The sequence below is a fragment of the Bacillus sp. XB1 genome (assembly GCF_053557995.1).
In genome coordinates, this window is sequence record NZ_JBNRIL010000002.1 from 608376 (window position 1) to 835144 (window position 226769).

Below are 226769 nucleotides of genomic sequence, written 5' to 3' on the forward strand. Positions count from 1 at the left end.
ATTAGAAGTAATTAGAAAAAAGAAAACACGTCGCATCATTACACTTGAAGATCCGGTTGAAAAAAGAAGTGACGATGTATTACAAATTCAAATAAATGAAAAAGCGGGTCTCACATATGAAACAGGATTAAAGGCTATTTTACGTCATGATCCAGATATTATTTTAGTCGGTGAAATCCGGGATGAGGAAACAGCAAAAATAGCTATAAGGGCAAGTTTGACAGGACATTTAGTAATGACAACGCTGCATACGAATGATGCGAAAGGAGCAATCATTCGTTTCATGGATTATGGTATAACGAGGCAAGAGATTGAACAGTCTTTATTGGCTGTAGCTGCACAGCGACTTGTCGAATTGAAGTGTCCGTTTTGCAGAGGAAAGTGCTCAACTTTATGTAAATCAATGAGGCAAGTAAGGCAAGCAAGCATTTATGAGCTACTATATGGACATGAGTTAAAACAAGCACTTAAAGAAGCAGATGGAGAATGTGTTACTTACAAACATGAGACTTTAGAATCGTCAATACGAAAAGGATATGCTTTAGGTTTTTTAGAAGAAGATGTTTATGTTTAAGAAAACTTGGAGTTTAAGTGATCAAGTAGTATTGTTGAAACGTTTAGGAGAATTATTAGAAAAAGGCTACTCTCTTTTACAAGCATTAGAATTTTTACAGTTTCAATTACCTGTAGAAAAGAAAGTACAATTGCAGCGCATGATTGAGGGGTTAAAAGATGGGAAAAGTCTACACGATTCTTTTCATCAGTTAAAGTTTCATCAGGACATGTTAAGTTATCTATTTTATGCCGAGCAACATGGTGATATTTCTTTTGCTTTGCAACAAGGAAGTGCACTTCTTTATAAGAAAGATAAGTATAGGAAAGACATGATGAAAATAATGCAGTATCCTATGTTCTTGATGTTTTTTCTACTAATCATGCTTTTTATTTTTAACCTCATTTTATTACCTCAGGTTGAAATGGTTTATAGTTCGTTCGGTTCTAATACACCACTACTTACAGAACAAATTTTAAGTGCAATAAAACTGCTACCATACATTATTTTAACCGCTATTTTAACTGTTATTATTGGATGTAGTTTATATATGTTGTATTTTAGGAAACTTCCACATATTAGACAGGTAAAAATCATGCTTCGTATTCCTCTCATCAAAACATTTCTTATTTTAAAGCATTCACATTATTTTGCTACTCAGTTGAGTGGTTTATTAAATGGTGGACTATCAGTATGCGAAGCTTTAACAATAATGATGGAGCAAAGATATCATCCGTTCTTTCAATATGAAGCGAATCGGATTGAAAGACAATTAATTGGAGGAGAACAGTTACAATCTATCATTGCTAAAAGTGGGTATTACGAGAAAGAACTTTCTTATGTTATTACGCATGGACAAGCAAATGGCAATTTAGGGATTGAATTAGGTGACTATAGCGATCTTATTATGGAAAAGATGGAACGAAAAATTAAACATATGTTAGTTATCATTCAGCCTATTTTATTTACATGTATTGGAGGAATCGTTGTCCTTATGTATTTAGCGATGATTATGCCGATGTTTCAAATGATGAATTCTATTTAGGGGGCATTTGTATGCAGAATGAGGAAGGATTTACTCTGTTAGAGATGCTATTAGTAATGGTTGTCATAACTATATTATTACTATTAATTATTCCAAATGTAGTTACACAGCGTTCATCGGTCCAAGGAAAAGGGTGTGCAGCTTACGTGAAATCTATAGAAGCGCAAATACAAGTATATCAATTACAACATAATAAAATTCCATCGTTAAAAGAACTGGCAGATGAAAAGTATATTACAACTGATAAGTGTCCGAATGGCGAATCTATTCATATATCAGATGATGGCACAGTATCAATTAGGGCATTGTGAAACAACAAGGGTTTACTTTTTTAGAAATGTTACTCGTTTTATTTGTTATTTCTGTATTAAGTATAGTTACGTATTTTAGTGTTCATTCCTTATACGAGCGACAAAAAGTTGAACAATTTTTGAGACAGTTTTCAAATGATATTTTGTATATGCAGCAATTAGCGATAAACCATCAAAAGCACTACACATTACGTTGGCATAAAGATAGAAATATGTATGCTATAAAAGAGTCAGGTACAAAGTATTATATCGTCAAGCGAGAGTATGAAGAAGATATACAAATTGATTTGCATACGTTTCCAAATCCGATGACATATAACCCAAGTGGAAATATTAATAGAGGTGGTACGATTATAATTTCGTATAGAAATTATAAATATGAAATTGTATTTCAGCTTGGAAGAGGGAGATTTACGTATCGTGAAATGTCAAAAAGGATCCATAATGGCTGAAATGATTGTATCGTTAAGTGTTTTAATGATGGCTGTATCGTTACTACTACCGCAAACAGTATTAGTTATGCAAGAAAGAAAAAATATACAAATTCGTTATAAGGCAACTGGATTATTAAAAAAAGAAGCAGCTATATATATGTATGGAAATGAAGAAAAGCGAATAATAGAAAAGAATATAAATGGAATTGGGTATTACACATATTGGGGAGGCAATGAAGTTTGTACCATGTGGAAAGATGTGAAAGACAGAATGATGGAACAATGCTTTTATGTAGGAGAAAAAATAAATTAGAATTTGGTTTTTCATTAATAGAAATGATTGTATGTCTGTTTCTATTATCAATATTTTTTTTGCTCTTTCCCCGCCTACATTTCATTGAAATGGAAAATAAACAGTCGAAAGGGTTAAATGATTGGGAGTGGGATGTGTATTTAGGGCAAATGCAATTGGAGTTTCGTGAAGTATCATCTGGAGAACAGCTAGCATTTGAAAATGGAGAAAGTATTTTACAATTCCGATCGCGTAATGGGAGTGAAGTATCGTATGAAAAAGAGAATAGTCGTCTTATAAGAAAGGTAGATAGGCGCGGGAGGGAAGTTGTTTTACAAAATATTGGAACGGTTTCTTACAAACTAACACCTCATGTACTCATTATAAATGTGAAAGATACTAGTGGGAAAATATATGAAGGTGTAGTTATGCGATATAGCGAAATAGGAATAAACGTATGAGAAAGCAAAAGGGATTTACAATGCCTGGAACGATTATCTTTCTTATTTTATTAACTTCTTTTTTTATATACGAAACAAATATGTTGTTTACAGATAAAAATTTTTATATAGGAATAGAACAAAAATTTTTATTGGATGAATTACTTAACCGATCTATTACAGATATAAAAAAAGACTTACAGCAAAAAGAAAAAGAAGGTACGTTTTTCTTTCAGTATGAAAAGGGAGAAGCGAGTGGAAATTATGTCTTTGAAAATGATTTAATTCTCGTTGCTTTGCAGTGTACACTCAAACAGGAAGCTTTCTATACGGTGAGTTTTCGGTATAGAAAAAAGGATGGGAAAATAGTCGATTGGATAGAAGGATAATATGTAAAATATATATATAGATAAACCAGGATTTCCTATTGTAAATTGAATTGATTTTTTAGAAGAAATGGACAAATATAATGATCAAAAGTTTAAATTTTCTCAAAAAAGAGAAAGGTAGAAAGAATATGATATATTCATGCTATCCAATCATTATTTTTAGGGAGAATAGGGAAATGACAAACAACAATCAAATAGGTGAAAATAAGGAACAAACTATTTTTGATCATAAAGGAAATACGATTATGACAGAAGATAGAGAAATACACATTATTTCAAAATTCGAAGAACCTCTTATTGTCGTATTAGCAAATGTACTAAGTGATGAAGAGTGTGATGAATTGATTGAAATGTCTAAAAATAAAATGGAGCGTTCTAAAATTGGTTCATCACGTGATGTAAATGATATTCGAACAAGTAGCGGTGCATTTTTGGAAGACAATGAACTTACTTCAAAGATTGAAAAACGAATTTCATCTATCATGAATGTTCCGGTGGCGCACGGAGAAGGATTGCACATTTTAAATTATGAAGTGGATCAACAATATAAAGCACACTATGATTATTTTGCGGAACATAGTAGATCAGCTGCTAACAATCGTATTAGTACGCTTGTAATGTATTTAAATGATGTAGAAGAAGGCGGAGAAACGTACTTCCCAAAATTAAATCTTTCTGTACACCCTAGAAAGGGAATGGCAGTATACTTTGAGTATTTTTATCAAGATCAATCATTAAACGAGCTTACGTTACACGGAGGGGCACCTGTAACGAAAGGCGAGAAATGGATTGCAACGCAGTGGGTGAGAAGAGGCACTTATAAGTAAAAGCGAGTGTTACGTTTTGTTCTTCATAGTATAAGAACAAAACGTTTTTTTATTAAACAAAGTAGCATCTTTCGTTATAATAACAATTAATAAATGACGATTGAGAGGACAAGAAATGAAATCTATATACATAACCGGCTACATGGGAGCTGGGAAAACAACAATTGGAAAAGCATTAAGTAAAGAACTTCATATGGATGTTGTAGATACTGATCAAAAAATCGAAGAGAAGCAAGAGAAGGCAATTCGTGATATTTTTGCCGAAGAAGGCGAAATGGCTTTTCGCGAATATGAAAGCGAAATGTTACGTTCACTACCGAGTCGTAATGTAATCATTACAACTGGTGGCGGCATCATTGAACGAGAGGAAAACCGAAAGTGGATGAAGGAAAATGGCACCATCGTGTATTTATATTGTGATCCACATGTAATTGCAGAAAGGCTTCGTGAAGATACGACACGTCCACTATTTCAAAAGAAAGATATAGATGCATTCGTAAAGAAATTTGAATCACGCCGAGCTTATTATGAAGAGGCTCATATTCATATCGATACGACAAATAAGTCTGTAAAGCAAATTATGAATGAATTAAAGGAAAAGATTAATGTATAAAAAAGTGGACATACTAATCAAGTAGAGGTGATGATAATATGTCTACTAATGATTATGTTCGCTTTGTGACGCAGCAGTTTGTGTCGTATATGGATGCTCCAAAAGAAGATCGAAAACAAAAGAAAGAACAACGCCGTGCTGAAAAAGAGCCATTTATGAATAAGTGGTTTGGTGTTATGCCGCTGAGTGCTGCTTTGTTTTACCGAAATGTAAAAAGTAAAAGAAAAAAATCAAGTTAAATTTTAGTCATATGTTTAGCAAACCCAAAATCCCCTAGTGTCGTATTACACTAGGGGATTTTTATTTACTGCACGGATTCTTGTTCTTCCGTAACGGCATGTATTTTATTGTTCACCCATACGAACCCAATTCCGATACAAATGGAAATGCCCCATCCAACAGCGGTCATAATCGCTCTCATTTCACCATAGCCATCTACACCGAAAACAGAGATGAAATAAATTTTTAAGAAGCTTTTTAATATGAATTGTAGACCGAAAAATAGCGTTAAATATTGTAGTGCTGGATAAATACGACTATCACGATAAAGCTCACGACTTTTATCACGGTCATGGCCTTGCAGTGCGGCAATATCCGCAGCGAAATATAACATAAGTGGTTTCTTTATAAAAATTGTACATATGACGATAATACCGAGTACGATGTGATAATATGCATCATTCCACAACATTCGTTCAGCTGACCCAGATAATAAATCTACCGTTGTATTAGAAATGAGTGTAATTAAAATAAAGAACCCTGTCACGTTAAACTGTTTTTCTTTTTTAAAGGTATACAGTGTATAAATAATCCCCGGAACAGAGGAAAGTAACATCGCGTAATAAGGATCGATATAAGGTTTTGCAAATTTCCAAATGAGGAATGGGATTACGAGATAAAAGACAAGATCTAATATAGCTTTTTTATTTTGATTCATACAAAGCCTCCTTAAGTCATACATATATTTTATAATATAATTTCTGAAAATTGTATAAGGTTTAATGGGAAAAGAAAAAATATATCAATTTTCGAGGGGGGAGTAGATTGAAAAAAATTGCCCTAGCGTAGTAAGTTTTTTTAGTATATAATAAAGGAAACGCTTTCATTTTTAATTTGTTCACAAAATGGACGGAAAATCACATATTTACTATCGATATGTTGCTTTATAATGAAACTAATTAAATATACATGCATACAATATTGTGAAATAAATAACATAAATAATCTATATAAATGTAAACGTTATCAAAAGAGAGAGGTGGAGACAATGAGTAAATTTTTCTTCAATCATAATCCAGCAACAGTAGAGGATGGAAGGCTTGTTAAATATGCTGAAATTATTTATGGAGAAGGTGGCCGTTCTGTATTAGAAAATTTAATGGTGAAGGCATCTATCAGATTGCGTGATCGTTATCCGAATAAATCTGACGAGCAGATCTCGAACCTAGTAAATAAAGGCATCCATGATATGTTTCAAAAATATGTGAGCGAGTAAGAGTGGCCAATGGCTGCTCTTATTTTTTTGTATAAGGATTGTAACTCTAGCTGAAAATAAACATGTATTCTGAAAAACGTAAAAAGGAGTGGGAAAGATGAGCAATGGAATTGGACGTTCGAAAGAAAATCTTCCAACTGATGCAAATCATGTGAGCGCGAAGGATCGTGCGTATCAAAAACGCATGGCAAAGCAAAAACAACAAGAGCGTAATGAGGATAGAGAATAACTCGAAATAAAGCTCCTTCTAAAGCAGAAGGAGCTTTATTTTGATAGAAAATGATTCGCGGTAACATAAAAGAGTCCACCGTTAATAATTTGCACTGTAATACGTGGTTCATACTGTTCTTGCAGAGCTTGTTTTTCAATTTCATAGCTCTCAGGAAGTTCGTCACTTTCTTCATAAAAACGGTTTAAAAGGTCTAAATCATGATTCCAACGCACTCTTGCTTCTTTTGCCCACGTATGGTCATCTTCTGCAATTATATTTTTTAAAGCGTCTTCTATGCGTTGTAAACCACTTTGAGGTTTAATGATGGGCGAGAGCGTAAAACAAAAATCAGGTATTTTTGGTGTAAGTTTAATGTTTGTTAATGTTTCATGAAAGTTTGCCATCATTGTTCCAGAAATGAGATGAATACCAATCGAGTGAAGGATGTCTTTTTTTCGATCACATTGATAGGAAACTTTTATATTAATACCGAGCCAAGGGTGGAGCGGTGTATGTGTTGCTCCATTATGTCTTACATCCTCATATAAACGTATGTATGAGCCTAATTCTTTTGTCGTTTGGAAAATTTGATGTAGACGTGGTGAACCGTAGTGAATAAGCTCACCATCATTTTCTTCATTTTCTGGATTTGTAATAAGAGTAAGGCGCATCGGATTCGGTACGCCTCCTGTTTTCTCAAGATAGTGCCAATAAAAAGGGCGATTCATTAATAATTTATCCATCTCAATTGTTAACTGTACATCTAATAAATGAGGAGAACGTTCTAAAATTTCACAGTTATTCGCCTCAAAGAAATTGTATAAGTAATTATGAATTTCATGTTGCTGCATAGCCTTGCACCTCAGCTTCATTTCGTTTCGCAAAGTCGATAATAGATGTTAAGTTTTCCATCTTAATTCTAATTTCACCTTCGCTTTTTGATTGCGCGAAAATTTCTTGAATGTGCGCGTCGATGTTTTTCATATTAATTCTCGTTAAAATTTCATCGAGTTCACCAATAACACGCTCGAATAAGTTGATTTTTTCATATAACAGTTTCAGAATATGTTCTTCAACAGTATGCTTTGTAGCTAAGTTATAAATATGAACATCATTTTTTTGACCGAGACGGTGAATACGTCCGATTCTTTGCTCAAGACGCATTGGATTCCATGGCAAATCATAATTGATCATATGGCTACAAAACTGTAAGTTAATCCCTTCACCACCAGCTTCAGTTGCAATTAATACTTGTGCGTGGTTTTGGAAAAGCTCCTTCATCCAATCTTTCTTCCCGCGTTTAAACCCGCCGCGGAATGGGACGGAAGAAATACCGTGTTGTTGTAAAAACCATTGTAAGTACATTTGTGACGCTCGATATTCTGTGAAGATAACGACTTTATCGTCAATTTCTTTTATAAGCTCAAGAGCTTTATTTGCTTTTGAGTTGAAAGGAATATGATTAATTTTGTCCATTAGCACATCGATATGTGGATCTTTTATATAATGTTCGTTTTCTTTCTGTCTTTTTTCTACATGCTTTTTCAATGAATAGTAAACAGCCTCACGACTACTACACGCTTCCCGTTTTAAAGTTAACGATGAGAAAGCAGATGTGAAGGCGTCTTGTCCTCGCCAATTTTCGATATCATTATATAGAGCTTGTTCTTGTTCATTAAACTCAACAAAAATTGTACGTACATGTCTCTTCGGCCAATCGATACCGGTATTATGTCGTCTATTTCGCACCATTACTTTATTAATGAGAGCTTTTAAGTCTTCATCTGATTCGGCTGAGCGATTTTTGGAAGCGTAATATTCTTCAAAGTTGGATTGATTGCCTAAATGTCCTGGCTTTAATAAAGAAACAAGGTTAAAAATTTCATCAATCTTATTTTGAACAGGAGTAGCGGTTAGTAATAAACAAAACTTCTTTTTTAATCGTTGTGCAAATTCATAGTTTTTTGTTTTATTATTTTTCAGTTTATGTGCTTCATCGATAATAATAAGGTCATATTCCAAGTTCAACACGATATCGCGATGTGGTGAACGTTTCGCAGTATCAATTGATGATACGATTACGTCAGCTTGTTCCCATGAGTAGCTTTTCTTTTGTGCTACAGCGGGAATGAAAAACTTTGTATTCAGTTCGTATGCCCATTGTGATACGAGAGAAGCTGGGACAAGTATAAGTACCTTTTTCACAAGCCCGCGGACCATATATTCTTTCAAAATAAGTCCAGCTTCGATTGTTTTTCCAAGGCCTACTTCATCTGCTAGAATCGCTTTACCGTTCATTTGTTTAATCACATTTTGAGCGACTTCTAATTGATGCGGAAGCGGTGTGAAATGGGATAAATGTTTCGGTGCTTGTAGTCCATCAAAAGTAGGAACAAGTAACGATTTTTCTGTTTCATAAGCTAAGTGATATAAATCCCAGTTTGTCCAAGGACCATCTTCGTCAATTCTATTTAAAAAATTGTTTTGCCATGTCCGATCTACGGAAATATCGACATTCATTACAACTCTCCCACCTTTTATAAACTAAAGTAATTATTTTTTAATGTATGATGATTTGCCTGAAAAGAAGGCATAATTATCGTTATTAAAGGCTATATGATAGACAATAATAAAGTATTAAATCTCAAAAGCTGCATTTATTGTGTTTTAACATAAAAAATTCTAAATTATTTTTTATGCTAGAATATTGATGAAATATAGCGAATGATGTTAGGATAATGGTGTGAAATGTGTGGAATCTTTCGTATTTTATCCAAGAAAGTGATTTTTTATTTACGCTTTCATAAAAAAATATAATGAGATTCCGTATATCCTATCTTTTCAGAATGAAAATGTTTAGAAAAGGGAAGCAACTTTTATTGATTTGTCAAAGCATAAGGGGGAGAGAGCATGATTACATTACAACGTACACCGTTATTTGATGTATACGCGAAGTATGGTGGAAAAACAATCGACTTCGGTGGTTGGGAATTACCAGTTCAATTTTCAAGCATTAAAGAAGAACACGAAGCTGTACGTACAGCTGCAGGTTTGTTCGATGTGTCTCATATGGGAGAAGTTGAAGTAAAAGGTGTAGATAGTTTAGCATTTTTACAACGTGTTGTTACAAATGACGTATCTACCTTAAAGGTAGGGGGCGCACAATATACAGCTATGTGCTACGAAAATGGTGGTACAGTAGATGATTTATTAATCTACAAACGTGGTGAAGAAGACTATTTATTAGTAATCAATGCATCAAATATCGAGAAAGATTACGAATGGTTAGCAAGTCATGTAATTGGCGATGCGACAGTAGTCAATGTTTCTAGTGAAGTTGCACAGCTTGCAATTCAAGGACCAAAAGCAGAAGGCATTTTACAAAAAGTTGTGTCAGAAGATTTGAAAGAAATTAAGTTCTTTAAATTTAAAAACGATATTCTTGTAGATGGAATTCCAGCACTTGTATCTCGTACAGGTTACACAGGTGAAGATGGATTCGAAATTTACTGTAAGAGTGAAGATGCTGCAAAACTTTGGGAGAAACTTCTTGAAGTTGGAGCAGAAGAGGGCTTAAAAGCATGTGGTTTAGGTGCTCGTGATACACTTCGATTCGAAGCAACATTACCACTTTATGGACAAGAATTATCAAAAGATATTACACCGATTGAGGCTGGAATTGGCTTTGCGGTAAAAACAAATAAAGAAGCAGACTTCTTTGGAAAAGCAACGTTAAAAGAGCAAAAAGAAAACGGTGCGCCTCGTAAATTAGTCGGCATCGAAGTAATCGAACGTGGAATTCCTCGTACGCATTACCCTGTATTTATTGGTGAAGAAAAAATTGGGGAAGTAACGAGTGGTACACAATCTCCAACGTTAAAGAAAAGCATTGGTTTAGCACTAATTGATGTAAAATACGCAGCAGTTGATACAGAAGTAGAAATTGAAATTCGTAATAAACGCGTCAAAGCAGTAGTTGTTCCAACACCATTTTACAAACGTTCAAAGTAACGGGGAGAGGGGTAGATTTCATGTTGCATCGTTATCTTCCAATGACAGAAGAAGACAAAAAAGAAATGTTACAAACGATCGGCGTTCAAACGATCGATGAATTATTCTCTGATATTCCAGAGAGTGTTCGTTTTAAAGGGGATTTAAAAATTAAAGAAGCAAAATCAGAGCCAGAGCTTTTAAAAGAGCTATCTCAAATGGCTAGTAAAAATGCTAACTTAAAAGAATACGCTTCTTTCTTAGGAGCAGGCGTATACGATCATTATGCTCCAGTAATTGTAGATCATGTTATTTCTCGCTCAGAATTTTATACAGCTTACACACCATACCAACCGGAAATTTCACAAGGGGAATTACAAGCAATCTTTGAATTCCAAACAATGATTTGTGAATTAACAGGAATGGATGTAGCAAACTCTTCTATGTATGACGGGGGTACAGCTTTAGCTGAAGCGGCAATGTTAGCAGCTGGTCATACTCGCAAAAAGAAAATTCTTGTATCTAGCGCGGTTCATCCAGAATCAAGAGCAGTACTTGAAACGTATGCAAAAGGACAAAATCTTGAAGTTGTTGAAATTAATCATAAAGATGGTGTAACAGATTTAGACGTATTACAAAGTGAAGTAGATGATACAGTTGCTTGTGTAATCGTTCAATATCCAAACTTCTTCGGACAAGTTGAAAAATTAGCTGATATTGAAAAAATCGTTCATCAACAAAAATCATTATTTATCGTTTCTTCAAATCCATTATCATTAGGCGCATTAACGCCACCAGGGAAATTTGGTGCTGATATTGTAATCGGTGATGCACAACCATTCGGTATTCCAACGCAGTTTGGTGGACCGCACTGTGGTTACTTTGCAACAACGAAAGCATTTATGCGTAAAATTCCAGGACGTCTTGTTGGACAAACTGTAGATTCAGATGGTAAACGTGGATTTGTATTAACGTTACAAGCACGTGAACAGCATATTCGTCGTGATAAAGCGACATCTAACATTTGTTCAAACCAAGCGTTAAATGCATTAGCAGCTTCTGTTGCAATGACGGCACTTGGCAAACAAGGTGTGAAAGAAATGGCACGTCAAAACATTTCTAAAGCACAATATGCAAAACGTCAATTTGAAGCGAAAGGCTTCACAGTAACATTTGCTGGACCATTCTTCAATGAGTTTGTTGTAGATTGCAAACGTCCAGTGAAAGAAGTAAACGATGCATTATTACAAAAGAATATTATCGGTGGTTATGATCTAGGCCGTGATTATAAAGAGCATGAAAACCATATGCTTGTAGCAGTAACTGAGCTTCGTACAAAAGAGGAAATTGACACACTTGTAAACGAAATGGGGGCTATCCAATGAAGAACCAAGATCAAGCACTTATCTTTGAAGTGAGTAAAGAAGGACGCATAGGATATAGCTTACCCAAATTAGATGTAGAAGAAGTGAAACTAGAAGATGTGTTTGAGAGCGATTATATTCGAGTAGAAGATGCAGAGCTACCAGAAGTATCTGAACTTGATATTATGCGCCACTATACAGCACTTTCAAACCGTAACCACGGTGTTGATTCTGGATTCTATCCACTTGGATCTTGTACGATGAAATATAATCCGAAAATTAATGAGAGTGTAGCTCGTTTCGCAGGATTTGCAAATATTCATCCGTTGCAAGATGAAAAGACAGTACAAGGTGCAATGGAATTAATGTACGACTTACAAGAGCATTTAATTGAAATTACAGGTATGGATACTGTTACTTTACAACCAGCAGCTGGTGCACATGGAGAATGGACAGGTTTAATGTTAATTCGTGCATACCATGAAGCGAATGGTGACTTTAACCGTACGAAAGTAATTGTGCCTGACTCTGCTCACGGAACGAACCCAGCATCTGCAACTGTAGCTGGTTTTGAAACAATTACAGTAAAATCAAATGAAAATGGCCTTGTTGACTTAGAAGACTTAAAACGTGTTGTAAACGAAGAAACAGCAGCACTTATGTTAACAAATCCTAATACATTAGGGCTATTCGAAGAAAATATTTTAGAAATGGCAGAAATCGTCCATAATGCAGGCGGTAAATTATACTATGATGGTGCAAACTTAAATGCGGTATTAAGCCAAGCACGCCCAGGAGATATGGGATTTGACGTTGTGCATTTAAACCTTCATAAAACATTTACAGGTCCTCACGGCGGTGGTGGCCCAGGTTCTGGTCCAGTAGGTGTGAAAGCTGATTTAATTCCGTACTTACCAAAACCGATTTTAGAGAAAACGGAAAATGGTTATCACTTCAACTACGACCGTCCAGAAGCAATTGGTCGTGTGAAACCATTCTATGGTAACTTCGGAATTAACGTTCGTGCATACACGTATATTCGCTCTATGGGTCCAGATGGCTTGCGTGCAGTAACGGAGTATGCTGTATTAAATGCGAACTATATGATGAGAAGATTAGCGCCATTCTACGATCTTCCATTCGATAGACATTGTAAGCATGAATTTGTATTATCAGGTCGTCGTCAAAAGAAACTTGGTGTACGTACATTAGATATTGCAAAACGTCTGCTTGATTTCGGTTACCATCCACCAACAATTTACTTCCCATTAAATGTGGAAGAATGTATTATGATTGAGCCGACAGAAACAGAATCAAAAGAAACATTAGATGGTTTCATTGATAAGATGATTCAAATCGCTAAAGAAGTAGAAGAAAATCCAGAAGTTGTACAAGAAGCACCGCATACGACAGTCATTAAACGTTTAGACGAAACGATGGCTGCACGTAAACCAGTTTTACGTTATGCGAAGCCAGCTCCTGTACAAGTTTGATTAAAATAACAAAGGAAGAACTCGCTGAGGCGGGTTCTTTTTTTGTATGGAGAATTTGTCCCGCATTAACGGACAGTAAACTCCCAACTCAAAACTTAGCTGGTGCAAAGAAGCCAGGTGGGAGATAAACTGTCCGTAAATGCCCGATTGGTTCAACTAATAATCAGTGGGGATGAACAAAAATCCCCACTGATTAAAGTTTCACTTTATGCAGAAATAGTGAAGAAAATGTTAAAAAAATATGTTTTTTGTTTCCTAATGGTGTAAAGGTGTAGTTTTATAGGTAGTTTTGTTGAAAAAGTCGGTTTGATAAAAGTATTTATTTTTGTTAGAATTTTATTGAAATTAAGAAGATGTGATGAGGCAAAGATTACTCATTTTTATGTATATGTGAAAAAACGAACAAGACGGGGGTGAAAGTGTGGGATATCGATGTTATAGAATGGTATACCATTTAGAAAATGGAGAAACAATTAAAGATGTAAAAGAATTTTGCTATCGGGACCAAGGAAAAGTGTTAGAAAGAGTAGCAAATCGTGTAATGGATAATAGAGAAGTGACGGCGATTGATAAACAAGGAACAATCATTTCAATAGCATGTGAGGACATTGTAAAGGTAGAACTTGATTACATAACAGAAAGTTAACCTTGAGTCATATCGAATTATTCGATAAAATAAACTGTTGAATGGTGAAGTGAGAAGAGAGGAGTTTATCATGGGTAGTACAAGACACTTTTATATGTTTATCTTAGCGTTTGTTCTTGTTGTGGCATTAACGATTTACTTAATTGTTGACAGCAGCTGGTACAATACAGTTCATCCGGCATTCCTTCTGTTTATGTATATAGGAATTGCAGTAGTAAGTTTCGGAATGAGAGACGAGATGTTAGATCGCTTTGAAAAGTGATACATATACGAAAGACCAACAGGAAAATGTTGGTCTTTTTTTCTTGCCAAAAATAGGATGCTGTGTATATACTGTATATATAAGGTATACACAGTATATACACACACTGGAGGGAAACATGAATATTATTATTTCGAATTCTTCCCAAGACCCTATTTATGTGCAAATAAGAAAACAATTAAGCCAGCTTATTTTAAATGGCGGTTTAAAGGGGGGAGATCAATTACCGTCTATTCGTAGCTTAGCGAAGGAATTACAAATTAGTGTCATTACAACGAAGCGTGCATACGAGGAGCTTGAAAAAGAAGGATATATAGAAACTGTTGCTGGGAAGGGGACTTATGTTTCACGTAAAAATAATGAACTATTAAAAGAACAAAGGCTTCGCCTATTGGAAAGTAAAGCGGAAGAGATTGTGAATGAAAGTAAAGCGTTGCAGCTTTCACTTGAAGAATTACAGCAGATGATTGCGTTTTTATATAAGGGGGAATGAGAGAGATGTTAGAGTTAAAAAATGTTTGTAAAAGTTATGAAGGTTTCGCAGTGAAAAATATAAGTTTTACGTTACCACGCGGATATATTATGGGGTTTGTCGGACCGAATGGGGCCGGGAAAAGTACGACAATCAAAATGATTATGAATTTAATTAAAAAAGATAACGGAGATATAAAAATTTTTGGCAAGGACAATAAGAAAGCTGAAAAGGAAATAAAACAAAATATCGGCTTTGTATATGATGAAAATCATTATTACGAAGATTTAACGTGTGAACAAATGAAGCGTATTATTGCACCGTTATATAAAAAGTGGGACGAAGAGCAGTATCAATCGTATATGCATAGATTGCAAGTTCCAAAGTATAAAAAAATTAAAGAATTATCAAAAGGAATGAAAATGAAATTTGCGATTGCCATCGCACTTTCGCACCACGCAGAGTTTATTATTATGGACGAACCGACAGCAGGGTTAGATCCAGTTGTTCGAAGTGAATTACTTGATATGTTGCAAGAAATTGTAATGGAAGATGAAGTATCCGTATTATTCTCAACGCACATTACAACAGATTTAGAGCGCATTGCAGATTATGTTACGTTCATCAATGATGGAGAAATTATATTTACTGGTGAAAAAGAAGACTTAATGGAGAACTACGTAATCGTAAAAGGAAGTAATGATTTATTAGACCAAGAAGGAAAAGAACTATTTGTTGGATTACGAAAAAATAAATTTGGTTTCGAAGGTTTAGCGAAGGATAAACAAGGAATTATCGATTGGTTTGGAAATGAGGTTGTACTAGAAAAGCCTACATTAGATGACATTATCGTTTACACTGCGAAAGGGAGAGGTGCCTATGCGTCAGCTTGTATATAAAGATTTGTTCTTTTTTCGGGTAATGTGGTTAGTGAATTTTGTTATGCCTCTTTTGTTTTTTATGTTAGAGCCAAGTGGTGAATTTTTATTTCCGATGAGTTGTCTATTTATAACCCTCTCCTCCGTTATGACGTTAACCTTTATGGATGAAAGAAATAAAAGTGACATTATTATAAATAGTTTACCAGTAAGTCGGAAGGATATCATTATTGCTAGATATATTTCCTGTGCAATATTTATTGTCGGTGCCATGGCTTCAACTATGATAATTGTATTCCTTTTAAGAGGTATTGCTGTTATTGATGATATTGGTGTATACCATCCTAATTTTTATATTGAAATTCCATGGTATGTAGTGGTAAGTGGAGTGATTTATTCTGTAGTATTTGTGGCGACATTTTTTCCTAGTTATTATGGTACAAAATCAAAGGGCATGAGAAGTATAGTATCAGCCGCAGCAATGGGGATTGGTGTACTTCTTTGGATATTTATTAGTGATGGGCTGAATGAAACAACATCTTCATTCAGTGAGTGGATTATGAATCCAGTACATATTGGTGTATTTACAGTTGGAGGAATGATATTAGCTAGTGCCTATATCGCTTCTATGTTTCTTACAATTAAAATTTATAAAACGCGTGATTTATAGAGAGGGGAATTCATATGCAACAGTTGATTTTGAAGGAGTTTTTTTTACAGAAGAAGATGTTTCCTTTCTATTTTTTAATCCCTATTTTATCTATTTTTAAGAATTCCGTCGAACCAATGGGGATTGCAATAGGATTATTTATAACATGTAGTACGATTATATATATTTCTTTTTATTATGACGAGAAAAGTAAAGCGGAAAAAGTATTAGTGAGTTTACCTATAACGAGAAAAGAGATAATTATAGCTAAATATATTTCAAGCACATTATTTATTATGGCTGGTTTGAGTGTAACTTTTATAGTCGTAATATTAGGAAATATTTTATTGGACAGGGATATAGTCATGCCTGGATATGCAGTGTTTTCAGCGATAGTAGCAACTTTGATTTATTGTGTAGTAACGATACCGACTAATTACATTGGGGGATATAAAGTTATTACAGTCTTGAATTTGATTATGCTGTTTCCTTTAATGGGTATGATTGGTCTTATGTGCAATATTTTTGGTGATAAAACAATTATGTTAAAAGTACTTCACTCTCAAGAGGCTACACTAGCAATGGGTGTTCTTAGTATTGGAGTATTAGTGAGTATATTCATATCAATGTTCCTCTCAATGAAAATGTTTCAGCAGGCAGAGTTATAGAAGGGACATTTTCATATTAGGAGGTGCAATACATGATCAAGCAACTAATTTTAAAAGATTTCATTATTCAATGGAAATTTTTAATTTGGTACATACTGTATCCTGTTTTCTTTTATATGGCCTTAACAGATACGGAAAATCTGTTCATAATTATGTCAGTAATTATTACAATTGGGGCAACAGTAAAAACGTTTGAAGCAGATAGTAAAAATAAGAGTGAAGTTATAGTAAATAGTTTACCAATATTGAGAAAACAAATTGTATTTGCAAAATATATAGTAGCAATTATTATTCTTTTTATAAGTGTAATGGTCGGTTGTTTTACGATGGGAATGAAGAATGGGGTTAACCTATTTGAATTTATTGAAACGACAATGGTTGCTAGTATTAGCTTTATTTTAGTGTATTTAAGCTTTGTTTTACCGATATCGTTTTGGTTGGCCTATAAAAAAACTATTTTTATTGCGATTTTTATACTAATAGCACCTATGGCCGTTTCTTCTATTTTCTTTGGAATCAACCTAGAACAAATTCAACTATATAACAGCATGTTATTCGTTAGTTCAATATGCATGTTCATAATATCTATCTTTGTTTCAGTAAAAATATATAAAAAAAGAGAATTTTAAAAGGTGCCTTAAAAAAAGGCACCTTCTTCAATAACGACAATACGAGAGCAGTAGTTTATAAAAAGAAACGCTATTTGGTACATCTTTTGGAGTATGTAATATAAAGCTGAAAACGATGATGAGAATAAGAAATAGGAAAAATAAAAATAGGATTTGCTTATGTATAGAACTTTGCATATTATCCACTCCTTTTTTAGGGTAGTATGTCCAAAAGAAAGGAGTGTATGAAAAATTTTAGGAGGGGAGAATGATGAACAAAAGAAAATGGTTATATAGAATAGGAATATTTTTATTTTCAATCGGTCTCATATTAGCAAATGTTTACTCGAATATACCACCGTTATTTCCAAGTTTACATAAAGGGGGTGGTATAAATATTTCCATAGTTGGTCTGTTTTGTCTTATCACATGTAACTTCTACAGAAAGTCTGAATGAATATAAAAAAGGACAGTTATTCTTTTTCAGAAATACTGTCCTTTTTAAATAACTTATTCCATAGTTTGGTGATACTCCATATAATGACGATTGCAATGGAGGCGATAATGGACCAAACAATCGATATAATTTCAAGTGTCATGTTAGGAAGGAATGTGAGAATGGATAATACTTTATGAAACAATGATTCTATTATATGAAAACTTATTTGTAATAGAATGACGATACAAAGTGTGATCCATGCTAATATTTTCTTTCCTTGTTCTTTCCGCATGACATTCACCTCACGTTAGCTTAATAGTTTTAAGCCAACAGCGCCGCATAAAATGCAGCTTAAGAAAGCAAGACGACGCCAATCCGCTGATTCTCGGAAAATGAGAATGCCTAGAAGTGCACTTCCAGCAGTTCCGATTCCAGTCCAAATCGCGTAAGCAGTTCCCATCGGTAATGTGTTCATCGCAAGAGATAAGAAGAAGAAGCTTACGCCGAAGTTAGCGATTAAAATAACTTTTGGTGCCCAGCCTTTCTTTTCAGTGGCTACTTTCATAAAGAGTACACCAATAATTTCACAAATACCAGCTAGAATTAAAAATACCCAAGCCATTTTATGCAGCCTCCTTCGCTTCTTTTTCTTCTGTTACTCGTTTTAAACCAATTACTCCGAAGAAGATTAAACCGATTAATAAAACTTTTACGATAGAGAAAGGTTCTCCGAAAATGAAAATCTCTGTAAGAACGATTCCACCAGCTCCGATTCCTGTAAAGACTGCGTATACAGTGCCGACAGGTAAATCTTTATAAGCTCTAAATAATAAGACGAAACTAATTGTAATTAATAGAGCAACACCAGCCCATTCAAGTGGTGCCTCTGCTTTTTTTAGTCCAATCACCCAAAAGATTTCAATAATACCAGCGATGATTACATAAATCCATGCCATATGTCATTTCTCCTTCCTACCAGTCGTTAGGTAAAGGGCTTAAAAACGACGCATTGCAAAGGGCAATCCGTCAGTTTGAAAGTCCGCGCCAAAATACTTTCCAAGAAGCGTCTAAACGTGTCTCAAAACGATTTAAACCTGCGTATAATAGTTCAACCATAAGACCGTCGAGTAAGCATAGAAAAGCCTCTAAGGCATCTTTTACTTCAATGTTATGCAACTCATCTTGTTCGCTTGCTCTTTTAAATACAGGGAATAAAAGTTTTCCGACGTTTTCAATGTGTACATTTGCTTTATTAATAATTTGTTCGCGAAATGCATCAGGCGGAAAATAAGAAGTTCGTAACCAAAACATTGATTCTTCACTTTCACCAAATCGTTTTGCATACCCTTTTAATAATTTTAAAAGCAATTCTTCAGTGGACGAATTGGAAAAGCTTTCGATATCGCCTGTGAAGCTCTGCAAATCTTTTTGAAGAGCAGATTCTAAGCATATGAAATATAGCTCTTCTTTTCCTTTAAAGTGTGCGTAAATCGATGGTTTTTTAATCCCAACTTCTTGAGCAATATTTGCCAATGAAGTTCCTTCATAGCCGTAGCGTGCGAAATGAGAAAGTGCTACAGCTTTAATGCGGTTTGCTGTCATTTTCATCCCCTACCTACCGTTCGTTAGGTTCATTATATGAGATGGGAAATATAAAGTCAATAGGTGAAGAGCTGAGAAAGAGCGTTATAAGTAACGCTCTTTTTAGACAGTCTCTCGCTCAATTAAATGGAATGAAAGTTCTTTTGCACTGCCGACAATTTGCTCGCTTTGGATCTGCTTATGGAATAAAGAAAAAGCATGTGAGCCCATTGCGAGACCGGGATGTTCAATTGTGGAAATTTCTAATGCCTTTGAAATTTCATGATTATCAAATCCAAGGATAGCAAGGTCTTCAGGTACTCGAATACCATGTTTTCGAGCCTCTGTTAATAAACCAGCTGCAACTTGATCGTTCGCTGTGAAAATAGCAGTTGGACGATTTTTCATATTTAAAATACGATGGAGTATTTGTGCTCCGTCCTGCATTGTATAGCATTGGTGGAAAATCCATTCAGGATGCAACGTTTTCCCTTCGTTACGAAGTGTATCGGCGAACGCTTTTTCGCGCTCCATGGAATTTACACTTGTTTTTCTTGCTAAACAAATTCCGATTTTTTCATGGCCTCTACTTAGTAAATAGGCAGTACCGAGACGGAAACCTTCATAATGATCTACGTAGATGGATGAAATGAGGGGATGCTTCATTTTTTCACATGAAATAATAGGGGCAAATTTTGCAAAAGGTTCGATTTGTTCCCAAGAGCTCGTTCGGGAGCAAATAATCATCCCATCAAATTGTTTCATTTTCATCATTTCAAGAACACGAATTTCTTCAATGCTATCGTAATTCGTTTGACATAAATTAATGTGATATCCGGCAGCTAACGCTTCGTTACCGATTCCTTCAATAATCGTACTGAAGTAGGGGAGGTTAATGAAAGGAAGCATAACGCCAATTGTATATGTTTTCCCTCTTATTAAATGGACAGCATTTATATTTTTTGCGTAGTTTAATTCTTCAACAGCATCTAGAACACGCTTACGCTTTTCTTCTTTTACGTAAGGGTGATTATTCAGGACACGAGAAACAGTTGATATCGATACACCAGCAGTTTTAGCAATTTGTTTTATATTGGCCATATGTATCACCTCTTTCCCTTATTATAAAGGGAAAATAATAAGAAAGAAAAAATCTTGACCTGAAAAGCTTTTCACAAACTATGGTATTAATAAGACTTCTTTTTATTCGCGTAACCTTTTCACTTGGGCGTAAGAATGATAGGGGTCTTTTTTGTTTGCAAAAAGTGTTGTCAAAATGTGTGAGAATAACGTGGAAAGTTTTCAAAGGTGGAGTTTGGTGACAAAGCGAATATGAAGAGAATATCAACGCTTCGTTCGTTAAGAGAGCGGTATGAAAGGGCGGAAACAAATTGAAAAAAAGAATCATTTGTTTCGTGTTTTCTAGTTTCATGCTTAGTTCGTGTTCGTTTCAGCAAACGATGCAAGAAGAAAAACACTTTGTGGGAACAACAGGAGGAGCTATGGATCGTGTTACGGATCCTATTCCGCTAAAGGAACTTCCAAAATATTTTCCGGTGAAGTTTAAAGTTCCAACGTTTTTACCGTACGACATTACAAGTGATGTGAAGGGGGAAGTAAGAACGCTTGGGAAAAAGAACACTGTCTTAACGATTAAATATAAACAGAAGGAGTCAGGTAGAAATGAGTATATTGAGTTAAATGTCGCGAACTTTCCTTATAGTTTTCCGGATCTTGTGGAAGAGAAGCGATTTCAAGAACAAATGAAACTGAATAATGGAACGTCTGCTTATTTTAAAAATAAAGATGATTATGAACGTGGTGACGAATTTGCTACGTTTATATGGAAAGAGAAAGGAATTGAATATCAACTGCTGTATCGGAATGTAGAAGAGAACGATGAAAAGGTAATCAAGCAGAATTTATTATACATTGCGAATAAGATGAAATGAAAAAACTAGCTGATTTATTCAGCTAGTTTTTTGTATGTTATTATTTCTTTTTAATTTTGCCTGTCCAAGATTTAAATCCACCTTGTAATTGGTAGAAATCTTTGTAGCCTTGTTTTTTTAAGTATTGCGCTGCACGACCTGTACGGAATCCGCTTTGGCAATATAAGTAAACAGGTTGATCTTGACGAAGTTCTTTATGGCGAAGGCGAATTTGTGATAACGGAATGTTACGTGCACCTAAAATATGCCCTGCGTTATATTCGTCTGCTTCACGAATATCGATAAGCTGTGCTTTACGGTAGCCAGCGCGAAATTCTTCTTCTGTAAGAGTTTTAATTAATTTTTTCTGATAGAAGTACATCCATACAGTGTAGCCGATAAATGCTACGATTACGGCTAATAAAATAATCCAAGTTGTTGACACGATTCTATCGCTCCCTTTTTTCTTATCCTACTTTCAATATTATAATGCCCTTATGTATTTATGCAACAGATTCATTTGCATATAAGAAGAAATTTCGTATTCTTTCACAAATTTTGTCGAATTTGGTAGACTAGAGAATGTGAAAAATAATTGGTTATATGAGGTGCAGGATGGGAAAAGAAAAATGGTGTTATATTAACTCTGGTCAATGTTCACCGGCATTTAATATGGCGTTAGATGAATGTTTATTAAATTGGCAAAGTGAAAAGAAAATGCCACCAACAATTCGTTTTTATGAATGGGAAGTACCAACATTAACAGTTGGGTATTTTCAACGTGTTGAAAAAGATATTAATATGGATGTAGTTAACGAAAAGAAATATGGATTCGTTCGTCGTCAAACAGGCGGCAGGGGTGTACTACATGACAAAGAGTTAACGTATAGTGTTATTGTGTCTGAAGATCATCCGAATATGCCGAAAACAGTTACAGAAGCGTATCGTGTTATTTCGCAAGGTTTATTAGATGGTTTTAAGGCATTAGGGTTAGAAGCATATTATGCAGTTCCAAAAACAGAAGCAGATCGTGAAAATTTAAAAAATCCACGTTCAGGCGTATGTTTTGATGCACCATCTTGGTATGAAATTGTAGTGGAAGGACGAAAAATTGCTGGTAGTGCTCAAACACGTCAAAAAGGTGTTATTTTACAGCATGGATCGATTCCATTAGAAATTGATTTAGATGAACTATATGATCTATTTTTATTCCCAAATGAACGTGTGAAGGAACGTATGAAGAGTATGTTCTCTTCTAAAGCAGTAGCAATTAATGAATTAACAGACCGTACATTTACGATAGAACAGTTAATTAAAGCGTTTGAAGTTGGCTTTGAAAAAGGATTGGATGTAGAACTTGTTCCATATGAATTAACAGAAGAACAGTTACATGAAGTTCAAACGTTAGCGAAAGAAAAGTATGAAAGTAATGAGTGGAATTATAAAAAATAAGAGGTGGCGATAGCCACCTCTTATTTTTTTATAGTAAATTAAGTACTTTTTCTACTTTGATTCCTTTATCTTGTAAAGAACGAAGGCGACTTACAACGTCCATAATTTCTTTGTCAAATGTAACGCTAATACCTTGGCTTTGTAGTTCTTCTTTTAAGCTTTCAATAGAATCATCTATGTCGATGCCAAGCTCGTAATCTTGACAAACTTCAATTGTCTTTTTCACGAGTTTAACATAATTTTCTTGTAGTTTTGAATTTGTTTCAGTCAAAGCAGGCTGCTTCGGTTTTGCAGGAGCAACCGGTGCTGTCTCTTGCTTTGTAACTGGAGTAGGGACTGCTTTTTTCACAGGCGCTGGAGTAACTAGTTCTACAGCTGCTTCTACGCTTACTGGCTTCGGTGTCGGTACCGGAGTAGGCTTAGGTGCCATAGCAGGTGTTTCCACACGCGTAACAGGCTTAGGAGCAGGCGTAATTGCTTTTGGAGCTTCTACAACTACTTCTTTTTTCGGTGCTGCTTCTACCTGTATTTCTTCTTGCTCGGCAGCTTCTTTATTTTCTTTACTCCACATAACGCGTTCAATTTCTAGAGAAACATTGTTTTTGTTCATCGCTGTTAATGTAACTTTACCAACTTCAGCGTTTCCAGTGAAATCAACAATTTTATAAATAACACTCTTGTTCCAATCCACGTTTCCGCTCAAAAATAATTCTTCGTTACATTTCGGCGTTAAGCCCTCGATTTTAATTTCTGCGTTTACACCGTTTTCACTATATACCATAATTAGCGAAGCATTTACATCTTCGTCTGCTAACATTAGTTCACGTACCATTTTGCCGGTGCGTACTTGCGTTTTCTTCTTAACTGACATCTAATTTCTCCTCTCAAAAATTCAGTAATAATAAAAAATCGTATAACGAAAAATAATTGCTCACGAAGATTTATGATACCGATAATAAAAGCATCACGTCAACAATTAACTTTAATTATTTTGCATTTTTCTTATTTTCTTTATGAAATTTTTCAATTTGTAAAATTAGACAGAAGAAAAAACAGCCTTTTGAAGGGCTGTTAAAAATTTGATTTTTTGTATAGTAGTTTATATAAAATAAAAAATAAGATTGCGATTAAGGCGTTTTGCCAAAAAGTTAGATGGTAAATGAAATAAGGTTGTTTTCTGAAATAAATATTTACGAATATAGCTGAACAAAATGGAGTAGCAAAAGCGAACCCGAATAGAATTCGTTTTTTCCAATTTATCTTTTTATTAAAAGAATAACGCTTTAATAAATATAAAATAAGCAGTATTCCTAGTACAATTAATGAAATAGACAAAGTAGTTCCAGGGATGCTAAAAGGTGGACTTATTATATCGGTATCTTTTTCAAACAGGAAAATGAAAAGAGAAGCAAGGGTATCCATTCCAAACTGTATAGCAAGGAGTAAACTAATAACAAAACCAATTAAAGAAGTTTTTTCTAATTTTGTTTGGGCGGGTAAAGCAGCTATAAGTTCATCGCAGTAAGATTGTAAATCATTTCCGAAAATGTCATAAGCATTTTTATTCTCAGCTTGTGCTTCGATAAGGTGGTCTAATATTTCTAACAAAAGTTCTTCCACTTGATGTTCGGGTACATTAGATAACCGAAGATATACTAACATATCACCATAAGCAATTTCGTTTTCGGAAGTTAGAAGCTCACGTTTTTTATTATTCAATTCAATCATGTCTTGTGCATTCATCCCTATCACTCCCCCTGTAATAAGTTATTTACCGTAGTAGAAACCATTCCCCAGCTTTTTTTAAATTCTTCAAGTTGTTCTAGCCCTTTATCGGTTACGTGATAATATTTTCGCTTTGGACCGAGTGAGGAAGCTTTTAATGTTCCTTCAATCAATTTTTCTTTTTGCATACGTAACAATAATGGATATATGCTTCCTTCGCTTACAAATGTAAATCCGTGTTTATTTAATTTTGTACTCAGTTCATATCCGTACACTTCTTCTTGTGAAATGATGTATAGGATGCAACCTTCTAGTACACCTTTTAACATTTGGCTGTGCATGATTTCACCACCTTTTATCCAGGTAACTTGCGTTGCAAGGTAGCTGGTATCCAAATTATAACATTCAGTAACTTGCAACGCAAGTTACTGGGGTGGAAAACTTTAATGTCCCCCATACTAACGAGAGGGCGAAAAGCATATGAGACCATTTACGCCAAAGCTCGTTTACTTTGAACGAAAGGCACTTGAATATCCACTTGGTTTTATAGTTGCGCCAATTTAAATGCATGAAGAATGGGAAGAAGGATACCGTAAACTATTTGAGCGACAAAGATATGACGATACCAAATTTAACGTTTGAATTGATTCAGCATTGTTTTCCGAAACCATCGGAAAATATGTATATAAAAAAGATGATGCAGCAGTATTAAAAGAAACGATAAGAGGTTATAGAAATGAGTTTTTTCTTAATGCAGAAATACAATATTTTACTTAAGGTGAGTCTGTATGCAAATATAGATTCTTTTTTGTTTTATATATTTAGGCTCGTTTTCAACTTGTCACGTTATTCTTTCTGGTGTATCATTTTATTGATTGCTTCGTACGGAATAAGCAAAATGAACTTGGATGGAGGAAACCGATGCCTACCCCTAGTATGGAAGATTATATTGAACAAATTTATTTGTTGATTGATGAAAAGGGTTACGCCCGCGTATCTGATATTGCTGAAGCGCTTAGTGTACATCCATCCTCTGTAACAAAAATGGTGCAAAAATTAGACAAAGATGAATATCTAATTTATGAAAAATATAGAGGGCTTGTATTAACAACAAAAGGTAAAAAAATCGGAGAACGTCTCGTATATCGTCATGACTTGCTAGAGCAATTTATGCGTATTATCGGTGTGGATGAAAGTAAAATTTACAATGATGTAGAAGGAATTGAACATCATTTAAGTTGGGAAGCAATTGATCGCATTGGTGATTTAGTGGAATACTTTGAACAAGATGCAGTCCGAGTGGAAACACTTCGTGGTGTTCAAAGAGCAAATGAAGAGAAAAGTAATTAAGGGGAACGTATGGCGTTTCCTTTTTTATTTCAATTCGAAAAGGATGGGAGAATTATGAAAGCAATTATTTTTGATTTTGATGGATTAATTGTGGACACAGAAACGATATGGTTTCACTCTTTCAGAGATGCTGTTCGTGAATACGGTGGGGAACTACCTTTAGAGGAATTTGCGAAATGCATTGGAACAACAGATGAGGTACTTTATACATATTTAAATGATCAATTAAAAGAGAAGTTTAACAAAAGTGCATTAAAAGAAAAAGTGGCAACTTTACATAAAGAGAAAATGAGAATACCAGAAGCTCGTGACGGGGTAAAAGAATATTTAGAAGAAGCGAAAGAAATGGGATTAAAAATCGCACTAGCTTCTAGTTCTTCTAGAGAATGGGTTATTCATTTTTTAGAAGAGCTACAAATTCGAGAATATTTTGAAGTAATTAAAACGAGAGAAGATGTTGAGAAGGTAAAACCAGATCCAGCTCTTTATCGAGTTGCAATAGAAGAATTAGGAATTAAGCCGTCTGAAGCTGTTGTATTTGAAGATTCATTAAATGGATTGAGAGCAGCAGTTGCAGCGGGATTAACGTGCGTTGTGGTACCTAATGATGTGACACGGAATTTACCATTTGAAAATCATCATCTTCGAATTGAAAGTATGAGAGAGAAAAGTTTAAAAGAAGTGCTTCAAAGTATAAAAAAAGACCGTATTTCCTAAAAGGAAGCACGGTCTTTCTTTTTGCTTTTTTTGCCTTCAATGACAGTTAAATGAGACTGTTTTCTTTTTCGTTTCAAAGTGGAAGAATTCCCTTTTTTACTTTTGTCATTAGAAGTATTTGACTTAAAGAAAGAATTGCCTAGGGGTGCTACATTTTGTTTCCCATGTTTGCGGTTCGATTGTTTTGCCGCACGCTTATATGAGCTTTGTGAATTTGCAGAACCACTGGAATTTGTAAACATCTTGTATAGCAAGTAAAAGATACCAACAACAAGTAACATGTACCCGATATTTCTTAATACACCCATGGGATTTGTAATAACAGATGAAACAAGGCCGAATATTGCCAATCCGATAATAAGCACAAATATAGCGAAAGTAAACGAACGACCGTTCATAAGGGACACCTCCTAAAAACGTATATTAAAATTAGTATATTAACGATGAGGAAAGGAGTTGAACACCATTTTTAAATAATTATTGTTTGTTCTCTAAACGTAATAATTCTTCAAACGATGCAATTGCTACTTCCACTTGATCATCTGTTGGTTCTTTCGTTGTTAATAGTTGTAGCCATAATCCAGGATATCCAAGTACGCGTAATACGGGAATATCTCGTAATCGATTTGTAAATTGTAATACTTCAAAAGAAATACCAAGTACAACTGGAATTAATAAAATTCGGTTTATAACTCGTGCCCAAAGAGGATCTGTAGGGACTAGGAAATAAACGAACATTCCAATAATGACTGTAAATATAATAAAGCTACTGCCACATCTATAATGGAGACGAGTTTGCTTTTGAACGTTTTCTACAGTCAGAGGAAGGTTATTCTCGTAAGCATTGATTACCTTATGCTCTGCACCGTGATACTGAAATACCCGCTTAATAAGTGGGGTTAAAGAAATAAAGTATATATAGCTCAATAATAGCATGAGCTTAATGACACTTTCGACAATGATTTGCCCAGTATGAGACGGGAAAATCGGTCTTGTTAATTCAGCTAATAGTGCAGGAACTGCTGTGAAAATGACTTTACCGAATATAAAAGATAAAACGCCAACAGCTGCAACTCCTAATACCATCGTTAATTTTGATTGTTCTTCTTTTTTATTTGCAATTTGTTCATCATCTTCTGGGTGGACGTCAAATCGTTCTGAAGCGAAGTTTAAATGCTTTGCTCCATTCGCACTTGCATCCACAATAGCGGCAATCCCTCGTAAAAATGGAATTTTTTTTAGGGTAGATAGTACTTTATTACGAACGCGTGGTAATCGATAAAATTCAATCGATTTATCTTTACGACGAACCGCTGTAACAGTATATTCTCTACCGCCAAACATAACTCCTTCTATGACCGCTTGCCCGCCATATATTTGTTTTGACTCTTCTGCCATGTTAACACCAACCTGTATTTGTTTCTCTCTTATGTAGAAAAAGAGGCAATTGTCATACTGGGTTCTGTCGTTTTGAAATAAGACAATCACCGAGTTTCCTTTATTTTATCGGCAAATACAAGTAGATGACAAGGGAAAATGTTATGAGAGTCGGACATTTCTTATTCTTTTTATAGACAAATTTCGCAGGATTTAAACATGCTTCAAAATAGTTTCGGGCATACTATTGAGCGGAGGTGTCGATGTGAGTCAAGAACAATTAGGAACAAGGAATTTTGTGCAGATTGGTTTGTTTGGTGGAATCTTTTGGGGCGGGGTATGGTATTTCCTTCATATATTTTCATTCACGGAGGCGGGCCCGAATTATTTCCTTTTACCATTTGCGTTTGGAAGTTGGAAAGAGGGTGTATGGGGCAATGTGTTCGGAATAGTGTGTATGGGACTTCTTTCAATTTTGATTGCCTTTTTGTATAAAGCATTTTTTGCAAAGTTTGAAGGGATTATAGCGGGAATTATTTATGGGCTATTTTGGTGGGCACTACTGTTTTTGGGGATGGGTTTAATGGCTCCTGTTATTAAAAGTGCGCTCCATTTACCAAAAGAGACAATTGTGACGACAATATGTATTTTTATATTGTATGGTGTGTTTATAGCATATTCTGTTTCTTACGCAGTAAATAGCAATAAAGCAGAACAAGAAGGGTAAGAGAAGACGAACTATTCAAATAAGTAACTCCTATGTTAAAATATTGTATAGATATTTAATATTAAGGAGTTTTAAGAATATGAAAAAGTTACTCCTCGTAAACGGTCCTAACCTAAATCGCCTCGGTGTTCGTGAGGTAAATGTATATGGAAAGGGCACGCTAACGACACTTGAAGCAGATATGAAGCAAGAAGCAGAAACAATGGGAGTGGAGTTAGAATGTTTCCAATCGAATCATGAAGGTGCCATTATCGACATTATTCATGAAGCGGAAGATATATATGAAGGGATCATTTTAAATCCGGGAGCATTTACGCATTATAGCTATGCGATTCGTGATGCCATTGCGAGCATTTCGATTCCTGTTATTGAAGTACATATTTCTAACATTCATCAGCGTGAATCGTTCCGTCATGAATCTGTGACGGCAGCTGTTTGTGCAGGTCAAATTGTAGGATTTGGTTTTTATGGCTATAAGTTAGCGTTATTTGCATTAATGGAGAAATTGAGGGAGGCATAAAGTAATGGAGAAAATTGAAAGATTACGAAGTGCATTTGATGAGGCTGGTATTGACGGTATTTTGTTAACAAATGAACATAGTCGTAGATATATGGCTAACTTCACAGGAACAGCAGGCGTTGTTCTTATTTCAAAAGATCGTGCTCAATTTATTACAGATTTCCGTTACGTCGAGCAGGCAAGTAAACAAGCGGTTGGATATGAGGTTGTACAGCACGCAGGATTGATCATTGATGAAGTGGCAAAGCAAGTGAAAGAGCTTGGAATTCAAAAGCTTGGTTTTGAGCAAGATACTCTTACATATAGTTCTTATTCAGTGCATAAGGAAGCGATTGATGCTGAATTTATCCCGACTTCTGGACTTGTAGAAAAGTTACGCTTGATAAAGACTGATTCAGAGATTAAGATATTAAAGGAAGCTGCACAGATTGCAGATGCTGCCTTTGAGCATATTCTATCATTCATTCGCCCGGGAGTATCTGAAATTGAAGTGTCAAATGAACTTGAATTTTTCATGAGAAAACAAGGAGCAACATCTTCTTCGTTTGATATTATCGTTGCTTCAGGTCTTCGTTCGGCATTACCGCACGGCGTGGCATCTGAAAAAGTGATAGAAACAGGAGATTTCGTTACATTAGACTTCGGCGCTTATTACAAAGGATATTGCTCTGATATTACTCGTACGATTGCAGTCGGTGAACCATCTGATAAATTAAAAGAAATTTATAATATCGTTTTAGAAGCACAACTACGTGGTGTGAACGGTATTAAAGCTGGTTTAACAGGTCGCGAGGCTGATGCGCTAACGCGTGACTACATAACGGAAAAAGGATATGGTGAATACTTTGGACACTCTACTGGTCATGGAATAGGTCTTGAAATCCATGAAGCACCAGGTTTAGCGTTCCGTTCTCATACAGTACTTGAACCAGGTATGGCTGTAACAGTAGAACCAGGTATTTATATTCCAGGTATTGGCGGCGTACGTATTGAAGATGATATCATTGTGACAAGTGAAGGTAATGAAGTAATTACGAAATCACCAAAAGAACTTATTATTTTGTAATACACAGGAGGATTTTTTTACATGATTTCAGTAAACGATTTTCGTACAGGTTTAACAATTTCAGTGGACAATGCCCTTTGGCAAGTACTTGATTTCCAACACGTAAAGCCAGGTAAAGGTGCTGCATTCGTTCGTTCTAAACTACGTAATCTTCGCACAGGTTCTGTTCAAGAGAAAACATTCCGTGCAGGTGAGAAAGTAGAAAAAGCACACATCGAAAACCGTCGTATGCAATACTTATACGCAAGCGGTGAGGCTCACGTATTTATGGATAACGGAACTTATGAGCAAATCGAACTTGGTGAAAAACAAATCGAGCGCGAGCTTAAATTCCTAAAAGAAAACATGGAAGTAGCAATCATGACTTACCAAGGCGAAGTACTTGGTGTTGAACTTCCAAACACAGTTGAATTACAAGTTACAGAAACAGAGCCTGGTATTAAAGGTGATACTGCTTCTAACGTAACAAAACCAGCTACATTAGAAACTGGTCTTGTTGTACAAGTACCAATCTTCATTAACGAAGGCGAAATGCTTATCATCAACACTGGTGAAGGTAAATACGTTTCTCGTGCATAGTAGAAAAGCACTCGTGATAATTCACGAGTGCTTTTTTTATAGGAAATAGGGTAGATAGTAAATAGCTGTTATTATAAAACTGACTAAAACAAGTGAAAGAGTACCCATAATAGATGGAGTCAAAACAATTTGAAATGGTTTTATTTCGCCAGTCTCAACGCCAGTTAATGTTTTACTTATTGCGTGATCTGTAATGTTATTTCTATGGTTACTCATAATAATTAACCACATAATTGCAAATATTGCTAAACTACCAAGGAAAAAGGTCTCTATAAATGACCAACCGACCAATAATGAAAAAAGATAAATAAGAGCTAATTCTACTACAACGGTTAAACTAACTTTCAATGCCTTCATATTTTTCCCCCTCATTCTGTAATTTCAACCAGTTTAAAAAATTTTCACGTGACACGACATGCAGAGAGCAAGGTGACTTTACTTCTTTCTCTAGTGCAGCGTGTTCGTCTGGAAACTTGTTTTCCACATGCAATGAAATATAAGGTAGTTTTTCTTGTGCTTTTAAAGAGCGGATATTATTCGTTTTAGCACCAGCAAATACGTAGGAAAGTTGTAAGTCTAAAAAGGCGATTTTAAAGATTTCTTTTTTAGCAGCCTCGTTATAGCCTTTTCCCCAGTACGGATAGCCGAGCCAACTACCAATGTGAGATTGCTTTTTCTCATTATTAATATGTTTAAGTGTGGTGAGGCCAATTATTTCATTTTCTTCATTCACAATCATTCTCGATAAGGATTTCTTTTGACGCTCTTCGTCTATTGCGAAAAGAAGAAATGTTTTCGTGTCTTCGATGTTTTCTACCGTTATCCCCAATGCATTTTTTATATGTGGATCACTTGATAGCTCGAAAATCACATTTGTATAGCATAAATCTAGTGGTAATAAAGTGACGTGCTGCATGGTTTAAACCTCTTTTAAACTAAATATACCATAATATACCATGAAATAATATGAATATTCAGATTGTAATTCGGAATTTAGAGAAAAATTATGTTTTTACTTCTGAAATAGACAACCTCTGCATATGGTTGTACAAATATATTCTTTTTTAGAATACGAAGTTAGTAACTGTTACGGGAGAAGGTGGAAGAATGAAACAGTGGCTAGCGGCAATGGAAACATCCGTGCTTGTTATGGGGGCACTTCGATTATTTTCAGGTAGTGCGGAGATATTTGCTGCTTTGCTTATGCTTTATGTGAATGATGCGAAGAAAGCGTTGTTTATAAATGGTATGTTGGCGTTTGTTGGACCTACCGTATTAATTTTAACAATGACAATTGGGATAGCGAGTGTAGCAAGTGAAATTTCTTTCTTGAAGCTCTTTTTTCTAGCGCTTGGAATTTGCTGTATTTTTATCGCATTACTGAAATAGTAAGTCGAGTATAGTGGGGAGAAGCCGATGAAAGAGGTATTAGAAGTTTTACCAAAAACGATGAAGTACTTAATTGAAGAATGTAAGCAATACGATGCTTTAGAGGAAATTCGTGTTCGAATTGGAAGGCCGCTAGAGTGTATTGCACACGGAAAGGTGTTTTTTTATGACTATATCACTACTGCAGAGGATGCTATTTACTTATTGAATAAGTTAAGTCAATTCTCAATTTATACGATGGAAGAGGAATTAAAACGTGGGTATGTGACGCTTCGCGGGGGGCATAGAATCGGGTTAGCAGGAAAAGTTATTACAGAAAAAAGCGCAGTGAAAATGATTCGTGATGTCTCTTCCTTTAATATTCGTATTGCTCGTCAAAAAATAGGGATTGCTGAACCGCTTTTGCCATATTTGTATGAAAAAAGGTGGTTAAACACGATGGTAATTGGCCCTCCCCAAACGGGTAAAACGACACTTTTAAGAGATGTAGCACGTTGCATGAGTCAAGGGGTAAGTGCTTCGGAAATTCCTTCCTGTAAAGTGGGGATCGTTGATGAACGGTCAGAAATTGCTGGTTGTGTGAAAGGGATCCCGCAATATGATTTTGGTACCCGAGTCGATGTGTTAGACGCATGTCCAAAGGCAGAAGGAATGATGATGATGATTCGTTCTATGAGTCCTGATATTTTGATCGTAGATGAAATTGGCCGTAAAGAAGATAGTGAAGCAATTATGGAGGCAGTGCATGCAGGTGTCCAGCTTTTTATAAGCGCACACGGATTTTCCTATGAGGATGTTGTGAGACGTCCATCGCTCAAGGCAGTGCTAGAGCTTGGTATATTTGATAGGTTTGTGGAGTTGTCAAAAGCGAGGGGTCCAGGAACGGTTATGCAGGTGAAAGATAAATATGGAAAACCAGTGTTATCAAATAGAAAGGCTGAGGGCGTATGGTGAAAATATTTGGTGCAGTGTTAATCGTTGCGGTCAGCACCTTTTTCGGGTTTTCGTATGCTAAAAGATACAGTGAGAGACCGAGGCAACTTAGGTTATTAAAATCAGCACTTCAATCATTAGAGGCAGAAATTATGTATGGACACACACCTTTATCTGAGGCTGCCGAGCGATTAGTTAAACAAATGCCAAAGCCATTAAATTGGATATTTCAAAGTTTCGCTAAAAAACTAGAAAGTGGAGAACAAACAGTAAGGGAAGCTTGGATAGATAGTTTGAAAGAGAATTGGAAGTTGACGGCTTTTCAACAAACCGAGTATGAAATACTGCAGCAATTTGGTGAAACGCTCGGGCAACATGATCGTGAATCACAACAAAAACATATTCGCTTATGTATTACACATTTGGAGAGAGAAGAAGAGGAAGCGAAAGCTTTACAACTGCAATACGAAAAAATGATTAAGAGCTTAGGGGTACTAGCAGGGCTACTTATTGTAATTTTACTGCTATAGGGGGGAGAAAGGCGATGTCCATTGATGTTGGATTAATATTTCAAATCGCCGGAATCGGCATTGTTTTAGCTTTCATTCATACTGTACTAAAAGAATTGAAGCGTGAGGATATTGCAAATTGGGTTATCCTTGTCGGTTTTGTCGTCATTTTATTTCATGTTGCATTTTTAATTAATACGCTATTCGACAAGATTAAAAGTGTCTTTCTCTTCCAGTAAAGGAGGCGGTTCGAATCGAAATTATACAAATTGTCGGATTAGGCCTCGTTGCTACGTTTTTAGCTGCTGTTTTGAACCAGCATAAATCTAGTATTACATCTTTATTTATTGTGTTCGTAGGTAGCGTGATGTTTCTTATTTTAATCGATCAAATTCATTCTATTTTACAAATGATTGAGAGAGTAGCGAGTGAAGCGAAAGTTAGCAACGTCTACGTGGAAACGTTACTAAAAATTATTGGAATTGCTTATATTGCCGAGTTTGGAGCTCAAATTACAAAAGATGCTGGTCAAGGTGCCATCGCTTCGAAAATTGAACTTGCTGGGAAAATCTTAATTCTCGTTATGGCAATTCCTATTTTGACGGTTGTAATTGAAACTATTCTCGGATTTTTACCGACGGGATAAGGGGGAGTGAATGTTGAGGAGGTTTGGAGCTAAGCTGCTATTTGCTTGCTTCCTTTTCTTTTCTTTACCGGTTGTTGTACAAGCTTCTCCTGTAGAAACAAACGTCGTTGATCAACAATTGGATAAGCTCGGAATTGAAGATGTGAAGCAATTTTGGGACGGGCTTGTTACAAAATATGGTGGCTATTTGCCAGAGAGTCAAAAAGGGAGTTTTATGGAGTTTGTAAAGGGAGAAAAAGAATTCTCTCTAAAAGAGTGGATGATAGGGTTATTAAAATATTTATTTCATGAGCTTGCAGCTAATGGAAAACTGCTTGGCACACTCATTATGCTCACAATCTTTAGTGCATTGTTGCAATCACTGCAATCCGCTTTTTCAAAAAGTAGTGTAAGTAAAATTGCTGATGCTGTTGTATATATGGTACTTATTATTTTTGCTTTAAATAGTTTTTATGTCGTTATGACATATGCAAGAGAAACGATACAAACAATGGTAGATTTCATATTAGCGCTATTGCCAATTTTATTGGCGCTTATAGCGACTGGTGGCGGGGTTGTATCTGTATCTTTCTTTCATCCGATTATCATTTTCTTAATGAATACAAGCGGGCTTCTTATGAATTATATCGTTCTACCGCTTTTATTACTGGCAACGATATTAAGTATTGTAAGTACAATGAGTGATCAATATAAAGTTACAAAATTGTCCAAGCTTCTGCAAAACGTTAGCGTTGGGATTATCGGTATCTTCTTAACGATTTTTTTAGGGGTATTATCTGTACAAGGAACAGCGACAGCCGTTGCTGATGGCATAGCTGTGAAAACTGCTAAATTTGTAACAGGAAACTTCATTCCAGTAGTTGGAAGGATGTTTACGGAAGCGGCAGATACTGTTATTAGCGCATCAGGATTATTGAAAAACACAGTCGGAATTATTGGGCTCGTCATTTTATGCTTAATTGTTGCTTTTCCTGCGATTCAAATTTTCTGTATTGCATTTATTTATAAATTCGCAGCAGCAGTATTACAACCGGTTGGCGGCGGAGCAATTATTCAATGTTTAGACATTATTGGAAGAAGCATCATTTACGTATTTGCTTGCTTAGCTATCGTATCATTTATGTTCTTTTTAAGTATTACAATTATTATTGCTGCGGGGAATATTACACTTATGATGCGGTAGGAGGTGAAGAGTATGCAATTTGTTACAGAGTGGATCAGAAATATTATCGTTTTTTTGCTCTTAGCGACAATGCTTCATCTTATTCTTCCAAATTCGAATTTGCAAAAATACGTTAAATTTGTTGTAAGTCTTTTGTTAGTCGTATTAATTTTAACACCCCTTTTTAAACTATTGCAGACAGATGTAAATGAAGTAATTGCAAATTTTAATGAAGAAAAGTACGTAGCAGAAGGATCTGTAAAAAATTCAATAGATTCGAAGAAAAAAGAAATACAAGCTCTAACACGTGCATATAGTTTAGAAGAGATGGCTACCAAAATGAAAAAAGAAGTAGGAAAAGAGTTTGAGAAAAAGTATGGTATGGCTGTCTCTGAAATACAAATAGTCGCAGCAGAAAATATAGAAGAAGTAAAGTCAGCGAAAGATATTCAATCTGTTGTTGTGACGTTGAAAGAAAAAGAACGTAGTAAAAATGATGCAATCGAAACAGTAAAGCCAATTGAAATTAACACGAAAGAGCCTCCAAAAAAAGTGGAAGAAACGAATGGAGAAATGAAAGATTTCTTTTCAAGCAGGTGGCAACTAGAGGGTAAACAAATCCAAGTTCAAATGGAAGGGAGGACAGGTAGAGTAAATGGACAATAAAGATAAAAATTCGAAGTTCTCATTTTTTCGAAACTTATTGAATGGGGATCAAAAAGAAAGCAACGAGAAGGGTAAAAAGGTAACACCTAAGTTTTTACTTGTCCTACTCATACTTGGAATTTTGCTTATGTTTTCTAGTAGTCTCTTTTCAAGTAAAAAAGAAGAAGTACCTGTATTTAAAGAACAAAAAACTCAAAACCAAGAAAAAGACGTACCAACTTTCGGACAAAAAAGTAATGATAGTATGTCAAATGTAGAAAAATATGAAAAAGCGTATGAACAAGAATTAAAAACTGCTTTAGAAGAAATAGCAGGAGTAAAAGACGTAACGATTAAAGTGAATTTAGATTCATCTGAAGAAAAAATTTTAGAAAAAAATACAGTGAAACGCTCACAAACAACAGGTGAAACAGATAAAACAGGCGGTAAGAGAGAAGTAGAGGACGAGTCTCTTGATGAAAAGACTGTCATTATACGTGAAGGGGATAAAGAAACTCCTGTTGTTTTACGAACAGAGAAGCCGAAAGTACGTGGTGTTCTTGTCGTAGCAAAGGGAGTGGATAATATACAAGTTAAAGCAATGGTAAAAGAAGCTGTGATAAGGCTGCTAGATGTACCGGCCCATCGCGTTTCAGTTTCACCGAAAAATTGATAGGGAGGAAATAAAGTGTTAAAAAAACAAACAGTTTGGTTATTAACGATGTTAAGTTTAGTTGTTGTACTATCTGTGTATTACGTGACAACTCCTGACAAAATGAATACAGCATCGCCAGCAACAGGTGAAAAGATTGGACAAGAAAAACAAGGTACTGATAAAGCAGTAACAAACGAAGCGCCTAAAGAAACTCCGAAAAAAGAAAATACAAGCAAAGAAACAATAAATAAAGAAACAGACAAAAAAGAAAATGCAAAAAAAGAAACAAGTAAAAAAGAGGGCAATGTATCAGTTCAATCAAGTGATGAGAATTTCACAGCTTTACGTATGCAAATGGAAGATCAGCGTAGTGAACAAAAAGCAAAATTACAAGAAGTGATGAGTTCAACAAAAGCTTCAGCAACAGAAAAGAATAAAGCGAAAGAAAATTTTGATGCCATTACGACAATGGAAACGAAGCAAGAATTACTTGAGACAGTAATTAAATCTCAAGGAGGATATCCAGATGCTCTTGTAAGAGCTGATGGTACTGATATTAGAGTAACGGTTAAAGCGGCAAAACATTCACAGAAAGAAGCAAATAAAATTATTCAACTTGTAAGAAGTGAAGGCGGATCAAAAGATGTAGGTGTGAAATTTGATCCACCAGCGAAATAAGTGAAACCTTAATCCGTAGGGATTTCCCTACGGATTATTATCTTTTACTAAGCAAAGGGTATGCAAATAGTAAAATAGAGTATGTAAGTAAACGTGTGTATAGAAAAAAGCTATCATTTTCGATAGCTTTTTTCTATTTCGTCTTTGTAATTATTTTTACTATGTTCAACTCGGAATGGAGAAACACGTTGTGAGTAAAAGATTAATGGTTCATGGTACTGATGATTACTTTTTCCGGATTTGACGTGGATGCAAAGAACGCATGCCCAAACGATTACGGCAGGTAAAAAGAGAATGAGCCATATCATATTTCCACACCTCGACACAATATATTTTCTACACTTTGAACATACTATTCTTATATGAAGGAATGATGAATGGCGTGTAAACAAAAAAATAATATTTGGTAAAAATATGTTGTTGACTATAGATGTGGTGAAGAGTGGAGAGGGGATGGCATTTTTGCTGTGTAACGTTTTGAAAAAGTAGTGAATGTTTTTTAAGAAGTGGTCTTGCCAATTTCGTGTGAAACTTGGTATTATTACTAGGTATTAAATTTTTATTGGAATAATATTTTTACAGGAGTTTCGATTTATTATAAAGAAATATAAATTGGAATGTTTAAAAAATTTATCGTAAGATGGAAATAGTAAATATTTCTATTAGTTAATGAAATATATTTTCTAATAGAATACATCGTATTTTTACAGTCAATCTAGTTTTCGTGACGAGAATCTGTAAAAACGGGACAAACAAGAGTATGGGAGTGGATTTTACATGTTTAAAATTCAAGAAGTTCGCGAATTAATTAAATTAATTGATAGCTCTAATATTGATGAATTTGAATACAAAAAAGACGGTACAACAATCAAAATGAAAAAGCGTGGTAATGAAGTTGTTGCTGTGCAAGCACCTGCAGCAAAACAAGCTATGCAACCAGTAGCGCCTGTTGAAGTTGAAACGAAAGTAGCAGCAGCACAAGCAGAAGCGCCAAAACAAGAAGAGAAGAAGGCTGTTCAAAATGAAAACCTACATAAAATCACATCACCGATGGTAGGTACATTCTATTCTTCTTCTTCGCCTGATACACCTCCATATGTAAGTGTTGGGGATAGAGTATCGAAAGATTCTATCGTATGTATTGTCGAGGCTATGAAGTTATTTAACGAAATTGATGCTGATGTAGAGGGCGAAATTGTTGAAATTCTTGTTAATAACGGACAGCTTGTTGAGTATGGACAACCGCTATTTCTTGTAAAAGCGTAATAAGGGAGTCTTTGTGATGATAAAAAAAGTATTAATAGCCAATCGTGGGGAAATTGCTGTACGAATTATTCGTGCTTGTAAAGAAATGGATATTGAAACAGTTGCAATTTATTCAGAAGCAGATAAAGAGTCACTTCACGTACAGATTGCAGACGAGGCGTATTGTGTAGGACCAACGATTTCGAAAGAAAGCTATTTAAATTTGACAAACATTATTAGCGTTGCGAAGTTAACAGGCTGCGATGCTATTCATCCGGGATACGGATTTTTAGCAGAGAATGCAGATTTCGCAGAGTTATGCCGTGAATGTAACTTGATTTTTATCGGTCCAAGTCCAGAAGCTATTTCAAAGATGGGCACAAAAGACGTTGCTCGTGATACAATGAAAGAAGCAGGGGTTCCGATTGTACCAGGTTCACAAGGGATTATTAAAAATACCGAAGAAGCGATCGAGCTTGCTGATCAAATTGGATATCCAGTTATTATTAAAGCGACTGCAGGTGGCGGTGGAAAAGGTATTCGTGTTGCACGCCATGAAGAAGAGCTTATAAAAGGAATTCAAATTACACAGCAAGAAGCTAGTACCGCTTTTGGGAACCCTGGTGTATACTTAGAAAAGTACGTTGAAGATTTCCGCCATGTTGAGATTCAAATAATGGCAGATACACACGGAAATGCCATTCATTTAGGAGAGCGTGATTGTACAATTCAGCGCCGTTTGCAAAAACTATTAGAAGAAAGTCCATCACCTGCACTTGATGAAGATATTCGCAAGCAGATGGGTGAAGCGGCAGTTAAAGCGGCGGTAGCGGTTGATTATACAGGTGCTGGTACGGTTGAGTTTATTTATGAATATAAAACGAAAACCTTTTATTTCATGGAGATGAATACGAGAATTCAGGTTGAGCATCCGGTTACTGAAATGGTAACGGGAATGGACTTAATTAAAGAGCAAATTCTTGTTGCTTCAGGAGAAAAGTTATCGTTACAGCAAGAAGAAGTACAATTTAATGGTTGGGCAATTGAATGTCGAATTAATGCGGAAAACCCTGCCAAAAAATTTATGCCATCTCCAGGTAAAGTAGAAATGTACTTACCACCAGGAGGATTTGGTATTCGCGTCGATTCAGCTGTATATCCGGGATATTCAATCCCACCTTTCTATGATTCGATGGTTGCTAAATTAATTGTTCACGGAAAAACACGTGAAGAGGCAATTGCAAAAATGAAGCGCGCACTTAGTGAATTTGTCATTGAAGGCGTACATACAACAATCCCGTTCCATTTGCAATTGCTAGATCATCCTGATTTTGTAAAAGGTGAGTTTAATACGAAATTTTTGGAAGAGCATGAACTTGTGACGCAGTGATACATTAAAGGAGGTTTTTTTCATGGCTGAACATATGTTAGATATGGGTCAAGATACAACTCTTGGTAAAGTAGAAATTGCACCAGAAGTAATTGAAGTAATTGCAGGTATTGCAGCTGCTGAAGTAGAAGGTGTAGCGGCAATGCGCGGTAATTTTGCTACAGATGTTGTTGAGAAGTTAGGTAAGAAAAATCATGGTAAAGGTGTAAAGGTTGAATTAGCAAACGAAGATATTATCGTTGACCTTTATGTTGTAATGTATTTTGGTGTAGCAATTCCAGTTGTTGCACAAAAGATTCAAGACAATATTCGCCAAGCACTCTTTACAATGACAGGACTTGAGCCAAAAGAAGTGAATGTTCACATCGTTGGCGTAACATTCGAAACACAAAAAACAGAAATCGAACCAGTGTAAGAATGAAAAGGTGCCTAGTAACATAGGCATCTTTTTTATCGTTTCATTTCTTCACAAATTACAACCCTCTAATTATTATACTATTTCAAAAAATAAGAAATAAACAAGAAAATGTGTCGTTTTTCCAAAAAACGTACATTGTGATAAGATATGGAACTTGAAGTTAATCTTTTTATTATTTTTCAGCCTTGTAACCCGTGTGTGAAACGATAAATTGTGTTATTATCATTGTATTATAAGGTTGGAAAATCAATGAAAACTGTAAGAGTAAGTGAATTGACGGCTTATAAATTATAATAATATAACAAAGTATAAGGAAAGACTTGAAGCATAAAGGAGAGTTACAATGAAACGTAGGACGGCTAGAGAAAGAGCAATGCAAGCATTATACCAAATGGATATTACAGGTGAATTAGAACCGAAAGTAGCAGTGGAAAACACGCTGGATGAAGGCGAAGAAACAAATGAGTTTCTAGAGTCACTTGTAGTAGGTTTTGTAGAAAATAAAGAAGCAATCGATGAAGCGATTCGTCAAAACTTAAAAAAGTGGAAGCTTGAGCGTATTAGTATTGTTGATCGCAGTATTTTACGTGTAGCTGTGTATGAAATGAAGTACATGGAAGAAATTCCACACAACGTAACAATTAACGAAGCAATTGAAATTGCAAAAACATTTGGGGATGAGGAATCTCGTCGTTTTATTAACGGCGTTTTATCTAATATAAAAGATACACTGTAAATTCTTTAAGGGGGAATCTTAAAATGGTAGCAGTAATCATCAAAGGAAATGAAGTTGCGGAGAAAAAACGAGCACAATTAACAGAAGAAGTTGTGAAGTTGAAAGAGCAAGGTATTGTACCAGGATTAGCAGTTATTTTAGTTGGAGAAGATCCAGCATCTCGTTCTTATGTGAAAGGAAAAGAAAAAGGCTGTGAACAAGTAGGGATTTACTCAGAGCTAATTGAACTTCCTGAAACAATTACTGAGGAACGTTTGCTTGCTGAAATCGATCGCTTAAATGGAGATGACCGTATTAATGGCATATTAGTGCAATTACCTTTACCAAAACATATTGAAGAAAAAGCTATCATTGAAAGAATTTCACCAGAAAAGGATGTAGACGGATTTCACCCAATCAGCGTGGGACGTATGATGACGGGACAAGATACATTCCTTCCATGTACACCGCATGGTATTGTAGAATTAGTAAAAGAAACAAATCTTGATATTTCTGGAAAACATGTAGTAGTAATTGGAAGAAGTAATATTGTCGGTAAACCAGTGGGACAATTGTTTTTAAATGAAAATGCCACTGTAACATATTGTCATTCTAAGACGCAAAATATGAAAGAGTTATCGAAGTTAGCTGATATTTTAATCGTAGCTGTTGGACGACCTAAAATGATAACAGCGGATTATATTAAAGAAGGAGCGGTTGTAATTGACGTTGGTGTTAACCGTTTAGAAACAGGAAAACTTTGTGGTGATGTTGACTTTGACAATGTGTTAGATGTTGCGGGTTACATTACACCTGTGCCAAAGGGTGTTGGTCCAATGACAATCACAATGCTTCTTCATAATACTGTTGAATCTGCCAAACGTGCAGGTGTCGTTTGTAAATAATTTGAGTCGGCTATGAGGAGAGAGAAATGGAGAAGCAATATTTAACCGTTACAGCGTTAACACGCTATATAAAAACAAAAATAGAATATGATCCGCATTTGCAGTCTGTTTGGTTAAAAGGTGAAATTTCCAACTTTAAAAATCATAGCCGTGGCCACATGTATTTTACATTGAAAGATGAAAATGCAAGAATCGCAGCGGTTATGTTTGCGGGCCATAATCGTAATATTAAATTCAAACCTGAAAATGGGATGAAGGTACTCGTGAAAGGGAAAATCTCTGTTTACGAGGCGAGTGGTTCTTATCAAATTTATATTCAAGACATGCAGCCTGACGGAGTCGGGAATTTACATTTAGCGTACGAACAGTTAAAAGTTCGTTTAGAAGAAGAAGGACTTTTTTCTCAAGTTTATAAAAAAGCGATTCCTCCTTACGCTAAAACAATAGGTGTGATTACGTCGCCAACAGGAGCAGCGATTCGTGATATTATAACAACGATTAAACGTCGTTATCCAATTGGGAATGTTATTGTATTTCCGGTACTTGTACAAGGGGAGTCAGCGGCTCCCTCGATTGTACAAGCGATTCGTACAGCGAATGAAATGGGAGAGATAGATGTACTAATCGTTGGTCGTGGTGGAGGTTCTATTGAGGAATTATGGGCTTTCAATGAGGAAATGGTTGCAAGAGCAATCTTTAAGAGTGAAATTCCTATTATTTCGGCAGTAGGCCATGAAACGGATTTTACAATCGCAGATTTTGTTGCAGATTTACGCGCGCCAACACCGACTGCAGCAGCTGAGCTGGCAGCACCTAACATTATAGAGTTACAAGAAAAGGTATTACAAAGAACTCTGAGATTGCAAAGAGCAATGAGAGAGTTAGTACATAAAAAAGAAGAAAAACTACAAGTGTTGCAAAAATCGTATGCGTTCCGTTATCCAAGACAAGTATATGAGCAAAAGGAAGAGCAATTAGATAGAGCGCTAGAACAGCTTGTTTTAGCGAAAGAGCGCTATATTGATAAAAAGGTGAATCAGTTAAAGCAACTTTCATTTTATTTAGAGAAGCACCACCCATCTCAAAAAATTATGCAAACGAAGGTAGCTGTTGAAACGTTGCAAAAGCAATTACAACGTGAAATGCAAACGTTACTTCAAACGAAAGAATTTGCCTTTGTAAGAGCTGCTCAAAAACTTGAAGCGTTAAGTCCGCTTAAAGTAATGATGAGAGGGTACGGGCTTGTATATGATGAAGAGAAGCAAGTGTTAAAAAGTGTGAAAGATGTAAGCCTTGGAGATGCTGTTTCAGTTCAATTACAAGATGGAATACTAGATTGTAGCGTATCAGGCATAGAGGAGCGTGAATTGAATAATGGAAAATAAATTAAGCTTTGAAGAGGCAATTTCGCAACTTGAGCATCTTGTTTCTAAGCTAGAACAAGGTGACGTACCTTTAGAAGAAGCGATTTCTTATTTTAAAGAAGGTATGGAATTATCTAAGCTTTGTGATGAGAAGCTGAAGAATGTACAAGAACAAATGGCAGTTATTCTTGGGGAAGATGGAGAGCTTGAACCGTTTACTGCTTTAGGAGATGAAGCATAGTGACGATTGCTTTTGATACTTTTTTGAAAGAAAGTAAAACTTTCGTAGAAGAAAAACTTGTAAGCTATGCAAATGAATTACAATGTCCAAATGTACTTCGTGAAGCGATGGCATATTCTTTGGAAGCGGGTGGAAAACGTCTCCGCCCGTTACTTTTGTTTGCAACATTACAAGCGTTTGGGAAAGAAAGAAATCTTGGAGTAGGTGCAGCTTGTGCTCTTGAAATGATTCATACATATTCATTAGTTCATGATGATTTACCTTGTATGGATGATGATGATTTAAGAAGAGGAAAGCCCACAAATCACAAAGTATTTGGTGAAGCGATGGCAGTTTTAGCAGGAGATGGCTTATTGACGTATGCTTTTCAAGTTATTATGGCATATGAGCAAAAAGAAATTTCTGCCGAAAAAAAAGTAAGACTTGTACTTGAACTTGCAAAAGCAGCAGGACCAGAAGGAATGGTTGGCGGACAAGTGGCAGATATGGAAGCTGAAGGGAAACGCCTTACGATTGATGAATTGGAGTACATCCATAAACATAAGACCGGAAAACTGCTTGAATTTGCTGTACTTGCGGGTGCGATACTTTCTGATGCGACAGAAGAGCAAGAAGAAAAGTTGCTTACGTTTGCCAAATATATCGGTCTAGCTTTCCAAATTCGAGATGATATTTTAGATGTCGAAGGAACTGAAGAAGAGATTGGAAAACCGATTGGTAGCGATCTTTCTAATGAAAAGAGCACATATACAACGTTGTTTACTGTAGATAGAGCAAAAGATATTTTAGAAGAAACAATTGCAGAAGCAAAAGGTGCGATTAGTTCCTTGCAATTACAAGATGAATATTTACTATCTATTTGTGATTTGATTGCAAAACGTAATAACTAATATAACAGCGTTTTCATTTGTTGAGTCATTCATCATTTTATGATATAAATGTAGGAAAAGGTTTTTCTTTTCTTGTTATTGGCAAAAATATATGTAGATTACATTGCCGTTATCACTTCGTGTTAGCGGCTATTTTTTTCATCGCCTAAAGAAATATGGTTTATAATAGGATTAGGGCGCAATAGACTGGTTAATAGCGGGACAAGACGAAAAATAGAAAAGAGAATTTCTTGTTTTGTGTAAATGTTTTTTATAATATTTGACATGTTGACAGATTATGAAATGAAAGTGAGTGATCCATGTGGATCTAACGCAAATTCAAAACCCTAGTTTTTTGAAAGATATGTCTATCAGTGAACTAGAGGGATTGAGTGAGGATATTCGTAAGTTTTTAATTGAAGAGCTCTCTCAAACAGGTGGACATATTGCACCTAATTTAGGTGTAGTAGAACTCACAATTGCTCTGCACAAATTATTTGATAGCCCGCAAGATAAATTTTTATGGGATGTAGGACATCAATCCTATGTACATAAAATTTTAACTGGACGTGCGAAAGAGTTTGGTACATTAAGGCAATATCAAGGTCTATGTGGTTTCCCGAAACGTTGCGAGAGTGAGCACGATGTATGGGAAACTGGTCATAGCTCGACTTCGTTATCGGCTGCAATGGGAATGGCTCTGGCACGTGATTTAAAGAAAACGAAAGAATATGTTATACCAATTATTGGAGATGGTGCTTTAACAGGCGGAATGGCTTTAGAGGCATTGAACCATATTGGACATGAAAAAACAGACATGATTGTTATTTTGAATGATAATGAAATGTCAATTGCACCAAACGTTGGTGCGCTTCATAATGTGCTCGGTCGTTTACGTACCGCAGGAAAATATCACTGGGTAAAAGATGAATTAGAGTATATATTAAAGAAAATCCCAGCAGTTGGCGGGAAAGTGGCTGCGACAGCAGAGAAAATAAAAGATAGTCTTAAATATTTACTAGTATCTGGTGTCTTTTTCGAAGAGTTAGGCTTTACATATTTAGGTCCAGTCGATGGGCATGATTATGAAAAGTTATTCGAAACGTTGCAATATGCAAAGAAAACAAAAGGCCCAGTGCTTGTTCACGTTATTACGAAAAAAGGAAAAGGTTATAAACCGGCTGAGAGTGACGTTATTGGAACTTGGCATGGAACAGGACCTTATAAAATTGAATCAGGTGACTTCGTTAAGCCGAAAGAAGTTGCACCAGCATGGAGTGCTGTTGTTAGTGAAACAGTACTTAAGCTAGCGAGAGCGGATGAGCGTATCGTAGCAATTACACCTGCAATGCCTGTTGGATCAAAACTTGAGAAATTCCAAAAAGAATTCCCAGATCGTATGATTGATGTAGGTATTGCAGAACAGCATGCTACAACAATGGCAGCAGGTATGGCAACGCAAGGAATGAAGCCATTCTTAGCGATTTATTCAACATTTTTACAAAGAGCATATGACCAAGTTGTTCATGATATATGCCGCCAAAATTTAAATGTTTTCATCGGAATAGATCGCTCGGGATTAGTAGGAGCAGATGGTGAAACGCATCAAGGCGTATTTGATATCTCATTCTTACGTCACTTGCCGAATATGGTGCTTATGATGCCGAAAGATGAAAATGAAGGGCAACATTTAGTTTATACGGCGATGCAATATGAAGATGGACCAATCGCATTGCGTTATGCTCGCGGTAATGGACTTGGCGTTCATATGGATAAAGAATTAAAGGCGATTCCAATCGGTACGTGGGAGACGTTAAAAGAGGGTACACAAGCAGCTATTTTAACGTTTGGTACGACAATACCAATGGCAATGGAAGCAGCTGAGCGTCTTGAAAAAGCTGGGGTTTCAGTGAAAGTAGTGAATGCTCGCTTTATTAAACCAATGGATGAAGCATATTTACATGATCTTCTAGGAAAGAATATACCGATTTTAACGATTGAAGAAGCTTGTTTAATCGGTGGTTTTGGAACAGGAGTAGTTGAATTTGCATCTGAAAATGGTTACCATAGTGCATTAGTTGAACGAATGGGTATTCCAGACCGCTTCATAGAGCACGGAAGTGTAACAAAATTATTAGAAGAAATTGGTTTAACGACAGATGCTGTTGTAGACCGTATTCATACAATGATTCCATCAAAACAAAAAAGGGCGTAACAAATGAGCGTAAAAAAAGAAAGAGTAGATGTACTATTAGTAGAGCGAGGACTTATAGAAACGCGTGAGAAAGCAAAGCGCGCCATTATGGCCGGACTCGTATATGCAAATGAGATGAGACTTGATAAGCCAGGAGAGAAAATCTCGCAAGATACTGAGATTACGGTGAAGGGACAAGTTATGCCGTATGTAAGTCGTGGTGGTTATAAACTTGAAAAGGCATTAGAGACATTTCATCTTGATTTACAAGATAAAGTTATGATAGATATTGGTTCATCAACTGGTGGCTTTACAGATTGCGCGCTTCAAAATGGAGCGAAATTATCTTATGCATTAGATGTAGGATACAATCAACTAGCGTGGAAATTACGTCAAGATGAGCGTGTTGTTGTAATGGAACGAACAAACTTCCGTTACGTGACACCAGCAGACTTAGAACGTGGTTTACCTCAATTTGCAAGTATTGATGTTTCATTTATATCATTAAAGCTTATACTGCCAGTTTTAAAAACAATGCTTATGCCTAACGGAGATGTAGCAGCGTTAATTAAACCGCAGTTTGAAGCTGGAAGAGAGCAAGTTGGGAAAAAAGGTATCGTTCGTGATAGAAAAGTACATGAAGCTGTTGTAGAAATGATTGTCGAGTTTGCTTTAAAAGAAGGCTATGATGTGGAAGGTTTAACATTCTCACCAATTACGGGTGGGGATGGTAATATTGAATTTTTAATTCATCTGAAATGGCATGGTGAACGTGAGAATGGCGAAAATCATTCTCCGATTTCTATAGAGCAAGTTGTTACAGAAGCGCATGACGTTCTAAAACAAAAAGGGAAAGGGGAATAACATATGTTGTTCCTCTTTTTGCTGTAATTGTATAATGATTGTAAAAACAATTGTGTACAAGAAACGAATTATAAGTTAACATAAATAAGTGAAGTATACCAATGTTTAAACTATGGTAAGAGATAGTGTGAGGTGCAAATGTATGAATAAAGGTCAGCGCCATATTAAAATCAGGGAAATTATTGCAAACAAAGAAATTGAAACACAAGATGAATTAGTTGATATTTTACGTAATGAGGGATTTAATGTAACGCAAGCAACAGTATCGCGCGATATTAAAGAACTGCACTTAGTGAAGGTGCCATTACATGATGGGCGCTATAAATATAGCTTGCCAGCAGATCAACGATTTAACCCGTTACAAAAATTAAAACGAAATCTAGTGGATTCATTTGTAAAATTAGACACGGCAGGACATATGCTTGTGCTAAAAACATTGCCTGGTAACGCTCATTCACTTGGAGCACTTATTGATCATTTAGAGTGGGATGAGATCATCGGAACCATCTGTGGTGATGATACTTGCTTAATTATTTGCCGTACACCTGACGATACAGGTGTTGTCTCTGATCGTTTCTTAAATATGTTGTAACAAAAAATCTTGTTTGCTTTCCATCGTAAAGTGGAAAGTGAACAAGATATTTTTATTGGTTAAAAATATGAATTTTCAATTGTAATATAATATTTTGTTTGCATAAAGTTAAAAAATAGATGGATTGACCCGTAAAACAAATGTTTGGTACAATGAAGCGGGTTAGAAGAGTATATACATACAAATATATAGCATGATTATTTGAATGAAGAACTGAGAAAATCCTTTAGTAAGGGATTATTTTATAACGAGGTGAATGGGGCATTGTTATCGGAATTATCGATTAGAAACTTTGCTATTATTGAAGCATTAAATATTTCTTTTCAAAAAGGTTTAACGGTTTTAAGCGGTGAAACAGGGGCCGGAAAATCGATTATTATTGATGCAATTAGTTTACTTGTAGGTGGCCGTGGGTCAGCAGAATTTGTTCGATATGGAACAGAAAAGGCTGAGATTGAAGGGCTATTTTATGTTGAAGATGAGAAGCATCCATGTATTGAAAAGGCAGAAGAGTTAGATATAGAAATAGAAGATGGTATGATTATTTTAAAGCGTGATATTGCTGCGAACGGGAAGAGTGTATGTCGTGTAAATGGGAAGCTTGTTACACTTAGCATATTAAAAGAAATTGGGAAAACACTTGTTGATATTCATGGACAGCACGAAACGCAAGATTTAATGAATGAAGAACGACATCTGTTTATGCTTGATCACTTTGATGGGGATCGAATCGTTAAACAATTAGACATATATCAAAACGTATACGCTGACTATGAAAAATTAAAAAAACAATTGAAATCGTTAAGTGAAAATGAGCAACAAATGGCACATCGCTTAGATTTAATTCAATTTCAGCACGAGGAAATTCGCAAGGCGGATTTAAAGATGGATGAAGAAAATGAATTAACTGAGGAACGATTGCAAATTTCTAATTTTGAAAAGATTTATAAAGCGTTAGGTGATGCATATCGTTCTTTAAGTGCCGACGGACAAGGATTAGATAATGTAAGAAGTGCAATGGGGCAAATGGAAAGTATTACACATTTAGATGATGTGTATCAAGAGAATCATGATTCAATTGCAAATAGCTATTACTTATTAGAAGAGGTTGCCTATCAACTGAGGGAAAAGCTCGATATGATGGAATATGATCCAAATCGTTTAGATGAAATCGAAACACGTTTGAATGAAATTCGTATGCTAAAGAGAAAATATGGAAATAATGTAGAAGAGATTTTAGCGTATGCTGATAAAATTGAACAGGAAATTTTTACGATTGAAAATAAAGACGTTCATATTGAAACGACGAAGAAACAGTTGAAGGAATTAGAAAGTGTTATTATGAAAGAAGCAACGTTGTTAAGTAATATGCGTCATGAGCTTGCAGAACACCTTACAAATGCAATTCATCAGGAATTAAAAGAATTATATATGGAAAAAACGAAATTTGAAGTGAGAATTATGAAGAGAGAAGGAAATGCAGAAGAGCCCCTTGTGGAAGGTGCGCCGGTAAGACTTACGGCGGATGGTTACGATCATGTGGAATTTTATATTTCAACGAACCCAGGAGAGCCGCTAAAACCACTTTCAAAGGTTGCTTCTGGCGGAGAGTTATCTCGTATCATTTTAGCTTTAAAAAGCATTTTTTCTAAGCATCAAGGGGTTGCATCTGTTATTTTTGATGAAGTGGATACGGGTGTAAGTGGCCGGGTCGCACAGGCTATTGCGGAAAAAATTTATCGAGTATCAGTAAACTCGCAAGTACTTTGTATTACGCACTTACCTCAAGTAGCTTCAATGGCGGATTCACATTTATTTATTCGAAAACAAGTAGCGAATGATCGGACAATTACATCAGTTACTGTTTTAACTATGGAGGATAAAGTAACAGAAATAGCTCGAATGATTTCTGGTGTGGAAATCACAGATTTAACGACAGAGCATGCGAAAGAATTACTTACGCAAGCGCATCATTTTAAACAGACAGCAGAGGCTATCCAGTAATGGATAGCTTTTTTTCTCAAATGACGATTTCTTAATTCTTCCGGTTATAAATAAAGCACTGCAAGGAGAGATTAAAAAGTGAAGCCAAGAGGCTGAATGTGGGGTAGGAGCGAGGAGAGTGAACAAGTTGAAATTAGAAAAATTTCGAAAAATAATAGGTCTTTGTCTCCTTGTTTCTTTAGTTTTTATTGGATGTTTTAAACCGCTTCGAACGTTTATTTCATCACCGAAACAACTTGTTGTTTTTGAAGGACAACAATCAGAAATATCATCATTACCAGTTTTCAAAGCTTCATCCACAAATCGTCATGTATTTACAGTGAGTTCGAATGAACAAAAACAAGGACTTATGGTAAATTCTCATCAAAATGGTGAAGCTGATATGGTATTTCAGCTTGCTGGTTTTCCAGTGAAAAAAGTAAATGTGAAAGTGTTAAAAGATTTTAAAGTGATTCCAGGTGGACAATCAATTGGTGTGAAATTAAATACAAAAGGTGTACTTGTTGTAGGCCATCATTTAATTCAAACTGAAAAAGGTAAAATATCTCCTGGTGAAACAGCAGGTGTACAAATTGGAGATATGATTACTGAAATTAATGGTAAAACAATTGAAAGAATGAGTGATGTAGCACCGTTTATTCATAATAGTGGAGAAACAGGTGAACCGCTTAATCTTGTATTGTTAAGAGATGGAAAATATATTCGTACGAAGCTAACTCCACAAAAAGACAACGGTGAATCGTCTTATCGAATTGGCTTGTATATCCGTGATTCGGCAGCTGGAATTGGAACGATGACATTTGTTCATCCAGATTCTATGAAATATGGGGCACTTGGTCATGTTATTTCTGATAATGATACGAAAAAGCCGATTCAAGTCGAAGATGGACAAATTATGCGCTCGACAGTTACATCAATTGAAAGAGGTAGTCATGGGAATCCAGGGGAGAAATTAGCAAGATTCTCACCAGACCGTGAAGTGATTGGCAATATTACAATTAATAGTCCATATGGTATTTTTGGAAAATTAAATACGAATATGAAAAACGGTATAATGGATAAAGCAATGCCTATCGCATTATCTCATCAAGTAAAAGAAGGACCGGCAAAAATATTAACAGTTATTGATCAAGATAAAGTAGAAGCGTTTGATATTGAAGTTGTTAGTACAGTGCAGCAAAAATTCCCAGCCACAAAGGGTATGGTAATAAAAGTAACAGATAAACGTCTATTAGCGAAAACGGGCGGTATCGTACAAGGAATGAGCGGAAGTCCAATTGTACAAAATGGAAAAGTAATTGGTGCTGTTACGCATGTATTTGTAAATGATCCAACATCAGGATATGGTGTTCATATTGAATGGATGTTACATCAAGCTGGAATTAATATTTATGATCAAGAGAAAAAAGCGAGCTAATATATATTATTAGCTCGCTTTTTCTGTTGAAAAATTCGTTGAAATTTTGTAAAAGCTCCGCAAGAGGTGTTTTTTGTTGTAAAATAAAAGGAAAGGGTTGAACGTTTCGTTGTATTTCTATGATGGAATGTGTTGCGAAAGGGAATAAATGAACGATAAACATATTTTTTTGTGATTTTATCGGAAAGTAAGAAACTTTAAAAGGGAATTTTCACACAATTGTCGAACAATTCATGTAGCCTAGAAGGATACACATGTCGGAGAATCGATTCGGTAAGGGAGGAAAAGCTGTGGAGAAAATTAAAGTATGTCTTGTGGATGATAATAAAGAACTAGTATCAATGTTAGAGAGCTATGTAGCCGCTCAAGATGATATGGAAGTAATCGGTACTGCTTATAATGGTCAAGAGTGTTTAAACTTATTAACAGATAAGCAACCTGATGTACTCGTTTTAGACATTATTATGCCACACTTAGATGGTTTAGCTGTATTGGAGAAAATGCGACATATTGAAAGGTTAAAACAGCCTAGCGTAATTATGTTGACAGCATTTGGCCAAGAAGATGTGACGAAAAAAGCAGTTGACTTAGGTGCCTCATATTTCATATTAAAACCATTTGATATGGAGAATTTAACGAGTCATATTCGTCAAGTGAGTGGTAAAGCAAACACTATGATTAAGCGTCCACTACCATCATTCCGATCAGCCACAACAGTAGATGGAAAACCGAAAAACTTAGATGCGAGTATTACGAGTATCATTCATGAAATTGGTGTACCCGCTCATATTAAAGGATATATGTATTTACGAGAAGCAATCTCCATGGTATACAATGATATCGAATTATTAGGATCGATTACGAAAGTATTGTATCCAGATATCGCAAAGAAATATAATACAACAGCAAGCCGTGTGGAGCGCGCAATTCGTCACGCAATTGAAGTAGCTTGGAGCCGTGGGAATATTGATTCTATTTCGTCCTTATTCGGTTATACAGTATCCATGTCAAAAGCAAAACCTACGAATTCTGAGTTTATCGCAATGGTTGCGGATAAGCTGAGACTTGAACATAAAGCTAGTTGAGAGTAAAAGTAGTAAGGGATTTAAGTTTTAGTAAAGCTTAATAATTCTTGAAATTGATACTCGATATCAAATTTAAAACCAATGAACTTTTTATTTAAAGACCAATGAATGTTATAATTCGTTGGTCTTTTTATTTTGTTGAGAAAAAGAGATTATTTGATAGTATGGAAAATAAAACCTATTTTTAGTAATATTACATGTAAGTGAGTTTTTTATAAGGCAATAAAATAGATATAGATAGGGAGAAGGGGAATGGAAAATAAAATTTCAACTTGGCTAGGAATAGTAGCAGCTATGGGAGTTCTTGCTATTGCAGTTACATTTGGAATGTTAGAACTTGCAGATAATCCCGTAGATAAAGAAGTGAGTGCTCAAATAGATAAAAAAGAAGACCAAACAATAGTAGGTAGAGAGGTAGATGGGGTCTTTGTTGATGTGTATGTTACTGAAAATTCTACTGAAAGCGAAGTCATTACAGCGATGCATCGCATGACTCATCAAAAAGTGGTGGCAGAACGAAAATCGGGCTCTATCCCAATGATTCAAAGTAATACTAAAAAATTAAAAGAAATTATAAATAAGAGTAGCTTTGCGAAGAAAAATGAACTTTTAGCAATTGCTGATAGATGGGCGAAAAAAGATTTTAGTAAAATTGTAGAAGATCACAATTATTTCTCAGATGCTCAAGAAGATAGCGTTTGTAAAGCAACTAGAGCAATGGATGCGTTAGAAGAGCAACATTATATTTTAACTACATTCGGGGAGGAAAAAGCGAAAGAACTATACGAATCAGGGGATGCTCCGCACGTTCAATAAAAACAATATAAAGGGCTTCTAGTTTTTTTATGATCGTGTTTTTAGGACGCAATGGGGACTTATAAATAAATGGTCTGCTTTCTTTATGACGTGTAACAAAAAAGAAAAGATGTGATTCATTATTAAATGATGAAGGAACGGCTAAATCACATCGTAGTACATCTGTTAAAGGATTTTAGTAGGAAAGGCATCCGTGATATAATAGAAAATAATAAAAAGTCCTGCAAAAAACAGGACTGTATTATTCTTCGTCTTTATTTTGTTTTTCTAATTCAACTAGTTTTTGAATTAAAATGTGCTGCGGCATATGCATGAGTTGTTCAAGTGGAACACCTAGTGCTTTTGATAAGCGGACTGCAGTATCTGGAGAGATTTGTAATGGTCTCATAGAAGTACCTCCTTTTTCGTATAGTATAGCATAAGATTGGGGGAGTGAGGATGACTCTTATATTTGCACATCGTGGTGCGGCTGGAACGTACCCAGAAAATACAATGATTTCATTTGAAGCAGCTGAGTCTTTTAGAGCGGATGGAATTGAACTTGATGTTCAATTAACGAAAGATGGAAAAGTTGTCGTCATTCACGATGAAACGGTGGACCGGACAACAAATGGAAAAGGTGCGGTTCGGAATTATGTATATGAGGACTTATGCAAGTTAGATGCAAGTTATAAATTTGGTGATAAAGTAGGTTTTTGTAAAATACCAATTTTAGAAGAGGTATTAGAATGGCTTGAACAAACGAGTTTGCTACTTAATATTGAACTTAAAAATAATAAAATTCCATACAGAGGTTTAGAGGAAGAAGTTATAACGCTTGTACGGAAATTTAGTCTAGAGGATCGTGTTATATTTTCTTCGTTTAATCACTACAGTATGAAACGGTGCCATATGATGGCTCCTGATATTCAAACAGCAATTTTATATCGCGAAGGTTTGCATAGTCCGTGGGCATACGCGAAAAAAATGGGGGCTACAGCAGTACATCCGAATTATCGTTATCTTCAAGATGCTATTGCCGAACTAACGATGGAAAGTGGTGTAGAAGTTCGCCCTTATACAATTAATGAAGAAACGCTTATGCGCAAATATTTTGATATGAATATATCGGCGATTATTACTGATTACCCTGAAACGGCAAGAACGTTATTGCCAATAAAAAAATGAGACCGCGTGTAACGGTCTCATTTTTTTATTTATAAATAGTGGGGTATTCCTATCTTCTAAAGCGAGCTTGTACTTTATTTCGTTTGCGATCTCGGTGCAAGACGAAGCCACCAAAGATATAAAACCCGAGCGCGAAGCAGAGAGCGCCGATTAAAAATTGTAACCACAGTATAGAAATTGGTGGAAATAGAATCCCGAATACAGTATCTCTCATTAACTTTATACCAAACACAGCTAATGAAATAGGGATGAGTGCTAATAGTAGAGCAACGTAACGCTGCATACATAACGCTCCTTTTCAGATTATTTCGTATATTTTAATGATGTTATACGGAAAGGGGGTTTGTCAAGAGGGTGCTGAACGAGTAAGATAAGGGTGTGAAAAAATTTGCAGAGTTACTTCGAGAGGAAGTGTAATATATGAAACAAAAAGTATTAATTGTTGGTGCAGGTGAAGGCGGGAGCGCGCTGCTGAATCTGTTACAAAGTTCGAATATATTTCAAATTATAGGGATTATTGATATAAATCCGTTGGCAAAAGGACTACAAATTGCTAAGGAATACGGGATTGCAATTGGAGAAAGTGTAACTCCATTTCTTTCTATGCATATCGATGTAATATTTGATATGACAGGTGAAGATGATGTACATAAAGTTTTATTAGAAAAAAAGAAAAAAGACACTCTTCTTATACCAGGTGATATCGCAAAAATTGTTACAGGATTAGCGCATGAGAAGGAAGAGCTAATTGGGCGGTTAGAGGAACAGACGCAACAAGGAGAATTAATTTTAAATTCTACACATGACGGCATGATTGTAATTGATCGAGAGGGACAAGTTCGTCTTTTTAATAAAAGTGCAGAGCGTATTATCGGATATAAAAAAGAAGAGGCGATAGGAAAGTATATTTTAGAAGTCATTCCAACTAGTAAATTACTTCGCATTATACGTACGAAACAAATAGAAGTAAATTATGAACTGACATTAGAGAATGGAAAGAAAATTATTACAACGCGTATTCCAATATTAAAAGAAGGAGGAGAGGTACAAGGGGCATTTGCAATTTTTAAAGATATAACAGAAGTTGTAGATCTTGCGGAAGAAGTTACAGACTTAAAAGAAATTCAAACACTATTAGAGGCAATTATTAACTCATCTGAAGAAGCGATTTCGGTTGTGGATGAAAAAGGAAGAGGTTTAGTCATTAACCCAGCATATACGAAATTAACGGGTTTAACAGAAGAAGATATTATTGGGAAGCCTGCTACAACTGATATTGTAGAAGGCGAAAGTATGCATATGAAAGTACTTCGAACGCGTCGTGCGGTGCGCGGAATACATATGAAGATTGGGCAAAAAAAGCGAGATGTAATTGTAAACGTAGCACCAGTTATTGTGGATGGAATATTGAAAGGAAGCGTCGGTGTTATCCGTGACGTGTCGGAAATTCAAAAATTAACAAATGAATTGAATAGAGCAAGGCAAATTATTCGTACATTAGAAGCGAAATATTCATTTGATGATATTGTCGGAAATTCAGATGAAACAACGGCAGCTATCGAACAGGCGAAGCTAGGAGCGAATACACCAGCAACAGTACTGTTACGCGGGGAATCTGGGACTGGTAAAGAATTGTTTGCACATGCAATCCATAATGGAAGTAATCGAAAATACAATAAGTTCGTCCGTGTAAACTGTGCGGCCATTTCGGAGACGTTGTTAGAAAGTGAATTATTTGGTTATGAGGAAGGGGCGTTTTCTGGAGCGAAAAGAGGCGGGAAACGTGGGTTCTTTGAGGAAGCGAATAACGGTAGTATTTTTTTAGATGAAATAGGGGAGTTGTCTGCAAATACACAAGCGAAACTCCTTCGTGTATTGCAGGAAAAAGAAATTGTAAAAGTTGGTGGAACGAAAGCGATACCTATTAATGTTCGAGTAATTGCAGCGACACATGTGAATTTAGAAAAGGCTATTCTAGAAGGGAAGTTTAGGGAGGATTTATATTATCGATTAAATAAAATTCCAATTCAAATTCCATCTCTTCGTCAACGTAAAGGAGATATACCGACAATTGCGGACAGATTGATTCAAAAAATTAATCAAGATTACGGTCGTAATGTAGAAGGGCTCACTGATTCAGCCGTTTTATATTTACAATCATACGAATGGCCAGGAAATGTGAGGGAACTTGAAAATATTTTGGGGAGAGCTATTATCTTTATGAATTATAACGAGACCTATATTGATGTACACCATTTACCGCCATTACATAACGAAGAGCAGGTGGAGTCAAAGCAATCTCATTTATTACCTGAATTAGAAGAAAAGCCACTTGAACATTTAGTGACAGAGTTTGAAGGGAATATTATTTATGAATATTTGGAGAGATTTGATGGGAATAAAACACAAACTGCAAAAGCGTTAGGAATTTCCGTTCGAAATTTATATTACAAGCTAGAAAAGTATGACTATGCAAAAAATAGCATGCAATAAATTGCGCACCGTGCAATTTATTGCATGGTATACAAAAAGCGACAAAATAAGACAGAATCTTTCGTTATTTTTCAAAGTATTGATTTTACTGCATTTTGAATGCGTTTTCATTATTGGTAAGACCACTTTTAAAAGTTGGCACGGTATTTGCTTTATAAATAGACGAGGGACGACGGAAAGGGTTGATTACAAAATATGAAGTTAGAATACTTAATTGATCAAGCAGCAGGAAAGCCTAAAAAAACTGTGGCTGTAGCAGTAGCTGAAGATCATGAAGTAATTGAAGCTGTAGCGAAAGCAATTAAATTACAGCTAGCTCAATTTCGTCTATATGGAAATCAAGAAAAAATAATGGGGATGCTACAAGAACATGGTTTACAAACTTCAGAACATGTTGAAGTGATTGCAGCAATGTCTAGTGCTGAAGCTGCAGAACTTTCTGTTAAAGCTGTGAGAAATGGTGAAGCAGATGTGCTTATGAAGGGGAACATCCCAACAGCGAATATTTTGAAGGCTGTGTTAAACAAAGAGTGGGGCCTACGTAAAGGTAGCGTACTTTCACATGTAGCAGCATTTGAAGTTCAAAATTACGACCGTCTTATTTTCGTTACAGATGCAGCGATGAACATCGCACCTGACGTAACACAAAAAGCTGCTATTATACAAAATACTGTAGAAGTTGCCCAGGCAATAGGAATCGACTTGCCCAAAGTGGCACCAATCGCAGCAGTAGAAGTTGTGAATCCAGCGATGCAGGCGACAATTGATGCAGCGATGTTAACACAAATGAATCGCCGCGGACAAATTAAAGATTGTATCGTTGATGGACCACTTGCTTTAGATAATGCAGTATCACAAATTGCAGCAGAGCATAAAGGCATAGTAAGTGATGTAGCAGGTAAGGCAGATATTTTACTCGTCCCAACGATTGAAGCTGGAAATGTGCTATATAAATCACTCGTATACTTTGCGGATGCAAAAGTAGGAGCAATGATTGCTGGCGCAAAAGCACCGATTGTTTTAACATCTCGTGCTGATTCAGCAGAAACAAAAGTATATTCATTAGCATTGGCAGTTGCGACTGCTTCAAAATAAACCAAAAAGGGTAAAACATTAGGGGGAAACGACAATGACATTAGAAATCTTCGAATACTTAGAAAAATATGATTATGAGCAAGTAGTATTTTGTCAAGATAAAGAATCTGGTTTAAAAGCAATTATTGCAATTCATGATACAACACTTGGACCGGCTCTTGGTGGAACAAGAATGTGGACATATGATTCTGAAGAAGCGGCGATTGAAGATGCATTGCGTCTTGCAAAAGGGATGACATACAAAAACGCAGCAGCTGGTTTAAACTTAGGTGGTGCGAAAACAGTAATTATCGGTGATCCTCGTAAAGATAAGAGCGAAGCAATGTTCCGTGCACTAGGACGTTATATCCAAGGACTAAACGGACGTTACATTACAGCTGAAGATGTTGGTACAACAGTAGATGATATGGATATTATCCATGAAGAAACTGACTTTGTAACAGGTATCTCACCATCATTCGGTTCTTCTGGTAACCCATCTCCAGTAACTGCATACGGTGTTTACCGTGGTATGAAAGCAGCTGCAAAAGAAGCTTTCGGTACTGATAATTTAGAAGGAAAAGTAATTGCTGTTCAAGGCGTTGGTAACGTAGCATATCACCTATGCAAACATTTACACGCTGAAGGAGCAAAATTAATCGTTACAGATATTAATAAAGAAGCTGTACAACGTGCTGTAGAAGAATTCGGTGCATCAGCAGTTGAACCAAATGAAATTTACGGTGTTGAATGCGATATTTACGCACCATGTGCATTAGGCGCAACAGTTAATGATGAAACTATTCCACAACTTAAAGCAAAAGTAATCGCAGGTTCTGCAAATAACCAATTAAAAGAAAATCGTCACGGTGACATCATTCATGAAATGGGTATTGTATACGCACCAGATTATGTAATTAATGCAGGTGGCGTAATTAACGTAGCAGACGAATTATATGGATACAATAGAGAACGTGCACTAAAACGTGTTGAGTCTATTTATGACACAATTGCAAAAGTAATCGAAATTTCAAAACGCGATGGCATAGCAACTTATGTAGCGGCAGATCGTCTAGCTGAAGAGCGCATTGCAAGCTTGAAAAATTCTCGTAGCACTTACTTACGCAACGGTCACGATATTATTAGCCGTCGCTAATCATTCATATATAACTTTTACAAAAGGCGTGGTTACCTCTTATGAGGTTTCCACTTCCTTTTGAATTTATTAGTGGAGGTAGCAACATTGTCTGTAAATCGAATTCTTGTTATTAACCCAGGTAGTACATCCACAAAAATTGGTGTTTTTGATAATGAAAGACCCGTTTTAGAAGAAACGATTCGTCATGACGTAGAACAGATTGGGAAATACAAGCGAATTATCGACCAATATGAGTTTCGAAAAGAAACGATTTTAGAAGTTCTACATTCTCATGGTATTAACATTTCAAAATTAAACGCTGTTTGTGGACGTGGTGGATTACTTCGTCCAATCGAAGGCGGTACGTATACAGTAAACGATGCGATGTTAGAAGATTTAAAAAATGGGTTTAGCGGTCATCACGCTTCAAACCTTGGAGGCATTTTAGCATATGAAATTGCTTCTGGATTAAACATTCCTGCATTTATTGTGGATCCTGTCGTTGTAGATGAGATGGAGCCAGTTGCTCGTATAAGTGGTATTGCTGGTATGGAACGTAAAAGTATCTTCCATGCATTAAATCAAAAAGCAGTTGCTCGTAAAGTAGCCGAACAGTTAAACCACAAATATGAGGATTTAAATTTATTAGTTACACATATGGGCGGTGGTATTACAGTTGGTGCTCATAAAAAAGGAAGAGTAATCGATGTGAATAACGGTTTAAACGGAGAAGGACCATTTAGTCCAGAGCGTGCTGGTACAGTGCCAGTAGGGCAACTAGTAGAAATGTGTTTCTCTGGTGAGTATTACCGAGATGAAATGATTAAAAAGCTTGTCGGACAAGGTGGACTTGTAAGTTTAATCGGTACAAATGATGCGATTAAAGTAGAGAAAATGGTTGAAAAAGGTGATCCTGAAGCAACTCTTATTTATAAAGCAATGGCATATCAAGTTGCAAAAGAGATTGGCGGAGCTAGCGCTGTACTTCACGGGAAAATCGATGCAATCGTATTAACTGGTGGACTGGCATACAGTAAAATTCTTGTCGATGAAATAAAAGAGCGAGTGGACTGGATTGCAGATGTTATCGTACATCCAGGCGAAGATGAGTTAGAAGCGTTAGCAGAAGGAGCACTTCGTGTATTACGTGAAGAAGAAGCTCCAAAAGAATACGTTGTACGTGAAAAAGAAACGGTAGCTAGGGGTTGAGATAATGGCAAAAGAATATGATTTAGTCATCGTTGGCGGCGGTACTGGTGGATATGTTGCTGCAATTCGTGCATCACAACTAGGGTTAAAAACTGCACTAGTCGAAAAAGAAAATCTTGGTGGTACTTGTTTACACAAAGGATGTATCCCTAGTAAAGCTCTTTTACGTAGTGCGGAAGTATATGCAACTGCTAAAAAAAGCGAAGAGTTCGGAGTTATTGCAAGCAATGTAGAACTAAACTTTGCGAAAGTACAAGAGCGTAAAGAGAAGATTGTAACGCAGCTTCATAAAGGCGTTCAACACTTAATGAAACAAGGTAAAATTGATGTGTTTGAAGGTATTGGCCGTATTCTTGGCCCATCTATTTTCTCTCCGATGCCAGGGACAATTTCAGTTGAACTTGCAAGTGGAGAAGAGAATGAAATGTTAATTCCAAAAAATGTACTTATTGCAACAGGTTCTCGTCCAAATTCATTACCAGGTTTAGAATTAGACGGAGAGTACGTAATGTCTTCAGATCATGCCCTAAAAATGGAAACGCTTCCTAGTTCGATTATTATCGTTGGTGGCGGTGTAATCGGTATTGAGTGGGCATCTATGCTTGCTGACTTCGGTGTAGAAGTTACAGTATTAGAGTATGCAAAAACAATATTACCACTAGAAGATCAAGACGTTTCAAAAGAAATGCAACGTCTATTTAAGAAAAAAGGTATTAAAGTGGTAACTGGTGCAAAAGTATTACCAGAAACATTGGTAAAAGATAATGGAGTAACAATCCAAGCTGAACACAACGGTGAAAATAAAGAATTTAAAGCAGAAAAAATGCTTGTATCTGTAGGAAGACAAGCGAATACGCAAAATATTGGCTTAGAGAACACAGATATCGTTGTGGAAAAAGGATACATTCAAACAAATGAGTTTTATCAAACGAAAGAATCGCATATTTACGCAATTGGAGATGTAATCGGTGGCCTGCAACTTGCTCACGTTGCTTCTCATGAAGGAATTGCTGCAGTAGAACATATTGCAGGGAAAGAAGTTACACCAATTGATTACTCTATGGTATCAAAATGCGTATATAGCAGTCCAGAAGTTGCTTCTGTCGGTTTAACAGAACAAGAAGCGAAAGAAAAAGGCTATAAGTTAAAAGTAGGTAAGTTCTCATTCCGCGCAATCGGAAAAGCACTTGTATACGGAGAATCAGATGGTTTCGTAAAACTTGTAGTTGATGAAGAGACAAATGACATTCTTGGTGTTCATATGATTGGACCACATGTAACAGATATGATTTCTGAAGCGGGTCTTGCAAGAGTACTTGATGCAACACCTTGGGAAGTAGCACATACAATTCATCCGCATCCATCATTATCTGAGGCGATTGGTGAAGCAGCACTTGCTGTAGATGGAAGAGCGTTACACGCATAAAAATGTGGATTTAGGAGGTTATGAAAAATGGCAGAAGTAAAAGAAAAGCGCCATGAAGAGCTTGGCTTAAGTGATGAGCAAGTATTAGAAATGTTCCGTACGATGTTACTTGCACGTAAAATTGACGAACGTATGTGGTTATTAAACCGCGCTGGTAAAATTCCATTCGTAATTTCTTGTCAAGGACAAGAGGCTGCACAAGTTGGAGCGGCGTTCGCTCTTGATAGAGAGAAAGATTATGCATTACCATACTACCGTGATATGGGTGTTGTACTAGCATTTGGTATGACAGCTAAAGAGCTTATGTTGTCTGCTTTTGCGAAAGCTGGAGATCCAAACTCTGGTGGTCGTCAAATGCCTGGTCACTTCGGTCAAAAGAAAAATCGTATTGTTACAGGTTCATCTCCAGTAACAACACAAGTACCACATGCAGTTGGTATTGCACTAGCTGGAAAAATGGAGAAGAAAGATTTAGTAACGTTCGTTACATTTGGAGAAGGTTCTTCAAACCAAGGTGACTTCCATGAAGGGGCAAACTTTGCTGGTGTACACAAACTACCTGTTATTTTTATGTGTGAAAATAACAAATATGCAATCTCTATTCCAGTCGAAAAACAATTAGCATGTAAAAACGTATCAGATCGTGCGATTGGTTACGGTATGCCTGGATATACAATAGACGGAAACGATCCACTTGCAGTATATAAAGCTGTAAAAGAAGCAGCAGATCGCGGTCGTCGTGGTGAAGGACCAACTTTAATTGAAACAGTATCATATCGTTTAACAGCACATTCTAGTGACGATGATGATCGTGTTTATCGTGATAAAGAAGAAGTAGAAGAAGCAAAGAAAAAAGATTCAATTATAACATTCGCAGCTTATTTAAAAGAAGCTGGTGTGTTAACTGAGGAATCCGAAAAACAAATGTTAGACGAAATTATGCATATCGTAAATGAAGCAACAGAATATGCAGAAAATGCTCCGTATGCAGCACCTGAAGATGCATTGAAGCACGTATACGCAGAATAGGGGGGAACGTTTCATGGCTGTAATGTCTTATATTGATGCTATTACATTAGCAATGCGCGAAGAAATGGAACGCGATGAGAAAGTATTCGTTTTAGGAGAAGATGTTGGTAAAAAAGGTGGCGTGTTTAAAGCGACACACGGTTTGTATGATCAATTTGGTGAAGATCGTGCGCTTGATGCACCGCTTGCAGAATCTGCAATTGCTGGGGTAGCAATTGGTGCAGCAATGTATGGTATGCGTCCAATCGCTGAAATGCAGTTTGCTGATTTCATCATGCCAGCAGTAAACCAAATTGTTTCTGAGGCAGCAAAAATTCGTTATCGTTCTAATAATGATTGGACTTGTCCAGTTACAATCCGTGCACCATTTGGCGGGGGTGTTCACGGTGCATTGTATCATTCACAATCTGTAGAAGCGATGTTTGCAAACCAACCAGGTTTAAAAATCGTTATCCCTTCTACACCATATGATGCAAAAGGCTTATTAAAAGCAGCCATTCGTGATGAAGATCCAGTATTATTCTTTGAACATAAACGTGCATATCGTTTAATTAAAGGTGAAGTACCGGAGGATGACTACGTATTACCAATCGGAAAAGCAGATGTAAAACGTGAAGGTGATGATATTACAGTTATCACGTACGGATTATGTGTTCATTTTGCTCTTCAAGCGGCTGAAAAGTTAGCACAAGATGGCATCTCTGCACACATTCTTGATTTACGTACTGTATATCCATTAGATAAAGAAGCAATCATTGAAGCAGCTTCTAAAACAGGTAAAGTTCTTCTTGTAACAGAAGACAATAAAGAAGGAAGCATTATGAGTGAAGTGGCAGCAATTATCGCTGAAAACTGTCTATTTGATTTAGATGCGCCAATCGCACGTCTTGCAGGTCCAGACGTTCCAGCAATGCCATATGCACCAACAATGGAAAAATTCTTTATGGTAAATCCAGATAAAGTTGAAAAAGCAATGCGTGAACTTGCGGAATTTTAATCGGGGGGACTATACATGGCTGTAGAAAATATTACAATGCCTCAGCTCGGGGAGAGCGTTACAGAGGGCACAATTAGTAAATGGCTCGTTAATGTTGGCGATCACGTAAATAAGTATGATCCGCTTGCAGAAGTAATGACTGATAAAGTAAATGCTGAAGTACCATCTTCTTTCACGGGTGTTGTGAAAGAGTTAATCGCTGGTGAAGGTGATACGTTAGCTGTAGGTGAAGTAGTTTGTGTTATTCAAGTAGAAGGCGCAGATGAAGTAGCAGCAACAGCTGTTGAGGAAAAAACAAAAGAAGAATCAAAGGCAGAAGTAGCTACGTCTGAAAAAGCACCGAAAGTAAAACAACCAACTGATGGAAAACCACGTTTTTCACCAGCTGTGTTAAAGCTTGCAGGTGAGCATAACGTTGATTTAGATCTAGTAGAAGGTACGGGAGCAAATGGCCGTATCACTCGTAAAGATATTTTAAAGCTAGTGGAATCTGGAAATATCCCACAAGCAGGTGCGGCGAAGAAAGAGGAAGCTGTAGCGGCAGTAGTAGAAGCTCGCCCAGAAGCACCAAAAGCAGCACCAGTAGCGCAAAAAGTAGAAGCTGCGAAACCAGTTTCTGTACCTACAATGCCTGGAGATATCGAAATTCCAGTAACAGGTGTGCGTAAAGCAATCGCAGCAAACATGTTACGTAGTAAACACGAAGCACCACATGCTTGGATGATGATTGAAGTAGATGTGACAAACCTTGTGTCATACCGTAACTCAATTAAAGGTGACTTTAAGAAGCGTGAAGGCTTTAACTTAACGTTCTTTGCTTTCTTCGTAAAAGCAGTAGCACAAGCGTTAAAAGAGTATCCTCAAATTAATTCAATGTGGGCTGGCGATAAAATTGTTCAGAAGAAAGATATTAACCTTTCTATCGCTGTTGCAACAGAGGAAGAACTATTTGTACCAGTAATTAAGCAAGCGGACGAGAAAACAATTAAAGGCATCGCTCGTGAAATTACAGAACTTGCAGGAAAAGTACGTACGAAATCGTTAAAAGCAGACGAAATGCAAGGTGGAACATTTACAATTAATAACACAGGATCATTCGGTTCTGTTCAATCTATGGGTATTATTAATTACCCGCAAGCAGCTATTTTACAAGTTGAATCAATTGTAAAACGCCCAGTAATTATGGATAACGGTATGTTCGGTGCTCGTGATATGGTTAACTTATGTTTATCACTTGATCACCGAGTACTTGATGGTTTAATTTGTGGTAAGTTCTTAGGACGTGTTAAAGAAATTTTAGAAAACATGTCAGAAAATAATACATCTGTATATTAATAAAAAGCTCGCTTATGCGAGCTTTTTATTATCTTATTTCTTCATCTACATCCTACTATATGTATAAATATCTTTCCCAGTAATCTTACAATAAACGATTATGTATTAGGAATTTACGAAAATACATTGCTGATATATGGTATATGGATATAAAATAAGAAAAGAATAATTTTTTTGGCAAATCTTACTGACGAAACTGTAGTATAATATATTGTATTGTATGAAAAAGAGAGTTATTCTATATAAGTGTTTTATAGATAATGTGTAATCAGTCGTCAAAACATGAAGAATGTTGACTCCTGGTTTTTTATTTTTGCCGTAACAATGTTTCAGGAGGATGTCATGAAAAGAAGTACCGAGTTTCTAAAAAGTTTAGATGTAAAATTAATTTTAATTTTGTGTGCACTATGTGTGACGAGTATAGCTGCTATATATAGCAGTCAGCAAACGGGACAGTATGGAGCTGCAAACTTTGCTATGAAACAAGGTGTTAACTACATAATTGGGGTTGTATTGTTACTTCTTGTTGCAAGCATCGACTTAGATCAATTGCAAAAATTATCTTGGCCACTTTATATTGCCGGGTTTGGTTCACTTATTCTTTTGAAAATACTACCGGTTTCCACCTTCACACCTGAAAAATTAGGTGCAAAAAGATGGTTCGTTTTTCCAGTACTTGGACAAATTCAGCCGTCTGAGTTTTTCAAAATTGCATTGCTTCTTGTAGTAGCAAGCATAGCTGTGAAACATAATGCGCAGTATATGGCGAGGACATTCCAAACGGATTTAAAATTAGTAGGTAAAATTATGCTAGTTTCTCTTCCGCCTATGGCTGTTGTATATAGCCAACCGGATACAGGTATGGTGTTCTTATATGCTGCTGCTATTGCATGTATTTTATTTATGTCAGGTATTCAAAAGAAATTGATAGCATTATGTACAGTTATTCCGTTGACCATATTATCTGCTTTAATATTTATTTTCTTTAAGTATCCAGATTTTTTCTATAATAAGTTAGTTACTTTACTAAAACCTCACCAACAGTCGCGTATTGTAGGTTGGTTAAATCCATTTGAAAATGCAGATCAAGGTTATCAAACACAGCAATCGATTTTAGCTGTAGGTAGTGGAGGAATGGAAGGTAAAGGATACGGTGGAGGAAGCGTCTATATCCCAGAGAAGCATACTGACTTTATTTTCGCTACAATTGCCGAAGAAGGTGGATTTATCGTAGCAGCCTTAGTTGTCTTCTTGTTCCTATTACTACTATATCGAACAATTATTATTGGTTATTCCGCTGATAATTTATTTGGTACATTATTATGCGCTGGATCAATCGGTATATTAACAGTTCAAATATTCCAAAACATCGGTATGATCGTTGGATTAATGCCTGTAAAAGGTATTGCATTACCTTTCTTATCGTATGGGGGAAGTTCCTTATTCTCAAATATGATTATGATGGGGCTCATACTATCGGTACGGAAAACGTATAAAAAATATATGTTTTCAGTTAAGTAAAAAAAGCTGGTTCGTTTTTAAACGAACCAGCTTTTTTACATATATGCTCATAAACGTTGCAAACTAAAACAGGATAGCAGTTTGAGACGGGTAAGGAGTGCAAAGTGATGCATATGCATATTTTTGAAGGAGCACGGCATCTTTCTAATAGTGAATGGGTTATTCGGGCTATTATAGCATACATATTTTTAATATTAGTTGCGAAAGCGATGGGGCAAAGGTCTATCGCACAACTTCGTTTTTTAGATGTTGTATTAGTGTTATTGCTTGGTGGGAATATTTCTAACGCATTGTCTGATGAAAAAGTAGGGTTACTGGGCTCGATGATTACAACGTTCATACTTGTTGTACTTCATATTATAAGCTCAGTTTTAATGCTGAAATGGGATAGATGGAGACGTTTTTTAGAGCCAGCACCTATTATTCTTATACATAATGGTTCCATTGATTTTAGCAATTTGAAAAAGGCGAGAATTACCGTAGAATATTTGTTTTCGGAACTTCGTATGCGAAATGTGAGCGATATTCAAACGATTAAATTAGCATTATGGGAAGCAAACGGTGTCGTTTCTATATTTCGGTATCCAGAATATGAAGCAGTTTCGCGGCTTGATCTTAAAGTGGCGGGAAAAAAATCTCCAGTTTCTTTTGTATTAGTAAAGGATGGGAGGATACAGAAAGATGTTCTTGCATTATTAGGAAAAACAGAAGCGTGGGCGAGAGAATTTCTAGAGGAGAGTACAGAAGTGGAATCTATTATGTTAGCTACAGTAGATGAATCACATAAAATAAATATTTTGTTAAAAAAATGAAAAATATACGCATTTTGTCGTTTCGAACATATGATACAATAGTGTGGACAACGAAAAAGGAGGCGATACGGTGGGATATGTAGAAGAATTACGAAAAATAGTTGGTCATCGCCCTTTAATTTTAGTTGGTGCTGTTGTACTCGTTATAAATGAAAATGGATATGTTTTATTGCAGCAGCGGACAGAGCCGTACGGAAAATGGGGGCTACCTGGCGGGCTAATGGAGCTTAGTGAATCACCAGAAGAAACAGCTTATCGTGAAGTATATGAAGAGACAGGAATAAAAGTGAAGAACTTGCGACTAATCAATGTATTTTCTGGAGCGAACTACTTTACAAAATTAGAAAACGGTGATGAATTTCAATCTGTAACAACCGCCTATTATACGGATGAATACGAAGGGGATTTTGTTATGAATAAAGAAGAAGCAGTTCAGCTTAAATTCTTTTCAGTAACAGAACTACCTGACTATATTGTAGGATCGCATAAAAAAATGATTGCTGAATATATGAAGATTATGGAAAAAAAGATATAATAATAGTGAAAGAAATACAAAAACACAGCTCTGGTTGGTAGTCCAGACGCATGATTTCATGTCAGTAACCTTCCCCTCCGGGATGTCCCGTATTTCTAATCTTTTAAAGGAGGGGCTGTCAATGGATTTGACAGTATATCACGATGGCCAATTTTTTGTTGGAATCATTACATGTAAAGAAAAAGGGAAATTGTATGGGGCGAGGTATATTTTTGGGGCGGAACCGTCAGATGAAGAAGTGCTTATGTTTGTGAATGGTTCACTTTTAGAGCATTTTCAGCACTTTGCAAAATGTGGTGTAGAAGTTAAAGAAAAACAGCGTCCTAAAAACATAAAGCGTATCATACGACAAGCAGCAAAAGAAACAACTATTAAACGTTTTACTAAGGCGCAAGAGGCGATTAGTTTATCTTATGAATTGCATAAACAAGAAAAGAAACTGCAGTCTAAAGAGAAGCGAGAAGCTGAAAAAGAAAGAAGACGTTTAATGAAAGTACAAAAAGCAAAGCAAAAACATCGTGGTCATTAAAGAAAAGGTGTTAGAGCAAGAGCTCTAACACCTTTTCTATACTTAAATACAAGTAAACTTACTTGTATTTCATAAACATTAACTGGTAAGATACAAATAGGTAGTTTTAGAGGAGGGAAAAGAGTGATTAATTTTAACTTTTTTATGAATGATGTTGTCCGCCAAGCGCGTGAAGAGATTGTCTCTGCTGGATATACAGAATTGACGACGCCGGAAGCGGTAGAAGAAGCGTTTAAAAGAAATGGAACAACACTTGTAATGGTAAACTCTGTATGTGGTTGTGCAGGTGGTATTGCTCGTCCTGCTGCTGCGCATTCCGTACATTATGATAAACGTCCTAACCACCTTGTAACGGTGTTTGCAGGTCAAGATAAAGAAGCGACAGCAAGAGCGCGTGAATATTTCGAAGGGTACCCACCTTCTTCTCCATCATTTGCTTTATTAAAAGATGGAAAAATTGTAACGATGGTAGAGCGTCATGAAATTGAAGGTCATGAACCGATGCAAGTTATTGCGAAACTACAATCATATTTCGAAGAGAATTGTGAAGAACTATAAAAAATAAGAGAAAAGGCGGCACGTCCACAATCAAGTGGATGTGCCGCCTTTTTTATTTATTATTAAAATTTCTGAGATATGCATAGTTGTGTTGTTTTATGCATCATTTTATACATAACAAACAGCATTTATATTGTTTTATTATTTATTTTTATTTTATATATTGCATAAAAATAAAAGTGCTGATACAATACAAACATCGAATAAATATTCTATTAAACTTTTAAATATACATTATTAGGGGGAAGAAAGATGAAGAAGTTAGTATCAATATCGTTTGCACTTATTTTAATTGTAAGTATATTCAGCGCTTGTAGTAATGGGGAATCGAAAGAAACAAAAGGAAATAAAAAAGTACTCGTAATGGGAACTTCAGCAGATTATAAACCTTATGAATATGTAGATGCGTCAAAGAGCGATGAAATTATTGGCTTTGATGTTGATGTTGCTAAATATATCGGAAAAGAACTTGGGTATGAAGTGAAAGTGAAAGATATGGATTTTGGTGGTTTATTAGCATCTCTTAGTTCAGGAAAAGTTGATTTCGTAATGGCAGGTATGACGCCAACTGCAGAGCGTAAAAATAATGTTGATTTTACAGATATTTATTTTGTTGCGAAAAATATGGTCGTTTCTAAAAAGGATTCTAACATTAAATCTGTAGAGGATTTAAAAGGGAAAAAAGTAGGGGTACAAACAGGGTCTATTCAAGAAGAGAAAGCTTCAGAATTTAAAAAACAAGTAGATTTCCAAGTTGAGGGACGTGACCGTATACCAGAAATCGTACAAGAAATTAAAGCTGGTCGTTTTGACGCTGCAATTATAGAAGATACAGTTGCTAAAAATTATTTAGAGAAAATGAAAGATTTACAAGGAATTGAAATTAAAGAAGCACCAGAAGAAGTTGGAGCAGCAATTGCCCTTCCGAAAAACAGTGATAAAACAGCTGAATTTAATAAAGTAATTAAAAAAATGCAAGAAAGTGGAGAAATGGATAAATTAGTGAAGAAATGGTTTGGCAGCGGAAAATAAGCTGCCTTTCACTTTTCTGTGAGGGGAATGAAAAGAATGAACTTAGATTTTTCGGCGATTACGCCTTCGATACCATATATACTAAAAGGTTTAGAAGTTACTTTGAAAATTGTAGCAGTATCAGCTTTAGCAGGATTTATTTTAGGAACGCTATTAGCACTTTGTAAAATTGCTAGAATACGAGCATTAAATATAGCAGCAGATTTTTATACATCAATTTTTCGTGGTACACCCCTTGTATTGCAATTAATGATTATTTATTTCGGCGTCCCACAAATAATTGGTTATGAAATACCAGCATTCTTAGCTGCTGTACTTGCATTTAGCTTGAATTCAGGTGCATACATGTCAGAAGTAATTCGTGCTGGTATTCAAGCGGTTGATAAAGGACAAACAGAAGCAGCAATGGCTTTAGGGATACCGTACGGAAAAATGATGAGAAATATTATTTTCCCTCAAGCATTAAAAAATATATTACCAGCGCTTGTGAACGAATTTGCGACACTTACGAAAGAATCGGCTGTAGTAACAGTAATAGGCGCGACTGATTTAATGCGTCGTGCTTACATTGTAGGCGGTGAGACATTTAAATATCTTGAACCATTACTTTTTGTTGGACTGATTTATTATATGTTAGTCATTATTCTTACATTAGTCGGGAAGGCAATTGAAGGGAGAATGAAGAAAAGTGATTAAAATTGAAAACCTTCATAAATCATTTGGTAAAAACGAAGTATTAAAAGGAATTACAACAACAATTGAAAAAGGGGAAGTAGTCGCAATTATAGGGCCTTCTGGATCAGGAAAATCAACATTTTTACGTTGTATGAATATGTTAGAAGCACCAACGGATGGTCACATTTGGATTGGGACGGAAGAAGTAACGAATCCGAAAACGAATGTTATGCATGTTCGTGAAAATGTCGGTATGGTATTTCAGCATTTTCACTTATTTCCTCATATGACTGTATTAGAAAATATTACGTATGCTCCTATCAATGTAAAAGGGGTAACGAAGCAAGAAGCTGAAAAGAAAGCTGAGAAACTTTTAGAAAAGGTTGGATTAGTAGATAAAAAAGATACGTATCCCAATCGTCTTTCGGGAGGACAAAAGCAACGTGTAGCAATTGCAAGAGCGTTAGCGATGGAACCGGAAGTTATGTTATTTGATGAACCGACATCGGCGCTAGATCCAGAGATGGTGAAAGAAGTGTTAGAAGTTATGAAATCGTTAGTTACGACAGGAATGACGATGGCTATCGTTACACATGAAATGGGCTTTGCAAAAGAAGTGGCAGATCGTGTTCTTTTCTTGGACGGAGGAAAGCTTGTAGAAGATAGTGCGCCAGAAGAATTTTTTGCAGCGCCGAAAAGTGAACGTGCGCAACAATTTTTACAAAAAATATTGTAATATGAAAAGGTTATGTGAATAATAAGTAGAAAAGGATGACATTGTGTCATCCTTTTTTTATACTAGCTGTAAATACGTTTATACATATAGGAGTAATGATATGTTTAAAATTGGATATCGTACAGTAAAAACAGCAATAGGGACAGGTGCGGCAGTTTTTATTGCTCAGTTATTAGGGTTAGAATTTTATAGTTCAGCAGGTATTTTAGTTATTTTATGTGTACAAAATACGAAGCGCAAATCACTTCAAGTGTCGTTACATCGTTTTCTAGCGTGTGTATTATCAATGGCATTCGCGTTTTGTATTTTTGAAACGATTGGCTATACACCACTTGCAATTAGCATATTGTTACTTACATTTATTCCGACTGCAGTAATGCTTAAAATTCAAGAAGGTATTGTCACGAGTTCAGTTATTGTTATGCATCTATATTCATTGAAGCAAATTACATGGCTTATAGTTGGAAATGAAATTGCTATATTAACGATAGGGATTAGCGTGGCGTTATTAGTAAATATGTATATGCCGAGTAGTGAAAATAAGCTAAAAGAGTATCAGGATAAAATAGAGAATAATTTTAAAACGATTTTGTTTGAAATGGTTGTGTATTTACGAAATCGAGAAAGTAGTTGGAGTGGAGCAGAACTCATTGAAACCGAGAATATGTTAAATGAAGCAAGAGATTTATCGTTTAAAAAACTTGAGAATGCATTTATGCGAGAAGATGATTATTACTATCGTTATTTTAATATGCGTATGCAACAATTCGAAATTTTAGAGCGAATGATACCACTAGCAGCTTCTTTATCGTGGACATATGAACAAGCTGACATGATTGCAGATGTTGTTGAAAACATTGGTAATGCTATTAGCCCTGAGAGTACTGGCGTTATTTCCTTAAGGCAGCTTCAAGAAATGAGGGGATTATTTAGAGACATGCCATTGCCAGCTACACGCGAAGAATTTGAGATACGTGCGAAACTTGTTCAACTTGTGTATGAAATGGAACAATATTTACTCATTAAAAGTCGCTTTAAGGGAAAGGATAATATAAAAGAACTTATATAGAAGGTAGGAATTATCTATGCCGTATCTTCTCTCTATCATATTATGTCTTTCTTTATCGCCGATTTGGCCTCTTGGGGATAATCCACGTGCCGGAGATCCTTTTATTATTGTAAATAAAGCAACGAATAAATTAGCTTACATTGACGATGGAAAGATTCAAAAGGTTTTTCCAGTAGCGACAGGGAAAACGAATGAATTAACTCCAGAAGGAAATTTTGATGTTGTAATGAAAGCAAAGGATCCGTATTACATTGCGAAGGATATTCCAGGTGGATCGCCAAAAAATCCACTTGGGTCAAGGTGGATTGGATTTAATGCAAGAGGAACTGATGGAAGTAAATATGGAATACATGGAACAAACCAACCGAGTTCAATTGGAAAGTATATTTCACAAGGGTGTATAAGAATGAAGAAAAACGATGTGGAATATTTGTTTGATCGCATTCCAATTGGAACGAAAGTATGGATTGTGAAATCGAAAAAATCATTTCAGCAATTGGCAAAAGAAAAAGGAGCCGTTGCATATGAAAAAGCCAACGAAAAGGTTGGCTTTTTCTATTATAATAAGTTGTCTTGACATGTGTACATAACCGTGCGTTAATGAGAGTATAGAAAGATAAAATTAGATAAAGGGGTTGCTCATATGTACTTGAATCCAAAACTTTCGTATATGCAGTTTTTTATGGGATTTCTATTTGTTATTACATTCATATTGGCAACTTTTAATATATGTTCTTATCTTGTAGCGATTGTATGTATGGCATTACTTAATCTCACTTTTGTTATTGGGGCATTTCAGCAGAAACAATATACAAGTTTTGTAATAGCGCTTGTAATGTCATTTTCCTTTAGTATTGTAGCGATTGTGTTTTATATAAAATAAACCATCTCGATGTCGAGATGGTTTATTTTGTTATGTGTAAAAAGTAAAAAAAGGACGAACACATCGCCCTTTTTACCAAAACATACTCGCGCCAGCAAGTAATGTTGTTACAAGCATAGAAATTAGCATCACATAAACCATAACTTTTTGAGCTTTTTTATGCATCGTTATACCTCCTTGCAAATCAGTACAATTTCATTGTAACGAGAAATGAAATTATGGACAAGGGGAGAGTGAGGACAAAATTCGGGAGGGGATTGCAAAATATAACAGGAAATTTGAGAGTGTGTAGAGAATATAGTAAAAGGGTATATTGTTAATTTTTAGTTGGGCAAGCTGAAGAATGGAGATACGATGATGAAAATATACGAAACAGATCGTTTATACTTAAGGGAAATTGATGAGTCGTATGCTGAAACAGTTCTTCAATATTACGACAGAAATCGTGAATTTTTAAAAGCTTGGGAAGAGTATAGACCGGATGATTTTTTTACGCTAGATTATCAAAAGAAAAAGTTGCAAAAGGATAGAAAAGAGTTCGAAGAAGGGAAAATCATCAGACTATGGATTTTTAAAAAGGGTGATGATACGAAAATAATTGGGTGTATTTCATTTAATTTAATCGTTCGTGGCATTTATCAATCTTGTGTACTCAGTTATAAATTAGATAAAGCAGAGTTAAACAAAGGGTATACGACAGAAGCGCTTAGAAAAGCAATTCAAGTTGCTTTTGGGGAATTTCAGTTACATCGTATAGAAGCTCCGATTATGCCTCGTAATTTAGCATCTATACAAGTAGTAACGAAGATAGGTTTTCAATATGAAGGCGTGTCTAGGAAGATGTTAATGGTAAATGGCGTGTGGGAAGATCATATGCGCTGGGTATTGTTAAATGAGTAATAGAAAGCAGATGGTTATCTAGACATGTAAACCATCTGTTTTTTGTCTTGTATTTCGAAACTTTTGCGAAATTCTGTTATAATTAATAGTGTTACATACATAATGGTAGTGCAGGAGGCGCAGTCTTATGATTAATCAAGAACGTTTAGTAAATGAATTTATGGAATTAGTACAAGTAGATTCTGAAACGAAATTTGAAGCAGAAATCTGCAAAGTATTAACGAAGAAATTCACAGATTTAGGTGTAGAAGTATTTGAAGATGACACAATGGCTGTAACTGGTCATGGTGCAGGTAACTTAATTTGTACTTTACCAGCAACAAAAGATGGTGTTGATACAATTTACTTTACTTCTCATATGGATACAGTAGTTCCTGGTAATGGAATTAAGCCTTCTATTAAAGATGGATATATCGTATCAGATGGTACAACAATTTTAGGTGCGGATGATAAAGCTGGATTAGCATCAATGTTCGAAGCAATCCGTGTTTTAAAAGAGAAAAATATCCCTCATGGTAAAATTGAATTTATTATTACAGTCGGAGAAGAATCAGGTCTTGTTGGTGCAAAAGCATTAGACCGTGAGCGTATTACAGCGAAATATGGCTACGCATTAGATAGCGATGGAAAAGTTGGTGAAATCGTTGTTGCAGCTCCAACACAAGCGAAAGTGAACGCAATTATTCGCGGAAAAACAGCTCACGCTGGTGTAGCGCCGGAGAAAGGTGTATCTGCAATTACTATCGCAGCGAAAGCAATTGCGAAGATGCCACTTGGTCGCATTGACTCTGAAACGACTGCAAATATTGGACGTTTTGAAGGTGGTACACAAACGAATATCGTTTGCGATCATGTACAAATCTTTGCAGAAGCTCGTTCTTTAATCAATGAGAAAATGGAAGCACAAGTTGCGAAAATGAAAGAAGCATTTGAAACAACTGCAAAAGAAATGGGCGGGCATGCAGACGTTGAAGTAAACGTTATGTACCCAGGATTTAAATTTGCTGATGGCGATCACGTTGTAGAAGTTGCAAAACGTGCAGCTGAAAAAATTGGTCGTACACCTTCTCTTCACCAAAGTGGTGGCGGAAGTGATGCAAACGTAATTGCAGGACATGGTATCCCAACAGTTAACTTAGCAGTTGGTTATGAAGAAATTCATACAACAAACGAGAAGATTCCTGTTGAAGAATTAGCAAAAACAGCAGAATTAGTTGTTGCAATTATTGAAGAAGTAGCGAAGTAATGAAATAGAAAAAGCGTGTAAATCAATTGTGATTTACACGCTTTTTATTTTGATTCGATTGCTTTGACAAGACGTATAAGCCAATATAAGAAAACCTATGGAAGTATATACGTTGTTGCTACATGTACTAGACGAAGGAATAATCCTAACGTATTCATATTGAAAATCGGAAGTAGTAAATAATTAATTGCAATGATTAATATAACTACAAGGCATGTATAGTTGAGTTTATCCCGCTATTTGCCGGACAGTAAGCTCCCTACCTCAAAATTCTGCGAAAGTAAAGAAGTTAAGTGGGGGCCCTGCTGCCCGCAAAAACCCGATTGGTGAGGCTGATTAAAGTTTCACTTTATTAGTTGATCTCATCATAATCAGACCCTTTCACATATATATCCTCTTTATATCGATTATAAAAAAGAACAAGTAATTATTATAACTATTGTGCAAAATTTGATATAATGAAAGAACGAACGTTCTGATTAGGGAGTGAGTACTATGCGAGAAATGTATCCGAAAAATGGTCGTGTTATTTTACATGTAGATATGAATTGCTTTTTCGCATCTGTTGAAATTGCTCATGATCCATCATTACAAGGAAAGCCATTAGCGGTTGCTGGAAATGAAAAAGAGAGAAAAGGAATTATTATAACATGTAGTTATGAGGCGAGAGAATACGGAATACGTACGACGATGCCCCTTTGGGAAGCGAAAAGGTTATGCCCGCAATTAGTTGTAAGGCGTCCTAATTTCACATTATATCGCGAAGCTTCATTTCAAATGTTTCAAGTCCTTTCCCGTTTTACAGAAAAGATACAACCAGTCTCAATAGATGAAGGATATTTAGATATTACAGATTGCTACGCACTTGGTTCGCCTCTTGAAATAGCAAAGATGATTCAACAAGCACTATTAACAGAGTTGCAGCTTCCGTGTAGTATCGGAATTGCTCCAAATCTTTTCCTAGCAAAAACAGCTTCTGATATGAAAAAACCTCTCGGTATTACCGTACTTCGAAAACGTGATATTCCAGAAATGATTTGGACACTTCCAGTTGAAGCAATGCATGGGATTGGAGAAAAAACAGCTGAAAAATTAAATGAAATTCATATACATACAATTGAACAGTTAGCGAAGGGAGACGAGCATATCATTCGCGCTAAAATTGGGAAGCACGGTATTGATTTACAAAAGCGTGCAAAAGGTACGGATGATAGGGAAGTGGATCCGAGTCAAATGGGCCAACATAAAAGTGTCGGTAACTCGATGACTTTTTCAAAGGATATGGATGAAGAGAAAGAATTGCTTGATATGTTAGAACGTTTATCAAAATCAGTGAGTAAAAGATTACAAAAGCGAACCCTTGTCAGCTATAATATTCAAATTATGATTAAATACCATGATAGGCGAACAGTAACACGGAGTAAGCAATTGAAAAATGCAATTTGGGAAGAACGCGATATTTTTCAAGCAGCATCCCGTTTATGGAAGCAACATTGGGATGGTGATTCCGTTCGTTTACTAGGTGTTACAGCTACTGAAATAGAGTGGAAGACAGAATCGGTGAAACAATTAGATTTGTTTTCATTTGAAGAGGATGCGAAAAAAGAACCACTACTTGCTGTCATTGATCAAATTAATGATAAGTATGGAACACCGATTTTACAACGAGGTAGTCAACTACTACGTAAGCAAGAGAAGTCGTTTCAACAAAAGTTAGAAAATAAATTTATGTAGAAGGTGTCATGAAGTAGTAAAATCATGACACCTTTCCTATTATACAGGTACCAAGTGATACGAGAGCATTTGTCCGTAACCCAGCCATTCGGTGTCTCCATTGTCTTTCCATTCCAATGCAAGCTCCTACAATAATTGCGATAACTAATCTGAATACAATGTCGTACCATACCATCATGGTCACCTCCATATATAAATATGTGTTATGTTTTTTAGAATGAGCGGGGAATATCCACTCATTCTTATTTTTACAACCAGCTATGAAACTTTTTAATATAAAGCTTTTTTAGGAACTGTGTTAAAAAAGCGTAGCCTAATAGTATTCCTACTAACCAAGGGAAGTAGTTAAGTGGCAATGCTTGCAAACCAACGGCTGCACCAAGTGGTGAGAATGGAATATAAATCCCGATTGCCATAATAAGAGCGGTTAATAAAACGACTGGTGTTGATGCAGTGCTTTGAATAAATGGAATCTTTTGTGTTCTTATCATGTGAACAATTAAAGTTTGTGTTAACAATCCAACGACAAACCAACCGGACTGGAATAATGATTGCTCGCTCGGTGTATTTGCACCAAATACATTCCACATGACTACGTATGTGATAATATCAAATACGGAACTAATTGGGCCGATAGAAATAATGAAGCTTCGTAAGTTTGCAGTATCCCATTTTCGTGGTTTTTCTAGAAACTCTTTATCCATTTTGTCCCATGGAATAGAAAGTTGTGAAATATCATAAAGTAAGTTTTGAATTAAAAGATGAATGGCAAGCATCGGTAAAAAAGGAATGAAAGCACTTGCTACTAACACGCTAAACACATTACCGAAGTTAGAGCTAGCTGTCATCTTAATATATTTTAAAATATTTCCGAATGTAGTACGTCCTTCTAAAATACCTGCTTCTAATATAGTTAAACTTTTTTCGAGTAGAATAATATCGGAAGCTTCTTTCGCAATATCAGTAGCAGTATTAACAGATATTCCGACATCAGCTTCACGTAATGCTACAGCATCGTTAATGCCGTCTCCCATGTAACCTACAGTGTGTCCATTTCCTTGTAATGCGTGTATAATACGAGATTTTTGCATTGGATTAAGCTTCGCAAATACAGTCGTTTCTTCAGCAAGTTTTGCTAATGCTTTATCTGGTAAAGAATGAATCTCGTAACCGAGGATTGGTTCGCCGATATCTAATCCAACTTCTTTACAAACCTTTCTTGTAACAATTTCGTTATCGCCAGTTAAAATTTTCACTTGTACACCATGTTTTTGTAATGCTTGAATTGCAGCTGCTGCAGATGGTTTCGGTGGATCTAAAAAGCCGATATATCCACTGAGAATCATATCAGTTTCGTCTTTTACTGCGTACTCTGTATCATTTATTCTTCTATCTTTTTTATAAGCCACAGCAATAACTCGCATACCTTCACTATTTAGTGTCTCACTTAGTTTTTTGACATTTGAACGTATTTCCTCGGTGAGTGGAACGATTTTTTCATCCACTTCAGTGTAGTTACAAATTGATAAAATTTCTTCTACGGCACCTTTACAAACCATTGTATGTTCACCTGAAATATCCTTTACGATAACTGACATACGCCGGCGGGCGAAATCGAATGGAATTTCATCTAGCTTTTGAAAAGCTGATGGATTAAATTTATTGTTTTCCTCTGTATGCTTAATAACAGCTTTATCTATTAAATTTTTCAATCCAGTTTGATAGAAACTATTTAAATAGGCAAATTGCAAGACGCGATTGCATTCATTTCCCTTGGGATCTAAGTGACGAACAAGGACCACTTTATCTTCTGTTAAAGTTCCGGTTTTATCTGTACAAAGAATGTTCATAGCACCTAAGTTTTGAATAGAATTTAGCTGTTTTACAATTACTTTTTGTTTAGACATGTTAACGGCACCTTTAGCTAAATTAGCAGTTACAATCATTGGTAACATTTCAGGTGTAAGGCCAACAGCAACGGCAATAGCGAAGAAGAAAGCTTCTTGCCAATCTCCTTTTGTGAATCCATTAATGAGAAGGACAATAGGTGCCATAATAAGCATGAATGTAATTAAGAGCCAGCTTACTTTGTTTACACCTTTATCAAAGCTTGTTTCTACACGCTTTCCAATTACCTTATTTGCTAAAGAGCCGAAATACGTATCGGTACTTGTTGAGATGACAACAGCTTTTGCGCTGCCACTTACAATATTTGTTCCCATGAAACAAAGGTTTTCCATATCGAGTGGATTGTAATTTTTTTTCATGTTTTTCGGTAAGATATGCTTATTTTCTGTATGGTAGCAGTGTTCGTATTTTTCTACAGGAAGTGCTTCCCCTGTCAAAGAAGATTGATTAACAAATAAATCTTTAGCGGATACAACACGCACATCAGCTGGAACGATATCACCAGCTGAAAGGGAAATAATATCGCCAGGTACAAGTTCCTCAATTGGAATTTCTGTTGTGTAATTTCGGTTTAAATTCTTTACATTTTTTGTTTCATGTACAAATCCATTTATTCTAAATACGCTCGCAGTTGTTCGAACCATAGCTTTTAACTTATCGGCAGCTTTTTGAGAACGAAATTCTTGGGAGAACCGAATCGTTGCACTAAGTAGGACCATTACAGATACGACAATCGTTCCTTGCATATCATCTGTGAAAAAGGAGAGTGCTCCAAGAGCTAATAAAACGAAAATAAATGGATTTTTAAATGCCAATAGAAATTGAATGTACCACGGCGCCATTTTATTATGAGCTATTTCATTCGGACCATATAAAGAAAGTCTACGAGACGCTTCTTGTTTAGATAATCCATCTTGTGTTGTTTCTAAAAGTTTTAACGCAGAGCTTACATCTTGTGTTGCAACCTCCACTAATAATTCGTTATTTGTTTTCATGCTATCTTGCTCATAAGCATGCTTTGTTTCTTGTCTTTGTAAATTAAACATCGGTAGTTCCTCCTCTGTCATGAAGGAGGAAACAATCTGTTACCTAACTATTTGAAATGGTGAGGAACAGTTTCTTTCCTACCTACATGATGAAATATGAATGTAAAACGTATGGGTATCTGGGCCGAATCATCAATTGCCAACTGTTCCTCACCTCCGTACAATTTAGTAGTTTCTGAATATGCTATGTTTGTTTCATAGTAAGGTGCATATAGACGTAAAAAGACCTTTACTCAAAACGAGTAAAGGTCTGAATTCGCAGTTAAAAGAGTCCACAACAAAGACTGTTAGTAGATATAAATAAAAACAGTTTTTGTGTATGACAAAATACATGCACCTCTCCCTCGTTGAGTTTTAGCACTGTATAGCATAGGTACTGAAACCAGCTACGTTAAAAAAGGCCTTCATTCCGACCTTTCCTGTTGACCCATTGGCGTCTCTCGACATTTTTGGGCAGCAGCGTTTCTCTATACAGGAGCCTCACCTAACAGAGACCATATTCAATTACATGTTGATGTTAGCACTGTAAAATCTTAGTGTCAATATCTTTTTTATCTGTGTTTTTAAAATATTAAATGGATTTATAATAGATATATGGGATGAAATGCATGATATTGATTATAAATAATATGGAAAATAAATGTTTTTATAAAAGGGGAATTTGTAATGGTACCACAAAATTTTATTATAAATATTGAGAATCAAAAATGGTTGTTTAATGAGCAGGAAGATTTATGTTCTCATGGAGAAATATATTTAAATATGGCTGGAACGATTATTACGCAGGCAGGTATGGATGAGGAATGGGGAATAAGTGAATCAGCTTTAGCTTTGTTACGAACTTTAGATAAAGAATATATTTGTGATATTGAAAATGAAGAGGGGCTTATTTTGCACGGATGTGGCACTATGCTAATGTTAGGATGCCCAATTTCAATTCATTGGACTATAAACCATATAGGTAAAAACGTGATTTTAAAGGACTTTGTCAAAGTTATTTCTACTGATCAAAAGGCTATATACTATGAAGGACTTCATATAGAATTGAATGAAAATGAATATAGAAGACAAATTGTTTCTTTTGCACTACAAGCAAAAGAATTATTTAATAAATCAAGTGACAAGATAATTTTAGATGAGTTTGATCAAAGGATGTATACAAACTTTTGGACGGAATATGACGATTTACTAAATAAGTATAAATAAAAAAGCACTGTAACCAGTGCTTTTTTATTTATAGATTACGAGATTGTAGGGTTTTCAAAAATAACAATCTCTGAACTGTTTGTAGTTGAAACACGTTGGGCGTAATATGTTAAAGCTGAAGAAATATATGCTGGTAACGTATCATTTGTATGTGATGTTGTATATTCATGGATTAATTCCTTTAAAGTTGTCCATTCTAATTGTGCTGGGTGATCAGACACGAAAGAACTTACCCAGCGATCAAATGAAGATGAAAAATCAGTTTGTAAACGAAATACTTCTTTCATAATAAAACGCTCCCTTAAAATGTAGTATAATCATTTTACCATAAAACACGAACGATAGCTAAATTTTTTAAGTATAATGTTCGTGTTATATAGTTGTCTAGATGATTGGTTATGTAAATTCAATTTGCCATTTGAAATAACATTCCGTAAGATGAGAGATAGAGTATATTTAGAGCTGGAGGAAAGAAAGTGGAATTTGTATTTTTAGGAACTGGTGCAGGTGTTCCTTCAAAAGGAAGGAACGTTTCAGCAATTGCTTTACAATTGTTAGAAGAACGAGGACAAACTTGGTTATTTGATTGTGGCGAGGCCACGCAACATCAAATATTACATACATCTGTACGTCCGCGCCGCATTGAAAAAATATTTATTACGCATTTACATGGCGATCATATTTTTGGATTGCCTGGTTTATTAGGTAGCCGTTCATTTCAAGGAGGAACTACGCCTTTAACGGTGTATGGACCGAAAGGAATTAAACAATTTATTGAAGTGGCATTATCGGTAAGTACGACACATGTGAAATATCCACTTGAAGTTGTGGAGATAACAGAAGAAGGTACCGTATTTGAAGATAATGAATTTTATGTAGAAACGAAAAGATTGTCACACGGTATAGAATGTTTTGGATATCGTATTGTAGAGAAAGATATACAAGGTGCTCTTTTAGTTGATAAGTTGCTTGAGATGGGTGTGAAACCAGGTCCAATCTTTAAACGTTTAAAAGATGGTGAAGCAGTTGAATTAGAGGATGGCACGATATTAAATGGAAATGAGTTTATCGGCCCACCTCAAAAAGGAAGAATTATTACTATCTTAGGTGATACGCGATATTGCGAAGCGAGTAGGGAGCTTGCGCAAGATGCAGATGTACTTGTCCATGAAGCGACTTTCGCAGCAGAAGATGAGCAACAAGCGTATGATTATTTTCATTCTACATCTAAGCAAGCTGCGAGCATTGCACTTCAGGCAAATGCGAAGCGACTAATATTAACTCACATTAGTTCTCGCTATCAAGGAGATACATATAAGGAATTATTGAAAGAGGCTAGAGAGTTGTTTTCTAATACAGAAATAGCGACGGATTTGAAATCATTCCCAGTAGAAAAATGATAATTTTATAAAAAATGGTAACGGCGGGTTACCATTTTTTTATGTCTAAAAAAATTTAAAAATAAAACTGTTATTATTTTATACTTATACTTGGATGATACAGAAAATTAGGATGGTTTGAATATATAGGATAAAAATACGAAATAATGATTATTTAGAAAAACTGTTATATAAGTCAGATGACATACAAGTGATACAAATAGCAGAAATGGACTTTTATTCAGAACTTTTAAAATTCAACAAAAGTAAGCGTTTTATAAAAAACAAGCTATAATGAGGGCAGATTATAATTTATGATAAGTCACATGTATTTTAGTCATTATCGTAACAAGTGAAGTTGACTAAATCATGAGAGATTAACACGAGAATTATAATAGGAAAGATATTACTATTATTTGTCATAAGTCTTTTTCACTTTTTAGCTAAACGATATGATTAGCGAGTGTATCTATTGCAAGTTCCTTAGTAGAAGCTTTTTATTAATAAGGTGGTGGAGATTTAATTGGTACACCACTCTTTAAAAGAGTTCAGAACATCAGCAGGTAGTCTAGGCGGAATAGCGGGTGCAAATTTAGTTGCATTAGCAATGGTTATATCACTTGTTTATGCTATGCTTGCAATGGCTTCTGTGTTAAACTTTGGATTGCTACCAGACTTTATTGTGGATTATCTTATATCATTTTTTAATAAAAATAATACTAAGAATTTTATGTATTATGATAACTGGCATTATTTCAGGTTATATTGGATTACTTTTATTCAAAAACTATCCAATTCGTACAGCAGAACAAATTCGTGGTACAACTTGAAAAGCGACAGATGTAGCAGCTTAATAGAATAGTAGAATAAATTTTTTCATAGAGGTTTAGGGGGAGTTATGATGAAGTATCGCTCAGTATTTGATATTATCGGTCCAGTTATGATTGGACCATCAAGTTCACATACAGCAGGCGCGGCAAGAATGGGGCAAGTTGCTCGCCAGCTGTTTCGTCATGAACCAGAAAGAGTAAGCATTTCATTATATGGATCATTTGCAAAGACGTATCGTGGGCATGGTACGGATGTAGCGCTAATAGGTGGGATATTAGGATTTGAAACAGATGACTTACGTATTCCAGAGGCGCTAGAAATAGCAAAAGAGCGCGAAATTGAAGTAGAATTCATTGAAGAAGATGCCAATGCACCTCACCCAAATACAGCGAGAATTCGTTTGTATAAAGGTGAAGATGAAATTGAAGTTGTTGCTTGCTCAATTGGTGGCGGTAAAATTGAAGTTGTAGAATTAAACGGATTCGATCTTCAATTATCAGGCACGAGCCCAGCACTACTTATTGTAAATAACGATCGCTTCGGTGCTATTGCAGCGGTAGCTTCAATCCTTGCGAAACATGAGATTAACATTAGTACAATGAGTGTATCTCGTAAAGAAAAAGGAAGAAGAGCGCTTATGGTCATCGAAACAGATGAATTATTAGCAGATGAAGTAATTGAAGAAATAAAAGCGCAACAAAATATTTGTCAAGTAACTATTATGGAATAATTGCAGGGGGGACACACCATGTTTCGGAACGCAGCGGAACTAGTGGCGCAAGCTAAAGAACAAAATGTAAAAATCGCAGAAATTATGATTCAATGTGAAATGGAAACAAGAAGTATTTCACGTGAAGAAGTAATTGCTGGTATGGAAAAGAACTTAGTCGTGATGGAGCAAGCAGTAGAACGTGGTATTCGCGGCGTGAAATCACCAACTGGTTTAACTGGTGGAGATGCTGTAAAAGTTCAAGCGTATATGAAGAGTGGAAAAGGCTTATCTGGAGATACGATTTTGGATGCAGTAAGCAAAGCTGTTGCAACAAATGAAGTAAACGCAGCGATGGGAATTATTTGTGCAACACCAACAGCAGGGTCTGCTGGAACAGTGCCAGGTGTACTATTTGCACTAAGAGAAAAATTGCAGCCTACACGTGAAGAAATGATTGAATTCTTATTTACAGCAGGAGCTTTCGGTATGGTTGTTGCGAATAACGCTTGTATTTCTGGTGCGGCAGGAGGATGCCAAGCTGAAGTTGGTTCAGCAAGTGGAATGGCGGCTGCAGCTGCAGTTGAGATGGCTGGTGGAACACAAGATCAAGCAGCTACAGCGATGGCAATTTCATTAAAGAACATGCTTGGTTTAGTGTGTGATCCTGTTGCAGGACTTGTAGAAGTACCTTGTGTAAAACGTAATGCAGCAGGAGCTGCAAATGCGATGATCTCAGCAGATTTAGCATTAGCTGGTGTAACGAGTACAATTCCATGTGATGAAGTAATTGAGGCAATGTTTAGAATCGGACAAACGATGCCAGTAGCACTTCGTGAAACAGCAGAAGGTGGACTTGCAGCAACGCCGACTGGTCGTCGCCTGCAAGAAGAGATTTTTGGGAAGAACAATAACTAAGTGTAATTATAGAAAAAGGAGCTCAAATAAACTTGAGCTCCTTTTTCTATTTTTCTTTTGTTAGTTGTTCTAATGTTTTTCCAAGATTATGTGATCGTTTCGTTGCCTGTGTAATACAAGAAACAAGTGCTTGGTGAAATTTATGTTCTTGTAATACTTCAATACCTGCCTCGGTAGTTCCACCAGGAGAAGTAATTTCCTTTCGCAAAATAGAAGGATGTTTGTCACTTGCTTTTAACATTTCAGCAGCACCAATCATCGTTTGAAGAATAAGTGATTTTGCAACATCTTCTTTTAAACCAATTTTTGTTGCAGCTTCTTCCATAGCTTCCACTACGTAATAAATATAAGCAGGTCCACTTCCGGATAATGCAGTGACAGCATGCATATCTTCTTCCTCTACAACAGAGACGAGACCAATCGTTTCAAATAAAGATGTTGCAGTGCGAATATGTTCCGCTGTTGCATGTTTTGAAGGGGAGATAGCGGTAGCTGATTTTAAAATGGCTGCGGATGTATTTGGCATTGCACGAATAATTGGAACGTCTTTTTGAAGTAGTTTTCTAATTGAGTCAGTAGAAACACCTGCTAGTAATGAAATAATAAGCACGTTATTATTTATGTATTCTTTAAAAGGGGTAAGCGCCTCTGCAACATCCTTTGGTTTCATTGCTAGAAAAAGAATATTTGCATCAGTAAGCAATTCTTTTTTATTATGAGTACCTTTGACACCGTATTTTTTATGTAGCTCTTGTAATCTTGTCTCGTTAGAACGATTACTTACAGTAATTTGTTCACCTTTAACAACATTTGCATGTAACAAGCCACCAATAATAGCTTCGGCAATGGAGCCTGCACCGAGAAAGGAAATGTTTTGAATAGACATGATGTTCCTCCTTTAATTTTGGTTAGAAATTCTTATAAATGTACATACATTCGTTTTTTTATAGGAAACACCTCTTTTTATCTGAAAATAATGACAAATATATATAGAAGTTGTAAACTGAAGAAGTATTCATTTTTGAACCGGAAAGAGACAGGGGGGCTAAGCATGACGGCGATTCACCGAATGGAGATTCCTGTACCATTTGCAGTGGAAACTGTGAATGTGTTTTTAGTTGAGGGGGAGACATTAACATTAATTGATACAGGGACGAATACAGAAGAGGCAAGGAATGCGTTAGAAAGTCAATTAGGTGCATTAGGACATACGCTAGAAGATATTGAAACAGTAGTCATTACGCATCATCATGCAGATCATTGTGGACTTTTAAATATATTTTCTGAGAAGACGAATATTATTGGACATCCTTGGAATGAGCCTTGGATCACACAAAATCCAGAATTTTTAAAGCGGTATCATGAATTTTTTAGAGAGACGGCCTTACAGTTTGGTGTGCCAGCAGCATTTTTGAAAGACGAGTCGTTATTGACGACGAGGACACTTAAATATTCTTGTAATAGATCGTTAACGCATACTGTGAGAGAAGGAGATCGTATTGATTCTTTGCCTGGATTTATAGTACTTGAAACACCAGGTCATGCTTCTACTCATATTTCTTTATATAGAGAATCTGATGGAATATTAATTGGTGGAGATGCTCTCATCAGTCATATTTCTTCGAATCCAATACTAGAACCACCATATGAAGGGCAAACAGAACGGGCACGCCCATTACTACAATATAATCAAACATTACAGCGTTTAAGCGAAATGAATATTTCACGTATTTTATCAGGGCATGGGGAAGATGTTCTAAATGTGAAACAACTTATTGAAACGAGATTACAAAAGCAAGAAACACGTGCTTTTAAAGTGCTTGAGTTATTAAAGGAAAAACCAATGACAGCATTTGAAGTATGTGTAAAACTATTTCCGGTATTATATAAAGAACAATTACCACTTACTATTTCAGAAACGGTTGGACAATTGGACTATTTAGCATATAATCAACAAGTGATGATTGATGAGTCATCGCAACAATTGATTTATTATGCAAAGTAGGTGACAGCAATGACAGGACGTTTACAAAATAAAGTAATCGTCATTACAGGTGCTTCTAGTGGGATTGGTGAGCAAGTTGCAATGCAAGTTGCAGCACAGGGAGCGACTCCAGTATTAATGGCTCGAACAGAAGAGAAACTACAAGCGTTAGTAGACAAAATTAAAGAAACTTATAATACGCCTTGCTATTATTATGTATTAGATGTAAGTGAAGAGATGGAAGTACAGTCTGTTTTTTCAAAGGTATTACAAGAAGTGGGACGTATTGATATATTAGTAAACAATGCGGGATTTGGTATTTTTAAAACGTTTGAAGATGCGTCAATGGATGAAGTGAAAGATATGTTCCAAGTAAATGTATTTGGATTAGTAGCATGTACGAAAGCGGTACTACCTTATATGGTAAACAAGAACGAAGGACATATTATTAATATTGCTTCCCTTGCCGGAAAAATTGCAACTCCGAAATCAAGTGCGTATGCAGCAACGAAACATGCTGTATTAGGATTTACGAATAGTTTACGCATGGAATTAGCGAATACAGATATTTATGTTACAGCAATTAATCCAGGTCCGATAGATACAAACTTTTTTGAAATAGCGGATCAATCTGGTACATATGTAAAGAATATGGGACGTTACATGTTAAAACCAACATACGTAGCAGAACAAATCGTAAAGTCGATGCACACGAAAAAACGTGAAGTAAACTTACCGAAGTGGATGGGAATTGGCCCGAAACTTTATGCTTTATTCCCAGGTTTATTTGAACGTGTAGCAGGTAAATCATTAAGTAAAAAATAGGAGATTTCCACATGGAAATCTCCTATTTTTATTGTTTTCCAGTCACATAATCATAAACAATATCCTCAATCTCCTCGTATAAATCAATTTCAATATTTGAATGAGTCACCGTTTGAATATGTTTCACTAGCATTTCCTGATCTTCTTTTGATATTGGACTGCATTGATATTGCTGAAAACTTTTTATAATCATTTTCTCAATTAATTTTTCGTTCATATTTTTTCCCGCCTGTATGTACGTATGTATTGTTTTATTGTACTTGAAGTGAAATAAAAAAACTACCATGCACTATTTTTGTATAAAAATTCGGTTGTGTATATTGTTTTTCTAGTAAAATTAAGTTTTTTAAGTTTGTAAAATTTATAAATATTTAATTGACTCTATAAATATACAATATTATAATCATACTTAATTTAAAGAATCGATTTGAGGAGGAACTTATGAAAGTCGCAATTATTGGAGCCACTGGATATGGGGGCATTGAGTTAATTCGTTTATTAGAACAACATCCATATTTTTCTATAGCATCTCTTCATTCTTTTTCACAAGTTGGTGAGTGTATAACAAATGTATATCCGCATCTTCGAAATGTCCTCGTTCATACGTTACAAGAAATTGATGTGGAGACAATAGGGAAAGAAGCAGAAATCGTATTTCTAGCAACACCAGCAGGAGTATCGGCGGAGTTAACTCCCAAGTTATTAGCTGAAGGTTTAAAAGTAATTGACCTATCTGGAGACTTTCGTATGATAGATCCTTCGTCATATGAATTGTGGTATAAAAGGCCAGCAGCGAAAGAAGAAATTCTTAGAAAAGCAGTGTATGGGTTAAGTGAATGGAAAAGGACTGAGATTCAAAAGGCAAATTTAATTGCAAACCCAGGATGTTTTGCTACAGCCACATTGCTAGCGATAGCACCGTTAGTACGTAGTAGCATGATTGAAGAAGATTCGATTATTATTGACGCGAAATCAGGGGTAACAGGAGCAGGTAAAACACCAACAACAATGACTCATTTTCCTGAGCTATACGATAACTTACACATCTATAAAGTAAACCAGCATCAGCACGTTCCAGAGATTGAGCAAATGCTTACAGAATGGAATAGTGAATTACAGCCAATTACATTTAGCACACATTTAATACCGATATCACGAGGAATCATGATTACACTTTATGCAAAAGTAAAACAAAAGATGGAAATAAAGCAACTTCAAAAATTGTATGAAGAAACGTATGAACAATCGCCTTTCATCCGAATTTGTACGCAAGGGAAATTTCCAAGTCCAAAAGAAGTGAGAGGCTCAAATTATTGTGATATTGGCATAGCTTACGATGAAAGAACAGAAAGAGTTACGGTCGTTTCTGTTATAGACAATATGATGAAAGGCGCGGCTGGGCAAGCGATTCAAAATGCAAACATAATAGCGGGACTAGAAGAGACAACAGGTTTACAACATATGCCGCTTTATCTATAAGGGGGACATGATGATTAAAGTAGCGTCTATTACAAAATTAGAAAATGGTTCGATTGTAACGCCGAAAGGCTTTTCGGCAATTGGTACTGCAAATGGTCTGAAAAAGGAGAAAAAGGATTTAGGGGCAATCGTTTGTGACGTACCAGCATCATGTGCCGCTGTGTATACAACGAATCAAATACAAGCAGCCCCTTTACAAGTAACGAAGGATAGTATAACGGCAGAAGGGAAGTTACAAGCAATTATCGTTAATAGTGGAAATGCAAATGCTTGTACTGGAATGAAAGGATTACAAGACGCATACGAGATGCGCGCATTAGGGGCGGAACATTTTGGATTGAAAGAAAATTACGTTGCAGTAGCTTCAACAGGTGTAATTGGTGTTCCGCTGCCGATGGATATAATCCGAAAGGGAGTTGCAACTCTTATACCGACGAAGGAAGAAAGTGAAGCATATTCTTTTTCTGAAGCAATTTTAACGACGGATCTTATAACGAAAGAAACTTGCTATGAAATGATTATTGATGGGAAGAAAGTGGCGATTGCGGGTGTTGCAAAAGGTTCAGGGATGATTCATCCGAATATGGCAACGATGCTTAGTTTTATTACGACAGATGCTCATATAGAGCATGACGTATTGCAAACGGCATTATCCCAAATTACGAATCATACATTTAATCAAATTACGGTAGATGGAGATACTTCTACGAATGATATGGTCATCGTTATGGCAAGTGGATTATCAGAAACAAGGCCGATAAATATGGAACATACAGATTGGGAAACTTTCGTATGTGCTTTACAGAAGGTATGTGAAGATTTAGCAAAGAAAATTGCGCAAGATGGTGAAGGCGCTACAAAGTTAATCGAAGTAAATGTGCTAGGAGCTCAAACGAATGAAGAGGCAAAAAAAATTGCAAAGCAAATAGTCGGTTCGAGTCTTGTGAAAACAGCAATACATGGTGAAGATCCAAACTGGGGGCGAATTATTAGCAGTATTGGACAAAGTGAAGTAGCTATTAATCCGAATACAATTGACATTACTCTTCAATCTATATTGGTATTAAAAAATAGTGAGCCTCAAACATTTTCTGAAGAAGAAATGAAAGAGAGATTACAAGAAGATGAAATAGTCATTAATGTGTACTTACACTTAGGAGAAGAGACAGGATCAGCTTGGGGCTGTGACTTAAGCTATGAATATGTGAAAATAAACGCTTGTTATCGTACATAAGGAGAGAGAAGATGAGCGAATATATTGTAGTGAAATGCGGCGGTAGTATGTTGAATCAATTAAATGATGTGTTTTTTAATTGTATAAAGAAATTACAGCAGAAGTATAAAGTAGTGATTGTCCATGGTGGTGGGCCAGAAATTGATGCCAAATTAAAAGATTGTAACATCAACGTAGAAAAAAGAGATGGATTACGCGTAACACCAAAAGAAGTTATGGATGTTGTTCAAATGGTGCTATGCGGAAGTACGAATAAAAAACTCGTAATGAATTTACAAAAGCATAATTTACTTGCGGTAGGTTGTTCAGGGTGTGACGGCAATTTACTTCAAGTTCAACCTGTCAGCGAAGAGATAGGATATGTGGGGGAAGTAAGTTATGTAGAAACAGCCTTATTAAAAGGATTAATAAATATGGAGTATATTCCTGTTATTGCTCCAATCGGGATAAATGGTAATGAAATTTATAACATAAATGCGGACAATGCTGCAGCTGGGATTGCGGCTGCGTTAGGGGCAAAAGAGCTTATTTTTATTACGGATGTAGATGGAATATTACATGAAGGGAATTTGGTAAAGGAAACGGATGAATCTGAAATTGCTACTTTTATAGAAACAGGTGTTATTACAGGTGGGATGATTCCGAAAGTACAGGCGGCACTAGCATCATTAAAAATGGGAGTGCAAAAGATAAGTATTGTGAATGGTACAAAAGATTTTACTGAGGTTACGGGAGAGTGTATTGGAACGACGGTAACGAAAGGTGTGAGTATTGCATGACGAGTCATCTTTTTCAAACGTATGGCAGAAGAACTATTGAGTTTGTAAAGGGAACTGGAACGAAAGTTATTGATAATAACGGTAAGGAATATTTAGATTTTACATCAGGAATTGGCGTATGTAATCTAGGACATTGTCACCCTACTGTTCTCAAAGGTGTACAAGAGCAACTTGATGATATATGGCATATATCTAACCTGTTTACAAACAGCTTGCAAGAAGAAGTTGCGTCATTATTAACAGAAAATAGAGAATTAGATTATGTGTTTTTCTGTAATAGTGGGGCAGAGGCAAATGAAGCGGCTTTAAAGTTAGCACGTAAGCATACTGGAAAATCTCTCGTCGTAACATGCCAGCAGTCTTTTCATGGTAGAACATTTGGAACGATGAGTGCAACGGGCCAAGATAAGGTAAAAGAAGGATTTGGTCCATTACTTCCATCTTTTTTACATATCCCTTTTAACGATATTAAAGCATTAGAGGAAGTAATGAATGAAGAAGTTGCGGCGGTAATGGTAGAAGTTGTTCAAGGAGAGGGAGGAGTAATACCTGCTGATCTATCTTTTTTGAAAGAGATTGAAACATTATGTAATAAGTTCGGTTCCTTATTTATTATAGACGAAGTACAAACGGGGATAGGAAGAACTGGAACACTATTCGCTTATGAACAAGTGGGAATAGAGCCTGATATCGTTACCGTTGCAAAGGCGCTTGGGAATGGGATTCCTGTCGGAGCGATGATTGGCCGGAAAGAGCTCGGAGCGTCGTTTACTGCAGGATCACACGGTTCAACTTTTGGCGGGAATTACATCGCGATGGCTGCAGCGAAAGAAGTATTGCAAGTAAGTGAAAAACCATCGTTTTTAAAAGAAGTACAAGAAAAAGGCGAGTACGTATTAGAGAAGTTGCAAGAGGAATTACAGCATGTCGAATGTATTCAAAATATACGTGGTAAGGGGCTTATGATTGGGATTGAGTGTAAGCATGAAGTTGCAAGTTTTATAGAACAACTAGAAAACGAAGGACTTCTCGTATTACAAGCAGGTCCTAATGTGATAAGACTATTACCGCCACTCATTGTCACGAATGAAGAGTTAGAACAGGCAGTATATATAATAAAAAAAGTAGTTTGTACAAAAAACGTATCAATCATATAAGGGGGAAGTTTCATGTCAACTGTACAAGTACCGAAATTAAATACGAAAGATCTTTTAACACTAGAAGAATTAACGAAAGAAGAAATTATTTCTTTAATTGAGTTCGCTATATATTTAAAAAAGAATAAGCAAGAGCTTTTATTACAAGGCAAAATATTAGGGCTTATTTTTGATAAGCATTCCACTCGTACTCGTGTATCTTTTGAAGCAGGAATGGTACAGCTCGGGGGACATGGTATGTTTTTAAGTGGGAAAGAGATGCAAATGGGAAGAGGAGAAAGCGTTTCAGATACTGCGAAAGTATTATCGCAGTATATTGACGGGATCATGATACGTACATTCTCACACGCGGATGTAGAAGAGCTTGCAAAAGAATCGAGTATTCCTGTTATTAACGGTTTAACGGATGATCATCATCCTTGTCAAGCATTGGCAGACCTTATGACGATATACGAAGAAACAAATACATTTAAAGGAATAAAATTGGCTTACGTAGGTGACGGAAATAATGTATGTCATTCATTGTTGCTAGCGAGTGCAAAAGTCGGAATGCATATGACTGTGGCAACGCCTGTAGGGTATGAACCGAATGAAGAGATTGTAAAAAAAGCGTTAGCAATTGCCAAGGAAACAGGAGCTGAAATTGAAGTTTTGCATGATCCTGAATTAGCAGTGAATGAAGCAGATTTCATTTATACTGACGTTTGGATGAGCATGGGGCAAGAGGGCGAAGAAGAGAAGTATACTTTATTTCAACCTTACCAAATCAATAACGAACTTGTTAAGCATGCGAAGCAAACATATCGTTTCTTACACTGTTTACCTGCCCATCGTGAAGAAGAAGTAACAGGAGAAATTATAGATGGACCGCAGTCTATCGTCTTTGAGCAAGCTGGTAATCGATTGCATGCTCAAAAAGCGTTATTAGTGAGTTTATTTAAAAATGTAGAAGAGCCTTCCTAAAAGGGAGGTTTTTTTATATTAAAATGTCGGATGTATATTTGGTTAACCATTTCGATATCATTTATAATAAAAGAGAAAACTAAATTTGTTTTTCAGAGTGTGTAAGGACATACTACATATAAAAATATAGTTAAAGAGATGATGAGGGTGAAAACAACTAAGAAAACATATTCGTTTTTCCAGCGGATGTGGAGAATATTAAAGTTTCAATATTATAAGTTGCTTCGATCGCCAGAAGGCGCAAAGAAAGTATCGTTAGGGTTTGCTATAGGATTCGGCTTAGAAATGTTAGTCATTTATACGGCATCGCTCGTATATGTAATATTTTATCCAATCGTCAGGTTAGCAAAGGGATCTTTTCCTGCGGCAGTTATTGGCAATATTATTGGGAAAATATCGTTTCTCCCAGTATTTTTATTTCCGCTTGCGTATGCGCTAGGAAAAATGATTTATCCATTTCATGTACAGAAAATTCATCATGAACCATTTACGATATCGGACTTGTTTTCAAGTCACATTTTTACGATATTAAAGAGCTTATTACAAAGTGAAGTGTATGTATTAATTGGAATGACGATTTTAGGAGTTGTGTTTGGTCTCATTTCATATTTCGTTGTGCATTATTTATACGAAAAGAACCGTAAGTTACGTTTGAAGAAAAGGAAGAAACGAGTGAGAGAACCACTTGTACAATTATAAACAATGTCACATTCATTTTCTCCTTTGAATATGTTTAAGAAAAAGGAGGAGAGGATAATGTATTATTATTACGTGCCTCAAGTATATCCATATGTAAATTATTATCCGGTTTATGATACGAGTAGACAATACGAATTATATCGGCAACAACAATTACAGCAATTATCACAAATACCACAAATACCAACACAACAGCCTACACAGGAAAAAAAACCATATTTAACAACATGGCCATATTCCAATGTATACTATGGTAATTATTACGAATCATAAAGCTGCTTCTATTTAGAAGCAGCTTTATACGTTTGTTTTCAAAATTAAATTTTGAATGGTTTGAAGAGAATGAATGAGCTTTTCGCGCTCTTCCTCAGATAATGTTTGGAAATTTTCTTTTAGTTTGTCTAAAATGAATTGCTGATACTGATTTACTAATAATTTCCCTTCAGCTGTTAGAGAAATTAAAATGACCCGTCGATCTTTTTCGCTATAATGACGCTCTATTAGTTCTTCTTGAATAAGTTTGTTTAATAGAGGTGTCATGTTAGGCCGTGAAATCGCTAGCCGCTTGCCGATTTCGGAAACTGCTAATGTGCCGTTTTCATGCAAAAGCAGTAATACTTGTGTATGTGATGGCGGCATATGTCTTTGAGAAGAAAATTCTCCAGGAAGCATAAATTTGCGATAAAAAAGAGGCACTAGCGAAAGAAGATGATCAACAATACGTTCCCACTCGCGTGATTCCATATAAAGGCCCCCTTCCACTATCATTGTAACAAAAAAGACATGTTATAAAAATAGAATTGTTTCATGGTCGCTTTAATATTTGTAGGATAACACTTGCTTTGTAAATGTGTTGGCAATAATTGCATAGCCGTTATCATTTGGGTGTACTTGGTCAAATAATAACTCTTTTTTATCATTCGATATTAATTTGCGAATTGGTAAAACGATAGATGGTTGATTTGCTTTGGAAATGGAATAAACAGATTCATTCCAGCCATCTAAAAACATATCTGCATAACTTGCGATGGAGTCATCGAGTTGTAACGGGTTATAGAGTTCTGAGAGAATGAGTAAAGCGTCCGGATTTTGATCTCGAACTGTCTTTACAATACTTTTTATATCCGCTTCAAAATGGGCTTTTTCTTTATTTAACATTTTTATACCATCTATAACACCAACATCACGATTTAAACGAAATAAATTATTTCCTCCAATATTAATTGTAATTATATTTGCTGCTCTAATTTTTTCCTTTACATCTTCTGATTGAACTTTTTTAGCGAGACGATCTGTTGTAAGACCGTTTACCCCAAGGTTTTCTACTGTAATTGGTTTATGAATTTGTGCTTCTATTTGCTTAGAAGCTAATTCAGCAAATCCACCTTGTGTCGATCCATATCCTTTAGCGAGTGAATCACCTAATACAAGATGATAAAAAGATTCGTTTGTTTGCTTATCAATCCAATTTGGGGCAGATGTTTTTTCTGTTTTTTCTTCAGATTCATTTTGTTTTGTCTCGTCGTTCTTTTCAAAATAAGAATAAGAAATGATCAGAAGGAGGAGACAAACAATTGTTAAGATGACTTTTTTCATAAATTCATCCTCCTTGTAATTGGTAATTGTATCATATTCAGCAGTATTAGCAATGTAAGGGCATATTATATGTTTATGAAAAGTTTATAATAACTTTACAGAAAATTTGTTGAAGTTTGTCAAAAAATATTGACGATAGGAAAGAACTTTATATATGATAATGTCAGATAAGGTGAAACTTTAATGAGTGGGAGCTTTATTTCCTATTAATTAATAGTCTTCATCAATCGGGCGTTTAAGGGGACTACTCGTTAGCGCAGGGTGAAATGAAAATTGTGTCTCTAATAGAAGAAAAAAGGTATGTGGTTAGAGACAGATAGGGATTCATTTCATTATTTCTGGTAATTGTATAAGGGGGATTTTTTGTGAAAAAGTCAAAAAAAATGCTAGCTGGAGCAACTCTTGCTATTGGTGTTATAGCGCCGCAAGTATTGCCAGCAACAGCTCATGCGGATGAGCAAACTGGGGAGAGTACAGTTAACTTACGAATTCTAGAAACATCAGATATTCACGTTAACTTAATGAATTACGATTATTATCAAACGAAAACAGATAATAAAGTAGGTCTCGTGCAAACTGCAACACTCGTTAATAAAGCACGTGAAGAAGCGAAAAACTCTGTCCTATTTGATGATGGAGATGCATTACAAGGGACACCGCTTGGAGATTATGTAGCAAATAAAATAAAAGATCAGAAGAATCGTGTGGATCCTAGTTATACACACCCATTATATCGTGTAATGAATTTAATGAAGTATGACGTCATCTCTCTTGGGAATCATGAATTTAACTACGGTTTAGATTATTTAAAGAAAGTGACTAGTAAAACAAAAATTCCGGTTATTAACTCGAATGTCTACAGAGATGACCATGATGGTAATGATGAGAATGACGAGCATTACTTTGATAGACCATATCATATTTTAGAGAAAGAAGTAGTGGATGAAGCAGGCCAAAAACAAATAGTGAAAATTGGTGTAATGGGATTTGTTCCACCACAAATTATGAATTGGGATAAAGCGAATTTAGAAGGACAAGTTAAAGCGAAAGATATAGTTGAAACAGCGAAGAAAATGGTACCAAAAATGAAAGCAGAAGGTGCAGATGTTATCGTTGCACTAGCTCATTCCGGTGTTGATAAAAGTGGATACAACGTTGGTATGGAAAACGCGTCGTATTATTTAACAGAGGTTCCTGGCGTAAATGCAGTATTAATGGGACATTCACATACTGAAGTGAAGGATGTATTTAATGGTGTTCCAGTTGTAATGCCGGGTGTTTTTGGTAGTAACTTAGGTATTATTGATATGCAATTGAAAAAGGTAAACGGAAAATGGGAAGTGCAAAAAGATCAGTCTAAGCCGCAACTTCGTCCGATTGCTGATAGTAAAGGTAATCCATTAGTAGAATCTGATCAAAAATTAGTTAATGAAATTAAAGATGAACATGAAAAGACAATCGAATATGTAAATACACATGTAGGTGAAACGAAAGCACCAATTAATAGTTATTTTTCATTAGTACAAGATGATCCTTCCGTACAAATTGTGACAAATGCGCAAAAATGGTATGTAGAACAAGAACTTAAAAAACCAGAATACGAAAAGATTAAAGATATTCCAGTTTTATCTGCAGGAGCACCATTTAAAGCAGGTGGCCGAAACGGTGCGACATATTATACGGATATTCCAGCTGGAACGTTAGCGATTAAAAACGTTGCAGATTTATACGTGTATCCAAATACGTTATATGCTGTAAAAGTAAATGGGGCACAAGTGAAAGAATGGCTTGAAATGTCTGCAGGTCAGTTTAATCAAATTGATCCAAAGAAAACAGAAGAACAGCCGTTAGTAAATATAGGCTATCCTACATATAACTTCGATATTTTAGATGGCTTAAAATACGAAATTGATGTAACACAACCGGCGAAATACGATAAAGATGGAAAAGTTGTAAATGCAAATGCTAATCGTATTGTAAATATGACATATGAAGGTAAGCTAGTAGCTGATGATCAAGAGTTCATCGTCGCTACAAATAACTATCGTGGAAGTAGCCAAACGTTCCCAGGTGTAAGTAAAGGGGAAGTTGTATACCAATCACAAGATGAAACACGTCAAATCATTGTGAAGTATATGCAAAAAATAAAAGATATTGATCCAGCAGCTGATCAAAATTGGACATTTAAACCGATTGTTGCAGATAAATTAAATACAACATTTGATTCTTCACCAAATGCACAAAAGTATATAAAGAAAGATGGAAAGATTTCATATGTTGGACCATCTGAAAATGAATTTGCGAAATATGCAATTGATATAACGAAGAAAAATGATGATAAAGAAACTGGTGAAGGAAATCCAACGACACCGCCAACAGGTGGTGGAGAAAATCCAACAACACCGCCAACAGGTAATGGAGAAAACCCAACACCACCAACAGAAGAAGGTAATAATGGTAATGAACCAAAACAAGATGGAAACAATACTGGATCTGGACAAACTACAACAGATGATCAAAATACAAAAGAAACAACAACAACTGTAAGTGAAAATAAAGAAGCTGAAAAAGATGAACGTGATTTACCGAAAACAGGTGCAAGTATTGCTTCTACAATTGGAGCTGGTCTTGCGTTTGTTGGAGCGGGATTACTTATGTTATTTAGAAAAAAGAAAGCGAATAGATAGTAGAGAAATATAAAAAGGATTACCAATTTGGTAATCCTTTTTGTTATATTATGAAACTGGTACTGCTTTTTCTTTTTTCCATGAAAGACCGAATCCAGTAAAGCCGACGATAATGGTTACGACTGGACACGCTAAACAGAAGATTGCGTATGGCAGGTAATCGAATGTTGGAACGCTAAGAACGTTTGTTAAGAATACGCCACTTACACCCCATGGTACGAGTGGATTAATTACTGTACCAGCATCTTCTAATACTCGTGATAAATTACGACGTTCTAAACCGACTTCATCGTATTTATTAGCAAATGCTTGTCCTGTTAAAACGATGGATAAGTACTGCTCACCGAGTAAGAAGTTTACACCAATTGCAGTTGAAGCAGTAGAAATAATTAAGCGTGTACTAGTTTTTACGAAGCTAGAGATAATATTCATCAGCTGCGCTATAATACCCATTCCTTGTAATAATCCTCCCATACAAAGAGCTAGAAAAATAAGAGCAATTGACATCATCATACTTTGCAGGCCACCGCGAGATAATAAGCTATCAATATCTTTGATACCAGTTTTAGAAACGTAACCGTCTTGCATAATTTTAATTAAATCAGCTAAAGAAGTGCTAGGTTTAAAAATAAAGAGAATAATAATCCCTACCACAATTCCTGCAAGTAATGTTGGAACTGCGGGTACCTTTTTAAATGCGAATAGGAACAGTAATAAAATAGGAATCAGTGTAACGATAGAAATCGTTGTATTTTTTTCTAATGTGTTAATAAATGCTGAGAAATCAACGTTTCCATCAGATCCGCTTCCTAAAATGAAAAATGCGATAAAAGCAATAATGAAAGCTGGCACTGTTGTCCAAAGCATGTTACGAATATGTTCAAATAAATCTACACCCGTTACAGCAGGCGCTAAGTTTGTTGTATCAGATAAAGGAGACATTTTATCTCCGAAGAATGCACCAGAAATAATTGCACCAGCAATAAGAGCTGGATCGTATCCAAGGGCAGTACCCATTCCCATAAAGGCAAGTCCTACAGTTGCAGCAGTTGTAAAAGCACTACCGATACTCGTTCCAACAATTGCACAAACAACAAAAACAGTTGGAACGAAAATTTTTGGAGATACAAGTTGGAAGCCGTATACCATTAAAGTCGGAATAGTTCCAGCTGCGATCCAAACGCTAATTAATACGCCTACAAGTAAGAAGATAAATATAGATGGAATACCAGCTGAAATACTACTAATCATCCCTTTCTCCATAGTAGACCAAGAGATTCTCTTCAAGAATCCAAATGCTAATAAAAGAACGATACCAAATAAAATTGGGATGTGTGGTGAAACTTCTAATTGAATAACACTAAAACCAATACAGAAAAAGATAAAAATTGTTAAAAGAACAGACTCAATTTTTGAAACCATTGTTTTCCCCTCCTAAGTAATATGAAATAGCTCTTTTTTATATAAAATTCGCCAATATTGTATATTTCCTTCTAAAATTTAGAATTTTGTGACAAATTACCGGTAATTGTTTGTTCTTCTATATGATACGGAAAAGATTGGATAAAAAAACGTCCCTGCATATAATTATGCAGGGACGAAGAAATCGCGGTACCACCCTAGCTTGTGAAATGAATGTATCACAAAATAAAGGGTCATATGATATGCGCTTATAAAATAAAAAACGCCCCTGCAATATATGCAGGGACGAAAAATTCGCGGTACCACCCTAAATTGTGAAACAGTGTCGTTTCACCACTCTTTAGACATAACGGTCTATAACCGTCTTTCACTACTCCTCACGTTTCGTAAAAGAAGCTCCAGGGGGTAATTCATAATTCGCTCTGTACTGGTTCGCACCGACCACCAGCTCTCTGAAATCAGAAATCGAAATACTACTAAATCCTATCAACGCCGATTCATATGATGTTAGTTAAATTTTTATCATATTTTCATCTTACATGTCAATAAAAATATTAAATGTTTTTTTAGGGAAATAAAGGATAATTGTTTTTAATGCTGTAAAAATGTACGTTATAATGAATTTGAAAGGGGGAGGAAAGAGTGAAGAAAAAAATAATTCTTTTTACCACTTTATTAGTTATTGGAGGAAGTGCTGGAATTTACACAGCTTTTGCGGCTGAATCAGAGCAGCTGAAACAAAAGCAAATACAACAATCAGAAGTGAAGAAAGTAAAAGAAATAGAAGAGAAGAAATCAATGGAAAAAGCAGCAGAGAAACTAGGAGTTTCTACAGAGGGAAAAACAAAAGAAGAGGTTACGAAAGAAGTAAATACCGCTAGGTTTGAGAAGCGTCATGATTTATTAATTGAGCACGCTAAGCAACTTGGAATTGATACAGAGGGGAAAAAAGATGAAGAAATTATTTTAGAAATTGGAAAGATACAGCATGGAAAGTAGAACAACTTATCGTATGATAAGTTGTTCTTTTTTAAGAACTATTTGATTTTAAAATAATTGACAGTCATTCAGATTTAATGTTAACTATATTTATAAACAAGTTGACATTAGGGGTGACAATTGTGACAATAAATAGTAAAACGATTGAAAAATCATCTTATACATATGAAGAATTAGCAGAGAAAAATAAAGCTTACGTATGGCACCCATTTACACAAATGAAAGATTATTTAGAAGAAGATCCTGTCATTATTGAACGTGGAGAGGGAAGAAAGCTATACGATGTAAATGGTAATGAATATTGGGATGGTGTTTCATCTATATGGTTAAATGTTCACGGACATCAAGTACCGGAATTAGATGAAGCAATTCGTGAGCAATTAAATAAAATTGCTCATTCTACTATGTTAGGACTTGCTAACGTTCCATCTATTTTATTAGCAGAAAAAATTATTGAGGTTGTACCAGATGGATTGAAGAAGGTATTCTATTCTGATTCAGGTTCTACCGCTGTTGAAATTGCAATTAAGATGGCTTTCCAATATTGGCAGCATAAAGGGAAACGAAAGAAACAAAGATTCGTTACATTAAAAGAAGCATATCACGGTGATACAATTGGAGCTGTTTCGGTAGGAGCAATAGACTTGTTTCACCAAGTGTATAGTTCGCTCTTATTTGATGCGATTAAAATGCCGTATCCATATACATATCGTTCTCCTTACGGGAATAATAGGGAGGAAATTGTAAAAAGCCATTTAGAAGAAATGGAAGAATTGTTGAAAGAAAAGCATGAAGAAGTAGCTGCCATCATTGTGGAGCCATTAATGCAAGGTGCTGGCGGGATGATTACAATGCCAAAAGGATATTTAAAAGGACTGCGCGATTTATGTACTAAGTACAATGTATTATTTATTACAGATGAGGTAGCGACTGGATTTGGGCGTACAGGGAAAATGTTTGCGTGTGAACATGAAAATGTGACGCCAGACATTTTAACTGCTGGGAAAGGTTTAACAGGTGGATATTTACCAATTGCAGTTACGGTAACGACGGATGAAATATATAATGCCTTCTTAGGAGAATATGAAGAACAAAAAACATTTTTCCATGGACATAGCTACACAGGCAATCCGTTAGGGTGTGCCGTAGCAATCGCGAATTTAGAGCTATATGAAAAAACAAATTTAATAGAAGAAGTGGCACGTAAAACGGATTATGTGGCAGCGCAATTAGAAAAGCTCTTTGCGTATAAACATGTAGGTGATATTCGTCAGTGCGGATTAATGGTTGGTATTGAGCTTGTGAAGAATAAGGAAACGAAAGAAGCGTTTGACTGGACAGAAAGAGTCGGTGTTCAAGTATGTAAACGCGCAAGAGAGCTGGGTATGATCTTACGACCGCTCGGTAATACGATTGTATTTATGCCACCTCTTGCTTCTACAATTGAGGAGATTGATGATATGTTACGTATTTTGTATAAAGCAATCTCGGATGTTACGGAGGGAGAATAATGAGCGGTTTTTTTATAACAGCAACAGATACTGAAGTGGGGAAAACTGTCGTTGCCGGTGCATTAGCCGGTGTATTTAGAGAATTGGGATATAACATCGGAGTATATAAACCGTTGCAAAGTGGGCATGTTGCATCAAACCCTGAGGGAGATGCGGCAAGGTTAAAAGCATTATCAGGTGTGCCGACACAAGAAAATGAAATTTGCCCTTATTCTATTGAAGAACCACTTGCTCCGAGACTTGCCATGAAAAGAGCTGGAAGAGTAGTAAAGTTAAAAGAAATTACTGATTACTATAATGAACTATTAAAAGAGTTTAATAGCTTATTTGTAGAAGGGGCAGGTGGGCTTGCTGTCCCATATACAGAAGATGCTTTAGTAATTGATTTTGCAAAAGAATTACAGTTGCCTCTTATTGTAGTAGCTCGTCCTACATTAGGAACAGTAAATCATACAGTGTTAACGATTGCTTACGCAAAGGCGCATGGCTTAACCGTAGCGGGTGTCATTTTATCAGGTTGCAAAGAATGTGAAATGGAAAGAGTGCAAGAAAATAAAGAGATGATTGAAGAGCTGAGCGGGGTACCAGTTTTAGGATTATTACCATTCTTTGAAGGTGAGTTTACGAAAGAAGAAGTATTAGAATCTGCAAAAGAACATATTATGATTTCAAAATTAGAGGAGTTTATCCAAAATGAATCAAACGTGGCGGGCGCACCTTCAATGTAAATTACAACAATTACATGAGCAAGGGCAGTATCGTGATTTGCATGTAACAGAGAAGGCAGAAGAGACTTGGCTTATTCGAGATAAAAAAAGGATGTTAAATTTAGCGTCAAATAATTATTTAGGGTTAGCTGGAGATGAAAGGTTAAAAGAAGCTGCTATTGCCTGTACAAAAAGATATGGAACTGGAGCGACTGCCTCTCGTCTCGTTGTAGGAAATCATCCATTATATGAAGAGGTTGAGAGAAGCATATGTGAATGGAAAGGTACTGAAAGAGCTTTAATCGTAAATAGTGGGTATACGGCAAATATAGGTGCCATATCTTCTTTGGCCTCTCGGCACGATATTGTTTTTAGTGACAAGTTAAATCACGCAAGTATTGTTGATGGAATCATATTAAGCGGGGCAGAGCATAAAAGGTATCGTCATAATGATTTGGATCATTTAGAGAAGCTGTTGAAAATGGCTTCGCCTGAAAGCAGAAAATTAATCGTAACAGATACCGTTTTTAGTATGGATGGTGATACTGCGTATTTGAGAGATTTAGTACAGCTGAAAGAGAAATACGGGGCAATCATTATAGTCGATGAAGCACATGCGAGTGGAATATATGGAATCGGCGGAGCTGGGTTATCTCATATAGAAAAAAATCTTGCTCAAAAAATTGATATACATATGGGGACGTTTAGCAAGGCTTTAGGGTGTTATGGTGCGTATTTGACAGGTGATGAAATTTATATAGAGTATTTACAAAATATGATGAGAAGCTTTATTTTTACTACAGCTTTACCACCAAGTACGTTAGGAGCAGTGCAAAAAGCAATTGAAATTGTAAAAGAAGATAATGAAAGAAGAGAGAACCTTATAGCAAACGGAGAATACTTCAGAACTAAATTAAGGGATGCTGGTTTTGATATTGGGAATAGTTCAACTCATATTGTACCGATTGTAGTCGGTTCAAATGAACATGCTTTACGATTTAGTAAAAGGTTGCAAGAGGCAGGGATTGCGGCCATTGCAATTCGTCCGCCAACTGTGCCGGTTCATAGTTCTCGAATTCGCTTTGCAGTTACATCGCAACATACAATAGCTGATTTAAAATGGGCTATTGACCGAATTATTCACATTGCGAAAGAAGAGGAGATTTTCGTATGAACGAGCTAAAGATTATTTTTATCCCCGGATGGGGAATGGAAGAGAATATTTGGGATTTAGTACTTCCGTATTTTAAAGGATATCCTGTTGAATGCGTAGATTGGCGTAATGTGAAAGAACGAAGTGAATTTGCGGAACGAATTATAGATGTAGCGCATAACGACAACGTAATTTTAGTTGGATGGTCACTAGGAGCGTTAGCAGCAGTTGAAGCTTATAAAAAGATTCAGGCAAAAGGCATCGTATTAATTGGTGGGACTGCTAAATTTACAAATACGAGCGACTATAGTAATGGATGGAATGCTTTGCATATAGAACGGCTGAAAAGGAATTTGGCGAGAAGGAGAGAGGATACGCTCAAGCGTTTTTATGAAAATATGTTTACGAAAGATGAGCTAAAAGGGAATAAAAACTTTGAAGACATTGTAGACCGTTTTAAAGGTGATTCTATTCAGTCTTTACAACTAGGTTTGGATTATTTAATAGAAACAGATATGAGAGAAGAACTAAAAGAAATTAAAGTACCTATACTACTTATTCACGGAGAACAGGATGTAATATGCCCATTGTCTGCGGCACGTAGTATGACGGAGAATAGCAGCAGCGAGCTGAAAGTAGTAAGTGAAGCAGGGCATGCATTATGTGTAACGAATTTTGAATATTGTGCAAATGAGATAATTCAATTTGTAGAGGGGATACGACATGATCAACAAAACGTTACTACAAAAACGGTTTAATGGGGCAGCCGTATCTTACGATCGATATGCAAATGTACAAAAAAAGATGGCACATTCATTACTTTCAATCTTAAAGGAACGATATAGTGAAACGGCATCAATACGTATTTTAGAACTGGGATGCGGGACGGGGTATGTAACAGAACAATTATCAAAGTTATTTCCGAAAGCACATATTACAGCAGTTGATTTTGCTGAAAGTATGATTGCGATTGCGCAAACTAGACAAAATGTAAAAAATGTAACGTTTCACTGTGAAGATATTGAGCAATTACGATTAGAAGAATCATATGATGTCATTATTTCAAATGCTACATTTCAATGGTTAAATAATTTACAACAAGTGTTAAGAAATTTATTTCAACATTTGTCTATAGATGGGATATTACTCTTTTCAACGTTTGGACATGAAACATTTCAAGAATTGCATGCTTCGTTCCAACGTGCGAAAGAAGAAAGAAATATAAAAAATGAAATATCGATTGGTCAACGTTTTTATTCAAAAGATCAGTTGCTTCATATATGTAAGATAGAAACAGGGGATGTGCATGTTTCTGAAACATGTTACATAGAGAGTTTTACAGAAGTTAAGGAGTTTCTGCATTCTATTCGAAAAGTAGGAGCAACTAATAGCAATGAAGGATCATATTGTCAAAGTCCCTCACTCTTTCGTGCGATGCTACGCATATACGAAAGAGACTTCACGGGAAATGAAGGGATAATGGCAACGTATCATGCTTTATTTATACATATAACAAAAAAGGGGAAGAGATGAAATGAAACAAGTACAAACAAAAAGGGATTGGAAAAAACTTGCATACGACGTAGTGGAAGAGAAAATGATTACGAAAGAAGATGCAATAGCGATATTAGAAGCTGATGATACAGAAGTTTTAGAAATTATGAATGCAGCTTACATTATTCGCCATCATCACTTTGGTAAGAAAGTAAAATTGAATATGATTATTAATACGAAATCTGGATTATGTCCTGAAGATTGTGGATATTGCTCACAGTCTATTATTTCAGAAGCACCGATTGATAAATATGCATGGTTAACGCAGGAGAAGATTGTAGAAGGGGCACATGAAGCAATACGCCGTAAAGCAGGTACATATTGTATTGTAGCGTCTGGTCGTCGTCCGACGGATAAAGAGGTAAATCACGTAATTGGAGCAGTTAAGGAAATTCGTGAAACGACAGACTTGAAGATTTGTTGTTGTTTAGGTTTCTTAAATGAAGATCAAGCAGGACGTTTAGCGGAAGCAGGCGTGCACCGTTATAATCACAACTTAAATACACATGCAAATAATTACGATAGTATTTGTTCAACTCATACGTATGATGATCGTGTTGATACAGTTCAAAAAGCAAAACAAGCTGGTATTTCACCATGCTCTGGAGCAATTTTTGGCATGGGAGAAACAATTGAAGAGCGTGCTGAAATTGCATTTGAATTACAACGTATAGATGCAGATTCTATCCCTTGTAATTTCCTTGTTGCTGTAAAGGGGACACCTCTTGAAGGGCAAAAAGAGTTAACGCCAGTAGAATGTTTAAAAGTACTTGCAATGATGCGTTTTGTAAACCCAACAAAAGAAATTCGTATTTCAGGAGGACGTGAAATCAATTTACGTTCTGTACAGCCAATCGGTTTATTTGCAGCAAATTCTATTTTTGTCGGGGACTACTTAACGACAGCTGGGCAAGAGCCGACTGCGGACTGGGGTATGATTGCAGATTTAGGATTTGAGATTGAAGAATGTGCATTATAAGATAGATGAAAAAGCAAACTTGTAAAAGAGTTTGCTTTTTTGTAAATAAAATGTAATAAATAGTTGTGAACGCTTGATACTATTGGTTTTTGAACGAAAAAAAGAATTTTTGTGGACGAATTTTCCAAGCCCTAGTTGTACATAGTAAATATGTAATTTATATTGGGTTGGAGGATTTTACATGTACAAATACATATTAGCGATTATGACTTGTTTAATTTTAATAAAAGCAATAAGTTCTGATCCAGTTAAGGCTGCTGAAAATCCTGAACAAAAAGAGATGCAACAAAGAATCGAACAACACTTTCGAACGAAAGCTGAACATTTTGGATTGAAAACGGAAGGAAAAGATTTAAAGGAAGTTAGAAAAGAAATTACTATTATAGAAGAAGCGAAAAAAAGAGAGAATGTATGGAGAACAGCACAAGCTCTTCATATAAAAACAGAAGGAAAAACGATGAATGAATTAATAAAAGATGTACAAAAAAAGGTGAAAAAATAAAAAGAGGCCGCAGCCTCTTTTTTTTATGCCCATTGTTTTGATAAGTGAGCCATTTCAATTGCAGCAACAGCTGATTCATATCCTTTATTACCAGCTTTCGTACCTGCGCGTTCAATCGCTTGTTCAATTGTTTCTGTCGTTAATACGCCGAAAATAACTGGGATGTCCATTTGTAGTGATAAAGACGCAACACCTTTTGCTACTTCATTACAAACGTAATCGTAGTGAGTTGTAGCACCTCGGATTACAGTACCTAGTGTAATAACAGCATCATACTTTCCGCTACTAGCCATCTTTTTAGCGATTAAAGGAATTTCAAATGCACCAGGAACCCAAGCAACATCAATATCATTTTCTTCTACACCGTGACGCTTTAATCCGTCTAAAGCGCCGCCAAGTAACTTACTTGTAATAAATTCGTTAAAACGTCCAACAACAACTCCAACTTTTAATCCTGTACCAACTAAATGACCTTCGAATACCATAATAAATCTCTCCTTTAATTATAAGTTTAGTAAGTGTCCTAATTTATTTACTTTCGTTTGTAAATATGATTTATTTTCTTCTTTTGCCGGCATTTGCAACGGTACACGCTCGACTACTTCTAAATCGTAACCTTGTAAGCCAGCAATTTTTCTTGGGTTATTCGTTAATAATCGTAAGCTTTGTAAACCTAAATCTTTTAATATTTGAGCACCGATACCGTAATCACGAAGATCAGCAGGGAAGCCGAGTTTTTCATTTGCTTCTACAGTATCGAATCCTTCTTCTTGTAATTTATAAGCGCGAAGCTTATTAAGAAGCCCAATGCCTCTTCCTTCTTGTCTCATATAAAGAAGAACACCTTTTCCTTCACGCTCAATTTGAGCAAGTGCTGCATGGAGTTGTGGTCCGCAATCGCAGCGATGTGAACCGAATACATCTCCTGTTAAGCATTCAGAATGAACACGTACAAGTACCGGTTCACCTGTTGAAATATCACCTTTTACAAGTGCGATATGTTCTTTCGTATCTAATGAGTTAGAATAGCCAATTGCGTGGAAAGTACCGAAATCTGTAGGTAATGTAATTTCCACTTCTCTCGTCACAAGTGTTTCATGATGGCGGCGATAAGCAATTAAATCTTCTATTGTAATCATTTTTATATCAAATTGTTTTGCGCATTCTATTAAATCAGGTACACGTGCCATCGTGCCGTCCTCATTTATAATTTCGCAAATAACTCCAGCTGGTTCGGCACCGCATAGCTTTGCTAAATCAACAGCAGCTTCTGTATGACCTGCACGACGCAGGACACCGCCTTCTTTCGCAATTAATGGAAAGATATGTCCAGGTCGATTGAAATCAGCGCCTTTTGATGCGGGGTTTAACAATTCTTGTATCGTAGTTGCACGTTCGTGAGCGCTAATCCCTGTTGTTGTAGAAACATGGTCAATGCTCACTGTAAACGCAGTATGATGTGAATCTGTATTATGAGATACCATTGGTTCTAATTGTAGACGTTCTGCGTACCCTGCTGTAATCGGTACACAAACGAGACCACGGCCATGTGTAATCATAAAGTTAATTGTTTCTGGTGTAATGTACTCTGCTAAAGCAATAAAATCGCCTTCATTTTCTCGGTTTTCATCATCACATACGATAACGACTTTACCTTGTTTTAAATCTTCTAGAGCTTCTTCAATACGATGAAACATTGTGCTTCCCCCTTATAGAAATCCGTTTTCTTGTAAAAAGCTTTCAGTCATTGAACCTACTCGTTTTGTAGGTTTAGTAATAAAGCGTTCGATATATTTACCAATCATGTCACACTCAATGTTTACGATATCTCCGGCATTTTTTTCCCCAATGACAGATTCGCTTACTGTGTGCGGGATGAGTGAAATCGTTATGGAAGATTCGTCTATAGCAAATATCGTTAAACTCGTTCCATCAACAGCAATGGACCCTTTCTGCAAACAATAGCGCAGCAGTTCATCAGAAATTGCTATTTTGTAATAGACGGCATTGTAATGTTGTTTTTTATTTAAAATCGTTCCGATGCCATCAATATGTCCTGAAACGAAATGTCCACCGAATCGTCCGTTTGCAGCCATTGCTCGCTCTAAATTTACTTTAGAGTGCGGTTTAAGTATACGAAGTGATGTCGACTGCATCGTTTCGGGCATTGCATCAACTGTAAATGAAGTAGTTGTAAAGTTTGTTACAGTTAAGCAAATACCGTTAACCGCGATACTATCACCTAAGTGAACATCTGATAAAATTTTCTTTGCATGAATCGTTAATTTCATCGCTTCTCCGCTTTGTTGCATGTTTGCTATCGTTCCTAATTCTTCTACAATTCCTGTAAACATTTCGTCACCTCGTTTCGGGCATTCGCAACGATTTTTATATCATCACCAATTTGTTTCATCTCTTGAATTTTCAAGGAAAGCGCATCTTGTAATTTTGAAAAACCATTTCCTCCAAATAAAGTAGGAGCATCTTTCCCACCAATTAATTTCGGGCTTATATAGGTTACAATTTCATTAAAATTGTTTGTTTTTAAGAAACTTGCATGAATCGATTGGCCACCTTCAACGAATAGAGAAAGAATTTGTTTCTCTCCAAGAAAGGAAAGAAGGTCCTCGATTTCTATATGCTTCGTTTCCATTTGGAATATAGCTATATTTTTAGATTCATAAGAAGATATCTTCTCTTTCTTTACATCCTTACCGACAATAATCCATGTCGGTGCTAAACCATCTGTTATAACATGAGAAGATGGTGGCGTTCGTAAATGGGTATCTAAAACAACGCGAATAGGATGTTTCCCACCATTTGGAATTCTTGTTGTTAAATGAGGATTATCAGCTATAACTGTATTCACTCCAACAAGAATTGCATCATGTGTATGGCGATATTGGTGAACATCAGCACGTGCTTCTTCACCTGTAATCCACTTACTTTCACCAGTTACAGTTGCTGTTTTTCCATCTAAGCTCATCGCTGTTTTGATTGTTACAAAAGGGCGTTTCGTTTTCATGTAGTGAAAAAAGTAGCGATTTAATAAAACTGCTTCTGCTTCAAGAACACCAGTAGTTACTTCAATTCTAGCTTCCTCTAATCTTCTTTTTCCGTTACCAGAAACGAGCGGATTACAATCGAGAGTAGCAATTACAACACGCTTAACTCCTTTTTCGATGAGCAATTCACAGCAAGGTGGTGTTTTTCCAAAGTGGCTACACGGTTCCAGTGTTACATAAACGGTAGCGTCTTTGGCGTTCTGACCAGCCATTTGAAGGGCATGAACTTCTGCGTGTTCTTCACCAGCTCGTAAATGAGCGCCCATACCAACGATGTTTCCATCTTTTACAACAACAGCACCAACCATAGGATTTGGACTTGTTTGTCCTGATGTTCCTTCTGCTAACTGCAGGGCAATCCTCATATATTCTTGATCTGTCATTTTCTTCACCTCTCCAAAAAAAATCAAAAAACCCCAAGGATTTAATATCCTTGGGGTTTGGGAGACGTGATTTCTAGAAATATAGTTTGAATACGAAAGCATAGGAAAGAAACCTAACGATAATTGATATTTTTGCATAAGGAAAAAACCTAGCAAAATATCGAATTTTTAAACGCTAGTTGTCTCTTTTTATTTCAGTATAAAAAATAAGTATAGAAAATTAAACATATATAAAGAATCAAAATGAATCTTTAAAAATATGCATACTGAAATAAAAGTGTATTCACTATATAAAAAACTAGAAACATATCCTTCTCCCATCCAGACTATACTGTCGGCCCTAGAGTTTCACTAGATCCACCGTTTTCGAGTTGAAAACGGGTCACGGACTTAGAAGTTTTCACTTCATCACCGCCGGTTGGGAATTTCACCCGACCCCGAAGGATGCTGTTTGCTCAAATTATAGCACAAAAAAAATAAAAGGCTAGTAAAAAATATTCGAATGTGAAGAATTGTGTGAAAATATATGCAGGCTGGAATGGAAATAAAAGTATTAGAAATGTTGTAAAGAGAAGGGATATAACGGAGTTGCTAAAAAGAAAAAACATGCACAAAAAAATGTGCATGTCACATGTAAAATTATTCTGCCTCTGGTGCTCTAACAACAGACTCGAATTTACCTTTATGCGAAGCGTCGCAATAAGGCATATTTTTTGATAAACCACAACGGCATAAAGAAAATGCCGGTTTTGCTGGGAATGCATTCCCTTGTGAGTCGACTAATTCCACGTCCCCTGTAACGCGAAAAGAGCCATTATCATTTACTTTAATTTGTACTTTTGCCAACGTTATCCCTCCTTCCCAAACGCTTAATTTCATCATATAATCAAGGGAAGTGCTTGGCAATATAAAGTGAAACTTTAATTAGTGAGGGAGGCATCCCCCACTAATTATTAGTTGAACCAATCGGGCTTTTAGGGGCAGTTAATCTCTTACCTAACTTCTTTGTTTCAGCCGAATTTTGAGGTGGGAGTTTTACTGCCCGCAAATAGCGGAGAAAAAAGAGCACTTTGTTTGAGAAAGAAGAGAGTGTTATAATAGTTTTCATAACTGACTAGAGTAAGGTGACGAGAGATGGATAAACAATTACATACATTACGAAACATTGCAAATGAGCGCACGTGGGCATCATTTTTGAATGATAATCATCCATATAGTTTGTTACATTGGTCCATTGCAGGTGTAGGGCAAGAGGCAAAGGATGTTTGGTTACTTCAAGATGAAGTAACATTTCAAACGACAGAATTCCCAACGTTAGATGATGCAATGCAATGGATTTCTGAAAATATGGAACAAGTTACAGACGTTTTAGCGCAATAAAAAACAGGCTTATGCAAGCCTGTTTTTTGTTTCTTTCACATATGTGTTTAAAAATTGATCGACGGCTGCTTCGTACTCTTCTTTATTTTCGTTATAAGAGCAAGCGTGTGCACCGTGTTCTGCAATATAAAGCTGCTTATTATTTTCTTTCGCTTCATATAACGCTTTTGTCATATCAGCTAAAATATAGTCGTCATCTTTACTATGAATAAAGAGAACGGGATTGTTAATGTTTTTTATACAGTCGATTGGTGAAACTTCACGAATTGTATAACCGTCACGAACTTTCAAAAATGCGTTTGCTAAAGGTAATAAAGGCCATTTTGGTAAATGGAATTCAACCTTTAAACGGTGCTGTAATTGTCCGTGAAAATCAGAGAAAGGACAATCTGCAATATAGAAATCAGCACCATCTTCTACAAGTCCTGCGTATTGAAGAAGTGTTGCAGCTCCCATAGATTCACCATGAATACCAAGTGTAATATTGGTGCCAAAACGGTTTTTTAGCCAGTCAACTACGGATTTTAAATCATGTTTTTCATAGTATCCATAGCTTGTTGTTTTTCCGCCAGTTTTACCATGACGACGATGATCGTAAATGAGGACGTTATATCCCCTTTTTAAGAATAAGTTTGCATATTTTACAGAGTTTATTTTATTTACAGTTACACCGTGGCAAAAAACCATAAACTTATTGGTGGAATGACCAGCAGGAATGTAATATCCGTGAAGGTCGTATCCGAATTGTGAAGGGATATGAATTTCTTCTTTATGAAGAGCATCAAAATCCTCTATACGAAAATGTTTTTTCGTTTCTCTTTCGAGTACTTCTTCCTCTGTTTTTTTCTTTAAGTACATCACTTTATTTGTAAAGAAAATCCCAAGGGCAGTTATTGCACCTAGTATAGTAAACAATGCTGCAAAAAAACGTTTCATACTTTACCTCATCCTCCAAATACCGTTACATGTGATACACTTATATTGTATCACAATGATATAAAAGGGGAGAAATAGGAAATGCTGCATATACAAAAAATTACGCCAGCGATGAAAGAAACAATCCGAATGTTCATGTGTGAGAACTGGGGAAGTTCATTGATGGTTTCACGTGGTAAGGGACATCAGTTAGAAGAGTTGCCAGGATTTGTTGCGCTCTTAGATGACAGAATAATCGGAATTATAACGTATGAAGTGATCGGGAATATGTGCGAAATTGTATCGCTAGATAGCTTTGAAGAAAGAAAAGGAATAGGGACGAAACTTGTGGATTGTGTATTACAAGTTGCAGAAGAAGAACGGTGCAGACAGGTTTGGCTTATTACAACAAATGATAATATGAATGCGTTACGATTTTACCAAAAACGTAATTTTGTAATGACTAATTTATATGTGAATGCGGTAGAGGAGGCACGAAAAATAAAGAAAGAAATTCCACGTATTGGATATGATAATATCCCAATTTTACATGAAATTCAGTTGGAGTATCGTTTAGTGAAATGATGTAACAATTTTCAGAAATGTGAGTTATTAATCTTGACGGATAGTGTAATTTAGGTTACCGTAAATTTGTAATCTATTACCATATTAAGGGGTGACGATGTGGCAACTATACGTGATGTTGCAAAATTGGCAGGTGTTTCAGTCGCAACCGTTTCACGAGTTATTAATGAAAAAGGATACGTTCATGAGGACACAGTAAAACAAGTAAAGGAAGCAATTGAAGAATTACGTTATAGGCCAAACAGTGCAGCGAAGCCACTATTTAAAGAGAATTCAACGATAATTGCATTACTTGTAGATAATTTATGTAACCAATCAAACATCACTTTGCTACATTGTATTGAGGAAATAGCATATAAAGAAGGTTATCAAATCATTATTTGTAATATAGAGAATAAAGATAGATACATACATATGCTGAAGCAAAATAACATTGCAGGTGTTATTTTGACAAGAGCAGTTTTTAAAAGTGTAGGAAAAATTCCATTTCCGTTTGTTGTGATCGATGAGCAACAATCACATGGAAATTATTATGAAAGTGGACAGAGAGCTGTTTCTTTATTAAAAGAGAAAGGGTGTCACTTTCTTGCATATTTCGGTGAGGGAGAAGAAAGTGAAGAAATGGAAGATCATATAGCAGGGTTTTTAGACGCTGTTTGGGATGAAGGAATCTCTTATCGAGAAGAATGTGTACAAGGGTATACAAATAAACAATTTATTACATTATTGCAAAACAATCCGTATGTAGATGGAATTGTAGCCTCAAGTGATCAGATTGCTATTGAGTTAATTCGGTCAGCGAGATTTCTAAATATACATATACCAGATAAATTAAAAATTGTTGGACCGAACGGGAGTATAGAGTGTGAATGGATAGGTTCATCACTACCGACAATTGAAAGCTATGTCAAAGATAACGGAAAAGTAGCTTTTCAACAATTAAAAGGAAAAATAAAAAAGTAAAAGGTGCGTTTTATACGCACCTTTTTATAATGTAATTGCGGCAATAAAGCCAAATATAAGTAACGGTATATTGTAATGTAGAAAAGTGGGTACACATGTATCCCATATATGATGGTGCTGACCATCAGCATTTAAACCGGATGTTGGTCCAAGGGTACTATCCGATGCTGGAGATCCTGCGTCACCTAGTGCTCCGGCTGTACCGATAATTGCAATTGTGGCCATTGGACTAAATCCAAGCTGAATGCAAAGAGGTACAAAAATGGTTGTTAAGATAGGGATGGTTGAAAAGGATGAACCAATTCCCATCGTAACGAGAAGTCCAATAACGAGCATAAGAAATGCAGCGAGTGGTTTGTTATTTCCGATTATATGTGCACTCGTTTGCACCAGAGATTCAACATGTCCTGTTTTTCGAAGAACAGCGCCGAATCCAGCGGCAGCAATCATAACAAAGCCAATGAAGGACATCATACGCATTCCGCTTGTTAATATCGCATCTGCTTCTTTAAGTGGTAGACTGCCACTAACTGATAAGACGATAATACCTGCTAAAGCACCGAAAATCATTGATTCGGTTGTTAATTGAACAGTTAATGTAGCAATAATAGATAATAACCCGAAAGTAATGCTACGTTTTGTATAGGGAACGATTTCATTTTCGGTAGTATGAATTTGTTCTGTTTCATACGTACGAGGTTTTCGGTACGTAATGAATACCGCTACACATAATCCAATAATCATACCAATTGCTGGAATAGTCATTGCTTTTGGAATAAGTGTGACATCAAATGTAAGGCCGCTTTGCGCAGCGTTGGTTTGTAATACGTCATGATAAATTTTTCCGAATCCTGCAGGGATCCACATATAAGGAGTAATCAATCCAAATGTAATAATACATGTGACAAGTCTGCGATCCACTTTCAGCTCATTTAATACTTTTAAAAGTGCTGGAATTAAGATGGGGATGAAAGCAATGTGAACAGGAATCAAATTTTGTGAGAAACAAGCCATCGTTAAAATAATGAATAAAATAAGTATTTTAGAATAAACTTGTTTTTTCGTGTCTTGTTCATTGCCAATCCATTTTAATGCAGTTTGAATCATAGCATCTGGAAGTCCTGTTTTGGAAAGGGAAATAGCGAAACCACCAAGCATTGCATAACTTAAAGCGATTGGAGCACTATTTCCAAGACCAGTTGTAAAAGTGTTAATCGTTTCTGAAATACCGAGTCCGCCGATAATTCCGCCTGTTAAAGCTCCAACAATGATGGCGACAATGACCTGGACACGTAACAAACTAAGCAATAGCATAATTGCTACTGCGACGAGTACAGCGTTCATAATAAATGTAATCTCCCTAAATATTTATTCTGTTAAGACAAGTAAATATGAAATGTTTTGCTATGTTTATACATACTTGCGACATATTATTATAAAATGTTTTCTATGAAATGTAAAAGAGCCTTTTGTTACTAATGCTGAAAAGCTAGCTCTTGTTTAATTGATTGCAAAGAATTAGCGAATAATTCTGGTTCTTCTAAATCAGGAGAATGTGCTGAATTTGGGAACCAAATCATCTTTTTTATAGGCGCTTCAATAATATCGCAATATTCTTGAACGAGTGCATAAGGAGTTTGATAATCATAGCGACCAGAACAAAAATAAACTGGAATAGATAAACTTGAGATAGAAGAAAAGAAATCGATTGTCAGCATTTCTTCCCATAAAACGCCAGATTTTAAATTTCCTGCGAGAAACTTGAACCAATCTAATAGCGTATACTCAGGAGAAAAGAAACCTTTTCGTATGAAAGAAAAGGAAGATCCGTTTTGGATTGCGCCTCCAAATGTGCCAAGCCACTTTCTTTGAATAATGAGACGTCTCGTATCTAAAAATGGTGGTTTGCCTAATTTTAAAAGGGAAGCTAATGCCTTTTTATGATCATGTTTTTTTGCAGAATGAATTAAATGTTGATATAGCAATTCTTCATTTTGTTTCATATGTACAATTTGCCCAATACCGATGTAAGCCTCGATATACTTTGGATATTGATGTGCTATGTTAAGCCCAATAATACTTCCCCAAGAATGACCAGCGAGAAATAGTTTTTGTTTGTTGAACCTTTTAAGTACATATTGAATCACTTCTTTTGCATCGGAAACGAATTGTTCGATTGTGAAATTTGCTCCGAAATCTTTCAGTGAAAAGGATTTACCAGCCCCGCGCTGATCCCAATTAATAACAATAAATTGCTTCTCTAATTCTTTTTGAAAATGGCGAATAAATCCGATTTGTGCCATCCCAGGTCCGCCGTGACAGCATAATAAAATAGGTTGCTCTACGTTTTGTCCACGCATAAGGAGAGTTTGTTTTCGATTATTAATCATAACGCTTTCTATCGTAGCGATACTATTAGGAATGAGTTGTTTGTTTTCATTATAGAACTGAGGGGTGTAGCTACGAAAAAGCATATTGAAAACCTCCTTTTGTGAAATCGTATGAATCGCACAGGCTATTCATTTTGCATATACTGTTAGAAAATCATTGTAACATACCATACTAGTGTCATTTCAACACGGGAGGAGGGAAATTGTGACGATTGGAGAAATTATAGATGGTTTAAATAGACGTGAACCCATCGCTATTATAGCAAAACGTCTTGAAATAAGCCCGTATACATTATCGAAGAAATTAAGATTGATTGGATACGAATATGATGGAGAGCAGAAGAAACGTATTTTTGTAGGAGATGGAGAAGAACCACGTCACTTACAACTCCAAGAAGCGACCGCCCTTCAATATGAGAAAACAGATTATCAATTGTTAATTTATGAGCAATTACAAAGCATTTATGAATTATTAAGAAAAAGAGAAGAAGTAATTGTACCAATTATGAGTAAAAGTACAGAGAAGAAGAGACGAACCTTTTCTATTAATACAGAAATATTATCACAATTGGACCTTATATCAGAATCGAAAGGAGTTCAAAAATCTAAACTTGTAGAAGAGGCGTTGCACCAATTTTTACAGCAATATGAAGTTGACAAAACATCACATTTTGATAACTAAAGAAAAGGATACTATGTTCATTGGAAGAACGAGTATCCTTTTTATGATGTATATTACATATAAAATAGAGGATCAGTATAAATCCTTTATGGCGTGAAAAATGAAATTTATTATTAGAGAAACACTTAATTTACTTTTTGAATTCTTCCATCAATAACTGGCTGAATTGGTTCTTTTAATTGTTTTACGTAATCGACTAACGCTTCAAAGTCGTTTGGACCAGTTTCTGCATTTTTACCATTTTTAAATGATACGAATCCGTCACCGCCAGAAGCTAAGAAGGCATTTGCAACTACGCTATACATTTTAGATGGAGATAATTCTTCACCGTTTGTTAAACGTATATTTGTAACTTTTTCACCGTTTGGTTTATTTGCATCCCACGTATATTGAATACCTGAAATTTGAAGCATTCTTGTTGTTCCTTTTTGCCATTGCTGATTTAAAATATCGCGAATGTCTTGACCTGTTAAATCTACTTTAATTAATTGATTTCCAAAAGGTTGAATGCCGTATAACTCACCCCACGTAATATCACCAGCATCTAAGTCATTACGAATGCCACCAGGATTCATGAGGGCGATTTGAGTTTGCATTGTTTGACGCTGAGCATCGGCAACTAAATTTCCAAGAGTGGACTCACCAGCATCATTTTGTTTACGGTCGATAGGTGCTGTAGATTTTCCGACTACTTCATTTACAAGTGGTGCAATTTTTTCTTTATATTGATCTAGTTTTTTCTTTACTTGTTTATCAGGTTCTACACCTTCATGATACGTTGTAACAACTTCAGCTTTTTTCTTTACAATATCCTTTGTTTTACGATCAATTGTTACATCCACGTCTGAGAAAGCCGTTCCGTATGAATTTGCTTGGACAATTAGTTTATTATTTACTGTACCATTTACATACGTATGACTATGTCCACCGAAAATAACATCAACTTCTGGGTCTGTTTCATTTGCAATTCGAGTAAGATCGCCATTTGTTACCCCAGACTCATCGGTTGTTCCACCGACATGAGCAAGAACGACGATAGATTTAACGCCGAGACGTTTTAATTGTTGTGTTGATTTATTAATTGCTTCTACTTCATCAGTAATTTGTACATTGTTAAGCATCGTAGGCATAACGACATTTGGTGTATCAGTTGTAACAACCCCAATGAATCCTACAGGAACACCATCTACCATTTTTACAGTAAACGGTGGTAAAAATAAGCGGCCAGTTGATTTGTTGTAGAAGTTAGCAGCTACATAGGGGAAGTTAGCTCCTTTGAAATTTCCTGTTTTTTCATGATATCCACCGTAAATGAGGCGTTGCATTTCATCAATACCTTCATCAAATTCATGGTTTCCGATTGTACCAACATCAAATTTTAAGTCATTTAAAAATTCAATTGTCGGTTCATCTTGTAATAATGCTGAAACTGGTGGACTAGCTCCGACGATATCACCAGCATGTACGAGAAGTGTATTAGGGTTTTGTTTTTTACGTTCTTTTAAATAAGTAGCTAAGTAATCAGCGCCACCAGCTTCTTTATTATTGATTTTTTTAACAGTATCTAGTTGTCCATGGAAATCATTAATACCAAGCATTTGTACGTCTATGTAGCGGTTTTGTTCAGCTGGATTCTGAGATGGGGGAGCGGCAAATACGCTTGAAAAAGTAATGGTGCTTAAAACAGCAACGGCAGGAATAATTTTTTTCCACATAATATAATTCTCCTTTTTTTATAATCTGACATCATACGACATAATTTTAATAGATTCATAGGATTATAGCTACACAAAAATTTAGTCTTTTCGAAAAATTAACATATTTACAAAAAGTGAATAATAGAGTAAAGACCCTTTTTTATTGTCGATTTCATCGTGTATCTACTATAATGGAGAAAAAAGTAAAAGGTGAGTAGCATGAAGAAAAAGAAACAAAGACAAATGCAAAGACAATCGCAAGTGAATCAACCAAAGAAAGAAACACTTACATTAGGCGATCAATTAAATGATTCACTCATGCAACAATTAAAGAGTAAGAAGAAAGAGTTGCAAGTGAGAGAAGAGGAAAAAGAGGCAGCTGAACTGGAAAGAAAGCGCCAAGAACAAAAAGAACGTGAAAAGAATAAATCATTTGAAGAACTGCTAAGTGAAAGTAACCTTACTTGGAAAGACTTTAAATAATAAAAAATGATCAGTGAAATACCACTGATCATTTTTTGACGAGCTTGTAAGAAAAGGGGAGTTAGAATGAGAAAAATTGTCGTTGTTCCACATGAAAACCATTGGAGTGAAAAATTTCAAATGGAGGCTAAAAGATTAAAATCAGCGATGCCAGAAACGGTAAAAATTCATCATATTGGAAGTACGTCAGTTCCTGGACTGGCAGCTAAACCTATTATTGATATGATCATGGAAGTAGAAAATATCGAAAGAGTAGATGGGTGGAATGAACGATTTATAGAGCTTGGTTACATCGTAAAAGGGGAAAATGGTATTTCAAGACGCCGATATTTTATTCATGGAACTGAAGAAAAACGTTCGTATCATTTACACGTGTTTGAAAAAGGAAATCCAGAGATAGTAAGGCATTTAGCATTTCGTGATTATATGATGGCTCATTGTGAAGAAGCAGAGACATATGCAACCTTAAAGAAAGAATTAGCCGAAAAGTATACATATGATGGCGCGTTATATACGGAAGGAAAAAATGAGTTTGTGCGCAATGTGGATGAAAAAGCGAAAGAATGGAGAAAAAATAACGTGAATGAATGAATTCACGTTATTTTTTAACTATATAAAAGTGTTATGTAAACTGTACGTATGTTTTGACTTTTGGGATGAATCTTGTTGAAATAAAGTTGTGGCTTATAAAAAATGTAACAATGAAAGGGAGACGACTGTGCATATTCCAACAACTACACTTCATAATGGCGTGAAAATGCCGATGATTGGTCTAGGCGTATATAAAGCGAAAGAAGGAGACGAAGTAAAGCAAGCAGTAAAAACAGCGTTAGAAGTTGGATACCGTTCGATTGATACAGCAACTGTATATGAAAATGAAAGCGGTGTCGGAGAGGCGATACGTGAATCAGGAATTCCAAGAGAAGATCTATTTATTACAACAAAAGTATGGAACGACGATCAAGGATATGAGGAGACACTCGAGGCATTTGAAAAGAGTTTAAAAAAATTACAAATGGACTATGTAGATTTATATTTAATACATTGGCCGGTAAGAGGGAAGTATGTTGATACGTACCGAGCTTTGGAAAAATTGTATGAAGAAGGTAAAGTGCGCGCGATTGGTGTTTCTAATTTTCATAAACATCATTTAGAACTATTATTACCAAATTGCAAAGTGAAGCCGATGGTAAACCAAGTGGAACTTCATCCGATGTTGACGCAATTTGAGTTGCGCAATTATTGTCAAGATGAGCAAATTCAAATGGAAGCATGGAGTCCGTTAATGAGGGGCGGAGAAGTATTCCAGCATCCAATCATTCAGGCTATTGCTAACAAATATGAAAAAACACCTGCACAAGTTATATTAAGGTGGGATATTCAAAGCGGGATTGTTACAATTCCTAAATCTGTTACACCATCTCGTATTAAAGAAAACTTTACTATTTTTGATTTTGCACTAACTGAAGAAGAGATACGTCAAATTAACACGTTGAATCGTGATTTACATGTAGGAACGAATCCTGATAAATATGATACGTTATAAAAAAGACTGTCTCCTGATACTGGAGACAGTCTTCTATTTATCGGTAATTCGATATTTTTAACGATGCAAAGCATATGTGTCATATTTAACAATCTTTTGAAGTTGTATATATTCTTCTTTCGTTAAAGGTAACTGTTGGCTAGCTCGTATATTTTCCTGTAATTGTTGAAGCGAGCTTGCACCAGGTATAACAGCTGCAACAGTCTTATTATGTAAGCAATATTGAATAGCTGTTCCTGTTAAAGAGCGTTCTCCAATCGTTTCTTTTACACTCGCTAGAGTTGTATGTAATTCATCGTAAGAATAAGAAAGATAATCCTTTTCCTTTACTCTTTCTATTTTTCTTGCATTGTTGTCAGTTAAAATTCCTTTTGCAAGTGGCCCGCGGGCAATCACGCTAATTTGGTGTTCATTCAGAAGTGGGAACCATTCTTCAGGGCGACGATTTAAAAGGCTATATTCCATTAGTACACTAACGATGTTTGAGCGTTTTGCATACTCACGAACGACATTTGGGCGTATAGAAGAAATACCGTAATGGCGAATAATACCTTCCTTTTTCAATTCTTCAAAAGCTTCAATTGTTTCATCTATTGGATCTTCAATCGTTCCGCCATGAAGTTGGTAAAGGTCAATATAATCAGTTTGAAGTCTACGTAAACTTTCCTTTACTTCAGTCTTTATGTAAGCTTTAGAAGGATCCCAAGACCAGCCATTTTTTTCTTCTGTCCAACGATTTCCAACCTTCGTTGTAAGTACAATTTGGTCTCTTCTTCCCTTCAAGGCTTTTCCAACAAATTCTTCATTTAATCCGTAATCATATAAATCTGCTGTATCAAAAAAATTAATTCCTAAATCGATCGCTTCATCGATAATATGCATAGCTTCTGTTTCAGATGTACCGAGAGACATACAGCCAAGGCCCATTTCTGTAACAAACAAATCTGAGTTTCCTAATTGACGTTTTTTCATAGGTCAACCTCCTTACCTTTATTGTACGAGAGGGAAAAGAGGTTGACAAACGTTTACTTTTCGCTGCGCATTAACTGCCCGTAAAAGCATGATTAATGTTTCACTTTATTTGCTGTAATCCACTCTTGTACAGTTGTATACTCTTTGCTATATTGCTTTAGCTTATGGCGAATTTGCCATGCTTTTCCGACTAAAGTGACGCGATTTGGTAAAATATAAACTTTCATTTCTATCACGCTCCTTTCAATGTGGTAAAATGTATGAGGAAAGAATAGGAAATAGAACAGGGAGATGAAGTAGTGTGAGTAATCTTGCAGAGAGAACAGTAAAAACTGAGCCGATTTTTGATGGTAGAGTTATAAAAGTTCGTGTTGATGATGTAGTATTACCAAATGGAGCAATGAGTAAACGTGAAATTGTAAATCACCCTGGTGCAGTTGCTATTATTGCTATTACTGATGAGGGGAAAATTGTGCTTGTTGAGCAGTATCGTAAAGCACTTGAAAAGGCGATTATAGAAATTCCGGCTGGCAAGTTAGAACCTGGTGAAAAACCTGAGGTAACAGCAGTTCGTGAATTAGAAGAGGAAACAGGATATGTATGTGAAAATATGGAGCTCATTACTTCTTTCTATACATCTCCAGGATTCGCAGATGAAATTTTATATGTATATAAAGCGACAGGTTTGACAAAAAAAGAAAATAAAGCTGAGTTAGATGAAGATGAGTTTGTGGAATTAATGGAAGTATCGTTAGAAGAAGCGATTACTCTTATGAAAGATCTTCGTATTCATGATGCGAAGACGATGTTTGCAGTACAATATTTACAACTACAAAAATAAACACTCGCCAAAGGCGAGTGTTTTTTAATTGATTTTTGCATATACACGTGCATCACGTAAGCTACCATCTGGTGCTAGGAAATCATTTTCCATTGTACCTTCTAGAATGAATTCTAGACGTTCTGCTAAGCTACATGCATTTATATTTGTTGCATCAGTACGAATTTCAATTCTTCTAGCGCCTAGTTTATCAAAGGCGAACTGAATTGCACCTTTAACAGCTTCGGTCATATAGCCTTGTTTTGTATAGGCACTATGTAGCCAGAAGTGAAGTGAAAACTTTGGAATATCCCAGTTTTCAGGCTTTAGTGTAATTGCTCCGATGAATGTACCAGATACTTTATCGTATAAGTGAAAATCAAGTGTTTCACGAAGTAAAAACTGTCCGTGAGCTTCGCGAACAATTTCTTCAGCACTCTCTTCTGTTTCAGCGTTAATTGGTATCCACGGTACTAAGTCTTCTAGAGAAGCTTGGATTGCTTCATATACTTCTGCACCATCACCTGGAAATGGTTTACGAACTTGCAAGCGTTCAGTTTGAAATAATGTTGGAAAATCTAATAATAATGGTTTCAAGAGAAATCCCTCCTATTCTCTACTTTTTAGTTTAGCAAAGTAGAGCGGAATTTCAATGTTAATTCGTCATACTTTTTTCTTTCTTTCATACATTTTTAATAAGAGTGTGAACGGAGGGAAGAAAAATGTGGCGAAAAAATTGGCAAGACCGTGTAATGTCTCACATACAGGAAAACTCTTCATTATATATATTTAACGCCGTTTTATTATTGATGGGAGTAATATTCGGAGCCATTCTGGTGAATAGTTTACAAATCAATCAAAAACAAGATTTATCATTTTATTTACAACGTTTTTTTGGACAAGTCTCTAAAGGAGAATTTGCTATTGCGGGCGAAATGTTTCGAGAAAGTTACTTTTCGCAATTAAAATACATCGGGTTTATTTGGATTTTAGGGATTTCAATTATTGGATTACCACTTATTTTTATTTTATTATTTGTAAAAGGAGTTGTCGTTGGATTTACAGTTGGTTTTTTAGTAAGTCAGCATGGATGGAATGGACTATTATTAGCATTTGTATCTGTTTTGCCACAAAATTTAATTATCATTCCAGTCTTTCTCGTTATGACAACTATTGCTGCAAGTTTTTCTTTACGGATGATTAGGCATCAATTTATTAGAAAAATAACCGAGCCACTATTACCATTATTAATCCGTTATACATGCTTCTTTCTCGTAATTGGAGTAGTGTTAGCACTTGCTTCTAGTGTGGAGGCTTACGCATCACCAGTTTTAATGAAAGAAGTCGTTGAGGCTATTAATAAAAAATAAATACTTTTTGAGAATAATTATCAATTTGTTTTTATTGTTTTTTCTTTTGACAGAAGCCCTTCTTCTGATATAATGGTGTAAGAGTGGCGAGGAGGGAGTAGTACCGAATGGAAGAAAGAATTGAACGAATTAAGAAGCAATTACATGCAGCGAGCTACAAATTAACACCGCAACGTGAAGCAACAGTTCGTGTGCTGCTAGAAAATGAAGAAGATCATTTAAGCGCAGAAGATGTTTACCTCCTTGTAAAAGAAAAGTCGCCAGAGATCGGATTAGCAACCGTCTATCGAACTTTAGAACTATTATCTGAGTTAAAAGTTGTCGATAAGATTAACTTCGGAGACGGTGTTTCACGCTATGACTTACGCCAAGAAGGTGCGCAGCGTTTCCACCATCATTTGATTTGTACACAATGTGGTGCTGTACAAGAAATACAAGAAGATTTACTTGGTGAAGTGGAAAGGAAAGTAGAACGAGACTGGAGCTTTAAGGTGAAAGATCATCGTTTAACATTCCATGGGATTTGTAAAAATTGTCAAGAAAATGAAACGGATGAAAAATAACCTTTTCCTATTTATCTAGGAAGAGGTTTTTTATTTGAATAAGGTATAAATTGGTGAAAGCTTGGCATATGTTGTAATAACTTATATTTTGGAGGAATTTACAATGCGCCGAGCTTTAAAATTAACTTTTGATGGAATAAAAGTATTTTTATTATTTACAAGTTGTACGATTTTGTTTTATTTCGCTATACTATGGATAAATGAAGAATATGAAAGCTATCATCGTTATGAAAAACCTAAAGAAGAGACTGTAGAAAAAGTATCAGGGAATGAAGAACCGGCAAAGGATGCTTTCGTAAATAGAATGATGTTTTTCTATGAAAATGGGGAGTAGTGTAGAGTGGAAGATCAATTAAAAGATTTTATTCATTATATGGTTGTCGAAAAAGGATTAGCAAAGAATACAGTAGTATCTTATGAACGGGATTTAAAAAGCTACGTAAAGTATTTGCAAAATGTGGAACAGACGAAAACTTTTCATGAAGTGACCCGTTTACACATTGTTAACTTTTTGCAGTATTTAAAAGAGAACGGAAAATCTTCGAAAACATTGGCGCGTCATATCGCATCAATTCGTTCGTTCCACCAATTTTTACTTCGTGAACGAGCGGTAGAACACGACCCATCCGTACATATTGAAACGCCACAAGGGGAACGGAAATTACCAAAAGTATTATCAGTTGATGAAGTAGAGGCGTTACTTCAAACACCAAAAATGACAAGTGCTTTTGGGATTCGTGATAAGGCGATGCTAGAGTTACTGTATGCGACAGGACTTCGTGTTTCAGAATTGATTGCACTCAATTTAGAAGATGTACATTTAACAATGGGATTTGTTCGTTGCATAGGGAAAGGGAATAAAGAAAGAATTATTCCACTAGGAAGTTTAGCAACGGAAGCGATTCAAAAGTATATTGAAAAAGGAAGAAGAGAATTAATGGGGAAAAAAGTAGTAGATGCACTCTTTTTAAACCATCATGGTAATCGATTATCAAGACAAGGATTTTGGAAAATATTAAAACGATTAGCGAAAGAAGCAAATATTGAAAAAGAGCTTACACCTCATACGTTGCGTCATTCGTTTGCTACGCACTTATTAGAAAATGGAGCAGATTTACGTGCTGTACAAGAAATGCTTGGACATGCAGATATTTCAACGACGCAAATCTATACGCACGTTTCAAAAACTAGATTAAAAGATGTATATAAACAGTTTCATCCGAGAGCATAGTTACTATGCTCTTTTTTTCATAGATTAAGAGGGGAAGAGCGTTTCACAGAAACTTCACAAACATTTCGTATATTGTTTTCAGCAGAAGACTGGAATATTACAATGTATTTCCTCTATACTAAATAAAGTATAAAGGAGGAAATGATGATGAAAAAACTGATTATAACTTTATTTATCGCGATGCTAGCGTTGGCTGGCTGTAATACAAACAAAGAAGAACCGAAAAAAGAACAGAAACTTGAAGCTGTAAAAGTAGCAGTACAAACAAATCCGAAAGAAATTAAACCAGGTGAAAAAACAGAAGTACAAGCACTTGTTACACAAGGGAAAGAAAAAGTAACGGATGCCGATGATGTAAAGTTTGAAATTTGGAAAGATGGCGACGAAAAACACGAGATGTTAGATGGTAAGCATAAAGGAAAAGGTGTTTATGCAGTAGAGAAAACATTCGAAACGGATGGAGTATACCATATTATCGCTCACACAAATGCACGTGAAATGCACGTTATGCCAGAAGTAAAAGTTGCTGTAGGAAATGCGAAAGTAGAAGATGCAAAAAAAGAAAATAGTGATCACAGTGCAGGACATGGAGATCATAAAAGTGACACAATGATCCATCTTATGGCTGGAGACATAAAGGCAAATGCTGAATCTACAATGAAAGTTCATTTAAAACAAAAAGAAGAAGCCCTAACTGGTGCTGAAGTACAACTAGAGATTTGGAAAGATGGTGTTGAAAAACACGAATTTATTCCAGCGAAAGAAGGGAATAAAGGAGAGTATGAAACAAAACATACTTTCAAAGAGAATGGTGCTTACAAAGTGAAAGTACATGTAAGAAAAGGCGAATTGCATGAACATAAAGAAGAAACAATAGAAGTAAAATAAAAAGTAGCTCTTTAGAGCTACTTTTTATTTTTAATATGAAGAAATAAATCATAAAAAAATTAGCACTTCGTTGCAGAATGGATTACAATAGAAGTGTGAAGAAAATGAGAAATTCTACGAAAATGTATTAAAAAGAAAGCGTAAACATGTTATGATATCAGTATCAGATGTCTGACATCTGACTTAGAAAAAACTAGAAATGTTTTTGAATCGTTTCAAGTAAACGAAATAGGTTAGAAAATGATTTAAAGAAGTACTGTTTGACAATGAGAATTCTTTTGGATAACAGTTTCACTTTATAGCGTTTTGAACATACTACAAGAAGTAGAACTGAACTTATAGGAGGTCGCAGTTATGAATAAATATAAACGTATATTCCTAGTCGTAATGGACTCTGTGGGAATCGGTGAAGCACCAGATGCTGAGCAATTTGGTGATTTAGGATCTGACACAATTGGTCACATTGCTGAACATATGAATGGGTTACAAATGCCTAACATGGTGAAATTAGGTCTTGGTAACATTCGAGAAATGAAAGGTATCTCTAAAGTAGAGAAACCACTTGGATATTACACAAAAATGCAAGAGAAATCTACTGGTAAAGATACAATGACAGGTCACTGGGAAATCATGGGCCTTTACATTGATACACCATTCCAAGTGTTCCCGGAAGGATTCCCGAAAGAATTACTTGATGAATTAGAAGAAAAAACAGGCCGTAAAATTATCGGTAATAAGCCAGCTTCAGGAACTGAGATTCTTGATGAACTTGGTCAAGAGCAAATGGAAACAGGCTCTTTAATCGTTTATACTTCTGCTGATAGCGTATTACAAATTGCAGCACACGAAGAAGTAGTGCCACTTGATGAGTTATATAAAATCTGTAAAATTGCACGTGAATTAACATTAGATGAGAAATACATGGTAGGTCGTGTTATTGCTCGTCCATTCGTTGGTGAACCTGGAAACTTTACACGTACACCAAACCGTCATGACTATGCACTAAAACCATTCGGCCGTACAGTAATGAATGAATTAAAAGATAGTGACTACGATGTAATTGCTATCGGTAAAATCTCTGATATTTATGATGGCGAAGGGGTAACGGAATCACTTCGTACGAAGTCTAACATGGATGGAATGGATAAGCTTGTAGATACATTAAATATGGACTTTACAGGTCTTAGCTTCTTAAACTTAGTTGACTTTGATGCATTATTCGGCCACCGCCGTGATCCACAAGGATACGGAGAAGCTCTGCAAGAATATGATGCACGTCTTCCAGAAGTATTCGCAAAACTAAAAGAAGATGATTTATTACTAATTACAGCAGACCACGGTAATGATCCAATTCATCCTGGTACTGACCATACACGTGAATATGTACCATTATTAGCATATAGCCCAAGCATGAAAGAAGGCGGACAAGAGTTACCACTTCGTCAAACATTTGCTGATATTGGTGCAACAGTAGCAGAAAACTTCGGTGTGAAAATGCCAGAATACGGAACAAGCTTCTTAAACGAGCTAAAGAAATAGGGGGATAAACAAATGAATCGTGAACTTATTACAAAATCAGCTTCATACTTAAAAGAGAAATTTCAAGAGACACCACAAGTAGGACTAATCCTTGGATCAGGACTAGGTGTATTAGCAGACGAAATTGAGAACGCAGTAACAGTACCTTACAGTGAAATCCCTGAGTTCCCAGTATCAACTGTAGAAGGCCATGCAGGTCAACTAGTATTCGGTACACTTCAAGGTGTAACAGTAGTAGCAATGCAAGGACGTTTCCACTTCTATGAAGGATACGACATGCAAAAAGTAACATTCCCAGTTCGTGTTATGAAAGAACTAGGTGTAGAAACAGTTGTTGTAACAAACGCAGCTGGTGGTGTAAATACATCATTTGAGCCAGGCGATCTTATGTTAATTTCAGACCACATTAACTTCATGGGTACGAATCCATTAATCGGACCAAATGATTCTGAAATGGGCGTACGTTTCCCTGATATGTCTACGTCATATACGGTAGAACTTCGCGAAATGGCGAAACAAGTTGCAGCAGACTTAAATATTAAAGTACAAGAAGGTGTATACGTAGGAATGACAGGTCCTGTATATGAAACACCTGCTGAAATTCGTATGCTTCGTACACTTGGCGGAGATGCAGTTGGTATGTCAACAGTACCTGAAGTAATTGTAGCGCGTCATGCTGGTATGAAAGTATTAGGTATTTCTTGTATTTCAAATATGGCAGCTGGTATTTTAGATCAGCCACTTCACCACGATGAAGTAATTGAAACGACAGAACGTGTTAAAGCGAACTTCTTAGCATTAGTAAAAGCAATCGTAAAACAAATGAAGGGGTGACCTCACAATGAGAATGGTGGACCTAATTGCAAAAAAACGTGACGGACATGCATTAACGACAGAAGAAATTAATTTTATTGTTGAAGGATATACAAATGGTGATATTCCTGATTATCAAGTAAGTTCACTTGCAATGGCAATTTTCTTCCAAGATATGAACGATCAAGAGCGTGCTGATTTAACGATGGCAATGGTAAATAGCGGTGATACAATCGACTTATCAGCTATTGAAGGTGTAAAAGTAGATAAGCATTCAACAGGTGGTGTTGGTGATACAACGACACTTGTATTAGGTCCATTAGTAGCTGCTTTAGATGTACCAGTAGCGAAAATGTCTGGACGCGGTTTAGGACATACTGGTGGTACAATTGATAAATTAGAAGCAGTCCCAGGATTCCATGTGGAAATTGAAAACGATGAATTCATGCGTCTTGTAAATGAAAACAAAATCGCAGTTATCGGCCAAAGTGGTAACTTAACGCCTGCTGATAAAAAGTTATATGCACTTCGTGATGTAACAGCAACAGTAAACTCAATTCCGCTTATTGCAAGTTCGATTATGAGTAAAAAAATTGCTGCTGGTGCAGATGCAATTGTTCTTGATGTAAAAACTGGAGCAGGTGCATTTATGAAAACGGATGAAGATGCAAAACGTTTAGCAGAAGCAATGGTACGTATCGGTAATAACGTTGGTCGTAACACGATGGCAGTTATTTCGGATATGAGTCAACCACTTGGTGAAGCTATTGGTAATGCACTAGAAGTACAAGAAGCAATTGATACATTACAAGGTAAAGGGCCGAAAGATTTAGAAGAGCTATGTTTAACACTTGGAAGTCAAATGGTGTACCTTGCCGGACAAGCTTCATCTTTAGAAGATGCACGTGAAAAGCTAATTGAAGTAATGAACAACGGAAAAGCGCTAGAATCATTTAAAACGTTCTTATCAGCGCAAGGCGGCGACGCATCTGTTGTTGATGATCCTTCTAAATTGCCACAAGCACAATTTAAAATTGAAGTGGAAGCGAAAGAAGACGGATATGTATCAGAAATCGTTGCAGACGAAATCGGAACAGCAGCAATGCTTTTAGGAGCAGGACGTGCAACGAAAGAGTCTGAAATTGATTTAGCAGTTGGTCTAATGCTGCGCAAAAAAGTAGGCGATAGCGTGAAGCAAGGTGAATCCCTTGTTACAATTTACGCAAACCGCGAAAATGTTGAAGATGTAAAAGCGAAAATTTATGAGAACATGAAGATTTCTAAAGAACATGTAGATGCACCAACTTTAGTACACGGTATCGTAACGAAGTAATAAAAAAGCTGAGGAGATTTCTCCTTGGCTTTTTTTACTATTTTTTGTTTATAATAATAATGGGTGAAATTATGATTAGAATTTGTGCAGTAACAAAAACAGATGAAGTATTATATGATGTTTCTCTAGAAGAAACAAAGAAAGACCATATTGTATGGTATTGGCTAGATTTATATAAGCCAACGAAAGAAGAGTATACATATATTCTGCAAGACCATTTTAAGTTCCATCCCCTTGCAATTGAAGACTGTATAGAATATGTACAGAGGCCAAAAGTTGATTTTTATGATGGATATAACTTTTTAGTACTTCATGCATTTGGGGAAGATGGACTAGAACCGCACGAAATCGATTTATTTATTAGTGATCGTTATATTGTTTCTTTCCACTTTTCTCATAACAATGCAATCGAAAGAGTATGGAAAACACTTGGAGAAAAGAAGCGTATTAAAAATAGTCCTTTACACGTAGCTCATACAATTATCGACCAAATTGTAGATGACTATTTTGCGCCTGTATATTACATTGAGGATCATTTAAATGCAATTGATGATAATTTAACGGGGGAGACAGCAGGAAGTGTATTAGAAGAGGTATTTGATATACGTACAGATTTATCAAAGCTAAGGCGTACAATCATTCCGATGCGTGATTTATTATATCGTATTTTAAATTCGACTCGTTTTTACGGTATAAGCGATCATGAAATTTACTTTAAAGATATACATGATCATTTGCTTAAACTAACAGAAATGATTGAGGCAAGCCGAGAGTTAACAGCAGATATTCGGGATAGTTATTTTTCATTAAACTCACATCATATGAATAACATTATGAAAACATTAACTGTATTCTCGACTATTTTCATGCCATTAACATTTATTGCGGGAGTATATGGAATGAACTTTACGCATATGCCAGAGCTTGGTGGACAATATAGTTATTTTATTTGTCTACTTATTATGGCACTAATTGGCGGCGGAATGATGGCCTGGTTTTATAAAAAAGGATGGTTTAAGTAAAAAAACACCGAGGATTTCCTCGGTGTTTTTTTAACCAATAGCATGTAATACAAACATAGCTAAGAATAAGCATGTAATGATATACATAGATGGTGCGACTTCTTTACGCTTTCCAAGAGCAACTTTTAAGATAGGGTAAGCAATAAATCCGAACGCAATGCCATCAGCGATACTATATGTGAGCGGGATCATAACGATAATTAAGAATGCTGGAAATCCTTCTGAAAAGTCATTCAGAGGAATTTGTTGAATGCTTGTAATCATCAGACCGCCAATAATAATTAAGATTGGTGCAATGGCACTATCAGGAATTAATTTGACAAATGGAAGAGCAAACAGTGATGCAAAGAATAGCAATCCAGTAACGATAGACGTCAGACCTGTCTTACCACCTGCAGTAATACCTGCGGCACTTTCTACTGTTGAAACGGTAGGACTTGTGCCAAATAGACCACATGTCATTGCTGAAATTGCATTGGCTTGGTAAGCACGTGGGAATTTACGATCATCTTCTAATAAACCGTGCAGAAGTCCCATGTTCTCAAAAATAAGCACCATGCTTAAAGAGAATGTTGCAATCCAAAATGGTAAGGAAGAAAGTTTCCCAAATGACATAGCTCCAAACACATCACCGTAATTAGCGAATGAGAATGAACTATTTCCCACTTGACTCGTATCCACAAGACCAAATAGCCATGCGATACCAGTTCCTATTGCAATCGTCCATAAAAAGTTTCCACGTACGTTACGAATAAATAATACAAGTGCAATGATAAGAGTAAGTAATGTCGCAAGAACGACAGGATTACTTAATTTCCCCATTGCCACAGCAGTATTTGGGTTCGAAACGACTAAACCACCTTTTTGCAATCCGATAAACGCTAAAAATAATCCGATGCCGACAGTAATCGCTTCCTTTAATGACTTTGGAATTGATACTGATAGCACGCGAGCGATTGGTGTAAAAGCGGCAATTGCAAAAATAATACCAGAGATAAAGACAGCAGCCAATGCTTCTTGCCAAGTTAGTCCAAGCGTATGCACAGCTGTGTACGTGAAGAATGCATTTACACCCATACCCGGGACAAGAATAGCAGGTGCATTTGCCCAAAATGCCATGAGTAGACATCCGACAAATGAACTAAAAACAGTTGCTAAAATTCCAGCTTCAAGAGGAATGCCAGCATCTGATAAGATTGACGCATTTACAATCATAATATATACGATTGTGAAAAATGACGTAACTCCAGCTAAAACTTCTTGTTTTGGTGATGTTTCGTGTAAACCTAATTTAAATGTTCTTTCAAGTATTCCTTTCATGTTAAACCTTCTTTTTCATATCCCTCTCCCACCCGTGATATCTCTTTTGTAAGAGCTCACCGTTCTTTATTATATCAGAACATCATGTTTTTACAACAAGTAAAATGATAACGTTTACTTGTAAAGAGAATTCGTTATAAATACGTAAAAATAGCCCGTATGGATGAAATGATTTCTAATTCACCCGATTGAATGGGTGGGGCCGCTTGCGCATGTAAAGTAGCATAAGACGTAACCTCCCGTGGTAATTGGGCAGATTCTTCAACGAATGAGAGGGGAACAGGATTAATATTTAAATTATATGTACTCGCAATAGCACGAGCTTTTTCTACTGCTTGGTGCAGAGCTTGAATGAGAGCTTGCTCATAATATTTATTTGGATGAGATACTCGGAAACGTAACCCTTTTGCTACATTTGCGCCATTTGAAACGGCTATATCATATACTTCCCCAGCTTTTTGTACATTTAAAACGGTAATTTCATACAAATGCTCCACACGGTATCCTTGTAGCAATGCTTTATCATTTACATATTCGTATTGAGGAGTAATCGTATAAGAAATCGTTTCTATATCTTTATCGGCAATACCAAGCTGTTTAAGTGCATCCAGCAATTGTTTGGATTGCACTGCATTTTCTTCTTGAGCCTGTTTTACATTTTTATCATCTGTTCGAATGCCAAGCGTTAATATGACAACATTCGGTTTTGCTTTGACAACGCCTTCGCCTTGTACAGTAATAGTAGCTTCTTTACCAGTATTAGTTGTGCGTACGTTGTGTAAATAAGGATTCATTCCACCCTGCATTTTCCATCACCATCCTTTTTATATGTATATGTGTGAACAAAAAAGAAATTTATATGAAAAAAGTTACAGAAATGAGAATGTTGAGGAAAGAAAGCATGTACAACATAGGTATTTATAGATTATAATATGTGTAAATATGATAAAAAAGGGACGAGGCTATTGAACGAAAAAAGAGAAACGCTGATTTTAGATTTATCTGCATCATTTCGAAAAATGATACGTTTATTACAAAATGATATTAATACACGTTTTGCAGAACATATGCCATATAATGAATTTTCTGTATTACGTGCGTTATTTTTAAAGAGTCCACAGATGGCTTCGCAAATTGCGAGTGAAGTAAACGTAACCTCCAGTCATATTACAGCTGTTACAGATCGTCTCGTACGAAAAGGATTAGTAGAAAGAAAACGTTCTAATTCAGATCGTCGAATCGTGTACTTAGAAATTACAGAGCACGGAAGAGAAGTAACTGAAAAACTTGAAGCTGTGCGTAAAGAATATTATAAAGAGAGATTTAAAGGTTGGAGCGACCAAGAAATAGAAATGGTCTTAGAACTATTTGGCCGCGTATTATAATAAATGAGGATAGGAAGCGAAAGCATTCCTATCCTTTTTCTTTTGAATAAAAATATTTTGAAACTCCGATACTTTAATTAAAAGATCGGAGGAAAGATTATGAAATATATTGCTGCACTTACCATTTTATTTGGTGGTTTTTTCTATTTTCAAACATTCACGTACGCAGATACACCTATCCAAGTGGTACGAAAAGAAGTGAAGTACATTGAAAACGATAATACAGTCTTATATTCGAAATTATGGGTTCGTTCTATGCAAAACGCAGTATTATTCCACCATAGCGATAATATTCGTAATCAGGACACATTACGTAATGTAACAAGTTCATCGCTTGTTAAAGCGAAACAACTACCTTTTCAGAAAGCGGCCCTCTATATACCGAGATTATCGCAATACGTATCAAAAGCAGGAAAAGAAAACATTCAAGTATACTACATTGCGATTCACTATAATGTGAAAAAAGAAAATGCATATCAACTAGATGGCATGAACTATTTTCTACAAGTATTTGTGAAAGAGCGTGGGGAATGGAAAATTGCTGAAAGTGTAGTTGCACCGACAGAGCAAATTGTGCAAAATGGTGATGGATTTGGGATGAAAGAAGAGATGGTGTACGGAGATAGGAGAGAGAATGTGAAATAACCTCTTTATTTAGATAGGGACATATATAATAAAAAGCATTGCTCTTGTGCAATGCCTTTTTATTTAGTTCATATAAGAGTTAAATAATTCATAACATCTTTCTTTTGTCAGCTTCTATTAATGCCATTGTTCCGTGTTTATAGTTTCACATCTATGATGCTTTTGGAAACATGTATCCACCACCTTAATGCATATTTATTTCCCTACAAAAGCAAACTTCAATTTTAATAGACGTGTAAAAATGAAGTAACTTATGGTAGCGAATAGGAAAAATCCAACATAATAAGACAGAAGTGCATCTCGTCCGCCTAATATTCTACCACCAAGTAGTCCGAAGCATAGAACAGTGCAAATTATGAACCATTTTTGCAAGTTAGGAAACAATAGTATTTTTCCACTTTGTTCGTTCGGTGTACGTGTGTATAGAAAGGTTGCTATTGATAAAAAGGTAATGATGTAAGCAAATGGTGTTAATAGTGTCCAAGGAGAAGGTACAGAAATACGCTCCGTAGGATTGTCCTGTGATACACTGGGAAGTTTATTGCCATAGTCATCAAATGTTTCTATCGGGTGGTAATCATAAGTAATAGAAAAATATTCTAATGGTGAAATGATACCTATATGTTGTAAGTACTCATGAGTATGGTGCTCTATTTCTCCCATTGCATCTACAGACCATTGTGTGTGTGAATAAATGAATCCGGAAATTAACAATCCAAAACCGTATGGTAAAAATAATAGAATGATAGTTAAAATACTTTGAGAAAATATATGTCCAGTAAGAGTCCCGATAAATAAGGCGAATGTATAAATAGCGATAAGTACAACGGTAGCATATAGAAAGTAACTATAGAACGGAGCGAAGGTTTGATACTCATTGTGAAACGACATGTTCTTTATTCCGTACATGCTAATCCAGCAAACAATTTGTACTGTAATAATATTCAAAACACCAAGCCACCATTTTGTTAAAAAAATATCCTTTCGTTTAAAAGGCATCGAGAATAGAAAATCAGTTGATTGATTATTACGTTCCCATCCAATTAAAAGACAAGCGAGTGCAATTAGAGTAGCTCCTTGAAAGAAGACGGCACCATCAGATGTCTGAAAATAGTAGGAGTAGTAATATGCATAGTCACCAAACTTCATTTTTGATAGTTTTAGTTGCATTTGCGCTTCTTGATAATATTTATAAGGTAGTTGATATAAACTAGTTAACCAAAATAATAGAATTATATATTTTCCTTGCTTCCATTGCCTTATCCATAAAGCTTTATGAAACATGCGAATCCTCCTCAAACGTTGTGATAAAAATATCTTCGAGCGACATGGCTAATTCTTCAATGAGCAGTGGCTGTTCTTTATGAAACTTTTCTAATGTAGCTGCCACATTTCCCTCAATTAAGATTGTATATACTTTTCCTGTTTGATTTAATATTTTAATATTGCTTAAGTTTTCTAGTTTTTGAGGTAGTGAACGTTCATAAGCAACTTGTATTTTAGCAAATCGTGATTTTGCATCGTCTAGTGATGTAATAGACGAGATAGTATGGCCTTTTAATATAATAATTGTATCTGCAATTTGTTCTACTTCATCTAAATGGTGAGTGGAGATGAAAATGGTAATCTCTTTTTCTGCAACTTCTCCAACGAGAAACTGTAAAATTTTCCTTTTCACGATAGGATCAAGTCCATTTGTCGGTTCATCTAAAATGATATATTCTGCCTTTGTAGAAACGGCTAAAATGATGGCGAGCAGTGCTTTCATTCCTTTTGAATAACTACGAATTCGTTTATTTGGTAAGTTAAAACGTTCTAACAGTTCATAGAAATGTGTTTCATCAAATGCGGTATAAACTTCTTTATAAAACTTTACGATTTCTTTTATCGTATAGCCGTTCAGTATATTAGTAGAATCAGGAACATATACAATTCTTTGCTTTATTTCAGGAAACTGATGAATGTTTGTATCTTCATATGTAACAGTTCCCTCGTCTGGGTCTAAAATACCGACCATCGTTCGCAATAAAGTTGTTTTCCCCGCACCGTTTCTTCCGAGTAATCCGATGATACTCCCTCTTTGCAATGTGAAAGAAACATCGTCTAAAATTGTTTGATTATCAATTGTTTTCTTCAAGTTTGTCACTTTCAACATCCGTATTCCCTCCAATCTCTTTATAGTATGAATCTATCCAATCATGAATTTTATCTTTCGTAATACCAAGATAAGAGGCTTCTAATAGTAATTGATGAAATTGCTTTTCAACCATAGCGATTTTCCTTTCGTCTAATGTTGGGGTAATCGATTGGGATACAAATGTTCCTTTTCCTCGTAACGTTTCAATAATTCCTTGTCGCTCTAACTCTTGATACGCTTTACTCACTGTATTTGGATTTATAACGAGTAAAGAAGCGAGTTCGCGTACAGAAGGAAGTTTATCACTTGGAGCCAACATGTTTTTCAATACGAGTTCTTTTATATTTTGAACAATTTGTTCCCATATCGGAGTGTTGCTTCTTGGGTCAAGTTGAATATGCAAGAGCAATGTCTCCTTCCTCATATGTATTAAGTGTACTACTGTATGTAATACACTTAATACAATATAGGGGACGAATGTATTTGTCAACTGAAAATGTTAGAAAAATTTGGTATTAAAAAAAGGTAAATTGGAAAAAATAGGTCTGATATAGAATGGAGGGTTAGTCATGAAGCGAGTTTTTGGAATACTTGTTTGTTTCATGTTATTGCTTTCTGGAACTTCAGTGAGTTTCGCACAATCTGAGAAAACGAAGCAGGAGAAAACAGAAGAAACAACACCGAAGTTAGCGGAACAAGCGTCGTCAGCAATCGTAATTGAGCAAGATACAGGTAAAGTTTTATTTGATAAAAACCCAAATGAAAAATTACCACCTGCTAGTATGACAAAGATTATGACAATGCTTTTAATTATGGAACAAGTTGAAAAAGGAAAACTAAAACTGACCGATAAAGTTAGAGCGAGCGAACATGCAGCTTCAATGGGTGGATCGCAAATCTTTTTAGAACCTGGGGAAGAGATGACTGTAAACGAGATGTTAAAGGGTATTGCAATTGCATCTGGAAATGACGCATCTGTTGCAGTAGCCGAGCATATCGCAGGTTCAGAAGAAGGATTTGTAAATATGATGAACAAAAAGGCGAAAGATCTAGGGCTGAAAAATACACATTTTCAAAACCCAACAGGTCTTCCGGCCAAAGACCATTATTCGACAGCAAATGATATGGCTATAATGGCGAGAGAATTGATGAAGTATCCACTTATTCGTAAATACACAGGTAAGTACGAAGATTATTTACGTGAAGATACGGATAAAAAGTTTTGGCTCGTTAATACGAATAAGCTAGTACGTTTTTATCCTGGCGTAGATGGAGTAAAAACAGGTTTTACGACAGAAGCGAAATATTGTTTAACAGCATCGGCTGAAAAAAATGGCATGCGTGTCATTTCAGTTGTCATGGGAGCACCAACATCAAAAGAACGGAACAACCAAGTGACGAAGCTTCTTGACTACGCATTTGGTCAATATATGACAAAGAAATTGTATACGCGCGGCGAAAAAATTAAGACAGTTCAAGTAGGGAAAGGGAAAAAAGAAAAAGTAGATTTAGTTGCATCAGATAATGTTTCTCTTCTTATGAAGAAGGGCGAGAATATGGACAAGGTAAAACAAGAAGTAATTGCTGAAAAGAAAGTAAAAGCACCGATTAAAAAAGGTGACGCGCTTGGTACACTTGTTATTAAAAAAGATAAAGATGTTTTATTAAAACAAACAATTGTAGCAAAAGAAGATGTTGCTGCAGCGAGCTGGTGGGAGTTATTTAAAAGAAGTTTTGGGATGTTTTCAACATCAAAATAGCGGCAAATATTTTGCCGCTTTTCTATTCGTATGTAAGTGAATAATGCTGAAAGGTTTCACTTTATGACGAAATAGTTCTTCTTTTGTCAGCAGGAAGGATTCTTATTTTGTATCACGAAAATCTTTATGTATGTGAATAAGTAAAGTTTGAGCATAAGGAGGAAATCGTGTGAGTCTTTCCATGCAATTAGAAGTAAAACGTGACGTCCTATGTGTGAGACTAGAGGGTGAATTAGATCATCATACGGCTGAAGAGTTGCGAACGAAAGTAACAGATATGATTGAGACACATGGTGTTCATCATATTGTTTTGAGCCTAGAGAACTTATCTTTTATGGATAGTTCTGGTCTAGGTGTTATATTAGGCCGATATAAACACGTAAAGGGATTAGGTGGAGAAATGGTTGTTTGTGCAATTTCACCGCCTGTTAAGCGTTTATTTGAAATGTCGGGCTTATTCAAAATCGTTCGCTTAGAAGAAAGTGAAGCGCACGCGCTCGCGACGTTGGGGGTGGCATAGATGAGAAATGAAATGAACCTTCAATTTTCAGCATTAAGTCAAAATGAATCGTTCGCTCGCGTTACAGTAGCGGCTTTCATTGCACAACTAGATCCAACGATGGAAGAATTAACGGAGATTAAAACAGTTGTGTCAGAAGCGGTTACAAATGCAATTATTCATGGATACGAAGGAAATGCAGAAGGTATTGTTTATATTTCTGTAATTTTGGAAGAAGCAATGGTGAAACTCACGATTCGAGATGAAGGGATTGGAATCTTTAACTTAGATGAAGCGAGACAACCCCTTTTTACAACTAAACCTGAATTAGAGCGTTCCGGAATGGGATTTACTATCATGGAAAATTTTATGGATGAAGTAGAAGTTATTTCAAACGAATCTTTCGGGACAACAATCCATTTGACAAAATACTTATCAAATAGTAACGCTCTATGCAATTAAGGAGAATAGCCTATGGACATAGAGGTCAAAAATGAGAAGAAGAAACCTCAGTTAAAGGACCACGAGCTAAAAGCGTTAATTCAAAAAAGTCAAGATGGAGATCAACAAGCGAGAGATACAATCGTTCAAAGTAATATGCGCCTCGTTTGGTCGGTTGTACAGCGGTTTCTTAATCGAGGATACGAACCAGACGACCTATTTCAAATTGGATGTATTGGGCTCTTGAAATCGGTAGATAAATTTGATTTATCTTTCGACGTGAAATTTTCAACATATGCAGTTCCAATGATTATTGGTGAAATACAACGTTTCTTACGTGATGATGGATCAGTGAAAGTTAGTAGGTCTTTAAAAGAAACAGGAAACAAAATTCGAAAGATGAGAGATGAGCTTTCGAAAGAATTCGGAAGGGCTCCAACGATTAATGAAGTGGCAGAGGCACTAGAACTAACGCCAGAGGAAGTTGTTCTAGCACAAGAAGCGAGCCGGGCCCCTTCGTCTATACATGAAACTGTATATGAAAACGATGGAGATCCAATCACTATTTTAGATCAAATTGCAGATCAATCTGAAGCGAAATGGTTCGATAAAATTGCTTTAAAAGAAGCGATTAGAGAACTAGATGAACGAGAGCGCTTAATTGTATACTTGCGTTACTATAAAGATCAAACACAGTCAGAAGTAGCAGAGCGCATAGGCATTTCGCAAGTACAAGTTTCAAGACTTGAAAAGAAAATATTAAAACAGATGAAAGATCGAATAGACGAATAATTGTCTATTCGATTTTTTTATGCCGTTAATAGGAGAGAGATGTTAATTTTCGCAAAAATTAACAGAATTTATTGATAATTTAGTCAATTTAAAATATAATCCAAGTATGAACTTGTCATAAAGGGGGAAGGAAACATGGAAACGAGGCAACAATGGGGAACGAGAGCTGGATTTATTTTTGCAGCGGTCGGATCTGCCGTTGGATTAGGAAACATATGGCGTTTTCCTTATACAGCGTATGAAAATGGAGGAGGAGCATTCTTTTTACCGTACTTATTTGCATTATTAACGACTGGTATTTCATTGTTAGCGTTTGAGTTTGCCCTTGGTCATCGTCATCGTGGTTCAGCACCACTTACATTTTTCCGTATTAGCCCGCGTGCCGAATTTATTGGATGGTGGCAAATGTGCGTAACATTTATCGTTTCAACATATTATGCAGTGATTATTGCTTGGTCTATATCGTATACATACTTTGCAATTACTGGAGCATGGGGAAAAGACACGCAATCATTTTTATTTAAAGAGTACTTACATGTTGCAGATAAGCCAGGGCAATTTGGAGGACTTGTACCGGAAGTATTAATTCCATTAGCTCTCGTTTGGATTATTGTGCTTGGCGTTGCATTTAAAGGAGTTAAAAAAGGAATAGAAGTTGTTAACCGTATATTTATTCCTTTATTAGTTGTTATGTTCCTTATTATCGTCGTTCGTGCAGTGACGATGGAAGGTGCTATGCAAGGACTAGATGCATTCTTTAAACCAGATTGGAGTCGTATTTTTGATGGGAAAGTATGGCTTGCTGCTTATGGTCAAATATTCTTTAGTTTATCTTTAGCATTTGGAATTATGATTACGTATTCTAGTTATTTACCGAAAAACTCGGATACAACAAATAATGCCTTTATTACTGGATTTGCAAACTCAGGATTTGAATTATTAGCAGGTATTGGGGTCTTTGCAGCTCTTGGATTTATGGCGAATAATATGGGAGTACCGGTTGATAAAGTAGCAAGTGCTGGCGTTGGGCTTGCGTTCGTAGTATTTCCGCAAATTATTAATGAATTGCCGATGTCACCGTTGTTTGGTGTATTATTTTTCTTATCGTTAACGGTTGCTGGAATCACATCACTTATTTCACTCGCGGAAGTATGTTTTGCCGCTGTATCTGAAAAATTCAGTTTAAGTCGGGAAAAAACCATTGGAATTATGGGAACCCTTCTCGTGTTAGTTTCTCTTGTATTTGCAACACGTGGTGGGCTTATGTTCTTAGATGTTGTCGACTATTTCGCTAATAATTTCGGATTAATTACAATTGCACTTGCGGAAGTAGTGACGATAGGGCTCATTTTACGTCGTTTACCAGTTTATCAAAATCATGCAAACTTTGTATCTGATATTAAATTAGGAACGTTTTGGAGAGTAAGTTTACTCGTTATTACTCCGCTTATGTTAGGGTATATGCTAATTGATGGTACAATCCAAAACATTAAAAAGAATTATGGAGATTATCCGACTGAGTTTGTTGTAACGTATGGTTGGTCGATAGCAGCAGCCTTCCTTATCGTTGCGCTAATTATTAGTCTAAAGAAATGGAATGCACAAATACATTCGGATTCTGCCAAGCTTGAAAAAGAATGGAAAGATCGAGGTGTTTCATAATGAGTGGATCAGCAATTATGATGATGGTTATTGGAATAGTAGTCATTTGGGGAGGGCTTGCATTAAGTATTGCAAACTTATTTAAGAAAAAGGCATAAGTAAAAAACATCTGTACCGAAATGGTGCAGATGTTTTTTTTATGAAAAAATTGTATTAGAAAAAAATTCAATAACCATACTACAACTACGAGGAAGAGTGAAGGGGTGAATGAAAGTTGGAACAAACGATTTATATTAAAATGCGCAATCGTTTAAAAGTTTCTCCTACTTATGAAGTAAAGCTGGGCGATGTTGCTCAACTTGCCGGAGATTCTTCCGTAGTTGAGTTGTTACAAAATGAGATAGTTTACAAAATAACAGCGCATGATAAGACGCATGTTGTAATTGATGTTATGAAAGTAATTGAGATTATTCAACAGAAAGCATCTCATCTACAAATTAATTTACTCGGTTCTGGACAAACTCTTGTTGAAATTATATACGAAAAAAAGAAGGCGCACCCAATTTTTTTCGGGCTTGTATGGCTGTTACTTTTCATTGGAGCGGCCCTTGCGATCATTTATTTCCATGAAGATGTAAGTATGCAACAAGTACATCAACGGTTATATTACATGATTACTGGAGAATTTAATGCGCAACCACTTTTATTTCAAATTCCTTATTCTTTAGGTCTTGGTTTAGGGATGGTTTTATTCTTTAATCATGTATTTCAAAAGCGAATTAATGAAGAGCCAAGTCCGCTAGAAGTTGAGATGTTTCAATACCAACAGTCACTTGATCAGTATGTAATCGTTAATGAAAACAAGGATAATATGAAACAACTTACCGATGATTGAGTCTGGATTTGTTATTTTAATTGGTTTAGCTGGAGGGATTGCGGTAGGTAGCGGATATGTCGCATTTTTAGCTGTACTTGGTATAATCCCCCGTTTAGCCCAATTAACGAGAAGTGGAAAGCATATTCAATATTTTGAGTGGGCAGTCATTGCAGGTACTTTAACAGGGGCTTGGTGCAGTTTGAAAAACATTACATTTCAAACGTCGCAATATTGGCTCGTTATATTAGGGATATTTTGTGGCACGTTCATTGGAATGCTTGCTGCGGCATTAACAGAGGTGTTAAATGTTCTACCTATTTTAGCGAAACGAGTAGGGGTAGAGGGGAAGATTATTGTTTTACTCGTTGCTCTTGTACTTGGGAAAGTAATAGGATCGTTGTTTCACTGGATTTATTTCGTAAAGTAGGAGGCAGTATATAAATGACAAGTCAGAAATTGAAGGATGATTACATAAATAAAGTGAAGGAGTATCATCCAAAGCCAAACTATTTACTAAATTGTATCAAAGCATTTCTTGTAGGTGGACTCATTTGCACAGTTGGGGAAGTATTGATGAAATTTTATATACATTATTTTCACTTCAGTGAACAAGAGGCAGGAAACCCAACTGTTGCAACCCTTGTTTTATTATCCGCGATTTTAACAGGGTGTGGTGTATATGATAAAATCGGTCAATTTGCTGGAGCAGGATCAGCGGTACCGGTAACAGGATTTGCAAATTCTATGGCGAGCGCTGCCTTAGAACATAAGAGCGAAGGGGTTGTTCTAGGGATTGCTACAAATATGTTTAAACTGGCAGGAAGTGTGATTGTATTTGGGGTTGTTGGTGCATATATCATTGGGTTAATAAGGTATACCTTTAAAATTTTTATGTCTTAAAGGAGGGGCTAGTATGAGGTTGACCGGAAAACAAACGTGGGTATTTCAAAATGATATATATGTGAATGCAACGGGTACTGCTGTCGGTCCGAAAGAAGCTGAGGGCCCTCTTGGGAAAAAATTTGATATTTCATATGATGACTTGCATTGTGGAGAAGAAAATTGGGAGCTCGCCGAACGAAGATTAATGTCAGACTCAATTCAACAAGCAGTGCAAAAAGGGAATATAAAAACATCGCAAATTGATTTCTTTTTAGCGGGAGATTTATTAAATCAAACAGTGACAGCAAATTATGTTGCGCGTAAGTGGGGCATTCCTTTTTTAGGAATGTTTAGCGCTTGTGCAACGTCTATGGAGACTTTAGCAGTTGGCTCAGCTTTTATAGACGGTGGATTTGCAAATCGTGTCTTAGCTACAGTAAGCAGTCATAATGCAACGGCTGAAAGACAATTTCGCTATCCAACAGAGTACGGTGGGCAAAAACCAGGGACAGCAAATTCAACTGTGACTGGTGCAGGATCTATATTAATTAGCAATGAAAAAAGTGCAATTAAAATTACGTCAGCTACAATCGGAAAAGTGCAAGATTTAGGAATTACAAATCCTTTGGATATGGGGGCAGCGATGGCTCCAGCAGCAGCTCATACAATTCAACAACATTTTGAAGATTTAAGAAGAAGTGCCGATGATTATGATTTGATTGTTACGGGTGATTTATCAGCTGTTGGGACGCCGATTGCGAAACAACTTTTACTTGAGGAAGGTTATGATCTTGGGCATATATACAATGATTGTGGATTGATGATTTATGAATCAAGTCAAGAAGAAGTGTTTGCAGGTGGTAGTGGTTGCGCTTGTTCAGCAGTTGTTACGTATGGCCATTTATTACACGAGATGCAAAAAGGGAATTTACAACGAATTTTTGTCGTTGCGACTGGTGCATTATTAAGCCCGATGATGATGCAACAGAAGGAAACGATTCCAACAATTGCACATGGTGTCGTATTTGAGAGAGTTAAAGGAGAGTGAATTGTGGATTTTATATATGCATTTCTTGTAGGTGGAGCTATTTGTTTAATTGGGCAACTATTGTTAGATTTCGTAAAGTTAACACCAGCTCATTTAATGGCAACTTTTGTAGTCATCGGAGCAATTTTAGATGGATTTGGATTGTACGATAAACTAATAAAATTTGCAGGTGCTGGAGCGACAGTCCCTATCACAAGTTTTGGACATTCACTATTGCACGGAGCAATGCATGCAGCAGAAAAACATGGATATTTAGGAATTGGTATTGGCATGTTTAGTTTAACGTCTGCGGGCATTTCCGCAGCGATATTGTTTTCATTTTTTATAGCACTTATATGTAAACCGAAAGGATAAATCAAATGAGACGAAGGGTTGTTTTGGTCACAGATGGAGATGAATATGCAAAGCGGACAATTGAGCTTTTAACGAAGGAATTTGGGGGAAGGTGTATTTCAGCATCACAAAGTAATCCAACCAAATTGACAGGGAAAAAAGTTGTTGAGCTTATTATGCAAACGCCATATGACCCTGTATTTGTCATGTTTGATGACAGTGGATTTATTGGAGAAGGATCTGGTGAAAAGGCATTAAAATATGTGGCTACCCATAAACAAATTGATGTGCTCGGTATTTTAGCAGTAGCGTCTAATACGCATCATTGGGAATGGGCACGTGTAGATGTAAGTGTAGATCGGAACGGGAATTTAACCGAATACGGTGTTGATAAATTTGGACTTCCAGATGGTGAAATTGGCAGGATTAGCGGAGATACAATATATTGTTTAGACGATTTAAATGTTCCTGTCATTGTTGGAGTCGGTGACATTGGTAAGATGTGTGGAAATGATGAATGGGAGAGGGGATCACCTATTACGAAGAAAGCAATTCAATTAATTTTGGAAAGGAGTGGTTTTTATGACGAAGCCTAAAAAAGTGGATATCCCTATATCAACTTTCATAAGTGACAATGAAAATTATTTAAAGCAGACAGTTGGACTAGGCGTTACATACGATGTCGGCATTCGTAAATTTCAAATTTTGAATAAAGAAATTGGTGTGTTATTTGTAAACGGACTTTGTGATACAAATTATATTATCCCTATTTTAGAAGAAGCGGTGGATACAAATGAGATAAGGGATGTAGAAGAAGATACAGTGAAGCTTTTAGAGAATCGCTTAATCCATCAACAAGTAAGTAAAGTGAAAACGATGGATGAGGTAATGCTCCAAGTATTATCAGGACTGATCGTGATATTTGTGGAAGGTGAAACGGAAGCGTTCGCGATCGATGTTCGTAGTTATCCAGGGCGAACACCGACAGAACCGGATACCGAAAAGGTAGTACGAGGTGCGAGGGATGGATTTGTTGAAAATATCGTTGTAAATACAGCGTTAATTCGTAGGAGAATTCGAGATCCACGTCTTCGAAATGAAATGGTTCGAGTAGGAGATAGATCGCAAACGGATATTTGTATTACATACGTTCAAGATGTTGCAAATCCAGATTTAGTAAAGATTATAAAACAAGAATTAAATAACATCGATGTAGATGGAATTACGATGGCGGATAAAACAGTAGAAGAATTTGTTGTAAAGCAAAGCTATAACCCATTCCCACTTATTCGATATACAGAAAGGCCAGATGTAGCAGCAAATCATCTACTAGAAGGACATGTGTTAGTACTTGTTGACACATCGCCAAGTGCTATGATTACACCGACAACATATTTTCATCATTTACAGCACGCGGAAGAGTTTAGACAAAATCCAGCTGTCGGTACATTTTTACGCTGGGTGCGCTTTTTAGGTGTTATATTCTCGTTATTTTTATTACCATTTTGGTTAGTGTTTGTATTTGATCCAACTCTTTTGCCAGCAAATCTTGCTTTTATTGGACCGACTAAGATGACGCATTTACCAATTTTATTACAGGTGTTAATGGCAGAGGTCGGACTTGAGTTTTTAAGGATGGCAGCCATTCATACTCCAACGCCGTTATCGTCTGCAGCAGGGTTAATTTCCGCTATATTAATTGGTCAAATTGCAATTGATGTAGGTTTGTTTGTGCCAGAAGTAATTTTGTATGTAGCAGTTTCGATGGTTGGTGCATATGCAACACCGAGTTATGAACTAGGATTAGGGAATAAGGTTGGGAAATTGTTTGTTATTATTTTAACAGGTCTCTTCCATGAGATGGGATTTGTAATTGGTATGACGATATTAATTTTATTTTTAACGTCTATAAAAAGTTTACAAACACCTTATTTATGGCCGTTTTTACCATTTGATTGGGGCGCGTTAACAAAAATTTTACTCCGTCCAACGATGTCTAGTTTAAAAGTACGACCAAGTATTGTAAGACCTCAAAATGTAAAAAGACAAAAATAAACGGGATTATACACCCGTTTATTTTTTTTAGCAAAAATTTATTATTTTTTAACAAAAATCAAACATTTTTTGTGTACACTTAGAGTAGATATTGTGTATGAAAGGGGAAGAGGACATGATTAAATTATTTGTAAGTGATTTAGATGACACGCTCGTTTACGATGTGAATCATATGCAAAAAGAAGATGAACGTGCGCTGTGTTGGTTAGCTGAGAAAGGGACAAATATTTGTTTTGCCTCTGGCCGCTTTACACACAGAATTGATGAAGTTGTAAAAAGGTTTGCATTCCCATATTACACAACTGGCTTAAATGGAGCGACAATGTTACTTCCAGATGGAAATTTATTTCATGAATCGAGTTTTGAAAATGTGGTTGCCCAGGAAATATATCGATATATACATAAAAAAGGACTAGCGGATATTGTTTGTGCAAATGAGCAGCGATATACAAAAAGGAAGAATGAACATCACCATAATTTTGAAGCATATATGGGCGTGCATATCGCTGAAATTGAAGCGTTAGAAGAAGAGTTTGGTAAGACTGTACACCCTGCAAAATTGTTTGTTTTTGGAGAAGAAGAGAAAATTGTGACGTTAGATCAAGAGCTACGAGATACGTTTCAAGGCGAAGCGGAAGTTTTTATATCAGGTAAACGCTATGTTGATATTATGCCAAGAGGCGTGAGTAAGGGGAGTGCTCTAAAGCGACTAATGGATCATTTGCAAATTGAAGCAAATGAAGTTGCTTGTATTGGAGATTCTTTCAATGATATTTCTATGTTTGAAGTAACCCCGCATTCATTTACTCTTCATCATGCCCATCCATATGTAAAGGAGAAAGCAAATCATATAGTGCGTTCGGTTGAAGAGGCTGTTATGAAATTACCGTTACTTGTATAAAAAAGAAGCCCGTCATTGGCGGGCTTCTTTTTTACTTGAATAAAGATTTAACAAAATCAATGATACTTGAGAAGAAATCTTTCACTTTATCTAGAAAACTTTGCCCTTCTTCAGATCCTAAAAAGGCAGAAACATGTTCTTTTGCTTTGTTTAATTGACTACCAACTTGATTCCAATCGATATTAAGATTCTTCATTTTATCAAATAACGATACTAAGTTATCTAACTGTTCATCTGTTAATGTAATGCCGAGTTGGTCAGCAATTTTTTTAATTAATGAACGTAAATCTTCTGTTGTTTTTGGCTGTTCTTTTGCAATTTCTTCTTTAATTTTTGCAACAAGTTGAACTGCTTTTTCTTCACCAATTTTATCACCAAGCTGGGCTGTTTGTACCATTTCTTCATTCGCTACTTTTTTAACTTCTTCAGGAATTTGTTTATTGGACGCAGTTTCGTATGCTTTCATTAATCCAGTTAAAGCTGCAGTTCCTGAAACTTTAAAAGGTGCAGTAATTTGAATTTCTGCATCTTTTACACCTGCTGTAATCAAAGCGTTAGTGTACATTGCATCTGTTACCCAGTTAATGTTCTTTGATCGTACAATAAGACCAGATCCTGGTTTTGTGTATGTAATCATAGAAGAAGAAATTGCTCTCGTACCAATTTGTGCTTTTGGAACAATGCCTTCTAGAAATTTATGTTCTTCCGCATTAGATACAGTGATAATTGTAGCATCTTTTGGTGCTTTCATTTCTTTTAACAGATCTTGTTTTTGTTGTTCGGATAAGTTCTCTCCTAATGTAACAATTGATTCTCCCTCGATGATGTCTGCAAATGAAGCTGTTGGCATCATAAATACCGTTACAGCTAATAGCAGAGCTAATAATTTCGTTTTCACGAAAAATCGCTCCCTTTCTCTTTCTAAAATTTTCGGGCAACAAAGTTATTATAGTATATATTTCTTATTTGTCACCTAGCTTTTTCCACATTTCAAAAAAGAAGTATCTAGATTGTCGGATTCTTTTTGTTTCTAGTCATGAATGTGGTAATATAGTGCTGAGATAATTGAAAGGAGACATATACGCATGAAAACTTTAGGATACATATTAATGGAAAACGGTGAAAAAATCGACTTGGAATTTTTCCCAGAAGAAGCACCGAAAACAGTAGAAAACTTTAAAAAATTAGCAGAGCAAGGATTTTATGACGGTGTTACATTCCACCGTGTTATTCCTGGCTTCGTAAGCCAAGGTGGAGACCCAACAGGTACAGGTGCAGGTGGCCCAGGTTACTCTATTCCATGTGAAACTGATGGAAACCCTCATAGACACCTTGTAGGGTCACTTTCTATGGCTCACGCTGGCCGTAACACAGGCGGTAGCCAATTCTTTATCGTTCATGAGCCACAACCGCATTTAGATGGTGTTCATACTGTATTTGGTAAAGCAACAAGCGGTATTGAAACAGTATTAAAAATGCGTCAAGGCGATGTAATGAAAGAAGTTAAAGTTTGGGAAGAATAAGGTAAGGAAAAAGAGAGCTTTTGCTCTCTTTTTTATTTTTAATGAGATTGAGTACTTCTTCTACAGCTCATCATACAAGTAGTATTGTTGCTAAAATATATTGCTTGTGAGAACAAACCTTTAACCAATTACATACAATACATTACATTATATGTTTCAATAAATATTTTTTGTTATATTAATTTTGCTAGAATTGTGCTGCTTTAGGGTAACTATAAATGAAGTGCTGTTGAATGATATGTTTCTTTCCATTCCATATAAAATTTTCTTTTTTTAACTCTATTTATTAAAGGAATAGTGCTGAAACATAGATTTGACTTTCTTCTTTTCGCTTTGTATGATTATCAAGTTGTTTTAGACTCTTCTCACTCTGTTGAAAATATTGTAAAATGAATGTGATATGAAAAGAGTGATTGAGGGGATTACTAGTTTGTAACTTTTGTAAGAAGGGATAAGGGTTATGTTAATTCGTTTTAAAAAAAGTTATGAAAAAATTGCAATGGGGCTTCTTTCGTTTATGCCAACTGAAAAAGATGTGAAAACATTACAATTGACAATGAAAGAATATGAAGCAAAAGATGATTGGCAATTGTATTTGTGGAAAGAAAATGAAGATTTTGTTGGAATAATGGGGATTGTAAAAAAAGAGAATCAAGTATTAGAAATTCAGCATTTGAGTGTGAACCCGTCTCACCGTCATGTGGGGATTGGGACGAAGATGGTTCAAGAGTTAAAGAGTAAATTTCTTGAGTTTACAATTTGCGGAAATGAGCAAACGGCAAGTTTTTGCGAAAAATGTAAAGGGCTAGAACAAAATATACATTCGTGAAAGCAGAGATAAGTAGTTTATTATCTCTGCTTTCTTTTTTGTAATTGTTCGTTTCGTTCAGTAATGACCTCTGTGCGATCACGCATAGTGTGCTTGTTTATAATATATTCACCTGGGATAGCATTCAAGTCTTTCCAAGAGAGGTTTTGTTTTTGACATAACTTTATGCACTGCTTCTCTAACGATGGATCTGATAAGGGTAAAAATAAAGGTACAAAACGTTCTTTTTTATGGATAGATTGCAATCTTTCATTGAGCAAGGAAAGAAGTTGTACTTGATTAATTCCTAAACGTTGTAAAGGCACACCGCTTTTTTCTAAAATTGTGATTGCGCTTTTCATCATTTTTGTGGAACCATTCCAATTAGCACGTCTTTGGTGGTATAAAGAAACTGCGATTTGAATGAGACCAACTAAGTAATGATCACGATTACCTCTTGGTTTTGTTTTCCAATACTCTTCTAGTATTTCGTGGCATTCAAAATAGTCATAATCTCCATGGAAATGAATTAAAAATTGTATGTATTCGGTAGGATACATGTTTTCTCGCTCCTATCTAACGGTTATACATATAAGTGTATCATAGAAATATGAACAATAAACGACTAGGAGGTTTCCCCCTAGCCGTTATTGTTCATATTAGCAGAAGCAAGCTGCTCCTACAATAATTAGTAAAATAAACAGTACAACAAGTAATGCGAACCCACCGCTAAAACCACAATCAACGTGACCCATAGTTTTTTGACCTCCTACATTGTTCTTACTACACTGTTATCATATGAAGTGGTGGGCATGATGACATAGGCATCGGTCTATTTTTAATTAAATTTCTTAAAAAGGTTGGATAGAACATGAGTATGCTCTATACTTATGTTGTTATAGAAAAAATGTGGTGGGATGCTTTGTGCAATATAATTTTAAAGTAGAGGCTTTTGAAGGGCCGTTAGATCTATTGTTACATTTAATACATCGTTATGAAATTGATATATATAATATTCCTGTAGCAGATATTACAGAGCAATATTTATCTTATGTGCATACGATGAAAGAACTTCAATTAGATGTTGCAAGTGAGTATTTAGTAATGGCTGCAACGTTATTACAAATTAAAAGTAAGATGTTGTTGCCGAAACATGAAGAAGATGTACTTGATAACGGTGATGATTTTATAGATGATCCTCGTCAAGAATTGATGGAGAGGTTAATTGAATATAAGAAATATAAGCAAGTTGCTACTGAGTTAAAAGAAAGAGAACAAGAAAGAGCACAGCTATATACACGTCCACCAATTGACTTTACATCGTTGCAACAAGAAGAGGAGACAAGCTTACCTCTTGATGTTACGTTATATGATATGCTAGCAGCATTTCAAAAATTAATGCGCCGTAAAAAGGCAAAAAAACCTGTAACAACACGTATTACTCGTCAAGAAATACCAATTGAACAGCGAATGACTGATATTTTAAAGCAGTTAAAAATAAAGGGTGGTCGCCAAAGTTTTTATGATTTGTTTGTTGATGATGAACGTGAAATAATGGTTGTAACATTTTTAGCAGTTCTGGAACTTATGAAAAATCAACAAATCATAATTGAGCAAGAACATAATTTTGATGAAATTTTCGTATCAAGCTCTAATAAATCTGCATAGAGCAAGTATGTGAAAATGGGATAGAAACATTTTATCTCATGCTATGTTTTAATGTATCGTTTGGAACAAGAGAAAAAATATTGAACCGAACGCATTAATTGTGATTCGGTTTTTTGATGTGTATTTTTATGGGAAAATAGAAGGAAGGAGCTCGTGAAATGGATAGGAAAGAACAAAAGTCAATTATTGAAGGCCTTTTATTTGTTTCTGGTGATGAAGGGATTTATCCAGAACAAATAGCAAAAGTTCTTGAAATTGAAATGAATGAAGTAATTAATATTTTAGAAGAAATGCAACAAGAATGTGAAGGTGCAAACCGTGGTTTGCAAATTGTACAGTATGCAAAAGTATATCGTTTTGCTACAAAGAAAGAACATGCTTCATATTATCAAAAATTAATAGATACACCAACAGCTGCTTCACTCTCACAAGCTGCCCTCGAAACTTTAGCGATTGTTGCATATCGCCAACCAATCACAAGGACTGAAATGGAAGAGATTAGAGGAGTTAAAACCGATAAGGCGTTACAAACGTTGGTTTCACATTTACTTATAAAAGAAATGGGAAGAGCAGAAGGACCAGGGCGTCCTATTTTATACGGAACAACAAAAGAATTTTTGGACACATTTGGATTGAAAACATTAGATGATTTACCACTGCTTTCTGAAGAGAATGAACAAATGAATGAAGCAGATTTATTCTTCGGTTCCTTACAAGAGATATCGAAATAAAAGCTTAGCATTTTGCTAAGCTTTTTTTGTATATCAATTATTTACAGTGCCATACTAAATGAAAAAAGGAGACGAGTTATGAGAGGTATGCGGATTATTTTATTATTAGTTTCTGTTTTATTATGTTTTTCTTTAAATAGCGCATCAGCTAAAAGGTATATGATGTCCATTCATACTACGTCTCCTTTACATATGCATCGGCAACATCTTAGTAAAATGAAAGTGAGCTTTTTAAAAGTGGGGCAAGGTGACGCAACACTTATTATAATGCCAAATGGACAAACAATGTTAATTGATGGAGGACCTTATGAAGCAGGAGAGGTTATTATTCAGAAATTAATTGAGAAAGGGATTAATCATTTAGATGTAATTGTCAGTACGCATCCCGATATGGATCACATAGGGGGGTTAATTCCAATTGTAGAGCAAATGCCGGTATCGCTTATATTAGATAGCGGAAAAACATATAGTTCTCTTACTTATCATACGTATCGGAATAATATTAAAAAAAGAGGGATACCTTTCGTTTCAGTAAAGGAAGGACAATATATACCGCTGGATCCACATGTTTCTATACAAGTATTAAACAACGGGAAATCAAAAGATGAAAATAATGAATCCTCAATTGTTTTAAAGGTGCGATATGGAAAAGCGGATTTTTTATTAATGGGTGACGCGGATGTACGGACAGAACATGAAATATTAAAACAATTTGATGTCCATGCAGATGTGTTAAAAGTGGGGCATCACGGCTCATATACTTCAACAAGTGAAACGTTTATAAAAAAAGTGGAACCGCAGTTTGCTATTTTGTCGTACGGGAGTAGTAATCCGTATGGACATCCTCACCAAAGTGTAGTGAAACGCTTAAAAAGGCACGGTATAATGGTATATAGAACGAATAAACGTACAGTAGAAATGGAAACAGATGGTGAACATATTATGTTAGAATCTAGCGGGTTAATGCCATTATTGAAGTGATTTCTAGATTAGGGGGCGATACTGTCCCTTTTTGGAAAAATGAATAATATATATTATAATTATAAGAGACGTAAGAAATTTCCTTTTCTGTTGAATAAAAAGGAAATTTCATTAGAATGTATAGACAACTACTCGTGCGTATATTAAGATGGAACTAGGCGAATAAGGTAATAATAACAAGTAGGTAATTCATGGGAAAGGATCGATGAAAATGAAAACGCAAATTGTCATCAATGCCAAAATTTACACAGGTCAAGAAATAGTGGAAAACGGATTTATTCGTTACGCAGAAACCATTAAAGAAATTGGTTTGATGGCTCAATATGTACCACAAGAAAATGAAACTGTTTTTGATGCTACAGGGAAGATTGTAATTCCAGGTATGATCGATGTTCATATTCATGGTGGATACGATATTGATGCGATGGATGCAAATAGCGATGGGTTAGTAACTCTAGGTAAAGAAATGTTAAAAGAAGGGGTTACAACTTACTTCCCAACAACAATGACACAAGCTCCAGAGGCAATTGAAGCAGCGTTAACTGCTGCAAAAGAAGCAAAAGAAAAAGGAGCGCATTTCGAATATATTCACTTAGAAGGACCTTATGTTTCAAAGAAACGTGCAGGTGCACAACCACTTGAACATATCGTTCCTGCAAATATTGAGCAATTTAAACAATGGCAAGAAGCAAGTGGGAATTTAATTAAATTAGTAACATATGCACCAGAAGAAGAGGGAGCGTTAGAGTTTGAACAATATCTTGCTGAAACTGGTGTAGTTGGCACAATGGGGCATACAGATGCAATTGATGCGCAACTAAAAAATAGAAAGATTACACATGCGACACATTTATACAATCAAATGCGTGGATTACATCACCGTGAACCAGGAGTTGTTGGTCATGTGTTATTAAATCCAGATGTAATGGTTGAAGTAATTACAGATGGCATTCATATTCACCCTGATATGGTGAAATTAGCATATAAGTTAAAAGGACCAAAAAAAGTAAGTGTTATCACTGACGCAATGCGTGCAAAGGGTCTTGAAGATGGATTATATGAGCTTGGCGGACAGCCAGTACATGTAAAAGATGGTAGTGCTCGATTAGAAGATGGAACATTAGCTGGTAGTATTTTAAAAATGGATCAAGCTTTCCGAAATGTAATTGAATTTACAGGTTGTTCAATCGAAGATGCAGTACTGATGACATCAGTTAACCAAGCAGAAGAGTTTGGATTAAATAATAAAGGTGCATTAGCGGTAGGAAAAGATGCAGACTTTGTTGTGATGAATGAAGATTTACATGTATATGATACGGTTCGTTTAGGAATTCATATGAAGGAAGGGAAGTAATTAAATGAATATTCTTGTTGTAAAAACTCCAGAAGAACTAGCAGAAGCAGGTTATAAATTAATTGAAGAAGTTGTAAAAACAAAAGAAAATCCAACGTTAGGAATGGCTACAGGAAGCTCTCCATTAGGTATTTATGCAGAAATGCGAAAAAATAAACTTGATACAAGCCGTGTAACCACTGTAAACTTAGATGAGTACGTAAATTTACCACATGAAGATAAAAACAGCTATCATTATTTCATGCAAGAACAGTTGTTTGATCATCTTCCATTTAAACAAACTTATGTACCAAACGGGATGGCAAGTGATTTAGAGGAAGAGTGCAAACGTTACGAGAGCATTCTAGCTGCTAACCCAGTTGACCTACAGATTCTTGGAATCGGTGAAAACGGTCACATCGGATTTAATGAGCCAGGAACACCGTTTAATTCTCCAACAAACATTGTTGAATTAACAGAATCTACACGCCAAGCAAACCTTCGCTTCTTCGAAAAAGAAGAAGATGTGCCAACTCATGCGATTACAATGGGAATTGGAAGCATTATGAAAGCGAAACAAGTTCTACTAGTTGCTATGGGTTCTAAAAAGGCAGAAGCTGTTAAAGAATTATTGCAAGGTGAATATAGTGAAGAGTGTCCGGCTACAGTTTTACAACGTCATCCGAATGTAACCGTAATCGCTGATCAAGAAGCTCTATCTTTATGCAGTGAGGCGATTGCTGATGAACATCGACAAGTATTCACCATTTCCGATCTATTATCAGATTCAAGAGTGGGTGAAACAGCTAATTGAGGACGGCGAATGGAAGCCGGGAGATAAAATCCCATCTGAGAATGAACTTTGTGATAAGTTCGAAGTGAGTCGAATGACAATCAGACAGGCGATTAATAATTTAGTGGAACAAGGCTATTTATATCGGAAGCGTGGAATTGGAACATTTGTCCAACTTCCGAAAGTGGAACAAAAATTGCAAGGAATGACGGGATTCACAGAAGACATGATTTCTCGTGGGATGAACCCAAGTAGTCAATTACTTAGTTTCCGCCTAGTTCCAGCTACTGCGAAAATAGCAGACCGGTTGAGAATACAGGAGGGGGAATCGGTTTATGAAGTGAGGCGTATTCGCTTAGCTGATGATGAACCGATTGCTTTTGAGACGACATATTTGTCGCCAGCTCTTGTAAAAGATATTAACGAAGAGATATTGCAACAATCTTTATATGAACATTTAGAGAAAAAACTGGGCTTTAAACTTGTTAGCGCTACTCAGTCAATTGAAGCTTCCGTTGCGACGGAAAATGAAGCTGAACATCTGCATATTCCTAAAAAGGCGCCTGTACTTGTAATGCGTCAATGGTCATATTCAGAAGGTGAGGTACCGCTAGAGTACGTGAAATGTATTTATCGTGGAGATCGTTATAAATTTATTACGAATATCGCACGTAACAAATAGTATATTTCAGTTTGTGAAGTACAGTGGAATTGAAAATGGTTAACATGTAAAGAAATAAAAATACGACTCATCCTTATAAGGAATGAGTCGTATTTTTATTATGAGCAATTACGTGGTTAACAGCATCTTTGACGTGATTTACTACATAGTGAGCGTGATTTTTTACTGCATCATCTGCTTGTGACATAGCAAAACTGTGAGGAGTTAAAGAAAACATAGGAATATCATTGTAAGAATCCCCTATACAAGCAATTTCCTCAGGTTTTATTTGAAACTCATTTAATAAAACAGAAATGGCAGAGCCTTTACTAACATTCGGTGGCATTACATCTAAACATTGTTCTGCTGAGATGAAAGTACTAACTTTCCCGTGGAATTTTTCATCAATTTTTTTCTGAAGGAGTTGCAAGCTCTCCTTTGTTCCACCGACAGAAATTTTATTTGGGAAAATTGTATCATCAATCTTCTGTAGTAAGTTTGGTTCTTCAACAGAAGTCATAGTTACTTGTTGTTCAAGTTCTTGAATAAAAGGTGTTTTCTCTTCAATGTAATAATTATGCTCATCACTTACATAACGGAAATAAGGATCTTCATTCGTCATAGCTAACAAATCGGGAAGTATGCTGGAATCAAAAGTTGCAGATAATAGTTGTTTATTTTCATGTGTATATACAAAAACACCATTTACACTAATGCGATGAAAATTTGTATTTACAGCTTTCATTAAGTCTGCAATTTCATTATCAAGTCTTCCGGAAGCGAAGCAAAGAATAACATTTTGTTCGGCAAGGCTGCGTAGTGCCGCAACATCTTGTTCATCAATAAGACCTCCGTGTTGCATCATTGTACCATCGATATCACTTACAAACATTTTAATCATGCTGTTATCTCCTTTCTATGTACAGTTGCTCTTACATTATACGCATCATATATAAACATGTCTAAAAAATGAATTTTTATTAAATGGCAGATGTTTTACATTGACGACAAAGAAGAATATTCTGTAACATGAAAGTAGGCTATTTAAGTACGAGGGTGGTGTTATATGAATAATTATCTAGAAATTAAAAAAGTTTTAAATAATAATGTCATCATTGCTAGCCATCCTGAACACGAGGAAGTAGTAGTGATTGGAAAAGGAATTGGATTTGGGAAAAAAGCGAAAGATGTATTGGAGCAAGAACAAATCGAAAAAATGTTTGTCTTAAAAAATGAACGTGATCGTGAACAATATAAATTATTAGTGCCGCATATTAGTGAAAAATTAATTGAATTGATGAACGATATTATGCTGTACATTCAAGAAAAAGCGAAATCTCCACTAAATGAACATATTCATATTGCGTTAACGGATCATATTTCATTTGCGATTAAAAGGTTAAAACAAGGACTTACAATTGATAACCCTTTTTTAGTTGAAACAAAAATGCTCTATCCAGAGGAATATGCAATTGCGGAAGGTGTTGTACAACTTTTAAATTCTCGTTTGCAAATTACATTGCCAGAAGGAGAAATTGGTTTTATTGCACTTCACATTTACAGTTCGCTTACAAATTCTGATTTATCTTCAGTTAATCAAAACTCCCGTCTCATTGCACAACTTGTATCTTTAATTGAGACAAACTTACAAATTACATTAGACCAAGAGAGCATTCATTATTTACGCCTTATTCGTCATCTTCAATATGCTATTGAGAGGGTGAAAAAAGGAGAAAAAGTAGAAGAATCGCAAAGTTTTGCTGATTTATTAAAGGCGGAGTATCCAGTTTGCTATAACTTGGCTTGGAAGCTAGTTAAGGTCATGCAAAAAGAGTTGCAACTACCTGTATATGAAGCTGAAAGTATTTATTTAACGATGCACTTGCAACGCTTAGTGAAGGCAGAGCATGTGTAAAAAGTCATATATTTTTGTCTAAAATGAAAACGTTAAAAAAAATGATTGAATCGCTTACAATAGTTATGTATAATAACTATTGCAAAGTTATACAAATTTCGACAAACACATTAAGGTGAGTAACGAAAACGTTTGCCTTAATTATAGTGAACTTATACGTAAACCTATTTTTGACACGTGTTACTGATTCGATCAGGCATGAGTGGAGAAAAGTAAGGAATGTAAGCTAGAGAAAGGGATATACTACCCTTTGTATAGCTATCGTTCTATCTTTTTTTCCTCATGTCTTTTTGGCGTTTGTCGGAAGGTATCAATATAGATAAGAGAGGAAGGGTTTCCATGTTTAAGAAGATCTTTGGTGTTCTTCAAAAAGTCGGAAAAGCGTTAATGCTTCCAGTAGCGATTTTACCGGCGGCAGGTATTTTACTTGGATTTGGTAATGCATTTCAAAATCCACAGTTAACAAATGTTATTCCTGCTTTAAAAGCAGATTGGTTCGTAATGGTTGCAAAAATTATGGAACAATCTGGTGATATTATTTTCGCTAACCTTGCATTATTATTCGCAGTTGGGGTAGCAATTGGTTTAGCTGGTGGAGACGGAGTAGCTGGTTTAGCAGCATTCGTCGGCTACTTAATTATGAACAAAACGATGAGTGTGTTCTTAGAAGTAGATAAGCTAGTGAAAGTAACAAGTTCTGGAGCAGACCCAGTAAAAATTGGATTTGCAGATCCAGCGTATGCAAACGTATTAGGTATTCCAACGCTACAAACAGGAGTATTTGGTGGTATTATCGTCGGTATAGTAGCGGCATATTGCTATAATAAATACTTCAACATTGAATTACCATCATACTTAGGTTTCTTTGCAGGTAAGCGCTTCGTACCGATCGCAACTGCAACATTCTCTTTAATAGTAGGTATTATCATGTGCTTCATTTGGCCATACATTCAAGGTGGCTTAAACACGTTCTCACATCAAATGATTGATGCAAATAGAACAATCGCAGCATTTATATTCGGTTTAATTGAACGTTCATTAATTCCATTTGGATTACATCACATTTTCTATTCACCGTTCTGGTTCGAATTCGGTCAGTATACAAATGCAGCTGGCGAATTAATCCGTGGTGACCAAAAAATCTTTATGGCACAGTTAAAAGACGGTGTAGAATTAACAGCAGGTACATTTACAACTGGTAAGTATCCGTTCATGATGTTTGGTCTTCCAGCAGCAGCTTTAGCAATGTACCATGAAGCACGTCCAGAAAATAAAAAATTAGCAGCAGGTATTTTAGGTTCTGCAGCATTAACATCTTTCTTAACAGGTATTACAGAGCCACTTGAATTTTCATTCTTATTCGTAGCGCCAGTATTATTCGGAATTCACGCTGTATTTGCTGGTCTATCATTTATGACAATGCAAATTTTAGGTGTTAAAATTGGTATGACATTCTCTGGTGGTTTAATTGACTTCCTATTATTCGGTGTATTACCAGGCCGTACAGCATGGTGGTGGGTAATTATTGTTGGTCTTGTACTAGCAGTTATTTACTACTTCGGATTCCGCTTTGCAATTCGCAAATGGAATCTAAAAACACCTGGTCGTGAAGTGGCAAATGCAAATGACGGCGCAGGAAAAGCAGAAGCAGGCGAACTTCCTCGTGAAGTATTAGTAGCACTTGGTGGTAAAGAAAACATTGCTTCTTTAGATGCTTGTATTACTCGTTTACGTGTTCAAGTTAACGAACAAAAGAATGTAAACAAAGACCGCTTAAAAGAACTTGGAGCAGCTGGTGTACTTGAAGTTGGAAATAACATTCAAGCTATTTTCGGGCCGAAATCTGACACATTAAAATCACAAATTCATGATATTATGTCAGGTCGTACACCTCATGTTGAAAAAGAAGAACCTGTAAAAGTGGAAGAAACTCCTCAAAAAGTTGATGAAAATGAAACAATTGTATCACCAATCGAAGGAAAAATCTTACCAATTACAGAAGTACCTGACCAAGTATTCTCAGGAAAAATGATGGGAGACGGATTTGCAATTGAACCAACTGAAGGAACAGTAGTTTCTCCAGTGAACGGTGAGATTGTCAATGTATTCCCTACAAAACATGCGATTGGCATTCAATCTGAAGGCGGAAAAGAAATTTTAATCCACTTCGGTATTGATACTGTAAAATTAAATGGTGAAGGTTTTGAAGCGCTTGTAGCACAAGGCGACAAGGTGAAACAAGGCCAACCATTATTAAAAGTAGATCTTGCATTTGTAAAAGAAAATGCACCATCTATCATTACACCAATTGTCTTTACAAACTTACAACAAGGGCAACAAGTCGAATTGAAAAAAGATGGAAATGTTAAGAAGGGCGAAACCGCTATTATTGACATTCAGTAGGAATTTGACGCAAAATGTTTATAATTATAATAGGCGATGTGGTTGACCGAACATCGCCTATTATATACAATAGATGGTGTAGTACTCACGTCTATACAACTAAAAAATACTGTAATTTAAAGGAGATAAATTATCATGGAAAAAATCTTTAAAGTAACTAGCGACTCAGGAATTCATGCTCGTCCAGCAACTCTACTTGTAAACACTGCAAGCAAATTCGGTTCTGACATTAACTTAGAGTATAACGGAAAGAACGTTAACTTAAAATCAATCATGGGCGTTATGTCTTTAGGCATTCAACAAAACGCAGAAATTAAAATCACTGCAAATGGTGATGATGCAGCTCAAGCACTAGCAGCTATCGAAGAAACTATGAAAAATGAAGGATTAGGAGAATAATGACTCTTAACATTCAAGGGATCGCTGCATCAAGTGGGATTGCTATTGCAAAGGCTTTCAGACTTGAAAATCCTGAATTTAACATCGAAAAGAAATCAATTACAAACGAAGCTGCAGAAATTGCACGCTTAGACGCTGCGCTTGAGAAAGCAAAAACTGAATTAGAAGCTATTAAGGACCACGCATTTGCTGAACTAGGTGCTGACAAAGCTGCGATCTTTGAAGCACATTTATTAGTGTTAAATGATCCAGAACTAGTAAACCCAGTAAAAGATAAAGTAAATAGCGAAAAAGTAAATGCTGAATTTGCAATGGATGAAGTTGCATCAATGTTTATTTCTATGTTTGAAAACATGGATAACGAATATATGAAAGAACGTGCTGCGGACATTCGTGACGTAACAAAACGCGTTCTTGCACATTTACTAGGAATTAACTTCTCAAATCCTGGTACAATTTCTGAAGAGGTAATCATCATTGCTGAAGATTTAACACCATCTGATACAGCTCAGTTAAACCGTAAGTATGCAAAAGGTTTCACTACTGATATCGGTGGACGTACATCTCACTCTGCAATTATGGCTCGTTCTATGGAAATTCCAGCTGTTGTTGGTACGAAAGTTGTTATGGAGAAAATCCAAAACGGCGATATCGTTATCATTGACGGTTTAGATGGAGAAGTAATTGTAAATCCATCAGAAGAAACTCTTCGTTCGTTTGAAGAAAAGAAAGCGAAATTTGAAGAGCAAAAAGCTGAATGGGCTAAATTAAAAGACCAAGCTACTGTAACAAGTGACGGACATCACGTTGAGCTTGTTGCAAATATCGGAACACCAAATGATGTACAAGGTATTATCGATAATGGCGGAGAAGGCGTTGGCTTATACCGTACAGAATTCTTATACATGGGCCGTGATAATCTTCCAACAGAAGAAGAACAGTTCGAAGCGTATAAAGCAGTTCTTGAAGGTGTAAAAGAAGGTCAACCAGTCGTTGTTCGTACACTTGACATCGGTGGAGATAAAGAGCTTCCATACTTACATTTACCAAAAGAAATGAACCCATTCTTAGGATACCGTGCAATTCGCTTATGTCTTGATGAGCAAGATGTGTTCCGTACACAACTTCGTGCATTACTTCGTGCTAGCGTATACGGTAACTTAAAAATTATGTTCCCAATGATTGCAACTCTTGATGAGTTCCGTCAAGCGAAAGCGATTTTATTAGAAGAGAAAGCGAAACTTGTAGAAGCGGGTACAACTGTTTCTGATTCTATTGAAGTTGGTATGATGGTTGAAATCCCAGCTTCAGCAGTATTAGCAGATCAATTCGCGAAAGAAGTTGACTTCTTCTCTATCGGAACAAATGATTTAATCCAATACACAATGGCTGCAGACCGTATGAACGAACAAGTATCTTACTTATACCAACCATATAACCCATCTATTTTACGTCTTGTAAAAATGGTTATCGATGCTGCTCATAAAGAAGGCAAATGGGCTGGTATGTGTGGTGAGATGGCGGGCGATTCACTTGCTATCCCATTATTATTAGGATTAGGTTTAGATGAGTTCAGTATGAGTGCAACATCTATTCTTCCTGCAAGAACACAGCTAAGCAAGTTGTCAAAAGCAGAAATGGAAACATTAGCAGAAAAAGCATTAATGATGTCAACTGCTGAAGAAGTTGTTGAACTAGTTAAAAGCATATAAACAATAAAAAAACCTGAGCCGATTTGAAATCGGTCTCAGGTTTTTTCTATGAGAAAAGTAAATCTTATTTGCTTACTATTGAGGATAAGAGACAGAATTAGATAGCGATTGCAACGATATCAGTTGGGCATACACGTAAAATACCAGTAAAAGTATTTCGATTTTGATTGTTCTTATCGTCTTTATTGTTATCTTTGTCGTCTTTGTTATTACGAGCTAAAGCAGAGAAAAGAGCAACACCGTTAGCGAAACCTTCAAAAATTACATTATTGAAAGTGCCATTACCTCTAATGCTTAAAAGAGAAAGCTCTGTTCCAACTGAAATGCTAGCAAGCACGTTACATACAGCTGGTTGTTGTGGTCTAACTACTTCTCTCTCTTTCTCGCGATGTTCGCGATGGTCACACTCTCTTTCACGATGATGACAGTCTCTAAAGTTATCACAGCATCCAAATGATCCAAACATAATCCTCATCACCCCCTTCACACTTATAATCTATGTAAGTTCGGTAGTTAGTGACTGGACAGAGAGTGGAATTTTTTCTAGGGGATTTTCTCATTTTAAATGACTAGCTGGGTGTTTAGTATGGAATGATGTTTAAAATAGGAGGAATATAACAAAAAAATGTAAAAACCACCGAAATAAATGAAATGGGTAGCCTTTACACTTTTTTACTTTTATATAAAACGATGATATATACAGGAAGAGCTAGGAGTAGTGGCACAATGGATCGTGCAGTATGTTTTTCTGATTCTAATTGGAATGCTTCTTCTTTTGGAAATTGTAAAATGGAGATGTTTGCGGCATCACCAATAAAATATAGAAGCAGTACAGTTACTATGTAACATAAAAGTGCGATAAAGCTTCCGTATGAACTCAATGAAAATCCCTCTCTTGTTATCTATTTGTTATCATTGTATCACAATTGTAACAAAAATACACGGGTATATTTCAACACCTTAACAAAATTCGACACGAAACGTCACGTTTATTTATGAGGAGGGAATAGAATATACTTTTCCATAAGTATAAATGTCGAATGATTTGTAGTAATATTACAAAAGTATGACAGGAAATAAAAAAACGAAGGCAACGTAGTTACCTTCGTTTTTTATTATTTTGCCCACTCACTCACTTGCTCTACGCTCATGCGAGGTGCAGGGTGGCCTTTTAAAGTTGATTCACCAATTGTAATAAGCATAATTGGAACGTAACGAGATGAAACGTTAAATTCGTCTGTCAGTGCTTGTGGATTGAAGCCACCAATAGCACAAGTATCCCAACCAGTTGCTTTAGCTGCAAGCATAAGTTGCATTGCTGCTAAAGATGCATTTGAAAAGGCAGCATCTCTTGGGAATTGTTCACGAGCATATGCAGATTCAATATTTTTAGCTAAGCGTTCTTTTGCTTCTTCTTTCATAAATCCTTGTTCTACAATTGGACCATATACCGGCTCAACATTTTTATAAGCTTCTAAATCGCCTAAAATAGCGACTACTGCAGAAGCATCAAGAATTTGTTGTTGGTTATAAGCTATTGGGTGTAATCGTTTTTGTACATCTTCACCTTGAAAAACAAGGAATTTCCAGTGTTGTAAGTTCCAAGCGGAAGGTGCTTGTGCTGCGGCTTTTAAAATCTCATGTAATTCTGTAGATGAGATTTCTTTATTTGGGTTGAATGCACGTGTAGATGTGCGTTCATATAGAACATCAAAAAAGTTGTCGTTTGTCATTGTATATCCTCCAAATTGTATATCGAATTATCTTCAAAAAAATAATATACATTACTTACATTTTGTAAGTTATCGAATTTAAGAATATAATATCTTTATTTTAATTGTCAAGTTTTAAAAATTAGCTAGGGCATTCATACAAACGATACAATTCCTACAATCATACACTAAAAAAGGAATTTATAGAGTGAAAAGCGAAGATAACATTCTCAATTAGCTTGTTAATATGTATCTCTCACAAATTAAAGTTTATTGGAGACCAGTCTTTTAAAAAAGTTTGTGAGGAATTCAGTAGAACAAGATATATGAAGTGAGTGAAGACTAGTGATGAACATACTACATTTTTTATTAGAGAATACGGTTTTCCAAAATGTGTTACAAGATCTGCAGTTAAATGTCCTTTATATAGAAAATGGATGTAAGCATCAACAAACGGTAGAAAATATCCATCCCAAATGTATGTTTATAGCAAATAGTTTTGAAGAGGGCGAACTATTATTTCAAAGAACGAAACCACACATTATCATTACGTATGTAACAGATTATTCTCAAATAAAATATATAAAGAATATGTATACTCCGCACAGTACATTCATTGTCATTTGGGATCAACAAATAACAAAAGAATTCACAGATGTACTTGCATTAGGAATACGTAATATTGTAATAGCTCCTGTAACTCCGCAAGCAGTGTTAGAGGAAGTGAATAAGAGTTTGTATCAACTTTCTTTAGTAAGGCAAGTTAGTTTGCAGCAGGAATTGCTTCAAACGATGTTTGATTTTCAAAATGATCTATTATTTATAGTAGAAGATGATGAAATAGTTGATTGTAATACAAATTTTTTAGCTTTTTTCGGATATGAAAATTTGTTTGCCTATCGTGAGCAACATTTAGTATTTGCTGAACATTTTATTAGAGAAAATGGATACTACTCGACGACGCATGATATAACATGGCTAGACGATACTTTATCTAGTGGTAGAAGAATTAAGATGTTAAATTATGAAGGGGCAGTATCTACTTTTCTATTACGTGCGACACCATTGCCAGAAGATTTATCAAGATTTATTGTAAAGTGCACGGAAATTACAGAATTAGATGAAATCTATCAAGAACAAGAAAGACTTGCTATGATAGATTCATTGACAGAGATTTATAATCGTTTAAAGTTTCAACAAATACTAGAGGTAGAATGGGAAAAGGTAATACGTAGTGATGAGAAAATAGCAATCATTTTATTTGATATAGATAATTTTAAAACAGTTAATGACACATATGGTCATGATTTTGGCGATTTAGCATTAATACAACTTGCAGAGCTTATGAAATCTAAAGTGGAGCAGCAACATGTATTTGCAAGATGGGGAGGAGAAGAATTCATTATATTAGTGACAAATACAGTAGAAAAGGAAGCATTTCAAGTTGCGGAGTCATTACGATTCTTTATTGAAACAAAGCAATTTACTGGAATTTCGAAGTTAACAGCTAGCTTTGGAGTTGCGTTATATGAACAAGGAACTACAAGAGAAGAATTAATGCAACGAGCGGACATTGCATTATATGAAGCGAAAAAAAATGGAAAGAATCAAGTATGTGTGTATAGAAAAGAAAAAATGTAATTTTTCGCAACAAATTGTTGCGATTTTTTTTTATTGTTTGATAATAGAATAGGGGGGATAATTTTTAGCGAAGGAATTATGGAGGATCAATATGATAAAAAAAGTAATGGTGATGGCTTCACTGTCTGCTATAGTTGGCAGCGGAGTATACTATTTTCTTGTTAGCCCCAATATAAAGGAAAACACTGTATTAACAACTAAAGTGAATCCTACTATTGAATCGGAAGTACAAGGGAATATAGAAGAAAAAGAAGAGCAACAAATTGATTATGCTAGTATATCTCAAAAATTAGATCAATATTTAGTCGGAAAGCAATTTAATGGAACAGTTTTGGTAACAGATAAAGAGCGTGTTATATTGAATAAAGGATATGGGTATGCTGATGTTCAAAATAAAATAGAAAATACCCCTCAAACAAAATATCGTATCGGTTCTATTACGAAAACAGTTGTTGCCACATCTATTTTACAGTTGCAAGAACAAGGTAAATTGAATATTCAAGATAATGTAAATAAATATATTCCTTCATTTCCGGAGAATAAAAATATTACACTATATCATTTATTAACGCATACCTCTGGTTTACCTGAACATGCGAAAGGAAATGTGAATGCTGCTTCCCGTTTACAGTTAATTAATTGGATTGGACGTCAAAATTTAGAATTTCCTGCAGGAACAGGTTGGAGATATACAGATTATAATTATATGGTTCTTGCTTATATAATAGAACATATCTCCAAAAAACCTTTAGGAGATTACATAAAAGAAAACATATTTTTAAAAGTAGATATGCATGAATCCGGTATGGGAAATATGGTACCTGGAGATAAAAATTTTGCAAAGGGTTATGTGAAAAAAAATCAAGAGCTTGTACCAGCGCAGAAGTTAGGCATGGATTGGCTATATGGTTGTGGTGAGATGTATACGACAGTTGGAGATATGAAGAAGTTAGACGAAGCTATTATAAATGGAAAACTTCTTTCTGAACAAAGTATACAAGCAATGTTTTCGCCTTCAGCAGAACGGAAATATGCATTTAGTTTTTATATATATCCAGATTATTTTCATAATCATGGTGTATTATCTGGTTGGAACACTTTCAATAATTTTAATAAAGAAAAAGGAATTTTTGTTATGTTATTTTCAAATGTGAAAAATAGTATGGATGATGACTTTAATAAAGAGTTCCGAAAGATGGTAAATGATTTATTAGAACAAAGGGGATGAGAAAATGGAACATAAAACTGTATCAATAGGTTTCATTGGTATTGGCGTAATGGGAAAAAGTATGGTTTATCACTTAATGCAAGATGGTCATAAAGTATATGTATATAATAGAACGAAAGCAAAAACAGATTCTTTAGTGCAAGCTGGTGCACATTGGTGTGATACGCCAAAAGAGTTAGTGAAGCAAGTTGATATTGTAATGACAATGGTTGGATATCCACATGATGTAGAAGAAGTGTATTTTGGTATAGAAGGAATTATAGAACATGCAAAAGAAGGTACGATAGCAATTGACTTTACGACATCTACACCTACTTTAGCAAAACGTATTAATGAAGTTGCAAAAAGTAAAAAAATATATACGTTAGATGCACCTGTCTCAGGAGGAGATGTTGGCGCGAAAGAAGCAAAACTCGCAATTATGGTAGGTGGAGAGAAAGAAATATATGATAGATGCTTACCTTTACTTGAAAAGTTAGGAACAAACATTCAATTACAAGGACCAGCTGGGAGTGGACAACATACAAAAATGTGTAATCAAATTGCCATTGCTTCCAATATGATTGGAGTATGTGAAGCTGTTGCTTACGCGAAGAAGGCTGGACTGAATCCAGATAAAGTGTTAGAGAGTATTTCAACAGGGGCAGCAGGTAGCTGGTCATTAAGTAATTTAGCTCCTCGAATGTTAAAAGGAGACTTTGAGCCAGGATTTTATGTAAAGCATTTTATGAAAGATATGAAAATTGCTTTAGAGGAAGCAGAAAAATTACAATTACCAGTCCCAGGCTTAAGTTTGGCGAAAGAATTGTATGAAGAGTTAATTAAGGATGGCGAAGAAAATAGTGGAACACAAGTATTATATAAAAAATATATAAGGGGGTAAACGAGGTGGACCTTCAAAAGTTTGATGAGATGATTGATACTGTACAGCGAGCTACTTGTATGCAAATTAATGAAAGACAAAAAGAAGCTTTTAAACAAAAATATGATTTTGAACCAGAATTTGAATATGGAAGAGATGAGAAGGGGCATTATGTAATTCGAACCTCAAAAAAGATGTTAGAAGAAATGGAGTTTTATTTAGCATTGAAATATGATCGTGATGGAGTGGATCTTTATATGCAAGCTGAGATTGACGGCATATTTCATGTATCTGTTAGCTATGGTGAAGATGCCCTACATTTACAAGAATTGTTTCAATTTCTAGAAGAAAATAAATAAAAGTCCTCAAATGAGGACTTTTATTTATTTAGTCATCTTTAATTTTTATAATTATAAGTTAGAAGCCCGGCGGCATCGTTCAACCGGGAACGGGATAATTTGTGCGATGTGATTAGGGCCAAATTGTTTTGTACGAGCATGGCGTATTATATAAAAAGCACACAGAATTGAAACAGGAATAGCGCCGAATAAACCAAAAAATAAAGCGCTTACACAAGATGCGACAAATCCTAAAACACCAATTTCTAACTCTTCCATAATAGCTCCTAAAATAACAGGAAATGCTCCACATGTAACTCCAAGTATAAGTGCGATAAGTAAGCTCATGATTATCCCCCTCTGTTTGCGATATTATTTTCCTTCTTAGTTAATTGTAGTATATCACATATAAAACAGAATTTTCAGAAAAAATTCAAAAAATGTTCAAAAAATGTTCAAAAAATGCACTTGAAAAATCAAGGTGTTAAACTTGTGATGAAATGGTACTTTCAAGTAAATAAAAAATCAGGCTTATTTCAAAATGAAATAAGCCTGTTCCATAGGAGGATGTATATATGTAGAGTGAATAAAAGTTTGGAAAAGGGGGTCCAAGTCCTTTTATTCAACTAACTACCTTAATAGATTGGAACCCAGCCTTCAGTTGTCACAAAAATACGAATAGCTACAACTTGGCGATCATCTTGCAAGGTAAAATAATGTCTTGCATTTTCAGGAACAGATATTAAATCGCCTGGCTCAAGTTCAACATCAAAGAATTTCCCATCTTTACCTTCAATAGCGAAAATGCCATGACCACTGACGATAAAACGAACTTCGTCATCTGTATGATGGTGTTCCTTTTGGAAATTAATTAATAATTCGTCAAGGTTAGGGGTGCTATTTGAAAGTGAAATTACATCATGTGCTTTATAACCACGGCGTGCTGAAACATCAGCGATTTCTTTTGAAAACACAGCTAATATTTCAGCTTTGTTTTCATCTGTTAAAGAATAATTTTCATTTAAATGAGTAGGAAGTTTAGAAATATTCCATTTCTCATATAAAACGCCTTCCTCTTGTAGAAATTTAGATACTTCCACTTCATTTTCAATACGAGTATTTACTTCATGAATACGAATTTGCGCCATTAGAAACGCCTCCTTGAATTGATAATAGTTTTATATGAAATTGGAATAAAAACTCATAAGCTTCTAATCTCTTCTTTGCATCAAAGCTATCTCGACCCCATACGGTAATACCGTGGTTACGGATTAATACTGCACCCGAATCTCCTTGTATATGCTTTCGGAAGTTTTCTCCAAGCGTTGGGATATGGGCATGGTTTTCAATAATAGGAATTTGAATTGTTGCACCTTCTTCCCAAATATCGAGAGCTTTAATAATTTCTTGATTTTGAAGGGTGACTGCATCACTATATAAATTTGTGATGACATTATTATCAGTTGTATGAACATGAAGTACGCACCCGGCATTCGTATTGTTATAAATGTGTGTATGCAATATTGTTTCTGCTGAAGGGCGTAATTCAGTCTCTAAAACGGGAACTCCTACATGATCTACTAATAGAAAATCATCTGGAGTGGTTTTTGTTTTATCTTTACCGCTTGCTGTAATAAGAAAAGTAAGTGGTTCATGGCTAACCTTTATAGAAATATTACCACTTGTTGCTGGAAACCAATTTCGTGTTGTTAACTCTTTTTTTAACTCGCTTAAGTCATACCATTGACGAAAAAGTTGTTTCATGCCTTCACCTCCAACAAAAGTTTTAATTCAGCTTGCACATCTTGAAATGTTTCAAACGGTGTATAAGCAATATGATTTTCTTCACACTTTGTAATAAGAAAATCGCGAGCGAATACTTTATCAGCTTGTTTCGCGGCTTGTAAATCAGTAATAGAATCTCCAATTACAATATGAAAGTCATTTGTATCACTTAATTTACGGATTAATGATGATTTACATAATCCGCAATGATTTTGACAATGATCATCACAAGAATGAGGCCATTTAACTGTAATAAACTCTGCTGAAAAGTCTGTTTCATTACAATAAATTTGCTCTTTTGGAATGATTCCTTGTAAGAGTGGATAGACGAAGAAATCCATTCCACCTGATATCACGTAAAAAGAAATGTTATTTTCCTTTACGAATTGTATAAACTCATGAAAACCACTACGGATTTCAGCAGTTTCTATTAAAAATTGAATAATATCATCGTGCAGATTAGTAGGTATGAATTGAAATAATCGAGAAACACCTTCTTGAATGGATAGTTCTTGTGATAAAATTTTATTCTTTACTTCTTCGGCTTCTGGTGGTGCGAATTTTTCCATAATGGACATAATGTTATCATTATTTGTAATCGTGCCATCGAAATCACAAAATACTTGAATACTCATAATTTCACCTCATAAGAGGGATTTCCCCATATTTGTAGTGCACTATGCAAATTTATGTCGTCTACTTCATGGAGTGGTTTATTTTGCAAAGTAGCATCAATTGCAGTACGGAAAGCTTTACCGCCGCCTTGCGCTCCATTTGGATGTCCGTGTATCCCGCCGCCAGCATTAATAACAACATCTTTACCGAAATCTCGTACAATAAAGGGAACGAAACCAGGATGAATACCAGCAGACGGAACAGAAAAGCTCTTCTTGAAAAATGCATCGTCTTCAGTTAAATATTTTGAGATAGCAAGAGCCTCCTCTTTTTCTAGCGCAACACTTCCGTATGGAGATGGGAATAATGAAAAGTCAGCCCCAGCATAACGTAGTAGCTTTCCAAGTAATAATGGTGATGAAACTCCATATAACTTGGATGCTGAATAAGCACCACTTACAGCAGGATGTGCCATAATAGGAACTGGGATTTCATCATCTTCTGCAAGTGATTGTAGTACATCTAGTCCGTAAGCAAATACGTTAAATAATAGAATATCAGCTCCAGCTTGCACTGCACGTTTAGCATTTTCTTTTAAATCAAAAGTTCGTCCTGTTAAATTTAAGGCATATAACGTTTTATGACCGTATGTTTCGTAGACAGATTGTAAAACTTCTTTTCCAGATACAATGCGTTTCGTAAGTGGTGTTAATGCATTTTCAAATAATATTTCATCATCTTTTACTATATCTACACCACCAATTGCTTGATCGCGTAATTGCGTTTTTAAATACCCAATGTTTCGTCCAATCATTCCTTTAAAAATACTCATTAAAAGGGGACGATCATGCACTTGTAAAAGATTTCGAATACCATCTATCCCGAATTTTGGACCAGGAAAATGTTTTTTTAACTCGTCTGAAAAAGTTAAGTCAATTAGTTTTACTTCGCCATCAAGTGATAGCTTTCCAAATGTAGTCGTTAAAATCGCTGGTAAATCTGGACTGAAGTTTAATAGCGGATATTCGATTTTAATAATTCCGCGTTTTACTTTTTTACGTAAATACGAATTGGTATATTCATGTTCAGCTAATTCCTCAACATGAATGACGTTGCCTTTATGCTGCTTTAATTGTTCTTGCAATAAGTGTGGCAAATGAGTCCAAGAGCCAATTGTTAAACCGAGTGCAATTTGCTCAGCTTTTTTTTCTAAGTTATGTGAATCATCATGGATTAAATACGTCGCTATAATTCCGCTCATTGTTATAACCTCCTAGTTAAATAAAAAAACCTCTCAGCTAAGGAGAGGTTTTTTTACAACCAGCTCCTTATCTGTCAGCGTAATGCTGCGAGAATTAGCACCGTGTCTACAATTGTAGATCGGTTGCCGGGTTTCGTCGGGCTCGTCCCTCCACCTGCTCTTGATAAGAAGTATTTAGAAATGTTTAAATTTTTAAGATAACTGAATTTTGTCAGATATTTTTCGTGTTGTCAATTACTTTTTGAAAAAATTTAATTTATCAATTCGATTAATGGCTTCCCGTAATCTATCTTCTGCATGCAAGAGACCAACACGGACATACCCTTCCCCATGCTTACCAAATCCAACACCAGGAGCAACTGCGACATGTGCTTTTTCTAGTAAAATATCAGAAAATTGCTCAGAGGTATATCCTTTTGGAACGGGAAGCCATGCAAAGAATGATCCTTTTGGAATGTCTACATTCCAACCAATTGAGTGACAGGCTGAAATAAGAGCGTTTCTTCGAGATTCGTAACTATTTACAAGGTCTATTACGCAAGACTGTGAACTTAATAGCGCTTCTCGAGCAGCATCTTGAACTGCACCGAATATACTAACATACATATGATCTTGTAATAGGTTAATTGTTTCAATCACACTTTCATTCCCTACAGCAAAAGCGATGCGCCAGCCAGCCATATTGAAAGTTTTTGATAATGTGTAAATTTCAATTCCTATATCTTTCGCACCATCTGCTTGCAAGAAACTAACAGGTTTTTGACCATCAAATCCGATAGCGCCATAAGCAAAATCGTGAACAACTAATATATTATGTTTATTAGCAAAGTGAATGGTTGCATCAAAAAAATCTTTTGATGCAGTAGCACCGGTAGGATTATTTGGATAGTTTAAAAACATTAATTTTGCACGCTCTGCAATAGAGTCATCAATGTTTGTATAATCTGGTAAAAAGTTATTTTCTGCAATAAGCGGCATTGTTTCAAAGTGTGCTTTTGCTAAAGCAACCCCGGATAAATAATCTGGATAACCTGGATCCGGAACGAGAATCGTATCACCAGGATTTGTAAAACAAATCGGTAATTCTACTAGTCCAGCCTTCCCGCCAAACAAAATAGCAACTTCAGTTTTTGGGTTTAATTCGACGCCGTATTCACGTTTATAGAATGTAGCCACGGCTTCCTTTAAGCTTTCATGTCCGCGAAATGGCGGATATTTATGATGAATGGTCTTTTCGGCAGCATCTTGTAAAGCTTTTACGATATGCTGCGGTGTTGGTTGATCTGGATTACCTTGACCTAGATTAATAACATCGTGACCAGCTGCAACGACTTTGTTAACTTTTGCAACAAGTGAAGCGAAAAATTGTGTTGGCAATGATGTTACTATCTCAGAAGGTTGAAATAATTTCATACTTTCCACCTCTTTTGAAAGTTGTTACAATTCTAGTGACAAATGATATAATCTTTCCAGTATTTTGTAAAGAAAAAAATAAGAATGGGGCTGAAAAAATGAAAGTCGCATGTATTCAAATGGATATTGTTTTTGGAGATGTAGAAAAAAATATTGAGAATGCTAAAAATAAAATAAGCGAAGCTATGAAGGAAAGGCCAGATGTTATCGTCTTACCAGAACTATGGACAACAGGATATGATTTAACGAGACTTTCTGAAATTGCAGATAGTGATGGAGTGGAAACGAAAGAAAAGTTAATAGAATGGGCGAAGCAATATGATATACATATTGTTGGTGGTTCTATAGCAAAGCAAACAGAGCAAGGTGTTACAAATACGATGTATGTTGTAAATAATGAAGGACAGCTAGTCAACGAATATAGTAAAGTACATTTATTTCAGCTTATGGATGAACATAAATATTTAATAGCCGGTAATGGTACGGGCGAATTTAAGCTAGATGATGTCGAATGCGCTGGAACAATTTGTTATGATATTCGTTTTCCAGAGTGGATGCGTGTCCATACTGCTAAAGGGGCAAAAGTATTATTTGTTGTAGCAGAATGGCCATTAGTTCGTTTAGCACATTGGCGTTTGCTATTGCAAGCAAGAGCAGTTGAAAATCAGTGTTATGTTGTTGCGTGTAATAGAGCAGGAAAGGATCCAAATAATGTATTTGCGGGTCATTCTTTAATTGTGGACCCTTGGGGTGAAGTTGTAGTAGAGGCGAATGAAGAGGAATCAATTTTATTTGGAGAGCTTGAATTCGAGAAAATTAAAGAAGTACGTAAAGGAATTCCGGTTTTTGCGGATCGCCGTCCAGAATTATACAAATAAAATGTTGACAAGTGATTTTTATTCTTGGTATAGTCTTCAACATAAAGTTAAAAATTCAAAAAATTATACAACTCTTATCAAGAGCAGGTGGAGGGATTTGGCCCGATGAAGCCCAGCAACCGACCGTAATACCATTGTGAAATGGGGCGTTTATTACGCCAAAAGGCACGGTGCTAATTCCAGCAGAAAGTAAAACTTTCTGGCAGATAAGAGGGGAGAAGATAAACTTCAAACCTCTTTCTTAGTGGAAAGAGGTTTTTCTATGTTAGAAAAACCTCTGAATTTAAAAAGGGGGAGAAGACGATGGGATATTATTCATTAACAGAAATAACAGCTGTACAATATGCGAAAGATCATGGCTATTTTGAAGCGAAGGCAAATGTCGTTTGTCATGAAATTGGAGACGGAAACTTAAATTACGTGTTCAAATTAGATGATGGAGAGAAATCAATTATAATAAAACAAGCACTGCCTTATGCGAAAGTAGTTGGTGAAAGCTGGCCATTGTCTATAAAAAGAGCAACGATTGAAAGCAAGGCATTACAAATTTTTGCGCAGTATGTACCGGATTATGTTCCAGTAGTGTACAGTCATGATGAAGAGTTAGCGATAACGGTAATAGAAGACTTATCAAGACTAACAATTACAAGAAAAGGATTAATAGACGGAGAAGAATATCCGCTTTTATCCCAGCATATCGGCCGTTTTCTAGCACATGTTTTATTTTATACTTCAGATTTTGGTTTACAGTCAGAAGAGAAGAGGGTACTAGAAGGTACCTTTGTAAATCCGGACCTTTGTAAAATTACAGAGGATTTAGTGTTTACAGATCCGTTTGGACATTATGATACAAATGATTATGAGCCAGATTTACAGCTCGTGGTTGATGAACTTTGGAGTGATAAAACTTTAAAACTAAAAGTAGCACAATATAAATATAAGTTCTTAACAAGAAAAGAAACTCTTATTCATGGTGATTTACATACTGGTAGTATTTTTTCGTCACCTTCTGAAACGAAGGTGATTGATCCAGAATTTGCGACATATGGCCCATTTGGATTTGACATAGGTCAATTTATTGCAAATCTATTATTAAATGCTTTATCTAGAGAAGAAGAAAAAAGAAGTGTACTATTTTTCCATATAGAAAAGACGTGGAGTTATTTTGTAGAAACTTTTACAAAGTTATGGATTGGAGAAGGTGTAGAAGCATATACGAAAGAAAAACAATGGTTACCAATTATTTTGCAAAATATCTTTACTGATGCAGTTGGATTTGCCGGATGTGAACTGATTCGTAGAACAATTGGTTTAGCTCATGTAGCAGATTTAGATGAAATAGAAAATAAAGAAACAAGAATTCAAGCTAAGAAACAAGTGCTATCCTTAGGTAAAGAACTAATAAAATATGAATCTAAAAGTGCTGATATTCAACTGTTTCGAACATTATTTCAACAGACAGTTTCAGGGGGCGTAAAAGCGTGAGTACAATTGTTACTGTTCCGAGATCTGTAAGCTGGAAAGGTGATGCAATTGCGGTATTAAATCAAACGAAATTGCCGCATAGCACAGAATACAAAACATTGACGACTATTGAAGAGGTTTGGAAAAGCATCGTAATGTTAGAAGTACGAGGAGCGCCTGCAATTGGAATTGTAGCTGCATTTGGCTTGGCGCTTGCATCAAAAAAATATAACACTGTACATATTGAAGAATTTCAAAAGAAGTTTAATAGAGATTGTAATTATTTAGGAACGTCACGCCCGACAGCAGTAAATTTATTTTGGGCAATTGATCGTATGAGAGAATCTATTCGAGAGATTACTACAATAAAAGAAGCACAAAAAACATTAGAAGAAGAAGCGCTTCGCATTCAGCAGGAAGATGAAGAGGTGTGCCGAAATATTGGGGAATATGCGTTAACATGTTTTAAAGATGGCGATAATATTTTAACAATCTGTAACGCTGGAAGTATCGCAACTGCCAGATATGGAACTGCATTAGCTCCCTTTTATATTGGAAAAGAGGAAGGTGTGCGTTTACATGCATATGCGTGTGAAACGAGACCAGTTTTACAAGGTGGTCGCTTAACGACCTGGGAATTGAAGCAAGCAAATATTGATGTGACCCTTATTACAGATAATACTGCAGCTCATGCTATTCAAACGAAAGAAATAAATGCAATTATTGTAGGGGCGGATCGAATTGTCGCAAATGGAGATACGGCAAATAAAATAGGGACAATGAATTTAGCTATTTTAGCAAAGCACTTTAATATCCCATTTTACGTTGCTGCTCCACTGTCAACATTTGATGTTACGAAAGAAACTGGAGCTGAAATTATTATTGAAGAAAGAGATGAAACAGAAGTTACGAAAATCTTTGGAAAACAAGTAGCACCAATTGGAACGGATGTTTATAATCCAGCATTTGACATAACGCCGAATGAATTAATTACAGGAATTATTACTGAGAAAGGTATTATACGGGGGGACTATAAACGAGAAATTGCATCATTATTTGAAAAACAAGCTAATACATAATAGCTTGTTTTTTTATGCCTAAATGCAGTGTTTTCTCTTACTTATATAATGAAAGGAGGGGAAGAGGATGGAAGAGTGGATCAAGATGATAGGTAATGTAGGGTTTCCGATTGTTGTAACATTATATTTACTCCACCGTATTGAAAGTAAACTAGAGGGGGTAATTGTTGCAATTGAGAAGCTCCCGCGGCAATTACTAAAGTACGAAGATCCTCGGGAATAAAAATAAAGTTTGCTCTTCTTGAGCAAACTTTATTTTTATTGAGCGGTATAACCACCATCTATAACAACAGCTTGTCCCGTTATACCTTTAGCTTTTTCACTCGCTAAAAACATCGCATAATCAGCGATTTCTTGTACTTGTAATAAGCGCTTTTGTGGGACGAGTGGATAAATAACATCTTCTAAAACATTTTCAAGTGGTACATTTCGTGTAGTAGCTAAGTCTTGTAGTTGATTACGTACAAGAGGGGTATCGACATAACCAGGGCAAAGGGCATTAACAGTAATACCATGCGTAGCACCTTCTAAAGCAGCAACTTTTGTTAATCCAATTACGCCATGTTTTGCACTATTGTAGGCAGCTTTTCCAGCAAACCCGACAAGGCCGTTAATAGAAGCGACATTAATAATACGACCATATTTTTGTTGTTTCATAATCGGAAAGGCATGCTTAATTGCAATAAACGGAGCAATTTGCATAATTTGAATTAGTAGCTCGAACTTTTCAGTTGGAAAGTCTTCAATGGGTGAAACGTGTTGCATTCCTGCGTTGTTAATTAATATATGTAATGAACCGAAATGATCAACTGTTTGAGAAATTGCTGCTGTAATTTCCTCTTCAGATGTAACGTCACATTTTAAACCGATAGCTTGAAAACCTTCATTTTGTAATTGTTCAGCAGCTTCTTTTGCACGTTCTTCAAGTCGATCGGTAATCACAACTTTTGCACCTTCTTTTGCAAAAGCCTTTCCCATTTCATAACCAATACCACTTGCAGCACCTGTTAAAAAGACAACTCGATTTGTAACCATGATGAAAAACATCCCTTCATAATAAAGTTTTCATAGTGCTCTATTTAGAGAAGCTATAATGAAATTCCTGCAAACATTTGGAAAAAAATATTGTTAGCTATCTTGTTTTGCAAAATAGTCTTTGCTATACTATTTTGTAAAGCAAGATACTTACGCTTATCTATCTTGTAAAACAAGATAGTAGGAGGATTTGAATTATGTCGACAAGTCAAATGCTGAAAGGGATTTTAGAAGGATGCTTACTTGCTATTATTTCTGAAGGCGAAATATACGGTTATGAAATGAGTGAAAAGCTAGCGAAGTATGGTTTTACAATGGCGAGTGAGGGAAGTATTTATCCGTTATTAATACGAATGCAAAAAGAAGGACTAATAACAAGCGTAATGAAGGAATCTCCATCTGGTCCAAAGAGAAAATATTATACATTAACAGAAAAAGGCGAGGAAGCACTTGATGAATTTATGGATCGCTGGGAAACGATGCAAAGTAGTGTAGAACGTCTACTTGAAGGGAAGGGAAGGAGAAAATAATGCTATCAAGTGAAGCGCGAAAGTTTTTGTTAGATATGAGATTATTTTTGACGGCAAAGAGTGTGAAAGAAAGCGATATTGAAAATTTTATAGAAGATGCGGAACTCCATTTAATTGATGGTGAGAGTGATGGGAAAAGTGTAGAAGATATTTTCGGAAGCTCACCGAAAGAATATGCAAATGAACTTGTAAAAGTGATGGAAAGAGATAGACAGGAAACGTGGAAGCAAATTGGTTTTACAGTAATGAATATCGTATCGTTTTGGATTATTGCTTCTATCTTAATAGTGAATCATGGAATGTTACAGATTTCACTTATTCAGTGTATCGGTTATAGTTTTTCATTTATTTTAGTTGTTATAGGTCCTAATTTTCTACTTCGCAAAATGACTTTTGTAACAAGTTTTTCAAAAACGTGGTTTTCTATGTGGTTTTTAGTAATGATAGCGCCAATGTTTTTAATGGGAGTTATTATGGTACTAGATGTGATATATCCTACAAAAATGTTTATATTCACTCAAATGCAAAGTTATTTATTGGCTGGTGGTATTTTTATTATTACAGTAGCGGTAAATATGTATTTTAATGGATGGTTTAAAAACTTATATTTAATTATTCCACTTTCAATTATGTTAGTGTTTAAAACATTTACATCGGAAGATCTCGTGCCAATTTTATTTCAAATTATATGTTTATATGGAAGTTTATTCATTTTAATTTTTGTTGAAATTATGATAAAGACGAATAGAAGAGAAATGATTAAATAAGGGAGGGGTTATAATGAAGATTTCTAAAGAAGGTGAAAAGTTTTTAATCGATACGAAAGTATATTTAATAACAAAAGGTATTAAAGAAGAAGATGTGGACGCTTTTCTAGAAGATGCAGAGCTTCATTTAATAGAAGGTGAAAAAAAGGGAAAGACAGTAAGTGACATATTTGGTGACTCACCAAAAGAGTATGCGGAAGAATTAGCGAAAGAGATGGAGAAGGATAAAAGTGGGAGCATAAAAAGTATTTTAGGGATGATTATTGCTATTGGTGGATATTGGTTACTGACAAATATTTTATTTGGAAGTCCAGATCAACAATTTACGTTAACAAATATACAGTTAATTGGTTATCCTATCGTTTTAATCATTACGATTATTGGAACGATTGTTGCATTTAGAATGTCTTCTTTTAAAAGTAAATTAGTAGAATTTGGAATAATTTATGTAATAGTAATGGTTCCTATTTTATTATTGGTGTTATTGATGTTTATGAATAAATGGTATGGGACACCTGTATTGCAATTGGCGACAATGCAAACATATATATTAGCAGCAATTATCTTTTTATTACTTCTTATTGGTGAAGTATATGTTCTTGGCTGGATGGGTGTTTTTGTACTAATTGTTCCTCTTATGATTATGTTCTTATTTAAAGACTTAGAAGAAAGTAATGTATTTTGGGGAATTGCAAAGGTCTTACTTATGTATGGAAGTATATATGGATTAATGAAATGGTCTTTAAAAATTGAAGAAAGAAAAAGTATGAACTAGAAATTCAATAAAAAGCGGCTGCTCTGGATATACCAAAAATTATTTCCAAAGAAATATTATATAGGGATTTTTAGAGGGATTACATTTACATTTAGTTGTCTATTTTTATTTCTAGCAGCCGGGATTTGTTTTGTTGATTGGAATAAGTTGTTTTAAACAGTAACATGAGGGTTACTGTTTTTTTCTTTGCAATAAAGAGCTTTGTAAAGAGAGTGTTTTTTGTTCTGCTGTTAATAAGGAATGAATATGAACGTTTTCTGGACGAGGGACTATCGGATACATAAGATTTGTTGGAGAAGGGTGGTGCTCCGAGCCGGTTGGAGAATGAGGATCTGCATGAGTAAGTTTTCCATGAATACGTCTTGTAAATAAAATATGACCAATTTCGTGAGCGAGCGTATATATATTTTTCATAGGAGCAGCCGAATTTGTTAAAACGATATAACCGGTAAGTTGCTGTTGTTTTGCTAAAGAATAAGCGCAGGCAATTACTGCTGTTTCTTTGAAATAATCACTGCCAATATAACAAATATAAAGGTCGCATTCAGGAGCTTCATTTACACATGTTTGGAAAAAGGATGCCAGCTTTTCTTGACTTTGAATGGAATTTTTATAACTGATTTCACGATCGGAAAAACGGAAAATTTCATTTAATACAATTACTTCTTGAATTTGAAATGTAATGGGGTGCCAAATTGATTCTGCAACAGCTAAATCTTTTGCGATGCGGTCATCAGAAATATCGGCGCCGGGAGTAATGCAAATACATATATTGACGTATGGATCCATAAGGAACACCTCAAATGAAAAAAAGTTCTTCCTATAATATATGTGGGAAAAAGATGTCATGTATGGATAAACGCCTTCTTTATTGAATATATAGATGACAAGTCGAAAAAATTTCATAGTTCTATAACATGGTGTGGTCGTCTTTTTGATATAGTAAAGGAAAGGGGGAGAATATATGTATACATTAAAAATCGTTTCAGACAGAGAAGCACTTTATCAATTTGCGAGTTATGTAAGAGTTGTACAAGGGGTTGAAGATGTATATGTAGAGGTGGGAGAACCTTTATATGAACATCCTTTAATGAAGTTTTATGTACATATTAAGCTGAAAGAAACATATGAGCAGCATAAAGCGTTACAGGAAATAGCAAGATTAGTAGAGTTGGGTCGTTTTACATATGTCCATTATCGTAATGATGAAATTGAGGAAGCTTTTGAAGCTGTAAAATATGAAAGTTTTAAGAAATAAAGGTGAAAAAAAGGAGGCGAAAGCTTCTTTTTTTCTTTAAAATTACATGAACAAAAAGAGCAAAATTTTGTTATGATAAGGGAGGTTAGGGAAAGGGGAATTTACATATGGGGTATATTGAAGAGTTACGAAAAGTCGTTGGTACAAGGCCGCTTATTCTCGTAGGATCAGCAATTATTATATTAAACGATAATCAAGAAGTATTGCTTCAATATCGTTCAGATACATATGATTGGGGTGTACCTGGTGGGGCGATGGAACTGGGCGAAACGACAGAAGAAACTGCACGTAGAGAGTTATTTGAAGAAACGGGGTTAACTGCAAAAATAATGCAATTTCTTGGTGTTCTATCAGGAAAAGAAGTATATTTCCGTTATCCGAATGGCGATGAAATTTTCAATGTCATTCATCTGTATCAGGCACATCATGTGAGCGGGGAATTAAAGCTCGATCATGAAGGGTTGAAACTTCAATATTTTCCAGTAGATAAGTTGCCAAAATTGAATGAAACAACAGAGAAAATTTTACAAAAGTTTTTATATGCACTAACAGAATAGAAGGTTAATTCCTTCTATTTTTATTATATCAAATATTTTGATTTTTTAGTATGTTTATAGTATGATAGTTATAGATATACATCTTATGGAATTTCACCTAAAAACTTACTAGGGTACATAAGAGAGGGGCAAGTGCAAAATGCATAATGTTGTTATTACAGCTGCAGTTCGTTCGCCAATTGGAACTTTTGGAGGAGCGCTAAAAAATGTAACGCCAGTAGAATTAGCTGTTCCTGTACTTCAGGAAGCTGTAAAACGAGGCGGGGTAGAACCACATGAAGTTGATGAAGTAATTTTAGGTCATTGTATTCAAAGAACTGATGAAGCAAATACGGCGAGAACAGCTGCATTAGCGGCAGGATTTCCTGACACAGTTACGGGATATACAATCCAACGCCAATGTTCTTCAGGTATGCAAGCAATTATGTCAGCTGCAATGCAAATCCAATTAGGTGTAAGTGATGTTGTTGTTGCAGGTGGAGTAGAAGCGATGAGTTCGAGCCCTTATGCATTGAAACAGCACCGCTGGGGACAACGTCTACAGCACGGAGAAATTCGTGATACGGTGTGGGAAGTGTTAGAAGATCCGATTCACCATATTATGATGGGTGAAACAGCGGAAAATTTAGTTGAACAATATGAAATTACAAGAGAGGAACAAGATGAAGTTGCTCTTCGCAGTCATACATTGGCACTGAAGGCAATCGAGTCTGGATACTTTGACGATCAAATTGTTCCTATTACAATAAAAGAGCGTAGAAAAGAAGTTATATTTTCGAAGGATGAACATCCACGTGCAGATATTACAGCTGAAAAATTAGCTGGATTGAAGCCGGCATTCCGTAAAGATGGATCAGTGACTGCGGGGAATGCATCTGGCCTTAATGACGGGAGTGCAGTTCTAGTATTAATGAGCGAAGAAAAAGCGAAAGAAAAAGGTTTACAACCGTTAGCTAGAATTGTTGGATATTCAGTAGCTGGAGTAGATCCAAAAATTATGGGTATTGGACCAGCACCAGCAATTCGTAAAGGTTTAGAAAAAGTAGATTGGTCATTGGAAGATGCAGATTTACTTGAAATTAATGAAGCTTTCGCGGCTCAATATTTAGCTGTAGAGAAAGAGTTAGGCTTAGACCGTGAAAAAGTGAACGTAAACGGTAGTGGCGTAGGACTTGGGCATCCAATTGGTTGTACAGGGGCTCGTATTACAGTAAGTTTAATTCACGAATTAAAAAGACGTGGGTTAGAAAAAGGAATTGCCTCTTTATGCGTCGGTGGCGGTATCGGGGTTGCCTTATTTATAGAAGCACTATAAAAAAGAAGCAGCTATTGCTGCTTCTTTTTTTACGACTCAAATAGATGATGAAATAATCGATCACGATTTTCAAAGAAAAGTTTCGTCGTTTGGTAATGCTCAGTTTCTTCTAATGTGGATTCGTGAATCCCTTCTTGTGTTAAAGAATATATAGTGGATTCAGGGTAGGCCATTAAAATAGGAGAATGCGTCGCAATAACAAATTGTGAACCTTGTTCCGCTAGCTCGTGCATTCGAATGAGCATGGAAAGTTGTCTCATTGGTGATAAAGCTGCCTCAGGCTCATCTAAAATGTATAAACCTTGTCCTGAAAAACGATTCATAAATAATGAGAAGAACGATTCGCCGTGTGATTGTTCGTGTAGTGAAACGCCGCCGTAAGATTTTATAGCATCTATTTCATCAATATAAGAAGCAACGTTATAAAATGATTCAGCGCGAAGAAAGAAACCGTCGTTTGGTGTATTGAAACTTTTTGAAATTCGAAGGTATTCATGTAAAGATGAATGGGAATCGTTTGTGCTAAAGCGGAAGTTCTTCGTTCCACCTTCTGCATTAAAACCTAACGCAATTGCAATTCCTTCAAGTAATGTTGATTTACCTGTTCCGTTTTCTCCAATAATGAATGTTACATTTGGATGGAAAGCTAGTGATTGTAATGTTCGGATAGCAGGTAAGCAGTAAGGATATGCGGAAAAACTAGGGATATTTTCTTTTTTTAATGTGACATTTTGTAAAAAAGGTACGTCAATCAATATATAAACCTCAATTCATAACGGATTTTGAATTTAAAAAGGCAGAAAATACAAGTGTTAATGACACCTGAATCCCTTCCTTATTTTCTGAATATTTTATGTGGATTATATCATTTAAACTATCATATTCCAATGTGAAAATAAATATTGCATGAAGATCCATTCTCTCGTTATGATATATGGTATTCTATTGAAAATGTGAGAAGGAGTTAAAGTATGCCGTTTACATTTGCACATCCAGCAGCAGTTCTTCCTTTTGCGAAAAAGCATTCTAAACATATTTCAGTAACGGCTCTTATATTAGGTAGTATGGCGCCTGACTTTGAATATTTCTTACACTTTAGACCGTATGGTGTAATTGGGCATACGTGGCTTGGATTCTTATATTTCAATTTACCACTTGTCTTTTTGTTAGCATACATATATCATTACATTTTAAAAAAGCCGTTTATAACGCATTTGCCTAAACCGTTTGCTGGTTATTATTCATATGCAATAGATGAGAGGTGGGGGCTATATACATGGAAAGAATTCTTTGTATTTTGCTATTCTGCATTATTCGGTATGCTCACGCATGTCGTTTGGGATGCATTTACTCATAATACAGGCTATTTTGTTATGAAAATACCATTATTACAAAGAGAATGGTACGGTATCTCTGTTTATAAATATATGCAACATGGAAGTACATGTATTGGTGTTCTACTATTAGTATACGTTTTATGGAAGTATAGAAATGAAATGGGTAAAGATCTTATTTTAGCTTCGGAAAAAAGAAAGTATTGGGTTTCAGTAATTGTTGTAGCAACTATTATATTTATCGTGCACGCGTTCCTAGATCCCTATTTTCATATTTTCCAAATTGGAGGTATAATAGTATCTGGACTGACAAGTTCATTTTGTGGACTTGTCATTGTTTCTATAGTTTACAAAGCCAGGGACTAATTTTATATTCATGAATGATAGCGTTAGGAGAAATGAAATGATGAAAGCATGGAAAAGTATTTTTGTTTTATGTAGTTTTCTTCTTATGTTAAGTGGTTGCTTCCATCAAGAAGAAAAGAAAGCTGAACCAAAGAAGAAAGAATCTATTCCTGAAACAAAAGAATATGGTGGGCGTGAGCTGAAAAAAGTAGGACAAAAAGTGAAAGAAACAGGATGGGGTACTTTCAAGTTAGAGCAGATGCATTCTGTGAATCAAACATTTGAAGTAGCGCCAATGAAAATTCACGTACAAGATGTGAAAGTAATTTCTTTATCACAGATGAGTGAAAAGGCAAAAAAAACATTGAAAGTATACACGGCACTAACCCCTGAAGAAGTAAAACGGAGATTAGGGGATAAAGTAAGCCAAGAAGATGCAGAATTATATGCATCGCTAAGTGGAACAGAGATTAGTAATACAATTCGTTACGTTGAGATTACATATAAAGTGGAGAATACCGGAAATAAAAATATGCAATTTTTCTCTATGAATGATGTTATGATTAATGGTAAGCAACATTTTAAAGTAGCCACTCAAAACTTTTTATATGACGAAGATACGTTAGTTGGTACAAAAAATGTATCAAGAGAAGACTATAAGCCTGGTGAAACAAGAGATGGTATTATTGGTTTAATACTTGACGATGGAAAAGACAAGGTAAAGGATATTCAGTTTACAACTGATGATTTACTTGCAGGGGATTCAGAAACACAAGATGTTGTAAAAGAGCCACAAACGTTTAACATCTCACTAAAATAATGTAAGACAAAACAGTCAGCATTCAAATATTATGCTGACTGTTTTTTTATTTCTTTTATGTATGAATCTACATTTTGAAAAGGTACCTTAATTTTAAACGCATCTTTTTGTTCATTAAATTGCTTTTCATTGTAGGGACCGAAACGTTTATTGTGCTTTACGTCAATAATCCAATAATGTTCACTTTTTTTATTTGCAATTGCTGCGTCAGGGTTATTCGGATCTGATTTTTCCTCGGTTTGTTTTGCAATAATGTATTTATCATCCCAAGCAATGTCTGTAATTTTTGCAGGGATGTATTGTGTGGCATATACAGCATCTTGCGAGGGGAAAAGTTCAAATGCATTTCCAGAAGTACGTATGAGTTCGTATTCATCGTTAACCGTATAAGTTAAGTGACCTGTGTTTCCTGCACAACCAGTTAATAGGAAGGCGACGAATAGGATTATCCATTTTTTCAATATGGGAACCTCCTTTATAATGCTATTGTAACAAATTGTACAAGAAAAGTAAGAGAAACGCTAGTTTACAATGTTTTTTAGAAGTGGTACGATGAGACGGGTAAAGAAGGATATGAAGGAGTCGACATAAAATGAAGTTAAAGATGCATCGTCCAGCGCTTGTAATGAATCGCATAGGTGCTTCCCTAATTGACATGTTTTTAATCTCGGTTATGTATGGTGCAGTAGTAGCTGTTATGACCGGAAACTATAGTGCTATGTTTAAGCGCTTTAATATAAGCTTAGGTGATTTTAGATATGATTTCGCAGTAGTTTTTATATTAATGGCGATATATTTTATTGTGTTACCCTTTATTTGGAACGGTGTTACACTTGGAAAAAAGGTAACGAGAATAAAATTAATTTCATTGAAGAGTGAAAAGCTAACGTTGCAAATATTAATTATAAGATTTTTTGTAGTGTTATTACCGAACGTATTGCTATTAGGAATTCCATTAATATGTAATATATATATGATGTTGTTCCGCAAAGATAATTGTGGTTTTCAGGATTTAATTACAAAAACGAAAGTAATAAGTCTTGTATAATGAAAAAAAGACCTTTTTATATATAAAAGGGTCTTTTTGATTTTATAAGTATATGGGGAATGTTTACAGTAAGGAAAAGCTAAAATGTGTTAATTCTATTTATAATAGATTGAAAATTAAGAAAATTATATAATGATTAAAAATAATATCTTTATTCCGCCATATTGGGGCTGATTAAAATTTCACTTTATATAATAAGGGGGAGATTAAAATGACTGGAGGTAGTGTAATCTTTTGGGGGATTTTAATTTTCATCGGTTTAGTTTTCGACCAGCGTAATAATAAGAAAAAAGAAGGATGAAAAGTAAACGTTTACAAATGAGATAGCAATTTTCTTGCTTGCAGATTAATCTTATAAAGGAGTATACTGAATGACGGTAAGACTTATAGAAGGGGTAATGAAAATGAAGCTTGCAGGAAAAGTTGCTATCGTAACTGGCGGTGGCATCGGTATTGGACGTAATACAGCTCTTTTGTTGGCTAAACAAGGCGCAAAAGTTATTGTGACGGACATTGATCAAGAGAGTGGACAAGCAACAGTGGAGGAAATTATGAATCTAGGCGGAGAGGCACTTTTTGTATCCTATGATATGGGAAAGCAAGGAGATTGGCAACGCGTTATTAGCATTACTTTGAATGCATTCAGTCGCATTGATATGCTTTTTCAAAATGCAGGTTTATATAAAATAGATTCTATTTTTTCTCGCCAACAAGAGAACGATTCCAATGTACTTTGTATTAATGACGTTTGGATAGAGATAAAACAATTAACGTCATCTTTTATGAAACAGCAAGAAGAAGTGGTGCTTAGTGATTTACCGATTTTCGGTATTATTAGCACAAAAGGACAATCATTTCATACAGTAGAAGCCCTAGTATAATAATAAAAACCGCCCTCAATATATGTGGACGGTTTTTTTGTATGTGTATAGTAAAGATAAATTTTTTAGCGAATACGTTGTTCAGTTTGGTTATCAAAGAAATGTGCTTTATTCATATCAAATGCTAATTTAATTTGATCACCAGGTGAAAATGTATGTCTTGCATCTACACGTGCTGCAAAATCTTGATTTCCAAGTTTCATATATAAAATGGATTCAGCACCTAATAATTCAGCGACTTCAATTTTTGTTGTGAAGGCAGTAGATTGCGAAGCTTCTAAAAATAGTAGTTCATCATGAATGTCTTCTGGGCGAATACCTAAAACAATTTCCTTATTTACATAGCCTTGTTCACGTAGCATCTTCATTTTTCCTTCAGATACTTTAATTTTTATAGTATTGTCTATAACGAAATCGGTTTCAGTCAATTTACCACGGAAGAAATTCATCGCTGGTGAGCCGATAAATCCACCCACGAAAATGTTTTCTGGCGTTTCGTATACTTCTTTTGGAGTTCCAATTTGTTGGATTTTTCCATCCTTCATAACGACAAGACGCGAAGCCATAGTCATTGCTTCTGTTTGGTCATGTGTTACATAAATTGTTGTTGTTCCAAGGCGATGATGTAGCTTAGAAATTTCTGAGCGCATTGCAACACGGAGTTTAGCATCTAAGTTTGATAATGGTTCATCCATTAAGAAAACTTTTGCATCTCGAACGATTGCTCTACCTAACGCAACACGTTGGCGCTGTCCACCTGATAATGCTTTCGGTTTTCTATCTAAATATTGTTCAAGTCCTAAAATTTTTGCTGCATCTTTCACACGACGATCGATTTCATCTTTTGGTATTTTTCGAAGTTTTAATCCAAATGCCATATTATCATATACACTCATATGTGGATAAAGAGCGTAGTTTTGGAATACCATAGCGATATCTCGATCTTTTGGAGGAACATCATTCATTAGTTTACCATCAATTGAAAACTCGCCTTTTGAAATATCTTCAAGTCCAGCTACCATTCGTAATGTTGTAGATTTTCCGCATCCAGAAGGACCGACAAATACAATAAATTCTTTATCTTGAATGTGTAAATTAAAATCAGTTACAGCTGTTACGTTATTATCATATATTTTATAAATGTTTTCTAATTTAAGTTCTGCCATGGTATTTCCCCCTAGAAATAATTATGCAAACGTTTTCTTTGAGTTCATTATAAACGAATAGATTCAAAAAATAAATAAAAAAATAAAACGTTTTCATTTATTGGAGATTTATTAGTGGTTTTCATATGTTTTCTTAGAAAAAGAACAATAAAAATTGTAAGCGCTATTTTAAATTGAGATAGAATCTGTTATCATTCATTAATGAAAACGTTTGCGCCTTAAAAAAGAGAAAAATGAATGATGAATGAAATGGGGTAGCATAATGGAAAAACAATGGTGGAAAGAAAGTGTAGTATATCAAATTTATCCTCGTAGCTTTATGGATAGTAATGGTGATGGTATAGGAGATCTTCAAGGGATTATTTCAAAGCTAGATTACTTAAAAGAGTTAGGGATTGATGTGATTTGGTTATCACCAGTCTATGAATCTCCAAATGATGATAATGGTTATGATATAAGCGATTATTGTAAAATTATGAACGAGTTCGGAACAATGGAAGATTGGGATGAGCTATTATATGAAATGCATGAACGTAATATGAAACTTATGATGGACTTAGTTGTTAATCATACTTCGGATGAACATAATTGGTTTATTGAATCACGTAAATCAAAAGATAATAAATATAGAGATTACTATATATGGCGCCCTGGAAAAGAAGGGAAAGAACCGAACAACTGGGGAGCTGCTTTTAGTGGATCTGCATGGCAGTATGATGAAATGACGGATGAATATTATTTACATCTGTTTTCTAAAAAACAGCCAGATTTAAATTGGGATAATGAAAAGGTAAGACAAGATGTTTATGAAATGATGAAGTTTTGGTTAGAAAAAGGAATTGATGGCTTCCGTATGGATGTTATTAATTTTATTTCTAAAGAAGAGGGATTACCAGCTGTTGAAACAGAAGAAGAGGGGTATGTTTCAGGTCATAAGCATTTTATGAACGGTCCAAACATTCATAAATATTTACATGAAATGAATGAGGAAGTATTATCGCATTATGATATTATGACGGTTGGTGAAATGCCTGGTGTAACGACAGAAGAAGCGAAATTGTATACTGGAGAAGAACGAAAAGAGTTGCAAATGGTATTCCAATTTGAACATATGGATTTAGATTCAGGAGAAGGTGGAAAGTGGGATGTAAAACCATGCTCACTTCTTACTTTAAAAGAGAATTTAACAAAGTGGCAAAAAGCATTAGAGCATACCGGATGGAATAGCCTTTATTGGAATAATCATGATCAGCCTCGCGTTGTATCTCGTTTTGGTAATGATGGAATGTATCGCATTGAATCAGCAAAAATGTTAGCGACAGTTCTTCATATGATGAAAGGAACGCCATATATTTATCAAGGAGAGGAAATTGGAATGACGAACGTTCGATTCCAATCAATTGATGAATATCGAGATATTGAAACGTTAAATATGTATAAAGAAAAAGTGATAGACCATGGTGAAGATATAGAAAAAGTAATGGAATCTATTTATATAAAGGGTCGTGATAATGCTAGAACTCCGATGCAGTGGAATGATCAGAATCACGCTGGATTTACAAAAGGTGAACCTTGGATTACTGTAAATCCTAACTATAAAGAGATTAATGTGAAACAAGCAATCCAAGATGAAGGTTCAATTTTTTATTACTATAAGAAATTAATTGAACTACGCAAAAATAATGAAATAGTTGTGTATGGATCATATGATTTAATATTAGATAATGACCCTTCTATTTTTGCTTATGTAAGAACATATGGAGATGAAAAACTACTTGTCATTGCAAACTTTACTGCGGATGAAAGTGTATTTGAAATGCCTAAGGATATTAGTTATAGTGAATCAGAGTTATTTATACACAATTACGATGTAGAAATCGGATCAATAGATAACATTCCATTACGTCCGTATGAAGCGATAGTGTTCAAATTGAAATAAGAAAAAGCCTTATGCCATTTCGAACTTGGCATAAGGCTTTTTTGGATTACCATTTTAATATGGAGAATCCATATGGAGGAAGTGTAACTTGTAATACACTTGCTTCCGCTGAAAATTCTTCGTTTGTATAAATGTTAATTATTTTCTTACCAGTAACATGAAGAGGGAGTGAAACTGTAACTTCACTATTAGTAGGGTTTAAAACGAAAAAGATAGTTTCATCCTCATATGTTTTCGTATAAGAAATATAATTATGTTCATCATTTGCTTCGATGAATTGAAAAGTACCATGTCCTCCAAATGCTTTATGTTGTTTACGTAATAAAATCAATGTTTGTATATGGGTAAATAATGCATGATCTTGTTCTTTAGTATCCCAAATCATACATTTACGGCAATCAGGGTCCATGCCGCCATCCATACCAATTTCATCCCCGTAATAAATACAAGGAGAGCCGATGAAAGAAAGATGGAATACATAGAGCAATTTCAACTTATTTTTATCTCCGTTGCATGTTGTTAAAATTCTTGGAGTATCATGGCTGTCTAATAAATGAAATGCTGCTTCATTTACATTCATAGAGTAGGAATGTAGAGATTCTGTAATTTGCTTCATGAATTCACTTGCTTTAATGGAATCGTTAGCAAAGTAAGAAAGTAGAGCATTTGTAACAGGATAGCTCATGACAGCATCAAATTGATCGCCTTGTAGCCACGGAAGGGCATCGTGCCAAATTTCTCCCAAAATATATACTTCAGGATTTAGTGTCTTTATTTCAGTTCGGAATTCTCTCCAAAAGTTGTGATCGACTTCATTGGCGACATCAAGGCGCCAGCCATCTATATTGAATTCTCGTACCCAATAACGTCCTACTTCAAGTAAGTATTCTTTTACATCTGGATGAGCTGTATTTAATTTAGGCATATACGGTGTAAAGGCGAAAGTATCATAATTTGGAAGTGGTTCGGTTATAATCGGAAATTCATGAATGTGGAACCACTCTTTATATGCGGACTTCTCACCATTCTCTAGTACGTCTTGAAATTTCTCGAAAAAGTATCCACTATGATTAAACACAGCATCGAGCATTACTTTTATACCGTGCTTATGACATTCTTCAACGAGCTCTTTAAAAGTTTCTTTCGTCCCAAATTGTGGGTCAATTTCCATATAGTCAATTGTGTCATATTTATGGTTTGAATGAGCTTTGAAAATAGGTGTGAAATATATTCCGGAAATGCCAAGCTTAACAAGGTAATCAAGGTTTTGAATAACACCAGAAAAATCTCCGCCGAAAAAATTAGTTGGAGTTGGATTCGCACTTCCCCAAGGAAGGGTGTTTTCTGGATTCAGCGTACTATCGCCATTAGCGAATCGCTCAGGGAAAATCTGATACCAAATGGTGTCTTTAATCCAAGATGGTGCTTTGAATACATCATCTGCATGAATAAATGGAAAACAGAAAAAGTTACCAACATCATCATTTGGAATGCTAGAAAAGAATCCTCGCTCTGCATAAATAAGAGTGTCTGTTTCAGATTTTAATTCAAACCCATAACGTAAGCGCTTAAATTTTGGTTCGATTGCAATGGACCAATAATCAAATAATGCAGTAGAACCCGTTTTTTTCATGGGTGTACTTGCTGATATCCATTTCCCGTCTTTCCATTCGTAAGGATCACCGTAAATAAGATCGGCGCTTTGAATATCATCTCTCTTAGTACGTACTCGGATGTGAATTGTTTGTTCATCATAAGCGTATGCATAATTATCTTTCGGCCTATGATAAATGGCTTCTTTAAACATATACAAAATCCCCCTTCAATATCTCTATACATAGTATTCCCTTAAGTGTAATAATAAAGCCTGTATTGCAAACGATTGCCTTTCTCGTAGCTTTAATATTGCTTATAAGAGTAGTATTCATTTTATATAAAGTCAATGTATAAAGAGTATAATGACATAATTTTTAAATTAATATTTGCAAAATGAATAAAAGAATGTATAATGATAGACAAATAGCGCAAACGTTTTCATAGATTGAGATATTGTTTGCGCTTCAATTAAACTATCAAATGCAAACGTTTTCAGTTACTGAGGTACATAGACAATTTAGGGAGGTTTTTGGGATGAAGAAAGCATTATCATTATTAACGGTTTCAGCATTATCTATTGGTATGTTATCTGCATGTGGACCGAAAGATTCAGGGAAAAAAGAGGAAAGTAAAGCGAAAAAAGACTATGATCTTCTTGTTTGGGAAGATGATAAAAAAGGTGTTGGTTTAGAACCAGCAGTGAAAAGCTTTGAGGAAAAATATAAAGTAAAAGTAAAAGTTGTTGAAATGCAAATGACAGATCAAGTGAAGAAGTTACGCCTTGATGGGCCAGCGGGGACTGGACCAGATGTTGTAACATTGCCACACGATCAAATCGGAAATGCAGTAACAGAAGGTTTACTTTCTGAAGTGAAAGCAGATGATGCTGTAAAGAGTAAATTTACTAATTCATCAATAGAAGCACAGACATATAACGGAAAATTATATGGTTTACCAAAAGCAATTGAGACACCAGTCTTTATTTACAATAAAAAACTAATGCCAAAAGCGCCAGAAACGATGGACGAGCTGTTTAACTTCTCAAAAGAATTTACGAAAGATGGCAAGTACGGATTTTTAGCATTAGGAGATAACTTCTACTTTGCTAATGCATTCATGGCAGGTATGGGCGGTTATGTATTTGGTGAAAAAGATGGAAAGCCAAATGCAAGTGATGTTGGATTAAATAATAGTGGAGCAGTACAAGGTGCTGAATATCTTCAAAAATGGTACAAGGAAAAATTATTCCCAAAAGGTATTATCGGTGAATCAGGTGGGCCTGCTGCTGATGGACTATTCAATGAAGGAAAAGCAGCTTCTATCATGAATGGCCCATGGGCGTTCCAAGCAATGGAAAAGAACGGGATTGATTATGGCGTTGCTCCAATGCCGAAATTACCAAATGGTCAACCAATGAAAACGTTTGTTGGGGTTAAAGGATGGCATGTAACAAGTTTCTCTAAACAAAATGATTTAGCTACAAAATTCACTGAGTGGGTAACAAATGAAGAAAACGCAAAAATTCGATTTGAGAAAACAAAAGAAATTCCTCCAGTAAAATCAGTAATGGAAGATCCAATTATTAAAGATAACGAAGCTGCAAAAGCAGTTGCAACGCAATCTGAAAATGGAATTCCAATGCCAAACATTCCAGAAATGCAAGAAGTTTGGAAACCAGCTGGAGATGCGCTTCAATTAGTTGTTACAGATAAAGAGGCACCAAAAGCGGCGCTTGATAGTGCAGTGAAACAAATTAAAGGTAATATTGAGGCAAATCATAACAAGAAAAAATAAGGTGAAATTCGTGCCTCTAATATGAGAGGCACGAATTCTCTCCCTTCCATGTAGGAAGAAAAAAGGGGGAAGGAACATGCAAACATCTATGGAACCAGCAAATGGGTTAAACCGTTCAAAGCATAGGAAAATGGCAACCATGTTATCAATCATTCCAGGCGTGGGCCAAATGTATAATAAACAATTTGTAAAAGGTCTTATTTTTCTAGTATTAACAGGTTCTTTTATTGTAGCCTTTGCTGATTTATTAAATATGGGATTATGGGGTATTGTAACGCTTGGTACAGAAGTTCCACGTGACCATTCTGTCTTTCTATTAGTAGAAGGAATCTTGGCCCTTATCGTTATCGCTTTTGGGCTAGGCGTATATGCATTTAACTTATATGATGCATACCAAAATGGAAAGAAACGTGATAGCGGAACACCGTTAAATTCTGTAAAAGAGCAATATCGTAATTTGTTAGATCAAGGTTTTCCTTATTTAATGGTTTCACCAGGTTTTCTACTACTTATCTTTGTTGTCGTATTTCCAATCATCTTCGTAATTTTAATTGGATTTACAAACTATGATTTATATCATTCTCCTCCAGCTAAATTAGTAGATTGGGTGGGCTTTAAAAACTTTATTGATATTTTCACTTTACCGATGTGGAGAGAGACATTTGTAAGTGTATTCTCTTGGACTGTCATTTGGACATTCGTTGCAACAACATTACAAGTTGCACTTGGTATTTTCTTAGCGATTATCGTAAATCAGCCTGGTATTAAAGGAAAGGCGATTATTCGAACAATCTTCATTTTACCGTGGGCGGTTCCAGCATTCGTATCTATTCTTGTTTTCTCTGGTATGTTTAATGAAACATTCGGAGCGATTAACAATCAAGTATTAGCTTTATTCGGAATTGAAAAGATTGCTTGGATGACAGATCCATTTTGGGCGAAGATTGCTTTAATTATGATTCAAACGTGGCTTGGGTTCCCGTTTATCTTTGCGATGACAACAGGTATACTGCAATCGATTCCGGGAGAATTATATGAAGCGGCTACAGTAGATGGAGCGACAGCTTGGCAACAGTTTCGTAAAATTACATTGCCACTGGTGTTATATGCAACAGCACCAATATTAATTACGCAATATACGTTTAACTTTAATAACTTTAGTATCATCTATCTATTTAATGGTGGAGGTCCTGCTGTAGCTGGACAAGACGCAGGTGGAACGGATATTTTAATTTCATGGATTTATAAGTTAACGATGACTTCAGCGCAGTACGGAAAAGCAGCAGCTCTTACAATGATATTATCGTTAATTGTTATTACAGTTGCGTTATGGCAATTTAAGAGAACAAAATCATTCCAAGAAGAGGATATGATGTAAATGAATATTAAAAGACAGAAGATGTTACGTCTCTCATTAAGTTATTTAGTTATTTTCGTAATGTGTGCCATCATTTTCTATCCGTTATTATGGATTATTGGCTCATCGTTTAATCCAGGTGATAGTTTATCTGGATCAAGTATTATTCCACAAAATGCAACGTTAGATCATTATCGTAAGTTATTAGATCTAGAGAATAGTAATTACTTACTATGGTATAAAAACACATTAAAAGTAAGTGTTTTAACGATGATTTTCTCAGTGTTAGCAATTAGTTTTACCGCTTATGCATTTTCGAGATATCGTTTTGTTGGAAGAAAAAATGGTTTATTAACATTTTTAATTCTGCAAATGATTCCAAACTTTGCAGCGTTAATTGCTTTATACGTATTAGCTCAATTAACAGGATTAATTGATACACACCTTGCATTAATTTTAATTTATGTAGGCGGGGCTATTCCGATGAATACATGGCTTATGAAAGGGTATTTTGATACGATTCCGAAAGAACTGGATGAATCAGCTCGAATGGATGGAGCAGGACATTTTCGTATTTTTTGGCAAATCATTATGCCACTTGCAAAGCCAATCGTAGCGGTTGTAGCGTTATTTACTTTCATTGGTCCATTTACAGATTTCATTTTAGCGAGTATTATTTTGCGAACACCAGAAAATTATACTTTAGCAGTTGGATTATATGAAATGGTTGCGAAGAAATTCGGTAATGAATTTACAACGTTTGCAGCGGGTTCTGTGTTAATTGCGATCCCAATTTCAATTTTATTCCTATCACTACAAAAATACTTTATTTCTGGTTTAACAGCTGGAGGTACAAAAGGATGAAAAATGGGACATTACGTCCCATTTTTCTTTTCATCTCCCTATAAATAAGTTTATAGGGAGATGAAAAGAGATTTGACATCACATGTGAAAAGAAGTGAAATAAATAGTATATTATAGTATAGGAAAAAATAGCTATATCCCTTACAATACATGAAGAGGGAGAATAGGATTAGTTTTGCAAGATATAAGAAATGAAAGTTTATGACTTGCAATGAGTGCGAGATAAAATATATGAAAAATGGCAGAGAAATGAGAGGAGGGGGATTTTTATGACAGTTACAATTAAAGATGTGGCGAAGCAAGCGAATGTTGCACCATCAACAGTTTCTCGTGTAATTGCTGATAATCCAAGTATAAGTGAAAAGACAAAGCGCCGTGTTAGGAAAGTGATGAGTGAATTAGGGTATCATCCCAATTTAAATGCGAGAAATCTTGCGAACCAAACGACGAAAACACTTGGTCTTGTTATGCCAAGTTCTGCAAGTAAAGCTTTTCAAAATCCATTTTTCCCAGAAGTTATAAGAGGGATTAGTTCATTTGCACACGTAGAAGGTTATGCGCTTTACATGTCGACAGGTGAAACGGAAGAAGAAATTTTTAATGGTGTCGTAAAGATGGTACAGGGACGCCAAATTGGTGGCATTATTCTTTTATATTCAAGGGAGAATGATCGGATTATTCAATATTTACATGAACAAAATTTCCCGTTTGTTTTAATAGGAAAACCATATGATCGAAAAGATGAAATTACATATGTAGATAATGACAATTATACAGCTGCAAGAGAAGTGGCAGAATATTTAATTTCATTAGGGCATAAGCAAATCGCGTTCATTGGTGGTGGATCAGATTTACTTGTAACGAGAGATCGTTTAGCTGGTATGAGTGATGCCTTGAAATTAGCAGACATTGTATTACCAAAAGAATATATTTTACATTTTGATTTTTCGAGGGAAAGTGGTCAACAAGCTGTTGAGGAATTAATGGGACTGCAGCAACCGCCAACGGCAATTATGGCAACGGATGACTTAATTGGACTTGGTGTGTTAAGTGCTCTTTCTAAAAAAGGATTCGTTGTACCGAAAGATGTTTCTATTGTAAGCTTTAATAATGCTTTATTATCAGAAATTGCGAGCCCTCCACTTTCGACAGTTGATGTGAATATTTATCAGCTAGGATATGAGGCAGCAAAAGCTTTAGTTGATAAAGTAGAGAATGCAGAATCCACTGCAAAGTGTATCATTATTCCTCATAAATTACTAAAACGTCAAACTTGTGATCATTATGCATAAAAAAGCTAAGAGTTTAACTCTTAGCTTTTTTCATTAGAAAGGCTTCTAATCGGTCGCAGCCTTCTTTTAAAGTTTCGATACTATACGCATAGGACAAGCGAAGGTAGCCTTCACCGTATTCAGAGAATGCTGTTCCAGGAACTACAGCTAGTCCCGCTTCTTTGACAAGATCAAGTGCAAAATCAAATGATGAAGATGTCAAATGACCAACATATGGGAATAAGTAAAATGCACCTGTTGGCTTTTCAACTGTTAATCCCATTTGAGTGAGTCTATTATATACGTAATCACGGCGTTTTTTATATTGGTGGCGCATCATTTTTGGTGCGTCTTTAGCTGCTGTTAATGCTTCAATTGCAGCGTATTGAGCGATTGAAGTAGCACACGTTACATTGTATTGATGAACTTTTAATATGTGTCCTGCTAAATAACTTGGTGCAAATAAAAGTCCAACACGCCAGCCAGTCATAGAATGTGATTTAGATAAACCGTTAATGACAATTGTTTTTTCACGCATTTCTGGGAAATGAGCGATAGATGTATGCTTTTGTTCATATACAAGCTCGCTATAAATTTCATCTGAAAGGACGAAAATATTTTTATCTTTTAAAACATCTACAATATCTTTTAGCTCTTCTGTTGATAAAGTTACACCGGTTGGGTTAGAAGGATACGGTAGTACGATACATCTTGTTTTTTCTGTAATAGCATTTTTAAGCGCTTCAGCTGTTAAACGAAATCCAGTTTCACGAACATCTACAAAAATAGGCGTTGCACCGCATAATCGAATAATAGGTTCGTAGCCTGGATAAATAGGAGCAGGTAAAATTACTTCTGTTCCTGGCTCTAAAATCGTTCGGAATGCAACATCAATTGCTTCGCTAGCACCGATTGTAACGATGGTTTCGTTTTCAGGTGAGTAATGTAAATCGTAGTTATCTTTTACGAAGTTACAAGCTGCCTTACGTAATTCTAGTAAACCAGCGTTATGTGTATAGCTTGTATAGTTTTCTGTAATAGCCCGTTTTGCCGCTTCTTTCACGAGAGAAGGTGTAGGGAAATCGGGTTGTCCAATTGTTAAAGAAATCAAATTACCATAGTTTTGAATCATGTTAGAGAATTGACGGATTCCAGAAATTTGGATATCCTTCACTCTAGGGTTAATGAATTGTTCCATTGTATCTCCCTTTCTTCCGTTTGAAAATTAAGTTCATTTTATCATATTTTCTATGATTACGCTTTGTATATGTTATTTAGAAAGAGAGAGAAAAGAGAAAAAAAGCCGCTATAAGCGACTTTTTAATATCCGTATTCCCAATCTATTTCATCTTCATTCCAGAGTACAGAGGATACCTTGCCAAGGTGAACAACTGATTCGTTCACAGCACATGTGCAGTTTTCTTCTCCCGCTTTATGCTGTAACTCTTCATATACTGATTTTTCAACATTTTCTAGAACAACCAAATTTTCTTCTTTTAAAACAAGCGTAGTACCCGCCATATTTATCTTCCTCCTACTAAAGTAATGATCACTTATTTGTAAACATAGATAGTATGGATTATATGCTGTATTTTGCTATAGTTGTCCGTCTAAAAAAGTATTTTTATATTTTCTTTGTAATCCGTATTCATTGTATACTGCACGAAGGAAATTTGGTACAGGGTTTACAATCATTTCGAAAATCTGTAACAATTATTATGAGTTGTTAACAAAGAATTAACAAATATGTTAAGAAAAATCAAAATTTTAAAACAAATACACCTATAAAATGATATAATCATATCAAAATACATATAGGGGATGAGAGGTTATGGAGCTTATCCGTGATTTATTGATTCAAATTGCCATCATAATTTTGCCACTATTTTTATATGAAGCGATTCGTTTAAATCGCTATCAAGAAATGCCTCCGAAGCCAAATCGTTACTTTATTATGTTTTTATCTAGCGTTACGCTCGTTCTCTCCATGACATACTCTATTTGTTTTGGCAATGTGTGTGGGTATAACTTTCACCCCATTCCAATTGTCAGTGGTTTTTTATATGGTGGGATTGTTGGTTTAATCCCAGCGGTTATTTTTGTTGCATATGAATGGTTACTAAAGGGAATGAGCTTTCTTCCAGTTTTAGAAGTAATATTTTTATTGATAGTTCCGCTATTTTTATCAAAGAAATGGTCTCTTTTTTCAAGGGATAAGAAATTAATTTTAGCATTTATGATTTCATCATTTTATGTGCTTGTTTCTTTAGTATTAGGCATGATTAATGTTCTTTTGGAAGCAGGATTTACACCGTATATTTCGCAAATATATAGCGGATTTATATTTGCCTCGCTTATCATGGTCATGACAATGGTATTCCAGGTGTATTTAACTGAATATTTAAATGAAAATGCATTGCTACGTACAGAGATGCAAAAATCAGAAAAGCTTAATATTGTAAGTGAGTTAGCAGCAAGTGTGGCACATGAAGTTCGAAATCCACTAACTGTTGTTCGTGGATTTATCCAATTGCTAGAAAGTACGGAAGATGTGAAGAATAAGGATTATATGCGTCTCGTATTAGCTGAATTGGATCGGGCGGAACAAATTATTTCAGATTACTTAAATTTAGCAAGGCCGCAAATTGAGAAAAAAGAACACATTTGTTTATCAGCCCAATTAATAGAAATGACCACTCTTATGTCGTCATTTGCAGCGATGCAAGGTGTATATTTACAAGTTGAAATTTCAGAAAGTCTTTATACGATTGGTGATAAGACAAAATTGAAGCAAGCTATTATGAATGTTGTTAAAAATGGTATTGAAGCAATTCAAGGAAATAAAGGATATTTAAAAGTAACAGCTATTCAAAAAGATGAAACAATCATAATAAGAGTTAAAGATAGTGGTGTTGGTATGACGAAAGAACAGTTAGCAAGGCTTGGGCAACCATATTATTCTTTAAAAGAAAAAGGGACAGGATTAGGACTTATGGTAACATTTAGTATTTTACAAGCGCATAATGGTACATTGGAATATAAGAGTGAAAGTGGAAAAGGCACTGAAGCAATTATTATATTACCAGCTGTACAAAATAAGGAATAAAAGTTACCGATGAAAGGTAACTTTTTATTTTATATTGTTTATTCATTTGTTTTTTCTTGTTTTGCTCGGCTAAATAAACTTTTAAATGATTGAAAGAAGCTTTGCTCTTTTGAGGCAGCAACCATTCTTTTTGTTTCTTGAATTTCTCGAATAACTTGCATAAGCTGTGCATCACGGTTACTGTCTTTGTTATAAATTTGACTAACAAGTTTATTCATTTTTTCTTCCTGTTTGGATTCTCGTTTATACATATGATTCATTAATAAGTCCATCTTTTCTTTTTGCAGTGCATCTGTTTGAGCGGCGTGGTCGACTAACTCTTGAAGCATTTTTTCTTGAGAGCCTTCTTTTACATAAACTTGTTGCATCAATTCGTCTAGTTTCTCATCCTTTAAACGATTTTGTGTAATTAGAGTAGAATTTTGATGAATAATTGCTTCATTTAATTGAGCTAGCATTTCAAGTTTTAACATGAACTCCTCAAAGTTACGCCCATCTTCTTTTTCTTTCGTTTGTATCTCTTGCTTATCTTGTATAACTGGTACAGGTGGGGCCTCTTTTTCTTTTAAAATAATCGGTATCGTTTCTGAAATATCTTCTTGTAATGTAGCAGCTCTTTCGTGTATAGATTTCAATAATTTTAAATCATCAAGTTTATAAATACGAGCATCAGCTGTTTTGGAAATCATATAACCATGTTCCTCTAACAGTTGACTATATTTGCGAACTATATGTTTTGGGATGCCTGTTTTATTCGTGACATCTTTCGTTTTATAGGTAGCTTCCATCATATTTCCTCCCCAAAAAGTATCGTATATATCATTTCAATCTTTTATGAGGACTTCCTTTGAAAAAGAATGTCGGAAGGCTATTAGTTTTCTACAGCATTAGTGAAAAAATGAAAATTTTTGGCGGAATGGCAAGGAATAACTAAAATAATGTCTGAAAACATATACAGGAGAAGTTTGTTATAATAACGGAGGAAAAGAAACTGGTAGAAACATGGAGGTATACATGAAGCAATTAAAAGGTATTATCATTTCAATTATCGCAATTCTGTCTATTTTAGTAGCAGTTTATGAAGTACTTGTGCCAGAGGAAACAAGTGTAAAGAAAACGAATACGTATGATCAAGTGTTAGAATTTCCGAAAGAACGTTATCCAGAGGCAGGAAAACATATTACGGATGCTATAAAAGAAGGGCATTCAGAAGTTTGTACAATCGATCGTGGTGGTGCTGCAGATAGAAGGAAATTGTCGTTAGCACCATATCCATCAAAAAAAGGGTATGATCGTGATGAATGGCCAATGGCGATGTGCAAGGAAGGCGGAAAAGGAGCACATATTGAATATATAAGTCCGGCGGATAACCGTGGAGCAGGCTCTTGGGTAGGGAATAAGTTAGATAAATACCCAGATGGTACGCGAGTAAAATTTGAAGTGAAGTAGTAGTTGTATATTTCATAATGAAGGAGAAGGGGAACTATGGAGTTAACGATTTCTTATTCGCAATTAATGTTGATGAACTATGACGGTGAGCAGCCTTATGTAGATTGGACTGATGAAGATTTTGAAAGAGGTTATGCTAAGGCAGATGGAACTGTTATTTTTGAAGCACTTTCTGATTATACTTGTGAAGTGAAAGTGACCCCAGGGAAACATATTGAAAAAGAAGAAGTAGTTAGAACGATTACGGTTCCTTTTACAGTTGAAAATGAAAGTATCGTTATAACGAGTATTCTTTCTAATAAATTTCAAATACCTATTCCAAATGGTGAGTATACAGTTGTATTACAAGCAATTCCTCTTGAAGAGCCAACGGATGATGAATTATATAAAATACAATATGAATTCTTTTTTGAAAGTAAAGAATAAAAAATGGGTTATCCTGAGAAAAGGATAACCCATTTTTGTTATGCGTTTGTTTTTAAAAGGGAACGAGCATCTTTCGCTGCTTGCACCATATGTTCTAAAGCTGGAATAACTTCTTCTGTTCTTCTCGTTTTTAAACCACAATCGGGATTAATCCAGAAATATTTAGGATCACATACTTCTAAAGATTGTTCTACGATTTTATACATTTCATCTTTACTCGGTACACGTGGGCTATGAATATCATATACACCTAGGCCAATGCCTTTTTCATATGTTGTATGTTTTAATGTATCAATAAATTCTCCGTGACTTCTTGATGTTTCGATAGAAATTACATCTGCATCTAATGCGCGAATCGCGTCAACAATATCTTCGAAGTTACTGTAACACATATGAGTATGAATTTGTGTTTCATTTGCTACAGAAGAAGTTGCTAAAAGGAAGGATTGTACTGCCCATGTAATATAAGCATCCCAATCTTTTTCTTTTAGTGGCATTCCTTCACGAAGTGCGGGCTCATCGACTTGGATTACTCTAATTCCGGAAGATTCAAGTAGTTCAATTTCGTGACGAAGAGCTAGTGCAATTTGATACGAAACTTCTTTTCTTGGAATATCATTTCGAACGAAGGACCAATTTAAAATTGTAACAGGTCCGGTTAACATTCCTTTTACAACTTTTTCCGTTAAGCTTTGTGCATAAACTGTTTCCTTAATAGTCATGCCGTTAATAAAGGCTACATCACCATAAATAACAGGTGGTTTTACGCAGCGGGAACCGTAAGATTGTACCCAACCGTTTTTAGTGAATGAGAAACCAGCAAGGCGCTCACCAAAATATTCAACCATGTCAGTTCTTTCAAATTCACCATGTACAAGTACATCAAGCCCAATTTCTTCTTGGTAACGAATCCATTTTTCTGTCTCTTTTTCAATAAATTGTTCATATTGTTCATTTGAAATAACACCGTTACGCCATTCTTTTCGCGTTTGACGAACTTCAGTTGTTTGCGGGAAGCTACCAATAGTCGTTGTTGGTAATAGCGGTAACTCCAGGGCAGCTTGTTGTAATTCGTATCGTTTTTCAAATGGAAGAGGACGTGAAAAATCTTCTTCTTTTAGTGCTGTTCGTGCTGCTTTGACATCTTCTCGGTTACGTGCAGCAGATGAACGAATTGTATGATGTACGTTTCGATATGTTTCCAGCTTATTACTAATGCTTTCTGTACCTTGAGTGAGAGCGGAATGAATAAGAACTAACTCTTCTAATTTTTGATTTGCAAATGCTAACGCATCAAACAGCTCAGTCGATAAGTGAGTTTCTTCTGTTTTATCGATTGGTGTATGCAATAAGCTACAAGAAGGCTGAACGATGATATCTTTCGTTTGGACTTGTTTTTGTAACGTTGTAAATAACGTAAGTACTTCATCAAGGTCAGCTCTCCAAATGTTACGGCCGTCTATACAACCGACAGCTAAAGTTTTATCAGCTGGGAACCCATATTTTGAAATAGCATTTAAATTGCCTTCTTTACCATGAATGAAATCTAATCCAATACCGGATACCGGGAATGTAATAATTTCTTCATAGTTTTCTTCTACGCTATCAAAATATGTTTGTAAAAGAAGAGTCGCATTTGGAACTTCTTTACGAATAGCTTCATAAATTTCTTTTGCTTGTTGAACTTCTTCTTTCGTTAAAGAAGCGAAAATCGGTTCATCAACTTGAATGGCTTGTGCCCCAGCTGCATGTAGTTCTGAAAGCAGTTGTACGTAAGGTACAACTAACTGTTTTAAAATGGTAGAAAATTGTTCTTGTGTATAGCCTTTAGCTAATTTTAAGAAAGTATATGGTCCTAAAATAACAGGCTTTCCATCTACTCCTAATTCTTGTTTTGCCTCTTCGTATAAGCGAAGTGGACGATTATCTTTTAAAGAGATTTGTAATCCCTCTTCATATTCAGGAACGATATAGTGATAGTTTGTGTTAAACCATTTTGTCATTTCGGAAGCTACGTGATCTTTAGAGCCACGCGCCATTGCGAAATATACATCAAGGTAAGATGTAAACTCAGAAAAACGTGATGGAATAAATCCTAGCATATAGGCAGTATCCAAAACGTGATCATAATATGTAAAGTCGCCAATTGGAATGAGTTCAATCCCTTTTTCTTGCTGTACTTTTACGTGTTGAAGGCGAATTTCTTTCATTGTTGTTAAAAATTGTTCTTCATCGATTTTATTGGACCAAAATGCTTCCAATGTTTTTTTCCACTCTCGTTGTAGTCCGATACGTGGATAACCTAAGTTACTTGTTTGAATTGCCATTTTAAATTCCTCCCTAATTGAAAGTAAGCATTTCCGTTTACTAGGAAATACCTATAACAAAAAGTACAAAGACATAGAAAATAAGCCTTCCTTTTTGTTTTAACACCTCATCATCATCCGTGAATCTATCAGTGTTGTTAAAACAGGCAGGTCTCCTGACTTATGCTTCATATAATTTCTTTCACCTTCCCGTTTTCACAGTGGTACTAAAAAGAAATCTCAGCATTTACAGTGGCGGGACCGTGTTGGAGTTTCACCAAGCTTCCCTTTTAAACACGAAACGAAACTTTCGTGTACCTATTTTCCTTTTGAAAGGAATTTAACAAGCGATATGATATTGAAACAAATTCTAACACAATTTTTGGAATTTTGTCTACTGTTTTGAAATAAGAAAATTCTAAAGTTTTTATTTCTTATTATTCTGAATTTTTATTCTGAATTAATTAATAATAGTACTGTATAAAAAGAGAAATTGAGCTATGAAAGAAGTAGGGATGTCTTCTTTCATAGCTCAATTTTCATCTATAGCAACTTCTGAAAGTCGGCCTGCTATAGCATCTTTAAGGAGGGTGTTTAACCATTGTAATTCAACTGTAATATGCTCAATTACACTTTGCAAAATATATAGTTGTGCACGTGGAACCTTTCCTTTATTACAATCATATATCGTTTGCATAGTATGTAAATATTGAAGAGTATCGTTTTTCTTTTTTTCTAAAATAGGAACTAATTCGTGATCATTGCTAAAGTGAGCGAAAGATAATGCTGAATAAATAGGTTTATATATTTGGTTTTTGGCTTCAAATTGTTTTAATAGTAAAGTATGGAATAGTTTTTTGCCTTCTTCTGTTATATGAAAAATCGTTTTGTCCGGTCGATTTGTGTCTCTAATTACATTTGTAATATGAATTGCACCTTGCTTTTCTAATTGCTCGAAGGCGTAATAAAGTGATCCTTTAGCATATTTAATGTAACAATCCATTTGTCGTTCTTTCATAATATGCTGCACTTCATATGGATGTTTATCTCCTTCGAGTAGCAAGCCGAGAATGACTAATTTCATGCTCATGCTGTCTCAACTCCTGTATACAAAAACTTTATCCCGCATTAACGGGCAGTAAGACCCCACCCAAAAATTCAGTGGAAGCAAAGAAGTTAGGTGGGGATTAACTGCCCGTAAAAACCAGATTGGTGAGGGCTAATAATCAGTGGGAGATGAACAACCCCCACTGATTAAAGTTTCACTTTATACATATTATAAACGGCATATCCTTTTTCATAAAGGAATATGCCGCTTCTTTTTTATATTAACTAACTTGCTTTTGTTTTTCTTTCTTTTTAGGGCCAGTAAAGAGGCGTTCATTTCCCATAAGTAAAATACAAATAATACTTAGTACAGCCGGGATGAGTGCCCAGAAGAATGTATTCGCAATAGATGTAGCGAGAGCTTCTTTAATACCCGCTAATATTTCAGCAGGAATTTTTGCGGTAGCGCCTGGTGATAATAAGAAACTTGTGTCTCCGCCTTTTGGAGCTAATTTTGCTAGTTCAGGGGGGAATACAGAGTTTAGTTTATCTGTAAAAATATGATTTTGAATTGTACCGAAAATCGTTACACCAAGAGTCATACCGAGTGATCGGAAGAATGAGTTTGTTGATGTCGCCGAACCACGGTCTCGCATTTCCAACTTGTGAATAGAAGACATACTTAATACTGAGAATGAGAAACCGACACCAAGCCCAGCGAGAATCATAAATAGTGTTACGAGTAAACGAGGTGTGTCCATTGTTAAAGTACTTAATAAATAAATACCAAGAACGAAGAAGACACCAGATACCATCATAATGTTACGATAGCTTGTTCGAGACGCTAATTGTCCTCCTGTTTGACTTCCAATTACAGAACCAACCATCATTGGTGTTAAAATTAATCCAGCATTAGAGGCGGAACCTCCAAGAACGCCTTGAATGAAGATTGGAATATAAACTGTACAGATAATAAAAGCGGCACCATAGAAAAAGGCAACTCCTTGACTAGCTGCGAATAAAGGTTTTTTAAATAGATGGAACGAAATAATAGGCTCGGTTGCTTTTCGTTCTACAAAGAAGAAAATAATAAGCGTAATAACTACTGTTGTAAATAAGCCAATAATTACAGTAGAATTCCAGGCATATTCTTTACCACCAAGTTCTAATGCGAACATTAAGCAAACGATACTTATGACAAGTGTAATAGCACCAGCCCAATCAATTTTTTGTTTTCTAAATTCTAGAGACTCACTGTAGTATTTAGTAATGAAGAAAAAGGAGATAAGTCCTAATGGAATATTAATATAGAAGACCCAATGCCAACTTATATAGTCTGTAATATAAGCACCTAATAAAGGACCGAATACACTAGATGTCCCGAAAACAGCACCGAATAGTCCTGTCATCTTTCCGCGTTTTTCTGGTGGGAAGATATCGTACATAATTGTGAAGGCGATAGGCATAAGGGCACCACCACCGATACCTTGAATAGCTCTATAAATACTTAATTGCTCAATACTTGAAGCTGTTCCGCAGAGCGCAGAACCGAATAAGAAAAGAATGAGGCCACCAATATAAAAACGTTTCCGTCCGTACATATCAGAAAGTTTCCCGAAGATAGGCATCCCTGCCATTGTTGCTACCATATAAGCTGATGTGACCCAAACAAACTTATCAAATCCTCCTAGGTCTCCAACGATTGTTGCCATTGCGGTTGCAACGATTGTATTATCCATTGCGGCCATTAATATACCAAGCAGTAAACCAGCAACAACAAATTTTGTCTTGTTGGCGTCTTTTTTTAATGGTTGAGTTTCCAAATATAACCCTCCTTTAGAAATAAGTAAACTATATTAAGTTTTGAGTGCAGTGGATAAAAAATTTTAATGTATAGTTGATTTTAATTTCTTTTCCATAAGTGCACTGATATGCCATAAAGAATATTATAGTCAAATTTGACTATAAGGCAAACTTTTTCTTCCGTCAAAATATTCTTTCGTATGAGTAGAGAACGAGTGAGCCATACTGAATATTGCTATAAAGGAAATGAAGTAAATTGTAAAAAAATTTCATAAAGAACACCTTCTGTTAATAGATGAAAAATGGTTTTTTCTTCATATTGTCGAATAGGATAAAAGGAAGAGAAATATTAAACATTGCTTGTAGCAAGCTTTAGTAATTTGGGGAATTCATTGTGTGTATGTTACATCTGAAATGAGGTGAATATATATTATGAAAATATGGGGACGAATTTCGGATACAGGAAAGTATTCAATACCGCTACAACCAGTATTGTGGATTGACGGATCGAAAAAGGAAAACGAATTTCCTCAAGTAGCCGTTACATTACAAATTGGTAGTATGTATACAGAACAGTTTTCGTATGAATTGACCTACGATGTAAACGACATACTTATTATGCGAATTGAAGTGGAAAATAAAGGAGTAGAAATGATTTCGAGAGTTGTTGTAAGTCATATGATTCGAGATTACTTTGCTTATATTCCTAATTCTTTAAAAGTTGATAAGGGGATAAGTGAGTTTTTATTCCAGCTTGTTAGATGGCGAATTGATGATTTGTTACCGAATGAGAAGGTGGAACTACGTTGTAAAATAAAAGCTAATAAAGATAAAGCTCTTAAACAAACATTCTTTCAGGCTACATATACATTTCAAGATAAAGAGATATCATATGGCCCACTGCAAACAAATGAAGTTGTTGTGCGTCAATGATAAAAAGGAACCTGTACAAAAGGTTCCTTTTTTAGTGAAGGTTGTGTTTTTTGAGTATTTTCTTTTGCTCCATTCCTTTTTTTCCTACATAGTTATTTTTGTAGCCAAAGTATAGAATAAATAAAAATGAAACAACATTAACAATAGCGTCGATTTGATCGTTTGTAATAAAGTGTATGCCGAAAGAGGTAAATAATAATTTTAATGATAATAGAAAACCAGCTAGTAAACGCATAGCATCTGATAGATTCTCTTTTTGTAGCATATAGATTACTCCTTTCTATAAAAGTTATATTATATATATGAAATAGAGTAGAAAAGGTATACAAGCTTAAGCAGAAATGTACATTGCATATGTACATTTTTTATTTTGTAGAAAAACATTATTGATATAGAAACATATATTGGTATAAAAGGGGGAAAAGTATGAAACATAAAGGGAAAATTAGTGGATTATTGCTTGGCAATACTGTGGCAGTTACAGAATGGATTGCACTTCAGGATGTAATTGCAAAACTGGATTCACGATCATTTTATACCGTCTTTATTATTTATATATTGCAAATGATACTAAGTTATTATTTTGGACATTGGTACGATAAAAGAGCGAACGAGCGTATGGGTATGGAAGTAGGAGGAATGGCAAGCAATGATTTTGTTGTTGATTTTTTTGGGAAAGTAGCTGCTTTATCTGAAAGAGATTCTCGTAATATTACAGTGTACATTCTTTCTGTAAAAGAATGGGAAGGATTAAAAGACACGTTGCAAGAAAAAAAGTTGGGAGTGTTAGTACAAAAATTAGAGAGTACCATTGTAAAGACAATTCGGAAGGGAGATGTTGTTACAAAGTGGGATGAAAATAAGTACGTTATTGTAGCAATTGATAATGGTCATGAAACATCAACAATAACAAAACGATTAATGAAAAATATTGAAAGTGAAATAGAAGGTGATTTACTCAGTGTCACTCTTTTATTTGGAGCAGCTAGCTATCCAGTAGAAGGAAAAACGTTTGAAGAACTGTTGAGAAAGTCGCAAAATCAATTGTACCAGTATAGAAATTTGCAAGAAAATGAGTGAAGCTTTGATTTGAAGATATATGATAGGAAGATGTTTTATTTGTAACATTTTTTTGACTTTTATTACAAAAAAACGCCACGTTTGTAATAAAAGTCTTTAAAAATATATGAAATAAGCATATAATTATGATGGTAGTGTCAATGCAATTTGCACAGTGTGTTTTATTTTAAAAGTGTAGAGGAAAGCAAGCTCTACACTTTTCCTTTTTAGGAAATGAAAAGAATATTTGTAAGTTGTTGCGAGATATCGATTGTACTGTGTAAAATGAACAAAGAGATTAATTGATAGAAAGCTGGAAAGGGAATGATAGACGTGAGAGCGGAGCGATCACCTTTTATCAGGTGAACTATTATAGTCTTATTAAGACTGAGGTGAAATTCCGTGGACATTAAAGTAATACATAGTGTGAACAGGCCTTAAAAAACACGAAGTAGTATACTTAAAGATGGATATGGAATTGCTAAATAATTCAAAAAGAATAATGTAATATCAAGTAATAATTTGTACAAACAATATTAATGATCTTCGTAAAAAAGATGCGAGTGTATAGAACAATTACATATTTTATAACTTTTTTATATTACACGATGGTCGTTTATAAGTAGGAGGAAGAGATGTTGAAATATAGTAAATTAGCAATTGTAACTGCATTATCAATGATTTTATTAGCCGGTTGTTTCGGTCCGAAACCAGAAGAAGAATTATATGTAGCGTTTGAAAACGCTGCTAAACAAGAAAAAACAATGTTTGAAGATGCAAAAAAACTTGAGACTTTAGAGAAAGAAGGACAAGAATTATATAACCAGATTGTTCAAGAAGGAAAAGATAATAATCAAACTGTTAAAGAAAAACTAAATCAAGCAGTGAAAAATACAACTGAACGAGAAAAAGTGCTTGCAAAAGAAAAAGAAGTTTTAAATAAAGCGCAAGAAGAAGTGAAGTCAGCTGAGAAGTATGTGAAGAAAATTGAAGATAAGAAATTGAAAGATCAAGCTGATAAAGTGAAAAGCACGTATGAGAAACGACACGATTCATTTAATAAAATGTATGACAGCTATGACAAATCTTTAAAACAAGAAAAAGAGTTATATACAATGTTACAAGATAAAGGTACTAAATTAAAAGATATTAGTGAAAAAGTAAAAGTAGTAAATCAATCTTATAAGGATATTGAGTCAGAAAAAGATAAATTTAATGAATTCACAAAGTCTTATAATACAGAAAAAGTAGCTTTTTATAAACAAGCAAATATTAAAATTAAAGAAGAGAAAAAATAAAACAGTTTGGCCTACACTTGGCCAAACTGTTTTATTTTTTTGTATAAGTACGACTATACCATGGAACAGGTTCACTTAATTTTTTTTCTTGTTTTAATGCTTCAGGACCAATATAATCTTGAATTGTTTTTTTTGCCACTGTTAAAGATAAGGTTGTTTTCGGATTTCGATAGGAGGATTCAAGATGACCAAGATGCGGTAGAATTCGAAAATCTTCTTTCGTAGGAGGGATGTGGAAAAAATAATCGCCTAAACGTATAAGGACATCAGATTGTTGTTGGCTAAAACGTGGGTTTCTAGAAAAATGTAATCCTTCTTTAATTGCTTTTTTTTCAGCAATCAAACGTTCTAAAGCTGTCTTTTTTAACCAGTATAAATATTTAGGATTAGTAGCTGCTTTAGCATGACGATTCACAACGAAAATAGATTGAGCTAGTCGATTAATAGAATGTTGGTTTTGTAATTGAGATTGTGGTTGTGAAGGTTTCATATTGAATCTCCTTTCAATTTTTCATTATTATACCATAAATAAAATAGGTATTTATTATACGCAAAAAGTGATTGTATATATTTTCAATATTAAAGCAATATTGTTACAAAAAACAACTATTTTGTATAATAGTAATAGAATATGTTTTTGAAATTTGATAATGAAAGAGTGAGAAGTTTGAAAGAAATATTAAAACAACAGTATGCCATTATAGATATTGGATCTAATACAATGCGTTTAGTTATTTATGAAAAGCAAAATGGAGGTTTTTATAAAGAGATTGAAAATACGAAAGTTGTTGCTAGGTTAAGGAATTACTTAATTGATGGTGTGTTGAATGAAGAGGGAATAGAAGTATTATTACAGACATTATTTCAATTTCAAGAAAGTACAAGATTCCATCAGTTGCATCATGTACTTTGTGTTGCAACAGCAACAATTAGACAGTCGGAGAATCAAGAGGAAATTAAAAAGCTTGTTGAAGGACAAACGGACTTTACTCTTAGAGTATTATCAGAGTATGAGGAAGCGCGTTACGGATACTTGGCGGTTATGAATTCTACATCGTTTTCAGAAGGAATAACGGTAGATATCGGCGGGGGAAGTACAGAAGTTACATACTTTAGAAATAGAGAGATTTTAGAGTACCATAGTTTTCCATTTGGGGCACTTTCTTTAAAGCAACAATTTATTAAAGGGGATATTCCTACTAAAGATGAGTTAGAGGGAATGCAACAGTATTTAGAGTTTCAATTTCGAACGTTACCATGGTTAATCAATAAGAAATTGCCTCTTATTGCAATTGGTGGTAGTGCTAGGAACTTAGTGAAAATCCATCAAAATTTAATATGCTATCCTATAGCAGGATTACATTTATACAAGATGAAAGAAGAAGATATTGAAAGTGTAAAAGATGAATTGGAAAAATTGTCGTACATAGAACTTCAGAAATTGGAAGGATTGGCAAAAGATCGAGCAGATACGATTATTCCAGCGGTTGAAGTATTTCATACACTTGTTAATGTTATAGAGGCACCGGCATTTGTATTAAGTAGAAAAGGGTTAAGAGAAGGTGTTTTCTATGAAGAGTTGACAAAAGATTTGGGGATTTCATATTATCCGAACGTAGTTGAAGAAAGTCTGCATTTACTATCACATGAATACGAAATGGACATGGAATTTGTTATTCAGCTTATTAAACATGGAAGACTAATTTGCAAACAACTTGAGGAAATAGGGCTTATTTCTATGTCAGTAAAAGACTGGGAAGTGTTCCATCAAGCAGCGAAAGTATTTAATATAGGCAAATATATAGACGCAGAAGCAAGTCGTTTACATACGTTTTATTTATTAGCGAATAAGACAATTGATGGCATGATGCATAAAGATCGAGTAAGGCTAGCGCTTATTGCATCGTATAAATCAAAAATGTTATTTAAACAACATTTATCTCCATTTGAAGGTTGGTTTGATAAAAGCGAACAAAAAAAAATCCGCCTGTTAGGAGCTGTTTTACAATTTTCAGCTACTTTAAATGTAAGGCAACGATCGCTTATTGATACCATATCTATAACAGAAAACGAAGAAGGATTAACATTTAAAGCTTTATGTGAAAAATCGGCATTAGCGGAAAAAGTGCAGGCTGAAAAACAAAAAAAACAGTTAGAAAGAGTATTAAAAACGAATATTAACTTGTTATTTGAACTAAAACATTAGGTTGTACGGATGTCTTTACAAAAAATTTACACTTTATAATATTGTAATTTGCTAAAATAAAAGTAACTAAATTATAGTGAAAAAGTTTCAAGGGGAAGTGTGAAGAGAATGGAATTATTGAAGGGGAATGCAGTAAATTTAAATGATACAGCTTATTACAATAATCGAGAGTTAAGTTGGTTAGCATTTAATGAACGTGTCTTACAAGAAGCGCAAGATGCAAATAATCCACTTTTGGAAAGATTGAAATTTATTAGTATTTTTAGTTCGAATTTAGATGAATTTTTTATGGTACGTGTAGCGGGATTAAAGGATCAAGTGAGTGCTGGATTTAATCAGCCAGAAAATAAAGCTGGCTTAACACCAAAAAAGCAATTAAATAAAATTGCGATAAAAGCCCATGCACTAATGACAGTACAATATGATACATTTAAAAATTATGTATTACCAGCGCTTGAGTTAGAGGGAATTGAACGTTTAACATTCAATGATTTGACGAAAGAGCAGCGAGAATTTATAGAAGAGTATTTTGATGAGCAAATTTTTCCAGTGTTAACTCCTGTAGCTATTGATGCATATCGCCCATTTCCAATGTTATTAAACAAAAGTTTGAATTTGGCTACTCTTTTATATGATGAGAAGCAAGCGGAAGAAGAAAACAGGACGAAGTTAGGAATTGTGCAAGTTCCTTCATTACTTGAGCGCTTCATAATTTTACCGAGCGAAGGGCAAAAGCATAAATTTATTTTATTAGAAGACGTAATTAGTAGCTTTACTCATAAATTATTTACGGGATATACAGTATCATCTGTTACTCGTTTCCGTATTACACGCAATGCAGATTTAACGATTCATGAAGAAGGTGCGAGAGATTTATTAAAGGTAATTGAAAAAGAATTAAAAAAGCGTAAGTGGGGGGCTGCTGTTCGTTTAGAAGTTGGGAAAGAACACATTGATGAAAGAGTACTAGCGTTATTATATGAGGTTCTGGAAGTAAAAGATGAAGATGTATATATAATGGATGGTCCATTAGATTTAACATGTTTGTTTTCTTTATATAAAAAACTAGCTCCTTTATATGAACATCTTGTATATCCGGCTCTTATTCCGCAACCACCTCAAGATTTAGGTGATGAAGAAGATGTATTTGAAAAAGCAATTGAGCATGATATTTTATTACATCATCCTTTTGAATCATTTCAGCCGGTAGTTGATTTTGTCCGTGATGCGGCGGACGATCCGAATGTACTTGCGATTAAACAAACGTTATATCGTGTAAGTGGTGATTCACCGATTATTCAGGCGTTAAAGATAGCGGCTGAAAAGGGAAAACAAGTGACAGTATTAGTTGAATTAAAGGCAAGATTTGATGAAGAAAACAATGTTCATTGGGCTAAAGAATTGGAACAGGCAGGCTGTCATGTTATTTACGGTGTAAGTCACTTGAAAACACATAGTAAAATTACATTAGTTGTAAGAAGAAAAAACGGAAAAATCGAAAGGTTCGTACATCTCGGAACTGGAAACTATAATGATGCAACAGCGAAGTTATATACTGATTTTGGATATATTACATCAAGAAAAGACTTTGGGGTTGATGCAACCAATTTCTTTAATTATTTAAGTGGTTATACAACAAAGCCACATTTTCATCATTTATCGGTTGCTCCATTTGATATAAGAGAGCAATTTATAGATTTAATAGATGAAGAAATCCGTTATCATAGGCAATATGGAAATGGATATATTATCGCTAAGATGAATTCATTAACAGATAAACCATTAATTAAAAAAATGTACGAAGCATCACAAGCTGGAGTAAAGGTAGAGCTCATTGTTCGAGGGACATGTTGTTTAAGACCTGGCATTCCAAATGTAAGTGAAAATATTCGTGTAGTTAGTGTTGTTGGAAGATACTTAGAGCATAGCCGTATTTATTATTTCCATCATAATGGGGAGGAGAAAATATATTTATCTTCAGCTGATTTGATGACGCGAAATATGGAGAAGCGAGTGGAAATATCTTTCCCGATATTAGATATTGAAATGAAGGCACGAATTAAGGCGATTTTACAGCTTACATTAGCTGATAATGTGAAAACACGTGAACAAAATAAAGATGGTGATTACTATTATGTTATTAATAGTAGTACAGAAGAAATTGATAGCCAAGTGAAGTTGTTTAAGATGGCATATCAAAATACAGACGCTGAATAATGAAAAAAGTAAAAACCTCTTATGTCAATAAGAGGTTTTTACTTTTTTCTACTCATATGCTCCAAAAATGGAAGGATGAGTAGAAACAATAGTTTTATTATAAGCGTGTAATGAGATGGCTCGTTGAGAGAATAATATTTGAAAGAATCGTTATTTTAACTTAGTAATAGTATGGTTGCTGACATGGTCCACCGTAACAAGGATAAGGTGCTGGCGGCGGGAAAGGTGGTGGATAAGGTGGATAAAATGGTCGAGGGCCGAAAGCTAATGCTCCGCCGAGCAATCCACCAGCAATTCCAGCTAGAAAGGGAACGCCAAAAAACGGGAAGAAGCGTGAGTCGCCTACTGGACCAATAGGTGCTGAACGGACTGGAATTGGTTGATAATATGGATACATGAACATACCTCCTTTATTGGACTCACTTTTATCATATGGTAAACAAAACGTGGATGAGCGCGTACAAGAAAGGATATGTAAGAAAATAGGCGAATTATTACGAATGTTGGAGTGTGAAAATTGTGATTTCAGGTTTTGACATAAAACGAAATGGGACACGTGTTCTTCCCAGGCCTCGATTGACATAGAGAGTTAAATCCTGAATTGTATAGAAGCCTTCAATATAGTCTTTGGCGAGTGAAGGTGTAATAATAGCTCCTAAAAAAGGAATTTGTACTTGTCCGCCGTGACTATGACCAGAAAGTTGCAAGTTGATTGGATATCTAGAAACTTTGGGCGCGATATCTGGTTCGTGAACAAGAACAATGTTATAAGTACTTTGCCGTGCATGCTCTAATGTTTTCTCTATTTTTGGTTTGCCTAATAGTATATCATCGAGACCGAAAATAGAAATTTCACTATTATCCATTAAGCGAATTCTTTTTTCACTATTGAGCAATAGCTCAAATCCTGATTCACGCATGATGTGCTCATAGTATTCAGTTCCATATCCACCGTGATCATGGTTACCATAAATAGCGAATTTACCAAAGGGGGCTTGTATATTTTTTAAAATGGATGCAACGAAAGGAGTGTCAGTATACGTTTGATAATTATCAATGAGATCTCCGGTAAAAAGGACAATATCTGGATTTACAGCATTAATTTTAGAAACAACTTTAGATAAATGTTGAAGCGAGAAATAGTATCCGAGATGTAAATCGCTGAATTGAAGAATTTTCATACCATGAAAACTTTTTGGGATGAGTTGTGATTTTAATGTGTGCTGTGTAAAAGAAATGAAATGGGGCTCTATATATTTAGCATAGTAGTATCCGATGCTACTGGTTATAAATGAATAGAGACAAGTGCGCATACCAATTTTCAAAAAATTTCTTCTTGTAATGTGCTTCATAAAAATATGAGTATACCTCAATGTTTTCATTCCATTTATAGGCTACTCAAATCTCCTTTCAGTTTATTTAAAATATACTTTACATAATAAAAAGTAGTATAGATTACGAAAAAAAATGAATAAAAAGAAAGTTCTTTACGCTAAAATATCAGAAAAGTTTAAAAATATAAAGATTTCTATTAAATAAAGTGATAAAATGAATGTGTATTCATTTTTTGGAGGGGATGTATGTGAAAGAAAAGGTAGTTATTATAACAGGTGGATCGAGTGGAATGGGAAAAGGAATGGCGACTCGTTTTGCAAAAGAAGGGGCACGAGTTGTTATTACAGGACGTACAAAGGAAAAACTAGAGGAAACAAAGTTGGAAATTGAACAATTTCCAGGGCAAGTATTACCTGTACAAATGGATGTAAGAAATACGGATGACATTCAGAAAATGATTGAACAGATTGATGAGAAGTTTGGTAGAATTGATGTTTTAATAAATAATGCAGCTGGAAACTTTATTTGTCCAGCAGAAGATTTATCTGTGAATGGCTGGAATTCAGTCATTAATATTGTATTAAACGGTACGTTTTACTGTAGTCATGCTGTCGGAAAATATTGGATTGAAAAAGGTATAAAAGGGAATATCATTAACATGGTAGCAACATATGCATGGGATGCTGGTCCAGGAGTTATTCATTCGGCTGCAGCGAAGGCAGGAGTATTAGCGATGACGAAGACGCTCGCTGTTGAGTGGGGACGTAAATATGGAATACGAGTTAACGCTATCGCGCCAGGACCAATTGAACGTACGGGCGGTGCTGATAAATTATGGATTTCAGAAGAAATGGCTAAACGTACGATACAAAGTGTTCCGCTTGGAAGGCTGGGTACGCCAGAAGAAATCGCTGGTCTAGCTTATTATTTATGTTCAGATGAAGCTGCGTACATAAATGGAACTTGCATGACAATGGATGGAGGACAACATTTACATCAATATCCATTTTAAAGGGATAAAAAAATGAATATTTGATTCATTTTTTTATGGCTAAATGTGACGGAATTGTGACATATGAAAGAAAAGTGTTTACAAGAGGTCATATATACGTTATATTTAAGACCTCTTTTTTCTTCATAGTAGAATTGCTAATTCCCCTTAGCATTTTACCCCTCTAATCCCTTCAGGAAAACTGAAGGGATTTTTTATTATTTTTCCGTAAATATCATGTTATAATTTTTGAAAAGTAAAGGGAGGGAAGCACGTTGATAGATGCATTAGATGTAATGAGTAACTTGGATAAAGTCCTTCCTTATTATCAAGCTATTTTTAGTGCTGATGAGCATACTGTAATTGGATACGAAGTAGTAGGACGTATTCAAACAGAAGAGGGCATACAAAGTTTAGCTTCTTTCTTTCACGATGATTCGATTCCAAGTGAATTTCAACTGGAAGCGGATAATATTATAGTAGAAAAAGCTTTAAATCGTTATTTAGAAAGCGATCAAAAATTATTATTATTTATACATCGGAATGCTAATGTATTAATGAATGATGATGATGAAAGCTTGCTTCAACTTTTATTGAGGTATGAAGAACAAGGTTTAAATTTAAAACAAATTGTTTTAGAGATTACAGAGCATGAATGTAAAGAAGATATAGAGCAATTTAATCATTTGCTTATGTATTATCGTACATATGGTATTCAAATTTCGATTAATAAAGTCGGAACGGGCACAAGTAATTTAGAGCGTATTAGCGTGTTAGCACCTGATATTTTAAAAGTAGATTTAACGAACTTAAGGCAAACAGCACTTTTACAATCTTATCAAGATATTTTATATTCTTTATCATTACTTGCTAGAAGAATTGGTGCAACTTTGTTATATGAAGAAATAGATGCTTTTTATCAACTGCAATATGCTTGGAAGAACGGCGGAAGATATTATCAAGGTAATTATTTGAAAGAATGTTTACCTGATTTTATTGAAACGAATGTTTTGAAAGAGCGACTAGGTAATGAATGTCATCAGTTTATTCAGCATGAAAAGAAGAAGTTACAAAAAATTTATAATTTAACAGAGATGTTACGCGATCGCATTGGCGATGTTTTATCAAAACAAAAAAAGAATGAAGATATAAATGATTGGTTATTACAATTTAGTCAAAGTGTATCACAGTGTAGTTTTCGTATATTTATTTGTAATGAAGATGGTTTCCAACAATCAGGAAATGTTATGAAAAAAGATGGAGAATGGATTGTGATGCCGGATTATTATATGAAGAACTGGAGTTGGCGCCCGTATTTTCTCGAGAATATCATGAAAATGCGTTTTGAGAATAAGGCGAGGCTTTCAGATTTATATGCAGATATTGAAACGGGAGAAATGGTACGAACATTTTCTTTCCCGATTGATGATGACAACTTTTTATTTATAGATTTATCTTATGAATATTTATATGAAGAAGATGTTTTATTTTAATGCACGAAGAGATTCGTGCATTTTTTGTTTGTTTTTATCATAAATTGGTAATAGTGAAAATGGTGATGAAAATGCTGTCTATCGTTGTAAAGATTTTACGAACGAAATCTGTCCTTTCTTTGCATAATCATTGTTACAATGAATACTACAAAGACAAGTTCTTTTAAAAGGAAGGTGAAAAAATGAGGAAATATGGAATATGGCTTGTTCTATTTGTATGTGTTGCCTTTCTAGTTGGTTATAGTGTTACGACTGTTTTAGGAAAAGAGGAAGTGGAAGTCGATCGGAAAGAAGTATTTACAACGATACAAAAAGGCTATGAAACCCAGTTTTCAATTCGTGGGAAGCATTTGCCGATGAATAAGATGATAGAGACGTTATCACCGTATTTTACAGATAATTTCCTTCAAGTATTTACAGATGAAAATAGCAGAAGTGATAAACAAAGTGGTGAATATTTACTTCCGGCAAAAGAAGCACCGTTTTCTTTTAATTCAGAAACAAAAATGTCGTATGATGAAGAACATAAAAATTTATATGTATATGAGCGGACAAAAAGTGGACAGTATCAAATTGTAACATTGAAAAGGGATCAAGATAAATGGAAGCTAGCAGGATATCATGAAAGTCAGGAACTTTTAACTGAAATAAAAAGGTTGCAACAATTATAAAGTGAAACTTTTAATCAGTGGGAGGGATTACTCTTCCATCTAACTTCTTTGCTGTAGCTAAATTTGGGGTAGGAGTTTTACTACCTACAAATAGCGGGATAAGGATAGGAATAGGTATTTACCTATTCCTATTCTATATTGAGTAGTTGTTGTAACTTTTCAATTTGAAACCCTGCAACTACTTCGCCATCAATTACGACTGTTGGAGTTGAATAAGAATCATAGTCGTATAAAAGACGATTGCGAGCAGCAGCGTCTTTTTTTACGTCAAATTCTTCATATGCAATGTTATTATGCTTCAAAAATTCTTTCACAATAACACAGGGCGGACAATCGGGTTGTGTATAAACCTCAATTTTTTTCATTGTTATTCCTCCTTTTTTCTGTTTTTTATTATATTCTTCCAGTATAAAAACCGCAATAAAGAAGGGGAAATATGTTCTTTCTGTTTTTTCCTTCGCATTTCGACAAATTTTTAGTTGAGTTTCTGGCCAATAACCTTTATCCTAGAGTGTGGAACATTTTTTCTGTTATGACGGATAGAATGAGTATAGCTGTAAAACCTATTGGTAGGAAGATCAGAGAAAGGAGAGATTTCATGTCTCTACTCCAAGGAATTTTAACTCGACTTGTTAGTCTACAAGAACAAGCTGAAAGCGGTGAAGTAGCACAACGCTATTTTGAAGTGAACGGTGAGCGCAAATGTAGCGTGAAATTTTTCGATAAAAGTGAAATGTATGAGTTAGAAGTGTATCAACAAGGTGAAAAACCTCAAGTGTATCAATTCGATAATATCGACATGGTTGCAATTGAGATTTACGATATCATTTCTTGATACATATAAAAAAGGTACTGCCATGTGGCAGTACCTTTTTTAGTTCTATTACTTTCTAGTGGAATGTATAGAAGTTTTTTATTTTTCCTACAATGGTATTAAAATGAAATTTTAATCCGTGCAAGTTTGCTTATCCATGTGGAAAATGAGTCCCGTCAACCGGGTGAATATGTGAAGCTAAACTTCTCACAATCGCTGGGTTCTGCAAATAGCGGGAGAAATATAACTAGGAGGTTATCGTATGGAACGTTTACCAGTTGTGATTTGTCCTAATTGTCAAAGTTCTGCTGAGATTATTCATGTATTAACGGCTCAATCTAATCAAAATGTAATTTATACGTGCCAAGTTTGTCACTTTGTAATTCGAAATATTGAAACGAATAAAGGATAGGAAGTTATAATTTTAGTTTTTGTCCCATACAATGAGAATACGAAAAGTCTGTCTAATTGAAAGGACGTGACTCTGTGGACGGTGCACATAAATTTTACAATGTTTCAGAGAGACATTTAAATTTTGATATGGTCTTTAACCGTATTTGTAGTTTCATTGAAAAGGATCCGCGAAATTTATATCGATTATCCATTGGGACAGACTCACAAGCGCATCAAAAGGATACGAGGTTTATTACAGCAATCCATATTCATCGTGTTGGAAAAGGTGCCTGGGGCTGTTTACACCATAGATCAGTAAAAGATAAGCCGGCAACCTTACGTGAGAAAATATATTTAGAAACGCAGTTTAGTCAAGAAATCGCATGTCTATTTACGCCTACTCATATACAAACAATATGGGAGTTATTGCATCCTTATGCTCAAGATGGGGCTGGATTCATAATGGAAATTCATTTAGACATTGGGAATGATGGTTTAACAAAAGAATTTATTTTAGATATGACAGAAAAAATTCGAGCGATGGGATTAACTGCAAAAATTAAGCCAGATGCTTATGCGGCGTTTAGCTATGCAAATCGATATACGAAATGATTTTTTTGTATGTATACGATTGCTACATATCTTTTAATAAAAACTGAATATTACATCTATTAAATAGGTTGAATTTTTTATATAATAAGAGTAACGATGCGAGTGTAAGGAGAGGGGTATATGCAAAGGGAAGTTGTTTTAACGAAGGAAGAAGAAAGTTTACTACTAGATATTTTATTTCAGCAAAATTACGCAAGTGAAATTTTAGCTGTGGAACTTACAGATATTGAGAATGGTTTGAAACAGACAGATGTGATGCAATATAAAAAAATCACAAGGTTATTTTACAGATTAAAAAATAAAGGGTATTAAGCGCTACCGGAATGGTAGTCTTTTTTTTGTGCTGTATGCTAAAATAGCTGTGTGATTGTATTTTTATTGAAATAAATTTAGGACAAAATAATAATATGAAAACGCTGTCATAAAATGTGAATAGAGTTGTGAACATAAGCAGGAAAAAGGGAAAATGGGGGATGTAATATGATTAGTATTCCGAAAGACGAATTTCAACAAATTCTTGTGAAGGATTTAATGATTTCATCGGAAAAAGTAGCTCATGTCCAAATTGGAAATAGTTTAGAACATGCTTTACTCGTTCTTGTGAAATCTGGATATTCGGCGATACCTGTCTTAGATCCAATGTATAAACTACATGGTTTGATTAGTACTGCCATGATATTAGATGGTATGTTAGGATTAGAACGTATTGAGTTTGAAAGACTCGATGATATGAAAGTAGAGCAGGTGATGAAAGAAGATATACCTGTTCTTAAATTAGACGATTCATTTGCAAAAGCTTTAGAAATGACAATTGATCATCCTTTTATTTGCGCTGTTAATGAAGAAGGCTATTTTGAGGGGATTTTAACACGTCGGGCTATTTTAAAATTGTTGAATAAGAAAGTAAGGCAACATAATCGATAACGTAAGAAAAGTGACTTCATAGAAACGAAGAAGTCACTTTTTTTTCGTGCATATCACTTGTGTATGTATTATATTTAAAAAGACATAAAACATAAGGAAAGTTTGCGCTGGACAATTGTATTTTCTGAATGAAAGCATTCGGGTAAATTAAGGATGAAAAGCTTATTGAAATAAGGTGTATGGAAGCTAAGGAAAGAGGGAGAAAGTTGCAAATTGATGATTTTCAAATGATGGTTGTGTTAGCTCAGGAATCAAATATGAGAAAAGCGGCGGAACGTTTATTTGTTTCCCAACCTGCGCTGAGTCAACGATTACAATCTATGGAGAAACAATGGGGAATGAAGTTTTTTATTCGCTCACAAAAAGGATTGACAATTACACCTGAAGGGGAAAAAGTTGCAAATTATGCTAAAGAAATGTTGCAAAGGGAAGAAGATATAAAAAGTGAGCTAGCTGTTTTCAGAACGGAAACTCATGGAACGTTAAAAATAGCTGTTGCATCAGTTATTGGTCAATATTGGCTCCCTCCTGTTTTGAAAAAGTTTGTGCATAAATATCCTTCTGTCAAGATATCGCTGTTTACTGGATGGAGTAGTGAAGTGCAAAAGCAGTTTTATGAAGGAGACGTTCATGTTGCTATACTGAGGGGAACACAAGAATATAAAGGTCAGAAGCAACAATTATTTGAAGATGAACTGTATTTAGTTGATAAAGAAATAAAAGATATTTCGATGTTAAAAGAAACAAATAGGCCGTTCATTCAATTTAAAAGTGATTCGACTTATTATGGACAAATACAAAATTGGTGGTATGGTTTATTTTCTAATCCGCCTAAGCGAACGATTGTAGTTGACCAAATTGAAACATGTAAACAACTTGTTTTAAATGGTATAGGTTATGCCCTTTTACCTTCTACTGTTTTAAAGGAAGTACAGGAAAATATGTATAAAACACCTGTTCAACTGACGAGAGAAACATGGTTGTTAACAAGTGACTCGGCAAGGCAGTTGAAGCAAGTACAAGCATTTTTAGAAATTATAGAAGAAATTCAAAGGGAAAAATAAGATTATTATCTTGCTACTCGCTCTTTCGTTTGGTAGAGTAACATTATAAATGGATTTAGGAGGCAACAAGAATGAAAATGATGGACGCTAACGAAATTATTTCGTTTATTCAAAAAAGTGAAAAGAAAACTCCTGTAAAGGTATACATAAAAGGGGATTTAAAAGAAGTAACATTCCCTGAAACAGTACAAGCATTTGTGAATAAAAAGTCAGGTGTATTATTCGGAGAATGGTCTGAAATTAAGACAATTCTTGATGAGAATAATAAGCACATCGTTGACTACGTTGTAGAAAACGATCGTCGTAATTCTGCAATCCCGATGCTTGATTTAAAAGGTATTAAAGCTCGCATCGAGCCAGGTGCTATTATTCGTGACCATGTTGAAATTGGTGACAACGCTGTAATTATGATGAATGCAACAATTAACATTGGTGCTGTAATTGGTGAAGGTTCTATGATCGACATGAACGCAGTACTTGGTGGACGTGCAACAGTCGGTAAAAACTGTCACGTAGGTGCAGGTGCTGTACTTGCAGGTGTTATTGAGCCACCTTCTGCAAAACCAGTTATCGTTGAAGATGATGTAGTAATCGGTGCAAACGTGGTTGTTTTAGAGGGTGTTACAGTAGGGAAAGGTGCAGTCGTAGCAGCAGGAGCTGTTGTAACAGAAGATGTGCCTCCATACACAGTTGTTGCAGGTACTCCAGCACGTGTAATTAAAGAAATTGATGAGAAGACAAAAGCAAAAACAGAAATTAAACAAGAGCTTCGTCAATTAAACCCAGAGAAATAAAAAGTAAAAAAAGCGTAAGAGCGTAAATGGGCTCTTACGCTTTTTATAGATAGAGGTGCAAAAATGACAGTAAGCAAATTTATCCAAATTCGTAGAGATTTACATAGAATTCCAGAAATCGGATTTAAGGAATGGAAAACACAACAGTATATTTTAGATTATATAGGAACACTTTCTCATGAATTTGTGGAAGTGAAGACATGGAAAACGGGTGTAATCGTTAAAGTAAATGGGAAAAATCCCCAAAAAATAATAGGTTATCGTGCAGATATAGACGGTTTACCAATTACAGAGGAAACTGGATACGAGTTTGCTTCTATTCATGAAGGAATGATGCATGCATGTGGCCATGATGTACATACAACAATCGGTTTAGGCCTTCTAACGAAAGCTGTGAGCGAAAGAATAGATGATGACCTTGTATTTCTATTCCAGCCAGCAGAAGAAGGACCAGGCGGTGCTCTTCCTATGTTAGAAAGTGAAGAGTTAAA

264 protein-coding genes, 3 pseudogenes, 5 riboswitches and 1 other annotated feature (2 of these 273 cut by a window edge) are annotated in these 226769 nt (G+C 35.4%); of the genes and pseudogenes, 191 read left to right on the top strand and 76 right to left on the bottom strand.

The window, feature by feature from the left end:
* From comGA to ACK1U5_RS18440, 10 genes are all read left to right on the top strand, one after another.
* Positions 1-574: the 3' portion of a competence type IV pilus ATPase ComGA gene (gene comGA / locus ACK1U5_RS18395; protein ID WP_001013180.1), read on the top strand. 470 nt of this gene lie to the left of the window's left edge; 574 of the gene's 1044 nt are visible here — the last part of the coding sequence; the start codon falls outside the window, past its left edge; the stop codon is at positions 572-574.
* On the top strand, positions 567-1598 hold the full coding sequence (comGB, locus tag ACK1U5_RS18400) for a competence type IV pilus assembly protein ComGB (protein WP_000475184.1): 1032 nt from the start codon (positions 567-569) through the stop codon (positions 1596-1598). Before comGA ends, comGB begins: the two co-directional genes overlap by 8 nt.
* Positions 1599-1609: 11 nt before the next feature.
* Positions 1610-1909: a competence type IV pilus major pilin ComGC gene (gene comGC / locus ACK1U5_RS18405; RefSeq protein WP_001178686.1), complete on the top strand. Its 300-nt coding sequence runs from the start codon at positions 1610-1612 to the stop codon at positions 1907-1909.
* Positions 1906-2361, top strand: a complete 456-nt coding sequence (comGD, locus tag ACK1U5_RS18410; protein WP_000813142.1) for a competence type IV pilus minor pilin ComGD — start codon at positions 1906-1908, stop codon at positions 2359-2361. Before comGC ends, comGD begins: the two co-directional genes overlap by 4 nt.
* A complete protein-coding gene (locus ACK1U5_RS18415; RefSeq protein WP_000829471.1) occupies positions 2354-2656 on the top strand; it encodes a hypothetical protein in 303 nt (100 codons plus the stop codon). The genes comGD and ACK1U5_RS18415 overlap by 8 nt, the downstream gene beginning before the upstream one ends.
* Positions 2626-3096 (top strand): competence type IV pilus minor pilin ComGF, encoded by a 471-nt coding sequence (gene comGF / locus ACK1U5_RS18420; protein ID WP_000923098.1) that lies wholly within the window; start codon positions 2626-2628, stop codon positions 3094-3096. The genes ACK1U5_RS18415 and comGF overlap by 31 nt, the downstream gene beginning before the upstream one ends.
* Positions 3093-3464 (top strand): competence type IV pilus minor pilin ComGG, encoded by a 372-nt coding sequence (gene comGG, locus ACK1U5_RS18425; RefSeq protein ID WP_001231273.1) that lies wholly within the window; start codon positions 3093-3095, stop codon positions 3462-3464. Before comGF ends, comGG begins: the two co-directional genes overlap by 4 nt.
* 176 nt (positions 3465-3640) lie before the next feature.
* Complete coding sequence (locus ACK1U5_RS18430) at positions 3641-4291, top strand: 2OG-Fe(II) oxygenase (RefSeq protein ID WP_000183860.1); 651 nt, start codon at positions 3641-3643, stop codon at positions 4289-4291.
* 115 nt (positions 4292-4406) lie between these two features.
* Complete coding sequence (aroK, locus tag ACK1U5_RS18435; RefSeq protein WP_069604922.1) at positions 4407-4904, top strand: shikimate kinase AroK; 498 nt, start codon at positions 4407-4409, stop codon at positions 4902-4904.
* Positions 4905-4942: 38 nt separating this feature from the next.
* Complete coding sequence (locus tag ACK1U5_RS18440; protein WP_000106083.1) at positions 4943-5143, top strand: YqzE family protein; 201 nt, start codon at positions 4943-4945, stop codon at positions 5141-5143.
* A 65-nt stretch (positions 5144-5208) separates the two neighbouring features.
* Here the strand turns inward: ACK1U5_RS18440 and ACK1U5_RS18445 are convergent, their stop codons facing one another.
* Both ACK1U5_RS18445 and ACK1U5_RS18450 read right to left on the bottom strand, forming a co-directional pair.
* A complete protein-coding gene (locus ACK1U5_RS18445) occupies positions 5209-5841 on the bottom strand; it encodes a VC0807 family protein (protein WP_001073111.1) in 633 nt (210 codons plus the stop codon).
* Between the two features lie 140 nt (positions 5842-5981).
* Entirely contained in the window at positions 5982-6098 is a 117-nt protein-coding gene (locus ACK1U5_RS18450) for a hypothetical protein (protein ID WP_001987222.1), read from the bottom strand.
* Positions 6099-6171: 73 nt separating this feature from the next.
* On the opposite strand from ACK1U5_RS18450, the gene ACK1U5_RS18455 reads away from it, so the two are divergent.
* Positions 6172-6399 carry a hypothetical protein gene (locus tag ACK1U5_RS18455; RefSeq protein WP_000032702.1) on the top strand — a complete coding sequence of 76 codons (228 nt, stop codon included), beginning with the start codon at positions 6172-6174 and terminating at the stop codon, positions 6397-6399.
* A 97-nt stretch (positions 6400-6496) separates the two neighbouring features.
* Positions 6497-6628 carry a hypothetical protein gene (locus ACK1U5_RS18460; RefSeq protein ID WP_000064668.1) on the top strand — a complete coding sequence of 44 codons (132 nt, stop codon included), beginning with the start codon at positions 6497-6499 and terminating at the stop codon, positions 6626-6628.
* Positions 6629-6663: 35 nt separating this feature from the next.
* Here ACK1U5_RS18460 and ACK1U5_RS18465 read toward each other — a convergent pair whose 3' ends face one another.
* Positions 6664-7461: a YqhG family protein gene (locus ACK1U5_RS18465; RefSeq protein ID WP_001183964.1), complete on the bottom strand. Its 798-nt coding sequence runs from the start codon at positions 7459-7461 to the stop codon at positions 6664-6666.
* A complete protein-coding gene (locus ACK1U5_RS18470; RefSeq protein WP_069604698.1) occupies positions 7448-9130 on the bottom strand; it encodes a DEAD/DEAH box helicase in 1683 nt (560 codons plus the stop codon). Before ACK1U5_RS18470 ends, ACK1U5_RS18465 begins: the two co-directional genes overlap by 14 nt.
* 390 nt (positions 9131-9520) lie before the next feature.
* Between ACK1U5_RS18470 and gcvT the strand changes: the two genes are divergently transcribed.
* The 11 genes from gcvT (at position 9521) to ACK1U5_RS18525 (ending at position 18097) form a co-directional block, all read left to right on the top strand.
* Positions 9521-10621, top strand: coding sequence for a glycine cleavage system aminomethyltransferase GcvT (gene gcvT, locus ACK1U5_RS18475; RefSeq protein WP_000631769.1), 1101 nt, complete (start codon positions 9521-9523; stop codon positions 10619-10621).
* Positions 10622-10641: 20 nt separating this feature from the next.
* Complete coding sequence (gene gcvPA / locus ACK1U5_RS18480; RefSeq protein WP_000903240.1) at positions 10642-11985, top strand: aminomethyl-transferring glycine dehydrogenase subunit 1; 1344 nt, start codon at positions 10642-10644, stop codon at positions 11983-11985.
* Positions 11982-13457 (top strand): aminomethyl-transferring glycine dehydrogenase subunit 2, encoded by a 1476-nt coding sequence (gene gcvPB, locus ACK1U5_RS18485; protein ID WP_000795702.1) that lies wholly within the window; start codon positions 11982-11984, stop codon positions 13455-13457. Before gcvPA ends, gcvPB begins: the two co-directional genes overlap by 4 nt.
* Positions 13458-13899: 442 nt before the next feature.
* The gene (locus tag ACK1U5_RS18490; protein ID WP_000262496.1) at positions 13900-14103 is read left to right on the top strand and encodes a DUF3929 family protein; all 204 of its coding nucleotides are present in this window, start codon (positions 13900-13902) and stop codon (positions 14101-14103) included.
* Between the two features lie 70 nt (positions 14104-14173).
* Positions 14174-14365, top strand: coding sequence for a hypothetical protein (locus ACK1U5_RS18495; RefSeq protein ID WP_000535933.1), 192 nt, complete (start codon positions 14174-14176; stop codon positions 14363-14365).
* Between the two features lie 118 nt (positions 14366-14483).
* Positions 14484-14858, top strand: coding sequence for a GntR family transcriptional regulator (locus ACK1U5_RS18500; RefSeq protein ID WP_001021353.1), 375 nt, complete (start codon positions 14484-14486; stop codon positions 14856-14858).
* 5 nt (positions 14859-14863) lie between these two features.
* Complete coding sequence (locus ACK1U5_RS18505; protein WP_061138955.1) at positions 14864-15736, top strand: ABC transporter ATP-binding protein; 873 nt, start codon at positions 14864-14866, stop codon at positions 15734-15736.
* The gene (locus tag ACK1U5_RS18510; protein ID WP_001249563.1) at positions 15717-16385 is read left to right on the top strand and encodes an ABC-2 transporter permease; all 669 of its coding nucleotides are present in this window, start codon (positions 15717-15719) and stop codon (positions 16383-16385) included. The genes ACK1U5_RS18505 and ACK1U5_RS18510 overlap by 20 nt, the downstream gene beginning before the upstream one ends.
* A gap of 14 nt (positions 16386-16399) precedes the next feature.
* Positions 16400-17032, top strand: coding sequence for an ABC-2 transporter permease (locus ACK1U5_RS18515; protein ID WP_001186558.1), 633 nt, complete (start codon positions 16400-16402; stop codon positions 17030-17032).
* A 32-nt stretch (positions 17033-17064) separates the two neighbouring features.
* Positions 17065-17661, top strand: a complete 597-nt coding sequence (locus ACK1U5_RS18520) for an ABC-2 transporter permease (protein ID WP_069604697.1) — start codon at positions 17065-17067, stop codon at positions 17659-17661.
* A gap of 247 nt (positions 17662-17908) precedes the next feature.
* Entirely contained in the window at positions 17909-18097 is a 189-nt protein-coding gene (locus tag ACK1U5_RS18525) for a hypothetical protein (protein WP_069604695.1), read from the top strand.
* 16 nt (positions 18098-18113) lie between these two features.
* Here the strand turns inward: ACK1U5_RS18525 and ACK1U5_RS18530 are convergent, their stop codons facing one another.
* The 5 genes from ACK1U5_RS18530 to ACK1U5_RS18550 all read right to left on the bottom strand — a co-directional run bounded on the left by ACK1U5_RS18530 (position 18114) and on the right by ACK1U5_RS18550 (position 20761).
* Positions 18114-18371 carry a DUF3975 family protein gene (locus ACK1U5_RS18530; protein ID WP_069604694.1) on the bottom strand — a complete coding sequence of 86 codons (258 nt, stop codon included), beginning with the start codon at positions 18369-18371 and terminating at the stop codon, positions 18114-18116.
* A 15-nt stretch (positions 18372-18386) separates the two neighbouring features.
* Positions 18387-18701 (bottom strand): DMT family transporter, encoded by a 315-nt coding sequence (locus ACK1U5_RS18535; protein WP_000312623.1) that lies wholly within the window; start codon positions 18699-18701, stop codon positions 18387-18389.
* 1 nt (position 18702) lies between these two features.
* Positions 18703-19035 carry a DMT family transporter gene (locus ACK1U5_RS18540; RefSeq protein WP_000312339.1) on the bottom strand — a complete coding sequence of 111 codons (333 nt, stop codon included), beginning with the start codon at positions 19033-19035 and terminating at the stop codon, positions 18703-18705.
* A gap of 70 nt (positions 19036-19105) precedes the next feature.
* Complete coding sequence (locus tag ACK1U5_RS18545) at positions 19106-19687, bottom strand: TetR/AcrR family transcriptional regulator (RefSeq protein WP_002005730.1); 582 nt, start codon at positions 19685-19687, stop codon at positions 19106-19108.
* Between the two features lie 96 nt (positions 19688-19783).
* Entirely contained in the window at positions 19784-20761 is a 978-nt protein-coding gene (locus ACK1U5_RS18550) for a LacI family DNA-binding transcriptional regulator (RefSeq protein WP_001273982.1), read from the bottom strand.
* Between the two features lie 314 nt (positions 20762-21075).
* Here ACK1U5_RS18550 and ACK1U5_RS18555 point away from each other — a divergent pair, with 314 nt between their 5' ends.
* Entirely contained in the window at positions 21076-21612 is a 537-nt protein-coding gene (locus tag ACK1U5_RS18555; protein WP_069604699.1) for a DNA polymerase III subunit delta, read from the top strand.
* 40 nt (positions 21613-21652) lie between these two features.
* Here ACK1U5_RS18555 and ACK1U5_RS18560 read toward each other — a convergent pair whose 3' ends face one another.
* A complete protein-coding gene (locus tag ACK1U5_RS18560) occupies positions 21653-22036 on the bottom strand; it encodes a rhodanese-like domain-containing protein (RefSeq protein WP_000108653.1) in 384 nt (127 codons plus the stop codon).
* Positions 22037-22206: 170 nt separating this feature from the next.
* Here ACK1U5_RS18560 and ACK1U5_RS18565 point away from each other — a divergent pair, with 170 nt between their 5' ends.
* On the top strand, positions 22207-23043 hold the full coding sequence (locus ACK1U5_RS18565; RefSeq protein WP_000514081.1) for a lipoate--protein ligase family protein: 837 nt from the start codon (positions 22207-22209) through the stop codon (positions 23041-23043).
* 28 nt (positions 23044-23071) lie between these two features.
* On the opposite strand, the gene ACK1U5_RS18570 is transcribed toward ACK1U5_RS18565, so the two are convergent.
* From ACK1U5_RS18570 to ACK1U5_RS18580, 3 genes are all read right to left on the bottom strand, one after another.
* Positions 23072-23914, bottom strand: coding sequence for a hypothetical protein (locus ACK1U5_RS18570; RefSeq protein ID WP_069604693.1), 843 nt, complete (start codon positions 23912-23914; stop codon positions 23072-23074).
* Between the two features lie 200 nt (positions 23915-24114).
* Complete coding sequence (locus ACK1U5_RS18575) at positions 24115-24786, bottom strand: DUF1129 family protein (protein WP_000993589.1); 672 nt, start codon at positions 24784-24786, stop codon at positions 24115-24117.
* 5 nt (positions 24787-24791) lie between these two features.
* The gene (locus tag ACK1U5_RS18580) at positions 24792-25109 is read right to left on the bottom strand and encodes a PadR family transcriptional regulator (RefSeq protein ID WP_000556081.1); all 318 of its coding nucleotides are present in this window, start codon (positions 25107-25109) and stop codon (positions 24792-24794) included.
* A 190-nt stretch (positions 25110-25299) separates the two neighbouring features.
* Here ACK1U5_RS18580 and ACK1U5_RS18585 point away from each other — a divergent pair.
* The 3 genes and pseudogenes from ACK1U5_RS18585 to ACK1U5_RS18595 form a co-directional block, all read left to right on the top strand.
* Positions 25300-25545, top strand: a pseudogene (locus ACK1U5_RS18585) (spore photoproduct lyase family protein); the annotation flags it as partial.
* Positions 25546-25689: 144 nt separating this feature from the next.
* Positions 25690-26118 (top strand): transcriptional regulator MntR, encoded by a 429-nt coding sequence (gene mntR / locus ACK1U5_RS18590; protein ID WP_001143083.1) that lies wholly within the window; start codon positions 25690-25692, stop codon positions 26116-26118.
* 54 nt (positions 26119-26172) lie between these two features.
* A complete protein-coding gene (locus ACK1U5_RS18595; protein WP_025966333.1) occupies positions 26173-26835 on the top strand; it encodes an HAD family hydrolase in 663 nt (220 codons plus the stop codon).
* Here the strand turns inward: ACK1U5_RS18595 and ACK1U5_RS18600 are convergent.
* Together ACK1U5_RS18600 and ACK1U5_RS18605 are read right to left on the bottom strand one after the other, a co-directional pair.
* Complete coding sequence (locus ACK1U5_RS18600; protein ID WP_001014463.1) at positions 26832-27233, bottom strand: SA1362 family protein; 402 nt, start codon at positions 27231-27233, stop codon at positions 26832-26834. The genes ACK1U5_RS18595 and ACK1U5_RS18600 overlap by 4 nt on opposite strands.
* Before the next feature lie 79 nt (positions 27234-27312).
* Positions 27313-28233 carry a DUF1385 domain-containing protein gene (locus ACK1U5_RS18605; protein ID WP_000807121.1) on the bottom strand — a complete coding sequence of 307 codons (921 nt, stop codon included), beginning with the start codon at positions 28231-28233 and terminating at the stop codon, positions 27313-27315.
* A gap of 244 nt (positions 28234-28477) precedes the next feature.
* Between ACK1U5_RS18605 and ACK1U5_RS18610 the strand changes: the two genes are divergently transcribed.
* The 4 genes from ACK1U5_RS18610 (at position 28478) to efp (ending at position 31104) form a co-directional block, all read left to right on the top strand.
* On the top strand, positions 28478-28939 hold the full coding sequence (locus ACK1U5_RS18610; RefSeq protein ID WP_000076893.1) for a YqhR family membrane protein: 462 nt from the start codon (positions 28478-28480) through the stop codon (positions 28937-28939).
* 79 nt (positions 28940-29018) lie between these two features.
* Entirely contained in the window at positions 29019-29459 is a 441-nt protein-coding gene (aroQ, locus tag ACK1U5_RS18615; RefSeq protein WP_000735147.1) for a type II 3-dehydroquinate dehydratase, read from the top strand.
* 4 nt (positions 29460-29463) lie between these two features.
* Complete coding sequence (gene pepQ / locus ACK1U5_RS18620; protein ID WP_000411041.1) at positions 29464-30525, top strand: Xaa-Pro dipeptidase; 1062 nt, start codon at positions 29464-29466, stop codon at positions 30523-30525.
* Between the two features lie 21 nt (positions 30526-30546).
* Positions 30547-31104 (top strand): elongation factor P, encoded by a 558-nt coding sequence (efp, locus tag ACK1U5_RS18625; RefSeq protein ID WP_000626516.1) that lies wholly within the window; start codon positions 30547-30549, stop codon positions 31102-31104.
* A gap of 36 nt (positions 31105-31140) precedes the next feature.
* On the opposite strand, the gene ACK1U5_RS18630 is transcribed toward efp, so the two are convergent.
* Together ACK1U5_RS18630 and ACK1U5_RS18635 are read right to left on the bottom strand one after the other, a co-directional pair.
* Positions 31141-31461: a hypothetical protein gene (locus ACK1U5_RS18630; RefSeq protein WP_000645695.1), complete on the bottom strand. Its 321-nt coding sequence runs from the start codon at positions 31459-31461 to the stop codon at positions 31141-31143.
* The gene (locus ACK1U5_RS18635; RefSeq protein ID WP_001164984.1) at positions 31442-32020 is read right to left on the bottom strand and encodes a GNAT family N-acetyltransferase; all 579 of its coding nucleotides are present in this window, start codon (positions 32018-32020) and stop codon (positions 31442-31444) included. The genes ACK1U5_RS18630 and ACK1U5_RS18635 overlap by 20 nt, the downstream gene beginning before the upstream one ends.
* Positions 32021-32211: 191 nt before the next feature.
* Between ACK1U5_RS18635 and ACK1U5_RS18640 the strand changes: the two genes are divergently transcribed.
* Genes ACK1U5_RS18640 through ACK1U5_RS18680 form a run of 9 tightly spaced genes read left to right on the top strand, consistent with a single transcriptional unit; the run spans position 32212 to position 37721 of the window.
* A complete protein-coding gene (locus tag ACK1U5_RS18640; RefSeq protein WP_000816050.1) occupies positions 32212-32493 on the top strand; it encodes a YqhV family protein in 282 nt (93 codons plus the stop codon).
* Between the two features lie 27 nt (positions 32494-32520).
* Positions 32521-33447, top strand: a complete 927-nt coding sequence (spoIIIAA, locus tag ACK1U5_RS18645) for a stage III sporulation protein AA (RefSeq protein WP_000665905.1) — start codon at positions 32521-32523, stop codon at positions 33445-33447.
* The gene (spoIIIAB, locus tag ACK1U5_RS18650) at positions 33441-33956 is read left to right on the top strand and encodes a stage III sporulation protein SpoIIIAB (RefSeq protein WP_000238702.1); all 516 of its coding nucleotides are present in this window, start codon (positions 33441-33443) and stop codon (positions 33954-33956) included. Before spoIIIAA ends, spoIIIAB begins: the two co-directional genes overlap by 7 nt.
* A gap of 14 nt (positions 33957-33970) precedes the next feature.
* Complete coding sequence (gene spoIIIAC, locus ACK1U5_RS18655; protein WP_000020914.1) at positions 33971-34174, top strand: stage III sporulation protein AC; 204 nt, start codon at positions 33971-33973, stop codon at positions 34172-34174.
* A 23-nt stretch (positions 34175-34197) separates the two neighbouring features.
* Complete coding sequence (spoIIIAD, locus tag ACK1U5_RS18660; protein WP_077393170.1) at positions 34198-34581, top strand: stage III sporulation protein AD; 384 nt, start codon at positions 34198-34200, stop codon at positions 34579-34581.
* A 10-nt stretch (positions 34582-34591) separates the two neighbouring features.
* Positions 34592-35764: a stage III sporulation protein AE gene (gene spoIIIAE / locus ACK1U5_RS18665; protein ID WP_000946110.1), complete on the top strand. Its 1173-nt coding sequence runs from the start codon at positions 34592-34594 to the stop codon at positions 35762-35764.
* Between the two features lie 12 nt (positions 35765-35776).
* The gene (spoIIIAF, locus tag ACK1U5_RS18670; RefSeq protein WP_001161032.1) at positions 35777-36409 is read left to right on the top strand and encodes a stage III sporulation protein AF; all 633 of its coding nucleotides are present in this window, start codon (positions 35777-35779) and stop codon (positions 36407-36409) included.
* Positions 36399-37061, top strand: a complete 663-nt coding sequence (gene spoIIIAG, locus ACK1U5_RS18675) for a stage III sporulation protein AG (protein WP_000368890.1) — start codon at positions 36399-36401, stop codon at positions 37059-37061. The genes spoIIIAF and spoIIIAG overlap by 11 nt, the downstream gene beginning before the upstream one ends.
* A 15-nt stretch (positions 37062-37076) precedes the next feature.
* Complete coding sequence (locus ACK1U5_RS18680; protein ID WP_000914705.1) at positions 37077-37721, top strand: SpoIIIAH-like family protein; 645 nt, start codon at positions 37077-37079, stop codon at positions 37719-37721.
* 113 nt (positions 37722-37834) lie between these two features.
* Here the strand turns inward: ACK1U5_RS18680 and ACK1U5_RS18685 are convergent, their stop codons facing one another.
* On the bottom strand, positions 37835-38029 hold the full coding sequence (locus ACK1U5_RS18685; RefSeq protein ID WP_002000935.1) for a hypothetical protein: 195 nt from the start codon (positions 38027-38029) through the stop codon (positions 37835-37837).
* Positions 38030-38498: 469 nt separating this feature from the next.
* Here ACK1U5_RS18685 and accB point away from each other — a divergent pair, with 469 nt between their 5' ends.
* The 15 genes from accB to ACK1U5_RS18760 all read left to right on the top strand — a co-directional run bounded on the left by accB (position 38499) and on the right by ACK1U5_RS18760 (position 53840).
* Entirely contained in the window at positions 38499-38987 is a 489-nt protein-coding gene (accB, locus tag ACK1U5_RS18690; RefSeq protein WP_000472859.1) for an acetyl-CoA carboxylase biotin carboxyl carrier protein, read from the top strand.
* A gap of 16 nt (positions 38988-39003) precedes the next feature.
* The gene (gene accC / locus ACK1U5_RS18695) at positions 39004-40356 is read left to right on the top strand and encodes an acetyl-CoA carboxylase biotin carboxylase subunit (protein ID WP_061138960.1); all 1353 of its coding nucleotides are present in this window, start codon (positions 39004-39006) and stop codon (positions 40354-40356) included.
* A 22-nt stretch (positions 40357-40378) separates the two neighbouring features.
* Positions 40379-40771 carry an Asp23/Gls24 family envelope stress response protein gene (locus tag ACK1U5_RS18700; protein ID WP_000807630.1) on the top strand — a complete coding sequence of 131 codons (393 nt, stop codon included), beginning with the start codon at positions 40379-40381 and terminating at the stop codon, positions 40769-40771.
* Positions 40772-41117: 346 nt separating this feature from the next.
* On the top strand, positions 41118-41510 hold the full coding sequence (gene nusB, locus ACK1U5_RS18705; RefSeq protein ID WP_000830247.1) for a N utilization substance protein NusB: 393 nt from the start codon (positions 41118-41120) through the stop codon (positions 41508-41510).
* A gap of 23 nt (positions 41511-41533) precedes the next feature.
* On the top strand, positions 41534-42394 hold the full coding sequence (gene folD, locus ACK1U5_RS18710; protein WP_000226732.1) for a bifunctional methylenetetrahydrofolate dehydrogenase/methenyltetrahydrofolate cyclohydrolase FolD: 861 nt from the start codon (positions 41534-41536) through the stop codon (positions 42392-42394).
* Between the two features lie 26 nt (positions 42395-42420).
* The gene (gene xseA, locus ACK1U5_RS18715; protein WP_000415249.1) at positions 42421-43779 is read left to right on the top strand and encodes an exodeoxyribonuclease VII large subunit; all 1359 of its coding nucleotides are present in this window, start codon (positions 42421-42423) and stop codon (positions 43777-43779) included.
* Positions 43769-43999 (top strand): exodeoxyribonuclease VII small subunit, encoded by a 231-nt coding sequence (gene xseB, locus ACK1U5_RS18720; protein WP_000428423.1) that lies wholly within the window; start codon positions 43769-43771, stop codon positions 43997-43999. Before xseA ends, xseB begins: the two co-directional genes overlap by 11 nt.
* Positions 43999-44889 carry a (2E,6E)-farnesyl diphosphate synthase gene (gene ispA / locus ACK1U5_RS18725; protein ID WP_000150374.1) on the top strand — a complete coding sequence of 297 codons (891 nt, stop codon included), beginning with the start codon at positions 43999-44001 and terminating at the stop codon, positions 44887-44889. The genes xseB and ispA overlap by 1 nt, the downstream gene beginning before the upstream one ends.
* A gap of 301 nt (positions 44890-45190) precedes the next feature.
* Entirely contained in the window at positions 45191-47083 is a 1893-nt protein-coding gene (dxs, locus tag ACK1U5_RS18730; protein ID WP_000366454.1) for a 1-deoxy-D-xylulose-5-phosphate synthase, read from the top strand.
* A gap of 3 nt (positions 47084-47086) precedes the next feature.
* On the top strand, positions 47087-47926 hold the full coding sequence (locus ACK1U5_RS18735) for a TlyA family RNA methyltransferase (RefSeq protein ID WP_000111874.1): 840 nt from the start codon (positions 47087-47089) through the stop codon (positions 47924-47926).
* A gap of 142 nt (positions 47927-48068) precedes the next feature.
* The gene (gene argR / locus ACK1U5_RS18740) at positions 48069-48518 is read left to right on the top strand and encodes an arginine repressor ArgR (protein WP_001032580.1); all 450 of its coding nucleotides are present in this window, start codon (positions 48069-48071) and stop codon (positions 48516-48518) included.
* Positions 48519-48782: 264 nt separating this feature from the next.
* Positions 48783-50522 carry a DNA repair protein RecN gene (gene recN, locus ACK1U5_RS18745; protein WP_000947763.1) on the top strand — a complete coding sequence of 580 codons (1740 nt, stop codon included), beginning with the start codon at positions 48783-48785 and terminating at the stop codon, positions 50520-50522.
* Between the two features lie 118 nt (positions 50523-50640).
* Positions 50641-51939: a SpoIVB peptidase gene (spoIVB, locus tag ACK1U5_RS18750; protein ID WP_002000940.1), complete on the top strand. Its 1299-nt coding sequence runs from the start codon at positions 50641-50643 to the stop codon at positions 51937-51939.
* Between the two features lie 290 nt (positions 51940-52229).
* Positions 52230-53024, top strand: a complete 795-nt coding sequence (gene spo0A, locus ACK1U5_RS18755) for a sporulation transcription factor Spo0A (protein WP_021727703.1) — start codon at positions 52230-52232, stop codon at positions 53022-53024.
* A 252-nt stretch (positions 53025-53276) separates the two neighbouring features.
* The gene (locus ACK1U5_RS18760; protein WP_000428232.1) at positions 53277-53840 is read left to right on the top strand and encodes a PRK06770 family protein; all 564 of its coding nucleotides are present in this window, start codon (positions 53277-53279) and stop codon (positions 53838-53840) included.
* Between the two features lie 241 nt (positions 53841-54081).
* Here the strand turns inward: ACK1U5_RS18760 and ACK1U5_RS18765 are convergent, their stop codons facing one another.
* Positions 54082-54228 (bottom strand): YycC family protein, encoded by a 147-nt coding sequence (locus ACK1U5_RS18765; protein ID WP_001247671.1) that lies wholly within the window; start codon positions 54226-54228, stop codon positions 54082-54084.
* 50 nt (positions 54229-54278) lie between these two features.
* Between ACK1U5_RS18765 and ACK1U5_RS18770 the strand changes: the two genes are divergently transcribed.
* Positions 54279-55007 (top strand): glycerophosphodiester phosphodiesterase, encoded by a 729-nt coding sequence (locus tag ACK1U5_RS18770; RefSeq protein WP_000172572.1) that lies wholly within the window; start codon positions 54279-54281, stop codon positions 55005-55007.
* Between the two features lie 49 nt (positions 55008-55056).
* On the opposite strand, the gene ACK1U5_RS18775 is transcribed toward ACK1U5_RS18770, so the two are convergent.
* Positions 55057-55290 carry a DUF2627 domain-containing protein gene (locus ACK1U5_RS18775; protein ID WP_001190210.1) on the bottom strand — a complete coding sequence of 78 codons (234 nt, stop codon included), beginning with the start codon at positions 55288-55290 and terminating at the stop codon, positions 55057-55059.
* 137 nt (positions 55291-55427) lie between these two features.
* Here ACK1U5_RS18775 and ACK1U5_RS18780 point away from each other — a divergent pair, with 137 nt between their 5' ends.
* From ACK1U5_RS18780 to ACK1U5_RS18870, 19 genes are all read left to right on the top strand, one after another.
* A complete protein-coding gene (locus tag ACK1U5_RS18780; RefSeq protein WP_069605395.1) occupies positions 55428-57500 on the top strand; it encodes a sigma-54 interaction domain-containing protein in 2073 nt (690 codons plus the stop codon).
* Positions 57501-57695: 195 nt separating this feature from the next.
* Entirely contained in the window at positions 57696-58595 is a 900-nt protein-coding gene (gene yqiS / locus ACK1U5_RS18785; protein ID WP_000764670.1) for a phosphate butyryltransferase, read from the top strand.
* A gap of 34 nt (positions 58596-58629) precedes the next feature.
* Entirely contained in the window at positions 58630-59730 is a 1101-nt protein-coding gene (locus tag ACK1U5_RS18790) for a leucine dehydrogenase (RefSeq protein WP_000171357.1), read from the top strand.
* 87 nt (positions 59731-59817) lie between these two features.
* On the top strand, positions 59818-60921 hold the full coding sequence (gene buk / locus ACK1U5_RS18795; protein ID WP_000115780.1) for a butyrate kinase: 1104 nt from the start codon (positions 59818-59820) through the stop codon (positions 60919-60921).
* A 4-nt stretch (positions 60922-60925) separates the two neighbouring features.
* The gene (gene lpdA / locus ACK1U5_RS18800; protein ID WP_001051289.1) at positions 60926-62347 is read left to right on the top strand and encodes a dihydrolipoyl dehydrogenase; all 1422 of its coding nucleotides are present in this window, start codon (positions 60926-60928) and stop codon (positions 62345-62347) included.
* 27 nt (positions 62348-62374) lie between these two features.
* Positions 62375-63376 (top strand): 3-methyl-2-oxobutanoate dehydrogenase subunit alpha, encoded by a 1002-nt coding sequence (gene bfmBAA, locus ACK1U5_RS18805; RefSeq protein ID WP_000852551.1) that lies wholly within the window; start codon positions 62375-62377, stop codon positions 63374-63376.
* Between the two features lie 13 nt (positions 63377-63389).
* A complete protein-coding gene (gene bfmBAB, locus ACK1U5_RS18810) occupies positions 63390-64373 on the top strand; it encodes a 3-methyl-2-oxobutanoate dehydrogenase subunit beta (protein WP_000290071.1) in 984 nt (327 codons plus the stop codon).
* 15 nt (positions 64374-64388) lie between these two features.
* Complete coding sequence (locus ACK1U5_RS18815; protein WP_000257681.1) at positions 64389-65708, top strand: dihydrolipoamide acetyltransferase family protein; 1320 nt, start codon at positions 64389-64391, stop codon at positions 65706-65708.
* Positions 65709-66050: 342 nt separating this feature from the next.
* Complete coding sequence (locus ACK1U5_RS18820) at positions 66051-67229, top strand: FtsW/RodA/SpoVE family cell cycle protein (protein WP_000831182.1); 1179 nt, start codon at positions 66051-66053, stop codon at positions 67227-67229.
* 107 nt (positions 67230-67336) lie between these two features.
* Positions 67337-68041 (top strand): DUF421 domain-containing protein, encoded by a 705-nt coding sequence (locus tag ACK1U5_RS18825; protein WP_069605392.1) that lies wholly within the window; start codon positions 67337-67339, stop codon positions 68039-68041.
* 70 nt (positions 68042-68111) lie between these two features.
* Positions 68112-68576: an NUDIX hydrolase gene (locus tag ACK1U5_RS18830; RefSeq protein ID WP_000542555.1), complete on the top strand. Its 465-nt coding sequence runs from the start codon at positions 68112-68114 to the stop codon at positions 68574-68576.
* Between the two features lie 121 nt (positions 68577-68697).
* Complete coding sequence (locus ACK1U5_RS18835; RefSeq protein WP_000366585.1) at positions 68698-69105, top strand: YjdF family protein; 408 nt, start codon at positions 68698-68700, stop codon at positions 69103-69105.
* Positions 69106-69249: 144 nt separating this feature from the next.
* A complete protein-coding gene (locus tag ACK1U5_RS18840; protein WP_001979317.1) occupies positions 69250-69663 on the top strand; it encodes a BrxA/BrxB family bacilliredoxin in 414 nt (137 codons plus the stop codon).
* A 252-nt stretch (positions 69664-69915) separates the two neighbouring features.
* Positions 69916-70695, top strand: a complete 780-nt coding sequence (locus ACK1U5_RS18845) for a transporter substrate-binding domain-containing protein (RefSeq protein WP_000737677.1) — start codon at positions 69916-69918, stop codon at positions 70693-70695.
* Between the two features lie 36 nt (positions 70696-70731).
* Positions 70732-71391 carry an amino acid ABC transporter permease gene (locus ACK1U5_RS18850; RefSeq protein WP_001046915.1) on the top strand — a complete coding sequence of 220 codons (660 nt, stop codon included), beginning with the start codon at positions 70732-70734 and terminating at the stop codon, positions 71389-71391.
* Positions 71384-72106 (top strand): amino acid ABC transporter ATP-binding protein, encoded by a 723-nt coding sequence (locus ACK1U5_RS18855; RefSeq protein ID WP_000590202.1) that lies wholly within the window; start codon positions 71384-71386, stop codon positions 72104-72106. The genes ACK1U5_RS18850 and ACK1U5_RS18855 overlap by 8 nt, the downstream gene beginning before the upstream one ends.
* Positions 72107-72206: 100 nt before the next feature.
* Positions 72207-73175 (top strand): aromatic acid exporter family protein, encoded by a 969-nt coding sequence (locus ACK1U5_RS18860; RefSeq protein ID WP_000472666.1) that lies wholly within the window; start codon positions 72207-72209, stop codon positions 73173-73175.
* A 16-nt stretch (positions 73176-73191) separates the two neighbouring features.
* Complete coding sequence (locus ACK1U5_RS18865) at positions 73192-73752, top strand: L,D-transpeptidase (protein WP_001146563.1); 561 nt, start codon at positions 73192-73194, stop codon at positions 73750-73752.
* A gap of 66 nt (positions 73753-73818) precedes the next feature.
* Complete coding sequence (locus tag ACK1U5_RS18870; RefSeq protein ID WP_000281167.1) at positions 73819-74058, top strand: DUF3894 domain-containing protein; 240 nt, start codon at positions 73819-73821, stop codon at positions 74056-74058.
* A gap of 72 nt (positions 74059-74130) precedes the next feature.
* Here the strand turns inward: ACK1U5_RS18870 and prli42 are convergent, their stop codons facing one another.
* A complete protein-coding gene (prli42, locus tag ACK1U5_RS18875) occupies positions 74131-74223 on the bottom strand; it encodes a stressosome-associated protein Prli42 (RefSeq protein ID WP_000549040.1) in 93 nt (30 codons plus the stop codon).
* 189 nt (positions 74224-74412) lie between these two features.
* Here prli42 and ACK1U5_RS18880 point away from each other — a divergent pair, with 189 nt between their 5' ends.
* The 3 genes from ACK1U5_RS18880 to ACK1U5_RS18890 all read left to right on the top strand — a co-directional run bounded on the left by ACK1U5_RS18880 (position 74413) and on the right by ACK1U5_RS18890 (position 77938).
* Positions 74413-74958 carry a GNAT family N-acetyltransferase gene (locus ACK1U5_RS18880; protein WP_001987197.1) on the top strand — a complete coding sequence of 182 codons (546 nt, stop codon included), beginning with the start codon at positions 74413-74415 and terminating at the stop codon, positions 74956-74958.
* A 127-nt stretch (positions 74959-75085) separates the two neighbouring features.
* Entirely contained in the window at positions 75086-76204 is a 1119-nt protein-coding gene (locus ACK1U5_RS18885; protein ID WP_000609803.1) for a tripeptidase T, read from the top strand.
* Positions 76205-76699: 495 nt separating this feature from the next.
* Positions 76700-77938, top strand: coding sequence for a DNA polymerase IV (locus ACK1U5_RS18890; protein WP_001208860.1), 1239 nt, complete (start codon positions 76700-76702; stop codon positions 77936-77938).
* A gap of 40 nt (positions 77939-77978) precedes the next feature.
* Here the strand turns inward: ACK1U5_RS18890 and ACK1U5_RS18895 are convergent.
* Together ACK1U5_RS18895 and mgtA are read right to left on the bottom strand one after the other, a co-directional pair.
* Positions 77979-78113: pseudogene (locus ACK1U5_RS18895) on the bottom strand (MgtC/SapB family protein); the annotation flags it as partial.
* 73 nt (positions 78114-78186) lie between these two features.
* Complete coding sequence (mgtA, locus tag ACK1U5_RS18900) at positions 78187-80892, bottom strand: magnesium-translocating P-type ATPase (RefSeq protein WP_069605391.1); 2706 nt, start codon at positions 80890-80892, stop codon at positions 78187-78189.
* A 331-nt stretch (positions 80893-81223) separates the two neighbouring features.
* A riboswitch (M-box (ykoK) riboswitch) is annotated at positions 81224-81391 on the bottom strand.
* Between the two features lie 167 nt (positions 81392-81558).
* Between mgtA and ACK1U5_RS18905 the strand changes: the two genes are divergently transcribed.
* On the top strand, positions 81559-82098 hold the full coding sequence (locus tag ACK1U5_RS18905) for a hypothetical protein (protein ID WP_000249056.1): 540 nt from the start codon (positions 81559-81561) through the stop codon (positions 82096-82098).
* 35 nt (positions 82099-82133) lie between these two features.
* On the opposite strand, the gene ACK1U5_RS18910 is transcribed toward ACK1U5_RS18905, so the two are convergent.
* Positions 82134-82385: a DUF3932 family protein gene (locus ACK1U5_RS18910; protein WP_000665709.1), complete on the bottom strand. Its 252-nt coding sequence runs from the start codon at positions 82383-82385 to the stop codon at positions 82134-82136.
* A 189-nt stretch (positions 82386-82574) separates the two neighbouring features.
* On the opposite strand from ACK1U5_RS18910, the gene rnz reads away from it, so the two are divergent.
* The 4 genes from rnz (at position 82575) to sdaAA (ending at position 85935) form a co-directional block, all read left to right on the top strand.
* Entirely contained in the window at positions 82575-83498 is a 924-nt protein-coding gene (gene rnz / locus ACK1U5_RS18915; protein ID WP_000397453.1) for a ribonuclease Z, read from the top strand.
* A 556-nt stretch (positions 83499-84054) separates the two neighbouring features.
* Positions 84055-84339 carry a hypothetical protein gene (locus tag ACK1U5_RS18920; RefSeq protein ID WP_044585103.1) on the top strand — a complete coding sequence of 95 codons (285 nt, stop codon included), beginning with the start codon at positions 84055-84057 and terminating at the stop codon, positions 84337-84339.
* 39 nt (positions 84340-84378) lie between these two features.
* The gene (gene sdaAB / locus ACK1U5_RS18925; protein ID WP_000877445.1) at positions 84379-85038 is read left to right on the top strand and encodes an L-serine ammonia-lyase, iron-sulfur-dependent subunit beta; all 660 of its coding nucleotides are present in this window, start codon (positions 84379-84381) and stop codon (positions 85036-85038) included.
* An 18-nt stretch (positions 85039-85056) separates the two neighbouring features.
* Complete coding sequence (gene sdaAA / locus ACK1U5_RS18930; protein WP_000489461.1) at positions 85057-85935, top strand: L-serine ammonia-lyase, iron-sulfur-dependent, subunit alpha; 879 nt, start codon at positions 85057-85059, stop codon at positions 85933-85935.
* Between the two features lie 46 nt (positions 85936-85981).
* Here sdaAA and proI read toward each other — a convergent pair whose 3' ends face one another.
* Positions 85982-86821, bottom strand: coding sequence for a pyrroline-5-carboxylate reductase ProI (proI, locus tag ACK1U5_RS18935; RefSeq protein WP_000027251.1), 840 nt, complete (start codon positions 86819-86821; stop codon positions 85982-85984).
* A gap of 165 nt (positions 86822-86986) precedes the next feature.
* On the opposite strand from proI, the gene ACK1U5_RS18940 reads away from it, so the two are divergent.
* Together ACK1U5_RS18940 and ACK1U5_RS18945 are read left to right on the top strand one after the other, a co-directional pair.
* Positions 86987-87940 (top strand): MBL fold metallo-hydrolase, encoded by a 954-nt coding sequence (locus ACK1U5_RS18940; protein WP_000125122.1) that lies wholly within the window; start codon positions 86987-86989, stop codon positions 87938-87940.
* A gap of 9 nt (positions 87941-87949) precedes the next feature.
* On the top strand, positions 87950-88744 hold the full coding sequence (locus ACK1U5_RS18945; protein WP_000147791.1) for an SDR family NAD(P)-dependent oxidoreductase: 795 nt from the start codon (positions 87950-87952) through the stop codon (positions 88742-88744).
* A 28-nt stretch (positions 88745-88772) separates the two neighbouring features.
* On the opposite strand, the gene ACK1U5_RS18950 is transcribed toward ACK1U5_RS18945, so the two are convergent.
* Positions 88773-88961, bottom strand: coding sequence for a YqzH family protein (locus ACK1U5_RS18950; RefSeq protein WP_001003222.1), 189 nt, complete (start codon positions 88959-88961; stop codon positions 88773-88775).
* 224 nt (positions 88962-89185) lie between these two features.
* Between ACK1U5_RS18950 and argC the strand changes: the two genes are divergently transcribed.
* From argC to ACK1U5_RS18985, 7 genes are all read left to right on the top strand, one after another.
* On the top strand, positions 89186-90223 hold the full coding sequence (argC, locus tag ACK1U5_RS18955) for an N-acetyl-gamma-glutamyl-phosphate reductase (RefSeq protein ID WP_000861250.1): 1038 nt from the start codon (positions 89186-89188) through the stop codon (positions 90221-90223).
* A 10-nt stretch (positions 90224-90233) separates the two neighbouring features.
* Positions 90234-91457, top strand: a complete 1224-nt coding sequence (argJ, locus tag ACK1U5_RS18960) for a bifunctional glutamate N-acetyltransferase/amino-acid acetyltransferase ArgJ (protein ID WP_000598380.1) — start codon at positions 90234-90236, stop codon at positions 91455-91457.
* Positions 91458-91468: 11 nt separating this feature from the next.
* Positions 91469-92236: an acetylglutamate kinase gene (argB, locus tag ACK1U5_RS18965; protein ID WP_044584833.1), complete on the top strand. Its 768-nt coding sequence runs from the start codon at positions 91469-91471 to the stop codon at positions 92234-92236.
* On the top strand, positions 92233-93393 hold the full coding sequence (locus ACK1U5_RS18970) for an acetylornithine transaminase (RefSeq protein ID WP_000200560.1): 1161 nt from the start codon (positions 92233-92235) through the stop codon (positions 93391-93393). The genes argB and ACK1U5_RS18970 overlap by 4 nt, the downstream gene beginning before the upstream one ends.
* Positions 93394-93405: 12 nt before the next feature.
* Entirely contained in the window at positions 93406-94356 is a 951-nt protein-coding gene (gene argF, locus ACK1U5_RS18975; protein ID WP_000108846.1) for an ornithine carbamoyltransferase, read from the top strand.
* A 138-nt stretch (positions 94357-94494) separates the two neighbouring features.
* Positions 94495-95055: a DUF2062 domain-containing protein gene (locus ACK1U5_RS18980; RefSeq protein WP_002005691.1), complete on the top strand. Its 561-nt coding sequence runs from the start codon at positions 94495-94497 to the stop codon at positions 95053-95055.
* Positions 95056-95112: 57 nt separating this feature from the next.
* Entirely contained in the window at positions 95113-95328 is a 216-nt protein-coding gene (locus ACK1U5_RS18985) for a hypothetical protein (protein ID WP_069605347.1), read from the top strand.
* A 24-nt stretch (positions 95329-95352) separates the two neighbouring features.
* Here the strand turns inward: ACK1U5_RS18985 and ACK1U5_RS18990 are convergent, their stop codons facing one another.
* Positions 95353-95799 (bottom strand): MarR family winged helix-turn-helix transcriptional regulator, encoded by a 447-nt coding sequence (locus ACK1U5_RS18990; protein WP_000445819.1) that lies wholly within the window; start codon positions 95797-95799, stop codon positions 95353-95355.
* 72 nt (positions 95800-95871) lie between these two features.
* Complete coding sequence (locus tag ACK1U5_RS18995) at positions 95872-96651, bottom strand: GDSL-type esterase/lipase family protein (RefSeq protein WP_000755850.1); 780 nt, start codon at positions 96649-96651, stop codon at positions 95872-95874.
* Between the two features lie 365 nt (positions 96652-97016).
* On the opposite strand from ACK1U5_RS18995, the gene cpdB reads away from it, so the two are divergent.
* Positions 97017-99338 carry a bifunctional 2',3'-cyclic-nucleotide 2'-phosphodiesterase/3'-nucleotidase gene (gene cpdB, locus ACK1U5_RS19000; RefSeq protein ID WP_069605348.1) on the top strand — a complete coding sequence of 774 codons (2322 nt, stop codon included), beginning with the start codon at positions 97017-97019 and terminating at the stop codon, positions 99336-99338.
* A gap of 48 nt (positions 99339-99386) precedes the next feature.
* On the opposite strand, the gene nhaC is transcribed toward cpdB, so the two are convergent.
* Entirely contained in the window at positions 99387-100760 is a 1374-nt protein-coding gene (gene nhaC / locus ACK1U5_RS19005) for a Na+/H+ antiporter NhaC (RefSeq protein WP_000253735.1), read from the bottom strand.
* Positions 100761-101038: 278 nt separating this feature from the next.
* Positions 101039-101259, bottom strand: a binding site (T-box leader).
* Positions 101260-101402: 143 nt separating this feature from the next.
* Here nhaC and ACK1U5_RS19010 point away from each other — a divergent pair.
* The 8 genes from ACK1U5_RS19010 (at position 101403) to ACK1U5_RS19045 (ending at position 108165) form a co-directional block, all read left to right on the top strand.
* Entirely contained in the window at positions 101403-101759 is a 357-nt protein-coding gene (locus ACK1U5_RS19010; RefSeq protein WP_000726902.1) for a hypothetical protein, read from the top strand.
* Between the two features lie 77 nt (positions 101760-101836).
* Positions 101837-103270: an adenosylmethionine--8-amino-7-oxononanoate transaminase gene (gene bioA, locus ACK1U5_RS19015; RefSeq protein ID WP_044584832.1), complete on the top strand. Its 1434-nt coding sequence runs from the start codon at positions 101837-101839 to the stop codon at positions 103268-103270.
* Positions 103270-103998 carry a dethiobiotin synthase gene (gene bioD / locus ACK1U5_RS19020; protein ID WP_000012496.1) on the top strand — a complete coding sequence of 243 codons (729 nt, stop codon included), beginning with the start codon at positions 103270-103272 and terminating at the stop codon, positions 103996-103998. The genes bioA and bioD overlap by 1 nt, the downstream gene beginning before the upstream one ends.
* Positions 103964-105151, top strand: a complete 1188-nt coding sequence (bioF, locus tag ACK1U5_RS19025; RefSeq protein WP_001077290.1) for an 8-amino-7-oxononanoate synthase — start codon at positions 103964-103966, stop codon at positions 105149-105151. The genes bioD and bioF overlap by 35 nt, the downstream gene beginning before the upstream one ends.
* Positions 105148-105888: an alpha/beta fold hydrolase gene (locus ACK1U5_RS19030; protein WP_001004163.1), complete on the top strand. Its 741-nt coding sequence runs from the start codon at positions 105148-105150 to the stop codon at positions 105886-105888. The genes bioF and ACK1U5_RS19030 overlap by 4 nt, the downstream gene beginning before the upstream one ends.
* Positions 105854-106663 carry a malonyl-ACP O-methyltransferase BioC gene (gene bioC, locus ACK1U5_RS19035; protein ID WP_000608907.1) on the top strand — a complete coding sequence of 270 codons (810 nt, stop codon included), beginning with the start codon at positions 105854-105856 and terminating at the stop codon, positions 106661-106663. The genes ACK1U5_RS19030 and bioC overlap by 35 nt, the downstream gene beginning before the upstream one ends.
* A gap of 1 nt (position 106664) precedes the next feature.
* Entirely contained in the window at positions 106665-107663 is a 999-nt protein-coding gene (bioB, locus tag ACK1U5_RS19040) for a biotin synthase (protein WP_000815856.1), read from the top strand.
* 181 nt (positions 107664-107844) lie between these two features.
* A complete protein-coding gene (locus ACK1U5_RS19045) occupies positions 107845-108165 on the top strand; it encodes a hypothetical protein (protein WP_000280032.1) in 321 nt (106 codons plus the stop codon).
* Positions 108166-108188: 23 nt separating this feature from the next.
* Here ACK1U5_RS19045 and ribH read toward each other — a convergent pair whose 3' ends face one another.
* The 5 genes from ribH to ACK1U5_RS19070 form a co-directional block, all read right to left on the bottom strand.
* On the bottom strand, positions 108189-108650 hold the full coding sequence (gene ribH / locus ACK1U5_RS19050) for a 6,7-dimethyl-8-ribityllumazine synthase (protein WP_000230895.1): 462 nt from the start codon (positions 108648-108650) through the stop codon (positions 108189-108191).
* A gap of 18 nt (positions 108651-108668) precedes the next feature.
* Complete coding sequence (ribBA, locus tag ACK1U5_RS19055) at positions 108669-109862, bottom strand: bifunctional 3,4-dihydroxy-2-butanone 4-phosphate synthase/GTP cyclohydrolase II (RefSeq protein WP_000468983.1); 1194 nt, start codon at positions 109860-109862, stop codon at positions 108669-108671.
* Positions 109863-109874: 12 nt separating this feature from the next.
* A complete protein-coding gene (gene ribE / locus ACK1U5_RS19060; RefSeq protein WP_000493898.1) occupies positions 109875-110519 on the bottom strand; it encodes a riboflavin synthase subunit alpha in 645 nt (214 codons plus the stop codon).
* Entirely contained in the window at positions 110501-111613 is a 1113-nt protein-coding gene (gene ribD / locus ACK1U5_RS19065; protein WP_000131988.1) for a bifunctional diaminohydroxyphosphoribosylaminopyrimidine deaminase/5-amino-6-(5-phosphoribosylamino)uracil reductase RibD, read from the bottom strand. Before ribD ends, ribE begins: the two co-directional genes overlap by 19 nt.
* Positions 111614-111918: 305 nt before the next feature.
* Positions 111919-112062: riboswitch (FMN riboswitch) on the bottom strand.
* Positions 112063-112252: 190 nt separating this feature from the next.
* The gene (locus tag ACK1U5_RS19070; protein WP_001151579.1) at positions 112253-112459 is read right to left on the bottom strand and encodes a CDGSH iron-sulfur domain-containing protein; all 207 of its coding nucleotides are present in this window, start codon (positions 112457-112459) and stop codon (positions 112253-112255) included.
* Positions 112460-112747: 288 nt separating this feature from the next.
* On the opposite strand from ACK1U5_RS19070, the gene ACK1U5_RS19075 reads away from it, so the two are divergent.
* Positions 112748-112993, top strand: coding sequence for a DUF2552 family protein (locus ACK1U5_RS19075; RefSeq protein WP_000360793.1), 246 nt, complete (start codon positions 112748-112750; stop codon positions 112991-112993).
* A 9-nt stretch (positions 112994-113002) separates the two neighbouring features.
* On the opposite strand, the gene ACK1U5_RS19080 is transcribed toward ACK1U5_RS19075, so the two are convergent.
* A complete protein-coding gene (locus ACK1U5_RS19080; RefSeq protein WP_000819234.1) occupies positions 113003-113929 on the bottom strand; it encodes an alpha/beta hydrolase in 927 nt (308 codons plus the stop codon).
* An 81-nt stretch (positions 113930-114010) separates the two neighbouring features.
* On the opposite strand from ACK1U5_RS19080, the gene ACK1U5_RS19085 reads away from it, so the two are divergent.
* Together ACK1U5_RS19085 and ACK1U5_RS19090 are read left to right on the top strand one after the other, a co-directional pair.
* Positions 114011-114493 carry a GNAT family N-acetyltransferase gene (locus tag ACK1U5_RS19085; RefSeq protein WP_000902432.1) on the top strand — a complete coding sequence of 161 codons (483 nt, stop codon included), beginning with the start codon at positions 114011-114013 and terminating at the stop codon, positions 114491-114493.
* Positions 114494-114592: 99 nt separating this feature from the next.
* The gene (locus tag ACK1U5_RS19090) at positions 114593-115456 is read left to right on the top strand and encodes a LacI family DNA-binding transcriptional regulator (RefSeq protein WP_000201351.1); all 864 of its coding nucleotides are present in this window, start codon (positions 114593-114595) and stop codon (positions 115454-115456) included.
* A gap of 24 nt (positions 115457-115480) precedes the next feature.
* Here ACK1U5_RS19090 and ACK1U5_RS19095 read toward each other — a convergent pair whose 3' ends face one another.
* Positions 115481-116800 (bottom strand): Na+/H+ antiporter family protein, encoded by a 1320-nt coding sequence (locus tag ACK1U5_RS19095; protein WP_000994808.1) that lies wholly within the window; start codon positions 116798-116800, stop codon positions 115481-115483.
* Positions 116801-116931: 131 nt separating this feature from the next.
* The gene (locus ACK1U5_RS19100; RefSeq protein ID WP_000898966.1) at positions 116932-117930 is read right to left on the bottom strand and encodes an alpha/beta fold hydrolase; all 999 of its coding nucleotides are present in this window, start codon (positions 117928-117930) and stop codon (positions 116932-116934) included.
* Between the two features lie 121 nt (positions 117931-118051).
* On the opposite strand from ACK1U5_RS19100, the gene ACK1U5_RS19105 reads away from it, so the two are divergent.
* Positions 118052-118528: a ribbon-helix-helix domain-containing protein gene (locus ACK1U5_RS19105; RefSeq protein WP_000151927.1), complete on the top strand. Its 477-nt coding sequence runs from the start codon at positions 118052-118054 to the stop codon at positions 118526-118528.
* Between the two features lie 125 nt (positions 118529-118653).
* Here ACK1U5_RS19105 and ACK1U5_RS19110 read toward each other — a convergent pair whose 3' ends face one another.
* A complete protein-coding gene (locus ACK1U5_RS19110; protein WP_000265548.1) occupies positions 118654-120243 on the bottom strand; it encodes a bifunctional metallophosphatase/5'-nucleotidase in 1590 nt (529 codons plus the stop codon).
* Between the two features lie 201 nt (positions 120244-120444).
* Here ACK1U5_RS19110 and ACK1U5_RS19115 point away from each other — a divergent pair, with 201 nt between their 5' ends.
* The 3 genes from ACK1U5_RS19115 (at position 120445) to ACK1U5_RS19125 (ending at position 122254) form a co-directional block, all read left to right on the top strand.
* A complete protein-coding gene (locus tag ACK1U5_RS19115; RefSeq protein ID WP_000727561.1) occupies positions 120445-120708 on the top strand; it encodes a YqkE family protein in 264 nt (87 codons plus the stop codon).
* Positions 120709-120774: 66 nt separating this feature from the next.
* Entirely contained in the window at positions 120775-121299 is a 525-nt protein-coding gene (locus ACK1U5_RS19120) for a GrpB family protein (protein WP_001227188.1), read from the top strand.
* Positions 121300-121426: 127 nt separating this feature from the next.
* Positions 121427-122254, top strand: a complete 828-nt coding sequence (locus tag ACK1U5_RS19125) for an aldo/keto reductase (protein ID WP_000547994.1) — start codon at positions 121427-121429, stop codon at positions 122252-122254.
* A 57-nt stretch (positions 122255-122311) separates the two neighbouring features.
* Here the strand turns inward: ACK1U5_RS19125 and ACK1U5_RS19130 are convergent, their stop codons facing one another.
* Complete coding sequence (locus ACK1U5_RS19130; protein ID WP_000747213.1) at positions 122312-123226, bottom strand: aldo/keto reductase; 915 nt, start codon at positions 123224-123226, stop codon at positions 122312-122314.
* 92 nt (positions 123227-123318) lie between these two features.
* Positions 123319-123453, bottom strand: coding sequence for a Z-ring formation inhibitor MciZ (gene mciZ, locus ACK1U5_RS19135; protein ID WP_000870302.1), 135 nt, complete (start codon positions 123451-123453; stop codon positions 123319-123321).
* A gap of 74 nt (positions 123454-123527) precedes the next feature.
* On the opposite strand from mciZ, the gene ACK1U5_RS19140 reads away from it, so the two are divergent.
* Complete coding sequence (locus tag ACK1U5_RS19140; RefSeq protein WP_000067041.1) at positions 123528-124067, top strand: NUDIX hydrolase; 540 nt, start codon at positions 123528-123530, stop codon at positions 124065-124067.
* A 24-nt stretch (positions 124068-124091) separates the two neighbouring features.
* On the opposite strand, the gene ACK1U5_RS19145 is transcribed toward ACK1U5_RS19140, so the two are convergent.
* Positions 124092-124643, bottom strand: a complete 552-nt coding sequence (locus ACK1U5_RS19145; protein ID WP_000803479.1) for a GNAT family N-acetyltransferase — start codon at positions 124641-124643, stop codon at positions 124092-124094.
* Positions 124644-124798: 155 nt separating this feature from the next.
* On the opposite strand from ACK1U5_RS19145, the gene spoIIM reads away from it, so the two are divergent.
* From spoIIM to corA, 9 genes are all read left to right on the top strand, one after another.
* A complete protein-coding gene (gene spoIIM, locus ACK1U5_RS19150) occupies positions 124799-125416 on the top strand; it encodes a stage II sporulation protein M (protein WP_013142149.1) in 618 nt (205 codons plus the stop codon).
* 107 nt (positions 125417-125523) lie between these two features.
* Entirely contained in the window at positions 125524-125979 is a 456-nt protein-coding gene (fur, locus tag ACK1U5_RS19155; RefSeq protein WP_000392657.1) for a ferric iron uptake transcriptional regulator, read from the top strand.
* Between the two features lie 103 nt (positions 125980-126082).
* Positions 126083-126313, top strand: coding sequence for a YqzK family protein (locus ACK1U5_RS19160; protein ID WP_001250432.1), 231 nt, complete (start codon positions 126083-126085; stop codon positions 126311-126313).
* A gap of 6 nt (positions 126314-126319) precedes the next feature.
* Positions 126320-127210 (top strand): site-specific tyrosine recombinase XerD, encoded by an 891-nt coding sequence (gene xerD / locus ACK1U5_RS19165; RefSeq protein ID WP_000390088.1) that lies wholly within the window; start codon positions 126320-126322, stop codon positions 127208-127210.
* A 147-nt stretch (positions 127211-127357) separates the two neighbouring features.
* Positions 127358-128098, top strand: a complete 741-nt coding sequence (locus ACK1U5_RS19170; protein WP_000733456.1) for a FixH family protein — start codon at positions 127358-127360, stop codon at positions 128096-128098.
* Positions 128099-128452: 354 nt separating this feature from the next.
* Positions 128453-129637, top strand: coding sequence for a phosphopentomutase (deoB, locus tag ACK1U5_RS19175; RefSeq protein WP_001046079.1), 1185 nt, complete (start codon positions 128453-128455; stop codon positions 129635-129637).
* 12 nt (positions 129638-129649) lie between these two features.
* A complete protein-coding gene (locus tag ACK1U5_RS19180) occupies positions 129650-130471 on the top strand; it encodes a purine-nucleoside phosphorylase (protein ID WP_001078446.1) in 822 nt (273 codons plus the stop codon).
* A gap of 7 nt (positions 130472-130478) precedes the next feature.
* Positions 130479-131783: a pyrimidine-nucleoside phosphorylase gene (locus ACK1U5_RS19185; protein WP_001243069.1), complete on the top strand. Its 1305-nt coding sequence runs from the start codon at positions 130479-130481 to the stop codon at positions 131781-131783.
* Between the two features lie 59 nt (positions 131784-131842).
* Positions 131843-132805, top strand: a complete 963-nt coding sequence (gene corA / locus ACK1U5_RS19190; RefSeq protein WP_002005674.1) for a magnesium/cobalt transporter CorA — start codon at positions 131843-131845, stop codon at positions 132803-132805.
* A gap of 30 nt (positions 132806-132835) precedes the next feature.
* Here corA and ACK1U5_RS19195 read toward each other — a convergent pair whose 3' ends face one another.
* Positions 132836-134125, bottom strand: coding sequence for an NCS2 family permease (locus ACK1U5_RS19195; RefSeq protein WP_000676240.1), 1290 nt, complete (start codon positions 134123-134125; stop codon positions 132836-132838).
* 134 nt (positions 134126-134259) lie between these two features.
* On the bottom strand, positions 134260-134931 hold the full coding sequence (locus tag ACK1U5_RS19200; RefSeq protein WP_001161465.1) for an SIMPL domain-containing protein: 672 nt from the start codon (positions 134929-134931) through the stop codon (positions 134260-134262).
* 159 nt (positions 134932-135090) lie between these two features.
* On the opposite strand from ACK1U5_RS19200, the gene ACK1U5_RS19205 reads away from it, so the two are divergent.
* Both ACK1U5_RS19205 and ACK1U5_RS19210 read left to right on the top strand, forming a co-directional pair.
* Positions 135091-135510, top strand: coding sequence for a MarR family winged helix-turn-helix transcriptional regulator (locus ACK1U5_RS19205; RefSeq protein ID WP_001003305.1), 420 nt, complete (start codon positions 135091-135093; stop codon positions 135508-135510).
* A 99-nt stretch (positions 135511-135609) separates the two neighbouring features.
* Positions 135610-136155 (top strand): hypothetical protein, encoded by a 546-nt coding sequence (locus ACK1U5_RS19210; RefSeq protein WP_000873778.1) that lies wholly within the window; start codon positions 135610-135612, stop codon positions 136153-136155.
* Between the two features lie 195 nt (positions 136156-136350).
* On the opposite strand, the gene ACK1U5_RS19215 is transcribed toward ACK1U5_RS19210, so the two are convergent.
* From ACK1U5_RS19215 to ACK1U5_RS19225, 3 genes are read right to left on the bottom strand one after another with little or no spacing between them, the layout of a single operon-like run.
* Entirely contained in the window at positions 136351-137439 is a 1089-nt protein-coding gene (locus ACK1U5_RS19215; RefSeq protein WP_044584826.1) for an ABC-2 transporter permease, read from the bottom strand.
* Positions 137429-138310 (bottom strand): ABC transporter ATP-binding protein, encoded by an 882-nt coding sequence (locus ACK1U5_RS19220; RefSeq protein ID WP_044584825.1) that lies wholly within the window; start codon positions 138308-138310, stop codon positions 137429-137431. Before ACK1U5_RS19220 ends, ACK1U5_RS19215 begins: the two co-directional genes overlap by 11 nt.
* Positions 138276-138695 (bottom strand): GntR family transcriptional regulator, encoded by a 420-nt coding sequence (locus ACK1U5_RS19225; RefSeq protein ID WP_000548027.1) that lies wholly within the window; start codon positions 138693-138695, stop codon positions 138276-138278. Before ACK1U5_RS19225 ends, ACK1U5_RS19220 begins: the two co-directional genes overlap by 35 nt.
* A 166-nt stretch (positions 138696-138861) precedes the next feature.
* On the opposite strand from ACK1U5_RS19225, the gene dacF reads away from it, so the two are divergent.
* The 14 genes from dacF to ACK1U5_RS19295 all read left to right on the top strand — a co-directional run bounded on the left by dacF (position 138862) and on the right by ACK1U5_RS19295 (position 149482).
* Positions 138862-140052, top strand: coding sequence for a serine-type D-Ala-D-Ala carboxypeptidase DacF (gene dacF / locus ACK1U5_RS19230; RefSeq protein WP_000831998.1), 1191 nt, complete (start codon positions 138862-138864; stop codon positions 140050-140052).
* A 169-nt stretch (positions 140053-140221) separates the two neighbouring features.
* Positions 140222-140572, top strand: a complete 351-nt coding sequence (gene spoIIAA, locus ACK1U5_RS19235) for an anti-sigma F factor antagonist (protein ID WP_000059135.1) — start codon at positions 140222-140224, stop codon at positions 140570-140572.
* On the top strand, positions 140573-141013 hold the full coding sequence (spoIIAB, locus tag ACK1U5_RS19240; protein ID WP_001243398.1) for an anti-sigma F factor: 441 nt from the start codon (positions 140573-140575) through the stop codon (positions 141011-141013).
* A 12-nt stretch (positions 141014-141025) separates the two neighbouring features.
* A complete protein-coding gene (sigF, locus tag ACK1U5_RS19245) occupies positions 141026-141784 on the top strand; it encodes an RNA polymerase sporulation sigma factor SigF (protein WP_000350728.1) in 759 nt (252 codons plus the stop codon).
* A gap of 135 nt (positions 141785-141919) precedes the next feature.
* On the top strand, positions 141920-143446 hold the full coding sequence (locus ACK1U5_RS19250; RefSeq protein ID WP_000450089.1) for a sodium-dependent transporter: 1527 nt from the start codon (positions 141920-141922) through the stop codon (positions 143444-143446).
* Entirely contained in the window at positions 143446-143544 is a 99-nt protein-coding gene (locus tag ACK1U5_RS19255; RefSeq protein ID WP_000016826.1) for a methionine/alanine import family NSS transporter small subunit, read from the top strand. The genes ACK1U5_RS19250 and ACK1U5_RS19255 overlap by 1 nt, the downstream gene beginning before the upstream one ends.
* 116 nt (positions 143545-143660) lie before the next feature.
* Entirely contained in the window at positions 143661-144281 is a 621-nt protein-coding gene (locus ACK1U5_RS19260) for a stage V sporulation protein AA (protein WP_000438365.1), read from the top strand.
* Positions 144274-144690, top strand: coding sequence for a stage V sporulation protein SpoVAB (gene spoVAB, locus ACK1U5_RS19265; protein ID WP_000572936.1), 417 nt, complete (start codon positions 144274-144276; stop codon positions 144688-144690). The genes ACK1U5_RS19260 and spoVAB overlap by 8 nt, the downstream gene beginning before the upstream one ends.
* Before the next feature lie 14 nt (positions 144691-144704).
* Positions 144705-145163 carry a stage V sporulation protein AC gene (gene spoVAC / locus ACK1U5_RS19270; protein WP_000203810.1) on the top strand — a complete coding sequence of 153 codons (459 nt, stop codon included), beginning with the start codon at positions 144705-144707 and terminating at the stop codon, positions 145161-145163.
* A 13-nt stretch (positions 145164-145176) separates the two neighbouring features.
* A complete protein-coding gene (gene spoVAD, locus ACK1U5_RS19275; RefSeq protein WP_001241163.1) occupies positions 145177-146193 on the top strand; it encodes a stage V sporulation protein AD in 1017 nt (338 codons plus the stop codon).
* Between the two features lie 3 nt (positions 146194-146196).
* Positions 146197-146547, top strand: coding sequence for a stage V sporulation protein AE (spoVAE, locus tag ACK1U5_RS19280; RefSeq protein WP_000345904.1), 351 nt, complete (start codon positions 146197-146199; stop codon positions 146545-146547).
* Between the two features lie 5 nt (positions 146548-146552).
* Positions 146553-147122 (top strand): stage V sporulation protein AE, encoded by a 570-nt coding sequence (locus tag ACK1U5_RS19285; RefSeq protein ID WP_001254415.1) that lies wholly within the window; start codon positions 146553-146555, stop codon positions 147120-147122.
* Complete coding sequence (gene spoVAF, locus ACK1U5_RS19290; protein WP_000165596.1) at positions 147109-148581, top strand: spore germination protein SpoVAF; 1473 nt, start codon at positions 147109-147111, stop codon at positions 148579-148581. Before ACK1U5_RS19285 ends, spoVAF begins: the two co-directional genes overlap by 14 nt.
* Positions 148582-148678: 97 nt before the next feature.
* On the top strand, positions 148679-149482 hold the full coding sequence (locus tag ACK1U5_RS19295) for a Cof-type HAD-IIB family hydrolase (RefSeq protein ID WP_001987215.1): 804 nt from the start codon (positions 148679-148681) through the stop codon (positions 149480-149482).
* A gap of 31 nt (positions 149483-149513) precedes the next feature.
* Here ACK1U5_RS19295 and ACK1U5_RS19300 read toward each other — a convergent pair whose 3' ends face one another.
* Positions 149514-150380, bottom strand: a complete 867-nt coding sequence (locus ACK1U5_RS19300; RefSeq protein ID WP_000850515.1) for a DUF1002 domain-containing protein — start codon at positions 150378-150380, stop codon at positions 149514-149516.
* Between the two features lie 187 nt (positions 150381-150567).
* On the opposite strand from ACK1U5_RS19300, the gene ACK1U5_RS19305 reads away from it, so the two are divergent.
* A complete protein-coding gene (locus ACK1U5_RS19305; RefSeq protein WP_000853782.1) occupies positions 150568-151005 on the top strand; it encodes a peptidylprolyl isomerase in 438 nt (145 codons plus the stop codon).
* A gap of 460 nt (positions 151006-151465) precedes the next feature.
* Positions 151466-151834: a GNAT family N-acetyltransferase RibT gene (gene ribT, locus ACK1U5_RS19310; RefSeq protein WP_000908401.1), complete on the top strand. Its 369-nt coding sequence runs from the start codon at positions 151466-151468 to the stop codon at positions 151832-151834.
* Between the two features lie 20 nt (positions 151835-151854).
* On the opposite strand, the gene ACK1U5_RS19315 is transcribed toward ribT, so the two are convergent.
* Together ACK1U5_RS19315 and ACK1U5_RS19320 are read right to left on the bottom strand one after the other, a co-directional pair.
* The gene (locus ACK1U5_RS19315; RefSeq protein WP_000283594.1) at positions 151855-152373 is read right to left on the bottom strand and encodes a DUF309 domain-containing protein; all 519 of its coding nucleotides are present in this window, start codon (positions 152371-152373) and stop codon (positions 151855-151857) included.
* 99 nt (positions 152374-152472) lie between these two features.
* Positions 152473-152568 carry a YjcZ family sporulation protein gene (locus ACK1U5_RS19320; RefSeq protein WP_000510194.1) on the bottom strand — a complete coding sequence of 32 codons (96 nt, stop codon included), beginning with the start codon at positions 152566-152568 and terminating at the stop codon, positions 152473-152475.
* Between the two features lie 169 nt (positions 152569-152737).
* On the opposite strand from ACK1U5_RS19320, the gene scpA reads away from it, so the two are divergent.
* From scpA to phnF, 6 genes are all read left to right on the top strand, one after another.
* The gene (scpA, locus tag ACK1U5_RS19325; RefSeq protein ID WP_001199753.1) at positions 152738-153481 is read left to right on the top strand and encodes a segregation/condensation protein A; all 744 of its coding nucleotides are present in this window, start codon (positions 152738-152740) and stop codon (positions 153479-153481) included.
* A gap of 158 nt (positions 153482-153639) precedes the next feature.
* Positions 153640-154212 (top strand): segregation/condensation protein ScpB, encoded by a 573-nt coding sequence (gene scpB / locus ACK1U5_RS19330; protein WP_000375170.1) that lies wholly within the window; start codon positions 153640-153642, stop codon positions 154210-154212.
* 78 nt (positions 154213-154290) lie between these two features.
* Positions 154291-155193: a ComEC/Rec2 family competence protein gene (locus ACK1U5_RS19335; protein ID WP_001214829.1), complete on the top strand. Its 903-nt coding sequence runs from the start codon at positions 154291-154293 to the stop codon at positions 155191-155193.
* Between the two features lie 211 nt (positions 155194-155404).
* Entirely contained in the window at positions 155405-156547 is a 1143-nt protein-coding gene (nagA, locus tag ACK1U5_RS19340; protein ID WP_001987227.1) for an N-acetylglucosamine-6-phosphate deacetylase, read from the top strand.
* A 4-nt stretch (positions 156548-156551) separates the two neighbouring features.
* Positions 156552-157340, top strand: coding sequence for a glucosamine-6-phosphate deaminase (gene nagB, locus ACK1U5_RS19345; protein ID WP_001024210.1), 789 nt, complete (start codon positions 156552-156554; stop codon positions 157338-157340).
* Positions 157270-158001 carry a phosphonate metabolism transcriptional regulator PhnF gene (gene phnF, locus ACK1U5_RS19350; protein ID WP_021727649.1) on the top strand — a complete coding sequence of 244 codons (732 nt, stop codon included), beginning with the start codon at positions 157270-157272 and terminating at the stop codon, positions 157999-158001. Before nagB ends, phnF begins: the two co-directional genes overlap by 71 nt.
* A gap of 73 nt (positions 158002-158074) precedes the next feature.
* Here the strand turns inward: phnF and ACK1U5_RS19355 are convergent, their stop codons facing one another.
* The gene (locus tag ACK1U5_RS19355) at positions 158075-158881 is read right to left on the bottom strand and encodes a Cof-type HAD-IIB family hydrolase (protein WP_000594244.1); all 807 of its coding nucleotides are present in this window, start codon (positions 158879-158881) and stop codon (positions 158075-158077) included.
* 165 nt (positions 158882-159046) lie between these two features.
* Here ACK1U5_RS19355 and glcT point away from each other — a divergent pair, with 165 nt between their 5' ends.
* From glcT to ptsP, 4 genes are all read left to right on the top strand, one after another.
* Entirely contained in the window at positions 159047-159895 is an 849-nt protein-coding gene (gene glcT / locus ACK1U5_RS19360) for a glucose PTS transporter transcription antiterminator GlcT (RefSeq protein ID WP_001067317.1), read from the top strand.
* 339 nt (positions 159896-160234) lie between these two features.
* The gene (ptsG, locus tag ACK1U5_RS19365; RefSeq protein ID WP_000473174.1) at positions 160235-162298 is read left to right on the top strand and encodes a PTS glucose transporter subunit IIABC; all 2064 of its coding nucleotides are present in this window, start codon (positions 160235-160237) and stop codon (positions 162296-162298) included.
* A gap of 135 nt (positions 162299-162433) precedes the next feature.
* Entirely contained in the window at positions 162434-162697 is a 264-nt protein-coding gene (gene ptsH, locus ACK1U5_RS19370) for a phosphocarrier protein HPr (RefSeq protein ID WP_000411080.1), read from the top strand.
* Entirely contained in the window at positions 162697-164409 is a 1713-nt protein-coding gene (ptsP, locus tag ACK1U5_RS19375; RefSeq protein ID WP_000174207.1) for a phosphoenolpyruvate--protein phosphotransferase, read from the top strand. The genes ptsH and ptsP overlap by 1 nt, the downstream gene beginning before the upstream one ends.
* A gap of 97 nt (positions 164410-164506) precedes the next feature.
* Here ptsP and ACK1U5_RS19380 read toward each other — a convergent pair whose 3' ends face one another.
* The 3 genes from ACK1U5_RS19380 to ACK1U5_RS19390 form a co-directional block, all read right to left on the bottom strand.
* Positions 164507-164875: a DUF3915 domain-containing protein gene (locus ACK1U5_RS19380; protein ID WP_000468038.1), complete on the bottom strand. Its 369-nt coding sequence runs from the start codon at positions 164873-164875 to the stop codon at positions 164507-164509.
* A gap of 196 nt (positions 164876-165071) precedes the next feature.
* Positions 165072-165290: a hypothetical protein gene (locus tag ACK1U5_RS19385; protein ID WP_000100485.1), complete on the bottom strand. Its 219-nt coding sequence runs from the start codon at positions 165288-165290 to the stop codon at positions 165072-165074.
* 234 nt (positions 165291-165524) lie between these two features.
* Positions 165525-166142 carry a nitroreductase family protein gene (locus ACK1U5_RS19390; RefSeq protein WP_000180372.1) on the bottom strand — a complete coding sequence of 206 codons (618 nt, stop codon included), beginning with the start codon at positions 166140-166142 and terminating at the stop codon, positions 165525-165527.
* A gap of 327 nt (positions 166143-166469) precedes the next feature.
* Between ACK1U5_RS19390 and ACK1U5_RS19395 the strand changes: the two genes are divergently transcribed.
* The 4 genes from ACK1U5_RS19395 to ACK1U5_RS19410 all read left to right on the top strand — a co-directional run bounded on the left by ACK1U5_RS19395 (position 166470) and on the right by ACK1U5_RS19410 (position 170211).
* Complete coding sequence (locus ACK1U5_RS19395; protein ID WP_001023189.1) at positions 166470-167762, top strand: GGDEF domain-containing protein; 1293 nt, start codon at positions 166470-166472, stop codon at positions 167760-167762.
* 91 nt (positions 167763-167853) lie between these two features.
* Complete coding sequence (locus ACK1U5_RS19400; RefSeq protein ID WP_069605467.1) at positions 167854-168990, top strand: serine hydrolase domain-containing protein; 1137 nt, start codon at positions 167854-167856, stop codon at positions 168988-168990.
* A 4-nt stretch (positions 168991-168994) separates the two neighbouring features.
* Positions 168995-169873 (top strand): NAD(P)-dependent oxidoreductase, encoded by an 879-nt coding sequence (locus tag ACK1U5_RS19405; protein ID WP_000400471.1) that lies wholly within the window; start codon positions 168995-168997, stop codon positions 169871-169873.
* Between the two features lie 5 nt (positions 169874-169878).
* A complete protein-coding gene (locus tag ACK1U5_RS19410; RefSeq protein WP_000365622.1) occupies positions 169879-170211 on the top strand; it encodes a DUF3909 family protein in 333 nt (110 codons plus the stop codon).
* Positions 170212-170262: 51 nt separating this feature from the next.
* Here the strand turns inward: ACK1U5_RS19410 and ACK1U5_RS19415 are convergent, their stop codons facing one another.
* From ACK1U5_RS19415 to ACK1U5_RS19440, 6 genes are all read right to left on the bottom strand, one after another.
* Positions 170263-170538, bottom strand: a complete 276-nt coding sequence (locus ACK1U5_RS19415; RefSeq protein WP_000054658.1) for a hypothetical protein — start codon at positions 170536-170538, stop codon at positions 170263-170265.
* A 287-nt stretch (positions 170539-170825) separates the two neighbouring features.
* Positions 170826-171338: a 1,2-dihydroxy-3-keto-5-methylthiopentene dioxygenase gene (locus ACK1U5_RS19420; protein ID WP_000057317.1), complete on the bottom strand. Its 513-nt coding sequence runs from the start codon at positions 171336-171338 to the stop codon at positions 170826-170828.
* A complete protein-coding gene (locus tag ACK1U5_RS19425) occupies positions 171316-171954 on the bottom strand; it encodes a methylthioribulose 1-phosphate dehydratase (RefSeq protein ID WP_000811347.1) in 639 nt (212 codons plus the stop codon). Before ACK1U5_RS19425 ends, ACK1U5_RS19420 begins: the two co-directional genes overlap by 23 nt.
* Entirely contained in the window at positions 171951-172610 is a 660-nt protein-coding gene (locus ACK1U5_RS19430; protein WP_000027465.1) for a 2-hydroxy-3-keto-5-methylthiopentenyl-1-phosphate phosphatase, read from the bottom strand. Before ACK1U5_RS19430 ends, ACK1U5_RS19425 begins: the two co-directional genes overlap by 4 nt.
* Entirely contained in the window at positions 172607-173851 is a 1245-nt protein-coding gene (mtnW, locus tag ACK1U5_RS19435; protein ID WP_000014192.1) for a 2,3-diketo-5-methylthiopentyl-1-phosphate enolase, read from the bottom strand. The genes ACK1U5_RS19430 and mtnW overlap by 4 nt, the downstream gene beginning before the upstream one ends.
* Positions 173852-173915: 64 nt before the next feature.
* A riboswitch (SAM riboswitch) is annotated at positions 173916-174021 on the bottom strand.
* A 64-nt stretch (positions 174022-174085) separates the two neighbouring features.
* Positions 174086-175264 carry a pyridoxal phosphate-dependent aminotransferase gene (locus tag ACK1U5_RS19440; RefSeq protein ID WP_000765513.1) on the bottom strand — a complete coding sequence of 393 codons (1179 nt, stop codon included), beginning with the start codon at positions 175262-175264 and terminating at the stop codon, positions 174086-174088.
* A 14-nt stretch (positions 175265-175278) separates the two neighbouring features.
* Here ACK1U5_RS19440 and ACK1U5_RS19445 point away from each other — a divergent pair, with 14 nt between their 5' ends.
* The 4 genes from ACK1U5_RS19445 to ACK1U5_RS19460 all read left to right on the top strand — a co-directional run bounded on the left by ACK1U5_RS19445 (position 175279) and on the right by ACK1U5_RS19460 (position 178908).
* Entirely contained in the window at positions 175279-176142 is an 864-nt protein-coding gene (locus ACK1U5_RS19445) for a carbon-nitrogen family hydrolase (protein ID WP_030027774.1), read from the top strand.
* Between the two features lie 71 nt (positions 176143-176213).
* A riboswitch (SAM riboswitch) is annotated at positions 176214-176355 on the top strand.
* Positions 176356-176445: 90 nt separating this feature from the next.
* Positions 176446-177627 (top strand): S-methyl-5-thioribose kinase, encoded by a 1182-nt coding sequence (gene mtnK, locus ACK1U5_RS19450; protein WP_000542675.1) that lies wholly within the window; start codon positions 176446-176448, stop codon positions 177625-177627.
* Entirely contained in the window at positions 177624-178685 is a 1062-nt protein-coding gene (gene mtnA, locus ACK1U5_RS19455) for an S-methyl-5-thioribose-1-phosphate isomerase (protein ID WP_000104608.1), read from the top strand. The genes mtnK and mtnA overlap by 4 nt, the downstream gene beginning before the upstream one ends.
* A gap of 67 nt (positions 178686-178752) precedes the next feature.
* A complete protein-coding gene (locus ACK1U5_RS19460; protein ID WP_000393337.1) occupies positions 178753-178908 on the top strand; it encodes a YvrJ family protein in 156 nt (51 codons plus the stop codon).
* Positions 178909-178943: 35 nt separating this feature from the next.
* On the opposite strand, the gene ACK1U5_RS19465 is transcribed toward ACK1U5_RS19460, so the two are convergent.
* On the bottom strand, positions 178944-179720 hold the full coding sequence (locus ACK1U5_RS19465) for a 3-hydroxybutyrate dehydrogenase (protein WP_000258428.1): 777 nt from the start codon (positions 179718-179720) through the stop codon (positions 178944-178946).
* A 197-nt stretch (positions 179721-179917) separates the two neighbouring features.
* Here ACK1U5_RS19465 and ACK1U5_RS19470 point away from each other — a divergent pair, with 197 nt between their 5' ends.
* From ACK1U5_RS19470 to ACK1U5_RS19485, 4 genes and pseudogenes are all read left to right on the top strand, one after another.
* The gene (locus tag ACK1U5_RS19470) at positions 179918-180250 is read left to right on the top strand and encodes a PadR family transcriptional regulator (protein WP_000107982.1); all 333 of its coding nucleotides are present in this window, start codon (positions 179918-179920) and stop codon (positions 180248-180250) included.
* Positions 180250-181017: a DUF1129 domain-containing protein gene (locus ACK1U5_RS19475; RefSeq protein WP_000952882.1), complete on the top strand. Its 768-nt coding sequence runs from the start codon at positions 180250-180252 to the stop codon at positions 181015-181017. The genes ACK1U5_RS19470 and ACK1U5_RS19475 overlap by 1 nt, the downstream gene beginning before the upstream one ends.
* A 13-nt stretch (positions 181018-181030) precedes the next feature.
* Positions 181031-181792 (top strand): DUF1129 domain-containing protein, encoded by a 762-nt coding sequence (locus ACK1U5_RS19480; protein WP_069605463.1) that lies wholly within the window; start codon positions 181031-181033, stop codon positions 181790-181792.
* Positions 181793-181804: 12 nt separating this feature from the next.
* Positions 181805-181948 (top strand): annotated as a pseudogene (locus ACK1U5_RS19485) (DNA-binding protein); the annotation flags it as partial.
* A 15-nt stretch (positions 181949-181963) separates the two neighbouring features.
* Here the strand turns inward: ACK1U5_RS19485 and ACK1U5_RS19490 are convergent.
* Complete coding sequence (locus ACK1U5_RS19490) at positions 181964-182581, bottom strand: ImmA/IrrE family metallo-endopeptidase (RefSeq protein WP_069605462.1); 618 nt, start codon at positions 182579-182581, stop codon at positions 181964-181966.
* A 175-nt stretch (positions 182582-182756) separates the two neighbouring features.
* Here ACK1U5_RS19490 and ACK1U5_RS19495 point away from each other — a divergent pair, with 175 nt between their 5' ends.
* The 3 genes from ACK1U5_RS19495 to ACK1U5_RS19505 all read left to right on the top strand — a co-directional run bounded on the left by ACK1U5_RS19495 (position 182757) and on the right by ACK1U5_RS19505 (position 184922).
* The gene (locus tag ACK1U5_RS19495; protein ID WP_000288330.1) at positions 182757-183050 is read left to right on the top strand and encodes a DUF3928 family protein; all 294 of its coding nucleotides are present in this window, start codon (positions 182757-182759) and stop codon (positions 183048-183050) included.
* 107 nt (positions 183051-183157) lie between these two features.
* Entirely contained in the window at positions 183158-183607 is a 450-nt protein-coding gene (locus ACK1U5_RS19500) for an NUDIX hydrolase (RefSeq protein WP_000540529.1), read from the top strand.
* A gap of 139 nt (positions 183608-183746) precedes the next feature.
* The gene (locus ACK1U5_RS19505) at positions 183747-184922 is read left to right on the top strand and encodes an acetyl-CoA C-acetyltransferase (protein ID WP_000552076.1); all 1176 of its coding nucleotides are present in this window, start codon (positions 183747-183749) and stop codon (positions 184920-184922) included.
* A gap of 29 nt (positions 184923-184951) precedes the next feature.
* Here the strand turns inward: ACK1U5_RS19505 and ACK1U5_RS19510 are convergent, their stop codons facing one another.
* Positions 184952-185677 (bottom strand): AAA family ATPase, encoded by a 726-nt coding sequence (locus ACK1U5_RS19510; RefSeq protein ID WP_000568001.1) that lies wholly within the window; start codon positions 185675-185677, stop codon positions 184952-184954.
* A 216-nt stretch (positions 185678-185893) separates the two neighbouring features.
* On the opposite strand from ACK1U5_RS19510, the gene ACK1U5_RS19515 reads away from it, so the two are divergent.
* Both ACK1U5_RS19515 and ACK1U5_RS19520 read left to right on the top strand, forming a co-directional pair.
* On the top strand, positions 185894-186622 hold the full coding sequence (locus ACK1U5_RS19515; RefSeq protein ID WP_001116848.1) for a DUF4184 family protein: 729 nt from the start codon (positions 185894-185896) through the stop codon (positions 186620-186622).
* 37 nt (positions 186623-186659) lie between these two features.
* A complete protein-coding gene (locus ACK1U5_RS19520; protein ID WP_000973895.1) occupies positions 186660-187421 on the top strand; it encodes a hypothetical protein in 762 nt (253 codons plus the stop codon).
* A gap of 29 nt (positions 187422-187450) precedes the next feature.
* Here ACK1U5_RS19520 and ACK1U5_RS19525 read toward each other — a convergent pair whose 3' ends face one another.
* Positions 187451-187882, bottom strand: coding sequence for a DUF3997 domain-containing protein (locus tag ACK1U5_RS19525; RefSeq protein ID WP_000758785.1), 432 nt, complete (start codon positions 187880-187882; stop codon positions 187451-187453).
* Positions 187883-188013: 131 nt separating this feature from the next.
* Here ACK1U5_RS19525 and ACK1U5_RS19530 point away from each other — a divergent pair, with 131 nt between their 5' ends.
* The 3 genes from ACK1U5_RS19530 (at position 188014) to ACK1U5_RS19540 (ending at position 189350) form a co-directional block, all read left to right on the top strand.
* Entirely contained in the window at positions 188014-188469 is a 456-nt protein-coding gene (locus ACK1U5_RS19530) for an RDD family protein (RefSeq protein ID WP_069605461.1), read from the top strand.
* Positions 188470-188680: 211 nt separating this feature from the next.
* Entirely contained in the window at positions 188681-188770 is a 90-nt protein-coding gene (locus ACK1U5_RS19535; RefSeq protein ID WP_000145650.1) for a hypothetical protein, read from the top strand.
* Between the two features lie 70 nt (positions 188771-188840).
* On the top strand, positions 188841-189350 hold the full coding sequence (locus tag ACK1U5_RS19540; RefSeq protein ID WP_000218410.1) for an SDR family NAD(P)-dependent oxidoreductase: 510 nt from the start codon (positions 188841-188843) through the stop codon (positions 189348-189350).
* Positions 189351-189415: 65 nt separating this feature from the next.
* On the opposite strand, the gene ACK1U5_RS19545 is transcribed toward ACK1U5_RS19540, so the two are convergent.
* Positions 189416-190516: an ABC transporter ATP-binding protein gene (locus ACK1U5_RS19545; protein WP_000818931.1), complete on the bottom strand. Its 1101-nt coding sequence runs from the start codon at positions 190514-190516 to the stop codon at positions 189416-189418.
* Positions 190517-190778: 262 nt separating this feature from the next.
* Between ACK1U5_RS19545 and malL the strand changes: the two genes are divergently transcribed.
* Positions 190779-192455, top strand: coding sequence for an oligo-1,6-glucosidase (malL, locus tag ACK1U5_RS19550; protein WP_000415182.1), 1677 nt, complete (start codon positions 190779-190781; stop codon positions 192453-192455).
* Positions 192456-192501: 46 nt separating this feature from the next.
* On the opposite strand, the gene ACK1U5_RS19555 is transcribed toward malL, so the two are convergent.
* Positions 192502-194262, bottom strand: a complete 1761-nt coding sequence (locus ACK1U5_RS19555; RefSeq protein WP_000471776.1) for an alpha-glycosidase — start codon at positions 194260-194262, stop codon at positions 192502-192504.
* Positions 194263-194585: 323 nt separating this feature from the next.
* On the opposite strand from ACK1U5_RS19555, the gene ACK1U5_RS19560 reads away from it, so the two are divergent.
* The 4 genes from ACK1U5_RS19560 (at position 194586) to malR (ending at position 199358) form a co-directional block, all read left to right on the top strand.
* Positions 194586-195845, top strand: coding sequence for an extracellular solute-binding protein (locus tag ACK1U5_RS19560; protein ID WP_000709923.1), 1260 nt, complete (start codon positions 194586-194588; stop codon positions 195843-195845).
* A gap of 76 nt (positions 195846-195921) precedes the next feature.
* Entirely contained in the window at positions 195922-197223 is a 1302-nt protein-coding gene (gene malC, locus ACK1U5_RS19565) for a maltosaccharide ABC transporter permease MalC (RefSeq protein WP_069605459.1), read from the top strand.
* The gene (gene malD / locus ACK1U5_RS19570) at positions 197224-198066 is read left to right on the top strand and encodes a maltosaccharide ABC transporter permease MalD (RefSeq protein ID WP_001022608.1); all 843 of its coding nucleotides are present in this window, start codon (positions 197224-197226) and stop codon (positions 198064-198066) included.
* 269 nt (positions 198067-198335) lie between these two features.
* Complete coding sequence (malR, locus tag ACK1U5_RS19575; protein WP_000219053.1) at positions 198336-199358, top strand: maltose operon transcriptional repressor MalR; 1023 nt, start codon at positions 198336-198338, stop codon at positions 199356-199358.
* 13 nt (positions 199359-199371) lie between these two features.
* Here malR and ACK1U5_RS19580 read toward each other — a convergent pair whose 3' ends face one another.
* Together ACK1U5_RS19580 and ACK1U5_RS19585 are read right to left on the bottom strand one after the other, a co-directional pair.
* Positions 199372-200535, bottom strand: a complete 1164-nt coding sequence (locus ACK1U5_RS19580) for an aminotransferase A (protein WP_000434600.1) — start codon at positions 200533-200535, stop codon at positions 199372-199374.
* A gap of 122 nt (positions 200536-200657) precedes the next feature.
* The gene (locus ACK1U5_RS19585) at positions 200658-200858 is read right to left on the bottom strand and encodes a hypothetical protein (RefSeq protein WP_000929280.1); all 201 of its coding nucleotides are present in this window, start codon (positions 200856-200858) and stop codon (positions 200658-200660) included.
* Positions 200859-201168: 310 nt separating this feature from the next.
* Between ACK1U5_RS19585 and kinB the strand changes: the two genes are divergently transcribed.
* Positions 201169-202443, top strand: coding sequence for a sporulation sensor histidine kinase KinB (gene kinB, locus ACK1U5_RS19590; RefSeq protein ID WP_069605090.1), 1275 nt, complete (start codon positions 201169-201171; stop codon positions 202441-202443).
* Positions 202444-202481: 38 nt separating this feature from the next.
* Here the strand turns inward: kinB and ACK1U5_RS19595 are convergent, their stop codons facing one another.
* Positions 202482-203231: a DUF3967 domain-containing protein gene (locus ACK1U5_RS19595; protein ID WP_000388471.1), complete on the bottom strand. Its 750-nt coding sequence runs from the start codon at positions 203229-203231 to the stop codon at positions 202482-202484.
* Positions 203232-203457: 226 nt separating this feature from the next.
* Between ACK1U5_RS19595 and nucA the strand changes: the two genes are divergently transcribed.
* The gene (gene nucA, locus ACK1U5_RS19600) at positions 203458-203892 is read left to right on the top strand and encodes a DNA-entry nuclease (RefSeq protein WP_069605091.1); all 435 of its coding nucleotides are present in this window, start codon (positions 203458-203460) and stop codon (positions 203890-203892) included.
* 36 nt (positions 203893-203928) lie between these two features.
* Positions 203929-204318, top strand: a complete 390-nt coding sequence (gene comJ, locus ACK1U5_RS19605; protein WP_000424030.1) for a competence protein ComJ — start codon at positions 203929-203931, stop codon at positions 204316-204318.
* A 38-nt stretch (positions 204319-204356) separates the two neighbouring features.
* Here the strand turns inward: comJ and metE are convergent, their stop codons facing one another.
* The 3 genes from metE to ACK1U5_RS19620 form a co-directional block, all read right to left on the bottom strand.
* A complete protein-coding gene (gene metE / locus ACK1U5_RS19610) occupies positions 204357-206645 on the bottom strand; it encodes a 5-methyltetrahydropteroyltriglutamate--homocysteine S-methyltransferase (RefSeq protein WP_069605092.1) in 2289 nt (762 codons plus the stop codon).
* A gap of 128 nt (positions 206646-206773) precedes the next feature.
* A riboswitch (cobalamin riboswitch) is annotated at positions 206774-206961 on the bottom strand.
* Positions 206962-207156: 195 nt separating this feature from the next.
* Positions 207157-207714 (bottom strand): PadR family transcriptional regulator, encoded by a 558-nt coding sequence (locus tag ACK1U5_RS19615; protein ID WP_000062063.1) that lies wholly within the window; start codon positions 207712-207714, stop codon positions 207157-207159.
* A 238-nt stretch (positions 207715-207952) separates the two neighbouring features.
* Positions 207953-209494, bottom strand: a complete 1542-nt coding sequence (locus tag ACK1U5_RS19620; protein WP_000449901.1) for an MDR family MFS transporter — start codon at positions 209492-209494, stop codon at positions 207953-207955.
* 412 nt (positions 209495-209906) lie between these two features.
* Here ACK1U5_RS19620 and ACK1U5_RS19625 point away from each other — a divergent pair, with 412 nt between their 5' ends.
* The gene (locus ACK1U5_RS19625; protein WP_000708120.1) at positions 209907-210407 is read left to right on the top strand and encodes a hypothetical protein; all 501 of its coding nucleotides are present in this window, start codon (positions 209907-209909) and stop codon (positions 210405-210407) included.
* A gap of 31 nt (positions 210408-210438) precedes the next feature.
* Here the strand turns inward: ACK1U5_RS19625 and ACK1U5_RS19630 are convergent, their stop codons facing one another.
* The gene (locus ACK1U5_RS19630; protein WP_000939448.1) at positions 210439-210672 is read right to left on the bottom strand and encodes an SPP1 phage holin family protein; all 234 of its coding nucleotides are present in this window, start codon (positions 210670-210672) and stop codon (positions 210439-210441) included.
* A gap of 161 nt (positions 210673-210833) precedes the next feature.
* Here ACK1U5_RS19630 and ACK1U5_RS19635 point away from each other — a divergent pair, with 161 nt between their 5' ends.
* On the top strand, positions 210834-211487 hold the full coding sequence (locus tag ACK1U5_RS19635; protein ID WP_000680811.1) for a diguanylate cyclase domain-containing protein: 654 nt from the start codon (positions 210834-210836) through the stop codon (positions 211485-211487).
* 614 nt (positions 211488-212101) lie between these two features.
* Complete coding sequence (locus ACK1U5_RS19640; RefSeq protein WP_000922484.1) at positions 212102-212764, top strand: YkyA family protein; 663 nt, start codon at positions 212102-212104, stop codon at positions 212762-212764.
* A gap of 31 nt (positions 212765-212795) precedes the next feature.
* On the opposite strand, the gene ACK1U5_RS19645 is transcribed toward ACK1U5_RS19640, so the two are convergent.
* Positions 212796-213254 (bottom strand): YkyB family protein, encoded by a 459-nt coding sequence (locus tag ACK1U5_RS19645; protein ID WP_000804862.1) that lies wholly within the window; start codon positions 213252-213254, stop codon positions 212796-212798.
* Between the two features lie 141 nt (positions 213255-213395).
* Here ACK1U5_RS19645 and ACK1U5_RS19650 point away from each other — a divergent pair, with 141 nt between their 5' ends.
* Positions 213396-214970: a Ppx/GppA family phosphatase gene (locus ACK1U5_RS19650; protein ID WP_069604913.1), complete on the top strand. Its 1575-nt coding sequence runs from the start codon at positions 213396-213398 to the stop codon at positions 214968-214970.
* A gap of 108 nt (positions 214971-215078) precedes the next feature.
* Positions 215079-217187 (top strand): polyphosphate kinase, encoded by a 2109-nt coding sequence (locus tag ACK1U5_RS19655; RefSeq protein ID WP_000421677.1) that lies wholly within the window; start codon positions 215079-215081, stop codon positions 217185-217187.
* Between the two features lie 160 nt (positions 217188-217347).
* On the opposite strand, the gene ACK1U5_RS19660 is transcribed toward ACK1U5_RS19655, so the two are convergent.
* A complete protein-coding gene (locus tag ACK1U5_RS19660) occupies positions 217348-217584 on the bottom strand; it encodes a hypothetical protein (RefSeq protein WP_000283738.1) in 237 nt (78 codons plus the stop codon).
* Between the two features lie 97 nt (positions 217585-217681).
* Complete coding sequence (locus tag ACK1U5_RS19665; RefSeq protein ID WP_030027732.1) at positions 217682-218539, bottom strand: metallophosphoesterase; 858 nt, start codon at positions 218537-218539, stop codon at positions 217682-217684.
* A 230-nt stretch (positions 218540-218769) separates the two neighbouring features.
* On the opposite strand from ACK1U5_RS19665, the gene fadH reads away from it, so the two are divergent.
* The 3 genes from fadH to ACK1U5_RS19680 all read left to right on the top strand — a co-directional run bounded on the left by fadH (position 218770) and on the right by ACK1U5_RS19680 (position 221677).
* The gene (gene fadH, locus ACK1U5_RS19670; RefSeq protein WP_000660913.1) at positions 218770-219534 is read left to right on the top strand and encodes a 2,4-dienoyl-CoA reductase; all 765 of its coding nucleotides are present in this window, start codon (positions 218770-218772) and stop codon (positions 219532-219534) included.
* A 254-nt stretch (positions 219535-219788) separates the two neighbouring features.
* Positions 219789-221006 (top strand): EAL domain-containing protein, encoded by a 1218-nt coding sequence (locus tag ACK1U5_RS19675; protein ID WP_000564306.1) that lies wholly within the window; start codon positions 219789-219791, stop codon positions 221004-221006.
* Between the two features lie 182 nt (positions 221007-221188).
* Entirely contained in the window at positions 221189-221677 is a 489-nt protein-coding gene (locus ACK1U5_RS19680) for a DUF3993 domain-containing protein (RefSeq protein WP_001233804.1), read from the top strand.
* Between the two features lie 128 nt (positions 221678-221805).
* Here the strand turns inward: ACK1U5_RS19680 and ACK1U5_RS19685 are convergent, their stop codons facing one another.
* The gene (locus ACK1U5_RS19685) at positions 221806-222042 is read right to left on the bottom strand and encodes a glutaredoxin family protein (protein ID WP_000717870.1); all 237 of its coding nucleotides are present in this window, start codon (positions 222040-222042) and stop codon (positions 221806-221808) included.
* Between the two features lie 233 nt (positions 222043-222275).
* Here ACK1U5_RS19685 and ACK1U5_RS19690 point away from each other — a divergent pair, with 233 nt between their 5' ends.
* From ACK1U5_RS19690 to ACK1U5_RS19725, 8 genes are all read left to right on the top strand, one after another.
* Positions 222276-222512 carry a YkuJ family protein gene (locus ACK1U5_RS19690; RefSeq protein ID WP_000055151.1) on the top strand — a complete coding sequence of 79 codons (237 nt, stop codon included), beginning with the start codon at positions 222276-222278 and terminating at the stop codon, positions 222510-222512.
* A gap of 241 nt (positions 222513-222753) precedes the next feature.
* Positions 222754-222903: a hypothetical protein gene (locus ACK1U5_RS19695; RefSeq protein WP_000440540.1), complete on the top strand. Its 150-nt coding sequence runs from the start codon at positions 222754-222756 to the stop codon at positions 222901-222903.
* A gap of 74 nt (positions 222904-222977) precedes the next feature.
* Positions 222978-223496, top strand: coding sequence for a ribonuclease H-like YkuK family protein (locus ACK1U5_RS19700; RefSeq protein ID WP_000348489.1), 519 nt, complete (start codon positions 222978-222980; stop codon positions 223494-223496).
* Between the two features lie 120 nt (positions 223497-223616).
* The gene (gene abbA, locus ACK1U5_RS19705; protein ID WP_001188692.1) at positions 223617-223808 is read left to right on the top strand and encodes an antirepressor AbbA; all 192 of its coding nucleotides are present in this window, start codon (positions 223617-223619) and stop codon (positions 223806-223808) included.
* A 168-nt stretch (positions 223809-223976) separates the two neighbouring features.
* Positions 223977-224420 (top strand): cyclic-di-AMP-binding protein CbpB, encoded by a 444-nt coding sequence (gene cbpB, locus ACK1U5_RS19710; protein WP_000623579.1) that lies wholly within the window; start codon positions 223977-223979, stop codon positions 224418-224420.
* 179 nt (positions 224421-224599) lie between these two features.
* Positions 224600-225484 carry a LysR family transcriptional regulator gene (locus tag ACK1U5_RS19715; RefSeq protein ID WP_001987174.1) on the top strand — a complete coding sequence of 295 codons (885 nt, stop codon included), beginning with the start codon at positions 224600-224602 and terminating at the stop codon, positions 225482-225484.
* A 71-nt stretch (positions 225485-225555) separates the two neighbouring features.
* On the top strand, positions 225556-226278 hold the full coding sequence (gene dapD / locus ACK1U5_RS19720) for a 2,3,4,5-tetrahydropyridine-2,6-dicarboxylate N-acetyltransferase (protein ID WP_000783241.1): 723 nt from the start codon (positions 225556-225558) through the stop codon (positions 226276-226278).
* A 63-nt stretch (positions 226279-226341) separates the two neighbouring features.
* Positions 226342-226769 carry the 5' portion of an N-acetyldiaminopimelate deacetylase gene (locus ACK1U5_RS19725; RefSeq protein ID WP_000218664.1) on the top strand. It continues 703 nt past the right edge of the window, so the window shows 428 of its 1131 coding nt (coding positions 1-428); it begins with the start codon at positions 226342-226344; its stop codon lies beyond the right edge, outside the window.

Excerpts from the sequence above, each read along its gene's own strand:
- comGB (WP_000475184.1), top strand. The coding sequence starts at position 567 with ATGTTTAAGAAAACTTGGAGTTTAAGTGATCAAGTAGTATTGTTGAAA.
- comGC (WP_001178686.1), top strand. The coding sequence starts at position 1,610 with ATGCAGAATGAGGAAGGATTTACTCTGTTAGAGATGCTATTAGTAATG.
- ACK1U5_RS18415 (WP_000829471.1), top strand. The coding sequence starts at position 2,354 with ATGGCTGAAATGATTGTATCGTTAAGTGTTTTAATGATGGCTGTATCG.
- comGF (WP_000923098.1), top strand. The coding sequence starts at position 2,626 with ATGCTTTTATGTAGGAGAAAAAATAAATTAGAATTTGGTTTTTCATTA.
- comGG (WP_001231273.1), top strand. The coding sequence starts at position 3,093 with ATGAGAAAGCAAAAGGGATTTACAATGCCTGGAACGATTATCTTTCTT.
- ACK1U5_RS18430 (WP_000183860.1), top strand. The coding sequence starts at position 3,641 with ATGACAAACAACAATCAAATAGGTGAAAATAAGGAACAAACTATTTTT.
- aroK (WP_069604922.1), top strand. The coding sequence starts at position 4,407 with ATGAAATCTATATACATAACCGGCTACATGGGAGCTGGGAAAACAACA.
- ACK1U5_RS18440 (WP_000106083.1), top strand. The coding sequence starts at position 4,943 with ATGTCTACTAATGATTATGTTCGCTTTGTGACGCAGCAGTTTGTGTCG.
- ACK1U5_RS18445 (WP_001073111.1), bottom strand. The coding sequence starts at position 5,841 with ATGAATCAAAATAAAAAAGCTATATTAGATCTTGTCTTTTATCTCGTA.
- ACK1U5_RS18450 (WP_001987222.1), bottom strand. The coding sequence starts at position 6,098 with ATGCATGTATATTTAATTAGTTTCATTATAAAGCAACATATCGATAGT.
- ACK1U5_RS18455 (WP_000032702.1), top strand. The coding sequence starts at position 6,172 with ATGAGTAAATTTTTCTTCAATCATAATCCAGCAACAGTAGAGGATGGA.
- ACK1U5_RS18460 (WP_000064668.1), top strand. The coding sequence starts at position 6,497 with ATGAGCAATGGAATTGGACGTTCGAAAGAAAATCTTCCAACTGATGCA.
- ACK1U5_RS18465 (WP_001183964.1), bottom strand. The coding sequence starts at position 7,461 with ATGCAGCAACATGAAATTCATAATTACTTATACAATTTCTTTGAGGCG.
- ACK1U5_RS18470 (WP_069604698.1), bottom strand. The coding sequence starts at position 9,130 with ATGAATGTCGATATTTCCGTAGATCGGACATGGCAAAACAATTTTTTA.
- gcvT (WP_000631769.1), top strand. The coding sequence starts at position 9,521 with ATGATTACATTACAACGTACACCGTTATTTGATGTATACGCGAAGTAT.
- gcvPA (WP_000903240.1), top strand. The coding sequence starts at position 10,642 with ATGTTGCATCGTTATCTTCCAATGACAGAAGAAGACAAAAAAGAAATG.
- gcvPB (WP_000795702.1), top strand. The coding sequence starts at position 11,982 with ATGAAGAACCAAGATCAAGCACTTATCTTTGAAGTGAGTAAAGAAGGA.
- ACK1U5_RS18490 (WP_000262496.1), top strand. The coding sequence starts at position 13,900 with ATGGTATACCATTTAGAAAATGGAGAAACAATTAAAGATGTAAAAGAA.
- ACK1U5_RS18495 (WP_000535933.1), top strand. The coding sequence starts at position 14,174 with ATGGGTAGTACAAGACACTTTTATATGTTTATCTTAGCGTTTGTTCTT.
- ACK1U5_RS18500 (WP_001021353.1), top strand. The coding sequence starts at position 14,484 with ATGAATATTATTATTTCGAATTCTTCCCAAGACCCTATTTATGTGCAA.
- ACK1U5_RS18505 (WP_061138955.1), top strand. The coding sequence starts at position 14,864 with ATGTTAGAGTTAAAAAATGTTTGTAAAAGTTATGAAGGTTTCGCAGTG.
- ACK1U5_RS18510 (WP_001249563.1), top strand. The coding sequence starts at position 15,717 with ATGCGTCAGCTTGTATATAAAGATTTGTTCTTTTTTCGGGTAATGTGG.
- ACK1U5_RS18515 (WP_001186558.1), top strand. The coding sequence starts at position 16,400 with ATGCAACAGTTGATTTTGAAGGAGTTTTTTTTACAGAAGAAGATGTTT.
- ACK1U5_RS18520 (WP_069604697.1), top strand. The coding sequence starts at position 17,065 with ATGATCAAGCAACTAATTTTAAAAGATTTCATTATTCAATGGAAATTT.
- ACK1U5_RS18525 (WP_069604695.1), top strand. The coding sequence starts at position 17,909 with ATGATGAACAAAAGAAAATGGTTATATAGAATAGGAATATTTTTATTT.
- ACK1U5_RS18530 (WP_069604694.1), bottom strand. The coding sequence starts at position 18,371 with ATGCGGAAAGAACAAGGAAAGAAAATATTAGCATGGATCACACTTTGT.
- ACK1U5_RS18535 (WP_000312623.1), bottom strand. The coding sequence starts at position 18,701 with ATGGCTTGGGTATTTTTAATTCTAGCTGGTATTTGTGAAATTATTGGT.
- ACK1U5_RS18540 (WP_000312339.1), bottom strand. The coding sequence starts at position 19,035 with ATGGCATGGATTTATGTAATCATCGCTGGTATTATTGAAATCTTTTGG.
- ACK1U5_RS18545 (WP_002005730.1), bottom strand. The coding sequence starts at position 19,687 with ATGAAAATGACAGCAAACCGCATTAAAGCTGTAGCACTTTCTCATTTC.
- ACK1U5_RS18550 (WP_001273982.1), bottom strand. The coding sequence starts at position 20,761 with ATGGCCAATATAAAACAAATTGCTAAAACTGCTGGTGTATCGATATCA.
- ACK1U5_RS18565 (WP_000514081.1), top strand. The coding sequence starts at position 22,207 with ATGGGAAAAGAAAAATGGTGTTATATTAACTCTGGTCAATGTTCACCG.
- ACK1U5_RS18570 (WP_069604693.1), bottom strand. The coding sequence starts at position 23,914 with ATGTCAGTTAAGAAGAAAACGCAAGTACGCACCGGCAAAATGGTACGT.
- ACK1U5_RS18575 (WP_000993589.1), bottom strand. The coding sequence starts at position 24,786 with ATGAATGCACAAGACATGATTGAATTGAATAATAAAAAACGTGAGCTT.
- ACK1U5_RS18580 (WP_000556081.1), bottom strand. The coding sequence starts at position 25,109 with ATGCACAGCCAAATGTTAAAAGGTGTACTAGAAGGTTGCATCCTATAC.
- mntR (WP_001143083.1), top strand. The coding sequence starts at position 25,690 with ATGCCTACCCCTAGTATGGAAGATTATATTGAACAAATTTATTTGTTG.
- ACK1U5_RS18595 (WP_025966333.1), top strand. The coding sequence starts at position 26,173 with ATGAAAGCAATTATTTTTGATTTTGATGGATTAATTGTGGACACAGAA.
- ACK1U5_RS18600 (WP_001014463.1), bottom strand. The coding sequence starts at position 27,233 with ATGAACGGTCGTTCGTTTACTTTCGCTATATTTGTGCTTATTATCGGA.
- ACK1U5_RS18605 (WP_000807121.1), bottom strand. The coding sequence starts at position 28,233 with ATGGCAGAAGAGTCAAAACAAATATATGGCGGGCAAGCGGTCATAGAA.
- aroQ (WP_000735147.1), top strand. The coding sequence starts at position 29,019 with ATGAAAAAGTTACTCCTCGTAAACGGTCCTAACCTAAATCGCCTCGGT.
- pepQ (WP_000411041.1), top strand. The coding sequence starts at position 29,464 with ATGGAGAAAATTGAAAGATTACGAAGTGCATTTGATGAGGCTGGTATT.
- efp (WP_000626516.1), top strand. The coding sequence starts at position 30,547 with ATGATTTCAGTAAACGATTTTCGTACAGGTTTAACAATTTCAGTGGAC.
- ACK1U5_RS18630 (WP_000645695.1), bottom strand. The coding sequence starts at position 31,461 with ATGAAGGCATTGAAAGTTAGTTTAACCGTTGTAGTAGAATTAGCTCTT.
- ACK1U5_RS18635 (WP_001164984.1), bottom strand. The coding sequence starts at position 32,020 with ATGCAGCACGTCACTTTATTACCACTAGATTTATGCTATACAAATGTG.
- ACK1U5_RS18640 (WP_000816050.1), top strand. The coding sequence starts at position 32,212 with ATGAAACAGTGGCTAGCGGCAATGGAAACATCCGTGCTTGTTATGGGG.
- spoIIIAA (WP_000665905.1), top strand. The coding sequence starts at position 32,521 with ATGAAAGAGGTATTAGAAGTTTTACCAAAAACGATGAAGTACTTAATT.
- spoIIIAB (WP_000238702.1), top strand. The coding sequence starts at position 33,441 with ATGGTGAAAATATTTGGTGCAGTGTTAATCGTTGCGGTCAGCACCTTT.
- spoIIIAC (WP_000020914.1), top strand. The coding sequence starts at position 33,971 with ATGTCCATTGATGTTGGATTAATATTTCAAATCGCCGGAATCGGCATT.
- spoIIIAE (WP_000946110.1), top strand. The coding sequence starts at position 34,592 with ATGTTGAGGAGGTTTGGAGCTAAGCTGCTATTTGCTTGCTTCCTTTTC.
- spoIIIAF (WP_001161032.1), top strand. The coding sequence starts at position 35,777 with ATGCAATTTGTTACAGAGTGGATCAGAAATATTATCGTTTTTTTGCTC.
- spoIIIAG (WP_000368890.1), top strand. The coding sequence starts at position 36,399 with ATGGACAATAAAGATAAAAATTCGAAGTTCTCATTTTTTCGAAACTTA.
- ACK1U5_RS18685 (WP_002000935.1), bottom strand. The coding sequence starts at position 38,029 with ATGATATGGCTCATTCTCTTTTTACCTGCCGTAATCGTTTGGGCATGC.
- accB (WP_000472859.1), top strand. The coding sequence starts at position 38,499 with ATGTTTAAAATTCAAGAAGTTCGCGAATTAATTAAATTAATTGATAGC.
- accC (WP_061138960.1), top strand. The coding sequence starts at position 39,004 with ATGATAAAAAAAGTATTAATAGCCAATCGTGGGGAAATTGCTGTACGA.
- ACK1U5_RS18700 (WP_000807630.1), top strand. The coding sequence starts at position 40,379 with ATGGCTGAACATATGTTAGATATGGGTCAAGATACAACTCTTGGTAAA.
- nusB (WP_000830247.1), top strand. The coding sequence starts at position 41,118 with ATGAAACGTAGGACGGCTAGAGAAAGAGCAATGCAAGCATTATACCAA.
- folD (WP_000226732.1), top strand. The coding sequence starts at position 41,534 with ATGGTAGCAGTAATCATCAAAGGAAATGAAGTTGCGGAGAAAAAACGA.
- xseA (WP_000415249.1), top strand. The coding sequence starts at position 42,421 with ATGGAGAAGCAATATTTAACCGTTACAGCGTTAACACGCTATATAAAA.
- xseB (WP_000428423.1), top strand. The coding sequence starts at position 43,769 with ATGGAAAATAAATTAAGCTTTGAAGAGGCAATTTCGCAACTTGAGCAT.
- ACK1U5_RS18735 (WP_000111874.1), top strand. The coding sequence starts at position 47,087 with ATGAGCGTAAAAAAAGAAAGAGTAGATGTACTATTAGTAGAGCGAGGA.
- argR (WP_001032580.1), top strand. The coding sequence starts at position 48,069 with ATGAATAAAGGTCAGCGCCATATTAAAATCAGGGAAATTATTGCAAAC.
- ACK1U5_RS18760 (WP_000428232.1), top strand. The coding sequence starts at position 53,277 with ATGGAAAATAAAATTTCAACTTGGCTAGGAATAGTAGCAGCTATGGGA.
- ACK1U5_RS18765 (WP_001247671.1), bottom strand. The coding sequence starts at position 54,228 with ATGAGACCATTACAAATCTCTCCAGATACTGCAGTCCGCTTATCAAAA.
- ACK1U5_RS18770 (WP_000172572.1), top strand. The coding sequence starts at position 54,279 with ATGACTCTTATATTTGCACATCGTGGTGCGGCTGGAACGTACCCAGAA.
- ACK1U5_RS18775 (WP_001190210.1), bottom strand. The coding sequence starts at position 55,290 with ATGCAGCGTTACGTTGCTCTACTATTAGCACTCATCCCTATTTCATTA.
- ACK1U5_RS18780 (WP_069605395.1), top strand. The coding sequence starts at position 55,428 with ATGAAACAAAAAGTATTAATTGTTGGTGCAGGTGAAGGCGGGAGCGCG.
- yqiS (WP_000764670.1), top strand. The coding sequence starts at position 57,696 with ATGAAGTTAGAATACTTAATTGATCAAGCAGCAGGAAAGCCTAAAAAA.
- ACK1U5_RS18790 (WP_000171357.1), top strand. The coding sequence starts at position 58,630 with ATGACATTAGAAATCTTCGAATACTTAGAAAAATATGATTATGAGCAA.
- lpdA (WP_001051289.1), top strand. The coding sequence starts at position 60,926 with ATGGCAAAAGAATATGATTTAGTCATCGTTGGCGGCGGTACTGGTGGA.
- bfmBAA (WP_000852551.1), top strand. The coding sequence starts at position 62,375 with ATGGCAGAAGTAAAAGAAAAGCGCCATGAAGAGCTTGGCTTAAGTGAT.
- bfmBAB (WP_000290071.1), top strand. The coding sequence starts at position 63,390 with ATGGCTGTAATGTCTTATATTGATGCTATTACATTAGCAATGCGCGAA.
- ACK1U5_RS18815 (WP_000257681.1), top strand. The coding sequence starts at position 64,389 with ATGGCTGTAGAAAATATTACAATGCCTCAGCTCGGGGAGAGCGTTACA.
- ACK1U5_RS18820 (WP_000831182.1), top strand. The coding sequence starts at position 66,051 with ATGAAAAGAAGTACCGAGTTTCTAAAAAGTTTAGATGTAAAATTAATT.
- ACK1U5_RS18825 (WP_069605392.1), top strand. The coding sequence starts at position 67,337 with ATGCATATGCATATTTTTGAAGGAGCACGGCATCTTTCTAATAGTGAA.
- ACK1U5_RS18835 (WP_000366585.1), top strand. The coding sequence starts at position 68,698 with ATGGATTTGACAGTATATCACGATGGCCAATTTTTTGTTGGAATCATT.
- ACK1U5_RS18840 (WP_001979317.1), top strand. The coding sequence starts at position 69,250 with ATGAATGATGTTGTCCGCCAAGCGCGTGAAGAGATTGTCTCTGCTGGA.
- ACK1U5_RS18845 (WP_000737677.1), top strand. The coding sequence starts at position 69,916 with ATGAAGAAGTTAGTATCAATATCGTTTGCACTTATTTTAATTGTAAGT.
- ACK1U5_RS18850 (WP_001046915.1), top strand. The coding sequence starts at position 70,732 with ATGAACTTAGATTTTTCGGCGATTACGCCTTCGATACCATATATACTA.
- ACK1U5_RS18860 (WP_000472666.1), top strand. The coding sequence starts at position 72,207 with ATGTTTAAAATTGGATATCGTACAGTAAAAACAGCAATAGGGACAGGT.
- ACK1U5_RS18865 (WP_001146563.1), top strand. The coding sequence starts at position 73,192 with ATGCCGTATCTTCTCTCTATCATATTATGTCTTTCTTTATCGCCGATT.
- ACK1U5_RS18870 (WP_000281167.1), top strand. The coding sequence starts at position 73,819 with ATGTACTTGAATCCAAAACTTTCGTATATGCAGTTTTTTATGGGATTT.
- prli42 (WP_000549040.1), bottom strand. The coding sequence starts at position 74,223 with ATGCATAAAAAAGCTCAAAAAGTTATGGTTTATGTGATGCTAATTTCT.
- ACK1U5_RS18880 (WP_001987197.1), top strand. The coding sequence starts at position 74,413 with ATGATGAAAATATACGAAACAGATCGTTTATACTTAAGGGAAATTGAT.
- ACK1U5_RS18885 (WP_000609803.1), top strand. The coding sequence starts at position 75,086 with ATGATTAATCAAGAACGTTTAGTAAATGAATTTATGGAATTAGTACAA.
- ACK1U5_RS18890 (WP_001208860.1), top strand. The coding sequence starts at position 76,700 with ATGCGAGAAATGTATCCGAAAAATGGTCGTGTTATTTTACATGTAGAT.
- mgtA (WP_069605391.1), bottom strand. The coding sequence starts at position 80,892 with ATGTTTAATTTACAAAGACAAGAAACAAAGCATGCTTATGAGCAAGAT.
- ACK1U5_RS18905 (WP_000249056.1), top strand. The coding sequence starts at position 81,559 with ATGGTACCACAAAATTTTATTATAAATATTGAGAATCAAAAATGGTTG.
- ACK1U5_RS18910 (WP_000665709.1), bottom strand. The coding sequence starts at position 82,385 with ATGAAAGAAGTATTTCGTTTACAAACTGATTTTTCATCTTCATTTGAT.
- sdaAB (WP_000877445.1), top strand. The coding sequence starts at position 84,379 with ATGAAGTATCGCTCAGTATTTGATATTATCGGTCCAGTTATGATTGGA.
- sdaAA (WP_000489461.1), top strand. The coding sequence starts at position 85,057 with ATGTTTCGGAACGCAGCGGAACTAGTGGCGCAAGCTAAAGAACAAAAT.
- proI (WP_000027251.1), bottom strand. The coding sequence starts at position 86,821 with ATGTCTATTCAAAACATTTCCTTTCTCGGTGCAGGCTCCATTGCCGAA.
- ACK1U5_RS18940 (WP_000125122.1), top strand. The coding sequence starts at position 86,987 with ATGACGGCGATTCACCGAATGGAGATTCCTGTACCATTTGCAGTGGAA.
- ACK1U5_RS18945 (WP_000147791.1), top strand. The coding sequence starts at position 87,950 with ATGACAGGACGTTTACAAAATAAAGTAATCGTCATTACAGGTGCTTCT.
- ACK1U5_RS18950 (WP_001003222.1), bottom strand. The coding sequence starts at position 88,961 with ATGAACGAAAAATTAATTGAGAAAATGATTATAAAAAGTTTTCAGCAA.
- argC (WP_000861250.1), top strand. The coding sequence starts at position 89,186 with ATGAAAGTCGCAATTATTGGAGCCACTGGATATGGGGGCATTGAGTTA.
- argJ (WP_000598380.1), top strand. The coding sequence starts at position 90,234 with ATGATTAAAGTAGCGTCTATTACAAAATTAGAAAATGGTTCGATTGTA.
- argB (WP_044584833.1), top strand. The coding sequence starts at position 91,469 with ATGAGCGAATATATTGTAGTGAAATGCGGCGGTAGTATGTTGAATCAA.
- ACK1U5_RS18970 (WP_000200560.1), top strand. The coding sequence starts at position 92,233 with ATGACGAGTCATCTTTTTCAAACGTATGGCAGAAGAACTATTGAGTTT.
- argF (WP_000108846.1), top strand. The coding sequence starts at position 93,406 with ATGTCAACTGTACAAGTACCGAAATTAAATACGAAAGATCTTTTAACA.
- ACK1U5_RS18980 (WP_002005691.1), top strand. The coding sequence starts at position 94,495 with ATGATGAGGGTGAAAACAACTAAGAAAACATATTCGTTTTTCCAGCGG.
- ACK1U5_RS18985 (WP_069605347.1), top strand. The coding sequence starts at position 95,113 with ATGTATTATTATTACGTGCCTCAAGTATATCCATATGTAAATTATTAT.
- ACK1U5_RS18990 (WP_000445819.1), bottom strand. The coding sequence starts at position 95,799 with ATGGAATCACGCGAGTGGGAACGTATTGTTGATCATCTTCTTTCGCTA.
- ACK1U5_RS18995 (WP_000755850.1), bottom strand. The coding sequence starts at position 96,651 with ATGAAAAAAGTCATCTTAACAATTGTTTGTCTCCTCCTTCTGATCATT.
- nhaC (WP_000253735.1), bottom strand. The coding sequence starts at position 100,760 with ATGGTTTCAAAAATTGAGTCTGTTCTTTTAACAATTTTTATCTTTTTC.
- bioA (WP_044584832.1), top strand. The coding sequence starts at position 101,837 with ATGTTAACTATATTTATAAACAAGTTGACATTAGGGGTGACAATTGTG.
- bioD (WP_000012496.1), top strand. The coding sequence starts at position 103,270 with ATGAGCGGTTTTTTTATAACAGCAACAGATACTGAAGTGGGGAAAACT.
- bioF (WP_001077290.1), top strand. The coding sequence starts at position 103,964 with ATGAATCAAACGTGGCGGGCGCACCTTCAATGTAAATTACAACAATTA.
- ACK1U5_RS19030 (WP_001004163.1), top strand. The coding sequence starts at position 105,148 with ATGAACGAGCTAAAGATTATTTTTATCCCCGGATGGGGAATGGAAGAG.
- bioC (WP_000608907.1), top strand. The coding sequence starts at position 105,854 with ATGATCAACAAAACGTTACTACAAAAACGGTTTAATGGGGCAGCCGTA.
- bioB (WP_000815856.1), top strand. The coding sequence starts at position 106,665 with ATGAAACAAGTACAAACAAAAAGGGATTGGAAAAAACTTGCATACGAC.
- ACK1U5_RS19045 (WP_000280032.1), top strand. The coding sequence starts at position 107,845 with ATGTACAAATACATATTAGCGATTATGACTTGTTTAATTTTAATAAAA.
- ribH (WP_000230895.1), bottom strand. The coding sequence starts at position 108,650 with ATGGTATTCGAAGGTCATTTAGTTGGTACAGGATTAAAAGTTGGAGTT.
- ribBA (WP_000468983.1), bottom strand. The coding sequence starts at position 109,862 with ATGTTTCATCGTATTGAAGAAGCTCTAGAAGATTTAAAACAAGGTAAA.
- ribE (WP_000493898.1), bottom strand. The coding sequence starts at position 110,519 with ATGTTTACAGGAATTGTAGAAGAATTAGGAACGATAGCAAACATGCAA.
- ribD (WP_000131988.1), bottom strand. The coding sequence starts at position 111,613 with ATGACAGATCAAGAATATATGAGGATTGCCCTGCAGTTAGCAGAAGGA.
- ACK1U5_RS19075 (WP_000360793.1), top strand. The coding sequence starts at position 112,748 with ATGGATAAACAATTACATACATTACGAAACATTGCAAATGAGCGCACG.
- ACK1U5_RS19080 (WP_000819234.1), bottom strand. The coding sequence starts at position 113,929 with ATGAAACGTTTTTTTGCAGCATTGTTTACTATACTAGGTGCAATAACT.
- ACK1U5_RS19085 (WP_000902432.1), top strand. The coding sequence starts at position 114,011 with ATGCTGCATATACAAAAAATTACGCCAGCGATGAAAGAAACAATCCGA.
- ACK1U5_RS19095 (WP_000994808.1), bottom strand. The coding sequence starts at position 116,800 with ATGAACGCTGTACTCGTCGCAGTAGCAATTATGCTATTGCTTAGTTTG.
- ACK1U5_RS19100 (WP_000898966.1), bottom strand. The coding sequence starts at position 117,930 with ATGCTTTTTCGTAGCTACACCCCTCAGTTCTATAATGAAAACAAACAA.
- ACK1U5_RS19110 (WP_000265548.1), bottom strand. The coding sequence starts at position 120,243 with ATGTGGAAAAAAATTATTCCTGCCGTTGCTGTTTTAAGCACCATTACT.
- ACK1U5_RS19115 (WP_000727561.1), top strand. The coding sequence starts at position 120,445 with ATGAAGAAAAAGAAACAAAGACAAATGCAAAGACAATCGCAAGTGAAT.
- ACK1U5_RS19120 (WP_001227188.1), top strand. The coding sequence starts at position 120,775 with ATGAGAAAAATTGTCGTTGTTCCACATGAAAACCATTGGAGTGAAAAA.
- ACK1U5_RS19130 (WP_000747213.1), bottom strand. The coding sequence starts at position 123,226 with ATGAAAAAACGTCAATTAGGAAACTCAGATTTGTTTGTTACAGAAATG.
- mciZ (WP_000870302.1), bottom strand. The coding sequence starts at position 123,453 with ATGAAAGTTTATATTTTACCAAATCGCGTCACTTTAGTCGGAAAAGCA.
- spoIIM (WP_013142149.1), top strand. The coding sequence starts at position 124,799 with ATGTCTCACATACAGGAAAACTCTTCATTATATATATTTAACGCCGTT.
- fur (WP_000392657.1), top strand. The coding sequence starts at position 125,524 with ATGGAAGAAAGAATTGAACGAATTAAGAAGCAATTACATGCAGCGAGC.
- ACK1U5_RS19160 (WP_001250432.1), top strand. The coding sequence starts at position 126,083 with ATGCGCCGAGCTTTAAAATTAACTTTTGATGGAATAAAAGTATTTTTA.
- ACK1U5_RS19170 (WP_000733456.1), top strand. The coding sequence starts at position 127,358 with ATGAAAAAACTGATTATAACTTTATTTATCGCGATGCTAGCGTTGGCT.
- deoB (WP_001046079.1), top strand. The coding sequence starts at position 128,453 with ATGAATAAATATAAACGTATATTCCTAGTCGTAATGGACTCTGTGGGA.
- ACK1U5_RS19180 (WP_001078446.1), top strand. The coding sequence starts at position 129,650 with ATGAATCGTGAACTTATTACAAAATCAGCTTCATACTTAAAAGAGAAA.
- ACK1U5_RS19185 (WP_001243069.1), top strand. The coding sequence starts at position 130,479 with ATGAGAATGGTGGACCTAATTGCAAAAAAACGTGACGGACATGCATTA.
- corA (WP_002005674.1), top strand. The coding sequence starts at position 131,843 with ATGGGTGAAATTATGATTAGAATTTGTGCAGTAACAAAAACAGATGAA.
- ACK1U5_RS19195 (WP_000676240.1), bottom strand. The coding sequence starts at position 134,125 with ATGAAAGGAATACTTGAAAGAACATTTAAATTAGGTTTACACGAAACA.
- ACK1U5_RS19200 (WP_001161465.1), bottom strand. The coding sequence starts at position 134,931 with ATGCAGGGTGGAATGAATCCTTATTTACACAACGTACGCACAACTAAT.
- ACK1U5_RS19210 (WP_000873778.1), top strand. The coding sequence starts at position 135,610 with ATGAAATATATTGCTGCACTTACCATTTTATTTGGTGGTTTTTTCTAT.
- ACK1U5_RS19215 (WP_044584826.1), bottom strand. The coding sequence starts at position 137,439 with ATGTTTCATAAAGCTTTATGGATAAGGCAATGGAAGCAAGGAAAATAT.
- ACK1U5_RS19220 (WP_044584825.1), bottom strand. The coding sequence starts at position 138,310 with ATGTTGAAAGTGACAAACTTGAAGAAAACAATTGATAATCAAACAATT.
- dacF (WP_000831998.1), top strand. The coding sequence starts at position 138,862 with ATGAAGCGAGTTTTTGGAATACTTGTTTGTTTCATGTTATTGCTTTCT.
- spoIIAB (WP_001243398.1), top strand. The coding sequence starts at position 140,573 with ATGAGAAATGAAATGAACCTTCAATTTTCAGCATTAAGTCAAAATGAA.
- sigF (WP_000350728.1), top strand. The coding sequence starts at position 141,026 with ATGGACATAGAGGTCAAAAATGAGAAGAAGAAACCTCAGTTAAAGGAC.
- ACK1U5_RS19250 (WP_000450089.1), top strand. The coding sequence starts at position 141,920 with ATGGAAACGAGGCAACAATGGGGAACGAGAGCTGGATTTATTTTTGCA.
- ACK1U5_RS19255 (WP_000016826.1), top strand. The coding sequence starts at position 143,446 with ATGAGTGGATCAGCAATTATGATGATGGTTATTGGAATAGTAGTCATT.
- spoVAB (WP_000572936.1), top strand. The coding sequence starts at position 144,274 with ATGATTGAGTCTGGATTTGTTATTTTAATTGGTTTAGCTGGAGGGATT.
- spoVAC (WP_000203810.1), top strand. The coding sequence starts at position 144,705 with ATGACAAGTCAGAAATTGAAGGATGATTACATAAATAAAGTGAAGGAG.
- spoVAD (WP_001241163.1), top strand. The coding sequence starts at position 145,177 with ATGAGGTTGACCGGAAAACAAACGTGGGTATTTCAAAATGATATATAT.
- ACK1U5_RS19285 (WP_001254415.1), top strand. The coding sequence starts at position 146,553 with ATGAGACGAAGGGTTGTTTTGGTCACAGATGGAGATGAATATGCAAAG.
- spoVAF (WP_000165596.1), top strand. The coding sequence starts at position 147,109 with ATGACGAAGCCTAAAAAAGTGGATATCCCTATATCAACTTTCATAAGT.
- ACK1U5_RS19295 (WP_001987215.1), top strand. The coding sequence starts at position 148,679 with ATGAAAGGGGAAGAGGACATGATTAAATTATTTGTAAGTGATTTAGAT.
- ACK1U5_RS19305 (WP_000853782.1), top strand. The coding sequence starts at position 150,568 with ATGAAAACTTTAGGATACATATTAATGGAAAACGGTGAAAAAATCGAC.
- ribT (WP_000908401.1), top strand. The coding sequence starts at position 151,466 with ATGTTAATTCGTTTTAAAAAAAGTTATGAAAAAATTGCAATGGGGCTT.
- ACK1U5_RS19315 (WP_000283594.1), bottom strand. The coding sequence starts at position 152,373 with ATGTATCCTACCGAATACATACAATTTTTAATTCATTTCCATGGAGAT.
- ACK1U5_RS19320 (WP_000510194.1), bottom strand. The coding sequence starts at position 152,568 with ATGGGTCACGTTGATTGTGGTTTTAGCGGTGGGTTCGCATTACTTGTT.
- scpB (WP_000375170.1), top strand. The coding sequence starts at position 153,640 with ATGGATAGGAAAGAACAAAAGTCAATTATTGAAGGCCTTTTATTTGTT.
- ACK1U5_RS19335 (WP_001214829.1), top strand. The coding sequence starts at position 154,291 with ATGAGAGGTATGCGGATTATTTTATTATTAGTTTCTGTTTTATTATGT.
- nagA (WP_001987227.1), top strand. The coding sequence starts at position 155,405 with ATGAAAACGCAAATTGTCATCAATGCCAAAATTTACACAGGTCAAGAA.
- nagB (WP_001024210.1), top strand. The coding sequence starts at position 156,552 with ATGAATATTCTTGTTGTAAAAACTCCAGAAGAACTAGCAGAAGCAGGT.
- phnF (WP_021727649.1), top strand. The coding sequence starts at position 157,270 with ATGAACATCGACAAGTATTCACCATTTCCGATCTATTATCAGATTCAA.
- ACK1U5_RS19355 (WP_000594244.1), bottom strand. The coding sequence starts at position 158,881 with ATGATTAAAATGTTTGTAAGTGATATCGATGGTACAATGATGCAACAC.
- glcT (WP_001067317.1), top strand. The coding sequence starts at position 159,047 with ATGAATAATTATCTAGAAATTAAAAAAGTTTTAAATAATAATGTCATC.
- ptsG (WP_000473174.1), top strand. The coding sequence starts at position 160,235 with ATGTTTAAGAAGATCTTTGGTGTTCTTCAAAAAGTCGGAAAAGCGTTA.
- ptsH (WP_000411080.1), top strand. The coding sequence starts at position 162,434 with ATGGAAAAAATCTTTAAAGTAACTAGCGACTCAGGAATTCATGCTCGT.
- ptsP (WP_000174207.1), top strand. The coding sequence starts at position 162,697 with ATGACTCTTAACATTCAAGGGATCGCTGCATCAAGTGGGATTGCTATT.
- ACK1U5_RS19380 (WP_000468038.1), bottom strand. The coding sequence starts at position 164,875 with ATGTTTGGATCATTTGGATGCTGTGATAACTTTAGAGACTGTCATCAT.
- ACK1U5_RS19390 (WP_000180372.1), bottom strand. The coding sequence starts at position 166,142 with ATGACAAACGACAACTTTTTTGATGTTCTATATGAACGCACATCTACA.
- ACK1U5_RS19395 (WP_001023189.1), top strand. The coding sequence starts at position 166,470 with ATGAACATACTACATTTTTTATTAGAGAATACGGTTTTCCAAAATGTG.
- ACK1U5_RS19400 (WP_069605467.1), top strand. The coding sequence starts at position 167,854 with ATGATAAAAAAAGTAATGGTGATGGCTTCACTGTCTGCTATAGTTGGC.
- ACK1U5_RS19405 (WP_000400471.1), top strand. The coding sequence starts at position 168,995 with ATGGAACATAAAACTGTATCAATAGGTTTCATTGGTATTGGCGTAATG.
- ACK1U5_RS19415 (WP_000054658.1), bottom strand. The coding sequence starts at position 170,538 with ATGAGCTTACTTATCGCACTTATACTTGGAGTTACATGTGGAGCATTT.
- ACK1U5_RS19420 (WP_000057317.1), bottom strand. The coding sequence starts at position 171,338 with ATGGCGCAAATTCGTATTCATGAAGTAAATACTCGTATTGAAAATGAA.
- ACK1U5_RS19425 (WP_000811347.1), bottom strand. The coding sequence starts at position 171,954 with ATGAAACAACTTTTTCGTCAATGGTATGACTTAAGCGAGTTAAAAAAA.
- ACK1U5_RS19430 (WP_000027465.1), bottom strand. The coding sequence starts at position 172,610 with ATGAGTATTCAAGTATTTTGTGATTTCGATGGCACGATTACAAATAAT.
- mtnW (WP_000014192.1), bottom strand. The coding sequence starts at position 173,851 with ATGAGCGGAATTATAGCGACGTATTTAATCCATGATGATTCACATAAC.
- ACK1U5_RS19440 (WP_000765513.1), bottom strand. The coding sequence starts at position 175,264 with ATGAAATTATTTCAACCTTCTGAGATAGTAACATCATTGCCAACACAA.
- mtnK (WP_000542675.1), top strand. The coding sequence starts at position 176,446 with ATGGGATATTATTCATTAACAGAAATAACAGCTGTACAATATGCGAAA.
- ACK1U5_RS19460 (WP_000393337.1), top strand. The coding sequence starts at position 178,753 with ATGGAAGAGTGGATCAAGATGATAGGTAATGTAGGGTTTCCGATTGTT.
- ACK1U5_RS19465 (WP_000258428.1), bottom strand. The coding sequence starts at position 179,720 with ATGGTTACAAATCGAGTTGTCTTTTTAACAGGTGCTGCAAGTGGTATT.
- ACK1U5_RS19470 (WP_000107982.1), top strand. The coding sequence starts at position 179,918 with ATGTCGACAAGTCAAATGCTGAAAGGGATTTTAGAAGGATGCTTACTT.
- ACK1U5_RS19475 (WP_000952882.1), top strand. The coding sequence starts at position 180,250 with ATGCTATCAAGTGAAGCGCGAAAGTTTTTGTTAGATATGAGATTATTT.
- ACK1U5_RS19480 (WP_069605463.1), top strand. The coding sequence starts at position 181,031 with ATGAAGATTTCTAAAGAAGGTGAAAAGTTTTTAATCGATACGAAAGTA.
- ACK1U5_RS19490 (WP_069605462.1), bottom strand. The coding sequence starts at position 182,581 with ATGGATCCATACGTCAATATATGTATTTGCATTACTCCCGGCGCCGAT.
- ACK1U5_RS19495 (WP_000288330.1), top strand. The coding sequence starts at position 182,757 with ATGTATACATTAAAAATCGTTTCAGACAGAGAAGCACTTTATCAATTT.
- ACK1U5_RS19500 (WP_000540529.1), top strand. The coding sequence starts at position 183,158 with ATGGGGTATATTGAAGAGTTACGAAAAGTCGTTGGTACAAGGCCGCTT.
- ACK1U5_RS19505 (WP_000552076.1), top strand. The coding sequence starts at position 183,747 with ATGCATAATGTTGTTATTACAGCTGCAGTTCGTTCGCCAATTGGAACT.
- ACK1U5_RS19515 (WP_001116848.1), top strand. The coding sequence starts at position 185,894 with ATGCCGTTTACATTTGCACATCCAGCAGCAGTTCTTCCTTTTGCGAAA.
- ACK1U5_RS19520 (WP_000973895.1), top strand. The coding sequence starts at position 186,660 with ATGATGAAAGCATGGAAAAGTATTTTTGTTTTATGTAGTTTTCTTCTT.
- ACK1U5_RS19530 (WP_069605461.1), top strand. The coding sequence starts at position 188,014 with ATGAAGTTAAAGATGCATCGTCCAGCGCTTGTAATGAATCGCATAGGT.
- ACK1U5_RS19535 (WP_000145650.1), top strand. The coding sequence starts at position 188,681 with ATGACTGGAGGTAGTGTAATCTTTTGGGGGATTTTAATTTTCATCGGT.
- ACK1U5_RS19540 (WP_000218410.1), top strand. The coding sequence starts at position 188,841 with ATGACGGTAAGACTTATAGAAGGGGTAATGAAAATGAAGCTTGCAGGA.
- ACK1U5_RS19545 (WP_000818931.1), bottom strand. The coding sequence starts at position 190,516 with ATGGCAGAACTTAAATTAGAAAACATTTATAAAATATATGATAATAAC.
- malL (WP_000415182.1), top strand. The coding sequence starts at position 190,779 with ATGGAAAAACAATGGTGGAAAGAAAGTGTAGTATATCAAATTTATCCT.
- ACK1U5_RS19555 (WP_000471776.1), bottom strand. The coding sequence starts at position 194,262 with ATGTTTAAAGAAGCCATTTATCATAGGCCGAAAGATAATTATGCATAC.
- ACK1U5_RS19560 (WP_000709923.1), top strand. The coding sequence starts at position 194,586 with ATGAAGAAAGCATTATCATTATTAACGGTTTCAGCATTATCTATTGGT.
- malC (WP_069605459.1), top strand. The coding sequence starts at position 195,922 with ATGCAAACATCTATGGAACCAGCAAATGGGTTAAACCGTTCAAAGCAT.
- malD (WP_001022608.1), top strand. The coding sequence starts at position 197,224 with ATGAATATTAAAAGACAGAAGATGTTACGTCTCTCATTAAGTTATTTA.
- malR (WP_000219053.1), top strand. The coding sequence starts at position 198,336 with ATGACAGTTACAATTAAAGATGTGGCGAAGCAAGCGAATGTTGCACCA.
- ACK1U5_RS19580 (WP_000434600.1), bottom strand. The coding sequence starts at position 200,535 with ATGGAACAATTCATTAACCCTAGAGTGAAGGATATCCAAATTTCTGGA.
- ACK1U5_RS19585 (WP_000929280.1), bottom strand. The coding sequence starts at position 200,858 with ATGGCGGGTACTACGCTTGTTTTAAAAGAAGAAAATTTGGTTGTTCTA.
- kinB (WP_069605090.1), top strand. The coding sequence starts at position 201,169 with ATGGAGCTTATCCGTGATTTATTGATTCAAATTGCCATCATAATTTTG.
- ACK1U5_RS19595 (WP_000388471.1), bottom strand. The coding sequence starts at position 203,231 with ATGGAAGCTACCTATAAAACGAAAGATGTCACGAATAAAACAGGCATC.
- nucA (WP_069605091.1), top strand. The coding sequence starts at position 203,458 with ATGAAGCAATTAAAAGGTATTATCATTTCAATTATCGCAATTCTGTCT.
- comJ (WP_000424030.1), top strand. The coding sequence starts at position 203,929 with ATGGAGTTAACGATTTCTTATTCGCAATTAATGTTGATGAACTATGAC.
- metE (WP_069605092.1), bottom strand. The coding sequence starts at position 206,645 with ATGGCAATTCAAACAAGTAACTTAGGTTATCCACGTATCGGACTACAA.
- ACK1U5_RS19615 (WP_000062063.1), bottom strand. The coding sequence starts at position 207,714 with ATGAGCATGAAATTAGTCATTCTCGGCTTGCTACTCGAAGGAGATAAA.
- ACK1U5_RS19625 (WP_000708120.1), top strand. The coding sequence starts at position 209,907 with ATGAAAATATGGGGACGAATTTCGGATACAGGAAAGTATTCAATACCG.
- ACK1U5_RS19630 (WP_000939448.1), bottom strand. The coding sequence starts at position 210,672 with ATGCTACAAAAAGAGAATCTATCAGATGCTATGCGTTTACTAGCTGGT.
- ACK1U5_RS19635 (WP_000680811.1), top strand. The coding sequence starts at position 210,834 with ATGAAACATAAAGGGAAAATTAGTGGATTATTGCTTGGCAATACTGTG.
- ACK1U5_RS19640 (WP_000922484.1), top strand. The coding sequence starts at position 212,102 with ATGTTGAAATATAGTAAATTAGCAATTGTAACTGCATTATCAATGATT.
- ACK1U5_RS19645 (WP_000804862.1), bottom strand. The coding sequence starts at position 213,254 with ATGAAACCTTCACAACCACAATCTCAATTACAAAACCAACATTCTATT.
- ACK1U5_RS19650 (WP_069604913.1), top strand. The coding sequence starts at position 213,396 with ATGTTTTTGAAATTTGATAATGAAAGAGTGAGAAGTTTGAAAGAAATA.
- ACK1U5_RS19655 (WP_000421677.1), top strand. The coding sequence starts at position 215,079 with ATGGAATTATTGAAGGGGAATGCAGTAAATTTAAATGATACAGCTTAT.
- ACK1U5_RS19660 (WP_000283738.1), bottom strand. The coding sequence starts at position 217,584 with ATGTATCCATATTATCAACCAATTCCAGTCCGTTCAGCACCTATTGGT.
- ACK1U5_RS19665 (WP_030027732.1), bottom strand. The coding sequence starts at position 218,539 with ATGAAGCACATTACAAGAAGAAATTTTTTGAAAATTGGTATGCGCACT.
- ACK1U5_RS19680 (WP_001233804.1), top strand. The coding sequence starts at position 221,189 with ATGAGGAAATATGGAATATGGCTTGTTCTATTTGTATGTGTTGCCTTT.
- ACK1U5_RS19685 (WP_000717870.1), bottom strand. The coding sequence starts at position 222,042 with ATGAAAAAAATTGAGGTTTATACACAACCCGATTGTCCGCCCTGTGTT.
- ACK1U5_RS19690 (WP_000055151.1), top strand. The coding sequence starts at position 222,276 with ATGTCTCTACTCCAAGGAATTTTAACTCGACTTGTTAGTCTACAAGAA.
- ACK1U5_RS19695 (WP_000440540.1), top strand. The coding sequence starts at position 222,754 with ATGGAACGTTTACCAGTTGTGATTTGTCCTAATTGTCAAAGTTCTGCT.
- abbA (WP_001188692.1), top strand. The coding sequence starts at position 223,617 with ATGCAAAGGGAAGTTGTTTTAACGAAGGAAGAAGAAAGTTTACTACTA.
- cbpB (WP_000623579.1), top strand. The coding sequence starts at position 223,977 with ATGATTAGTATTCCGAAAGACGAATTTCAACAAATTCTTGTGAAGGAT.
- ACK1U5_RS19715 (WP_001987174.1), top strand. The coding sequence starts at position 224,600 with ATGGAAGCTAAGGAAAGAGGGAGAAAGTTGCAAATTGATGATTTTCAA.
- dapD (WP_000783241.1), top strand. The coding sequence starts at position 225,556 with ATGAAAATGATGGACGCTAACGAAATTATTTCGTTTATTCAAAAAAGT.